Below are 230686 nucleotides of genomic sequence, written 5' to 3' on the forward strand. Positions count from 1 at the left end.
CTGCTCGAGGAGCGGGGTATGACGCTCACCCGGCTGTCGGAGCTCGTCGGAGTCTCGGTCGTGAACCTGTCGATCCTCAAGAACGACCGGGCCCGCGCGATCCGCTACTCGACGCTCTCGGCCATCTGCCGCGCCCTCGACTGCGAGATCGGCGACCTCCTGGTCCGCGCCGACTGAGCGCCCGCGGCATCCGGCACTCGACGTCAGTCGTCACATGCGGCGGTACGGCCTGCCGTTAGTGATGCGATCCGTGGCGACTCACCCACACACGGGGCGTTGGGTCGTCACGAATGGCGGCCTGGGCGGTCTTGCGGCGTCGATTCGTGACGACCCAGGGTCTCTCGGCCAGCACCCCGGCGGGCGGCGGGTGGCAGGGAGGGAGCGGGGGCGGCGGAGCTGACCGGAGAGTGTCACCGGGTGGTGTGGGCCAGCGCCGCCCGCACGCGCTCGACGAGGACCGACGGCGTGACGAAGACCATCCGCGACGTCACACGGACGACGCGCCAGCCGGCGCTCTCAAGCCGGGCGTATCGATCGATGTCGCTCTGCCACTGCCCGACGCTCGCATGATGTGTGCCCTCGGCCTCGACAGCGACGCGGGCATGCGGATACGCCATGTCGACGCACGCCAGGAACGTGCCATCGTCATCGATCACGTCGAAGTCGAGCACAGGCTCGGGGACGCCGGCGTCGACCAAGGTCAGGCGGGTCCAGGTCTCCAGGCGCGAGGATGCGCCCGTCCGAACACGCTCCAGGGCCGCCGCGAGTTGCCGTGCGCCGAGGCGCCGTCCTGCCGTGAGCGCGGCGGTCAGCTGCGCGATCGTCGCGATCGGCGTGGCAGCGATGCGGCGACGCAAGCCGTGCGGCGCACGCGGCACGCGAACGAAGAAGTCTGCGATCGCGACGAGGTCATAGGTGTGGGTGACCTGCCCGACCAGTGTCATCCACGTCGTCGCGGGGCTTGCGAGCGCAAGACCGGATGTGGGATGTCGACGCACCGTCGCAAGCTCGGGACGCAGCGCATGGCCGATGACACCCGCACCGCGAAGCGCCCTCGATGGCCACGGCACGCTGACGTGGAGCATCTCAGCATCGAGCGCGGCGGACGAAGGCCCGCCGCCCGCCACCGACGTGAACAACCGCGGCGGAAGAGGCGCATCCCAGAGAGAAGCTGCCGTGACGTGACTGAAGAACGCGTTCGACGGCATGACGGGCGAATACTGCCGAGCGCGCTCGTGAATCCGCTGGACCTCGTGACTCCGCGAGTAGAAGGAGTCACCGCCTTGCTGTCCCGCGGCGGAGCGGACCGTCCGCGCTCCATGGAAGACCGCCTCGAGATCGGTGGCGCGCAGGCGACCGCGTGACACGCCCGCGCGCCGAGCGCCGGCGACCGTGAAGTTCGCCCCCAGCCCCGGCGGCAGCTCTGACCCCGGCATGAGGAAACCCTGCCGCATCCGCGCCCGGCGGCGGGGACGTTGTCCACAGACCGGGCAGCGTACCTCGTTCGGTCGCCACGGACGGCGATGCCCCGGACCGGCATCCCACCATCTGTGACGACTCAACGAGGAGAACGGATGCCGCGGGGCGCGGCATCCGTCACTCCACCGGGTCAGTCGTTGCCGATGATGGGGATGCGGACGTTGTCGAACTCGCCCCCGGTCAGCACCGCGAACACCTCGACGTCGTCGTCGAGGGCCGAGTCGTCGGGCACCTGCGCGACGGCGCCGCGCGGCGCCATGTCCATCGTGCATACCTGGTCGGCGGGCGGGGTGGCGAAGGTCACCGTGACCTCGGTCGGCGACGAGACCTCGGTCGACTCGAGCGTCGGGGCGCACGAGGACGATCCCCACGACAGGATGACGAACTGGCCGTCTTCGTCCGCCCAGCCGGCGCTGGGAAGGTAGTCGGGCTCGCCGCTCGGGTCGAGTCCTGTGACGCCGTCGAGATCGGTGTCGCCGGCGTACCCGTCGCCGGTCACGCGGATCTCGAGCTCCTGCGTCGGGGCGATGCCCTCCGGCAGCGCCACGATCGTCGCCCCGGGCACCAGATCCCGGGTGCATGCCGTGGCATCCTCCGGCTCGACGAGTTCGACCTCGAGAACACCGTCGGCGTAGGCGACGTCACCAGCGATCGGCACGCACGTGGACGAACCGATAGTGACCAGGCCGACCATGCGTCCGTTGTCGAGCCACGCCGCCGAGACTTCGGAATCCTGGCCCGAGCCGCCGGTCGTCGCCGACGGCGACGGCGATGGGCCCGATCCGGCCGGAGACGCGCACGCCGTCAGGGCTCCTGCGGCCAGCAGTGCCAGGCCCAACGCGGCGGCGAGTGAACGGGAACGAGCGGTCATGCGAGCCTCCTCGAGAAACGCGGATGCCTCGACACGCAGCATCCGTCCTCTTTCATGGTGTCGCACATCGCCCGGAAATCTCATCACGCCGATCACGTGAATGTCACGATCGGCCGGGAGAATCCCTACTGCAGCGCGGACGTCAGGCGTGCGAGGTTGTCGAGCACCGTCGAGCGCAGCGGCTGCTTCTCCCACTCCTCGAGGGTCAGCTCGCGCGACAGCGACCGGTACCGGTCCTCGACCTCGCGCATCTCGCGCACGAACTCCTCGCCCCGCACGAGCATCGAGATCTCCATGTTGAGACCGAATGAGCGCATGTCCATGTTGCTCGAGCCGATGATCGCGACCTCGTCGTCGATCGTGAGGCTCTTCGTGTGCAGGATGAACGGCTTCTTGTACATCCAGATCTTCACGCCGGCGCGCAGCAGCGCCTCGTAGTAACTGCGCTGGGCGTGGTAGACGATCGCCTGGTCGCCCTCCTCCGACACGAACAGCTCGACGTGGATGCCGCGCTGGCAGGCCGTCGTGATCGCCAGCAGCAGCGCCTCGTCGGGCACGAAGTACGGGCTCACCACGATGATCTGCCGCTGCGCGGCGTACAGCAGCGCGGCGAACAGCTTGAGGTTGTTCTCGAACTCGAACCCTGGGCCGGACGGCACGATCTGGCAGTCCAGATCGCCCGGGCCGGAAGTCACGTCGAAGAGGTCGATCTCGTCGGTGAGAACCTCGTCGGTCTCGCTGTACCAGTCGCTCAGGAAGACGGCATTGACGGATGCCACGACCGGGCCCTCGATGCGCGCCATGAGGTCGACCCAGTGAAGGCCGCGCCGGATGTTCTTCTTCAGGTTGTACGTCGAGTCGGTGACGTTCTGCGACCCGGTGAAGGCCACGCGCCCGTCGACGACCAGGAGCTTGCGGTGGTTGCGCAGATCGGGACGCTGGTACTTGCCCTTGAACGGCTGCACCGGGAGCATGAGGTGCCATTGCGCCCCCATCGCGTCGAGGCGCTTGAGGGTGCGGCGGTACTTCGGCTTGCCGCGGTTCGCCCAGTGGTCCAGCAGCACGCGGACCGTCACGCCGCGGGCCGCGACCTCTTCGAGCGCGCGGAAGAGGTTGTCGGTCGCGGCATCCGCCTGGAAGATGTAGAACTCGATGTGCACGTAGCGCTCGGCTTCGCGGATGGCCTCGGCCATCGCGTCGAGGCTCTCCTGGTAGTCCGAGATGATGTGCGCTGCGTTGTCGCCGGCGAGCGGCATTGCGCCGAGGTTGCGGTTGAGCGTCACCAGCGACGTGAACCACTGCGGTGCGTGCGGGCGGAGCGTGCCGAAATCGAGCGACGCGCTGGTGTCGTGGATGTACTCGTTGATGCGCTCCTGCTTGCGGCGGCGCTTGCGCGGAAGCCGCGGATTGCCGATCAGCAGGAACAGGAAGACGCCGATGATCGGGATGAAGTAGATCGCCAGCAGCCACGCCATCGCGGCAGTGGGGCGACGGTTGCGCGGAACGATGATGATCGCTGCGATGCGGATGGCGAGGTCGACGACGAAGACGACCACGACCCACCACGTCGCATCGAACGTGATGGTGATCACCTGGTCTCCTCCGCGTTCCCCCGGGTGCGTGTGCCCAGCGTACTGGGCACCACGGTCACGACTCGGACGCGGAGACGGGCGACGACGCTGCGGCTGCGCCGGCAGTGGGCGCGACCGGGGGGAGACCACGCTTGGCGCGCTCCTCGGCTTCGATCCTGGCGTACTGCCGACGTTCGTTGCGGTCGGCGAAGATCACGCTGCGCAGGATGAAGAAGAAAAGTGCGCTGACGACCACGGTAGGCAGCAGCGTCCACACGACTGCGACCCAGTAATCGTCCATGCCCTCCAGGATACGCCGTGGCGGCGGACGACCGGTCCGCGCCGGCTCCTCCCCAGGGCGCCGATGCGGCATTCCGGCGGCTGCTTCCTGTGGACAACGGCACGGGGTCCCGCCGGCGGCGAGAGTCGTCCACCATGACCAGCACGATCGTGAAAGCCGCGGATGCCGCGCAGTTCCTGTCCTTCGTCCCCCGCCTGCTCGGGTATCACCCCACGCGGAGCCTCGTGGTGATTCCCTTCCACGGCTCGCGCAGCCTCGGCGCGATGCGGTTCGACCTCCCTCTCGACGAGGGGGATGCGGTGGATCGCGTCGCCTCGACGGTGATCGGCATGGTGTGCCGTCTGCCCGAGGCCGATGGCGTCGCCGCGATCGTCTACTGCGACGAGACATTCGGGCCGGGAGAGCGGATGCCGCACCGCCGGCTCGCCGATGCGCTCGAGCGTCGCGCCGACGCCGGCGGCCTGCGCGTGTCGGATCTGCTGTGCGTCGCCGCCGACGCGTGGGGGTCATTCGTCGACCCGGCGTCCCCGGCGACGGGGCGGCCGCTGTCGGAGCTCGTGGTCGTGTTCGACGAGCTCGCCGATCTGCCCGACCCCAGCGGCGACCAGGGCACGGGTGCCGAGCTGCCCGCCACCGACCTCGCCGAGCGCGAGCGCGTCGGGCGGTCCCTCCTCGCGCTCGGGCAGGCGGTGGAGCTGCTGTGCGGCGACGGCGACGAGGCGTCCGCCGCGGGCGTCGCCGAGAGCGAGGACGTCGCCGTCGCCACGGCGTCCGCCGACCTCGCGACCGCACCGCCTCCGGTGACCGGCGAAGGAAGCGCGGGGGCGGTCGCCGCGGCGCCGCGCATCGACCCGCTAGCCCTCGCCACGGTATGCCGGCTCGACGATCTGCCCACGCTGTTCGAGGACGCGCTCGGCTGGGACGCCGACGCGCTCCCGCCGTTCGACGCCGCCGCGCTGGTGTGGTGCCTCTCGCGTCCGTCGCTGCGCGACATCGCCCTCGTGCAGTGGAGCGGCACCCTCATCCAGGGAGACGAGGCGTTCGACGCGCAGCTGCGCTGGGAGGCGGGCGAGGAGTATCCGGCGCACCTGGCGATGCGCATGTGGGGCGAGGGCGACCGGCCCGATCCCGAGCGCCTCGCCGCGGCGCTGCGCCTGGTGAGGCGCGTGGCCGCGGTCGCCCCGCGCGCGTCGCGGCCCGGGCCGCTGGCCATGTGCGCGTGGCTCTCGTGGGCGCTGGGCCGCTCGACCCATGCCGAGGTCTACGCATCGCAGGCGTGCGAGATCGAGCCGGAGCATGGGCTGTCCGAGATCGTGCTCTCGTTCGTGCGTGCCGGGCACCTTCCCGACTGGGCCTTTCGGCGGGCCGGAGCGCGGTGAGCGCTCCGTTTCGTCTACTTGACGAGCGGGAACATGATCGTCTCGCGGATGCCGAGCCCCGTGATCGCCATGAGGAGCCGGTCGATTCCCATCCCCATGCCGCCCGTCGGGGGCATGCCGTGCTCGAGGGCACGCAGGAACTCCTCGTCGATGCGCATCGCCTCGAGGTCGCCCTGCGCTGCCAGCTTCGCCTGCTCGACGAAGCGCTCGCGCTGGATGACCGGATCGACGAGCTCGGAGTATCCGGTGGCGAGCTCGAAGCCGCGCACGTACAGGTCCCACTTCTCGACGACGCCGGGGATCGATCGGTGCTCGCGCACCAGCGGACTGGTGTCGAGCGGGAAGTCCATGACGAATGTCGGGCGCGTGAGCTGCGACTTCACGAAGTGCTCCCACAGCTCCTCGACGAGCTTGCCGTGGATGACATGCGGCGGCTCGTCGACGCCCTCGGCCGCGGCGAGCGCGCGCAGCTCGTCGAGCGGCGTCTCGGGCGTGATCTCGCGTCCTGCGGCGTGCGAGAGGGATTCGTACATCGACAGCCGGTCCCACTCGCCGCCGAGGTCGTACTCGGTGCCGTCGGCCCACGTGACGGTCGTCGAGCCGGTCACCGCACGCGCGGCGTCCTGGATGAGCTCCTGCGTCAGGTCGGCGATGCCGTGGTAGTCGCTGTACGCCTGGTAGGCCTCGAGCATCGCGAACTCGGGGCTGTGCGTCGAGTCGGCGCCCTCGTTGCGGAAGTTGCGGTTGATCTCGAACACCCGGTCGATGCCCCCGACGACGGCGCGCTTGAGGAAGAGCTCCGGCGCGATGCGCAGGTACAGGTCGGCGTCGAACGCGTTCGCGTGGGTGATGAACGGCCGAGCGGATGCGCCGCCGTGCTGCACCTGCAGCATCGGGGTCTCGACCTCGATGAATCCGTGCGATGCGAACGTCCGGCGCAGGCTCGCGTTGACCTTCGCGCGGGCGACCACGGTCTCGCGGGCGCGGTCGCGCACGATGAGATCGAGGAACCGGCTGCGCACGCGGCTCTCCTCGCTGAGCTCGGTGTACATGTTCGGCAGCGGCAGGATGGCCTTCGACGCGATGCGCCAGTCCACGACCATGATCGACAGCTCGCCGCGGCGGCTCGAGATGATCTCGCCCGACACGAACACGTGGTCGCCGAGGTCGACGAGCTCCTTCCACGCCTGCAGCGACTCCTCGCCCACGGAGGCGAGCGACACCATCGCCTGGATACGGCTGCCGTCGCCGGCCTGGAGCGTCGCGAAGCACAGCTTGCCGGTGTTGCGGCTGAAGACGACGCGGCCCGCGACGGCGGCGGTGACGCCGGTCTCGGCACCCGCCTCGAGATCTCCGAAGCGCTCGCGCAGGGCCGGGATCGTGTCGGTGATCGCGACGCTCACCGGGTAGGCCCCGCCCGCGGCATCCGTCCGCTCGGCGATCAGCCGCTCGCGCTTGGCCAGCCGCACGGCCTTCTGCTCGAAGATGTCCTCTTCGGTCGGCTCGGCAGGCGGGGTCTGGTCGGTCATGGAGGGGCTCCTAGGAAAGCGGACCCCCAAGTCTATCGACGGCCCCGGCTGCGGCCTGTCCGAGAGCCCGGCGCACGCCGGCGAAGCACAGGAGCCTCGCGGTCGGCGCCCTCCCCGACCCCTTGGCCGGCCGTCCACCGGCGAGTATGGTCGGACACGCTCTCCGAGCGCCCTCGACCGAACGGATCGAGAAATGCCGCGTACTCGCTCCACGATGTCGGACGGCCACGGGTTCTGGGTCGTGGCGGTCGCCTTCACGCTCGTGACGGCGTACGCGACGGTGCCGACGCCGCTGTATCCGCTCTACCAGGCCGCAGATGACTTCCCGGTCCCGGTGGTGACGCTCATCTTCGCCGCCTTCGCCGTGGGTGTCGTCGTCAGTCTCTTCCTGATCGGTCACATCAGCGACTGGGCCGGACGGCGGCGGATGACCGTCATCGCACTGCTCACGTCCGCGGGCGCGTGCGTCGTCTTCATGCTCTGGAGCTCTGTGCCGGGCCTGATCACCGCCCGCTTCGTCGACGGCGTGGCCGTCGGCACGCTCAGCGCCGCCGCGACCGCGCATCTCGCCGAACTCCGAGCGCTGCGGTGGCCCGCCGAGTCGACGGTCGTCGCAGCATCCGTCGCGGGCGCCGCCAATATCGGCGGGCTCGCGCTCGGCCCGCTCATCGGCGGCCTGTTCGCCGAGTTCCTCCCGGATCCGCTCGAGCTCCCGCACGCGGTCTTCCTCGTGCTCTTCCTCGCGGCCGCGGCGATCGTCCGGTTCGTGCCGGAGACCGTTGCCACCGCCGCGCCCCACCCGGCGTATCGCCCACAGCGGCTCGCACTCCCGCCCGCTTCGCGCGCAGCGTTCGCGGCGGCGGGCGTGGGTGCGGCCGCGTCATTCGCTCTCTTCGCGCTCTTCACCTCGCTCGCGCCGACGTTCCTCCGCGAGACGTTCCACGTGACGGATCACCTCGTCCACGGCGCCACGGTGTTCGCGGTGTTCGCCGCGGCGGCGACGGCGCAGCTCGTTCTGGTGCGTGTCGCGCAGCGGACGCAGATCGTCATCGCGATCGCGAGCCTCGTCATCGGTCTCACGCTCATCTCGGCCGGTGCGGTGCTTCCGGCCCTGGCCCTCTTCATCGTCGGCGGCATCGTCGCAGGGGCGGGCGCCGGCATCCTGTTCCGATCGGCGATCGCCGCAGCGGGTGCGCTGGCCGCGCCCGGCCGACGCGGTGAGACGCTCGCGCTGCTGTTCCTCATCGCCTACGCGGGGCTCGTCGCACCGGTGCTCGTCGTCGGCTGGAGCCTGACGTTCGCCGGCGAGACGACGGTGCTGGTCGTCTTCGCCGCGGTGGTGCTCGTCGCGGCGCTCGGCGCGGGCATCGCCATGCTCCGTCACGTGCCCGAGACGCGCGCGCAGCCGGCCGCAGGCGCGGGCTGACGTGGGGAGGTCTCAGCCCACGTAGATCTCGGCGTTGTCGATGAACCGGTGACCCGCCACGCTCGCCGCGATGAGGGCCAGAGCGCGCCCCCGGGTTCCCTCGTCGAAGGGCAGGAACGTCTCGGGATCGACGACGCTCAAGTACTCCAGGCGGATCCGCGGCTCGCCCATGAGCGCCGACTGCGCGGCCGCGATGCAGGCGTCCACTCCGCGGTCCGCGTTCGCGGCCGCCGCATCGAGCGCCGCCGGCAGCAGCGAGGCCGCGGCGAGGTCCTGTTCGTCGAGCAGCCCGACGCGCGTCGACACCGGCAGCCCGTCGTCCCCGCGCACCGTCTGGACCGTCGCCACCTCGATGTCGAAGAACAGATCGCGGATCATGCGACGCACCAGGAAGACGCGCTGCCGATCGCGCTCACCGTAGACGGCGACCTCCGGCTGCACGAGCTGGAACAGCTTGGCCTCGATCGTGAGCAGACCGTCGAAGTAGTACGGTCGCGAGCGACCCTCGTAGCGCAGCCCCGGATCGCCGGCGCTGATCTTCGTCGTCGCCGAGCCGTCCGGCAGCAGCTCGGCCGCGTCGGGGGCGAAGACGAGTTCGACACCGAGCGACTCGAGCAGCCGGATGTCGTCGTCGACCGCACGCGGGTACGCCGCGTAGTCCGCGGGGTTCGCGAACCGCAGCGGGTTGACGAAGATCGAGACGACCACGATGTCGGCCACCTCCCGCGCACGGTGGACGAGGTCGATGTGTCCGTCGTGGAGCGAGCCGATCGTCGAGATCAGCGCGACGCGCGCGCTCGGATCGGACTCCCTGGCCGCGGCCAGCCGGGTGCGCAGCTCGGCTGCGGTGCGGATCATCCTTGGATCGTAGCCGTGGGGTCGATGCCCGGCCCCGAGCCTGCCTCGGTGAGCGCCTGGTCGATCGCGGTATGAACCAGCGCCGACAGGTACGCGCCCGGATGCGGCACGCCGGCCTCGGTCAGCAGGGCTGCCGCCTGCCGGACGATCGAGCGTGAGAAGTCGCGGGCTGTCTCGATCGCCTCGGCGTACGCGGGCCGCGCAGCCTCGTCGACCACGACCGGCTCGCAGCCGAGCTCGACCGCGAGCGCCTGCGCGATCGGCAGCACGGGTCCGGGCGCGGTCACGGCGGCGTACGCGTTCTTGAGCGCTCGCACGTCCATCGACGTTCCGGTGAACGTGATGGCGGGATGGATTGCGAGTGGTATCGCGCCCTTCGCGACGGCCGGCGCGAGCACGCCCGTGCCGTACCACGCGTCCGTGTGCAGCACGAGCTGCCCGGGCTGCCACGCGCCGACCTCCGCCAGCCCCGAGACGAGCCCCTCGAGCTGGTCGTGGGGCACCGCGACGACCACGAGCTCGCTGCGACGCGCGACCTCGGTCGCGTCGAGCACCGGCACGTCGGGAAGCACGGCGTCGACACGGTCGGGGTCGGAGCCCGCCGTGATGCCGATCAGGGCGTGACCCGCGCCGGCGAGCGCGGCGCCGATCGCCGGGCCGACCCGCCCCGCGCCGATCACGCCGACGCCGAGGCGCCCCTCGCGCTTCACGCGCGGTCCCCCTCCGGTGCACCGGGCGAGTGCGCCTCGCCCGTCTCCGAGATCTCGGGCTCGGCGAGGCCCATGCGGCCGGAAGCCCCGCCCGACGCGCCGGCGCCGAGGGGAGCGGCCGCAGGCACCGGCGCCACCGCCCAGCGGTGCGTGCGGTCGCCGAGAGCGGCGCGCACGGTTCCGCGCGCGACGCCGTCGAAGAGATCGAGCGCGGTGTCGCGGTCGATCGCGGCGAGGTACGGGTACACCGGCCCGGTCACGACGTGCGCGCGGGCGTTCGAGACGCGTGTGAGCCGATCGAAGGGCCCCTGGTACAGCCCGAAGCTCTGCAGGCGCGCGAGCGGCACGATCGCGAGCTTGCGCCACACGACGCCGCGGCGCAGCAGGAGCAGATCCGGCGTGAGCCGGAAGCCGTTGCGCCGCCAAGAAAGCGGCCGGATCCACCAGGCGCGGCGCGGCGAGTTCGTGAACGTGTCATCCTCGCCTGGACCACCCACCCCCTGCTGCACGATGAGCGGCCACTCGCTCTCGGGGACGCCGGGCTGCAGCAGGCGCAGCACACGGTCCACGTCCTCGATCTTGCCGACCGGCAGCACCGTGGTGAACTGGTCGGTGTTCGTGTCGGTGGCGCTGCGGCCGGTCAGGCGGTTGATGCGCACCGTCCACCAGCCCGCAGGACGCCACAGGATCGGCTGGGTCACCTCGACGGCGTGCACCCGGCCAGGCGGCACGATCTCGGTCACAGTGGTGAGGAGCCCGAACGTGATCCGGACGCCGTCGGGTGTGGGCGCGATCGAGTATCGCAGCGACCGCACGATGGAGCGGATCCAGTACGCCCCGAAGCCGATGATCGCCGGGACGAAACCGAACAGCAGCCAGGTGACGCCCTGCGACACACCCACCACGATCGCGGCGAACGCGAACAGGAGTCCGACCGTGGACATGCTCAGGACGTGGGATGCCACGAGCCGGCCGACCGGGATGTTCACCACGGACTCCGGCACGGCCGCCGGCGCCTCCGCGCCCTCGATCAGGCCGGTCAGCTCGCGGCCGACGGTCTGGCTCAGGGCCGCGACGCGGCCGCCCTGGCGGGGGCCGGCGCCGGCGGCTGCGGCATCCGCGAGCCGCTGACCCGAGGCGAGGCGCAGGATGTCTGCGCGCACCGCCTCGGCATTCGCGGTGGAGAGGTACTCGAGCTTGACGTTCGCGTCGGTGCCCGCGCCGACCACCTCGAGCTTCGCCATGCCGAGGAGCCGCGCCACCATCGGACGCGTGAGATTGACGCCCTGCACACGGTCGAGCGGGGCGCGGCGCTGCGTGCGGAAGAGGATGCCGCTGCGCACCTCGACATCGTCGCCCGTGATGCGGAACGTGTGGAATCGCCACGACAGGTAGAAGCCCGCGACCAGCACGATGAGCACGGCCAGCACCCCGAGCGCGGCGACCACGTAGAGGTTGTTGACGACGATGAAGTCGATGGGGTCGCCGGAGCCCTCCCACCGTCCGACCTCGTCCTCGATGTCGGGCGCCAGCCACGGCAGGAACACGATCAGCAGCCGATCGCGCAGGTTCGCGACGATGACGCCGATGACCACGAGCAGCACCAGCCCGCCGCGCAGCAGCGGAGTGAGCGGGTGGAGGCGGTGCCATTCGCCGTCGCTCAGCGGCGACCGCACGAGCTCGGGCGGCGGAGCGGGATGCCCGTGGGCGGACGGATCGCTCATAGCCCGGTGCGCCGGCTCTCGGCGACCTCGACGAGGTGGTCGCGGAGCGTCTCGGCGGTGGACTGCTCGAGGCCGGGGATGACGACACCGGTCGCCGCGGCCGCCGTGACGAACTTGAGCTGCGCGATCCCGAAGCCGCGGTCGAGCGGTCCGTGCGTGATGTCGATGAGCTGCATGCGGCCGTAGGGCACGGCGACGAAACGCTGCCACAGGATGCCGCGACGGAAGACGAGGTCGTCCTGACGCAGCTGGTACCCGATCGAGCGGGCTTGACGCGGCAGGATCGCGAGGGTCCAGACGAGGATGACGGTCAGGATGCCGCCCGGGATCCAGGCCCACCACTGGTGCATGAGCAGTGTCAGGACGAGGGTCCCCACCACCACCAGCAGCAGGAACGAGCCGTTCGCGATGAGCTGCACGCGCACGTACTTCGGCGAGATCTGATGCCATACCCCGCCCGTGAGCTCCAAGCGGTTCGCCGACCGCGGCTCGACGAGAGTCTGGAACGTCCCGGCGTCGGGCGCGTCGGTGCCCGTTGAGGGGGGTTGCGCTGGCGCGCCGGGGGTTCGCGGCGAAGCTCCGTCAGGAACTGAGTCGGCTCGCGCCAGCGCGCCAGGGGTTTGGGGCGAAGCCCCATCAAGCTCCCTGTTTCCCGGGCTGTTCGTCATCGTCGTCCTTCCGGATCGTGCACAGGTGCTCCGCGACGAGCCCGGCCGCGACGAGGAGGGCGCCGCAGACCGCCGTCGCGATGACCGTTCCCAACGAGCCTATCGACGGTGCGACGGGTCGGGTCGTCAGGAAGGTCAGGAGCCCGAGGCCCACGCCGCCGATCGCGGCGCCGACGATGCTCGACGCCTTGGCGAGCATCGCCACGCGCACGGCGCGGAACGGGTTCACCGCGGTCTTGGCGGTGCCCCGGGTCGCCCGGCGGATGGGGACCGCGAGGATCACGACGATGGCGCCGAGCGCGACCAGGAGGATCGGGAGCGACACTGCCGGGGTGAAGGTCGGGCGACCCGACGAGGTCAGCAGCTGGTCGATGAGGAACCCCGCGCCCGTGCCCAGGGCGGCGGCGAGCAGGAGGGCCCCGGCACCGGTGCGCTTCACCCCGCCCTCCGCAGGCGCTCGAGCGCCTCATCGACGCGTCCGACGCCCGGCAGCTGTGCGTCGGGGTCGACCGCGAGCCAGGGACCGAGCACGAAGTCGCGTTCGGCCGCGCGCGGATGCGGCAGCCGCAGCTTCGGGTCGTCGCTCTCGACATCTCCGTACGCGATGAGATCGAGGTCGAGCGTGCGATCCTCCCAGCCCGGCTCGAGCGCGGATCTCTCGACACCCCGCTCGCGCCCGAAGCGGCGCTCGATCGCGTGGAGGTAGCCCAGCAGCACGGAGGGGGCGAGCCGCGTGGTGAGGATCGCCACGGCGTTGAGGTACGCAGGCGCCGCGGCATCCGGGCCCTCGGGCTTCAGCGCCACGGACTCGATCGGCTCCGAGACCCGCACCTCCTCGACGAGGGGCAGCCGCGCGAGCTCCCTGATCGCCGCGGTCATCGTCTCAGCGCGGTCGCCGAGGTTCGCACCCAGGGCCACCACCGCCATGACGGGCGAAGCGGCCGCGGGAGCGGCATCCGCGTCGAAGCCCTGAGCGAGTCGTCGATTCACGGTGCGTCCCTCCTCCGCTCGATCGTCACGGCGACGTCGGCGAAAGTCAGCGGAATGGGGGCGTCGGGCTTGTGGACGGTCACGCGCACCGAGTCGACGCGCGCGTCGGTGAGCACGTCGTGTGCGATCCGATCGGCGAGGGTCTCGAGCAGGTCGACGGGGTCGCCCGACACGATGCCGGCCACCCGCTCGGCCAGCTCGCCGTAGTGAACGGTGTCGGCGACGTCGTCGCTGGCCGCAGCCGGGCGGGTGTCGACCCGCAGCAGCAGGTCGACCACGAAGTCCTGACCGGTGCGGCGCTCGTGCTCGTACACTCCGTGGCGGCCGAAGACCTTCAGGCCCGTCAGTGCGATCTCGTCGGGGACGCCCACCGGTCCGCTCCTTCCCAGTTGCGCACCACCGTGAGAGCATCGCGCGTGGCTGCGACATCGTGCACCCGCACCGCCCACACGCCGGCCTGCGCGGCCAGCACGCTCGTCACGGCGGTTGCGAGGTCGCGGCGCGACTCCGTCGCCTCGGCCGGGTCGTCGGCGAGCGCCTCGGCGAGGAATCGCTTGCGGCTCGTTCCCACGAGCACGCGGTGGCCCATGGCCACGAACCTCGGCAGCCCGTGGAGGGTCTCCCAGTTCTGGCGACCCTGCTTGCCGAAGCCGATGCCGGGATCGACGATGACGCGCGCCGGCGGGATGCCGGCGGCCGCGGCCGCCTCGACGCGCGCGGTCAGCTCGGCCACGACCTCGGTGACGACATCGTCGTAGACCGCGCGGGCGTACATGTCGGCGGAGTGGCCGCGCCAGTGCTGCAGCACGATGTCGGCACCCGTCGGCGCGACCGCCGCGAGCATGTCGGGGTCGGCCATCCCGCCCGACACGTCGTTGACGATCCGGGCGCCTGCGGCGAGCGCGGCCACCGCGGTCGAGGCGTTCATGGTGTCGATGCTGACGACGGCGCCGGCCTCGGCGAGCGCACGCACCACCGGGAGCACGCGTGCCTGCTCCACCGAGGGGCCGACACGATCAGCCCCGGGACGCGTCGATTCACCGCCCACGTCGAGGATGTCGGCGCCCTCTGCGCGCAGCCGGAGCCCATGGGCGACGGCGGTGTCGGCATCCGCATACCGGCCCCCATCGCTGAACGAGTCGGGCGTGACGTTGACGATGCCCATCACGAGGGTCATTCGCGAACCCCCGGCGCGCGCGACGCCGCCAGCGGCCCTGCCAGCAGCGCGATCAGCTCGGCGCGGGCGGCGGGCTCGGCCAGCTCGCCCCGCGCCGCGATCGTCACGGTCGAGGCATCCGTCTGCTTCCCTCCCCGCATCGTCACGCATTCGTGGGTCGCATCGAGCACGACCAGCACGCCGCGGGTGTCGAGGGATGCCGCGATCGCGTCCGCGATCTGCTCGCCGAGGCGCTCCTGCACCTGGGGCCGCGACGACAGGATCTCGACGACCTTGGGCAGGGCCCCCAGGCCCACGACGCGCTCCCCCGGAAGGTACGCGATGTGCGCGTGGCCGCGGAAGGGCAGCAGGTGATGCTCGCACACGGAGCGGAACAGGATGTCGCGCAGCATGACCGCACCCGACGGCAGCGTGTCGGGGGCCGGGCCGCGCGTCACCGAGATCGTGTGCGCGAGCGGGGCCGAGGCATCCGTCCCCACGCCCGCGAAGAACTCCGCGTACGCGTCGGCGACCCGCTCGGGCGTCTGCTTCAGGCCCGGGCGGTCGGGGTCCTCCCCGATCGCCTCGAGCAGCTCACGCACGAGCGCGGCGACGCGCTCACGGTCGACGGCCACAGGCCGAGCCTACGCGGTCGCGGGACGCGCCTGCCCGCTCGGGCGACGCTTCGGCGCCTTCTCGGCGACCGGCTGCTCGGCCTCGACGCTCGCGGCGAGGCCTGCCTCGTCACGACGCCGCGGCACCTCGACGGGCGGCAGAGCCGACGGCGGGCGCTGCTCGCTCGAGAGCCACTGCGGGCGCGGCGGGAGCTTCTTGACGTCCTTGAAGATCTCGGCGAGCTCGAGGTGGTCGAGGGTCTCCTTCTCGAGCAGCGCGAGCGCGAGCTTGTCGAGCACGTCGCGGTTGGCGTTGATGACCTCGTACGCCTCGTTGTGCGCCTGCTCGATGAGGTCGCGCACCTGGCCGTCGACGCGTTCGGCGATGCGCTCCGAGAAGTCGCGCCCGTGGCCCATGTCGCGCCCCATGAACACCTCGCCGGAGGACTGGCCGAGCTTGACGGGGCCGATGTCGCCGGTCATGCCGTACTCGGTGACCATCTTGCGGGCGATGCTGGTCGCCTTCTCGATGTCGTTCGAGGCGCCGGTCGTGGGGTCGTGGAAGACGATCTCCTCCGCGACCCGGCCGCCCATGGCGTAGGCGAGCTGGTCCTGCAGCTCGTTGCGGGTGACGGAGTACTTGTCGTCGAGCGGCAGGACCATCGTGTACCCGAGCGCCTTGCCGCGCGGAAGGATCGTGACCTTCGTCACCGGGTCGGTGTGGTTCATCGCCGCCGCCGCGAGCGCGTGGCCGCCCTCGTGGTACGCGGTGATGAGCTTCTCCTTGTCCTTCATCACCCGCGTGCGGCGCTGCGGGCCGGCGAGCACGCGGTCGATGGCCTCGTCGAGCGCGCGGTTGTCGATCAGCTGGGCGTTCGAGCGGGCGGTGAGCAGCGCGGCCTCGTTGAGGACGTTCGCGAGATCGGCGCCGGTGAAGCCGGGCGTCTTGCGGGCGACGACCTCGAGGTCGACGCCGTCGGCGAGCGGCTTGCCACGGCCGTGCACCTCGAGGATCTTGGTGCGGCCCTTGAAGTCCGGCGCGTCCACGCCGATCTGGCGGTCGAAGCGGCCCGGGCGCAGCAGCGCGGGATCGAGGATGTCGGGGCGGTTGGTCGCCGCGATGACGATGACGTTCACCTTGGGGTCGAAGCCGTCCATCTCGACCAGCATCTGGTTGAGGGTCTGCTCGCGCTCGTCGTGTCCGCCGCCCATGCCGGCGCCGCGGTGACGCCCGACGGCGTCGATCTCGTCGATGAAGATGATGGCAGGCGAGGTCTCCTTGGCCTGGTTGAAGAGGTCGCGCACGCGGCTCGCGCCGACGCCGACGAACATCTCGACGAAGTCCGAGCCCGAGATCGAGTAGAACGGCACACCGGCCTCGCCCGCGACGGCGCGGGCGAGCAGCGTCTTTCCGGTGCCGGGAGGGCCGTAGAGCAGCACGCCCTTCGGGATCCGGGCGCCCACGGCCTGGAACTTCGCGGGGTCCTTGAGGAAGTCCTTGATCTCCTGCAGCTCCTCGATCGCCTCGTCGGAGCCGGCGACGTCCTCGAAGGTGACCTGCGGCATCTCCTTGGTCACGAGCTTCGCGCGCGACTTGCCGAACTGCATGACCTTGCTGCCGCCGCCCTGAGCGGACGACAGCAGGAACCAGAAGAGCAGGCCGAGCAGAAGGATCGGCAGGAGCAGCGAGAGGAACCCGTCGAACCAGGTCGCCCGAGGCACCGTGTCGTTGAACCCGTCCTTGGGGTCGGCCGCGTTGATCGCGTCGACGACCTCGTCGGCGCGCGCCGACACGTAGTAGAACTGCACGTCGGTCGCACCCTCGTACGCCTTCGACAGCGTCATGTCGACGCGCTGATCACCGTCGGTGTTGACGACCTCGGTGACCGTGTCGCCCTCCAGCAGCTCCAGACCCTCCTGCGTCGAGATCTGCTTCGCTCCGTTCAGGCTCGAGATGAGCGAGAACCCCACGATGAGGAAGACCCCGATGATGAGGACGTAGAAGAGCGGGTTGCGGGTGATCTTCTTGAAGTCCATGGCGCGGGCGCGTGCCCGACCCCTTTCGTCGACGATCCGCCGCGGGCCAGAGGGCGGCCGCCGACGGTTGAATCAGGGTATCGCGGCGTTCCTAGGCACTGTCTGTGCATTCGCCTGCGGCGTAATCGCTAGGAGTAGACGTGGGGCGCGAGCACGGCGACGTCGCGCAGGTTGCGGTAGCGCTCGGCATAGTCCAGGCCGTACCCCACCACGAACTCCGTCGGGATGTCGAACCCGACGTACTTGCAGTGCACCTCGACCTTCGCGGCCTCGGGCTTGCGCAGCAGCGCGAAGACCTCGACGGATGCCGCGCCACGGGCTGCGAAGTTCTCGAGCAGCCAGCTGAGGGTCAGGCCCGAGTCGATGATGTCCTCGACGATCAGCACGTGCTTGCCCAGGATGTCGGTGTCGAGGTCTTTGCGGATCTGCACGACACCGCTCGACTTCGTGCCGGCGCCGTACGACGACACCGCCATCCAGTCCATCGGCGCGAGCGCGGGCAGCGCCCGAGCGAAGTCGGCCATGACCATGACGGCGCCCTTGAGCACGCCGACGAGCAGGAGGTCCTTGCCGTCGTAGTCGACGGCGACCTGGGCCGCGATCTCGTCGAGCTTGGCTCGGATCTCCTCCTCGGTGACGAGGACTTCGGTGATGTCACTGGAGACGTCGGCCGCGCGCATGCGACGAGTCTAAGCGGAACCCGCCGGCGTTCATCGAGCCGTCGGCGTTGGCCGGGTGGGGCGGCCGCGAGGCGGCCATCTGCGACGGCCCGGCGCCAGGACGCGACGCGTCAGCGTGCGGTGAACTCGACGCGCCCGCCCACGCGGCGGGCGCGGCATCCGGGCAGGTCGATAGGCCCCTGACCCGACCAATCCGTCACCAGCCGCGCCACCTCGAGCGTCTGCGTGCGGGTCAGGCTCTCGTGGAACTCGCTGGCCACCACGAGCCGGATGATGCGGTGGCGGATCGCCGCCGGGTTCGCCGCGAGCGCCGACACCGACACCGAGATGCCCGCTTCGGCATGCTCGACCAGGTCTTCGATCGTCTCGTCGATCATCTCGTCGAACGCCTCGGCATCCTCGCGCAGCTGCGCCGCCGTCCGAGCGAGCGCCTCGGCGATGCCCGGCCCGAGCTCCGCCTCAAGCACCGGCAGCACCCTCTCGCGCACACGCACCCGCGCGTAGCGGGGGTCGGCGTTGTGCGGGTCGTCCCACGGCTCGAGTCCCTCCGCCGCGCACGCGGCCCGGGTCGTCGTGCGGCGGACGCCCAGCAGCGGACGACGCAGCGCGATCCCGTCGAGCTCCGACGTCTCGGCCATGCCCTGGAGGCTGGCCGCACCCGCCCCGCGTGCGAGCCCGAGGAGGACGGTCTCGGCCTGATCGTCGAGCGTGTGCGCGGTGAGGATCGCCACCGCGCCGGCATCGCGGGCCGCCGCGCGCAGCGCGGCGTACCGGGCCTCGCGTGCGGCCGCCTCCGGTCCGCCGTCGGCACCGACTTCGACTCGCACGACGCGCGCGTCGAGCCCGAGCGACTGGGCCTTCGCAGCCGCGGCGGCCGCGGCATCCGTCGACCCCTCCTGCAGGCCGTGGTCGACCGTCAGCGCCGCGGCGCGCAGACCCTGCTTCGGCGCTTCGAACGCCGTCGCGGCGGCGAGAGCGAGCGAGTCGGCGCCGCCCGAGAGCGCCACCATCACGGTGGACGCGGGCGCCAGCGTGCTCAGCGCGCGCCGCACCGCGAGCCGCACCTCGGCGACCGCGGGGTCGAGTCCCGGCCTGCGCTCCACGCGTCCACGGTATCGAAGTGCGCGTAACTCAGGCAGATCGGGCCATCGCCGCCGCAATATGCGCTCGGACCCGCGATCTTCCTGAGTTCTGAACGCTCGGGATGCCGCGACTAGGCTTGTCGCGGCATCCCACCGTCTTCCGAAGGAGCACCACCATGGGCGCGTACGACGCCGTCATCGAGATCCCGCGCAACAGCAAGATCAAGTACGAGGTCGACCACGGCACCGGTCGCGTCTTCCTCGACCGCATCCTGTACACGCCGATGGGCTACCCCACCAACTACGGGTTCTTCGAGAACACCCTGGGTGAGGACGGCGACCCGCTCGACGTGCTCGTGCTGCTCGACCACGACCTCGCGCCCGGCATCCTCGCCAAGGTGCGCCCGGTCGGCGTGCTGAAGATGAGCGACGAGGCCGGCGGTGACGACAAGGTCGTCGCGGTGCTCGCGAAGGACCCGCGCTGGGCGCACATCCAGGACGTCGGCGACATCCCCGAGTACGCCCAGAAGGAGATCACCCACTTCTTCGAGCACTACAAGGACCTCGAGCCCGGCAAGTGGGTCAAGGTCGACGAGTGGGCAGGCGCCGCCGAGGCCGAGCGCCTCGTGTCGGAGGCGTTCGACCGCTTCGCCGAGCACGAGGGCCAGACCAAGACGCAGGGTGAAGGCGTGGCCCCGAGCACGCTCTGACCGAGCTTGAATGCGAAGAGCGGATGCCTCGGCATCCGCTCTTCTGCGTTATGGGCCTGCGTGGGTCAGACCGAGATGCCGCGCGCGGCCATGAAGTCGACCGGGTTCACGGTGCCGCCGTTGACGTACACCTCGAAGTGGAGGTGGCAGCCGAAGGACTGGCCCGTGTTGCCCTCGCTCGCAATCAGCTGACCGGCGCTGACCCACTGCCCGTGCCCGACGAAGATGCCGCCGTTGCGGATGTGCGCGTAGCCGGTGCCGATGCCGCCGCCGTGGTCGATCTTGATGTAGTTGCCGTAGCCGCCGTTCGGACCGGCGTAGACGACGCGTCCGCCTGCGGCGGCGTAGATGCCCGCGCTGCAGCCGGCGGCGAGGTCGACGCCCCGGTGGAAGCTGCTCGCACAGCCCTGCGAACCGCACTGACTCGATCGCCACCCGTAGCCGGAGCTGCGCCAGCCCGACGACGGACGTGCCCAGCCGGACCCGACGACGGCACCGCCGCCGCCTCCGCCGCCACCGCCACCACCGCCGCCGCCCTGGTTGAGGCGGTCGGCTTCCTCCTTCGCCCTGCGTGCGGCTTCCGCTGCTGCTGCTGCGGCCGCCTCGCGGCGGATGCGCTCGCCCTCCTGGTACGCGGCGACCGTCTTGGCAGTCGTGTCCTGGAGTGCGGCGAGCTGCGCCTCGAGCGTGATCTGCATGGCCTTCTGCGTGTCGAGCGCTGCCTGCGCCTCGTCGGCGGCCTTCTGCGAGGCGATCATCTTCTCTTCGGCGATCTTCTGGAGCCGGTCGCGCTCGACCCGCTGCACTTCGGCCTGGTCGCTGAGGCTCTGCGCCGAGTTGCGCGCGGTGACCGCCTGCGCGTACACGTCGTTGTTGCGGTTGACGAGCTTGTCCATCGTGCCGAGCCGCGCGAGGAGGTCGTCGGCGCTCGCGGCGGAACCCGCGAAGAACAGCTCGAGCGAGGTGTCACTGCCGCCGCTGCGGTACAGCTGTGCGGCGACGCGGCCCGCGTTCTGCGCGGCGGTGACAGCCGCCGCGGCCTGTTCGTCAGCCTGCTGCTGCAGCTCGTCGGCGCGCAACGCTGCGTCGAAGTACGCCTGCTGGGCGACGTAGAACTCGTCGGACGCCTGCTTCGCAAGCTGGCGCTTCGTGGCGACCTCGGTCTCGAGGCCCGCGATGAGCCCCTGGATCTTCGTGATCTCCGCGGCCTTCGCGCCCTCGTTCGCCTTCGCACGCTCGACCTCTTCCCACGACGGGTAGGTCGCGGCGAATGCGGGGGCGACGAACGGAGCTCCGAACACGCTGACGGCGGCGGCGCCGAGGATGCCCAGCCCGAGCGCCGTGCGCCGGTTCATGTGGGGCCACAGCAGTCGCCGCTCGCGCGGCGACGGTGCGCAGCCGCACTCGTCCGAGGCATCCACGATGGCGTTTTCGGGCTCCATCGGATCCTCCCCCTCGCGAGTCAACGCTTTTCACACTAGCAACATGAGTCACAACCGCAACCCTTGCGCGACGCACGCGACCCACCGCATCCGGGACGGCGGTCTTCGCCAGTGTCGCCCCGACGCGCCGCGCGCACAAGGCGCCACGCCCTCGATTCGCGTTTCCGTGATCTGTTGCGTATGCTTGATCCTCGGTGAGTGAGCCCCTGGGGTTCACCCGGCCCCATCGTTTAGCGGCCTAGGACGCCGCCCTTTCACGGCGGTAGCACGGGTTCGAATCCCGTTGGGGTCACGCCCACAATTCAATAATCATGGCCCTGTAGCGCAGTTGGTTAGCGTGCCGCCCTGTCACGGCGGAGGTCGCGGGTTCAAGTCCCGTCAGGGTCGCTCCGAGCGACGGGCCCTTTTTTCGAAGAGGGCCTTTCGTCTAGGACGCGGCAAGCACGCCCGATTCGTCGGGAACGGATGCCGTGAGGCTCTGTAGCTCAGTTGGTAGAGCGTTCGACTGAAAATCGAAAGGTCACCGGATCGATGCCGGTCGGAGCCACTGGAACCCCCGCGTAGCTTCTACATCGCGGGGGTTTCGTCCTTCCCGTGGAATCACTGGCAACGTGCCGCCGCTCCCGCCTCTGCGGAAGACCCTGAGAGGAATCGCGCAGGGCCTCAGCGACGTCCGTCCGGGTCGGAGACTCCCGCGTTTGCCCACGGATTGCCCACGACTGAATCGCGTGCGGCGCGATCGAGCGCGATCGAGACGGAAGTCAGATCCTCAGGAAAGAGATCCGCGTAGACGTCAAGCGTCATCGCGGCTGAAGCGTGCCCGAGCATTCGCTGCAGGATCTTTACGTTCGCCCCCGCAGAAATTGCGAGGCTGGCGGCGGTGTGGCGGAGATCATGCGGAGTGATGAGCGGAAAGCTGTCCGACGATGCGATCCGCAGCCGCGCGATTGCTGGCGCAAATACGCGCCGGCGGAAGTTCCCTCCTCGAAGAATCGCTCCGTCTCGAGTGGAGAAGACGAGATCTTGCTTTCGCCCACTGACAACGCGGTTGCGCACGCCCTCGTCGAGCAAAGACGGGTACGGCACCAGCCGACGTTCATGCGTCTTCGGGGAACCCCATACCAACGTGCCGCGAACGTCCGCGACGGCACGACGCACGTGCACGAGCCGGTTCGTTAGATCGATGTCGGCGCGATGCAACGCTGCAGCCTCACCCCAGCGAAGCCCGGTATACGCCAGGAACCGAACGAGGGTTCCCCACTCGCCGACTTCATCGGCCAGCTCGTGAACCTGGAGGTGGCTTAAGTAGTGTCGCTCTGATTTTGACAGTCTCGGGAGCTCAACGTCAGCGGCAACATTGCGGGCGAGGCGACCGTCGCGAACTGCGAACGCCAGCGCTCCTGACACAACGAGGTAGACCTGACGCGTAGATGACGCAGACAGCGTCGTCGACAGCTGGGTAACCCAGGATTGAACATGGGCGTGATCAATGTCGACGATTCGAACACTGCCCCATTCGGGGAGAACATGCTTGTCGAGCGAGTTTCGATAACCGGACCGCGTGGTCGGCTTCACCCGGATCTTGCTGGCATACCAAGCCTCGGCGACCTCCGCGAAGCGAACCCTCGATCGTGCGGGGTCCACCCACTCGCCGCGCAGCTTGGAAGCCTCGACAGTGGCAAGGAAGGCCTCCGCCTCCCGCTTCGTGCGAAACCCACGCTTGTCCGTCTGCGTGTTGTCCGGACGGCGGTAGCGCACCCTGTACCGGCGACCAGCCTTGGACTCGTAAGGTTCGACGCTTCCCACTCGCGCATCCTATTCGAGTTTCTGCTGAGCACGAAAGGCATTACGCAAGTTCGCCGAGGGCAGATCGCCACCTGAGGACCGGTGCCACCGGGTGCACGCAGCCGCGCCGAGCGGACGACTGCAGACTCGCCTGGATCACCGTTCCGACGCCGCGCGCAGCAGCGGCAGCAAGTGGATGCCGAGACCGCCCTGGACGAACCTTGACGCCGACACTCTCGTTGCCTGTCAGTTGAGCGACCCGGTTTTCCGCGGGTTTCGGGGCTCCCAATCTGGCGGTGACGGTGGGATTTGAACCCAACGAGGCTCGTTCGTGCTCGTTCCGCCCCGACCCGAAAGCCCGTAATCAAGCCGTATCGAGGTGATCCGCGTCCTCGATGTGCGTCGCGGCGACGTAACCTACGTGACCAAGCTCGAGCCGAAGCTGCTGCTCGAGGCGATGCCGTTCGTCGTCGACCTCCACGGCGACCGCTCGTTGCTCGAAATCTTCGCGGTGCGCCACATCCTCGAGTCGCACGCCACGGGCCTCGCGGCGCAGGCCGCCAGGGACGCCGACGTCGCCACGCTGCGCACCGAGATCGACTCGGTATCAGCGGGCACCGACCTCGAGGAGCTGGTCGCGCACGACACGGGGTTCCACACCGTCATCGCGCCGCTCGCCGGCAACGACCACCTCGCAGGACTGCTCGACAGCCTCACGAGCCAGACGCTGCGGGCGCGGCTGTGGCGCGGGCTCACCCAGGCCGGCGCCACGGAGCGGACACTGGCCGAGCACCAGGCGATCCTCGATGCGATCGCCGACCACGACGTCGAACTCACCGCCGCGCTGAGCGCCGCGCACATCGCGGGCATCGAGAAGTGCTGCGCCAGGCGATCGAGCCGTGACGCCTGTCGTGTCCTCCTGCGGCGGTGGACCGCGACGAGCGCGAGGCCCAGGAGCGCGAGCAGGCCACTGCCGACGAGGGCTGCGATTGGCACGGCTCCACCGGTGACCGGCAGTCCGGCCCGGACGCTCGCGGTGTAGTGCGAGGGGTCGTCGTCGGTCACCGTGGTCTCGAGTGCTGGAACGTCGGCGGTCACCGCGCCCATGTTCACGTACAGGCCCGCCACCGCGACGCCGAACGCGCTGCAGGTGAACGACTCGCCCGGCGCCAGCGGTCCGGGGATCACATTCGCCTCGGTATCGCCGCACCAGATCTCCGACGCCGCCACCTTGTCATCCGTCACCGTCAGGTTCGTCGGCGGCAGGTTGCCGGTGTTGATGACCACGTACGTCCACTCGATCACCGCTCTCACACTACTCCCGCGCACCTTCTGGGCCTCGACGTGCTCGGGCGCGACGTCCTCAGCCGGCTGCTCGTCAGCGGGCGCACATTCCTCGTGCAGGGCGTCGTGGCCGCCACGCTCGGCGTCGGCCTCGGCGTCGTGCTCGGCATCGCGCTCAACCTGATTCCTCGCGCGCTGGGTCCACCGAGCACGTAGCGCGAGCAAACAATGTACCGAAACGCGCCATCCCTCGCGTTGTCCACCCGGCGCAGGCGAGCCACATTGGCATGAGGCCAAATCACCACGTAGGTGCAGGGTGAGGTTTGCCATGAAGTGGCAGTCCGCACGAAGGGAATCTCATGAACAGCGCGACCCATGACGGGCGGACACTCACCATCAGGCGTTACCGCCCTGGTGACCGAGACGATGTCGCGCGGGTATGTCTGCAGACGGGAGCGGCTGGTGCCGACGCGACAGGCCTCTTCTCCGACGACCTCCTTGTTCCGGACGTCGCGGCGCTCCCCTATCTCGCGTATCAGCCGGAACTTGCTCTCGTCATCGACGACGGGCAACGAGTGATCGGCTACGTGATCGGTGTCGCCGACACGGCAGCTTTCGTCGACTGGTGGAAGACAAGCTGGTCTTCGGCGTTCGCTGCGCGGCATCCGAAACCAGCAGAGCGGGAGGCTCCGAGCGACGCTATTCCGGAAGAGCTCCTGCACTCTCTGGCGCTGAACCCCGAGTACCTTCTGATCCCCGAGGTCGCCGAGTATCCCGCGCACCTGCATATCGATCTACTCCCCGAAGCCCAGGGCAAAGGGCTCGGTCGCGAGCTAGTCCGGCGATTCTTGGCCCAGCTGGCCGAGCTCGGAGTCCCCGCGCTGCACCTCGGTGTCGACGCCAAGAACTCTGGAGCGCTTGCATTCTATGCTCGGCTGGGCTTCCACAAACTGATGTCGGCAAGCGACGAGTTTGTCCTTCTAGGGATCTCCACAGCGGCCTGACGTCGCGGTTCCGATTGGTAGATGCACGATCCGCCTCTGCTGCATTCGGTCGCCGCGCACGGCGCACGCGAAGAGCGCGCACGTCCCCGACGCCGAGCTCGCAGCCCGACGCTCGGCCAGCTCGCTGCGCAGCCATCTCAACCGCTGTTCACACGTGTTCGTCCAGCGGAGCGTGCCCGCAGATTCAGCGGCGCGTGAACGCATGGGTATCCGAAGCCGGAAGCGAGCCATGACAGGAGAAGCCATGGCTCGCTTCCGCGGGCTCAGTTGTCTGCGAGCGCCTCGTTCAGCGCGTCGTCAAGTTGTTGCGCGGCCTCCTTCACCGTGATTGCCCCGGACAGTGCCATTGAGAAGATCTCCGGCTCCTTCGAAGCCCAGAACTCGGCGGGCATCGCCGGGTACGCGACGGAGTATTCGATGGCGTCCACAAAGGTCTGGAGGCCGAGGTCCGCGTGGCTATCGACGAATGCCTCGCTTGTGCCTTCGTAGGCCGACAAGGTGACGCCGCTTCCTGATTGGATGAGTTGGGCTTCCTTTCCGGCGAGGAACGCTTGGAACGCTTGGGCTGCGGGAAGGTTCGCTGATCGCGCACTTACGACGTTCGCGAGCGCCTGACCGACGGAGGCTCTTTTCTCCCCCAGCGGCAGCGGGAAGGCCACGAAGGCGGACGTGTCCGGAGCGCTGCCCATGAGGGCAACGCTCGCGCCCGCAATACTTGGGAACATCGCTGCCTTGCCGTTGAGGAACCATTGATCGGCCGTTGTCTCGGTCAGTTGCGGCAGGGTCGGCGACGACCCGTCCGCGACGATATCGACCCAGACCTTGAGTCCGCGGATGCTGCCCGGCTCGGCCCAGCCGCCCTTGCCGTCCTCCCCGAGGATCGAGCCGCCGTATGCGAAGACGGAACTGTAGTACGTCGTCTGCCCATACGGGTAGAACGCAGTGCCATAGATCCCTTCGTCGCCGAGGGCACCCTGGATCGCGGCGGCCGTCTCGCGGTACTCCTCGTAGGTCCAGTCCTCCGATGGAAGCGGAACCCCAGCCCGCTCGAAGAGCGCGGTGTTGAGCCACATCGCATTTGTGTCGACGTCCTTCGGCACCGCGTATTGCACGTCGTCATATCGATAGAAGTCGGTCAGGTTCTCCGGGTACTTCGACGGATCGATCGCTCCTGAGTCGATCAGTTCGTCAATAGGGGCGAGTTGATCGTTTGCCGCGTACAGGGGAAAGTAAGGCATGTCCATCCAGAAGACGTCGGGGAGTGTGTCCGACGAGGCCTGGGTCTGAAGGGTCGTCCAGTACTGCCCGTAGGGAAGAACGATCGGCGTCACGGTGACGTCTGGGTAATCCTCGTTGAAGGCCTCGATCATGGCGGCGACCGTCTCCTCCTGATTCGGGTCCCAGTGTGCGTAGGTGATCTCGCCTGTGACGTCACCTCCCTCCTGCCGTAATGCGCCTGCCGGGGAGCGAGCTCCAAGTCCGAGCGTGATTACCGACGCGGCGGCGATGCCTGCGATCCTGTTCATGCTGGTCCTCTCGGTTGTTGAATGTGGTTTGGGGCGCGCACCGCAGGGCGCCGATCGGCACCGCGTCCCGCGTCCCGCGTCCTTTGGGACGGAAGATTTGGACTCGCCAGATGACGGCTCCGCCGCACACGGCGTAGTGCATCGTGGACGACGGAGCCGGAAGCGCGACTACTTCGACGACGTCATACGGTTCGGCTGGAGGCGACCTGCTCCTCCGTGACAGCTGCCTCGACGAATCCCAGCGCCCGCCGCGCAGAGGAAAGCGGATCGCCTGCCGCTGCCGGAACAGGCCAGTGCTCCGCGGCGATCCACTGTTCGCCGTACGTGTACCAGTCGATGGTCGACGTCTGCTCGCCGCGGAGATGCGCGCGAAGCTCGTTGAACCATCGCTCCCATCGGCTGCGGTAGTAACCCCCCACCAGCCCCGCCCAGTCTCGGTTCGAGTACTCAACGAGGAAGGCATCCCCCCGCTCTCCCCACGTAGTGAGGAGGCGCAGTGCCCACTCGACGACGCGCTTGCGCTCCCTCTCATCGTCCCCTGCCGACGCGCGGGCGGCATCGACCCAGGTGTCGAGGCGGAAGTCCGGGTGGGTCGCGAGGACATCATCGAGCACGTCGATCAGGCCAAGGAAGGTTGATGTCAACGAGTCGAATGCCGCTGCGTCGCCGGTGTCGAACGCAACGCGGAGCTGAGGAAGAAGGATCCTGGCGGCGTCGACGAGCACCTGCCTTGCAACATCGACGAGGTCGTACTCAAGCGAGGGGGTGGCCGGAAGCACGTCGGCCGCGTCGATCAGCTTGGCCAATGCCCCCTGAAGCGCAGCAGGCTCGTACCCCAGGACGCGCGGGCCGGTCAAGCTTGCTTGGTTGGCGCTGAGGCTAGGAACGGCAGAGATGACGGAGTCGGTGGCGAAGTAGACGAGGAAGCCTTCGATATCTCCCGAGCCCTCGAAGTCAGTGACCGAGTCCAGGATGGTGCCAACCTGCTCGACGCCGACGGTCGCGGGATCGACCGGAAGGCCCATCATCGTCAACCCGGTCTCGGGAGGCACGGGGGCACTGCCTTCGGCTCGCCAGGGTCCGTACGCGTGCTCGCGCAGGATGCGCCACGCCTCGAGCGCCGATTCGTCCGCCGCACCATACCGGGCCGCGACCCAGCGGGTGAACCATTCGTCGAGATCGATGGGCTGGTCAGTCCACGTCAGATCGTGAAACAGATCCCACACGACAGGATTGTTCGCGACGCCTTCTGCCATGTCGGTGAGACCCACAAGATGCTCAACATCGGCGTCACCGCTTTGCAGAACGCGTGGGGCCGATGCGATCGACGCGAGATCTCCATAGAGGCCGTTTCGCCCGCCGTAATTGGGAAGGATTCCCCACGCCCACGACGCGCCGTAACCTTCCATGCGGCCCCAGTGCTCTCCTGTGAGATCGAGAATCAACACGTGCTCACGGTCGACGGCGTCGAGAAGGTCACGGCGCGGGTTCCCGCCCCACGCCTGCACCACCCACGTGTATCCGGGATCGGCAGCACGCATCGCCGCCTCAACCCCCTTCGCCGCGTCGGCAAGCGTGGCGTCGCCGATCTTCCCGCCTTCGTGTAGGAGATCGACGGCCCAGAACCCACCTCGGTCGAAGAGCGATCGCTGCGCCCGATAGAACTTGGCTGCGACATCGGCATACTCCGTGGTATCGCTGCGGAGCCAATCCGGGCGTTCGGCACCAGCGACATCCATGAACCACTTACCTTGCGGCACAATCTGCGCGCCGGGAACGTGCTCGACAAGGTTCGGCGGCACCGTGCCACTGAACCCGGGAAGTATCGCCTCGATTCCTAGCTCCGACATCCGGTCGAGGACTCTCCGAGCCAGATCGGCCCGCGCCTCAATGAGCGGCCGGCTTGTACCGCCACCGAACCCCTGAATGTTGTTCAGCCACTGCCAAGGCTGATGCGACGGGGGAACAATCCATGCAAGCAGCTCGGATTCACTGAAGCCGAGCCGCGAGAACGCCTCGAGCCATACCATCTCCTGACCGAGTGTGATGTGCGCCGCATTGACGGCGGAAGCCGCAAGAATGTCGAGCTCTCGTTCCCAGTCGGACCACGAGAAGAAGGGTGTCGTGTACCCAGCGACCGTGATGTTGTACGCGACCCGATGGCGGTAGGAGGTCGACGCCGCGCGGCGTGCGCCTTCGGGGAGGCGCTGCAGCGGCCGGATCCCGGATCGTGAGACGCTTCCGACTCCCGTGGTGCGGGCGAACTGTGCATATCCCGCGATCGCGGCGACCGGGGTGCTCGCCTCGATCGTCAGGCGGCCGCCATCAGCCGCGGCAACGAAGTTCTCTCTCGTGGCGGGCGTCAGTCGTACGTCGATGAGGTGCGCCGGCAGGCCGCTGAGGCGCTGCACGGCTGCGCGTACCGGTTCGATGTGATGGTCCATGAACTTCGCTCCTTATATGCTGAGCATCGACGCCGCGGTGGCATCGAGCAGGAATGTGACGGATGGGTGGTCTTGCAGCCAGGACGCCGGGGAGTCGGCCCCAGGTGGTTCTTCCAGTGCGCGGCGTACCGCGGGTGCCTTGGATCGGCCCCGTGCGACCACCAGGATCTGGCGGGCCTCGAGAATGGTGCCGATCCCCTGGGTGAGGCAGCGCGTTGGGACCTCTTCCGGGGAGCCGAAGAACCGGGCGTTATCGCGGCGCGTCGTCTCGGCAAGCCGGGCGATCCTTGTCCTTGAGGACCGATCAGTCCCGGGCTCGTTGAATCCGATGTGGCCGTTTCTGCCGAGGCCGAGGATCTGCAGATCGACACCACCCGCCTGCCGAATCGCGTCCTCGAACTGAGCGCACTCCGCGGCGAGATCGGGGGCGTGCGCATCGAGCACCCGCACCCGTGAGGGGTCGACTCCAAGCGGTTCAGCGATCTCCCGCTGCACGACAGATTCGTAACTCTGAAAATGACCAGCAGGTAGCCCGACATACTCATCCAGGCCGAACAGGGCGAGGCGGTCGATTCCAAAAGGAAGTGCGGATGCGAGGGCCTTGTAGATGGGAGTGGGGGACGAGCCGGTCGCCACCCCCAGCACCGAAACAGTTCCCTGATGCGCTCGTTCTCGGATCAAGGCGGCGCCGTGTTCCCCGATTGCGGGGGCGTTGACAACCACGACGTTCATCGGGTCGCTCCCACGGGCTGCAGCAGGTGGTCGAGCAGCGTAGTGACGAATTCGCCAGCCAGGTCCGGCGCGTCATCGGCTCCAAGCAGGGCTGCGCCGAGCAGCGCCGAGTGCGCACCGGTGGCCGATGTGAGCAAGGTCGGAACGGCGCGCCAGGGCACCTCGATCGCGACTCGCTCGCGCAAGGGCTCCAGGAGAAGGTCGCCGGCGAGGGAGAGCCCGCCGCCGATGACGATCAGCGTGGGGTCGAGCAGGGTGATCAACGCACCGAGACCGATCGCAAGGGCGTCGATCGCCTCAGCCCAGACACGATCCGCGATCGGGTCACGGCCGAGCGATCGAATCAGCGAGATCGTGGAGTCGGCGTGGCCGCCGCCGCGGACGTATCGCCGGAGGATGTTGGCGGCGGAGCCGTATACCTCCACACAACCGGCTCCGCCACCGTTGCATGGTTCGCCACCCGGAACCGCACGCAGATGCCCGAACTCACCTGTGGCCTCGTTGACACCGCGGACGAGCGCACCTCGTGTGAAGTACGCCGCTGCGACTCCCGTGCCGATGGGCACGAATGCGAGCTCGGAGCGCGTGTCTCGGGGAGCGAGGGCGTACTCGGCGATGGCGCCGGCTCGCGCATCGTTCTCCACGAAGACGGGGACGCGGAACTCGTCCGCCAGGCGCGTTCCGAGCGGGAGATCACGCCAGCCCAAGTTGGCGGCGTATTCAACGATCGCGAATCCGGATCGGACGAGTCCAGGTGAGGCGATTCCGATCCGAGTTAGGTTCACGCCCGAACTCATCAGCGCATCGGTCAGGTCGGTGATCAGGCCTCGAAGAGCCGCGAAAGCAGCGTCAGGGCCGGGCGGGGTCGAGACGATCGATCTGGCGATAATCTCTCCGTGGTCGCTGATCGCGATCCCTTTGAGGGTTGTGCCGCCGACGTCGACTGCGACCGCGCCGTTCAACGTCCAATCCAGACTGTCTCGCCCGTCGCGGCGGATCTGCGGGCGGCGTCGACGATCCGGGTCGTGCGTGCGCCGACGTGGCCGTCCGGCTGTGGTTGAGCGCCAGTGCGTACTGCCGAGAGGAAGTCGTCGATCATCCGGCCGTCAAAGTCCGCGCCGAATGGGATCCAAACTGGTCCGTCCGAGGTGGCGCCTGCGATGTGCCTCCCCATCGCGCTCATCGACATCGATCCGCGGGTGCCCGTGACCTGCAATGTGACGTCGCCCCAGATCGCAGCGTTATCGGGCTGACTCCACGAGCAGTCGATCGTTGAGAAGACTCCGGACGGGTACCCCACTGTGACGATGCCCGCGGTCTCGACGCTGACGCCCTTGTCGGCATGCAGAATGCGGTTGGCAACGGCACGGACCCATATCGCCTCTTCGCCGAGCAACGCGTCGAGAAGGTCAGCGCAGTGCACCACATGGTCGACCAGGGCACCGCCGCCGGCCGTCTCGGGGTCGGTGAACCATTGACGGTCTCCGACCGGGATCTTGCCGTTGTTGGTTCCGAGGACGCCAAGGATTTCGCCCACGTCACCGCGGCTGACGCGTGCCGTCAGCGTGCGGAACGCGTCGGTGAAGCGGATTGGGAACGCGGTCATCAAGATCACGCCCGCATCAGCGGCGAGCCGTACCATCTCATCGGCGTCGGATGCGGTGGTGGCCAGGGGTTTCTCGCATAGGATGTGCGCGCCGGCGCCAACGGCCATCCGCGCAGCTTCAAGATGGCGAGCGTTCTCGGTGCAGATCACGACCGCGTCTGGGCTCCACGCCAGCAGTTCTTCGTAACTGTCGACGTAAGGTACCCCGAGCATGCTCGCGAATTCGGCGCCTCGCGGCAGCTCGCCTGCACGAGCGACCCCGTCTGGATCGCTGGTGAGCACCTCGACCTCGTCTGCGGCAAGCAGGTGCGACACGTATGACCATGCGTGGACGTGCGCGAACGACATCACCGCAACCTTCAGCGCTGCGGTCATGCGACTTTCTCCTCCACTTTCGGCGTCTCTGTGCCGATCGCCTGTTCGTCCACGTCGACTGCTTCACCGCGGCGGGCCGACTCCAGTGCCGCTTCCGCGATGCCGATCGCGATCAGCCCGTCATAAGCCGTCACTCGCGGTGCCGGTCCGCCGGCGAACGCACCGACAAAGTCGCGCAATTCCGCTTCGTAGGGGTTCTCGCCGGACAGCGCTGGCAGATAGGAGGAGCCCCCGGGCCTCGTGCCGAGATTGGCCTCGACATCGTGGTGCCGGCTCGAGTCATACTCCAGGCGGCCAGTCGACCCCGCGACGTCGAGCGACGTCACGAACTCCACGCCCACTGGACCCCATGAGCCTTGAACCATGCTGATGGCCCCGGATGCGTGGGTCAGCACGACGTGTGCGAGCGTCATCCGCGATTCGTCGCCGCGACCGCGCCGTATGCTCGCCGACACCCGCAGGACTTCGCCGGCCAGCCAACGGGCCTGGTCCAGATCGTGGATCATTTGATCGAGGAGGATCCCCCCGGAAAGACGATCGTCGAAGAACCAGTCGCTTGCGGGAGCCTGACTGCCGCGGCTGAACCGAAGAACCGCAGGTGTCCCGATGTGCCCTGCTTCGACCGCCGCATGCACGGCTGCGTACTCAGGGAAATAGCGCACGACATGCCCCGGGTACACCTGAACCCCCCGGGCCTCCGCCGCGTCGATGACCGCCCGCGCGTCGGCCGCGTGGCGGGTCAGAGGCTTCTCGCAGATGACATGGAGGCCCGCGTCGATCGCCCGGAGCGCGAGGTCAGCGTGGGTGAACGTGGGGGTGCAGATGTCCACCAGGTCACTTTGCGATAGGAGTTCGTCGAGCGACGCCGCCGGACGGAAGCCGAACGTCTTGACGAGACCATCCGCCCCGGCTTCGGACCAGACGCGTACGTCGGCCCCCATCGAACGCCACGCCGCGGCATGCGGGTAACTGATGCCGCCCGCGCCGATGAGGCCGACCCGAAGTGTCTTCATGATGTCGCTTTCCGCTGAGTCGATCACTTCAGTCCCGAGTGGGCGAGGCCATCGATGACGCGTCGTTGCATCACCAGGAAGGTGATGAGAATCGGAGCCGACGCCAGCAGGGCCGCCGCCATCAGGACGGGATAGTCGGTGGCGAACTGCCCCTGCAGCGTGGCCAGACCGACGGACAGCGGCTGCTGCCCGGGTCGCGTGGCGACAACCAGCGGCCAGAGAAGGTCGTTCCACGACATGAGCACGCCGATCACGGCGAGCGCCGATATCCCCGGCACAGCGAGCGGCAGCATGACCCGCCAGAAAACCTGGAAGGAGTTGGCGCCGTCGATCCGTGCTGCCTCTTCGAGTTCATCGGGCATCGCCAGGAAGAACTGCCGCATCAGAAATGCCGCGAACGCACTGAACACCCCAGGGGCGACAATGCCGGCCACGGTGTCCAACCAACCCAGGCCCTGGACGATCTGGTATTGCGAGATCAGGAACACCTGCGGCGGCACCATGAGGATAGCCAGCACCAACACGAACATGAGGTTCTTGCCGGGGAACCTCATTCGGGCGAATGCGTAGCCGGCCATGCAGCCGAGGAGGATCTGGCCGACGACACGGATGACGGTGATCACGACCGAGACGCTGAGCAGCGACATGAACGGCAGTTGCTGGAACACCTCGGGGTAGTTCTCGAAATGCAGGGACGAGGGGAAGATCTTGGGTGGGATCGCCGTGACCTCGGCGTTCGTGGACAGCGATGTCAGGATCTGCCACGCGAACGGGAACAGCATGACGAGACTGCCGATGCCCAGCACGAGATGCGCAAACCCGTTGCTGCCGTGACGACGCGCCTGTCGGCGTCGCACCGAGCGATCGAGCACAACAGCGTCAGGCATAGTGCACCCACTTCTTCTGGAGTCGGAACTGGATCAGTGTCACGATCGCGACGAGGGCGAGGATGACGAGAGCGATGACCGCGCCGTAGCCCTTGTCGTTCTTGACGAACGACTCGTCGTAGAACAGGAAGACGAGCGATTGGGTCTGCGCGATGACGGGTGACTTGCCGAGGATCGCGTACAGCAGATCGAACAGCTGGAAGCCACCGATCACGTTCATCACCGTGACGAAGAAGATCGACGGGGTCAGCAGCGGAATCGTGATCCGCCAGAACTGGGTTCTCCGGCTGGCGCCGTCAAGCGACGCGGCCTCATACAACTCCGGCGGAATCGCGCGGAGCCCTGCGGACAGAAGGATGATGTTGAACCCCAGCGCCCCCCACAGCCCGACGATCGATACCGCGAGGAGTGCAAGTCCGGGCGTCGTGAGCCAATGCGGCCCGCTGATCCCGAACAATCCCAGTGCAGCGTTGATGATGCCGAAATCACCGTTGAACATCAGCCGCCACACCAATGCGATGGCTACCGGCATTGCGAGGTAGGGAAGAAAGAACATGGTGCGGTAGAACGTGGTACCCCGCAGCCCGGGGCGGGCCAACAGCGCTGATAGCCAGACGCCGATCGGTACCGCGAGCAATACGATCACGATGTACACGAGGGTGTTCAGCAGCGCGCTCAGCATCGTCGGGTCCGACCACAGCCGAGCCCAGTTCTCGAGCCCGACGAAGGTCGTCCCCCCGAACGGGCCCCACTCGGTCAGACTGAAGAACGCGGTTTGAACGATCGGAAACAGGTAGAAGATCGCGATCCCGACGAAGAATGGGCCCACGAACAGGAGCGGCCACCATCGGGCGGTCGACACTCTGCGTCCTGGCCGCCGCGGCGCGCGACTGACGGCGACGGCCTCTCGCACGGCGCGGAGTGACGGCCGCGCAGAGGTGATGGTGGTGGTCATCATTCCGCCGCCAGAGCCTTGTTCATCATCGCGTCGAGTTCTGCGGCGACGTCCTTGACACTGATCTGTCCTGCGAGCGCCGGCAGCAGCAGGGTCATCTCCTCGTTCGCCCAGGCGTTGTCTTTCGAGGCCGGGTAGGGGTAGGCGTACTCGATCGCGTCGACGAACGTCTGCAGGTTGAGGTCGGGATGGCTGTCCAGGAATGCCCCGCTCGTGCCCTCATACGCCGAAAGCGCGATCCCCGCCGCCGACTGCATACGTTGCGCTTGTTCGCTGGCGAGGAATGCCTGGAAGGCCTGGGCGGCGGCAAGGTTCTTGGACTGGGCACTCACGACGTTCGACAGCGCGTGCGCGACAGTTGCTTCACGGTCCCCGCGAGGCAGCGGATGCGCGGTGAAGTCACCGACGTTCGGCGACGAGCCGATGAGCGCGATGCTCGCCCCCGCGATGCTCGGAAACATCGCAGCCTTGCCGTTGAGGAACCACTGATCGGCCAAGGTGTCGAACAACTGGTCCATCGTCGGACTGGAACCGTCGGCGATGACGTCCGCCCACACCTGCAGCCCCTCGATCGTGCCGGGCTCGGCCCACCCCGACTTGCCGTCGGCGGTGATCACTTCGCCGTCGTACGCGAAGATAGAGCTATACCAGGTGGTCTGCCCGCCGGGATAGAAGGCGACGCCGTAGGCGTCCAGGCTGCTGAGGCCTTCGCGCAACGCCGCCGCTGTGGCGCGGAAGTCGTCGTACGTCCAGTCTTCGTCCGGCAGCGGAACACCGGCCGCTTCGAACAGAGACGTGTTCAGCCACATGGCATTGGTGTCAATGTCCTTCGGCACGGCGTAACGGGTGCCGTCGAACGTGTAGAACTCGGTCAGGTTCTCCGGGTACTTCGAAGGATCGATCTGGCCACTCGCAACAAGGTCGTCGATTGGCGCAAGCTGGCCATTCGAGGCATACAGCTGGAAGTTCGGCATGTTCATCCAGAACACGTCAGGCAGAGTGTCGGACGAAGCCTGCGTCTGCAGGGTGGTCCAGTATTGGCCGAACGGCACGACGGTGGGCGTGACCTCGACCTCGGGGTACTGCTTGTTGAATTCCGCGATGAGCTCATCGACCAGTGGCTCCTGGTTCGGGTCCCAGAATGCGTAACTGATCTCTCCGTTGATCTCACCGGGATCGGTATTCGCGGCGGGGGTTGAGCATCCGCTGAGACCCACCGCGAATACTGCTGCGGCGACGAGGGAAATGATTGGCTTCTTCATGCTGTGCTCCTCTTTGAGACGTGTTGTCGGGTATGAAGTTGTGAAGGTGGCGGCCTACGAGTCGGCCGTCGGTATCGCGGCGGGCGTCAGGCGAAGCTCACGACCGCCGATCACCCATTCGGTGAGGCAGATCGAGCCATCCCGGAGTACGACGACGCCATGAGGGCTGTTGAGCACCCCGTACTCCAAATCCGGACGTGTCACCTGGCCGTCTCGCTGGGCGTTTGGCCACCCGGCGCTCTTCTCAACGACCGGGAAGGGCACCAAGACCGACATGCCACCGGTGAACACGTCCAGGCGCAGGAGGGCTCCGTCAAGGTCGGTCACGATGACATGACGTCCGTGCGATGCAAGCCCGCTGGGCGCGCGCATGACCGGGTCGTGCATGACGCGTTGAAGCTCGCCGGTCAGGTCGGTGAAGACAAGTCGACGGTTGCCCCGGTCTGCGATGACGAGTTCCTCGCCGGACGGCCCCGCGATGATGGCGAGGCCGTGCGGGCACATGAACGGTGTCCCGGTTTGCGTGCCGTCGATTGTCGTGACGGCGCCGTCGTTGGTGAAGAAATGGACCAGGCTCGCCCCATAGCCGTCCGCAACGACCGTGACCTCTTCCGCGTCGTCGACGGCGACCGCGGTGGGGCGCCAGGTCGAGTCGACATAGGCGGGATGATCCGGGACCGCGATGTCGGTGAACATCCCAGAGCTGAGCTCGAGGACTCCGGCCCGTCCGTTCCGAACCTCCGGCTCGTAGCCTGGCGGCCGCATTTTGAACCCTGGATCGGCCAGCCAGAGGCGGTGTCCAGCGCTCCGCGCTGTCGTGGCGATGTCGTGGATCTCCAGGAGTGGCACCGCGATGCTGCCCACACCACCCGTCTCCAGGTGTCGCACGAGCACCTGCTCCCCCGCGGGATGGGCCCAGTAGAGATGACCGAGTTCGTCAGCTGCGATTCCGGCATGAGACCACTCGGTGCCGACGGGTCCCGCAGCGATGGAATCCCAGATGAAACCGTTACCAGCCGACACGGACCCTCCCGGGTGAGTAGGTGGGGAGCGGGCCGGCAAAGGGCATGACGTCGCTCTGCTCCGCTTCGATGAGATGCAGCGTGGGTGCACGGTGGAGCAGCTGCGTGATCGCCTCGCCGATGACCAGGCGGGCCAACTGCTGGCCGATGCACCCGTGGATGCCGTGCCCGAACGCGATATGTCCGAATGCGTCTCTCGTGACATCGAAGTCGTCCGGGTTCTCGAATCGAGCCGGATCCCGGTTCGCAGCCACTGTGGAGATCCACACCGACTCCCCTTCGCGAAAGTCGATGCCGTCGATGGTCACGTCTTCCGCGACAGTTCGCGGATGCGTTGAGAGGAACATGGCGTTGAATCGGACGAACTCCTCGACCGCTGACGGAATCAGGGCCGGGTCGCGTCGCAGCTTCTCGAGCTCCCGTGGATGCATCAGAAGCGATGCCGTGTTTGTTGAGATCATGTACGCGATCGCGTCGCGACCCGACCCCATGAGAATCGTGGTGATGCCCTCGATCTCCGGGCGTGTGAGGTCGGATTTCAGGAGATCGCTGATCGTGTCGTCGCCGAGATCCTGCTGCTTCACATCCAGTACCTCGCGGACGAACGAGAGCATCGCGCTGGGACGGAACTCCTCTGTCGTGAACAGTTCGACGAATCGCTCCACGTGGCTGCCGGGGATTCCGAGTACCTGACAGTGCGCGAAGACGGACACGGGGAGCCCGAACTCCTCGAAGAGGTCGGCTGACGGCTGCGACAGCATCTCATCGAGGCGCCCGGCGATGTATTCGGCGATCGCCTCCCGCTGACTGCGAACCGCTCGGACTGAGAAGCGGCTCATCACAGACCGGCGGATCCTCGTGTGCTGGGGCGGATCCAGACTCAGGACGTTTCCCTGTGCGAGCGCCTCACCCGCGGTGACGTCGTCGCTCGTGAACGCGGTCACGTCGAAACGGTGGTTGAGCGGCGTCCGCTGCTTCGTCGCGCTGAACCGAACGTCTTCCAGCACCTTCCGAGCGAGGTCGTATCCCGTGACGAACCAGCCGATGTTGCCGTCCTCGGCTTCCAGCCGGGTGGCGGGCGCGTGGGCACGCCACTCGGCGAATGCCGACGACGGACGAAACGGCGTGCCGTCCATAGGCATTGTGGGCGGGCGGAACGGACAGGTGCCCGCGGCTGCCTCCAAGGTTTCGGTCATGGCGTCAGCTGCCTTTCGAGTCGGTGGGGGTCGAGGATGGTGGAGGCGTCCACGTGGAAGCGCGCGTCGCGGAACGCGCGCGGCATGTTCCAGCCGAGGACTCCTCTGACGGCGCCGTCTCGCACGGCGGCGGCGACGAAGCGGCTGTCGGCGACATCACCCGCGATGATCTGCATGGTTGAGGCGTCGAATCGGCCGTATGCCTGAATGCGCGTGCCGTAGAGCTCGGACCAGAAGAAGGGCAGGATCGGGTCGCATTCGGCGTCGCCGGTCGTGATCGAACGCGCGACGCGGTGTGCCTGCTCGATGGCGTTCTGTTGGTGTTCGACCCTGGCCGATTCTCCTTGGGAGCCGGTTGTCCACCGGGCGACATCGCCCACGGCGTAGACATCCGCCGCAACTCGTCCGCGGGCGTCGCAGAGGATGCCATCGCCAGTCGGAAGGATGTGATCGACCCATCCGGTGTTGGGGGTACTGCCGATGGCTGCGATCACGAGGTCGGCGGGCAGAATCGAACCGTCGGAAAGCAGCGCGCCCTCCACGTGAGAGTCGCCGAGAAACTCAACGACGTCGACCCCGAGCCGAAGCTCGACGCCATTGGTGCGGTGTAGGCCCTGCAATAGCGGAGACACGAGCGACCCGACTTGCCCGAATCGAAGGTCCCGCGACCGCCCGACAAGCGTCACGGCCGCGCCCGTCTTCGACAATCCCGCGGCGATCTCCGAACCTAGGATCCCCGCGCCAACGACCAGGATGCGGGTTGCGTTCCTTGCGGCAAGCCGTATCGCGACGGCATCTTCGACCGTGCGGAGAGTGTGCACACCGAGCGGCCGACGTCCGGCGGGCTGGCGAGCCGTGACGCCGGTGGCGATCACCAACTGGTCGTATGAAATACGATCCCGACTGGTCTCAAGCACTCGCGCATCAGGGCGGAGTCCGGTCGCGCGGACACCGAGCACCAGTTCAATACCGAGGGCCTCGATCCGCTCTGGCGACGCAATGATCGCTTGGGCGGGCTCCCACTCTCCGACAAGGACCTGCTTCGAAAGCGGCGGCCGATTGTACGGCTGCTGCACCTCGTCGCCGACAACGGTAATGGCGCCTTCGTAGCCGAGTACGCGGAGCGTCTCCGCCGTCGTCACGCCCCCGATCGACGCTCCCACGATCACCGTTTCTGCTGTGCGAACCATCGTGATCAGTCCGTCAATGAGATGGCGCGAGCGGGGCAAAGTGCGACCGCTCGACGAGCGACCGCCTCCTGTCCCGGCTCCACGTCGGTACGGAGGGGGATGACGATGCCGTCGTCGTCCTGGTCGAACAGCTCCCCCGCGACGAGGGCGCACTGGCCCGCGCCCACGCATGCGGGGATGTTCACTTCGATGCGCAAAGGATGCTCCTCCAGGCTTTCGTTGTGGATGGTCAGTCCTCAAAGCTTCGACGGCCGCGAATCGAGGAACAACGCGGCGGTCAGCACAAACTGGTACGTTCTTTGCACCGCGAAGGAGGACCTGATGGCAGTCCTGCATGAGCATCTGTTCCCCGCCTTCCCACAGGGATGGCGTTACACCCGGTTCCGCCTTCCCGCGTTTCCGCCGCGATGGCACGTCCACCCGGAGTTCGAGCTCACGCTCATGACGCAAGGACACGGCACTCGCCTCATCGGTGATTCGGTCGAGGAGTACCGACCGGGAGACCTCGTCCTCATCGGCCCCGGATTAGCCCACACCTACGCGTCAGTAGACGACGGCGGCGTGCACGAAGCGGTGGTCATCCACTTCGCCCGCGACTTCCTTGGCGACGGATTCTTCGAACTTCCGGTCTTCGCTGTGATCGGCAGCATGCTCGACCGCGCTTCCTTGGGATTGCGATTCACACAACCGCCGACCGTCCTCTGGCACATGGACGACCTGGGACCTGCCGAACGGACCGTGGCGCTTCTTGAAGCTCTGGTGGAACTCAGTAGGCAGGCTGCGGTTTCTCTCGCGACTGGGCAGGCGGCGATCGAAGTCAGCAGCGGAACCGCTAGTCGCGTTGAGGCGATGGTGGCATTCGCGCACGCACACTTCGATGGCGACATCTCGGCGAAGGAGGTGGCAGACGCGGCGTTCATGAACCTGAGCGCAGCCAGCCGCCTCTTCGCGCGATCGACGGGGATGACGATCACGAGGTACGTCAACGTGCTTCGAGTGAACGCGGCTTGCCGAATGCTGCGGGAGACGGACCTGCCCGTCGCCACGATCGCGGGCGACTCCGGCTTCTCGAATCTGTCCAACTTCAACCGGCGGTTCCGTGAGATCAAGCAGTCAACGCCTCGCGAGTACCGCGCGATGTTCCGCGCCGGCCTCCCGGAGCTCAAGCCCCTGGATGGCGAGTGGACGATTCGAGCGAAGGACCTTGAACGTGCCGGCATTACTTGGGGGGCTCAAAGTAACTAACGTCGACGCCGAGTCCGCCGAGAGGCACGAGTGCGCACTTCAGCGTGAAGGGTATAAGCGCGGCAAGATCGGAGTTCCGCTGGGCACCGCGTGCCTACGCGAGGTCGCTGAGAAGCGTTGTCACTGAGGCTCCCGGCTGCGGCCCGGAAGCGGCGTGAGGGTTCGCGTCAGAATTCGCCGATCGCCATTCCGAGTCGAAGGTACAGGTCGGTGACGGCCTCGTCGTTGACGCGGTATCTCACCCATATGCCTCTTCTTGACTCTCCCGGAACCATTGGCGGATCGGCCAGGACGAGCCCGGCCGCCTGAAGCTCATTAAGCCGCGGCTGGACCGTAGTCGCACCGAGATCGAGTGCGTCGCATATCGACCCCATGGTGACGTCGGGGTGCTCACGCAGATACCGGAGAACCGCCGCCTTGACGATGTTCCCGAGGTGCGCGATGGGATCTTGAGCATCCTCCGAACCGACGGGTTGTGCAATTCGAGGCATGCAGCCCAGTTTGGCTTACGGGATCTCCCGGCGTCCAGCAGACCACACGTCTTAGATGTTTACTTTTCAAGTACACTCCTATAACGTGTGGGCATGCACGCGGCGACCAAGACTCAGCCATCAGGCCACGAGCTGCCTGCGCGTGCCGTGTCCCCCATACTTCCTACAGACATCCTGGCCGTTCGCTGGGTAAAATCCGCGGTCATGTTCGGCCGACTCCTCCACAGCCCGCTGATCCACGCTGGCCTCGCAGTTATCCACAACCTTGACGAACATCCTTTTCCGCACGGGTGGGTTCTGCGTAGGATGCGGCCACGGCGACCGTCGCGCGAGGCGTTGCGTCCGTGCACGGTGGCCGTCCTGAAGGATCGGGAGGGCTGACTGGTGGCGACGAGCCAGAACTCGGGGCGTCGAGGTTTGCTGTGGGCGATCCTCGGCGGCCTGGTCCTCCTCGCCGGCATCGTCGCCATCATCGTCGCCTCGATCCTCTCCCAGCCCGAGCCGCCACCAAGCGAGACGGATCCGGGCAGCGAGCCGACCCCACAGTCGACTCCAAGCGCGACGACAGGTTCCGCCGAGACAGTCGATCCATCAGTCGCAGAGCGGGGTTGGGTTCCAGAGCCGATCACCACGGATGCCGAGACATACATCCGCGCCGCGCTCGAGGCGGCCTCCACCTTCGACACCACCCTGAGCTCCCGCGAGGAATGGCTCGACTACCTCGACACCTGGTTCACCCCTGACACCCGCTTCAACTCCGAAGCCGACCAGCAAGCGGCGATGAATGACTCGCAGCTTCTTCTTCGTCAGGCCGTCGTGTTGCCGCAGCAGGAATGGGATTCGCTCGCCGGGGAAGACGGTCGGGTCGTCGCTGTCGCCACGGGGGATGTGGTGTTCGTACCGGTGTCGGATGACGCGTCGGGTGACATGTCGATCGGGACGTCGGATGTCACGCTGACGTTCACGCGATCCGACGGTGACGGCGGTGAGACGTCGTACGACGAGCAGGTGCGGGTGAGCGTGCAGGTGCTGTGCGGCCCGGGCTCTGTACCGACGCCGGACTCGGCGCAGCAGCCGGGGGATTGCAAGGTGGTGCGCTACTTCACGGAGCCGTTGGAGCCCTGACATGGGTGCCCCGGTGATCGCCGCGACGGCCCTCCACACGAGGACCGGCCGGAAGATCCTGACGGGGCTGACCATCGGCATCTTCCTCGTAGTCGCGTTCCTGTTGACGCCGCTGATCGCAGTCCCCTTCGCCATCGCCGGCACGCTCTCGACCACCGCGCCCACGCGCGAGCCAGGCACCCTGCCTGTGGTGAGCGGTGACTGGGGATACCCGCTCGCCGGCGACTACACGAAGGGGCGCGGGTTCGGCCACAACCCCGTCCATGGCTGCGGGTACTGCTCCCGCAACCACCAGGGCTACGACATGGCCCAGGGCTGCGGCTCGACGATTTTCGCCGCCGGCCCAGGCGAGGTGATCACCGCCGGCTCGTACCACGGGTATGGGAACACTGTCCGCATCGCGCACGGTGGCGAGGTGGAGACCCTTTACGGGCACATGCAGTGGGAGTCGCTGCGAGTGAACGTGGGGCAGCAGGTGACCGCGGGAACCCCGTTGGGTGCGGAGGGCAACACCGGCAAGTCGTTCGGGTGTCACTTGCATTTCGAAGTTCGTAAGTCCGGAAGTGCGGTACCTCCGGAGCCGTTCATGGCCGCTCTCGGCCTTCCCCTGAAGTAGCACGACGAAGGAGCACGCCCATGTCCGATGCAGCGGTCCCCGGTGATGTGAACATCCCCGACATCCAGCCCGACTTCTCCGCCCCGTTCTTCCAGGGCTTCCAGGTAGTCGCGTCCTACATCCTCGCCGGCGCGATGCTGGTGGTGCTGATCATGCTGATCGTCGCCGGCGCCGCCCTCGCGTTCCGCGGGCTGGCGTCGGACCGAGTGCGGACCTGGGCGGGCGAGAACATCCTGTGGATCTTCGTCGCCGCCGCGGTCCTCGGCGCCGCGTCCGGATTGTTCGCCTGGTTCGTCAACTTCGACTTCGGATTCTGATGAACCTCGCCCGCACCCTCCGTCTCGGTCTCCTCGTCGGCATCGCGCTGGCCGTGGGAACCGGCCCGATGGCGCACGCGGTGACGACCGACACCGCTGCGTCACCGGTTCGCATGGGTGTCCCGGTGAGCGGTGAGCCGTGGTCGGCACCGGCGTTCGAGGTCGAGTGTCAGGTGGCGAGCGGTCAGGTCACCTGCACCCCGACCGACCCGGGCAAGGTGACGGCGCAGCAGTGCTTCATCGGAGTCTCCTTGGGCGGCGAGCGGGCGACCGTCTGCACGACCTACGACGGGCACGTCCAAGCGCTACAGGCCGACGGCGGCACGCCTCTCGTCGTGCAGTACGGGTGCAGCCTTGGGGATGCGGTGTGTCTGACGTTCGAGAACGCGGGTCGGGGGTTGGCGTTGGCGGGGACGGGGATGATGTTCCTGGTCGCCGACAATATGCGGTTCGATACCAGCACGCTGCTGTGGTCAGCGGCGGTGGATCAGTGGTCGTTCTGGCAGTGGGCGATCCTGATCATCACGTTCGGGGCGATGGTGTGGGCGGTCGCCGCCGCGATCGTCTCCGGCGACCGGAGCGAGCTGGTCGGTGCGCTGGTGCGGTCGTTCATCGCGATCCCCGCCGTCCCACTCACGTTGTGGCTGACCGGTCACCTGCTGAACGCGGTCGACGAAATGACCTGGTACATCCTCAACGGCGACGGCGCGGCGGGGATGTATTCGACGTTGCAGTCGGTGATGTGGGCCGGTGGGCAGGCGAACTACTTCTTCGCGTTCCTCATCCACGGTCTGCTCATGCTGGGCATGGTGCTGCTGATGCTGGTGTTTGCGTTCCGCAACATCGTGCTCGCCGCGCTGATCATGGTGGGCCCGGTGGCGTGGATGCTGTTCCCGATCCGGGGGATCGGGCCGCAATGGGTGGTCCGGTACGTGTCCGCGGTGGTGGTGCTGCTTCTCACCGGGCCGCTCACCATCGGGTTCGTCACCCTCATCATCCACGGGCTGGCGAGTGTAAAGACGATCTGGAACCCGCAGGCGTGGCCGCTGCTGATCGGGCTGGTGCTGGTCGCGTTCGCCCCGTTCGCGCTGTTCGGGCTGTTCAGCTTCACCGGCGCGGTCGCCGCCGACGGCATCGGATCCCGGCTCGGCTCCCACGGCACACGGCTCGCCGGCGGCGCCGCCCGCACCGCCGCCAGGATCCCCACCCGGCTCGGCGGCCTCCCCTCCGGCATCCGCCCCACCGGCAACCGCCCGACCGGTACCGGTCCCGCCGGGCGGCCGAGTCCGCAACCCACGTCCGCGCACATGCCACGCAGCGCGACCGCCCTCGCCCAGTCCCGCACCTCCACGGCCTCGAGTGGCGGCCGTGCTGCCGGCAGCGGGCAGCCGGCGTCTCCGCCGCGCCCACCGTCGACACCTGCGGGACTGCCGCCATCACCGCGGCCGAACAGTGAAGGGAGCACGTCATGAGTGTGACGCCGGAGTATGCGCGGCCGGTGCGGTTGCCGCGCCGGTCCCGGCAGGGCGTGGTGATGGGCCTCGACCCCTGGCAGCTCGCCTTCCTCACCGCTGCCGCTGGGGTGGTGCTGGTGTTCGTGAACCGGTTCGGCCCACCCGGGCTCCTCTACGGCGCCCCGCTGTACCTGGCGTTGGGGGTGACCGCGCTCACCAGCATCCACGGGGTCTCGACGCCACGGATGGCGGGATTGTGGCTGATGAAGCAGCTCCGCCACGCCGCCGGCGCCACCACCCACACCTTCCGGCCGGAGGCACCCCGGTTGGTGGGGACGTTGAACCTCCCCGGCACGCGGGCGTCGATCCAGCTGTGGGAGCAGAACCAGGTGGCGGCGGTGTACAACCCGCACGACCGGTCGGTCACGGTGATCGCCGAGCTCGAGGTGCAGGGGTTCCTGATGCACGACCTGCCGGAACGTTTCGACCTAGCCGAGCAGTTCGACCGGGTCCTCGGCCCGTTCACGCAACGCCCCGGCATCAAACGGGTCACGTTGCAGGAGCGGACCCTGCCAACCACGATCCGCGCCGCCCGGGAACACTACGACACCGTCCGGAGGCTGCGGGACCTCAACCCCGACTCCCCCGTCGCCCGCAACTACCAGGACGTGATGGACCAGTCCGAACGGTTCGAGGTCGCCCACCGCAACTACCTCGCCCTCACCCTCGACCTCATCACCCTCGGCGCCCAGTTGAAGGCGCTCGGCGGCGGCAAGGACGCCATCATCGCGCTCGCCCAGCTCGAGGCCGGGAACCTGGCGGACGCGCTGCTGGCGGCGAAGATCACGGTGCGGAGGTGGCTGTCACCCCGGGATGTCGCGGAGCTGGGCCGGTTGGCGTTCGACCCGGAGTTCGCCGCGACCGTGCAGAACCGCCCCGACCCGGTCGCCGGCGTCGACCCGGTCGCGATCGGGCCGATGTTCCTGGAGGAACCGAAGGGCCGCAACGGGATCGTGGTCACCGACTCCGGCGTGCACACCACCCTGTGGATCCACGAATGGCCCCGCTCCGACTCCCCGATCGGGTTCCTCTCCCCGGTGGTGTTCGCCCGGCACCCGCACACCGGGGAGGCGATCACCCACATCTTCTCGATCGTGATGACCCCGGTGCCGGTGGCGAAGGCGCTGAAGCGGATCCGGGACGAGAAGAAGGTGTGGCGCGGCAACGAGAAGCTCCGCGCGAAGCGGGGCGCGGACGGGTCGGCGGCGGATGCCGCGGACTGGCGGGCGCTGGAGCAGCAGGAGCAGGAGATCGCCAACGGGCACGGCGAGTTCCAGTACGGCGGGTACCTCACCATCACCGCCCCCACCGAAGACCAGCTCGACCAGGCCCTCGCCGGGATGCGCAACGCACTGTCCCGGGCGGGGATGGAGGCGCAGATCCTGTACTGCCAGCAGGCGGAGGCGCTGATGGTGAACGCGCTGCCGATCGGGTTGGGCATGAAGTGATGACCCGTCACGCCGCCACCTTCACCCCCGCCGGCCTCACCCGCGCCGAAAAACGCGCCCTGCAACGGGAGCTCACCCGCACCCAGGAGGCGCCGGGTCCGCCGCGGACGTCGCGGCGGGAAGGCGGACTGCCCGAACCCGCCGTGCCGGGACCGTTCGGGCCCGGCCTTGTCCAGGGTGGCTACTGGAATCTGGCGCGGGCGTGGATCCCGGCCCATCAGGCGACGTCGCAGCACATCGCCGGCATCTACCCATTCGTCGCCGACTCCGGCCTCGGCCACCGCGGACCCATCCTCGGCGTAGACCTGAACGCGGACGCACTGTGGCACTTCTCGCCGTGGGAGGCGTACGTCGACGCCACCGAACGCGGCACGTTCTCCACCAACATCCTGGTGCTCGGCGCCTACCGCGGCGGCAAATCCGCCACCGTGAAGACCCTCATCACCCGCTCCCTCGCGTTCGGCCACCAGGCCGTGGTCCCGTCGGACCCGAAAGGGGAATGGGTGAAGGTGGCAGACGCGATCCCCGGTGGCCGAGTGATCCGCCTCGGCGGCGGCACCGGCACCCGCCTGAACCCGCTGGACCGTGGCCCCCGCCGTTCTGATGCGACCGATGAGCAGCACGAGCAGATGGTGAAACAGCGCCGCATCGGCACCCTCATCGCGCTCATCGAGATGACCCTCGGGAACCGGCTCACCGCCGTCGAACACGCCGCCATCCTCGACGCCCTCGACCGATCCATCACCCACACGAACGATCACCCCACCCTCCGTGGCGTGTACAAGGAGCTCGGCCACCTCGCCGCCGCGAAGGATGCCGCGTTCGGAGCCGCGGACGGGGCACTCCAGCCCCGATTCGTGCTGCGCCGCTTCGTGGAAGGCGACCTCAGCGGTCTGTTCGAAGACGAATCCACCGTCGAGTTCGACCAGGACGCCCCCATCGTCGTCACCGACACCAGCGAGCTGTTCGCCCGCGGTGATCTCGCCGCACAACTGACCCAGGTGTGCTCCACCGCCTGGATCCAAGCCGTCATCTCCGATCGGGCCGCCCGCCGCACCCGGTACGTGGTGCGGGAGGAAGGGTGGCGGGACATGACGTCGCTGGCGTCGCTGCAGATGTTCCAGCAGTGGCTGAAACTGTCCCGCCACTACGGGATCAGCAACATCGTCATCCTGCACAAGATGGGCGACCTCGACGCCGTCGGCGACGCCGACTCCCTCGAACGGTCCCTCGCCTACTCGATCGTGGGAGACATCGAGAACAAGTTCATCTTCCGCGTCAACCACCAAGAACAAACCGCCCTCCGCACCCGGTTGAACCTGCCCGCCCCGCACGTGGAGATGGCCAGGCACCTCCGCAAAGGAGAGTTCCTCGCCTACGTCGGCCAGTACTCCTACCTGGTGGACTGCTTCGCGACCTCCACCCCGTGGGAGTACGACCTGTTCGCCACCGACGACGCCGTCTCCCCCGCCGACCACGACGACCGCGACCTCGACCTCATCGACCCCGCGATCCTGGACAGTTACTGGCCCGACCCCACGACGGATACCGGGGTGGACGGGTGGGTGCTGCCCGAGACGCGGAACCTGAGCCCGGACCCCACCGAGGAGCTGCCATGAGCACCGTCACGCACCCCCGCGTGTACGCCACCGTCACCGGCCCCACCGCGACATTCATCACCCCCGACGGGCACACCGAACCGGTCACCGCCACCACCGGGGAAGACATCCGCCACGCCGTGGTGCGCCGCGCCCGCGACGAAGCCCGCCGCACCGGCACCCCCGTCGAGCTCGTCACCTCCGGCGACCGCGGCGACCACCACCTCCTCATCCACCCCACCGGCACCCTCACCCCCGTCGCCCCGTTCGCGGGGGCGAAAGCTGACGCCGATGTGGACATCCATCACGACCGCGAAGTCAAGGACGCGACCACCATCCCGACCGTGAGAAAGGAAGTGAGGGCAGCGGCGCCGCGGCCGCTACCGGCCCGGACGGAGGAGCCGGCTCCGCCTGCGGCATCCCGTCCCACCTTCCTCACCCCGACCGCCGACACCGAATCCGCGGTCAGGACGGGGTGGCGGGGTGTGCTGGCTCGGGTCGGCATCCGGGTCGGCCCGTCGGCGGTGGAGCGGCGGCGGGCGCAGCTGACCGGGGTGGTGTCGCGGCAGTGGGCGGGATGCCGCACCATCGCGGTCGTCAACGGCAAAGGCGGCGTCGGGAAGACCATGACCACCGCGATGCTCGCCGCCGTCTACGCCCGGGAAGGCGGCGCGAACGTGCTGGCGTGGGACAACAACGACACCCGCGGCACCCTCGGCTGGCGCACCGAACCCGGACTGTACGACACCACCATCCGCGACCTGCTCCCCGCCGCGCCCCGGCTGCTGGATGCGAGGGCGGGGATGTCGGATATCGCCCGGTTCGTGCACCACCAGTCCGTGGACCGGTACGACGTGCTCCGCTCCAACCCGGAACTGCTCGCCACCGACCAGCGCATCCACGCGAGCGAATTCGACCTGCTGATGCAGGTCGCCGCCCGCTACTACCGGCTGGTGATCTTCGACTCCGGCAACGACGAATCCGCCGACCGGTGGCTGCGGATGATCGACAACTCCTACCAACTCGTCATCCCCACCCTCACCACCCCCGAATCCGCCGAATCCGCAGCCCTCCTCCTGGACGCCCTCCGCAGCCGTGACGAACGCTCCGCCGCGCTCGCCGACCGCGCCGTGATCGTCGTCACCCAACCCGAACCCACTGCCGCCGGCGGCGCACAGCGCGTGGCCGACGGGTTCCGGGACCACGTCCGCGCCGTCGAGATCATCCCCTACGACCCCGCCCTGAAGGCCGGGCCGTTGCAGTTCGACAGCCTCCGGCCCCGCACGCGCGACGCGTGGCTCGCCGTCGCCGCAGCCGCCGCAGAAGGCCTCTGACACAGGAGCGATCATGAGTGAGGGCATGCTCGGGAAAGCGATCGCGGTCGCCATTGGGGCCGCGGTGATCCTCGCGGTCGGATTCGGCGGCATCGCCGCCGGCATCACGCTCGTGGCGTGCGGGGCGGTGCCGGTGCCGGTAAACCTGTTCTCCGGGCTGTGGCTCGCCCTCACCGGCGACCCCACCAGCTACACCAGCCCGGCCGGCTGCAGCCTACCCGTCCTGGCGATCCGCATGTCCGACCTCGTCGCCTTGCTGCTGGTCGCTGGGGCCGGGGTGTGGGTGGGGGTGGCGGTGGTGCGGTACCGGGAATCGGACCGGGCGTTTATCGCCGACCTGCGCACCCGGCCCGGGTTCGCCACCCGCTCCGAGATCCGCGACCACCTCTCCGCCAAAGCCGTGCTCCGCCGCGCCAGCCAGCTGCGCCCCGACATTCCGCACCCGACGGCGACGGATGTGGGGTGGCGGGTGGGACGCTCCCGGGGCATGGACGTGTACGTGTCCATCGAAGACTCCGTCGCCCTCGAGGGCCCACCCCGGTCCGGGAAGGGGTACCGGGTGCTGATCTCCGCGATCGTGGACTGGTCCGGGCCATTGATCACCACATCCACCACCAACGACAACCTCACCGCCACCCTCCACATGCGACGCCGTCGCGGGCAGGTGCACGTCTTCGACCCGCAAGGGCTCTCCGGCATCCGCCACCCCTTGCGCATCTCACCGATCGCCGGGTGTGAGGACCCGCTGGTGGCGATGCAACGCGGCACCGCCATCATCACCGGCACCGCCCTCGGCGCCTCGAACACGAACGCGGAGTGGGCGCAAGCATCCGGGGTGGTGCTCGGCCGGCTGCTGCACGCCGCCGCCGTCGGCGGCAAGACGATCGCCGAACTCTACGACTGGGGCACGTCCCCGGCGCAGACCCGCGCCGCCGTCGACATCCTGAAAACCGACGGCACCCCCGGGTGGGGCGACAGCCTCGACGCCACCATCAACGCCGACGAGAAACTCGTCTCCTCCATCTGGTTCGGCGTGCAAGGCGCCGTCGCCCCCCTCGCCGTCCCCCAGATCCGCGACGCCCTGCAACCCCGCCCCGGCGACCCAATCCTGGACCCGCGGGAGTTCCTCGACACCGCCAACACCCTCTACCTCATCGGCTCCGCCTCCGGCGCATCAGCGATGGGCGGCTGGCTCGGTGCCGTGCTCGACGACATCGTCGAAGTCGCCCGCACCACCGCGCTCGCCACCCCCGGCTCCAGGCTCACCCACCCGCTCGGGCTCATCCTCGACGAGATCGCCAACATGTTCCGATGGGGCAACCTGCCCCGGATCATGGCCGACGGCGGCGGCCGCGGCATCTGCACCTTCATCGTCCTGCAAGCCCTCTCCCAAGCCGAAACCTCCTGGTCCCGGGCCGAGGCGGACACGATCTGGGCGGCGGCGACCGCGAAAGTGATGCTCGGCGGCGCCAGTCACGTCGACCACCTCCGCGACATCGAATCGCTGCTCGGTACCCGCGACACCCGCCGCCACCAGCGCTCCTGGTCCACCCGCGAAACCGGGCACTCCACCAGTGAGCACCACGAACGGCGCCCGCTGATGTCCGTCGACGAGATCCGCCGTCTGCCACCCACCACCGGGCTGCTCGCCTACCGCAACCGCCGCAGCGTCCTCCTCGATCTCGCCGGGTGGGACGAACGCCCCGACGCCGCCACCATCCGGCGCGGCAAACACGCCACCGAACAAGAACAACACCACGTCTTCCGTGGTCAGCAACCCAACACCAGCTCCGCGGAGGCGGCGGAGCCCGAGGTGGTGAGTGAGTCATGAGCAACCGGCGACGGCCAGCGCTGTGCAACCTGTACCGGTCGGAGTTCCTCCGCTCCCGCGCCTGGTTCGCCCGCCGCGACCGCTGGTTCCGCGAACAGGCAGCCCGCGGCATCCCGCTCACCTGCGCCGGCTGCGGACGCCCCGCGGACAAGCTGCAGCTCGAGCTGCACCACCTCGACTACAAGGGCATCCGTACGACGCGGGGCCGGTTCCACGCCGGCGAAGCACACGAGGACCTGATGCCGATGCACCCGTACTGCCATGACCTACTGCACCGGCTCATCGATCGCGACATCATCCTCGCCCACCACCGCACCCGCCGCGACGCCACCCACCACGCCTTACAGCGGCTCCGCCCCGCCCTGCAACGCGCGCAACAGTCCCCGCCGGAACGGAACGCATCATGACCCACGGCTACCACGACCCGCTCCCCGACCCCGAAGAAGTTCTCGCCGCCGCGATGGCCGGATTCCATCCCGGCAACCGTTACGGCACCTCCGCACCCATCGGCGCGCACATCGTCAACTGGCGCACCCTCACCGACCAGGACGCCCGCAAGGCGTGGGAGGAGCTGCGGGCGTGGGTGGAGTGGTTCGCCGTCCGCTACCGCATCTCCGAAACCGTCATCCCGCCCTGCTGGTACAAGCACGGACACCTCGTCGAAGAGCTCTCCGCCCTGCACACCGCCCACACCGCCGCGTTCGACCCCTCCGACGCCGGCCTCGGCCCCATCGGCTGGCACGAACGCCTCACCCTCGCCCTCCCCCGCCTCAGCCGCGCGTACTCCGGCGGATGCGCCCGCGGACACGGCCCCCTCACCCCCCGCACGTGGACCAACACGGTCGACGAGCAGGAATGGGACGCGTGGACCAGCAAGGCCCACGCCCACCGAGACACCCACCCGGGTGACTCACCACCAGAAAGGAAACAACGATGACGACCAGGATCCCGGTCACCATCGAGGGCAACCTCACCAGTGACCCCGAACACGGCAACGGCGAATCCGGCAACGAATACGCCCGGTTCACCGTCGCCGTCAACGACCGCCGCCTCAACCAAGCCACCGGGCTCTGGGAAGACGCCGGCACCGTGTTCCACCGCGTCGTGGTGTTCAACCAGCAATCCCGGCACGTCGCCGACTCGCTCCGCAAAGGCGACAGCGTCCTCGTCGCCGGCGACCTCCGGTTCGGCACCTACGTCGACAAGGAAACCGGGCAGACCCGGGAGACCCGCGACATCGTCGCCGACAACGTCGGCGCCTCCCTGAAGTTCGCCGACGTCGCGGTGGACCGCTCCCCAAAAGCTGAGAGGCCCGCAGCAGACGCTACGGGCCCCGCAGCAGTACCGGCCTCGTACGCCGGCACCGGAATCAACCGCTGACTGAACCACCAACCAGCGGGGTGAGAGTCACTGTACTCTCACCCCGCTGGCCGGGCCATTGCTGCGTCAACATGCTGCCCTCTACCGGCACTCGCGCGAGACGGTCCGTCGGGATCTATGGGTGCTCTTCACTCCTCTCACCCTCACCGGGGCAGACCCCCACAGGAATGGGGCACTCCCTCACCGCATTTCCTTGTCCGCCTGCATCAGTTGACTCCGAAAGGCCATCCCAACAACAACGCGGCATTGTCTCGACCCCTCGGTAGCATTTGAGCCATGAGTGCAGCCGGTCGCCGTGGGAGCGACTCCAGATGCTGCGATCCGAGTGCCGCGCCGCTTACGTGGAAACGGTATGTCGACGAAACGGACGCTTCCGTAATCAGTTTGGAGACTTGGCTCGCCTCGCTCGCTCCTTTTGCTCGCGCGCACGAGGAAGGGGAAATTGACGCGCTGTTCGAGGCAGCCGAGAACGGCACACTTTGGGACTCCGATGATGAGACCACTCCGATCAAGCCGATCCGGGAAGACCCAGAGATCTTCGAGCTGCGGAGAACCGCGCTCACGAAACGCCTGCGGTTCTATCACGGCGAGCCGAGTGAGCTACCGGATCACCTCGTCGCAGTTCACCGTCACATAAAGGTGGACGGGCCCACTCAGCAGGCGGAGATTGAGTTCGCAGCAGCTCGCTACTTGAGGGGTAGGGCGTCACTGTGGAGCTAGCTGGCTTTGCCCACTTGCACAACCTTTAGGTTGTGAGGGTATGATTCACAGCATGGCTGCCGTCGCCGCTCTCTCCACCGCATTCTCCACTCGCCTCATCCGAGCGCGCGCGAAGGTTCTTGCGCGGCAGGACCGAGCCTTGCAGGCGGAACTGATTCGTTTGCGTCAGGACGCGGGTCTCACTCAGAAGCAGATAGCCGACAGGATGGGTGTCACCCAACAGGCGATCAACAAGCTTGAGCGTTACGACGCGGACCCGAAGCTGTCGACGTTGCGTCGATATGCGAACGCAGTTGGCGCTCTCGTAGAGCACAAGGTCTCTCCGGACGTTGGTCAATCTGAGTGGCTTGCGGTCGGCACGCGTTGGGACGCCCTGGCTACGTTACCGTCGCAGCGCGTCCAGACGTCCACGATCCTTGGCGAAGTATCCCTGTCGCCGTGGGGCGAGAAGAAGCAGAGCGATTTCGCGCTTGCCGGTTGACGCCCACCATGTCGCTAACTGACGAAGAGGTGCGTGACGTCCAGCACGTCATCGCCAACACCGTGCTAAGAAACATCGAGTTCTTCGAGGTTTCGGCCCGGAGAAATGACCCGCCGCCGGATCAGCCCGCGGAGGGTCGGCTCACAATCGAAGTACAACAGCGGATCGACGAGCAAAGCTTCGGCGTCCGGCTCAATGCACGAGCGGTGTTGCCCACCGGAGAAGCATCAGCCAGTGTCGCGGGGACATACGACCTTCTCAACGGCGTAGCTCCTTCTATCCGGACTCTCAGATTGTTTGCCAACGAGGTCGCGGTGATGACCGTATTCCCGTACTTGCGGGAGGCCGTTGCAACAGCCACATCCAAAGTGTTCGGCGACGCGGTCTACCTTCCACTCGTCCAACGAGGTGAGATCGCCCTCGACATCGAGGATGAGGGCACACGACGGTGACCTGAGCGAACGGGAATGCAGAGTACGCGCACTCGCTCTTGTTCCCTAACACGCCAGCCGCGGTCCACCCAGGCAACTGTTGGGTCACGATTCGATTCTGTAAGCCCCGACCTCCGCGCGTTCGATGACTGTCGTTCAGCCCGGGCGGCAACAGTCGCTGACCTCGAAGACGCCGGCCAAGCGCGGCCGGCAAGCGACCCTGTCCTCGCGCGCTTCGGTTTGCTACTCGGCCTCCATGGACGGCGCACTCGTGAACTCTGACGACTCGAACTCCACCTCGATGGCGTGGGCCCGCTCTTGCCAACGGGCATGACGGTCGCTCCGGCCGAGCGCGGCCGAGACCCCGATCATCAACTGGGCGAGGGCGAGGTCAACGGTGATGTTAGATACCAGGTGCCATTCGCCGGCTTCCACCACCCAGATGTATCCCGAGCGAATGTCATCCCGGTCGAGTTCGCGTTGCCACAGGAACTCCGCTCGGTCGAGCGCCTCGGGTAGGCGGTTTAGACGTACCAGGCAGCAGCACTGGTTGTACACGTTGATCAACACTGGGGTGTATCCAGCAGATTCCGCGCGCTTGAGCAGATCGAGACTTGCCTCTGCGTCGGTTGGTAGCTTGCAGAACCCGAGGTTGTTGAGAGTGCGCGCGTCCTCGGGATGGAGGCGGTGATGAAACTCGAAGAGAGCGGCCGCCTCGTCGTGTCGATCTCGCTTGAGGAACGAGACGGCTGTGTCCTGGAGTTGCCAGAACAGAGCTTCGTCCTGATCATGATCCTGGTCTGAGCCCGTAGCTGCACGGTACGCAATCTGCTCATTCAGCATTATCGGGTCCGGGCCTTCGAACTCAAGCGCCGCCTCCGGAAAAGGGCTTCGCTCGAGTTCATTGCGCCAGCGGAACTCCATGTGTAGGGCCTCGGTCGGCCATCGATCGAGGTCCTCCTGGGTTGAACGCAGCTGAAGCCAGAAGTACGGAAGCGAGAGCTCAGAGCGCTCGCGGTTCTCGATTTCATAGTCACTGAGGACCTGCTCCGTGGGCGGAGTGAAATGGAGGATGTCTTCAAGCCCCGCGTAGATGATCCAAGAATCGATGCTGTGGACAGATGAGGCAATCGCCATCGCGGCCACACCGGGATCCGCGTCCATGGCGGACGGAGAAACTCGTAGCAACGATCGCCACGCGGGAAGGTCTATCGGTCCACTATCCCCTCCGCTTACGAGGCCGACCAGCAGTGGAAGCGCTGCGCGCGGAGCCATGCCATAGCGCAGCAGGCTCTCTCCGTCGATTCCGGCCGCATTGAGGGCCGCCACCAACTCTCGGGCATCCTCCGCGCGCTGCTCCAAGTCGGCTCGATCGGCGGGCACGCTCTGCAAGGCCCGGTCGAGCGCTCGTATGAGGGCCCGCACGCGCCCACCGGACGCATCCCCTAGTTCAAGGCCCTTGTCCACCGGATCTCCTTATGCAAGATTGTGACTAAGATTTTAGCCCAGGAGGTACACATATGGAGAACGTGATCTTCCAGGCAAGCGATCTTGCTCGCGACCGTACACGCTTCCTCGACGCCGCGCGGAGCGGTCGCGCGCGCGTCCGCGATAAGGATGGCACCGGGCTAGTCATGCTCCCCGAAGCCGAACTGGAGGTGCTTGAGGGCTTCGCTGCGTGGTCACAAAAGCTGAACCAGCTCACAGCACTTGTTGAGGGCGAAAGGGCACTAACACCAGCTCTCCTTGGCGAGCTCGCATGGCTACGGGTGTTCGACGGTGAAGACATACGAGAGTTCATCAACGAGTTGCACCAGGCGCTTATCGCGGATCTCGCAGACCAAACGACCGATGCGGTCGCGTCCGTCGTCAGCGATTGGCGCGTGACGGCAAAGCAACTGGAAGACCCGCTTCGCCGTTCGGTACTGCTCGGACACGATGCGCCCGAGAATCTGGTGGAAGCCGCGGAGCCTTCGGGAGATGCCTAGCGCGTACCATCCACTGGAACCGGCGCGTCGCCCGGATGGCAAGCCTGAGAGGAAGCCGGCTTACCGCGTGCTCGTCCACCGAAAATTCTCCAACCACTGGACGCAAGCTGTCGAGCGCGTCGGACTCCAGCAGGTGCAACAGTTCTGGGATCACGTCGCGCAGACTCCTGGCTCGACCTCGCCAGTCGCTTCGATCACGATCCTCAAAGGCAAGGCCGGGCGCCCCCAGGGCGCTGGGTGGTCAAGGACGTATCACTACGAACTGTCTGGGGCCGCCAGGGTCAACTACCAATTCCACAATGACTTCGATGCTGGCAACAAAGGAGACAAGCACCGAGTCGTCGCGATTCTCACCATCGACTTCAGCAGTCATTAGCGCTGGTCGCGCCCGACGTCAATCACGAGACGTGTGTGGACCCCGCGCAGGCGCCGGGACGAGTCAGAGAATCACGATTCGGGGGTCCGCCCCCTTGCAAGAACCCCTGGTCCATCGCGTGAAGACCACAGCTCATCCCGTCGTTGGAACTCCTCGGCGTCCGCGTCGCCAAGTTGACTCTGGTTGGCTCTTGCCGAAGCTCGACTCTCCAGGTGTTGACTGGCGCCACGTAATCGCCGAGTGTCGGTTTAAGGGCGTTGCCGCTCAGTGTGGATGAGGTTCGGGCAGTGGGGAGTCTGACCCTGGGCGCGGCCACGCGAAGAGTCAGTTAGTCCTGCGACGGTGCGAGTGTTCTGCCAACGGGATCGTCGACGACTGGCATGAACACAAGACGGCAGCCCGGGCACCAGTATCCAGGCCCCGCGTCGCGGAGCGTTGAGGAGCAGTCAGGACAACGCGGGACCCGCATGTCGTCGATCGGGTCCGTCACCGGAGCGCCTCCTCCATACTCGGGGACGAGCACGCGACTCGATGCGGGACGACCAGCGCCCACCGACGGCGAGAGGCAGCGCGAACGAACGCTTGGCCTAGGCACACGGCGTTCATGCCGCCAGCCTACGGCGCCCGGCTCATTCGTGGCCTGCGCTGTTCAGTCGTAGGCGTGGTGGACGTGCCAGCCGTCTTCGGCACGGTACACGTCGAAGACGAGCGACGCGCCAGAGTCATCGGTGCCTTGGAAGCGCCAACCGAACATGTGCCGTTCACCACTCAGGGGCATGGCCCATACCGGGTCCGAAATCCGGGTTGGCATATCGGTCACCCGCCATTGCCGCCCGGCGTAGAACATCCGCGTCGGGATGTCGTTCGCCATCCATACCGTCGCTTCACGTTCGACTACAGCTCGCCCCATGGGCTAACAGAATAGAACATAGGTACGATAACTTCTAGAGTCGACGACGGCCCGGGAGGTCTAGTCCGGCGATGGGAACGAATAAGCGGTACGCCGCTCACTATGACCGGCTGATGGACGAGCGTGTTCTGCAGCGCGTCGCTTCGGAGTTCCCGCTACAGACCCTTACCGATCGGGAGCTTCGGAGGGACTCGCTTCCGGTGACCCGCGATCCGCAGCCGAAGCCGTGCCGGGCGTGGGTGAGGTTCGGGCCACACGCGTTCCACGTCGACGCTGTCGTGGCAGTGTGGAACGACCTCGCCTGCGGGATCGAGTTTAGCGTGGGCGACCAGCGGATGCGGTGCTGGGTATGGGCTAACGCCGTCTCGCCGACTGAGTCCCGCATCCCCGGCACGTGAGCCGTCTCGGCTCGCGCGAGCGGAATTCCTCGGTTCGGAGACATCACCTAATGGACGGGCCGACGTTACGGCCTGCGCCCGCGACCACCGTGGATGTTGACGCTGCGGGGAGCCGAGTGGCGTGGGTCCCCTCGCGCAGCGCCGACTCGGTCGGCTCATTGCGCCGGCGAAGCTGACCGATGAATTCACGCGAGCTCGCGTCGTACTGCGCGCGCAGTCGCTCGCGCGCTTCCTCCCATGCCCCGGGTGAGGAGTGGGTGTCGCCTCGCGCGTGGATGCATGCGTTCAGTGATGCGATTCTGGCGTCCAGCCGGAGGAGGGTTCGAGCGACGTCGCGAAACCAACTAAGGCGCCGTTCGAGTTCCTCGCCGACGTCCGACCCGCCCACAGCGTTGCTGCCCTCGGTGGCTGCAAGCACTCGCCCGGCGCCATCCAGGCTGTCTTCGCCGTCCGCGCTACAGGCTAGATTGCCTTCCGCGGCGCGGGCAGCCCGCCCGAGCTCGGTGCGCGCGGCACGGATGGCGTCGTCGATGCTGACCTCGGGCAGCCCGCGGAGCATGCTCTCCGCAATCTGCTGCCGCGCTGCTGCCGGGGTGTGGGCGATGGCGATGACTTCGTTGTGGCTGCGGCCTCGGGTCATCCCGACGTACAGTCCCGCGGCGTCGACTCTGGGTCCGACGATGGCCGCGTCAGTGGTCTCCCCCTGGATGCCGTGGACCGTCGACGCGTAGGCGAGGTGGACGTGGTCGGCGGCGTACTCGTGGGAGACGGTTCGGGTGTCGGCGCTGTCGGCGAGGGTTGCCAGGTCGATGCCGGTGGCGTGGATGCGTCGGATGGTCCATTGGGCGCGGTTCTCGACGTCTGCATCGCGGTCGTTGCGCCGGGTCTGCACGATGTCACCCTCGAGCAGGCGCTGCTCTCCCTGTCCGACCGCGATGCGGTGGAGGTGAAGTTCACCTTGGTCCAGGCGCCGCTGCTGGATGGCCTCGTTGATGGCGTCGGCTTCCTCGTTCGTGCTCGTCACCAACGCGACTCGCCGCCGCTCCCGCGACCACCGGAAGTACGCGTCGACCATCGCCTCGCGTGCGCCCATGTGATCCGGCACCCGATGGATGAGACCGCGCTGTTCGAGCTCGCCGGCGACAGCCAATGCCGCGTCCTTGGTCGCGGGTTCGCGCATTCGCAGCGTGAGTTCGGCGTATTCCGGGTCGCGGAACCGGAGTACCGCGGTCAGCTCGACGACGGCGGTCGCCCGTCGGGTCAGGCACGCCATCGCTCCGGAGTGGCCGACCGGGCGAGCCTGGAGGTGATCACCCACCATCGCGATCCCCGCGCCCGTCTCGGCCGCCACGATAGCGAGGGCGTTCGCAGTATGAAGGTCCACCATCCCGGCCTCGTCGACCACCACCCGGTCCCGTTCACTCAGCGGGAACCGCCGCGGCCCCTCCCAGACACGCCCCGTCGCTGGGTCGAAATCACCGGGGGCCACGCGGGTCCAGGTTTCGGCGCCCGCCTGGTCACGTCCCCACCGGAAGCCGTAGTCGGCGAGCAGCGCGTGCAGGCTCGACGTGGCCGCGCCGATCTCACGGCCCGCCACCGACGCTGCCTTCTTCGTGGGGGCGACCACCACCATCCGACGCCCCTGCTTGGCCAAGGCCGTGTTCGCGACGCGGAGCATGGTGGTCTTTCCTGCCCCGGCGGGTCCGGTGACCGACACCAGCCGGTCTGTTCCGGCGATCGCGGCCGCCGCGTGCAGCTGCGGCTCGTCGAGAGTCACCTCGTCCGACAGCACCTGAGCTGCGGCATCCGCGACCATCCCGGTCTCGGCAGGCGTGCCGGCGCGGGTGAGGGCATCGAACCGTGCGGCGAGGTCCACCTTCAGGGTCGCGGTTGCGACCGCCATGAAGCCCTTGATGTGCGCCGGACGATCCTCATCATCGAGCAGGTCGATGGTCATCTCGAGCGCGCGATTCGTTACCTCCTCGATGACATGCTCGAGCTCGGTACGGGAGGCGACGACACCGGATGCCGCGACCGCGCGGGTAGCGCCCGCTCGCACATCGAACAGGCTGAACCTGCCGCCGCAGCACGCGGACCGGGCATCCGCCTCCACCACCGCCTGCGCCGCGAGGAGTGCCAGCTCGAGCTCTGCGAGCGCGGGCGGCCGAATGACGACGGGTCCGCGCGGCTCGCGGATGGCAGGGTCGATGGTGTCGAGCTCGGCGGCGATGAGGTCTTCCCACGCGGACTCGTCCAGTGCGTGTGGTTTGTTGGGACGGGCGGTCGCCCACGCCAGCCGATCGATGCGGTGCAGCTCGTCGGGACTCGGCTCGAGCCCCGGGTGGTCGGCGTGCCACGCGGCCAGCAGCACCGCCCGGTTGGATTCGATCTGCGTGGACCGCCGGGACAACGGCCGAACCGCGTGCGCGAGCTCCGCGATCTCCCCGTCCGCATCCAGCCTGTATCCGTGGCGGGCAAGCGCGGCCAGCCACTCCGGATCGGTGCGGGCGGCCAGCTCGCCCTCGGCATTGATGAGGGTGTGCATCTTCATCGCGACCCGGGAGTCCACGTTCGACCACTTCCCGTCGACGCCCTGCACCTTCACGTTCAGCCACAGGTGCCGGTGGATGTGCGGGTCCAGCGCCCGTGACCGCCGATGCTGCAGTTCGACGACCTCGATGCGGTGGAGCGCCTCCCGGATGCGACCGCCAGCGCCACGGCGCGCGTTCAACTCTGCCTGCCATATCCGGATGATGCGGTCCCGCAGCCGGTCCTGCAGCGCCTCGAACTCACGCGCCAGGTCGGGATTGACGAGAGCGGCGATGCTGTACGACTTCGGCGCGTTGATCGTGCCATCCAGAATCAGATCCGCATCCGGGGAGGTCAGATCCCGACCCCGCCGCTCGCCCGTATCTGGGTCGAGCCCGTCCACCCAGCGACGCAGCCGCTCCTCGTCAAGAACGTCGGAAGAGACAGTCCCGCCCTCGACGATGAACCGGGTCACACCGCTCGACGCTGGCTGGCTGTAGCCGGCGAGTGCGTCTACGCCGGTCGAGCGGAGGTGTGAGTCACACGAGCCCTGGAACGCGTAGGCCATCGCCTGCCGAACCCCTTGCGACCCGACACCCCGCTTCCAGCGCTCCAGACCCCCGCGCATTACCCCAGACTACGCTTAAGTTGTCGAACTCGAAACGAGTTTCACAGAAAGTGCCTGCGTGCATTCCCATTGACCGGCAATTACCCTTCGTTAGCCCATGCCACAGGCCGTTCGTTCCAAGTGACTCTCACGGCTGGGGTACGAGTGACCTTCCTCGCATCCATCGGCTGTTATGACGCAGTCTTTGCCATGAACGATTTCGCCGCGATCGGCGCGCTAGCCCCCCTACGCGACGGGGTCTGCGTGTGCCCGACGATGTTTCAATCGTGGGTTACAACGACACGCTGCTCGGCGCGAGCATGACAACGCCACTCACCTCCGTCAAAAGCCCTATTAAGGAAGTCGGCTTTCGCGCCTTCGCCATGCTGACGGATGTGCAAGCTGGTCGGAAGCCAAAGAACCTCATCCTTCGACCTCAGCTGGTCGTTCGCAGCTCAAGCCGAACGGGCTGAGCCACTCGATCGCGACGCGAGCCGAGGTGGCGGCCTGATCACTCCGCCGCCGCGAGGGAACGTCAGCGGAACCCGGCGCGGGGAGCCGTCACTTCGAGGGCGTCCTTCACCATCGCAAGCGCTGCGCCGATCGGGCTCGACCGGCCACCACTCACCACAATGTCTCCGGCCTCGGGGCAGCCGAAGACGATCGCCTTCTCTGGACCCTCGAGCGCGAAGAGCGGATCACCAAGCTCGGTGGGCTCAAGTCGTACCTGCACGCGCATCGGCTCGTCATATCGCGCCGTCGCTACTGCTCGCAATCGGCGGCCGCTGCGCATGACGGTCGTCGCGTGGGCCGTCGCCGTCTCGCCGACAGCCTCGGCGTCTACGACGGTCGCGGCGGGGTTCCACCCCCAAAGCAAGGCCGCGAGCAGCCTCACCTTGGTCGCCGAGTCTGCCCCCGTCAGGTCTGCCGACGGGTCGGCTTCCGCGATCCCTCGTCTTTGAGCCTCAGCAACCGCCTCACCGAGCGACGAGCCGCCGGCGAGGCGATCGAGTATATAGGTGACCGTTCCATTTGGACAGGCACGGATGGTTTCGCAACCCAGTCCGCGAACTCCCGTTCGCGCCAGGTCCCCGCCCGGAAGGGCCGCGCCCGTCGCACCCGAGATCCGGATGAGCGCATTTCCCCGGCGGGCAGCCGAATCCAGTTGCGCCCAGTGGCTCAGCAAATGGACCTTGGTAGCCGTCACGACATGGATGCCGCGCTCCAAGGCGGTTAGCGCCTCGGCGGCGGCGAGCTCGCGCACTTCCGGCGTGGACGGGATTGCCTGCACCAGAACCCGAGCACCCGTCGCCTCGAGCGTCTCCTCCAGGGGCGCGACCGAGCCCCACAGCGCCCTCTCAGGCACCGCATCGCCAGGTCGCAGCCGAGCCTCGTCTGAACGCACCCTGACCGCCGCGACGCGGAGGCCGACACCGTGAGCATCGGCGAGGGTGCCGGCGTGCTTAGCGAGGTGGGTGGTGAAGGCGCGCCCCACCGGTCCGTAACCGGAGAGCACGACGGGGGCGTCCGTCGTCGGCATCTTCCTATCCTTCTTTCCAGTGCGTCACCGCGTCGTCGCGGTGTCGGCGAGATGCTCGGCAAACTGCAGCAGGCGGGCCAGTCCGTCGCGGACCTCATCGGTGGAGCGTGCATAAGAGATGCGGATACTGTGATCGCCAGCGCCCGTCGGGTCGAAAGCGGTCCCCGGAACGACCGCCACGTGGGTCTGTTCGAGCAGCCGAGAGGCGACCTCCGACGAAGACCCCCACTCCGGCGGATAGGCCGCGTAGAGGTAGAACGCCCCGTCCGCGCTGGGCACCCTTAACGAGGGGGACTCCGCCAGCAGATCGAGCGCCACCCGGCGGCGCTCGGCGAAGGATGCCCGCATTCGGAATCGTTCGTCCGCCGTCCGTCGGAGGGCCACCACGGCGGCGTCCTGTGCGAACGTGGGCGGGCAGGTCGTGCTGAACTGACGCACCAGGAGGGCGGCGTCCACGAGGGCGGGCGGTCCGGCGAGCCATCCGAGGCGCCACCCGTCCATGGCGAAGGCCTTGGCGAAGCCCCCGACCGTGAGAGTGCGCTCACGCAGGTCGCCGACGGCGGCGACCTGCGTGTGCGAGCGCTCGTACACGAGCTCGGCATAGATCTCGTCGGCCAGCACGAGCGCAGAGCTCGAACGCACGGCATCGGCGATCCCAGCGAGCCTCGCACGGTCGAGCACCGCGCCGGTGGGGTTGTGCGGCGTGCACACGACGACCATCCGCGTGCGAGGCGTGAGCGCACGCCGAAGGTGATCGGGATCCAGCCGGTACCCGTCTGCGGGGTCGAGCGGGACAAAGATGGGGGTCGCCCCGGCCAAGCGAACCGTGGCCTCGTACGCGGGCCATGCAGGCACCGGAACGATGACCTCGTCCCCCGGCCCACAGAACGCCATCATCGCGAGGAAGACAGCCTCGCTCGCACCAATCGTCACGAGCACGTCCTCGTCGGCGTAGTCCACGGGCGACCCGGCGGAGAGGTACTCGGCGATCGCCACTCGCAGCTCCGGCGTTCCTGCGTTCGGCCCGTAGTGCACGCGACCCGCCCGCAGGGCGGAGGCGGCCGCCTCCTTCACAACCTCGGGGGTGTCGAAGTCGGGACGGCCGATCTCGAAGTGCCGCACCTCGACACCGCCCGCCTCGAGCTCGGCGGCCCGGTCGAAGATCGCCCTGATCCGCGACGGAGTGACGTGCGCGAGACGGCCCGCCGGGCGGGAGACCGACGACGTGCTCACGACGCCCGGATCCGCAGAGCCTGCAGATTCGCGAGCTCGATCACGCCCCAGCGGCCGAGCTCCCGCCCGTAGCCGCTCGCCTTCACACCGCCGGTCGGCAGGCGCGGGTCGGTGGCGGAGATGGTGTTCACGAACACCGCGCCGGCGTTGATCCGCGCGCTCACCGCCATAGCGTGATCGGGATCGGCGCTCCAGACGCTACTGCTCAAGCCGTACCGGGAGGCGTTCGCCAGGGCGATTAGCTCGTCGTCATCCGCCGCGGTGGTCAATGCTCCCAGCGGCCCGAACGTCTCGTCCGTCAGCAGGATCGAGTCCCGTCGGCGCACTTCGACGATAGCCGGCGAGAACCAGGCTCCCGGCTCGTCCTCGGGCGCCGCCACGGTCGCGAGCACAGCATCCCCAGAGGCGAGGGCGTCATCGCGCTGCGTTCGCAGTGTGTCGCGCAGATCGTGGCGGGCGAGCGGCCCGATGTCGGTCGTCTCGTCCGCCGGGTCGCCCACCCGCAGAGCCGCAACGTGCGGACGCAGCGCCTCCGCGAAGGCGTCCCGGAGGTCGCGATGAACGAGAATGCGCTTGGCGGCGATGCAGCTCTGGCCGTTGTTGAGGAACCGCGAGCGCACGGCGCCCGCCGCGGCCGCCTCGACGTCGGCGTCGGCCAGCACAATGAACGGATCCGATCCGCCGAGCTCCAGGACGCATTTCTTCACCGCCGCGCCAGCCCGCGCGCCCACGAGCGCGCCGACCCGATCGCTTCCGGTGAAGGTAACGGCCGCCACGCGCGGGTCATCGATGATGTCGGATGCGGTGGCTCCGTCGACCACGACCACGCGCAGCACGTCGGGACCGACGGCGTCGGCGAAGATTCGCTCGATCTCGCGCGCGGTGCCGGTGACGGACTCCGCGTGTTTGAGTACGACGGTGTCTCCAGCCGCGATCGCGGGGAGCATCGCGCGTATCACCTGCCACAGCGGGTAGTTCCAGGGCAGGATCGCGAAGACCACGCCCAGCGGCAGTACGCGCACGATCCCGCGGTCGCCGTCAATGTCGAACGTCTCGGGTTCGAGCAGTGCCGGGAGCCTGTCGGCGTAGTAGCGGCAGGTCGCCACGCACTTGTCCACTTCGGCGCGCGACTGTCGAATCGGCTTACCCATCTCGCGCGTGATCAGGGCAGCCAACCGGTTCCTCTCCCGCTGGAGCTGCTCACCGAGCTTTCTAATCGCGAACACGCGGTCGTCGACGGAGCTCCGGCCCCACTCGGACGAGGACACGGCCTCGAGCACGCGATCGACGTCGCGCGCGCTCGTGTACGGGTGGAAGTCCAGCTTCGCCCCGCTCGTCGGGTCGATCGTGACAACGCCTGCGGTGCTCATGCGACCCCTCCATCATGGGCGTGGACGTCACGGAGCCACCGGGAGAACCGACCCGTGAGCGAGACCGGATCGACCAGAAGCTTGGCGATGCCCTGGGCATTCCCCTCCTCGATCCGGCCGTACAGGAACGCCGGCCGCTCGACGTCCAGCAGCTCCTCGAAGGCGAGCTCGAGGCCCGCCACGTTGTCGACCGAGCGCGTGATCCAGCCTGCGGCCGCCGCGAGACCGGCAAGATCCACGCGGGACGCGTAGGTCGGGAGTGCGCCGGTCGATCCGTACACGCCGTTATCCAGCAGAACGAGGAGAAGGTTACTCGGCGCCAGGTAACCGCCCGTCGGCAGCACGTTGGGGTTCATCAGAAGCGAACCATCACCCTCAATCGCGACGACCTTGGGAAGGCGGTCGTCCAGGCTCAGGGCGAGACCGGTCGCCACGGACCCAGCGAGGCCCATCGAGTCGAGGAGGTACAGGTGGTTGTCGGCGTCCTTGACGGCAGCCAGCTCACGGCTAGTGGCCGCGCAGGTTACGACCACGGGATGCCGTGTCGTCAGAGCGGCGAGAGTCTCGAGCGCTTCGATCCGCTTCATCAGGCGACCTTTCCGTCGGTGTTCCAGAACGACCCGAGCACGACGACGGGCCGGTACGTCATGATCGCGTGGACGCCCGCCTCCTGGACCGTGTCCCGCCAGTCATCCACACCGCTGCGGCGGTCGAGCTCAATCACGGGCAGACCTACGGCGCGCAGGAGGGTGGGCGTGGGCTGGCTGATCGAGTGGATCATCGAGTTGTACTCGCCGAGGCTGCCTCGCGTGTTCGCGAAAATGAGCAGCGGCAGGTGGTACGACTGGGCGAAGGTGGTGAGGGCCGTCAGCGCGTTTCCGAAGCCGTTGTCCTGCATTACCACCGCTCCTAGACGGCGGGTGAACGCCACCGCACCGAGGACGCCGACGGCCTCCTCCTCGCGCGAGAGCGGGGTGACGCGCTCAGAGATACCATCTCTTCCTCCGTCGGTCGCTACGAGGGCGTTGATGATGGGTGCGACCGTCACGGAGGGGACGTATCCCACGCGCGCGGCTCCCGCACCCCAGATGCCGTCGGCGACGGCTTCGGCGTATGTCATGTGTGTGTGATTCCTTGTCGGGAGAAGTCGGTAGGGCATTCCACGGGCATCAGAACAGCGTCCGCGCCTCAGAGTCGTTGAGGAGGTCCGGATCGGGCACGAGCGCCTTGCTGGCCACGGTCGCCACAGACTGGTGAGGCATGTGGAACCCGAAGTCCTCGGCGACCGCCTTCTTGAGCGGACGGGAGAGGATGTTGTGCGCGGCCCAGCGGGCGAACCGCGGCCGCTTCATGATGAAGCGCGCGAGCTCCCATGCCCGATCCAGCAGCTGCTCACGGGGCAGCACATCGCTGACTACGCCCCACTCCAACGCCTTGTCTGCCGGAATCGACTTGGCACCGTAGATGTAGTACGCGGCCCGCTTGGGACCCATGAGCGCCTGGAGCGCCAGCGCCTGGCCGTCGCCGGGCGCCGTCCCCAGCCAGAAATGTGGGTCCATGAAGTCGGCGTCCGGTGCCGACAGGGTAATGTCCGAGAGCACCGCGAACTCGGTGTGCACTCCGGGACCGTTGACCACGGCGATCGTCGGGATGTCGATGCTGCTGACGAAGCTCTCGATAACCTTCCAACCGTCGTAGAAGCGCTGGTACAGCAGATCGGGATCAAGGTCCGAGGCGGGGCGAGGGTTGTGCCGCCGCGGATTGCCGACCATCCACTTGTCTCCGGTGCCGGTGATGATGAGCACCTGGTTCTCCGGGTCGTTGCCGACCTCCTGCCACACCCGCGGCCACACGTTGTGCGCGGCGTGGGTGTGCACGTACGGACCGTCATCGGTATGCAGACGGATCTCGATGATGCCGTCCTCGCGTTTCATCCGAAAGAAGTCCGCGTACCTCGCTGAGTACTCCTCGAACGCGGGCGGGGCGAGGTAGCCCTCCCACTCGGATGCGGGATCGAATGCCATGGTTCGGCCTCCATGTCGTGGTCGTGCGGGCTGACGCCCGGCGCGTGACTTGTAAAGTACACCCATCAGTGTGCTTTTGGGAATGGTTACGCTGGTCGTCATGTCCCGAGCCATCGCCGCAGTCCAAACCCCTGGCCGCCGCCAGCGCTCCGAGGCCAAACGAACCGCGATCCTCAACGCCGCCGAAGCGCGCTTCCTCGCGGACGGCTACGAGAAGGCAAGCATGGACGTGATCGCGGCGCAGGCCGGCGTTTCCAAGCGCACGATGTACGACCACTTCGGCGAGAAAAGCACCGTGTATCTTCGCGTCGTCGAACGCGTGCACGCCGCCGTCGTCGATACCGTGGCCACGGCCATCGACGAGGAGCTGACACCCGGCCGTGACCTCGGCGAGGGACTCTCGGCGTTCAGTCGACGCGTGGTGGCCGGAGCATTCCCCTCGTCGGACTACGTGACGTTCCGGCGACTGACCGCCGAGCGCGCGGCACCGAGCCTGGCGGCGAGCACGAGCGACCGGCCGGAGCGCATGCTCGCCAGACGCTTCGCGCAGCTCGCGGACGACGGCGCATTGCGAACCGACGATCCGGAGCTCGCCGCCCGCCACTTCAGTGCCCTCACGGTCGAGTTATGTCTTCGCGCGGTGGACGCCGGCGCCGACGACGCAGAGATCTTCCGTCTCCTCGACCGCGGCGTCGCCGCTTTCGTGCGCGCGTACGCCTAACCTCGCTCGGGCATCAACGGCACAGTCCGCACCGCGCGACCATCACCGTCAAGCACCCGACCGAGCAGCTTCACCATCTGTAGTACGACGGTGCGATCCAGAATTCGCAGCTCCGGGAGTTCCTGGCCCAGGCGCCATTCGAACTCATGCGCCTCGGCCGTAGAACGCAGCCACGCGTCGATCACGACATTGAACGGCCCGGCTGCAAAGCTTGCTGCGCGCACCCCGGGGAGAGCTCGGAGCCGGTCTTCCGCGGAGCGGAGATCCTGGACATCAAGCGAGCCGAAATACATCGCCCACACTGAGCGTCCTGAAAGTTCGTGAGACACGTCGCATCGCAGCGTCACGAGCCCTCCGTGTTGCAGACGGGTCAGTCGCCGTCCCACCGCGAGCGAGCCTACGCCACTGCGTTCAGCAAGCCGCTCCAATGGCATCCGGCCGTTCTCGTGCAGGGCCGCGACGATCCGCCGGTCAATATGGTCCAGCACACCGGGCGTCGACGCCTCCGACGTCGGATGCCCCCTCAACCGTCGCTTCTGTTCAAAGGTCAGCGCGCCGTCCCGCCAGCGACTGACCTCTAGCGCTGAGCGCGTCAGAATATGACTGCGCACGCGGGCGATACCGGGCACGCGAGGCACCAACCCCAGCAGATAGGTCGACAACGCCTCGAGAGTCTCAGTCTGCACAAGCACCACAACGTCGCGAGCGCCGCTGGTCACCTTGATCGTCGCCGCCTCACGATCAGCAGCCAATCCATGAGCAACATCGATCGACCGGCCGGGCTGGCAGTCGATCTCGACGAGGGCGCACACCGGCGTGGCCCCTCCTGACGGGTGCGCGGTTACCCAGGCGATGCCGGCGGCCTCCATCCGCGCCCACCGACGACTCACAGTAGAGGGATCAACCCCGAGCACGAGCCCTACATCGCGCCACGTTTCACGTGGCGATGTACGCAACGCATCGATGATCGCGATGTCAAGCTCGTCCACACCCATCTGCGCCACCTTGAGATCCTTTCTTGCATGTACAGGTCACGTGTAAAGGAAATCATGCAATTTGCCGCACCCGCTCGCGCTCAACCTTATCGTCGCCGTCACGATCGCTATTTGAAGGACTAAGCGCCATGCCAGACTCAGCCGCTCTGCGGATCAGCAACGTCCGCCTTATCGATGGCGTCCGCGATGACGTCGTCGAGGATGCCGTCTTGGAGGCGGACGCAGCAGGAGTCATAACGTATGCAGGCCCCGCGTCCGAAGCACCCGCTCGGCGTCCCGGGCAGAACGAGATCGACGGTCGCGGGGGCACGGCGCTACCGGGACTGTTCGACTGCCACACGCACCTCGGCATGCCGTCCGACCGCTCGATCATCGAGGTTGCCCTGATGACCGACCCGGTTGCAGCCACACTGGATACAGTCAGTCGCCTGGAGCGGACGCTTCAAGCTGGCATCACCTCGGTACGCGACCTCGGGGCGCTAGCTGTTGGATATCGGGACGCAGTAGTCGGGGGGCGGATCGCCGGCCCCCGTATCCAGACCTCGGTGGCCGTGATCAGCCACACCGGCGGGCACGCCGACACCACACTTCCCAGCGGCAAGAACCTCGATCTGGACTCGTGCATCCTCGCCGACGACGTCACAGGCGCGCGGATCGCGGTACGAGAGTTGCTGCGGGCAGGCGCTGACGTGATCAAGATTTGCACAAGCGGGGGCATCAGTAGCGCTCGAGATGATCCAGACGATCAGGGTCTGCTCGACGAGGAGATCAGGGCCGTCGTCGACGAAGCGCAACGTCATGGTGGACGGACCGTCGCCTCGCACGCGCAGGGTCGGGCAGGAATTCTGTCGGCCCTGCGCAACGGAGTCCGCTCGGTCGAACACGGCTTCGGCATCGACCAGGAGGGCATCGATCTGCTGGGCGAACGGGATGCCTATCTTGTGCCGACGCTTTCCGCTGTGTTCCAGCCACTCGATCCGGCCAAGACCACGCCCTGGAAGTACCAGAAGAAGCTGCGCTGGAACGCGATCGCCAAGGAGAACATCGCCCGCGCGATCTCGCAAAAGGCGCAGATCGCGACTGGAACCGACGCCGGGATCACTCCGCACGGCGAGAATACACTCGAGCTGACATATCTGGTCGAGCTCGGCATGTCGCCGATGGACGCTATCCGAGCCGCCACCGCGACCAGCGCCCGTCTTCTGGGAGTTGATGACCGCCTCGGCACCCTTCGCCCCGGGCGGATTGCGGACATCGTGGTGTGCGCGACCGACCCACTCCTTGATATCCGGGCGCTCGGTGACCCCGCGCGCATCACCCTCGTCGCTCAGCAGGGCGTCGTCCGCTCCACCCGTCTCGGCACCCGGACCGCAGATGGACTCAACGAAGAGAGAAGCAACCGATGACAGAAACCAGCTCACCCCTCACTACCGGCACACGGACCGTCCCGCTTCACGAGCGCTGGACAACCCGCGTCGTCGGCTACGTGTCCATCCTCATCCTCGTCAACGTCATGGTCGACAGCGTCCTGGCCGCGCCGACGTTCGTGCTCCCCCACCTCGCCCGCGCGTTCGAGACCAACCAGTTCGCCTGGATCGGGGCCAGCGCAATGCTCGCCGGCGCCATGTGGTCGCCGCTGCTCGGCAAGAGCGCCGATATCTACGGCAAGCGCCGCGTGCTCGTTATCACCTTGCTTGCGGCGGCGCTGGGCGGGCTCGTGTGCCTGTTCGCACCGACCCTGTGGGTATTCGTCGTCGGACGGCTTCTACAGGGCGCGGCAGTAGCGTCGCTGTTCCTGACGGTCGCGATTATCCGTGACATCTGCTCGCCCAAATTCGCCCTCGGTGTCACCGGCATCGTCACGACCGGCTCTGCCATCTTCGGCATCGCCACACCGTTCATCCTCGAGCCGGTGATCGAGATCTTCGGCTGGCAGGCCGTGTTCGTCATCTCCGCTTCCTTCGCCATTCTCGCCGCGCTGCTGGTGCGCTTGATCGTTCCCGAGAGCCACATTCGTACGCCCGGCCGAGTGGACGTCCTCGGCGCCGTCGTCCTCGGGGTCGGCTTGGCCGGTGTGCTTGGCTACATCAGTCTCGGACAGGTGTTCGGCTGGGCCGGTGCGGGTTCGCTCGTCGCCCTGGCGATCGGCGTGGCTGCGCTGCTGTTCTGGTTCTTCGCGCTGAGCCGTCGGCCGGAGCCGATCATCGACATCCGCGGAATCTCGCTGGCGCTCGGGCTCGGGCTACTCGTCGTGGTGATGGGCACCGGCGCCTACCAGAGCAAGCTTCAGCTGATTAGCATGCTGGTGGACGTGTCCCCCGAGCAGGGTCTCGGCTACGGCCTCGCCAGCCCGCTCGCCCTTGGTCTGTTGTTCGGCGTCCCCTCGATCGGCATCGCTCTCGGCGGCATCGGTGCCGGCTACCTCGCCAAGCGCATCGGCCCCGCGTGGTGCCTCGGCATCGCGATCCTCACCGGCACGGCCGCTACAGCGCTGATGTTCTTCGGCGACGGCCCCAACAACCTCGCGGTAGCCGTCCCCGCCTCGTTCCTACTCAGCCTGACAGCCGGCAATCTCGTCACCTCCGGCTTCAACCTCGCCTCCATCCTTGCCCCACGCGAGCGCCAGGCAACCGTGTCCAGCATGGTGATGGTAATGATCGCGGTCGGTTCGGTGACGATGAACTTCGTCGGGTCGGCGATCCTCGGCGGGACGGCCACGATCGTCGACGGCGACGTGGTCAATTCCGCAACCGGCATCTTCGCCTACATTGCCACGATCGGATGCGTCTTCATCCTGGCGGCGATCCCCGCGTTCTTCCTCATCCGCAGGATGCGCAAACGGGTGGTCGTCGTCGGAACGGAGACGACCTCGATGAGCCACCTCTGACTCTGTACTGGCGTTCACCGCTCACGCTGCACACCGAGGAGAACCATGACCGAACTCGCCCCCGCTAGCCCCGCACAGGCGCGGCACCCGTACAGCCCCGTCCGAGAAAGCCCCATCGGATTGGTTTTCGTCTCCGGCCAACTTGGGCTGCGCGACGGCGCACTCGTCGACGGCGGCATCGCTGGACAGACTCGTCAGGTCTTCGTAAACCTAGAGACCCGGCTTGCGGCGGTCGGGCTCGGGTTGGCGGATGTCCTGAAGATCACGGTGTACCTGGTATCGATGACGGACCGCAATGCGATGGACCAGACATACCAGCAGTCCTTACCAGAGCCGCTTCCCGCTCGCACATGCATAGCCGTCGCAGAGCTGCCCTACGGTGCCCGCGTCGAGCTGGACGCAATCGCTGTGCGGAGCCGGACGGAATGAGGGAACTCGCCGTCTCCTTCGCCGACATCAGGGACGCGCACGAGAGGATCACGGGCTCCGTGGCACGTACGCCACTTCTGCCCGCCCAATGGGCGCCTGGGGATCTGTGGCTGAAGGCCGAGAACCTTCAACGCACAGGCGCATTCAAAGTCCGCGGCGCGACCCACGCCATCTCGCGGCTCGGAGCGGCGGAGCGCGCCCGCGGCGTCGTCACGCACTCCTCCGGAAATCACGGACAGGCCCTCGCGTGGGCGGCACGCGCCGCCGACATTCCCGTGACCATCGTGATGCCAGAGGGCGCCTCGCCAGTGAAGATCGCCGCGTCGCGCGCCCTCGGCGCGGAGGTGGTGAGCGCTGCCGTCGCTGAGCGCGCCGATCGTGCCCGCGAGCTAAGCGAAGAACGAGGCATGTCTCTGATCCATCCCTTCGACGACCCTGACGTGATCGCAGGTCAGGGGACGATAGGGATCGAGATCGCGGAGGATCTGCGCAAGATCGACACGGTACTCGTCCCCGTGGGTGGCGGCGGGTTGATCTCCGGGATCGCCGTCGCTTTGAGCACACTGTCGCCTCATACGCGGATTGTGGGGGTTGAGTCCGAGCTCGCCGCCGACGCTCGAGAGTCCCTCGCGCGTGGCCAGCGAATCGGCTGGGATGAGAAGAGGACACAGCGCACGATCGCGGACGGCACCCGTGCGCCCTCCCTGGGGACGAACACGTTCCCGATCGTGCAGCGCAGAGTGACAGCGATCGAGACGGTGACGGAGGATGAGATCCTCGTAGCGATGGGTCTGCTCGCTCGACGCTCGCGACTGGTCGTCGAACCCAGCGGGGCTCTCAGCGTCGCCGCCTACTTGACAGCGCCGGAGGCGTACGGCCGCACCGTCGCACTCCTCTCCGGCGGAAACGTTGACACGTCGATGATCGTTCGTGCCCTTGAGACGCTCGGGCGGCCGACGGCGTGAAGAGCCCGCAGCCCGAGACCCATCCTTCGGATCCGTCGGTGGTTCCCGCGGATGCGGCGGAGCGTCTCCACCTCATCCGAGAAGTGACGACTCTCGAGGAAGACACTGCCTGGATCGTTCTCGCCGCGACACCCACGGCGCATCACCATGCCGCTCCCATGACGGCGTCGGCGCTGGTCGAGCTCGTGCGTCAGCAGGTCGCCATGTGGCCCGCGCCTATCCCGCTCGCGAGCGAGCCGCCCCAGACTCTCCCCGATCGGTTGGTCTTTGCCCCCTCCGCACCTTCGACCGCACCTGGCGGGCGATACCGCTGCGCCTTAGGTGCCGATGGCTCGGCGCTTGTCGCCGTCTCCGTCGGCACTATCGCAACGAGCGCAACAAAAGACGACACCGTATGGGCCGTCGGCGAGGGCGCTGCCGTGTGGATCTTGCTTGCGGCGTTACGCCTTGGGGCCGCGTACGTCGACCGGTTCGGCGCCGAACATCTGGCGGTCGAGGCAGCAATTGTGCCGCCAACTAATACGCCAGTGGAGATCTGGAGCCACGATCGCGGCGTGTATGGCCCGACTGGCCAGCGAGCGGCGCAGCCGGCCCCATCCCGCTGCCTGATCTCCCACGCGGACTGCCTATCCCCCGCCCTGACGGGAGCGGCGAAGCCGGTGGTTTCCGGCGTACTCAACGCGTTCGGTCTTGCCGGCGACCGACACATCGACTCGACAGGTGCGCTACGTCGAAGCCGGTTCACCGGCTTCGACGAGCGCATCCGGGCCTGGGCCGACAGGCTGCAAGTACCGTCGCGTCCCTGACCCGGGTATCCGCGTCGCATCATCCCAACGGCTAACGGCGACCCCCGGCATCTTTGCGTCCATGGATGCACCGACGCTGGACCATCACGTGTCCTCGTCGGTGCATCCGCATCATCCGGCCGCCGACTGGCGCGACCTGATACAGGACGTTGCCGGTGCGGATTGAGACCTTGTTGCGGTACGTGACCCAGGGGGCTCACGAGCCGAGCGGCACCAAAAATGCGACGGGACCTTTTTGGCAACGGTACGATGGTGCGGGTGGGAGGCCCGATACCCCAGAGAAGCTCGCATTGGCGAGTCAACGATGTCGTTGCGTACGACAGGATGCGTGAGGTCGCCGTCGACGCGATCGCACTCTTGGGCATCACCGTCCGTGCCGACGGGCGGGCGGATGACGCGTGGGCAGAGCTGGCGAGTCTGCGGGACGAGGTCCTATCGGTGGACCCGTACGATCGCGCTGCGGTGACCGCGCTCACGAGTCGTATCGAGGGACTGATTCGTGACGCCGAGGGTCGTGCGTCATGAGCGCGGACGGACTGATAGGCACGACACCAGACGAGACCTTTCGGCGCGATATTCTTCCGCTGATCTTCCCGGAGGAAACCGCGAGCGAGGGCCCCGTCCTTGCGTTGCTCGCCGGGCAGCCCGGTTCCGGTCGGTCCCGCGCCGTCACGACACTGGTGCGCGATTCCCCGGGCATGGCGGTCCTTAACGGCGAAGAGTTGTGGGCGTTCCATCCGGCGTTCACACGGTGGAGGATGACCGGCGCGGACGCGGAGGCGAACGCAGCCGCCGCGCAGGTGGTGAGTGGCTGGGTGAGCGCGTGTATTCGATTCGCCCGAGATCACCGCCGCTCCCTAGTGCTCGAGGGAGCCTTCACGAACACTGCAGCTGCTGTTGGGACCGCAGAGCGGTTTGCGGCTGAGGGGTTCGCGACTCGCCTCGTAGCTGTGGGGTCCCGCCGGGCCGAGAGTCTGTTGTCTGTCGCATCAGGGTACCTCTCCGGTGTTCAGGCTGGTCGCCCAGCGGTGTTGACGACCCGGGCGATGCATGACGCGGGTGTCCAGGCGACGCGTGCGCTCGTCGCGTCGGTTGAGGAGTCGGGGTGGGCTGACCGGGTCACAGTCGTGAGTCGTGACGGCCGCGTGGTTTTCGACGCTGCGAAGTCCGGTGTTGGTCGAGGGTTCGCCGGCGCGGCGACGGCTCTTGCCTCGGCGCAGTCGGCGCGGATGAACAGGTTTGATGCGACTCAGTGGTTGAGCGAGTTGCATCACTCGACTCAGTTCGCGATGACTCGCCGGGCGTTGCCGGTCGAGGTGACCGAGTTGCTGGTCGATCTGCACGAGACCGCATTGCGGGAGGTGATTCCGGAGCTGCACGTCCCGGCATCCGGGAAGTTCGCCACCGCGATCGAGCAGAAGACGGTCGCGAGACTGGTCGGGCTTCGGCAGTCCATGAACCAGGCCCCGCGCGTCGATGTCGCCGCGCCGGCCGTGGCGGTCGAGGGCCCGGACCGCGGGGGCGTGTCGCGGTGAGTCGCCTCGTCGGCTACACCCGCGAGCTGACCCCCGGGGTGGGTGCGGACGCCGATGTTGCCAGCCTCACGCGGTCCGGCGCCGACCGGGTGTTCACGGATGATGCGTCAAGGGACCCGCGTGCGCGTCCCGGCCTCGCCGACTGTCTGGCGTTTCTCCGGGCGGGTGACGTGCTGGCAGTGCCGAGCGCGTCGCATCTGTCGCACGCGGTGACGCATTTCGTGACAACCGTCAGCGGGCTCACCGCTCGAGGGATCGGGTTCCGGTCGCTGGCGGAACCGGCGCTGTGCACCGGCGCGGAGCACACCGCGGATCCGGCGGAGGTGGTGGCCGCGTTGGAGGCGTTGCGGCGCCGGCTGGTGAGTGTGCGGACTCGGGCGGGTATGGAGTCGGCGGCGGCGACCGGGAAGCGTCCGGGCAGGCCGACGGTGATGACGCCGGAGAGGGTGGCGATGGCGGTGGAGCTTCGGAATCTCGGCCGGCCGGTCACCCATATCGCGCGTGTCCTCGGGGTGAGCACCAACTCGGTGCATCGTGCGCTCGCCAAGCGCTCGCAGCGCTGAGGAACTGACTCAGTGGTGGTCGCGGTTGCAGGCTTGGAAGTACCAGTAATCGGCGTCGGCTTCGGCACGAAGCCACGCCCTCTCGAGATACGCGACCTGTGCTTGCAGCGCGTCGACCTGGAGGGCAGCCTCCAACCACAGATCGATGAGACCCGTCGCGGAGCTTCCGTTCGCGGTCTCGGGTCCGGAGGTGTCCGCTCCAACAGAATGCGCATCGCTGGCCATCTCTATGTCCTCCTCCGTTCCTCGTTTGTTGACTGTGGTGGTGGCTTCCTGGCATGTGGCGTCGTGTGCGACCGGAGCGTGTGGAGTGCCGGGTCGTGGAATACCGGAGGCCCGGAGCGCTAGCGGAGGGGTGAGGATATGCCGCGAAAGCCCGGCAGGGAACGCGTGGAGGGAGTTACGATGACCGGCCAGGAAGCCGCATCCGCCCGTTCGCTGCTCCCGCCCAGGCCGCAACCGGGTCTACGACTCGAGTGCGGCGCCCACGGGTATCGCGGCCGCGCAGGTGGCTGCGACCCAGGCGATGCCGGTGAGCAGGATGATGCCTCCCGTTGTCGCTGCGGCTGCGCGGAGACGGCTCTGCAGCAGGTGGCGAACGAGGACGACGATCAGCAGCACGATGATGATCGCGGCCACCACGGTGACGGCCAGGATCGGTTGCACCTGGGTGGTGAGATTCACGGGAGGATCCTTCCTCTGTGGAGGGTGGACGGGGCGTCAGGGGCTTTCGGGGATCGGGTGGGGGTCGGCGAGTGCGGCGAGGTAGCGGATGAACGCCTGCCGATCAGCGGCGGGTGTGGTGATCAGGGTGCGGACGGTTTCGCGTAGCTCGTCGAACGTCTCGGCGGGGAGAGCGGTGAGGGGTTGAAGGCACCAGGCGATGTCCTCGTCGACGGTGTAGCCGGGTTCGTCGCGGTCTTTGTCGGGGTGGTAGGTGAAGGCGCAGATCGCGACCCGGTAGAGGGTGGCTTCGGTGTCGGCGCGGTCGATCATGGTCGGGTCTCCGGTCGGGGTGGTCATCGGTTTGGTCCCATCGCGGTGTGCGGGGTGAGCCCCGGGTGTGGGGCGGCGGGGTCGAGGTGGTGGGTTCGGCGGGGTGGGTCGCGGTGACGGAGCCGGTCGTTGATGTCTTTGGCGATCGCGTCCATCCGGGCGTTCTCCACTGCCTCCCGCATGTCGCGCCCGGAGATCTTCTGGGAGGCGAGGTAGCGGCGGACCTCGGCGAGTCGACCGCGCCGCGCATGGCTGAGGTCGGTGGCGAGGGCGTGCTCGATCCGCGCTCGGGCGCTGTCGCGCAGGAACGCGGCCACCAGTTCGTCAGGTGTCGGCTGCAGCAGCGTGGGCGAAGGTACCGGTCCGCGCCGCATCGCCGCGATCTCCTCGGGTGTGCGCTCCCGGGCGAAGAATTCGTCGGCGGCGGCGGCGTTGGCCTGTCGCTGCGCGGCGGGGGTGGTGCGGATTCGGCGGGGCGGGAGTCCGGCTTCCTTGCGGCGCTTCTCGCGTTGTTTCCAGGCCCGGTTGCGGGCCAGGATAGTGTCTCGGTTCGCCTGGTAGTAGGCGCGTTTTTGTGCCTTGAGCTGCTCGGCATGGGTGGCGTAGTAGGCGCGGGACGCCGCACGGTGCGCTTCGGGGTTCTCGCGGCGCTTGGCGCGGAGCTGGGCGTTGAGCCGGTCTTTGTTCGCTTCGCGCCATTCTCGCTGCCGCGCGTTCTGTGCGGCACGGTACCCGTCGGGGTCCTCGGCGCGTTTCCGGGCCCGCCAGCGCCGCTGATACTCGGTGTACTGGTCATTATGCGTCTCGTAGTAGCGGCGCTTCGCCGCGAGTTTCGCTTGTCTGCGGGCCCGTTCCGCGGCCATCCGCGGGGCGTGCTCCCGCATGTACTCCCGGTTCTTCGCCCGGATCTCGTCCCGGCGCTCGCTGTCGTACGCGGCGCGGTAGGCGCGGATGTGGTCGGCGTTGCGTTGCCGCCACTGCCGCTTGTACTCCCGGATCCGCTCCGCGTTCCGTTCCCGGTACGCGCGGCGGGCCTGCCGGTCGCGTTGCTTGCGGTCACGCTCCCTATCGTCGGCCGGCTGGGTGGCGGGAGGTGTCGCCGGTTCGCGCCTGTCGTTCGAGGGTGGGGTTTGGGGAATGGTCATGTCCGTGTCGGCCCGCGTGTAGCGGTGGTTGGTGTCCAGATGTCGTCGAGCAGCGAGCTGGCGGGGGCGAACCGGTTGCGGATGCGGCGGGGTGGTCCCAGCGGGAACCGGCGGTCCGCGTCCGTGGTCGAGCGTTTCCCTTTCGGGTGGTACTCGTCGAACAGGCGGCAGTCCGGGTCCTGGCGGATCCAGTGGCAGCGGATGCCCCACCAGACCGTGAGCTCGAGCTCCGCCTCCTCGATGGAGTTCGCCCAGACACCGGCGACGCGCCCGTCGCCGAGTTGTGCGGTGTGCCACGCCCGGGCGCCGGGGCGGATTCCGCGAGCGGTCAACGTGTCGTCGATCAGCGCGCGCCCGGCGCGGCAGTCCTCATCGGTCGCCCGGTCGCCGCGGATCGGGACCGCGTCCCGGATCCGTTGTCCTGCTTCCGCGATCGTCTCGCCCGGCACCGGGCTGCTCAGCGGGTTCACCATGGCCCCGACAGGTGGCTGGCGAGGCGTTTGATGAGGTCGGGCTGGAACCCGGACCAGTGGTCGTGATCGTCGACGACCACGACCGGGGCGCGAGAGTAGCCGAGCTCGATGGTGACGTAAACTCGGGCGGTGGCGTTCGCGTCGTCCGTAAGGTCGACATCGGTGAACGGAATGCCGGCGGCGGTGAGCAGCCGCTCCGTGAGCGCGCACTGCAGACACCCCGCCCCGGTCGTGTACACGGTGACTGTGGTCATCGCGACACCTCCAGGTCTCGCGAGCCACCGGGTGAAGCGTGCGGTGCCGTGAAGACGTCGAGTCGGGCGCCGGTGGGGTGGACGTGCCGGCGGCCTGGATCCCACGGCGCCGCTCCCCGGGAACCAGGCCGCGGACCAGCACCTTCATCCGGAACGACCGGAGTCGCGGGGCGCAGCGCCACCAAAGCTTCAGCGTCCGCAGACACGGGAGGCTGCGGGTGCGTCATTGCCGGGGTTCTTGAGTGCGGCACGTCTGTTCTCCCGGACTCCGGGTGTTCCGGGGTTCGGGTGTCCGGGAAGGCGGGAGCGCGGGAGGTGCGGAGTTCGGAAGTCACGGACTCCCGGAGTTCGTCCTCCGTCGAACCGCGAAGCTGGTCGGCATGAGCGAGCAGCAGGTCGATCGCGACCCGGATGAGGGTGTTCTCGGTGATCCGCTCCGTCTTCACCCGGCGGCGGCGCATCAGCGACTTCACCAACGCGGTGAGCGCGACATCCTGGTCCGCCCGTACCCGGGCGTCTTTCCGGGTCAGCCGCGCGAACTTCGCCAGACCCCGCTCCTCCGCCGGCGTCTCCGCGTCCACCCGGGCACGGGCATCACTCAGCCGGCGGGCGAGATCGACCTTTCCCATCGTCACCACCACCGTCCGGCCATCGCGGGGGCGAACTGCTGGGACACCTCGAGCCCGACCCGGGTGACATCGGCGATCGCGCCGGCGGTGCGGCGGTTGTCCCGCAGCGTGGTCACCAGCTCACCGAGCACCGGCGCGTCCGACTGCGTCTTGTACTGCCGCAGGTACGCGTCGAACCGCGGCACCCCCCACGTGGAGTCCAGCAGCTCCCGCCACCTCTCCAGCTGGGAGGGGATCCGCGCGTCGATGCGGTTCAGCAGCACCCCGTACCGCAAATGCCGTGATTCGATCAGCCGGCTGATCGTGCGCATCGTCGGCTCGACCGCGAGCGGCTCCGGCGTCAACGGCACCACTACGTAGTCCGACGCGTCCAGCACTGTCTCCAGCACCGGCGTGTCCTCGAGATTGCCGGGAGTGTCCACCAGCACGAAGTCGTACTCCGCGCGCAACTCCCGCAGGCGGACGAGCAGCTTCGGGCTCGCGCTGCCTGCGAAATCGAACGGCAGCCGGTCGCGGGCGTTCTCCGCCCACCACACCGTCGACTGCTGCCGGTCCACATCCACCACCAGCACCCGGAACCGCCGCGACATAGCCGCTGCAAGTTGCATCGTGACAGTGGTCTTCCCCACCCCGCCCTTCTGATTCGCGATCGCGACGACCCGCATCGGCGCGTCACCGATCGAGTTCGTCGAGAGCGCCGCTGGGCGCTCAACGGTCGTCGACATGAGGGCCACCGCCTTCGAGGCTTTCGAACCACGCCTCAAGGTCGTCGAACGGGTACAGGATGATCCGCCCCACCTTGTAGAACCGAGGCCCCGTCTTCTTGTACCGCCATTCCGCCAGCAGCTTCGGCTTCAAACCCGGGATAAGCGCGGCCACGTCGTTCGGGGTCAGAAGCTCCTTGCTGAGCACCGGTTCCGCCGGATTCGTCGCTGTCGACATCTCCCACTCCTTCTAGTGAACTCAGAATCGACTTGACAGCAGTACACGCCTAAAAAGTATGGTTAGTCAAGAGGTTCTGTAGAACGCGTTTGCGGCACGGCAAACTAAGGGGGTGAAGGTCGACGTGAAGACAATCGACGGCAAGAAGATGGCAGCCACGCACGCCACACAGCCGCTCGGGGCCGCATTGCGCATCGCACCCAGCTTCGTCGCGACCGCGGTCGACGACACCGCGGGCGTGGAAACCACCATCGAGGCGCACTACAGCCCCGACCGGGGGCGCTACCTCATCACCACCATCGTCAACCGCGCGATCGCCGAGAACTTCAGCGAGTACCGGCTCAAGCACGCCGCACCGCAGGCGATCCTGCAAGCCGCTGTCCCCCACTGCATCGCGCTACGGCTCGACGACGACCCCGACGCGGAGTGGACCGCCATCGCAGACCTCACCGCCGACGACGGCCGGATCATCCCGCCATGGCTGGCTCAAGCCGTCGTCAAACGCGGCATGAAAGACGAGAGGTGGGAAGTCGTCGAGATCCTCTACGGCACCGCCGCCCTCGCAGAACTGCCACCGGCTAAGCTCGTCTCCCTCGAACTCGACGTTCCCGAACGCACCGCCAACTACTGGATCAACTCCGCCCGGGCCGCCGGGTGGCTGGCCGGCATGACGTCCAACGTCGGCCGCCCGGCGGATGGGTAGCGTCAGCCCCTACTCCACGAGCGCGGGCAGGCGCTATCGAGTCCGGTACCGGCGACCCGACGGCACACAGACCGACAAACGCGGATTCAAGACAAAACGCGACGCGGAGCTCTTCCTCGCAAGCGTGGAACTCACCAAAGCGCAAGGGACATTTCTCGACCCCAGCCGCGCGCGAGTCACAATCGGCGAACTGGGCCCCGCATGGTTGGCGGCGAAGCACGCCGCTCTCAAGCCGTCTGCCTATGCGCCACTCGAGGTCGCATGGCGGCTGCGCGTGAAGCCACGCTGGGGTCGCGTCGCGATCACCGACATCATGCACTCCGACGTCAAAGGCTGGGTTGCAGAGTTGAACCGGCAGCTAGGCGCGTCCGTGGTCATCCGGACCTACGGCGCGCTCGCCTCGATCCTCGACGACGCAGTCCACGACAGAAGAATCGCACTCAATCCTGCACGCGGCGGCAAGATCGGCCTGCCGAAGAAGATCGCCTCACGCCACGTCTACCTCACTCACCGTCAGGTAGACCGGCTCGCCAAGGCCAGCGGCGACAACGCGACGCTGATCCGCACGCTGGCCTACACCGGCATGCGCTGGGCCGAGGTCGCAGGGCTGCGAGTGCAAGCGATCGACTTCGGCAAGTCCCGAATCTGGGTCACGCAGAACGCCGTCGAAGTCGGCGGCGAGTTCTTCGAGGGGACACCCAAGTCCCACAAGATCCGCGACGTCCCGATGCCGCCATTCCTACGCGACGAACTAGAGCGCCGGGTTGAGAAGCTCCCGCTGGACGCGTTGGTGTTCCCGAGCAAGTCCGGCACGTTCATGAAACGCGTGCGCACAAGCGCGCACTCCAAGTCGTGGTTCAAGACCGCAGCCGAGGCGGTCGGGGTTCCCACCTTGCATATCCACGACCTCCGGCACACTGCCGCCTCGCTCGCCGTTCAAGCCGGCGCGAACGTGAAGGCGATCCAGCGTATGCTCGGCCACGCGTCCGCAGCGATGACCCTCGACGTGTACGCCGACCTCTTCGACGACGATCTCGACGCCGTATCTAGCGCGCTCGATCGTTCAAGAGCCGCACAGCTTGGTAGCGACGCCTGAAGTCCCATCCCGCAACGGATGTGGGCAAAATGTGGGCACGGACCGCACAGTGGATCGCGCGCATCCCAGAAATCCGCAGAAAATCAAGGCTCTCTGACGCGGACGTATGGCGGAGACGGAGGGATTTGAACCCTCGGTCCCCTTACGGGGACTCCACCTTAGCAGGGTGGTGCACTAGGCCTGACTATGCGACGTCTCCAGGCATTCGGACGGCCGGGCCGGCGAACACACCTGGCAATCATAACCGCTGCGCGCGCGAGCGCAGAACCGAGGACTCAGTCCTCCGGCAGGGTACAGGTGGTCTGCGCTGCGGTCTGGCCGGCGATGTCCGACGGCAGCGCCACCCGCTGCTCACCGGCGGGAGCGGTCGGCTCGACCGGCGCCGCCTCCGAGCCCTCGGGCGCCGGAGTCGACCCCACCTCGGTCCCGGCGTCCGGGGCCGGAGGCTGCGCGACCTCGCCCGTCACCTCGACGCCGTAGCCCTGGCTCGCGTCGCCCGTCAGGGTCAGCGGCTGGTTGGCCGCGAGCGCGGCGAAGAGGGCGTCCGCGGCATCCGTAACCGGCTCCACCCGCGTGCCGTCGCTGGAATACACGGTCGGGTACTGCACGAACACGATGTCTTGGAACGGCACGTCCTTGACGGCCATCGCGATCTGCACCATGAGGGTGGGGTTGGTGAGGCCCGAGCTGAGCACGAGCTGGCCCGCCTGCACCTGCGCGATCGCGGTGGTCGCGAGGTTGAACAGTCGGCCGGGGTCGGCGAGCACCGCGTCGGACTGGAGCTTGCGCACCATCGACGACATGAACTGCTGCTGGTTCGAGATGCGCCCGAGATCGGAGCCGTCGCCGATGCCGTGGCGGATGCGCAGGAACTGCAGCGCCTGCACGCCCTCGAGCGTGTGGGTGCCGGCGGTGAGGCTCAGGCCCGTGTGCGAATCGCTGATGTCGCCCGCGACGCACACGTCGACGCCGCCGATCGCGTCGGACATGTTGATGACGCCGGTCCAGCGGATCGCTCCGGCGAAATGGATCTCCTGCTTCGTGAGGGCCTCGACGGCCAGCACGGTGCACGCCAGCCCGCCGTACTGGTACGACGCGTTGATCGGCTGCGATGCCATGGCCGAGTAGTTGCCGCTGCCGTCCTCCTTGGGGCACGACGGGATCGGCACGAGCATGTCGCGCGGGAACGACACGACGGTCACGCGCCGCGGCTCGTCCGAGATGTGCACAAGCATCGTGACGTCGTTGCGCTCGCCTTCGGTGTCGCCTCGCTGGCAGGCGGTCGAGAGCTGGGCGTTCTCGCCCTCGCACGAATCGGTGCCGGCCAGGAGCAGGTTCACACCGCCCTCGATCGCGCCGAGCGACGGCGGGAGCGGCTTGTCCTCGTCGAGCACGACGGCGTTGGCGGTCACCGTCTCCGCCGCATTCCAGACGCTGTAGGCGGTGACGCCGGTCGCGCTCAGGCCGACGACGCCGAGCACGACGCCGAGCATGGCGAGCATCGTGACGAACGGATGCCGCGTCGGCAGTACGCCGTGACGCGCGAGCGGTGCGCGGCCCTCTCTCGAGGACCGGTCCTGCGCTGCCATCAGTCGTCGGCCCTCACGTTGCCGGCCGAGCACGTCTGCTCGGCGGCGGACTGGCCGGGAAGGTCGTCGATCGGCACGGCCGCCTCTGTCGGCGCGGGGGTTCCGGTGGCGGTCGGATCGGGCGCGGTCTCGACGGGCTCCTCCGTCGGCTGCGGGTCGACGGTGACGACGCCGCCGGTGTTGTTCTGGTCGTTCGTCAGCTCGATCGGCTCGTTCGCGGCGAGCGCCGCCCACAGCTCTTCGGCCTTCTCGTAGTTCGGCACGACGCGGTCGACGTCGGCGGGGTCGGTGAAGACGGGGTACTGCACGAAGTTGATGTCTTCGAACGGCACGCCGCGGACGGCCATCGCGATCTGCACGAGGGTCGAGGGGTTCGCGAGCGACTCGCTCTTGGTGATGTTGTCGACGGCGGTCGTCGCGAGCCGGTACAGAGCCGCGGGGTCCGACAGGACCTCTTCGCTCACGAGCTTGCGGGCGAGACTCGACATGTACTGCTGCTGGTTCGAGATGCGCGCGAGGTCGCTTCCGTTCTCGAGGCCGTGGCGCGTGCGCAGGAACTGCAGCGCCTCGACGCCTGAGATGGTCCTCGGTCCGGCCGGCCAGTTGATGCCGGTGTAGTGGTCGCGGATTCCGCCGTTGCCGATGCAGACGTCCACGCCGCCGATCGCCTCGGTGATGTTGATGACGTTGCCGAAGCTGACCTTGGCCGCGAACGGGATGTTCTCGCCGCTCAGCTCGGAGATGGTCTTCGCGACGCACGACAGGCCGCCGCGACCCCACGCCTCGTTGATCTGCGACTTCGAGGTCTCGGGGCTCACCGAGCCGTCCTCGCGCGTGCACGACGGCAGCGGGATCATGAGGTCGCGCGGGAACGACACGACCGTGACGCGCCGCGGGTTGTCGGCGATGTGCACGAGCATGTTGACGTCGTTGAGCTGCCCCTCGGCGTCGGCGCCCGTGCAGCGGTCGCCGAAGATGTAGGCGTACTCCTCTTCGCACTCGTCGGTGCCGACCAGCAGCAGATCGACGCCGCCCTCGATCGCTCCGATGTCGGGCGGCACAGGGCCCTGGCCCTCGAGTTCGACGCCGCCCTCGGCGAAGCTCGCCGCGAGATCGTACGCGGCGTATGAGGCGACGCCGATGCCCGACACGAGCACGACCGCGACGACGACTCCCAGGATCTTGAGGATCGTTCCGAACGGATGCGGAGACGAGAGCTCACCGTGACGTGCCACCGTGCGGCGGCCACGCCTCGGGTGCCTGCTCGTCTCGCTCACTCGGTTCCTCTCGGGATGCTTGCGCGGTCCACCCCTCCGGACCTTCTTGAGCGGAGGGTGTGGGATTCGAACCCACGGGACATCTCTGCCCACTGGTTTTCAAGACCAGCTCCATCGGCCGCTCGGACAACCCTCCCGACCGATCCCACCGCGAGGGCGGCATCCGTCGAACAGGCGTCGAGTCTAGCCGACAGCACTGTCGCCTCATTCTTCCAACGACGCCTGTGCAAGCTCTGAAAGACGCACGGGATGCCGCTGAACCGGCGCGCCGGCAGGCTCAGCGACGAAAACCCGGACCAGTGAACGGAAACCCCGATCAGTGGAGGAAATCGGGTCAGAGCGCGCGGAGCACGGCCGCGACCCCGCCGGCCTGCACCGACGCGGTGATCTCGCCCGCGGCATCCCGCACCTCCTCGGGGCCCTGCTCCATCGCGACCGCGCGGCCGCCGCGCTCGAGGGCCCAGCGGAACATGCCGAGGTCGTTGCGACCGTCGCCCATCACGAGCACGTGCGCGGGGTCGATGCCGAGCTCGGTGCGCACGCGCTCGAGGCCCGTGCTTTTGTCGATGCCCTGCGGGGCGATGTCGAGCCAGGCCGTCCAGCCGACGGCGTATGAGACCTGGTGCAGGCCGATGCGCGCGACGAGGTCGACGAAGTCCTGCTCCTCCTGCTCGGGGGCGACGACCACGACACGGCACACCCGCTGCGCGCTGAGCTCGTCGAACGGCACGCGCCGGGCATGGGTGAGGTTCCAGTCGTCGAGGTGCTCGGTGTAAAGGCGCGTGCCGTCGGGCAGCTCGACGAGGTATCGCGCGTCGGGCAGGTGCTCGCGCAGCAGCGTCAGCACCTCGTGCGGGTCGAATGTCTCGACGTGCCACCGCTCGTATCGCGGCTCGCCGCCGGGGTTCGGGTCACCGATGCGCTTGAGCACGACGGCGCCGTTGGAGCACACGACGAACTCGGGAGCGATGTTCAGCGTGCGGAGGATGCCGTGGGTGCCCTCCCAGCTGCGCCCTGTCGCGAGCATCACCTCGTGACCGGCGCGGTGCGCGTGCTCGACGGCGTCGACGACACCGGGACTCAGCGACTCGTCCTCGAGGATGACCGTGCCGTCGATATCGAGGGCGATCAGCAGGCGCTCGACGACCGTCGGGGCTGCGGACGTCTCGCGCGCGAGCTCCTCGACGACCTCTGCCGCCTCCGCGGGCTCGACGACGTCGACCTCGCCGGTGTCGGGCAGGCGCGCCTCGGTGAAGGAGTCCTCGGCAGCGGGCGTCACGCGATCGGCTCCATGACCTCGAGTCCGCCGAGGAAGGGCCGCAGCACCTCGGGCACGACGACCGACCCGTCTTCGCGCTGATGGGTCTCGAGCATCGCGACGATCCACCGCGTGGTCGCCAGCGTGCCGTTGAGGGTCGCGACGTGCTGCGTCTTCCCGCCGTCGGGACGGTGACGGATGTCGAGCCGCCGCGCCTGGTAGGTCGTGCAGTTCGACGTCGAGGTGAGCTCGCGGTAGGCGTTCTGCGTCGGCACCCAGGCCTCGACGTCGTACTTGCGCGCCGCGCTCGACCCGAGGTCGCCCGCGGCGACGTCGATCACACGGTACGACAGCCCGAGGTCCTGCAGCATGCCCTCCTGCAGCTCGACGAGACGCGAGTGCTCGGCCTCGGCATCCTCCGGTGTCGTGTAGACGAACATCTCGAGCTTGTTGAACTGGTGCACGCGGATGATGCCGCGCGTGTCCTTGCCGTACGATCCGGCCTCGCGGCGGTAGCAGGTCGACCAGCCCGCGTAGCGCTTCGCGCCGCGCGAGAGGTCGAGGATCTCGTCCATGTGGTAGCCGGCGAGCGGCACCTCGCTCGTGCCCACGAGATAGAGGTCGTCCTCTTCGAGGTGGTACACCTCGTCGGAGTGCTGGCCGAGGAACCCGGTGCCGCGCATGACCTCCGGCCGCACCAGGGTCGGCGGGATGAGGGGTGTGAACCCGGCCTGCAGCGCGCGGTCGAGCGCGAGGTTCATGAGCGCGATCTCGAGGCGCGCGCCGATGCCGGTGAGGAAGTAGAAGCGGCTGCCCGACACCTTCGTGCCGCGCTCCATGTCGATTGCTCCCAGCAGCTCGCCGAGCTCGAGGTGGTCGCGCGGCTCGAACCCGAACACGGGCTTCTCGCCGTGCGTCCGCAGCGTCACGAAGTCGTCCTCGCCGCCCGCGGGCACGCCGTCGATGACGATGTTCTCGATCCGGGCGAAGGCGGCGTCGGATGCCTCTTCCGCGGCGGTGACCGTGTGCTGGGCCTGCTTGACCCGCTCGCTGAGCTCCTTGGCCTCGGCGACGAGCGCCGCCTTCTCTTCCTTGGGGGCCTGCGCGACCCGCTTGCCGTGCGCGTTCTGCGCGGCGCGGAGCTCTTCGAACGCCGTGATCGCGGCCCGCCGCGCGCGATCCGCTTCGAGGGCGGCGTCGACGGTGTCGGGCGACTCCCCGCGCGCCACCTGCGAGCGCTTGACCAGCTCGGGATTGTCGCGGAGGAGCACGGGATCGATCACCCTGCAAGCTTAGTCGGGCCCGGTGACGCGGCATCCGGGCGCTATCGAGGGCACCGTGACGAGGCATCCGGCGCCCCTTGCCGGCCTTCAGGTGGCACAACACGCGGAATCGACCGCGCCGCCCCGCGTGTCGCGACCCCCGAAACGTGCGGCGGCCCGATGACGCGCATCCGGGCGCAATCTCGGGCACCGTGACGAGGCATCCGGCGCCCCGCCGGCCTTCAGGTGGCACAACACGCGGAATCGACCGCGCCGCCCCGCGTGTCGCGACCCCCGAACGGGCGGCCGCTCACACTCAGGTGGCGCAACACGCGGAATCGACCGCACTACCCCGCGTGTCGCGACCCCCGAACGGGCGGCCGCTCACACTCAGGTGGCGCAACACGCGGAATCGACCGCACTACCCCGCGTGTCGCGACCCCCGAACGGGCGGCCGCCGATCGTGCGACGGCCCGGTGACGCGGCATCCCGGGCGCTATCGAGGGCACCGCGACGAGGCATCCGGCGCCCCCGCTCACACTCAGGTGGCGCAACACGCGGAATCGACCGCCCCACCCCGCGTGTCGCGACCCCCGAAGGTGCGACCCCCGAAGGTGCGACCCGAACGTGGCGACGGCCCGGTGACGCGGCAACCGGCGGGATCCGGCGGCATCCGGGCGGGATCCGCGGGCGGCGTCTTAGAGTTGGGGCATGGCAGTGGCATCCGGTCCTGACCGTGAGAACACCGGGCCCGGCGCGGAGGATCCGCCGCACCCCGCCGACGCGGTGTACGCCGACGGTCCCGAGACCGCGGAGCTGGCCGCGGCGGCCGAGGCTCCCGCGCCGTCCGACGACGACCTCGCGCGGGCTGCGGCCGAGACGGGCGACCCGGATGCCGCGGCCGACGTCGCGACCGGCGACACCGGCGCGGCGCGCCCGCCCTCGACGGACGGGCCCGACCCGGAGGCGGCCGCGGCGCCGGATCAGGTGATCCGCGAGCCGGAGGACGTCGCCCCCGACACCGCCGATGACGAGACCGGCGAGGCACGCCGCGTCGACGCGGCGGGACGCACCGAGCCGCTGGCGGACACCGGCCGGCCGAGCCCGAAGGCCGCCCTCGTGTACAACCCCATCAAGGTCGACGCCGAGCAGCTCCGGAGCCTCGTGGCGCGGCTGTCGGCCGAGGCGGGCTGGAACGAGCCGCTGTTCTACGAGACGACCGTCGACGACCTGGGCGACGACGTGACGCGGCAAGCGCTCGAAGAGGGGGTGAACGCGGTGCTCGTGGCCGGCGGCGACGGGACGGTCCGCGCGGTGTCGGAGGCGATGACCGGCAGCGAGGTGCCGCTGACCATCGTTCCGAGCGGCACCGGCAACCTGCTCGCCCGCAACCTGCAGCTTCCGCTGGACGGGCCCGAAGACATGGTGCGGGCGACGTTCGACGGCGATCGCGAGACGATCGACGTCGGGCTGGCGCGGCTGCGTCGCCCCGACGGGAAGGTCGACGAGCACGCGTTCGTCGTGATGGGCGGCATGGGCCTGGACGCCGCCATGATCGCCAACACGAACCCGCAGCTGAAGAAGTCGATGGGATGGGTGGCGTATGTCGATGGCGCCGCGCGGTCGTTGGTGAGCGCGCAGCCGTTCCGCGTCATGTACGAGCTGCCCGGCCACCGGCTGCACTCCACGCGCGTGCAGAGCGTGCTGTTCGCCAACTGCGGCTCGCTGCCGGCCGGGCTCGAGCTCATCCCCGAGGCGTCGGTCTCGGACGGCGAGCTCGACATCGTGATCGTCCAGCCCAAGGGACCGTTCGGGTGGCTCCTGGTGTGGCGGCGCGTCGCGTGGGACAACAGCGTGCTGCGGCGCTTTCGCACGGGGCGTCGCATCCTGTCGCTGCGCACGCGCGACAGCGCCGTGCGCTACGCGCGCGGCGACGGCATCGACATCGGCACGAGCGAGCCGCGGCCGGTGCAGCTCGACGGCGACGAGTTCGGCGAGGCGGTGCACGTGACCGTGCGGGTCGAGCCCGCGGCGCTGCAGATCGCGATCCCGCGCGGCCACTCCATCACTCCTCCGGCCAACGGGGCGCGCAAGAAGTCCCGCAAGCAGGCGCGACAGCGCCGGCGGGCCACGGCATCCGTCACCCCTTGACGGCGCCTCCGAGCCCGGCCGAGCGCAGGAACACCGACTGGAACAGCAGGAACATCGCGATCGGGATGAGCGTCGCGATCGCGAGCGCCGCGAGGAACACGTCGAGCTCGGTCTGCGACTGCACCGCGGGCAGGCGCACCGACAGCGGCTGGACGGCCGGGTCGGGCAGGACCAGCATCGGCCACAGGTAGTCCTTCCACGCCGCAATGATCGCGAAGACCGACACCACGCCGAGGATCGGCTTCGACATGGGCAGCACGATCGACCAGAACAGCCGGAACGGTCCCGCGCCGTCGGTCTTCGCCGCCTCGAACACCTCGCGGGGCAGATTGTCGAAGAACCGCTTCACGAGCAGGATGTTGAACGCGTTCGCCGCCATCGGCAGCCACACCGCGAGGTAGTTGTTGAGCAGGCTGGCATCCTCACCGAGGAACGGCGGCCGCACGATCGTCAGGTACAGCGGCACCAGCAGCACGATCCCGGGGATGAACAGCGTCGCGAGCACCAGCCCGTTGAGGATCGGCGCGTACCTCGGCCGCAGCACCGACAGCGCGTAGCCCGCGGTCGTCGCGATGAACAGCTGCGCGAACCACGCGCCCGCCGCGATCACGACGGTGTTGAAGAAGTACTGGTCGATGTGGATGTCGTTCCACGCCGCGGACAGGTTCTGCCAGTCGATGCCGTTCGGCCAGAGCGCGAACGGCTGCTGGATGGTGTCCTGTGTGGGCGTGACGGCGGACTTCGCGAGCCACAGGATCGGACCGAGCCCGGCGATCACGAGCGTGACGAAGAGGAAGACGTGGGTCAGCGACATCCCGACCCGCGTGCCGGGCCTGCGCCGCTCCGACGTCGAGACGACGGTGCGCTCGGCCATGTCGTCCACGGATGAGCGCTTGCGGCCGCCGCCGGAGCCGCGACGCGACAGGAAGCCCCGCATGCCCTCTCGACGCTCGGCGTTGGTGATCGTCGACATCATGAGGTGCTCCAGCGGTTGGTGAGCTTGAAGTACAGCCACGACAGGATCGCGAGCACGATCGCCAGCAGCACCGACACCGCGGTCGCCTCGCCGTAGTCGCCGCCCAGGCTGTTGCGGAACGCCTTGTCGTAGATGTAGAGGAGGATCGTCTTCGTCGCGCCCGCGGGTCCGCCGCCGGTGAACAGGAACGGTTCGAGGAACACCTGCGCGGTCGCGATGACCTGCAGGATCAGCATGATGAAGAGGATGCCGCGCAGCTGCGGCAGCGTGACGTGCCAGATCTTGCGCCAGATGCCGGCGCCGTCGACCTCGGCCGCGTCGTACAGCTCCGGGGGCACCGACAGCAGCGCCGCGAGGTAGATGATGATCGAGCCGCCGGCCGCTGCCCACGTCGCCTCGAGCACGAGGGACGGCATCGCCTGCGCGGCGGACTGGATCCAGGGCTGCGGCGGGACGCCGAACCACCCCAGCACCGTGTTGAAGACGCCCGACGGGTCGGCGCTGTAGAAGAACTTCCACAGCAGCACCGCCACCACGGGCGGGATCACGACGGGCAGGTACGCGAGCGCCGAGTACAGCCCCTTGCCGCGCCGCACTTCGCTCATCAGCACCGCCATGAGCAGCGGCAGCGGGAACCCGAAGAGCAGCGCGAGCACCGCGAAGTAGATCGTGTTGATCACCGCGCGCCCGAGCTCGGGATCGGTGATCACCGCGACGTAGTTGTCGAAGCCCACCCATTCCGAGACGATCAGGTTCGTCTTCTGGAGGCTCATGATCACCGACTGCACGATCGGCGACCACGAGAAGAAGAAGAACACGAACACCATCGGCAGCACGAACAGCAGGTTCGCCAGCCCCCCGCCGCGGTACCACGTGAGCGGGCTGCGTCGGCGCCGCGGCCGCGCGGGCGGGGCGGCGGGCGGGACGGATGCCTCTGCCGCGCGCTCCTCGATCGTCATGGTCATGTTCAGCCTTCGCTGTGGTTCTTACGTGGTCCGCGAGACTTCACGAATGTCACCGTTTCGGGCGCGGACAGTGACATTCGTGAAGTCTCGCGCGGAGGGGGACGGATGCCGCGGCCCGGCGTTCGGGCGCCGGGGCCGCGGCATCCGCTACATGATCACTCGTCGAGCAGGGCCTGGGCGTCCGCCTGGGCCTGGGCCAGGAGAGCGTCGATGTCGGCGTTCTGGTCGGTGAGGACCGTCTGGACCACCGTGTCGAGGAGCGCGTACACCTCCTGCGTGGACTTCTTCGGCTCGCCGACGGGCGTCTGGTCCCAGATGCTGTCGATGAACGGCGTCATCTGGTCGCGCGGCACGTTGATGTACGGCTCGATCCAGACGAGCGACTCCTCGTACAGCTCACGGCTGAGCACCGGCAGCAGCGGTGTGCCGACCGCCTGTTCCGAGGCGGCGAGCGTCTCGGCGTCGGCGACCGCGGCATCCTCGTTCATGAGCTTCTGCATGTAGTACCAGTCGATCCACTCGACGGCGGCCTCCTTGGTCGCGTCGTCCACGGTCGGGCTGATGACCGCGATGTCGCCGCCTCCCAGCGTGCCGGGGTCCTCACCCTCGACGGGCAGGACGCCGAGCCCGTAGATGTCGGGATCCATGCCGAAGTCGCGGACCAGGGCGTAGTACACGTCGGAGCCCGACGTGTACATGCCGATGTTGCCGGCGGCGAACTCCTGGTTGATGGTGCCCCAGTCGAGGTCGGACTTTGCGCCGAACGCGTCGTCCTCCCAGCGCACGTCGTGCAGGAACTGCAGCGCCGCCGCCGTGGCCTCGTTGTCGATCGTCGACTCGGCCGAGCCGTCCTCGTTGTCGACCTGCGTGCGACCGCCGCGGGCGACCGTGGCGGCTGTCAGCTGCCAGCCCCCGGTGTTGTTGATCGCCATCTGCGCGTAGCCGGCCTTGCCGGTCGCGTCGTGGATCTGCTTGGCGTACTCGCGCACCTCTTCCCACGTGGTCGGCGGCTGGTCGGGGTCGAGCCCCGCCGCCTCGAAAAGCTCGCGGTTGTAGTGCAGGCCCATCGCGTACGCCTGGCGCGGGAAGCCGAAGATGTTGCCGTCGGCGTCCCTGACGCCGTCGAGGATGACCGGGTTGAAGTTGTCCTCGTACCCGAGCTCCTTCATCTCGGCCGTCACGTCCATGAGCTGACCGTTCTCGAGCAGCGTCTTGGAGTCGGTGAACGGCACCGTGAACACGTCGGGAAGGCTGCCGCCGGCGAGCTGCACGGCGAACGTCGGGCCTTCCCATTCGTACTCGACACCGATGATGTCGATGTCGGGGTGCTCGTCCTCGAACTGCGCCTCCTGCTCGGCGAACGCCTCGTAGGCGGCCTCGTCGGCGCCGGGCGGGAACGTCGCGACGCGCAGCTCGACCTTGCCGTCGCCGCTGTCGCCGCCGGGTGCCGAGCAGCCGACGAGTGCGCCGACCGTCGCCACGGTGGCGACACCGGCGAGCAGGACCCTTGCTGGTGACTTCATCGTCTTTCCTTTCAGAGAGGAGATCCGCGTCAGCCTCTCGGCGCGGAGGTCTCCGGGGTGGGGGTGGTGGATTCGAACTGCAGCCATGCCGCGGCGTTGCCGGGAAGCAGGGCGTCCTCGAGCGGTGCGCTCGAGAGGAGGACGGTCGCGCCGGGGGGCACCACGACCGGGTCGTCGCCGGTGTTGACGACGCACGCGAAGCGGTCGCCACGCCGGAAGGCGAGGACATCGGATGCCGCGGCCCCGGCACCTGCGGCAGGCACGGCGTCGTCCCACCACTGCAGGGGTCCGTCGCCGAGCTCGGGCAGCTCGCGCCGCAGCCGCAGCGCCTCGCGATAGAGGTTGAGCGTCGAGTGCGGGTCGGACTCCTGTGCCTCCACGGTGAGCGCACGCCAGCCGGCGGGCTGCGGCAGCCACGTCGCCACGCCGTCGGCGCCGAACCCGAACGGAGCCCGGTCGCCCGACCACGGCAGCGGCACGCGGCATCCGTCTCGTCCCGGGTCGATCCCGCCCGAGCGGTAATGCATGGGGTCCTCGATCACCTCGAGGGGGAGGTCCTCGACCTCGGGCAGTCCCAGCTCGTCGCCCTGGTAGATGTACAGGCTCCCGGGGAGCGCTGCGACGAGCAGCGCCGCAGCGCGCGCGCGGTGCCGGCCCAGCTCGGGGTCGGTCGGCACGCCGAAGCGCTTCTTGAGGAACGCGAAGGCGCTGTCCTCCCGGCCGTAGCGCGTCACGGGTCGCGTGACATCGTGATTGCTCAGCACCCATGTCGACGGGGCGCCGACGGGCGCGTGGGCGGCGAGGGTCGCGGTGATGGATTCGCGGAAGGATGCCGCGCCCCACGGCCGCGCCAGGAAGTCGAAGTTGAACGCGGTATGCATCTCGTCGGCGCGCAGGTAATTCGTGAAGCGCACGATGTCGGGCACCCAGATCTCGCCGACGAGCACGCGCGTGCCCGGGTACGAGTCGGCGATCGCGCGCCACGCGCGGTAGATGTCGTGCAGCTCGTCCCGGTCCTCGGTGGGGTGGTCGGGCTTCGCGCCCACCTCGGGGAGGTCGGGGTCCTTGATGAGCAGCGCCGCGGAGTCGATGCGCACGCCGGCGACGCCCCGATCGAACCAGAACCGCAGGATCTCCTCGTGCTCGCGGCGCACGTCGGGATGGTTCCAGTTCAGGTCCGGCTGCTCGGGCGTGAACAGGTGCAGGTACCACTCCCCCGGCGTGCCGTCGGGGTTGGTCGTGCGGGTCCACGTCTGCCCCTGGAAGCTCGACACCCAGTTCGTCGGGATCTCGTCGCCGTGCTCGCCGCGACCCGGGTGGAACCAGAAGCGCTCGCGCTCGGGGCTTCCGGGGCCCGCGGCGAGCGCCGCCTGGAACCACGGGTGCTGATCCGAGATGTGGTTCGGGACGACGTCGACGATGGTGCGGATGCCGAGGCTCAGGGCGTCCTGGATGAGCAGCTCCGCCTCTTCCAGCGTGCCGAAGCGCGGGTCGATGTCGCGGTAGTCCTGGACGTCGTAGCCGCCGTCGGCCATCGGGCTGGGATACCAGGGCGTGAACCAGATGGCGTCGACGCCGAGGTCCTTCAGATACCCCAGACGCGAGCGCACCCCCGCCAGATCGCCCGTGCCGTCGCCGTTTCCGTCGGCGAAGCTGCGGACGTACACCTGGTAGATCACGGCGGAGCGCCACCACAGCGGATCGTCGGTGGCGGGGACCGCGTGGTCGCTGCGGGCAAGGACCTCGGTGTCCACGGAACTCCTCATCGTCGATGGAAAGACTCGATGAGGAGAATGTATTCGCGTGGCCCCAATCACGCAAGTCTTTGACAGATCAATGCAAGATCACGATTAAGCAACAACAGTTGGTGCATGCGTGCGCTGCCAGGTGATTAAGTCGGCGATCTTCGCGACCAGGGGGCGTCCTAGGGGCGCGCCTTCCCATACGCCTGCTCGCGCGTTTCGATCTCGGCGACGTGGTCGCCGGCGCGGGGTGGCTGCGGGATCGCGCGCTGCCGCCGGTGAGCTCGCTGTACCACCCGCACCGTGTGCAAAGCGGCGGACCGAGGCACGCGAGAGGCTCCGGCGGCGAGCAGCCCCCCGTTTCGCGAGACGGGTCAGGCCGGGACGGGGCCCGTCGACGCCCGCAGCACGAGCTCGGGCTCGAAGAGCAGCTCGTCGCCGGCCTCGGTCGTGCCGGCTATCTGCGAGAGCAGCAGGTCGATGACGGTGCGCCCCATCGACTCGATGGGCTGACGCACCGTCGTGAGCGGCGGCTCGGTGCAGCTCATCAGGAACGAGTCGTCGAAGCCGACGACGCTCACGTCGTCGGGCACGCGCAGCCCCGCCCGGCGCGCGGCACGCACCGCGCCGAGGGCCAGCGGATCGCTCGCGCACACGATCGCGGTCGCCCCGGCGGAGAAGAGACGCGACGCCCCCGCCTGGCCGGATTCGAGGGAGTACAGGCCGCGCACCACGAGGGTCTCGTCGAGAGGCGACCCGAGCCGGTCGAGCAGGCGCTGCGCTGCGGCGAGCTTGCGCTGCGAGGGGATGTGGTCGAGCGGGCCGAACAGCAGCCCGATCCGCCGGTGCCCGAGCTGATGGAGGTGCTGGATCGCCTGCTCCGCGGCCGCCCCGTCGTCGGTCGACACGGTCGCGAAGTCGAGCGACGGGATGCGCGCGTTCACCAGCACGGTCGGGAGGTTCACCTGCCGCAGCCGCTCGTAGTGCTCGTGCGCGGCATCCGCCTGACTGTAATTGCCGCCGAGGAAGATGACGCCGGACACCTGCTGCTGCAGCAGCAGGTCGACGTAGTCCGACTCGGTGATGCCGCCCGCGTTCTGCGTGCACAGCAGCGGCGTGTAGCCGTTCTGGGTCAGACCGCCGCCGATGATCTCGGCGAGCGCGGGGAAGATCGGGTTCTGCAGCTCGGGCAGCACGAGGCCCACGAGCCGTGCGCGCTCGCCGCGGAGCTTGGTCGGGCGCTCGTACCCCAGCACATCGAGCGCCGTGAGCACGGCCTGGCGCGTGGCGTCAGAGACACCCGGCTTGTCGTTGAGCACCCGGCTGACGGTCGCTTCGCTGACCCCGACCTTGCGCGCGACTTCTGCGAGACGCTTCGACATGCGTTCAGTGTACGCAAGAACTTGCGTGATTCCGCAAGTGGATGAAAGCTACGGATGCGGAATATCGGTCGGGGGATGCACCGTTGCGCCTCACCATGACAACCATCGGAATCATCGGTGCAGGACACATCGGCAGCGCACTCGCGCGGGCGTTCTCGGGCCTCGGCTACGACGTGGTGATCGCGAACTCGCGGGGGCCAGAGACGCTCCAGGACCTCGTGGCCGGGCTCGGTCCCAAGGTCCGCGCCGCGACCGCGCCGGAGGCCGCCGCCGCAGCGGACATCGCCGTGGTGACGGTGCCGCTCAAGGCGGTGAAGGACGTGCCCGTCGAGCCCCTCGCCGGCAAGATCGTGGTCGACACCAACAACTACTACTTCGAGCGCGACGGCCACATCGACGCCCTGGACCGCGGCGAGACCACGACCTCCGAGATCGTCCAGCAGCACCTGCCGACGTCGAAGGTCGTGAAGGCCTTCAACCAGATCCTCGCGTCGGAGATCAACACCACCGGCCTCCCGGCCGGCGAGCCGAACCGCCGCGCACTCGGCACCGCGAGCGACCACGCCGACGCGATCGAGGTGGTCACCGACATCTACGACCGGCTCGGCTTCGACACCGTGAGCGCGGGCCCCCTCAGCGAGTCGTGGCGACTCGAGCGCGACCGGCCCGCGTACGTGGCGCGCCAGACCGCCGCCGAGCTGCGCGAGAACCTCGCGAAGGCGAACCGTCTTCCCTGACGGCGGAATACGGGGGATGCCGCGACCGGTTGTGGCTGGGGATGAGCACTGCAGCCCCCGCCCCGCTTTCGCTGTCCGTCCTCGACCTGGTCCCGGTGCGCACCGGGCAGACGAGCGCGCAGGCGGTGACGGCATCCCTCGCCCTCGCCGCGGCGGCGGATCGACTCGGATTCCGGCGGTACTGGTTCGCCGAGCACCACAACATGCCCGCCGTGGCGTCGACGACCCCGCCGGTGCTCGCGGCCGCCGCCGCCGCACGCACCTCGCGCATCCGGCTCGGGTCGGGCGGCGTCATGCTGCCGAACCACTCGCCGCTCGTGGTGGCCGAACAGTTCGCGGCCCTCGAGGCCATCGCGCCCGGCCGCATCGACCTCGGCATCGGCCGCGCTCCGGGGTCCGACCCGGTGATCACGCAGCTGCTCCGCCAGAGCGGCACCACCAGCGATGTCGAGCGCTTCCCGGAGCACGTGCGCGACATCGTGTCGCTCGTATCGGCCGAAGGCGCGGCGCTCCGCTTCACGTCCGGCGGGACCTACGACGTCCACGCCACGCCGGCCGCGACGAGCGTGCCGGAGGTGTGGCTGCTCGGCTCGAGCGACTACTCGGCGCAGCTCGCGGCATCCTTCGGCCTGCCGTACGTGTTCGCGAACCACTTCTCGGGCGAAGGACTGGACCGCGCGCTCGAGCTGTACCGCTCGCAGTTCCAGCCCAGCGAGACCCTCGCCGCGCCTCGCACCTTCCTCACGGCGAACGTGCTGGTCGCGCCCACGCACGAGGAGGCGGAGGCGCGGGCGCTGCCCAACCTGCGCATGACCGCGCGCCTGCGCACGAACAGGCCGCTCGTGCCGCTCGAGACCGTCGAGGAGTCCCTCGCAGGGGCAGCGGACTTCGCCGGCCTCGGCGAGACGTTCATGGCCTCGGCCCGCGCGACCTGGTTCGTGGGCACGGCCGAGACCGTGGCATCCGAGCTGCACGCCTTCGCCGCTCGGCACGGCGTCGACGAGGTGATGATCTCGCCGATCGCGGGGTCGTACGAGAGCGAGCCGATGGATGCCTCGCCCGGCCGCGTGCGGACGCTCGAGCTCCTCGCCACCGAGCTGCTGGAGTAGCGCTCCCCGATATCACACGATCTGGGTGATGTCCCTGTCCGGCGCGGCCGACACCGTGGAAGCGATTGTCGCGAAGGCCGTGTTCGACGGCCGCGCGAGGACAGGGGGGCGAACACATGTCGATTCGGATGCCGGACGGAACGAGCACACGACCCCGGCGGCGCAGCCGCTCTGCGATGGTGTTCGTGGCGGTGCTCGCGGTCGTCGCGGGAGTCGTGCTGCCGACGACAGCCCCGGCCCGCGCAGGCCAGGGAAGCCTCGTCTCAGGTGTCGCGTGGGGGGACTCGAACCGCGACGGCCTGCGGCAGGGCGGCGAGGTCGTGCAGTCCGGCGTCACGGTAGAGCTGCTGTCGTCGCCCGGCGGAGCGGTGATCGCGTCGACGACGACCGGCGCAGGGGGCACGTACAGCTTCGCCGACGTCGCGGACGGCGACTTCGTCGTTCGCGTCGATGCGCCCGGACCTTTCCGGTTTCCGGCGACACCGAGCGGTGACAACGACTTCGGCCGTGCGGGTCAGCCGAATCCCGGGGAACCCGAACGCGGCGTGAGCGTGCCGTTCGCCATCGTGGGGGCCGCACAGGTGACGGCGCTCGACGCCGGCCTGCAGCCGATCGCCGACCTCGTCGTCGAGCGGCTGCCAGAAGCCGAGGCCTGCGAAGGATTCGCCGTGACCGGTCTGCCGCCGTTCGACGCGTCTGACGGCCCCGGCCTCGACTCTGGGCCGGGCAACTGCGTGGTCCGCACGAACGACAGCGTGCTGCAGAACTACTCGGTGTCGCTGACGGGGCTCCCCACCGGGGCGTCGGTCCCCAATGTCGTCGCGCAGTTCACGCTTTCGTCTCCGGATGGAGCGGCACTCGAGCTGGTGGGCCCCAGCGCCAACGGGCTCCCAGCCGGGTGCCTCGGCGCCGCGAACGGCGCGAACCCGGCCTCCTCGCGCACCATCAATCCGGACGGCTCCATCACCGTGACGTGCAACCTCGGCACGATGTCGTCGAGCGTCGCTGCCATTCAGTTCGCCTACCGTTTCGCGGGAGACACCCCGGTTCCCGCCCACGCCAGTATCGAGATGCACGCCTACGCCGGCCAGGGCGACGCGGGCATGTCGAACTCGGTCTCCGGTCCCGTCGTCGAGGTCACGGGCACCGCGCGGTGGGACCTCGAGAAGACGCTCTACCCCGCCACCGGCGTCGGCAACGCTGGCCCCGACTTCACCATCCTCACCATCGGCGGGGTGCCCACCGAAGGGTACTTCGTGCGGTACATGTTCCACATCCGCGACCTCATGGGCGGAACCGGCGGCAGCGAGCTCGTGTGGCCGGTGACGTTCACCGACGTGATGCCGGAGTTTCCCGGCGCTCGCATCACGGAGTGCCGTGGCGCTCAGGGCGCCGACGGCATGGCAGGGTCGCCGTGGACGCTCACGTGCCCTGCGGTGTCTGAGGTGCAGGGAGCCGACGGCTGGACCCTCAGTATCCGCCCCAACAGCGGTGCCGGCTCGGATACGGGTGAGGGGCACATGGTGATGACCGTGTTCGTGCCGCTGGAGGAGATGAACCGGGCGATCAACCCGGCGTGGCAGCCGGGTGACCCGGTGCCCACCGGCACGTTCGATTACGACAACCGTGCGCAGGACACCGACCACTGGGCGCTCAACGGCGGGGCGCTCAACTTCGGCGATGGGCACGAGCCCGGCTGGGACGGCACCGGCAACAACCTCGCCACGCGCGCGGCGAGTGCGGCCGCACCGCGCTGGGACCTTCAGAAGAACTTCCGCCAGGGCCCCACCTTCAGCACCCAGACCATCAACGGCGTGCAGGTCTCGGGTTACACCATCGACTACGACTTCCGAGTCCTCGACCTCGCCGGGGCCGACAACGTAGGGCCATGGCTGGATCGCCCGATCGCGTTCAAGGATCGACTCGTCAGCCACCCCGGCGCCATCCTTCTCAGCTGCCGGGAGCTGCAGCCGAATCCGAACGTCGAATCAACGAATTGCGAGACGGGGGCGCAGCCCGCCGACGGCTGGGACATCAGCGCGATGCCGAATCAGCGGGGCTTCAATAACCGGCGCATGGATTTCATCGCGCGGATTTTCATCCCCATGGACGCGATGCCCGCCGACCCGTGCGAGAACAACGTCACGATGGATTTGCGCAACGAGGCGGTCGGGTCCGATACGTGGACCATCGAGGGGCAGCCGAACAACGGCACGGGCTTCGAACCCGGGTGGGACGGCACGACGGCGACTGGCAACAACCTCGACGTGCGCAGCGTGCGACCCTCCCCGGCGGAGTGCGGCATCCTGACCGGCGACAAGCAGTACATCGCCACCGAGACCGGCGGGGAGTACGGCGGCAACCCCAATCAGTTCCGGCCGTCGTTCGCCGGCCACACGCTGAACACGACGGTGGGGCTGAGCGCAAGCAGCGACCGCATCTCGGTCACCAACCTGCAGCTGTGCGACGTCTTCGACGTCTCGACGCAGTTCCTTCGGCCTGGCGGGACCACGACGGTGACCGCCACGGGTTCCGTCAACCCGGCGGACTACGTGATCGAGTACGCGGTCGGACCGAACGCCGTCGACACCCAGGCGGGGCCGTTCGACACGACGCCCAATGTCAATCTCTTCCCCAGCGACACGTCGTCGCTCAGCGACGCGGCAGCGTCGTGCCGCGAGGACCCCGGCCCGTGGTCGACCGATCCGGCGTCGTTCGGCGCGGATTGGCGCGACCGCGTGAACATGATCCGCGTGCGTCCGACCGACCCCACCCTCACGGAGGTCGGACCCTTCAGCGTCAACCTGTGGTCGGCCCTCCAGGTCCGCGGAACGTACAACGGTGGACCGAACGCCGGAGAGATGATCCCGCACCGCATCCGCCTCTCCAACGCCGGCGGCTGGCCGACCACCACCGGCTGGTCCACGATCGTTCGGGAACGACGCTTCGAGGGTCCGCAACTGGTCGTCGACAAGACGGTCACTCCCACGCAGTACCTGCCCGGCAACACCGCGATCTGGGATCTGAACGTGCTGGCAGACCGCACCTTCGCCGGGATGACGATCGTCGACGTGAAGGTGATCGATACCATCCCCACCGATCTGCACTTCGACGCCGCGTGCACGCAGGCGCGCCTTCCCCAGGGCGTGACGATGAGCTACGACGCGGTGACTCGCCAGGTGACGTTCAGTGGCGGGGACGTGCCGATCGTCACCACCGGGACGAACCAATGGATCTTCCATCCGACGGCCGCGGGCGCCCGGCGCCTGCAGATCTGCACCACCGTCGACTCGCTCGCGCAACCCGGCGACACCTACGTGAACACCATGCAGGCGACGGCTGCCAACTCGACGAATGCCCCCACTGACACGGCGACCATCCAGATCGTGGGTGCGGGTCAGATGGGTATCTCCAAGACGGTGGACAAGGCGTACGTCGCAAGCGGCGAGCCGTATACCTGGTCGCTGGACTGGGGGAACACCTCGACCGTGCTCTCGTTCCAGGCTCCGGATCTGATCGACGTGCTGCCGTGGAGCGGCGACGGTGCGGCCGATGCGCTCTCGCGTCGCGATCAGTTCGCGACGGACTACACCGGTTCGGTGCAGCTGACGGGTCCACTCGCGGCTCCGACGTACCTTCGCGGCGGCACCGGCGCGGTGCCCGGCACGTGGTACTACACCACGGCGGCGCCGGCCACGGTCAACCACGACCCGCGCGACGCGTCGAACGCCAACCCGGCGACCCCGGGCGGACGCTGGCTGACCGCTGCCGAGGTCGCCGACTTCGGCGCCGTGACGGCGGTGCGGTTCGTTTCGGCATCGACGCTTCCGGTGCAGTCGCGGGTGCGGGCTCTGATCCCGGCGGTGTCGACGAGCAACGACCTCGACAATCTGTACGTGAACCGGGCGATGATCTTCTCGCCCACGTTCGCGAACCAGCCGCTGCTGTCGAACGAGCCGTACGTGCAGATGCCGGGGTTCACCCTCGGCGACCTGGTGTGGATGGACCGCAACGGCAACGGAGTGTTCGACGCCGGCGAGACGGGCATTCCCGGGGTGACCGTGCAGGTGCGTAACGCGAGCGGCGACGTGGTCGGCACCCGGGTGACCGACGCGGCGGGCCGATGGTCGGTCGCGGGGCTGCCTGCCGGCACTTACACCGCGAACATCCCGGCATCGATGTTCGCCGCCGGAGGTCCGCTGGCCGACTACGTCGTGCGCACCGTCGGCTCCAGCGACACCGCGGCGCCGAACGAGAACGCCGACAACAACAACACGGCAGCCCCAGACCCCGCGACGACGGGTCTGACCAGCACGCCGGTGACCATGGCGTACGTATACAGCGGAGGGGAACTGTCCGGAGGCAACGGGCCGACCGGCGACGATGTGGCGGGTCTCGCCGACGAGCTCATCGCGGACGGGTTCACCACGTTCACGGGCGACCTGGCGCTCATGCCCGCACCCGGCGTCGACATCGAGAAGCACACGAACGCTCAGGATGCCGACACCCCGACCGGGCCGACCGTTCCGGTGGGGGGCGCCGTACGGTGGACCTACATCGTGACGAACTCCGGCGGAGTCGATCTGACGAACGTTACCGTCACCGACGACCGGGTGGCGGACTCCGCCATCGACTGCGACGGCACCGGCAGCAACGTCATCGCCGGGCCGCTCGCGCCCGACGCGACATTCACGTGCGTGGCCACGGGCACGGCGATCGCGGGCCAGTACGCGAACACCGGCACGGTGACGGGCCTCGACCCGACGCAGGCCGAGGTCACCGACGACGACCCGTCGCACTACTTCGGCGGGACGCCGGCCGTCGACATCGAGAAGGCCACCAACGGTCAGGACGCCGACACCCCGACCGGTCCATACGTTCAGGTCAGCAGCGTCGTCCGCTGGACGTATGTCGTCACCAACACCGGCACGGTCCCGTTGACGAACGTCACGGTGACGGACGACATGCTGGATGCCGGCGCTATCGACTGCGATGGGACGGGCGGCAACGTGATCGCCGGGCCGCTGCCGGCCGACGCCTCCTTCACCTGCGTCGCGACCGGCACAGCGGACGTCGGGCAGTACGCGAACCTCGGCACAGTGAGGGCGACCGGCCCGGTGACCACCGACGTCGACGGGAACCCGGTCGCCGGCGTGATCGTCGACGACGACGACCCGTCGCACTACTTCGGCGCCCTCCCGGCCATCGACATCGAGAAGGCGACGAACGGCCAGGACGCCGATCAAGCGCCTGGCGTGCCGTTGGCGACCGGAGCGATCGTGGAGTGGACGTACGTCGTGACCAACACCGGCAATGTGCCGCTGATCGATGTCACCGTGACCGACGACAAGGTCGCCGCCTTCCAGATCTGGTGCGACGGGAGGCCGTCGAACGTGGTCGCCGGCCCACTCGCACCCGGTGCGTCGTTCACCTGCAACGCCCTGGGCGTCGCCATCACGGGCGCGTACGCGAACACCGGCAGCGCGACCGGCACCGTCCCCGGCACGGAGATCGCCGTCACCGACGACGACCCGTCGCACTACACCGGCACCCCGGTCGCGGCGGGTCTGCCTGCGACGGGCGTCGTGCTGCCGATCACCGCCCTCGTCGGCGGCATCCTCGTCCTTCTCTCGGGACTGCTGCTCGTGGGCATCACCCGCCGTCGGAGGGCCTGAGCCGGTCGCCCGGCCGTGGGCGACACGGCCGGGCGCTCACCGGACGAGCGAATAGAACCGGAAGAACCCGAAATCCTCGATCGGCAGGATCTCGAGGTCGGCGAAACCCGCCTCGCGGGCGTAGCCGCGGAGCGTGTCGGGGCGCATGACGGTGCCGGTGCCGACGCTCGGCTGGTGCGAGAGGCCGTCGGGCAGGCAGCAGAAGAGGCTGTACCCGTACATCAGCCGCTCGACCTGGTCGCCGGGCGCCACGAGCCGGTCGCCGACCGCCTCGTCCATGACGATCACCGGCCCGCCCTCGCGCACCGCCGCACGCATCGCCCCGAGCACCTCGACGGGCCGGGGCATGTCGTGCACGCACTCGAACCCGAACGCGGCATCGAAGGGCCCGTAGTTCTCCAGCCCATCGCCGTCCGCGTTGTGGAACGTCACGCGATCGGCGACGCCGCTGTCGTGCGCGTTCGCCCGCGCGAGCTGGATCGACGGCTCGTCGATGTCGAACCCGGCCACCGTCAGTCCCGGGTACGCCTGCGCGAGCGCGATCGACGACCAGCCCGCGCCCATGCCGATGTCCGCGATGCGCGCACCCGGGCGCTCCAGCACGGAGGTCAGCGACGAGATCGGCGCGAGGGCGCCGGGCAGGGCCTCGAACCATGGCCGATTGAGACTGGCCTGGGCCTCCCGCGCATCGGCTCCCAGCTGCTCCCAGCTCACCCCGCCGCCCGTGCGGTACGCCTCGAGGAATCCTGGCATGTTGACTCCTGCGGCTGCGAACAGGCGGGGCATCCCGCCGACGAAGGCGAGGCTCCGGTCGTCCAGCAGCGCCTCGGCGGCGCCTGGCGGAAGGGTGTAGCGGCGGGACGGTGACGTTCCGTCGCCGCCCTCCTCCAGTACGAGGACTCCGCTCACCGCCTGCTGCTCGAGCCACTCGCGCGCGTAGCGCGGCGATGTGCCGGTGCGCTGCGCGAGCTCGTCGGCGGTCGCCGGTCCCGAGTCGTGCAGGCTGCGGTACCAGCCCAGGCGCACGCCGAGGTATGCCGACATGAGGTCGACCCACCCGAGCGTCGAGGCCAGGAGGCGCTCGGCGAACGCCTCCGCGGACATCGCCGATGCGGTCGTCGCGTCGGTGGATGATGTGTTCATCGGGCACCGTATCGCTCACGTGCGCGGATGCTGCGTCGCACCCCGCACCTCAGAGGGTACGAGCGGGGGGACTGCGGCGCGAGCCCTCTCGTCGCGCGGGGTGCGCGCGGCCGAGGCTCAGTCGCGCTCGTCGGGCTCGCCCGAGATGAGGCCGCGCAGCCAGTCGCGCGCCTCGACGAAGACGTCGTCGGCATACCGCTCGGGGTAGTGGACCACAGCGCGGTCCGCGCGCGGATACGACCCCAGGAAGATCACGCTCGGGCTGAAGCGACGCAGGCCCAGCAGCGCGTCGGCCATGCGCTCGTCCTCGATGTGGCCGTCGGCATCGATCACGAAACGGTAGCGGCCGAGCTCGTCGCCGATCGGGCGGGACGCCAGCAGCGAGAGGTTGATGCCGCGCGTCGCGAACTGCTCCAGCATCTCGAGCAGGGCGCCGGGATGGTCGTCGGGCAGCTCGACGATGAGCGAGGTCTTGTCAGCACCTGTCGGCGGCGGCGGCGCGACGGTGCGGCTCACGAGCACGAACCGTGTCACGGCGTTGGCGTTGTCGCCGATGTTCGACGCGAGCAGCTCGAGCTCGTGATGCTCGAGGATTCCGGGGGGCGCGATCGCGGCATCCGCGTCGCTCGTCCCGTCCAGCAGGCTCATCGCGCTCGCGACGTTGCTGGCGGCGGGCACGTGCGCGTGCGACGGCAGCTCACGCGAGAGCCACTGCAGGCACTGGGCGTACGCCACCGGGTGCGCCGAGATGAGGGAGACGTCCTCGAGGCGCGCGCCCGGGCGTCCGACGAGCACGAACTCGACGGGCACCAGGTACTCCCCCACGATGCGCAGCCCGGGGACGGTGGCCAGGGCATCCTGCGCCGTCGACACCCCGCCGTCCACGGAGTTCTCGATGGCGATCATCGCGGCATCCGAGTGCCCCTCGACGACGTCCGCGAGGGCTTCACCGACGTTCCGCACGGGCTTCCAGTCGTGGCCGCGCGCCTCGGGCACCTGGGCCAGCGCGGCTTCGGTGAACGTGCCCGCCGGGCCGAGGTAGCTGTAGGTGCGGCGGACGGGAGCGGATGCCTGAGCGTCGACGGCCTCGGAAGTCACGCCCGCCAGCCTAACCCCGGGTCCGGTTGCCCGGCCTCGGCGTGCGCAACTCAGGAAGAACCGCTCGAGCGACGCGTTCCCGCCGCCGATTCCGAGACTCTTCCTGAGTTATGCGCGCTTCGCCTCGGAGGACTCGGTCCGACATCAGTGCGGAGCGACGCGTCATCCACCGTGCGCGGGGCCTGCAGGAGAGGCAGACTGGATCGCATGACTCGCGCTGGACAGCCCGCCGAAGCCTCGGACCTCATCGACATCGATGAGCTGATCGCCGCCTACTACGACGTGAAACCCGACCCGGCCGTTCCTGCGCAGCGAGTCGCGTTCGGCACGAGCGGTCACCGCGGCGCGTCGCTGTCGGCGAGCTTCAACGAGACGCACATCCTCGCCACGACCCAGGCGATCGTCGACTACCGCCGCGCGGAGGGAATCGAGGGGCCGCTGTTCCTCGGTCGCGACACGCACGGCCTGTCGCTTCCGGCCGAGCGCAGCGCGATCGAGGTGCTGGTCGCCAACGGCATCGACGTGCGCGTCGACGCCCGCGACTCGTGGGTGCCGACGCCGGCGCTCAGCCACGCGATCCTGACGTACAACCGAGGGCGGGATGCCGCGGACCCGGGTCGCGCGGACGGCATCGTCGTCACGCCCAGCCACAATCCGCCGAGCGACGGCGGCTTCAAGTACAACCCGCCGAACGGCGGCCCCGCCGACACCGATGCCACCGGCTGGATCGCGAACCGCGCGAACGAGCTGATCGCGGCGGGCCTCGACGGCGTCGCGCGCACGGCGTTCAAGGACCTCGACGCCGAGACGATCGGCGAGTACGACTTCCGCGACGCGTACGTGCGCGATCTCGCGAATGTGATCGACGTCGACGCGATCCGCAGCGCAGGCGTGCGCATCGGCGCCGACCCCCTCGGCGGCGCGTCGGTCGAGTACTGGGCGCTCATCGCCGAGGTGTTCGGCCTCGACCTCACCGTGGTGAACCCCGACGTCGACCCGACGTGGAAGTTCATGACGCTCGACTGGGACGAGAAGATCCGCATGGACCCGTCGTCGCCGTCGGCGATGGCCTCGCTCGTCGCTCGCCGCGACGAGTACGACATCCTCACCGGCAACGACGCCGATGCCGATCGCCACGGCATCGTGACGCCCGACGGCGGGCTCATGAACCCCAATCACTACCTCGCGGTCGCGATCGACTACCTGTTCTCGCACCGCGAGGGATGGCCGACGGATGCCGCGGTCGGCAAGACGCTCGTGAGCTCGATGATCATCGACCGCGTGGCCGAGCGGCTCGGCAGGCCGCTGCTGGAGGTGCCGGTCGGGTTCAAGTGGTTCGTGCCGGGGATGCTCGACGGCTCCGTCGCGTTCGGCGGGGAGGAGTCGGCGGGAGCGTCGTTCCTGCGCAAGGACGGCTCGGTGTGGACGACCGACAAGGACGGCATCCTGCTGTGCCTGCTGGCCGCCGAGATCCTCGCGGTGACCGGCAAGACGCCGTCTCAGCGGTACGCCGAGCTCGAGGCGGAGTTCGGCGCGTCGGCGTACCAGCGCGTCGACGCCCCGGCCACGCCCGAGCAGAAGGCGGCGCTCGGAAGGCTTGCGCCCGAGTCGGTCACCGCGACCGAGCTCGCCGGCGAGCCGATCACCGCGAAGCTCTCGCACGCGCCCGGCAACGGCGCCGCGATCGGCGGTGTCAAGGTGCAGACCGAGCACGCCTGGTTCGCCGCGCGCCCCTCGGGCACCGAGGACGTCTACAAGCTCTACGCCGAGTCGCTGCGCGGCCCCGAGCATCTCGCACAGGTGCAGAAGGAGGCGCGCGCCGTGGTGTCGGAGGCCCTCGGGGCGGCGTGACAGCGAACGGCCGCTCGGACCCTGACGCCGGCGGCCATGTGCGACGGTTCGCCGCGCGAGGTTCGGGGAAGCGTTTTCCATCCGATTCGGGCACAATGGGGCGCATGGCCGAACTCGCGCTCCGCATCGACGACAAGGGGGTGACCGTCACCACCGGCGGTGTCGACATCGTCCGGTACGCGTTCGCACCCGGAGGCGCGGCATCCGAAGGACCCAAACCCTTCCTGCACCCCCTTCGCACGCTCGACGGCGCACCGCTGACGGCGTTCCGCCCGTGGGACCACCGCTGGCACAAGGGGCTCCAGATGACGTGGACCCACGTGTCGGGCGAGAACTTCTGGGGCGGGCCGACCTTCCACCGCGACACCGGGTACCGTCAGCTCGACAACGTGGGCATCATCCGCCACGAGCGGTTCACTGACGTGCAGGATGCCGGGGCCGAGGTCTCGTTCACCGAAGAGCTCATATGGGTCACGCGGGCCGGAGAGGAGTGGATCGCCGAGACCCGCACCCACCGCTTCCACGGCGTCGATCCCGACCGCGGGCTGTGGGCACTGGACTTCGCGACGACCCTCCGCAGCATCGCGGACCGCGAGCTCGCGCTCGGAAGCCCGACGACGCAAGGGCGCCCGGACGCCGGCTACACGGGATTCGTGATCCGGATGCCGCGCGCGTGGACCGGCGGACGCGTGCTGTCGGGCGACCTCGAGGGCGCCGACGCGATCATGGGCACTGAGACACCGTGGGTGGCCGTGTCGGGTGAGCACGACGAGGTGGACGGCGGCGGCACGGTGCTCGTGTTCGCCGGCACGTCGAGCGCCGCGCCACCGGTCCGGTGGTTCGTGCGCACCGAGCCGTTCCCGATCGTCGCGCCCTCCCCCTCGTTCGACGAGCACATCGTGCTGGCGCCGGGCGACGAGCTCTCCCTGCGCCATCGGCACGTGTTCGGCGATCGCGTATGGTCGCCCGACGAGACGCGGGCGCTCGCCGAGGAGCTCGCACCGTGAGCGCGCTCTTTCCCGGCGCCGTGGCCGTCAGCAGCCTGCGCGTCTACGACTGGGAGGCCGAGGACGGTCTGCGCGGCGGATCGCCGCACCTGCACACCGCCTCGAGCGAGGGGTACGTCGTCACCGCCGGGTCGGGCGAGGTGCACACGGTCTCGGCCGCGGGGCGAGACATCCGCCGTCTGGAACCAGGTGAGGTCGTGTCGTTCTCGCCCGGCACGGTGCACCGGCTGGTCAACCACGGCGGTCTCGAGCTGATCGTCGTGATGCAGAACGCGGGACTGCCCGAGGCGGGTGACGCCGTGCTGACATTCCCCGCCGACGTGCTCGACGATCCGGAGGCGTACGCCCGCGCGGCGACGCTGCCCGACGGGACCGAGGACGAGCGGGCCGGCGCCGCGCGCGCCCGCCGCGACCTCGCGCTGCGCGGGTACCTCGAGCTGCTCCACGATCTCGAGGCCCGTGGCCTGCCCGCGCTCGCCGAGCTGCACGCGCGGGCCGCACGCCTGGTGCAGCCGAGGGTCGCGCGGTGGCAGAAGCTGTGGGAGTCCACGGTCGCCGCCGAGGCCGCACGCACGCGCGACCAGCTCGAGAGGCTGGCCGACGGGAAGCCGGGACTCCTGACCGACGCGGCGGTCGAACGCGGCGAGCGCCGAGACGCCCCACGCGCCTTCGGCATGTGCGGCCGGCTGCAGACGTGGGACTGACCGACCTGAGCCGCGCTGATCGGATCGGCGCGATGACGTGTAGCCTCAGCACCACAGGGTCACCGCGGCTCTCGAAGGAGCCAGTCCCATGGGTGACAAGTCCACGCGCAGAGAAGGCGGCAAGACCGCGCCGTCCAAGACGCTGAAAGAGAAGCGCCTCGCGAAGGCCGACAAGAAGGCCGCCAACAGTCGCGCGGCCGACAGCGACGCCATCACGAACATCAAGAAGCGCTGACCTCCGCCGCCGGCGGGCGCGGCGAAAGCTCGCACCGCCGGGACGGCGGGGTCTGCGGAACCGTTTCGAACGCGCAGCGTCGGCGAGCAGGAAAACGCCTACCATGATCGGGACGGGTGCCTTCGACGACGGCGGCACCGTGAAGCCGTCAGAGACGAGGCCGCCATGAAGCGAGTCGGCATCCGGGATGTCGCGCAGCACGCCGGCGTGTCGATCAGCACGGTCTCGAACGCGCTCAACCGGCCCCACATGGTCAGCGACCGGCTCGTCGAGCGCGTGCGATCCGCCGCCGACCAGCTCGGCTACGTGCCGCTGCAGGCGGCGCAGCAGCTGCGCGCCGGCCGCAGCGGCCTGCTCGGCATGACCGTGATCAACATCGCCAACCCGTTCTTCGCCGACATGGTCGCCGGCGCCGAGGACGCCGCATCGGCGGCGGGACTGCGCGTGCTCGTGGGCAACTCGAGCGATGACATCACGAAGGAGCGCGACCATCTCGAGCTCTTCGAGCGCGTCCAGGTCGAGGGCGCGCTGGTGAGCCCGTTCGGCCCGCTCGAGCCGTGGCTGGAGCGCCTGCGCGGCCGCGGCATCCCCGTGGTGCTCGTCGACGCGGTCGACGAGCGCGGCGAGCTCGCGTCGGTGTCGTTCGACGACGTCGCCGGCGGGCGACTCGCCGCCGAGCACTTGCTCGCGACCGGGCGCCGGCGCCTCGCGTTCGTCGGCGCGCGCCAGGAGGTGCGCCAGGTTCGGGAGCGACTCGAGGGGGTTCGCCTGGCGGTCGCGGCGCATCCGGAGGCGACGCTCGAGCTGGTCTGGACGGAGCGCACCACCTCGGCCGTCGGCGGGTTCTTCGGCGAGCAGCTCGCACGGCGCGATCCCGCCGACCGGCCGGACGGGCTCGTGGCATCGAACGACCACCTCGCGATCGGACTCGTGCACGGCCTGGTCTCGCGCGGAATCCGCGTGCCCGAGGAGGTCGCGGTCGTGGGCTACGACGACATCGAGTTCGCCGCGATCTCGGCCGTGCCGCTGACCTCGGTGCGTCAGCCGGCGCGCGAGATGGGTCGCACCGCGGCCGAGATGCTGCTGGCTCGCATCGGCGGTACGGCCGGCCCTGAGCTCGCGAACGTCGTATACAGGCCCGAGCTGATCGTCCGCGGATCGACGGTCGCCGGCGCGCTGAGCTGAAGCCGCGAGCCGGCCGGTCACCGCGCCCGAGGCATCCGTCTGTAGCATGTCGGCATCATGCAGAAAACGCTTACCGGGACGATCCGCATCGCCCAAAACCCGCGGCCGGTCCGCTCGGTGCTGCGACTGCTCGCTCAGCGGCCGGGCCGGCTGGCGATCTCGCTCGTGGCGTTCGCGCTGAAGGAGATCCCGCTGTGGTTCCTGCCGGTGGTGACGGCCGAGGTCATCGACCTCGTCGCGACCGGCGGCGAGGTGTCGAGCGTGCTGTTCTGGTTCGGCATCTCCGCCGTGCTGCTGCTGCAGAACTACCCGATGCACCTCGTGTACACACGCAACTTCATGACCGTCGTGCGCGACACGGGCGCCGAGCTGCGCAACGCGCTCGCGGCGCGGCTGCAGAGCCTGAGCATCGGCTACCACTCGCGCGTGAGCTCTTCGATCGTGCAGACCAAGGTCGTGCGCGACGTCGAGAACGTCGAGATCATGCTGCAGCAGGTCACTCACCCGCTGCTGTCGTCCACCATGGTGCTCATCGGGGCCATCGCGATGACCGCGATCGCGGTGCCCGAGTTCCTTCCGGTGTACGCGCTGGCGGTGCCGATCGCACTCGGCCTGCGGTGGGCGCTGGGGCGGCGCTCGCGCGTGCGTAACGAGGTGTTCCGCCGCGAGGTCGAGGGGTTCGCCGCACGCGTCGGCGAGATGGCGTCGCTGATCCCGGTGACCCGCGCGCACGGACTCGAGCAGACCGCGGTGTCACGGGTTTCGGCAGGCGCCGACGGCGTCCGCCGCGCCGGCCTGCACCTCGACATGCTCAACGGCCACGTCGCGTCGATCTCGTGGGTCACGATGCAGCTCTTGGGAGTCGGATGCCTCGTGCTCGCGGCCGTCTTCGCGCTCACCGGCATCCTGCCCATCACTCCGGGCGAGGTCGTGCTGCTGTCGACCTACTTCGCGCTGCTGACACAGGGCCTCACCCAGCTGCTGATGCTGATCCCGGTCGGCGCGCGCGGCATGGAGTCGATGCGGTCCATCTCGGAGGTGCTGCAGGAACCCGACCTCGAGCAGAACGAGGGCAAAGCCGCTGTCGGGCAGGTCGACGGGCACATCGAGCTGCAGCACGTGTCGCACCGCTACGACGGTGCCGACCGGGATGCCGTGCACGACGTCTCGCTCGACATCCCGGCCGGCGAGACCGTGGCCTTCGTGGGCTCATCGGGCTCGGGCAAGTCGACGATGCTCAACCTCGTGCTCGGCTTCGTGCGCCCGACGTCGGGACGCATCCTGCTCGACGGCCGCGACACCCAGGAGCTCGACCTGCGCACGGTGCGCCGTTTCGTGTCGGTGGTGCCGCAGGAGTCGGTGCTGTTCGAAGGCGCGATCCGCGAGAACATCGCGTACGGGCTCGACGATGTGCCGGAGGCGCGGCTGCGGCAGGCGCTGCGCGACGCGAACGCCGCGGAGTTCGTCGACACGCTGCCGGACGGCTGGGACACCGTCGTCGGCGAGCGCGGCGCGCGCCTGTCAGGCGGGCAGCGGCAGCGCCTCGCGATCGCTCGCGCGCTCGTGCGGGACCCGCGCATCCTGCTCCTCGACGAGGCGACCTCGGCCCTCGACCCCGAGTCGGAGGAGCTCGTCAAGGAGGCCCTCGACCGCCTGATGACCGGCCGCACCACTCTGGTCGTGGCGCACCGGCTGTCGACGATCCGGCGGGCCGACCGCATCGTCGTGCTCGAGCAGGGCCGTGTCGTGGAACAGGGACCGCACGACGACCTGCTCACGCGCGGCGGCCGCTACGCCCACCTCCACGCGACCCAGGCCGGGACGTCGGACTGAGCCGCGCAGCGGATGGCACCGCGGGATAGCGCTTTCCGCCATGATGTCCTAGGGTCGACGGTGGATGCTGCGGGCCTGTGCGTTCGCCAGGACATGCGAAGGAGCCTGACCCATGATCGAGACACTGCGCTGCGCGATCGTGGGCACGGGTGCCATCGCCCACGCCCATGCCCACGCGATCGCGGCGTACCCGCACGCGCAGCTCATCGCGGTCACCGACCTGTCGCGTGAGTCCGCGACGGCGTTCGCCGGGAGGTTCGGCGCGCCCGCGGTGTACGACGACCTCGACACCCTCCTCGCGTCGGAGCAGCCCGACGTCGTGCACGTATGCACCCCGCCGGCGGCGCACCGCGACCAGTCCGTCGCCGCATCCCACGCGGGCGCCGACGTGATCGTCGAGAAGCCGCCGGCACCGAGCCTCGAAGAGCTCGACGACATGCGCACCGCCGCCGCCGCGGCCGGCCGCGAGCTCGTCGTGGTGTTCCAGCAGCGCACCGGCACGGCCGCGGCGCACGTCAAGCGGCTGCTCGACGAGGGGGCGTTCGGCCGGACTCTCATCGCGCAGTGCCAGACGCTGTGGTACCGCGACGCGTCGTACTTCGCGGTGCCGTGGCGGGGCAAGTGGGAGACCGAGGGCGGCGGGCCGACCCTCGGGCACGCGATCCATCAGATCGATCTGCTCGCGTTCCTGCTCGGCGACTGGGAGAGCGTGCAGGCCCGCCTGTGGCGCCTCGATCGCGAGACGCAGACGGAGGATGCCTCGACCGCGACCCTGACGTTCGCGAACGGCGCGATCGCGTCGGTGGTCACCAGCGCGGTGTCGCCGCGCGAGACGAGCTCGATCCGCATCGACACCCAGCGCGCGACGATCACGGTCGACCACCTCTACGGTCACGGTCACGAGAACTGGCGGATCACCCCTGCCCCCGGCTTCGACGCCGAGGCCGCCGCGTGGTCGCTTCCCGAAGCCGAGGAGGCGAGCAGTCATGAAGTGCTGATCCGCGAGGTGTTCGACGCGCTGCGCTCGGGCGGCGCACTCCCCGCGGTCGCCGCCGACCCGGCGCGCTCGTTCGAGCTCGTGGCGGCGATCTACGCGTCGGCCGCCGAGGACGGCGCGGTGATCACGCCCGATCGGCTCGCGACGCATCCGACGCACCGCCGCGGCTTCGCGAGCCCTGTGACCGACCGCAGGTGAGCGAGGACCCTTCGACTGCACCGCGCGCGGCCTGTCACGAAGTGCCGGCCCGGGCGACAGCTCGCGACAGCTGAGCGTGCGGGGAACGGCGCCGTGACGCCGGCGGCCGGCATCCGTCGTCCCAAGCTGTGCGCGCCCCACAGGAGAATCGGCTCTCCGCAGGACGCTCCACCCAGATCCGTCCTGTCGAGGCTCGGTTGACCTGTCGGCGTTGCACGAGCGATGCTGCGCACCGCCGTCGCGCGTTGCTGAATCGTTCAAATCGGGCGGGAATCGCCCTTGCGAAACGTTTTTCGCTGAGGTACCGTAGCGGGCAAGCGCTTTCCAGCATCTCTTCGGGAGCGCGCCCGACAAACCGCACCAACGGACGACGAATGTCTTGCGGCGAGCACGAACGCAGATGTTCACAGAGAGGACAAGGATGTTCAGCAAGAAGCGGGTCACCGCCGCAGCCGCGATCGCGGCCGGCGCCGCCCTGGTTCTGGCCGGCTGCGCCGGTGGAAGCGGCGACGCCCCCGACAGCGAGCCGACGTTCAACCCCGACGAGGAGGTCACGCTCGACCTCGCCTTCTGGGGCAACGACGTGCGTGCCGAGCTCTACAACGAGGTCATCGCCGCGTTCAACGAGGAGTACCCGAACATCACGGTGAACTCCAGCTTCCTGGCCTTCCCCGAGTTCTGGGAGAAGCGCCAGACGGAGGCGGCCGGCGGTAACCTCCCCGACGTCATGCAGTTCGACTACTCATACCTGCGCCAGTACTCGCAGAACGGGCTCCTCCTCGACCTCGACCCGTACATCGGCGGCATCATCGAGTCCGACCCGCTGCCGCAGAACATCCTCGACATCGGCGTCGTGAACGACACGACCTACGCGATCCCGACGTCGACGAACGCGTGGGGCATGTACACGAACCCGGTCCTGCTCGAGCAGGCGGGCGTCGAGGACTTCCCGGGCGGCACGTGGGAGGACTACACCGACTGGATGGGCGAGGTCACCGACGCGTCCGGCGGTGCGTTCTGGGGTGGCAGCGACTACACCGGCCGTATCCAGAACTTCGAGCTGCAGCTGCGTGCCGAGGGCTCGTACCTGTTCAGCGACGAAGGCGAGCCCGGCTTCGACGAGGAGCGCCTCGCGGAGTTCTGGGAGTCCGGCCAGCCGGCCCGCGACGGCATCGTCGTGCCGCAGCAGAGCGTCGAGGAGGTCGCGCCGCTGAGCCCGTTCGACAGCGCGCTCACCGCGAGCGAGCTGACGTGGGACAACTTCGGCTCGGGCTACCTCGGCAACCTGGGCGCGGAGTACACCGAGCTCGGGCTCGTCGCTCCCCCGATCACCGAGGAGGGCGCGAAGGACCTGTACCTCAAGCCGTCGATGCTCCACGCGATCTCGGCGAACACCGATCACCCGGAGGCCGCAGCGACGCTGGTGAACTTCCTCATCAACTCGCCGCAGTCCGGTGAGATCTTCGGCACCAACCGCGGCATCCCGGCCTCGGAGACCGCCCTCGAGGCGGCCGAGCTCGATCCGCTCAGCCAGCAGATCGCTGACTACGAGGCATCCATCGCCGACCGTTTGGGCGACGCCCCGCCGGTGCCGATCATCGGCTACGGCACGCTCGAGGAGAAGTTCCGCCAGCTCGGCACGGAGCTGAACTTCGGCACCGTCACGGTCGAAGACGCGGTCACGCAGTTCTTCGCCGAGATGGACGTCGTGCTGAGCCAGTGAGTCCTTCCGGGTCCGGGCTGCGTCCAGCGCGCCCGGGCCCGGAGCCCCACTCGAAGAACCCGCATCGGAGAACCCCGTGAGCACCACCGCGACCCGAGTCATCGTGACCGGCGACGAGTCGTCACGCCGGCCCCTGTCACGCAGGCGTCGCCCGGAGCACCTGGACCGGCCCGGACAGCGAACGCGGCAGCGCCGTGAGACCCTGACGGGCTACGGCTTCCTGATCCCGTGGCTGATCGGCTTCTTCGGTCTCACCCTGGTGCCGATGGTGTACTCGCTGTACCTGTCGTTCACCAGCTACAACATCTTCTCGCCGCCGAAGTGGATCGGGCTGGACAACTACGTCCGCATGTTCACCACGGACCCGGCGTTCATCCAGTCGGCCCAGATCACCCTGATCTACGTGCTGGTCGGCACGCCGATCACGCTCGCCGCCGCACTCGGCGTCGCGATGCTGCTGAACTACCGCGACCGCGGCGCCGGCTTCTTCCGCTCGGCGTTCTACGCACCGTCGCTGATCGGCGGCTCGGTCAGCGTCGCGATCGTGTGGCGCGCGATGTTCTCGGGCGACGGTCCCGTCGACAGCGCCCTCAGCTTCTTCGGCATCGACCTCGGCGGCTGGATCGGCAACCCGGCACTGGTGCTGCCGATGATGATCCTGCTCGCGGTGTGGCAGTTCGGCGCCACCATGGTCATCTTCCTCGCCGGGCTCAAGCAGATCCCGAAGGAGCTGTACGAGGCTGCGGAGATGGACGGCGCCGGGCCCTGGCACCGGTTCCGCGCCGTCACCCTGCCCATGCTCAGCCCGGTGATCTTCTTCAACCTGCTGCTGGGCCTGATCGGCGCGTTCCAGGTGTTCGCGTCGGCGTACATCATCTCCAACGGCACCGGCGGTCCCGCCGGAATGACGAACTTCATCACCCTGTACCTCTACAAGCGCGGCTTCTCCGACGGTCAGATGGGCTACGCCGCCGCGATCGCGTGGGTGCTGCTGATCGTCGTCGCCATCATCGCCGTGATCCTGTTCCGCACCCAGCGCTCCTGGGTCCACTACGCCGGAGACAACCGATGAGCACCACATCCTCGTTCGGCGAGAACGCCCTCCTGATCACCGAGAACCAGACCGATCCCGACTCGAAGACGGCCGGCCCGCGCCGCAGGATCAAGCGCCGCACCTGGCAGACCGTGATCTGGTTCACGGTGCTGCTCGCCCTCGCCGCGGTCGTGCTCTACCCGCTGGTGTGGCTGCTCTTCTCGACCTTCAAGCCCAACGCCGAGTTCGGCCAGAACCAGGGCCTGATCCCGCAGGCCCCCACCTTCGACAACTACGTCAAGGTCATGGAGGGCATCGCGGGCGTGCCGATGTGGCAGTTCTTCCTGAACTCCCTCATCATCGCCGTCGGCTCTGTGATCGGCACCGTGGTCTCGTCAGCCCTCGCCGCGTACGCGTTCGCCCGCATCCAGTTCAAAGGCCTCGGCATCCTCTTCGCGGCGATGATCGGCACGCTGCTGCTGCCGTTCCACGTCGTGATCATCCCGCAGTACATCATCTTCAACAATCTCGACCTGGTCGACACGTTCTGGCCGATCCTGCTGCCGAAGTTCCTCGCCACCGAGGCGTTCTTCGTCTTCCTGCTGGTGCAGTTCATCCGCCAGATGCCGCGCGACATGGACGAAGCGGCCCGCATCGACGGCGCCGGCCACGTCCGCATCTTCTGGTCGATCATCCTGCCGCTGATCAGGCCGGCGCTGATCACGTGCTCGATCTTCGCGTTCATCTGGGCCTGGAACGACTTCCTGGGGCCCCTGCTGTACCTGACCAGCCCTGAGAACTACCCCCTTCCCATCGCGCTCCGCCTCTACAACGACGCCTCGTCCGGCGGCGCCGACTACGGCGCCACCGTCACCGCATCATTCATCGCCCTCCTCCCCGTGCTGCTGTTCTTCCTCGTCTTCCAGCGCTTCCTCGTGGACGGCGTCGCCACCCAGGGCCTGAAGGGCTGACGGATGCCGCAGACCATGGATCGCCGCCGGCTCCGGGCCGCGCGCCGCGCGGACGCGTCGGGCAGCGGACCCACGCTCGACGACCGCGAGCCGTCCCGCTTCCCCGGCGCGAAGGGAGCCTTCGCCCTCTTCGGCGAGGTGCTGCTGACCGGAATGCTCGTCGCGGCCGGCGGCCTCGCGGTCGTCACGCTGCCCGCGGCCCTGGCCGCCGGCATCCGTCATCTGCGCCGCTACGTCGACGCGGAGGCCTCGCACGCCCGCACCTTCTGGCAGGACTACCGCCGGGCGCTGCCGGGCGGGCTCGTCGTCGGAGCGGTGGGCGTGACGCTCGCCCTGGTGCTGTTGCTCGACATCGACCTCGCCGGCTCCGGCGCGCTGCCGGGCGGCCCTGCGATCGCCGTCGTCGGCTGGGCCGGTCTCGTCGGGGGCGCCGTCGCGCTGCTCACGGCCGCGGGCTCGTGGACGCCCGAGCTCGGCTGGCACACCGCGATCCGTGGCATCCCGTCGACCCTCATCGCCGACCCGATCGGCGCCGCCTACCTCGCCGCCGCCGCGGTGCTCGCGGGCGTCGTGACGTGGATGCTGATCCCGCTGATCATCGCGGGGCTCGGCTGCGCCGCCTTCGCGGTCGTCGCCGTGCCCGCCCGCCGCGGCCGGCGCTGAACCGACCGACCCTCAGAACAGGAGCTGCTCGACGTGCTGTACGGCGCCGACTACAACCCCGACCAGTGGCCGGAGGAGGTGTGGGATGACGACGTCCGCCTCATGCAGGAGGCAGGCGTCAACATCGTGAGCCTCGGCATCTTCGCGTGGTCGCGCATCCAGCCCGCCGAGGACGTGTGGGACTTCGGTTGGCTCGACACCGTCATCGGCAAGCTCCATGCGGGCGGCATCGCGGTGAACCTCGCCACCGCGACCGCCTCGCCGCCGCCGTGGGTGAGCGCGCGCTACCCCGAGACTCTGCCCGCCGACGAGGCGGGCGCCTCGTACTGGCCGGGCAGCCGCCAGCACTTCGCACCCTCGTCGCCGACGTACCGGCGGCTCGCCGGAGAGCTCGTGCGGCGGCTCGCCGAGCGCTACGCACGGCACCCGGCGGTGGTCATGTGGCACGTCGGCAACGAGTTCGGTTGCCACCTGCCGATGGACTTCTCCGACGCCGCGCGCGACGCCTACCGCGTGTGGCTGCGCGACAAGTACGCGACGATCGACGCCCTCAACGACGCGTGGGGCACGAGCTTCTGGTCGCAGCGGTACGGCGCGTTCGACGAGATCTTCCCGCCGCGCCTGGCTCCCTACAGCCACAACCCGTCGTCGATGCTCGACTACCGCCGGTTCACCTCCGACATGCTGCTCGAGTGCTACCTGATGGAGCGGTCGATCCTGCACGAAGCGGGGGCAACTCAGCCCATCACGACGAACTTCATGGGTCCGTTCAAACCCGCGGACTACCGCCGCTGGGCTCCGTACATGGACGTCATCGCCGACGACTGCTACCCCGATCCGGCGAATCCGAACCGCGTGCGCGACGCCGCGTTCCAGCGCGACCTGGTCCGCTCGCTCAAGCCCGGGGTGCCGTGGCTGCTGTGGGAGCAGGCGACGGATGCCGTCAACTGGCGTCCGTCGAACCCGGGCAAGCGCCCCGGCGCGCTGATGGCCGAGACGGCGCAGTCGATCGCGCGCGGCGCCGACGGCATCATGTTCTTCCAGTGGCGGCAGTCCCGCGCGGGCAGCGAGAAGTTCCACTCCGCGATGCTGCCGCACGCAGGAACCGAGACCCGGGTCTGGAATGCCGTGACCGAGCTCGGCGCGCGCCTGGCGGCGCTGCCCGATCTGCCAGCACCCGGGCGCGACGCGCAGGTCGCCCTGGTGTTCGACTGGGAGAGCTGGTGGGCGGTCGAGGAGCGCGACCACCCCACCGAGGTCGACTACCTCGCGCTGGTGCTCGAGTGGTACGGCGCGCTCCACGCCCGCGGCATCCAGGTCGACATCGTCGCTCCCGAAGAGGTCGACCGCGGGTACGACCTCGTCGTCGCCCCCGTGCTGTACCTGCTGCGCGAGGAGGGGGCGGTCGTGCTCGAGCGCTTCGTCGCGGCCGGCGGGACGCTCCTCACCGGCCCCTTCACCGACATCGTCGACGAGCACGACCAGTTCCGTGAGGGCGGGTTCCTGACGCAGCTGAGCACCGTGCTGGGGCTCCGGTACGAGGACTTCGGCGCCCTCGGCGGGGCGAGCACAGGCGGCACCGGCGTCGGCTCCCTCCTCCCCCCATCGGCACCGACCACGCGTGCGGCGACCGCCGGCGGCACGGTCGCGTTCCGCCTCGGGGACGCCGCGTACGCGGGGCGACTCTTCGCCGAGCGCGTGCACGCGGCGGGGGCCGACGTGGTCGCGGCGTTCGACGACGGGCTCATGGCCGGGTCCCCCGCGCTCACGCGCCACCGGCACGGTGCCGGCGAGGCGTGGTACGTCGCGACGCAGCCTCGGGCCGACGGACTCGACGCCATCGTCGCGGCCGTGGCCGAGGCATCCGGTGTCCACCCCGTGGTGGCGAACCTGCCCGCCGGGGTGGAGGCGGCGCGCCGCGGCGATCTGGTCACGCTCATCAATCACGGTGACGAGACCGTCGAGGTCACGTTCGCGGGGACGGATGCCGAGACCGGTGCCGTCGTCAGCCATGTGGTTCTCGACCCGCAGTCCGCCGTGTTCCTCCTCGCGCCCGCTCCCTCCGTGGAGGGAGCCTTGCGCGGTATGGGCGCGCGTGGCACACTACTGGAAAGCGTTTACCCAGCTAGCGACCGCCGGGGACGCGCCAAGGGTTCAGAGAAGAAAGCAGGACCATGACGGACACGACACTCGCTCCGGCGACGGCCGCGGCATCCGCCCATCACGAAGTGCGCGAGATCGGCATCATCATGAACGGCGTCTCGGGCCGGATGGGATACCGCCAGCACCTGGTCCGCTCGATCCTCGCGATCCGCGATCAGGGCGGCATCGAGCTCGCCGACGGCACGAAGGTCACCGTCAAGCCGCTGCTCGTCGGTCGCAGCGAGGCGAAGCTCGCCGACCTCGCCGCCAAGCACGGCATCGAGGAGTACACCACCGACCTCGACGCGGCGCTCGCCGACCCGCGCTGGGAGATCTACGCGGACTTCCTGGTGACGAAGGCCCGCGCATCGGCCCTGCGCAAAGCGATCGCCGCCGGCAAGACGATCTACACCGAGAAGCCCACGGCCGAGACGGTCGACGAGGCGCTCGAGCTCGCGCGCCTGGCGAAGGAGGCCGGCGTCAAGACCGGCGTCGTGCACGACAAGCTCTACCTGCCCGGCCTGCAGAAGCTCAAGCGCCTCATCGATTCCGGTTTCTTCGGCCGCATCCTGTCGGTGCGCGGGGAGTTCGGCTACTGGGTGTTCGAGGGCGACTGGCAGCCCGCGCAGCGCCCCAGCTGGAACTACCGCGCCGAAGACGGCGGCGGCATCATCGTCGACATGTTCCCGCATTGGAACTACGTGCTCGAGAACCTCTTCGGCGACGTCAAGACCGTCTACGCCCAGGCCGCCGTGCACATCACCGATCGCTGGGACGAGAGGGGCGAGCACTACACCGCCACCGCCGAGGACGCCGCATACGGCATCTTCGAGCTCGAGGGCGACATCATCGCGCAGATCAACTCGTCGTGGACGGTGCGCGTGAACCGCGACGAGCTCGTCGAGTTCCACGTCGACGGCACGCATGGCTCGGCCGTCGTGGGCCTGTTCGGCGCGAAGATCCAGCACCGCAACGCCACCCCGAAGCCGGTGTGGAACCCCGACCTCGCCGACGACCACGACTACGACGCCGACTGGGCCGAGGTTCCCACGAACGACGTGTTCCAGAACGGCTTCCGCCAGCAGTGGGAGGAGTTCCTCGCGTCCTACGTGCTCGGCACAGAGTACGAGTTCGACCTGCTCTCGGGCGCGCGCGGCGTGCTGCTCGCCGAGGCCGGCCTGAAGTCGAGCCGCGAGGGCCGCAAGGTCGAGCTGCCGACGCTGTCGCTGGACTGAGCGGGAGTCGACGGATGCCGCAGCTCACCCTCCTCTCGACCGCCGGTGTCACGTCGGCGGTCGAGCTCAACGACTCCCCGGGGTACGCCAGGCCCACCGGTCCGCTGCGCAGCCGCGTGGCCTACGCCGCCGCGCACGTCGTGCCGCAGACCTGGGCCGACAACACGCCCGGCCAGCCCGCCGAGGTGGACTGGGACGCGACGCTCGACTTCCGTCGCGCCGTGTACTCGTGGGGCCTCGGCGTCGCGGACGCCATGGACACCGCGCAGCGCAACATGGGCCTCGACGCCGCAGCCACGCGTGAGCTCATCGCACGCTCGGCACAGGTCGCGCGCGAAGAGGGCGGATCGGTCGTGGTCGGCGTCAACACCGACCACGTCGAGGCAGAGGTCATCTCGATCGACGAGGTGATCGCCGCCTATAGGGAGCAGCTGCACTTCACCGAGGAGCAGGGCGCCGGGCCCGTGCTCATGGCCTCCCGCCACCTCGCGCGCGTGGCGGAGTCCGCCGACGACTACCGGCGCGTCTACCGCGAGGTGCTGGGCTCGGCGACGGTACCCGTCGTGCTGCACTGGCTGGGCACGGCCTTCGATCCGGTGCTCGCCGGGTATTTCGGCAGCGACGACTGGCGCGAGGCATCCGCGGTTCTTCTCGAGATCATCGAAGAGAACGTCGACAAGGTCGCGGGCGTCAAGATGAGTCTGCTGGATGCCGCGTCCGAGGTGTCGGTGCGCGAGCGCCTTCCCGAGGGTGTGCGCATGTTCACCGGCGACGACTTCAACTACGTCGGACTCATCGGCGGTGCGGACGTTCCGCATGCCTCCCAGCCGCAGCGCGACGGGAACAGTCCGCGCCGGCACTCCGACGCTCTGCTCGGAGCCTTCGCCGCGATCACCCCGGTCGCCTCTGCCGCGATCCAGGCGCTCGACGCGGGAGACCCGGCGCGCTACCTCGAGATCCTCGGACCCACCGAGGAGCTCAGCCGCCAGGTCTTCGCCGCGCCGACGTTCTATTACAAGACCGGCGTCGCGTTCCTGTCGTGGCTGAACGGACACCAGCCCGCGTTCCAGATGGTCGGCGGGCTGCACTCCGCGCGGAGCCTGCCGCACCTGTCGCGCATCGTCGAGCTCGCGAACGCCGCGTTCGCGCTCGAGCGCCCCGAGCTCGCGATGACCCGCTGGCACGGCATGCTCCGCCACAACGGCATCGACGTCCCCGGGGTGATCGCATGAGCGCGGCTCCCGGCATCCGTGTCCCGATTTCTCGCCTTCGTGTCCCGAAAAGCCGCACAAGCGACTCGGGGAATGCACGGAATCGGGACATGCTCCACAAGAAGGGCACCGCATGACGTTCTCGTTCGACGGCACCGTCGACCCGCGCCTGTCGATCAACCAGGCGACGATCAAGCACGCCGACCTCGCGACCGCGCTGCGCGTGACCGCCGAAGCCGGCGTGCAGGCGATCGGGCTGTGGCGCGAGCCGGTGCAGGCGGTGGGCCTCGCGACCGCCGCGAACATGCTCGCCGACTCGGGCCTGCGCTTCACGACGCACTGCCGCTCGGGCTTCTTCACGATGCCCGAGGGCCCCGCCCGCCGCGCCTCGATCGACGACAACCGCGTGGCGATCGAGGAGGCCGCGACGCTCGCGGCCGCCGGCGCCGAGGGCTCGACCGCGATCCTCGTGCTCGTCGCGGGCGGACTCCCGGAGGGTTCGCGCGACCTGGTCGGCGCGCGCGAGCGCGTGCGCGACGCGATCGGCGAGCTGGCTCCGGATGCCGCCGCCGCGGGTGTCACGCTCGCCATCGAGCCGCTGCATCCGATGTACGCGTCCGACCGGTGCGTCGTCTCGACGCTCGGGCAGGCCCTCGACATCGCGGCGGACTTCGACCCCGCCGTCGTCGGTGCGACCGTCGACACGTTCCACATCTGGTGGGACCCCGACGTGCTGGCCTCGATCGAGCGCGCCGGCCGCGAGGGTCGCATCGCGACGTACCAGGTGTGCGACTGGAAGACGCCGCTGCCGGCCGACGTGCTCCTCAGCCGCCACTACCCGGGGGATGGGGTCATCGACTTCGCGAGTCTCACCGCCGCCGTCGAGGCCACCGGCTACGGCCGCGACATCGAGGTCGAGATCTTCAACGAGGAGATCTGGGCGACCGACCCGCTCACAGCCGTGCAGCGCACGGCGGCCGGGTTCGCGGCATCCGTCTCACCCCATCTCCGCGCACGCGTCGCGGGCTGACGCACGCCAGACTGTGAGCATGGGGGCGCTCGAAGGCTATGCCGACTGGCCCGCGTTCGTCGCCCGCGCCCCGCGGTGGCCTTCCCCCGACCCGGAGCGACGAGCGCTCGCCGACGTGCTCGGCGTACGGGTGGCCCGCGCGACGGACCTCCGTGTCGAGCGGGAATGGACAGCGGACGGCGTGCACGGCTCAGAGCTGTCGTGGTGGGTGGGCTACGGACCGCGCACGCACGCGTTCCTGCTCCGACCGGACGGGCACGACGGCACGCTCCCGGGCATCCTCGCGCTGCACGCGCACGGCGGCGTGCGGTCGACGGGTGCCGAGCAGCTCGTCGACACCGGTCGCACGCCGCATCCGTCGGCGGTGCGCCTGCGCGAGCGGTTCTACGGCGGCCGCGCCGTCGCGAACGACCTCACACGGGCCGGCTTCGCCGTGCTGGTGCCCGACGCGTTCTCGTGGGCCAGCCGCGCCTTCGACCTGTCGGCCGCGCCCGGGAGCGTCGCCCGCCTGGGCGCGGCGCTCGATGCGCTGCACCGCGAGCGTGGCGAGGTGCTCTCGGACGACGACAGGTTCGACGAGCTGTCGTCGTTGCACGAGCACGTGCTCGCGAAGAGCGCCGGGGTCCTCGGCACCACGTTCGCGGGAGCGGTGACGACCGACGACCTCGCCGCGCTCGACGTTCTCGCCGACCGGCCGGGCGTCGACGCCGCGCGTCTCGGCGCGATCGGGTTCTCGGGCGGCGGAGGCCGCGCGCTCTTCGTCACCGCGCTCGATGAGCGCATCGGCGCGACGGCCGTCGCCGGCATGATGGCGACCTCGGCGTCGCTCGTTCCGGACCACCTCGACACCCACTCGTGGCTGCTGCACAGCCCTGGCCTCGCGGCCCGCTTCGACCTCCCCGAGATCGCGGCGATGGGCCGGCGCGTGCTCGTCCAGTACGGCGAGCACGACGAGCTCTTCCCGCCGGACGGGATGACGGATGCCGATGCCCGCCTCCGCGAGCTGCTCGGGGACCGATACGCCGGCGCGTGGCACGACGCCGGCCACGAGTTCCCGCCCGCGATGCAGGCGGAGGCCGGGGCGTTCCTGGCCGAGGCGCTCGCACCGGGAAATCGTTTGCTCGATGCCGCGGCGCCGACACCGGACACCCTAGACTCTGGCCTGTGAGCGACATCTCCGCACCCGCCCGAGGCGCAGCCACTCTCCACGATGTCGCGCGCGAGGCCGGCGTCTCGCTCGCGACGGCGTCGCGCGTGCTCAACGGCTCGACGCGCAAGGTCGCCGAGAGCTATCGCGAGCGCGTCGAGGCGGCCGCCGAGAAGCTCGGCTACACCGCGAACCTCTCGGCCCAGGCGACGGCCCGCGGAACCTCGGCGATCGTGGCGCTCCTGGTCGCCGACATCGCCGACCCCTACTTCGGCCAGCTCGCCTCGGGGGTCGCCCGCGGCGCCGACGAGGCGGGCCTCGTCGTGACGATCGCGATCACCGAGCGCGATCCGCAGCGCGAGGTCAAGCTCGTCCGCGCACTGCGCGGACAGCGGCCCCGTGGACTCATCCTCGCGGCGTCGCGCGTCGACGGTCCCGACGCGGTGGGTCTGCAGAGCGAGCTCGACGCGTTCTCCGCCATGGGCGGGCGCGTCGTGGTCGTGGGTCCGGGCGGCGGCGCGGCCCGCTCGGTCGCCGTCGACAACCGCGGCGCGTCGACTGCGCTCGGCGCCGAGCTGGCGCGGATCGGGTATCGCGACGCGGTCGTGCTCGCGGCATCCCAGGGCATCCGCACGTCCGACGACCGCCTCGCGGGGTTCACCGAGGGCTTCGGCTCGGGCGGCGGCACGGTGCGCGAGGTGCGTCGCGCCGGGTTCACGCGCGACGCCGGCTATGACGCCGCTCGCGAGCTGCTCGCAGGCGACGTCGCGCCGGGGACCCTGATCTTCGGCGTCAGCGACGTCGTGGCGATCGGCGCCATGTCGGCGATCCGGGATGCCGGACGCCAGGTCGGCGCGGATGTCGCGGTCGCCGGATTCGACGACATCGCCACGGGCCGCGACATCCGTCCCGGTCTCACGACGGTGCGCGTGCCCCTGGAAGAGCTCGGCTACCGCGCCCTGCACGCCGCGACCGATCCGGAGTGGGATGCCGCCGGCCCGCCGCTGACGCTCGAGGTCATCGTGCGCGGCTCCACGCCGCCCCGTGACTGACGGCGCCGGCGCTCAGGGGGCCGGTCGGCTTGTCCTAGGCTCGTCGGGTGCTTCGCGTCGACGATCCGCTGCCACACGCACCCCGCCGCGTGCTGGTCGCCGGCGTCTCCGGGTCGGGCAAGACGACGTTCGCGGCACGCATCGCCCAGGTGACCGGCGGAGCGCACACCGAGATCGACGCGCTCTTCCACGGCCCGGGCTGGACTCCGCGACCGGCGTTCCTCGACGATGTCCGTGAGTTCACGGCGCGCGAGCGGTGGACGACGGAGTGGCAGTACTCGGCCGCCCGCCCGCTTCTTGCGGAGCGTGCGGACCTGCTCGTGTGGCTCGACTTCCCGTTCGCGACCGTCACGCTGCCACGCGTGACAGCGCGCACGCTGCGTCGGCGGGTGCGGCGTGAGCAGCTGTGGAACGGCAACGTCGAACCGCCGTTGCGTTCGTTCTTCACCGACCCCGAGCACATCGTGCGCTGGGCGATCCGCACCCGCGGGAACTATCGCGAGCGCATCCCGCGCCTCGACGCGGAAGCACCGCATCTCACCGTCGTTCGACTGCGCACCCCGCGGGAAGCGGACCGCTGGCTTCGCGGGCCGCTGAGGCGAGCGGTCGATGTGGAGCGCGCGTAACTCAGGAAGCGTTTCCTCCCGACTAGGCTGAACCGACCGGAAGGGAGACACGGATGCCTCGACCGCCCCGACTCGACGGATCGGCGCGCGTCACGATCGCGGATGTCGCGGCTCGCGCCGGCGTCTCGCTCTCGACGGTGTCGCGCGCGCTGAACGGCAACCCCACGGTCGACCCGGCTCTGGTGGCGAAGGTGCAGGATGCCGCAGCCGCCCTCGACTACACCGCGAGCCCCGTCGCCCGCAGTCTCGTACTCGGCCGCACTCAGACGGTCGCGGTCGTCGTGCCCGACCTCGGCAACCCGACCTTCCAGGCGATCCTGCGCGGACTCAGTCGCGCCGCAGCCGCCGACGACTACCACGTGCTCGTGGCGGACTCGGCCGAGTCTGTCGACGAGGAGCGCGTGCTCGCGACCGCGACCCGGCGCCGCACCGACGGGGTGATCCTGTGCGCGCCGCGACTCCCGCAGGATGAACTCGATCGACTCGTCGGCGGCATGCGACCCGTGGTGCTGATCAACCGCACGTCGGGTGACGTGCCGTCGGTGGGCGCCGACTACGGCAGCGCGCTGGCTGCCGAGCTCGAGCACCTTCACACCCTGGGCCACCGGCGAATCGTGTTCCTCGCGGGAGCCCCCGGCAGCGTCGCCAACGCTGCCCGCCTCGAGGCGATCGAGGCGTTCGTCGCGACGCACCCCGACACCGACGTCGCCGAGATCCCCTGCGGCGTGGACTTCGAGGCGGGCGCGGCCACGGCATCCGCGGTCCTCGAATCCGGCGCGACCGCCGCTCTCGCCTTCAACGACCTCGTCGCGATGGGCCTCTTGAGCGCCGTGCAGGCGAGCGGATGCCGCGTCCCCGACGATCTCTCCATCGCCGGGTTCGACGACATCCCGTTCGCGCAGTACACGACGCCGCCGCTGACGACCGCCGCCGTCCCTGCCGCCGACCTCGGCGCCCAGGCGTGGTCGCGCATGCGCGAGCTGCTCGAGGGCGCCGAGCTGGGGCATCCGCTCACCCTCCTCCCCGAGCTGACGATCCGCGGCTCGACCGGCCCCGCCGCCGGCATCTCGGCGGGTGCGCGATGAGCGACGTCCGGCCGCGTGTCATCAGCGTCCGTCACGGTCACGTCGTCGCATCGGGTTCGTGGCTGTACGTGTGGGTCGACGTCGCCGACCGGAGCATCGCCTACGTCGGCGCGACCGGCTTCGACCCCGAGCTGCGGGCCTACGTGCACGTCACGAGCGACGACCCCGGGGTCGGCCGTGTGCGCGCGGGCGTCGCGCGCTTCGACGAGCGGGACTTCGACGTGCTCGCGTTCGCGCTGCCGGCGGACTGTCCGCGTCCGGCCGCGAAGCAGGCATTGGTGACGAGGCTCGCCGAGCTCGAGTGCTTCGAGGCGCCAACCGATGCTGACGTGGAGGCGATGCCCGCCATCGTCGAGCCGATCGTCACCGCCCTGCGGGATCACCTCGCAGCGATGCCCGTCAGCTGAAGACCGGAGCCAGGAAGCGGCGCTCGTAGCGGCGGATGCAGCCGGTCTCGCGGGCGTAGTCGAACATCGCGAGGCATTCCGGATCGGCGAACGACGCCGTGCGATACGCCTCGTACTCGGCGAGCGAGGGGAAGGTGAACAGCGCGAACGCCTCGTCGCTGTCGCCCTCGCTCGGCAGGAAGTATCCGTGGTGGGTGCCGCCGAGCTTGTCGACGAGCCTGATCCACTCGCGCGAGTAGCGCGTGAACTCCTCGAGCTTGTCGGGGTCGATCTCGTAGCGAAGGTGAACCGTGACCTGGGGCATCCCCCGAGTCTGCCGAGCACGAGACGACGGATGCCGTCATCCGGGGCATCCCGTCGGTCATTGGCCGGATCGCGCGCACACGTGGCAGTCCGGGCTCGCCCGCACCCGCGGCCGCGTGTCTTCAGGTGTCAGGACACGCGGCATCCCCGACACGACCCCGCGTGTTGCGCCACCCGAACCAGCACCCCGCGCCCGCCGGAGCCGCGCACGCGCATTCAAGTGTCAGGACACGCGGCATCCCCGACACGACTCCGCGTGTCGCGCCACCCGAACCAACACCCCGCGCCCTCCTCCGAAGCCGCACGCGCATTCAAGTGTCACGACACGCGGCATCCCCGACACCATTCCGCGTGTCGCGCCACCCGAACCAACACCCCGCTCCCGGCGAACCCGCGCGGACGCGGCACGCGCCGAAGAACGCGTCGCGTGGTAGTCTCAGAAAACGTTTCCTGAAGGAGTGAGATGAGCCACCGCCGGTACGCCCTCGTCGGGGCGGGCCACCGCGCCCAGATGTATGTCGACGCGATCACGGGCCGGTACGCCGACGACGCGGTGCTCGTCGCCATCTGCGAGCCGAACCCCGCCCGCGCTCAGTACTACGTCGACCGTGTGGTCGCCGCCGGTCATCCCGCGCCCGCGGTCTACGGCCCCGACGACCTCGAGAAGATGATCCGCGGCGAGCGCGTCCATCGCGTCGTCATCTGCGCGCGCGACGACCTGCACGCCCCGCTCATCGTGCGGGCGACGGATGCCGGAGCCGACGTCGTGGTCGAGAAGCCGCTCACGATCGACGGGCCGTCCGCCGCGGCCATCGAGGACGCCATCGACCGCACCGGCCGCGAGGTCGTCATCACCTTCAACTACCGCTACTCGCCCCGGAACTCCACGCTGCGCCAGGTGATCCAGGATGGCACGATCGGCGAGGTGACCTCGGTCGACTTCTCGTGGGTGCTCGACACGAAGCACGGCGCCGACTACTTCCGCCGCTGGCACCGCGAGAAGGAGCACTCCGGCGGGCTTCTCGTCCACAAGGCGAGCCACCACTTCGACCTCGTCAACTGGTGGATCCGATCGGCGCCGCGCCGGGTGTTCGCCTCCGGCGGGCTGCGCTTCTACGGCGCCGAGAACGCGGCGGGACGAGGCATCCGGAATCGTCCCGAACGCGGCACGCACGACGGAGCCGACGCCTTCGAGCTCGATCTGCGGCAGGACGAGCGACTGAAGGCCCTGTACCTCGAGGCCGAGCAGCACGACGGCTACCTGCGCGACCGCGACGTGTTCGGCGACGGCATCACGATCGAAGACAACCTGGCGCTCGTCGTCGACTACGCGTCCGGCGCGACGCTCAGCTACTCGCTCAACGCCCACTCGCCGTGGGAAGGCTACCGGGTCGCGGTCAACGGCACCCTCGGCCGCGCCGAGCTCGAGGTCGTCGAGCGGGGTGCGGTGCTCGCCGACGAAGGCCTTCATCCGGTGCTCGATCCCTCCGCCGTCCACGCCGGCACCACGCAGTCGCTGCGTCCCGAGGGAGAGCGGCTCATCGTGCAGCGGCATTGGGAGGCCGCGTACGAGGTGCCGATCGTCGCCGCAGGCGAGGGCGGGCACGGTGGCGGCGATGCACTGCTGCTCGCGGACGTGTTCGAGGGCCCCGGAGACGACCCGCTCGCGCGCCCCGCGGACTGGCGCGACGGCGTCCGCTCGATCGCGGTCGGCATCGCCGGCAACCGGTCGCTCGAGACCGGGCTTCCGGTGCAGGTCGCCGACCTCGGCATCCGCTTCCTCGCCGCCGACGCCACGACCACCGGGGCGGCCCGATCGTGAGCCGCATCATCGTCACCGGCGGCGCGGGCCGGCTCGGCCGCAGCCTCGTCGCGGGGCTCGCCGCCGCCGGGCACGAGCTGATCTCGCTCGACCGCACGCGAGCCGATGCGCTCGAGCTGCCCGGTGTCGAGCAGGTCGTGGTAGAGCTGACCGATCCGGATGCCGCGTCCCGCGCCGTCGCCGACGCCCGGGCCGATGCGCTGGTGCACCTTGCGGCTCTGGCGGTGCCGTTCAGCGCGCCCGAGGACGTCCTCCTCCGCACCAACGCGACGCTCGCGCTCAACACGCTTTCGGCGGGGGTCGCGGCGGGGATCCCGAAGCTCGTGACGGCGTCGAGCCCGACGGTGCTCGGCTACGGCGCGCCGACGGGCTGGCTGCCCGACCGCTTTCCACTCGACGAAGACACGCCGCCCCGGCCGTGGCACGCCTACGGCCTGTCGAAGCACCTCGCGGAGCAGACCATCGCGATGCTCGCACGGCAGACCGGCGACGCGACGCGGTTCGCGGCGTTCCGCCCGTGCTACGTCATCGCACCCGAGGAGTGGGCGGGTGCCCCGACCCAGCAGGGCCACACCGTGCGCGAGCGGCTCGATGACCCGGCCCTGTCGGCCCCGGCGCTGTTCAACTACGTCGACGCGCGCGACGTCGCCACGTTCGTCGACACGCTGCTCGACGCGCTCCCTGACATCCCGAACGCCGAGGTGTTCTTCGTCGGCGCCGACGACGCGCTCGCGCGCGAGCCGCTCGCCGAGCTGCTGCCGCGGTTCGTCCCCGGCTCGGACGAGCTGGCCGCCGGTCTGACCGGCACCGCGCCGGCGTTCTCGAACGCCAAGGCGCGCCGCATGCTCGGCTGGCGACCCGCGCACACGTGGCGCGGCGAACTCGGCGAGTCCGAGCAGTCATCCCCTTCCGACCCCGCCCGAAAGGACGTGCTGGCGTGAACTTCGACGGCATCCTCTTCTTCCCCGTCACCCCGTTCGACTCCGACGGCCGGATCGACGACGACCTGCTGCGCACGCACATCGGCAGGACCCTCGAGCACGCGCCCGGAGGCGTGTTCCCCGCGTGCGGCACGGGCGAGTTCCACGCGCTCTCGACCGACGAGGTCGCACGGGTCGTGCGGGTCGCGACCGAGACGGTCTCCGGACGCGTGCCGGTCGTCGCCGGCACGGGCGGCCCGCTCGGCCACGCGACCGCGCTCGCACGGGCGGCGGCGGATGCCGGAGCCGACGCTCTGCTCGTGCTCCCGCCGTACCTCGTCGGCGGCCCGCAGCAGGGGCTCGTCGCGTACGTCGAGGTGGTGGCTGCGGCATCCGATCTTCCCGTCGTCATCTATCACCGGGCGAACGCCCAGTACTCGGTCGACTCGGTGCGCCGCCTCGCTCGCAACCCGAAGGTCGTCGGGTTCAAGGACGGCGTCGGAGACGTCGGTCTCGCGCAGCAGATCGTGCGCGCCGTGCGCTCCGAGGGGCGCGACGACTTCGCTTTCTTCAACGGCCTGCTCACCGCCGAGCTCACGCAGGGCGCGTACCGCGGCATCGGCATCCCGCTGTACTCGTCGGCGGCGTTCGCGATGATCCCCGAGGTCGCGAACGCGTACTACCGCGCGTACGTCGACGGCGACGAGGCGCGTCGCGCCGAGCTGCTCGACGGGTTCTACTCGCCGCTGGTGAGCCTGCGCGACGAGACCCCCGGCTTCGGCGTGTCCCTCATCAAGACGGGCCTGCGCCTCGGCGGCCTCCCCGTCGGCTCCGTGCGTGCGCCGCTGGTCGACCCGACGCCCGAGCAGGAGGAGCGGCTCGCGGCGATCCTCGAGGCGGGACGGGCGCTGCTGTGACATCGCCGATCGCGAGCACGGCCACGGCGCCGGGCGCCGACTGCGTCACCGTCGCGTCGTTCGACGCGCGGCTAGTGCGCGTGCCGCTGTCGCGGCCGTGGGCAGCGGATGTCACCTCGGTCGGCGTGATCGCGACGCACGTGATGCGCTCCGACGGCGCGGCGGGCTGGGGCTTCTCCTGGACACCGCAGATCGGCGCCGAGGCGGTGCATGCGCTGCTCGTGAACGACATCGCGGCGTTCGCGGTGGGACAGGATGCCGAGCCCGGCGCCCGCTGGCGCGCCCTGTGGCAGCACCTGCACGAGGCCGGGGGCGGGGGCGTCACGACGATCGCGATGGCGGGACTCGACCTCGCGCTGTGGGATGCCGCGACCCGCGCCGCCGGCACGTCGCTCACCGGCTTCCTCGGGGCGCAGCGCGAGCGCGTGCGTGCCTATGGCTCGGGCGTGAACCTGCACTACTCGATCGACGAGCTCGTCGCGCAGGTGCGGCGGTGGGTCGACGCCGGTTTCGACGCCGTGAAGGTCAAGGTCGGTAAGCCCGACGTCGCGGAAGACCTCGACCGCCTGCGCGCGGTGCGCGACGTGCTCGGACCCGATCGCGCGCTCATGATCGACGCGAACCAGCGCTGGGAGCTCGATCGCGCCACTCGCGCGCTCGACGTCCTCGCGCAGGTCTCGCCCGCGTGGATCGAAGAGCCGCTGCGCGCCGACGACCTCTACGGCCACATCGAGCTCTCGAAGCGCCTCGCGGCGTCGAGCGGCATCCCGATCGCGGTCGGCGAGAACCTGCACAACGTCTTCCGGTTCGACGACTTCCTGCGCACCGGCGCCGCGCAGATCGTGCAGCCCAACGTCGTACGCGTCGGCGGCATCACGCCGTTCCTCGGCATCGCGGCGATCGCGGCCGAGCACGGCGCCGCGCTCCACCCGCACCTGCTGCCCGAGCTGTCGGGCCAGCTCGCCCTGTGCCTGCGCTCGGTGCCCGGCATTCCCGAGCCGATGGCCGAGGACGTCGAGGACGCCGGCTTCGCCCAGCTCGGCGCGCTGCTGGACCCCTCACCCGTGCGCATCGCCGACGGAACCCTGACCGAGGTGCCGCACGCCGGCCTCGGCATCCGCTTCTTGTAACACCCGCCCGCTACCGCGCGAAACTTCACCTATGCACACGAGCAAGCCCGAAACGGTGACACGAGTGAAGTCTCGCGCCCTGACAGTGCAACCAACGTGAGGATGAGTCGAATGACGACGACCACCACCCCCGAACAGCTCGACGCGCTCGCGACGGCGGCCGCGGCTGCCGCCCCGATCTGGCGGGCGACGGATGCCGCGACCCGCGCCGCGTGGCTGCGCGCGGCCGCCGACGCGCTCGACGCCCGCATCGACGAGCTCGTCGCAATCGCCGACGAGGAGACGCGGCTCGGCGAGACGCGTCTGCGGGGCGAGGTCGGACGCACCACCGGACAGCTGCGGCTGTTCGCGTCCGTCGTCGAGGAGGGCTCGTACCTCGAGCTCACGATCGACGACGCCGACGCGTCCGCCACCCCGCCGCGCCCCGAGCTGCGGCGCATGCTGGTCGGCGTCGGGCCGGTCGCGGTGTTCTCGGCCTCGAACTTCCCGTTCGCGTTCTCGGTCGCCGGCGGCGACACCGCGTCCGCCCTCGCGGCCGGCAATCCCGTGATCGTCAAGGCCCACTCCGGGCACCCGCGCCTGTCGGAGCGCACGGCCGCGATCGTGAGCGCGGCCCTGACCGCGGCGGGGGCACCCGAGGGGTCGCTCGCGCTTGTCGAAGGGCGGGAGGCCGGGAACGCCCTGGTGCAGCACCCGGTCATCCAGGCGGCCGGCTTCACCGGCTCGCTCGGCGGCGGCCGCGCCCTGTTCGACCTCGCGTCGGGGCGCCCCGACCCGATCCCGTTCTACGGCGAGCTCGGCTCGGTCAATCCGGTCGTGCTCACACCGGCCGCCGTCGCGGCGCGCGGAGAGGCGCTGGCGCAGGGGCTCGTCGGCTCGTTCACGCTCGGCGTGGGACAGTTCTGCACCAAGCCGGGCGTGGTGTTCGTGCCGGCCGGCGCGGGCTTCGAGGAGCTCGTCGCCGGTTTCGCGACGGGCGCCGCGGGCGGACCGCTGCTCACCGACCGCATCACCTCGGCATTCCCTGCGGGCGTCGAGCACCTCGAGTCCGACCCGTCGGTGTCGGTCGTGGCCCACGGCCTGCCGGCCGAGTCCGGCGCCGCGCAGCCGGTGGTGCTGGCGACGGATGCCGCGGCCGTCGCCGCGCGCCCAGAGACGCTCCTCGAGGAGTGCTTCGGCCCGGTCACCCTCCTCGTCCGCTACTCGTCCGAGGCCGAACTGCTCACGGCGCTGCACGCCGTGCCCGGATCGCTCACCGGAACGCTGCACTCCGAGCCGGGCGACGACGTCGCCGCCGTGCTCGCGGTGCTCGAGCGCAAGGCGGGCCGCGTGCTGTTCGCCGGCTGGCCGACCGGGGTCGCGGTGACGTGGTCGCAGCAGCACGGCGGACCGTGGCCCGCGACGACCTCGCTGCACACCTCGGTGGGCGCGACCGCGATCCGGCGCTTCCTGCGCCCGATCGTGTTCCAGGACGCCCCCGAGGCGCTGCTTCCCCCGGTGCTGCGCGACGCGACGCTCGCAGCGCTGCCGCACCGTCGCAATGGAGTGCTGCGGGTGCCCTGAGTCGGTCTCGACCTGAGCGGTCCCGCCGCAGGATCGCCGCTCTTCGTCAGGACCTCTTGCGAGAACACCAGTCCGCGACGACGACACCCCGGCGACGGATGCCGACAGCCGGCGTGTCGGCGTCACCGATCGGTGTTTTCGCACCGGCGGGGGGCACCGTTCCACCAGATCGCCGTGGTGCGGCTCGACGGACCGGCTCCGCGCCTGATCCGCGCTCCGCGCTGACCGGGGCGAGACCGGCGGCTGTCAGTCGGTGAGGCCCCGGGCGAGAGCGGCTCCGGCTTCGGTGAGCCAGTGCGCCGGCTCCGCCATCGCGGCGTCGCTCGAGCCCGCGAGCTCGGTGAGCGAGACCGTCGCGGCGAAGCCCGAGGTGTCGGCATCCGTCGCCACGCGGCCTGCGACGAGGGCCACCGGCACGCCCGCAGCCGCCGCGACCGCCCCGACGTGTGCCGGAACCTTGCCCGCGGCGGACTGTCCGTCGTACGAGCCCTCGCCCGTCACGACGGCGGTCGCCGCGGCCACCGCCTCGTCGAGCCCGACGAGCTCCGCCACCGCCGCCGACCCCGGCACGAGCCGGGCGCCCCACGCCAGCAGGCCGAACCCGGTGCCTCCGGCGGCACCCGCGCCCGCGGCATCCGGATCCGCGTCGAGCAACGCCGCGAACCGGGCGAGTCCTGCGTCGAGCACCACGAGGTCGTCGGGGGTGGCGCCCTTCTGCGGTCCGAAGACCGCGGCTGAGCCGCGCGGGCCGAGCAGCGGATTCGTCACGTCGCTGAGCACGGTCACGCCGCGCGGCGGCAGCGGAGCGAGCCCCGATAGATCGGACGCCGCCACCGTGGCGAGCCCGCGCGCGCCGCCGGCGATCGGCGAGCCCGAGGCATCCGTGAATCGCGCGCCCAGCGCCGTCAGCATGCCCACGCCGCCGTCGGTCGACGAGCTCGATCCGATGCCGACCACGAGTCGCGAGACGCCATGGGCGAGCGCGGCCGCGATGGCTTCTCCGAAGCCCCGCGTGTGCGCGTCGAACGGGCGCAGCCGCGGCGGCGCGCCGAGCATCTCGATGCCGCTCGTGTTCGCGAGCTCGACGACGCCGGTTCCGTCCGGCGCGTCGCCGGTCGGCGGAAGCAGGACCCAGGATGCCTCGACCCGCGTCCCCTCCGGACCGGTCACCGTCACCGGCACCCGGCGCGCGCCGGGCACGGCTGCCGCGAAGGCGTCGACGGTGCCTTCACCGCCGTCGGCCATGGGCATGAGCCGCACCCGGTCGGCCGGCCGCTCGCGCCGCCATCCCGCAGCGAGGGCCTCCGCGGCAGCCGTGGCAGCGATCGTGCCCTTGAACGAATCGGGGGCGATCACGACGGTGCCGGGCATGCCCTGATTCTCCTCGCTGGCAGGATGGCCGATTGCGCGTCCCGCCGCAATAGCGGGAAAGCGTTGTCCCTGCGATCATCGTAACCATGCACCGAGTCGACGCCCATCCCGCACCGCGCGCCGTCATCGCCACGGGCGCGGGTCGGTACGCCGATCCGTGGCATCCGTTCCCCGCGACGTCGGCTCGCATCGCCGCGGCGCTGCGTGACGACGGCTGGGACGTTACGGTCGACGACGACGTCGACCACGCGCTGGCGCACCTCGACGGCATCGAACTCCTGGTGGTGAACGCCGGCGATCCGTGGCGCCACGGCGACACCGAGCTCGAGCCGCGCACGGACCCTGCGGCGGATGCCGGACTGCGGTCGGCGATCGACCGTGGCATCGGCATCATCGCGGTGCACGCGGCGCTCTCGACGCTCCGCGACCACCCGGTGTGGCGCGAGGCGATCGGCGGCGAGTGGGTGCCGGGCCGCTCGTGGCATCCGCCGATCGCCGACGCGCACGTGCGGGTCGTCGACGGCGACCACCCGGTGACCGCCCGGCTCGCCGGCTTCGACGTGGTGGACGAGCGCTACAGCGATCTCGCCGTCGACGACGGGGCGCGCGTGCTCGCCGAGCACGACGTCGACGGCACCGCGCACCCCGCGATCTGGGTGCGCGAGAAGCCGACTCGAGCAGTCGTCTCGTCGTTGGGCCACGACGAGCGCGCGTACGACACCCCCGAGCTCGTCGGCCTGCTGCAGCGAGCCGCGCGATGGGCCGCACGGGCCTGAACCGGCGACCCCCGGTGCACAGAATCAGAGCTTTCCGCCGACACGCCGCGCAACGGATGCCGCGGCCGGCGTGGCGGCACGAACCTCCGATTCTGTTTCCACTCTTACGTGCGGGCGCTGGGCTGGGCGGGTCACCCGACTCCAGCAGCGGGGCGGATCCGGCCGCGGCAAGAGGGTGACACGCGGTTGCGCTGCCCGAATCTGCACGCGCGGTCGAAAGATGCTGCGGCACGAGCAGGGAACGACCGCGCGAGGCAGCAAAGGGCCTGACGAGGCCGGCGGCGCCGGCTGCGGCATCCGTCGCCCGCCGAAACGGGGCCCGCCCGCCGACCGGGCAGAATGGAACGCGGCGCCGCTCGGCGACCCCGACCCCCGGAGTGACATGACCTGGCTCGTGACCGGAGGCGCCGGCTACATCGGCGCCCACATCGTCCGCGCTCTCGCCGACGCGGGACTCTCGCCCGTCGTGCTCGACGACCTGTCGAGCGGGCACGCCTCGTTCGTGCCCGAGGGTGTGGCGTTCGTGCAGGGCTCGATCCTCGACCGCGAGCTCGTCGAGCGCACGCTTCGCGAGCACGACGTCGAGGGCGTCATCCACGTCGCCGGCTACAAGTACGCCGGAGTCTCGGTGCGCCGGCCCCTGCACACCTACGCCCAGAACGTCGAGGGCACGCGTGTGCTGCTCGAGGCCATGGAGGCGGCTGAGGTGGCGAACATCGTGTTCTCGTCGTCGGCCGCGGTGTACGGCACGCCCGACGTGCCGCTGGTCACCGAGGACCTTCCCAAGCGCCCGGCGTCGCCCTACGGCGAGTCGAAGCTCATCGGCGAGTGGCTGCTGCGCGACCAGGCGATCGCGACCGCCGACTCGGCCCACCCGCTGCGGCACACGTCGCTGCGGTACTTCAACGTCGTCGGCTCCGGCGACCCGAGCATCTACGACACCAGCCCGCACAACCTGTTCCCGCTCGTGTTCGAGGCACTCCTCGAAGGCCGGGCGCCCCGCATCAACGGCGACGACTACGACACCCCGGACGGCACCAACGTGCGCGACTACGTGCACGTCGCCGACATCGCAGCCGCCCACGTCGTCGCGGCGACACGGCTCGCGGCGGGCGAACCGGTCGAGCCGGCGTACAACCTGGGCTCGCAGAACGGGCTGAGCGTGCGCGAGATCATGGACGCGATGGCCCGCGTCACCGGGATCGACTTCACGCCCGAGATCGGACCGCGCCGCGCCGGCGACCCCGACCGCATCGTCGCGACCGGCGAGCTCGCGGCCCGCGACCTCGGCTGGGCGAACCGCCACTCCGTCGACGAGATGGTCCGCTCGGGCTGGGAGGCCCGCCGCGCCGCCGGCGCCTGACGCCGGATAGAGGCCAGACGGGGACGGACTACGGAGCGATCTCAGCGGGCGGGAGCGGTGCTCGCGCGCAGCACGAGCCGGGTCGACACGGTCTCGAAGGTCGCGCCGGCGTCGGCCTCGATGCCGTCGACGAGCACGGTGACGGCGCGGGTTCCGAGCGTGTCGAAGTCCTGGTGCACGGTGGTGAGCGGCGGACGGTAGTCCGCGGCATCCGCCACGTCGTCGAACCCGACCACGCTCACGTCGTGCGGCACGTCACGGCCCGCCTCGGCGAGCGCGCGCAGCGCTCCGAGCGCCATCTGATCGTTCGCCACGAACAGCGCCGTCGCCTGGCCGGTGCCGAGAGCGGATGTCGCGGCATACCCCGACGCGGAGGTCCAGTCCCCGCGCACGACGGGTGGCGGCTCGACGCCCGCGGCGGCGAGCGCCTCGCGCCAGCCGCGCTCGCGCTCGGCCGCCGCGAAGGAGCCCTCGGGGCCGGCGAGGTGGTGCACGGTCCGGTGGCCGAGCTCGAGCAGGTGCCGCGTGGCGAGCGCCGCTCCGCCGGCGTGGTCGGTGCCCAGGGTGCTGAACCGCTGCTCTGCGCCGAGTCGCTCATCTGGCGGCGCGTCGACCACCACGAGCCGCAGTCCCGCCCCGATCGCCCAGCCGAGGGCGGCGGCGCCCCGCACGCGCTGGGTCGCCTCGTTCAGCACGATCGCGCCGTCGACCCCCTGCTCGGCGAGCCGCTCGAACGCTCCTGCGACGTCTCCGTCTGCCGCGAGCGTCACCACCGTGAGCGCGTAGCCGCGGTCGGCCGCGGCATCCGCCACCGCCTGCAGCATGCGGGAGTTGCCGACCGAGGCGAGCGTCGACACCACGAGCCCGATGGTCTGGGTGCGGCCGGTGCGCAGGGCTCGGGCTGCGCGGTGAGGACGGTACCCGAGCTCGGCCATAGCGGCCTCGACGCGACCACGGGTCTCGGGGTCGACGCGCGGGCTCGCGTTGACCACACGCGACACGGTCTGCCCCGACACTCCCGCGCGCGCTGCGACATCGGCCATCGAGACGCGCCTGGTCGCGTCGGGCTCGCGCCGCCCGCGTGATGCACGTGCCGTCGCGGCGTCGGCGACGCCGGTGAGGTCTTCGAAGCTCAGTCCCATGCCCCTCCTCCGCCTGTCTGCGCGTACAACCCAGGAGAATCCGGTGATGTTGACGATAACACACCGCTCCTGTTACCGTGTTGACGTGAACACGCCTGAAAACGGGACGGACGCCGTCACCCTCGGCGCCGGCGTCGTCAAGCGCCCGACGCACCTCGCCGACGGCCGCGAGCTGATCTACTACGACGATCCCGGCACCACCCTCGGGGCCGAGCGGGCCGTCGACGCCCGCGACCTCGCTCCGCGTCCGGCGACCGCGACGATGCGCCGCGACGTGCTGACCGGCGACTGGGTCTCGATCGCCGCGGCGCGGCAGAACCGCGCGTTCCTCCCGCCCGCCGAGCTCGATCCGCTCGCACCCCAGACCCCGACCAACCCGTCGGAGGTGCCGTCGCGCTACGACGTCGCCGTGTTCGAGAACAAGTCGCCGTCCTTCGGCCCCGCCCTCGCGCTCGCCCACGGCGACGCGCCCGCGGGCATCCTCGACGAAGCCCTCATCGCCACCGACCCGCCCCATGGACTCGACGACCTCGACTCCCCCGGGCTGGGCCGCACGCGCACGAGCGTCGGCCGGTGCGAGGTGGTGTGCTTCAGCCCCGAGCACGAGGGGTCGTTCGGATCCCTCACTCCGACCAGGGCACGCACCGTGATCGAGGCGTGGGCCGATCGCACCGCGGCGCTGTCGGCACTCCCCGGCGTCGAGCAGGTCTTCCCGTTCGAGAACCGCGGCGAGGCGATCGGCGTCACCCTCCCCCACCCGCACGGGCAGATCTACGCATACCCCTATGTCACGCCGCGCACCGCGACCCTGCTCGCGTCGATCGACCGTGAAGGACCCGACCTGTTCGCGCGGATCCTCGAGTTCGAGCGCGCCGGCGAGCGCGTCATCCTCGCGGGCGAGCACTGGACCGCCTTCGTTCCGTTCGCGGCGCGGTGGCCGATCGAGATCCACCTGCTGCCGCACCGGCACGTCGCCGACTTCGCCGGCACGACGGATGCCGAGCGCGACGAGCTCGCGACGCTCTACCTGCGTCTGCTCCGGGGTGTCGACGCGCTGTACGAGACGCCCACCCCGTACATCGCGGCGTGGCATCAGGCGCCGGTCCACCGGGGCCGCGACACCGTCCGCCTGCATCTGCAGCTGACCTCGCCGCGTCGCGCCGCCGACAAGCTCAAGTTCCTGGCCGGATCCGAGGCCGCGATGGGCGCCTGGATCGGCGACATCCCGCCCGAGTCCGCCGCCGCGCGCCTCCGCGAGGCCGTCGCGTCGATCCCCGAGGAGACCCTGTGACCACGACCGACACCGCCACCGCGGACGCCGCCCGCGCCCTGCTCGCCGAGCGTTTCGGCGCCGAGGCCGCCGGCACGTGGTCGGCGCCCGGCCGCGTCAACCTCATCGGCGAGCACACCGACTACAACGACGGGTTCGTGCTGCCGTTCGCGATCCAGCACCGCACGCACGTCGCGCTCGGCCGCCGTGACGACGGGCGCATCCGCGTCGCCTCGACGTTCGATGCCGAAGCCGTCGAGGTGTCGCTCGATGAGCTCGACGCCCTCTTCCCCGCCCGCCGCGACGAGCTCCCCGAGTGGTCGCGCTACCCCCTCGGCGTCGCGTGGGCGCTGCTCGCGGCCGCCGGATCGAGTGCTCGCTCTGCGGGCGTATCGAGATCATCCGGAACCAGCCCTGCCACCGTCGCCGGCGTCGACCTCGCGTTCGCCTCCGACGTCCCGGTCGGCGCCGGTCTCTCGTCGTCTGCGGCGATCGAGGGAGCCACCGCCGTCGCCCTTGCCGAGACGTGGGACCTCAACCTCGACCGAGTGGCCCTGGCGCAGGTCGGGCGCCGAGCCGAGAACGACGCCGTCGGCGCGCCCACCGGCATCATGGACCAGATGGCGGCGCTCCTCGGACGCGCCGACTCGGCGATTTTCCTCGACTGCCGCTCGCTCGAGGCGCAGGTCGTCGACCTCGGATTCGCGGATGCCGGCCTCGAGCTCGTCGTGATCGACACCGGCGTCAAGCACTCGCACGCGACCGGCGGCTACGGCGAGAGGCGTGCGGCGTGCGAGCGCGGTGCGGCGGCGCTCGGCGTACCGGCGCTGCGCGATGTGACCCCCGACGATCTGCCGCGGCTCGCCGAGCTCGTCGACGACGTCACTCTCCGCCGCGTGCGGCACGTCGTCACCGAGAACCAGCGCGTGCTCGACACCGTCCGCACGCTCCGCGAGCAGGGCCCGACCGCGATCGGCGACCTCCTCGTCGCCTCGCACGCGTCGATGCGCGACGACTTCGAGATCTCGGTGCCCGAGCTCGACACGGCCGTCGAGGCGGCACTCGCTGCGGGTGCCGTGGGCGCGCGCATGACCGGCGGGGGCTTCGGCGGCGCGGCGATCGCACTGGTCGCCCGCGACCGCGTGCAGGCCGTGACGGATGCCGCGAACGCCGCGTTCGAGGCATCCGGCTTCACCGTCCCCACGATCTTCACCGTCACGCCGTCCGCCGGAGCCGCCCGCGACGCCTGAACGGCGAGTGAACGCTCGAGCAGGCAGGGCGCAAGACACTGGCGGCGACGGATGCCTCGGCCTAGCGTCGAAGTCAGGGCCGGGGAATCCGTCCCCGACCGGAAGGAGCGATCGTGGCGTACATCACCGTCGGGACCGAGAACTCGGTCGACGTGGACCTCTACTACACCGACCAGGGCCCGGCCGACGCGCAGCCCGTGGTGCTGATCCATGGGTTCCCGCTGAACGGCGAGTCGTGGGGCAAGCAGCAGGCGGCGCTGCTGGACGCCGGATTCCGGGTCGTCGCGTACGACCGCCGCGGGTTCGGCCAGTCGACGAAGGCCGGCTCGGGCTACGGCTACGACACGTTCGCGGCCGACCTGCACGCGCTCATCGAGGACCTCGACCTGCGCGATGCGATCCTCGTGGGCTTCTCGATGGGCACGGGTGAGATCGCACGGTACCTGTCGCGCTACGGCAGCTCGCGCGTCGCGAAGGCCGCTTTCCTCGGGTCGCTCGAGCCGTTCCTGCTGAAGACCGACGACAACCCCGGAGGCGCCGGTCCGCAGGAGTTCTTCGACGGCATCGCGCAGTCCGTGCGCGACGACCGCTACGCCTTCATCACCGGGTTCTTCAAGGACTTCTACAACCTCGACGACAACCTCGGCTCACGCATCTCGCAGGAGGCCCTCGACGCGAGCGTGCAGGTCGCCAACCTTGCCGGCAACACCGCCATCGCGGCGGCGCCGCTCACGTGGCCGACGGACTTCCGTGCCGACATCCCGGCGATCGACGTGCCTGTGCTCATCCTCCACGGCACCGCCGACAACATTCTGCCGATCGACGCGACGGCCCGCCGGTTCAAGGAGCTGCTGCCCGACGCGACCTACGTCGAGCTCGAGGGCGCGCCGCACGGCCTGCTGTGGACGCACGGCGCCGAGGTCAACGAGGCGCTGCTGGCGTTCGTGCGGTCCTAGGGCCGGCGGCTCGTCTCACAGGACGGGCCGGCGATAACGGGCGGGTCCGACGCCATGGCTCCGCGCCCACCGCGGAGACGTCCTGCGACACGGACGAGAGAACGACGGATGCCCCGGCGCGGCGCCTGGGCAGGCGCGGTGCCGGGGTATCCGTCGCGTGATCGTCAGGCCGGTGACCGGCGGCGCCGCACCACGACACCCAGGGCGCCCGCGGCGATGAGCGCGAGTGCGATGCCCGCGGTCACGGCGAGAGGCGCCGCGTCCGCGCCCGTCGCGGCGAGCGCGGCGGTGACGGTGATCTCGGTCCAGCCGATGACGTTGCCGTCCGCGTCGAGCACGACGAGGGTGTGCAGCCCGGGCGCGGTGCCCGCGGGCAGCGGCACGGTGACGGTGCCTGCGGCGGTCACCACATGGCCGCCGAGCGAGACGGGCGTCGAGTGCAGCCACACCCACACCGTGTCACCGGCGTGCTCTGTGCCGACGACGATCGTGATGGTCTCGCCGGCCCGGGCCGTGTCGGGCGCGTCGATGCCGCCGCGGGTGGCATCGGTGAGCTCATCCTCCGACACCGGTCCCGGCGCGCCCGTCGAAGGCGACCCAGGGGTGGGAGTGGGAGTGGGAGTGGGGGTCGGCGTCGGCGTCGGGGTCGGCGTCGGCTCGCCCGGGCCGCCGGGTCCGCCGGTCGCCGGGCACGGCAGGGTGCCCGCGCGCAGCGAGTGGCCACCGGTGTCGCCGTCGTCGGTCCAGACGACCTCCTGGAACCCGTCGGCGCACGTCGACGCGGGGGCGATCGCCATCCCCTCGTTGTTGAGGTTCGGCATGCCTGCGGGGCGGGAGTACGAGTGCGCGACCTCGAAGTCGCCGTCGACGACCTCCAGCAGGTTGTAGACGCCGCCGCAGCCGTCGTCGCACAGGGCCCACAGCGCCTCACGGTCGGCGTCGTATGCGACGTCCATCGACCAGGGGAAGCCGGAGCTCTCGACCTTCACCTCGACGGGCGCCGAGCCGACGGCCAGTGAGAAGAAGTGCAGGGCGCCCGTCCCCTCGACCGCCGCCACGAAGAGGCCGGGAGTGGCGTGATCGCCGGCGCGGTACGCGGCGCCGCCGACCTGCCAACCGGAACCGACGAGGAACGAGTCGGGCACGTAGGTGATGCCCTCGAGGCCGAGGTTGGTGCCCGTCGGCACGAATCCGTTCACGTCCCACTCGTGGGTCGCCACGAGCTCGGTCGTGGCGGCTGTCACGGCGCTCACGTCGAACCGCGCGACCTTGTTGTGCGACGTGCTCTTCGCGCGTGCATTGTCACGCTCCGACGTGACGTACGCGGCGCCGTCCGGGCCGATCGTGACGCCCTCGGAGTCCAGCTCGCCGCCGCCGTCGGCGAAGCGCAGCGGGATGCCGCCCTCCCACTCCGGGAACGACTCGTACACGCCGCCGACCTCGTGCATCTTGAACAGGCGGCCCTTGTTCATCGCGACCCACAGGATGCTCGGGTCGGAGGGGTCGAAGGCCGCGCCCGACACATCGCCCTCGTCGTTGGCGTCGAGGTCGGTGAACGCGTCCACGGCGTCCGCGACGGCGATCTCGGCGGCGCCGGGCCAGGTCTCGGTCTCGAGGCCCGGGCATGCATTCGCCGCGCCCCAGGTCGCCGTCGGGGTCTCGACGTACGACACCGTGCCGAACAGCTCGCAGCGGCTGTACGACGCGTGACCGTCCTCGTACCAGGTGTGGCCGACGGCGCTGGCGCCGTCGTCGGCCCGGCGAAGCGTGAGCGAGTCGACGCTGTCGAGGCCCTCGATGTCGTCGGCGACGTGGAACCGGCCGGCGGCGACGACGGTGTCGGCGGGGATCGTGTGGACCACCGTCGCGTCGGAATCGAGCAGCTCCCAGCCGGAGATGTCGACCGGCTCGGCGCCGGTGTTGAGCAGCTCGGCCTTGCCCGCCACGTTCGAGACCTCGTTCAGGACGATCGCGGTGTCGAGCGGGCGGAACCGGGTGTCGCACGACTCGGTGTTGTCCCGCCCGAAGCTGCTCTCGGTGACGGACCAGAAGTCGCCGGATCCATCGGGACACGCGGCAGACGAAACCGCCTCCGACGCGAACGTGTCCGACGCGCCGGCCGCGCCGTCGCCGTACACCTGTGCGTCGACGAGCTGTCGGGATGCGGCGTCGGCGCCCGGACCGTAGACCTTGACGGCGTCGCCCTCTCCGGAGAGGCCCTTCTTCGACGAGAAGGCGACGTAGCCGCCGGCCGGGATGATCCACGAGCCCGCCGGCTCGAGCGAGTCGCCGTCCCACACCTTGAGGTCGGCGAGGGTCAGCGCCGACGCACCGGTCGCCGCGCCGCTGTCGGTCTGGTACCAGCCCTCGATCGTCACGTCGTTCGTGCCCGTGTTGACCAGTTCGACCGCGTCGCCGAAGCCGGGGTTGCCGGCATCGTCGTCGTTGAGTGAGGAGATCTCGTTGATCTCGATGTCGTCCCAGTGCAGGTCGAGCGCCGGCGGCGGCGTGACCGTGCAGTCATTGGCGGCAGCAGGCGTCGGCGTCGTGGCGCGGAAGGCACCGGCGCCGTCGGCGCATCGACCCCACGAGGTCGCGTGCGTCTCGGCCGGCCACGTCGTCGTGTCGACGAGGGTCGTGCCGTCGGCGAGGTAGAGGTTCGCCTCGTCGCCCTTGCCGAAGCCGGCGGCGGTGTAGTCGACCTTCACGTATCCGCCCGGCTCGAGCGTCGTCCCGGCCGCGATCGCCTGGAGGTGGGTCGCGTCGGTCGTACGGGCGTTGTCGGAGACGAGCCACCCCGAGATGTCGACCGCGGTGGCGCCGATGTTGGTGAGCTCGATCCAGTCCGCGGGGTCGGAGCTGACCTCGTTGACCTTGATCTGCGCCGCGCCCGGCACGGCGGGGCAGTCGTTGACCGCGCCGGACGTGGCCGCGGCGTTCATGACGAAGCCGCCGATGCCCTCGGGGCAGCGACCCCACGACGGCGCGGCGTGGGTGTCGGTGGGCCACGTGGTCGAGTCGACCTCGGTGCCGTCCGGCAGCGCGATCGTCATCGAGTCACCCTTGCCGAGGCCGAAGCCGCCCGCCGGGAACTCCGTCGTGTCGTCGGGGTGGAAGACGTAGTGGCTTCCGGGCTCGATCAGCGTGGGCGTGTCCGCGAGCACGAGCGGCACGTGGGTCGGGTCGCCGTCCACGGCCGTCCAGCCGTTGATGTCGACCGCGACCGCGCCGACGTTGACGAGCTCGACGAAGTCGACGCCGTTGGAGAACACCTCGTTGATGCGGATCTCATCGAGCCCCGGCGCCGGGCAGTCATTGACCGCGCCCTTCGTCGGCGTCATCGTGACGAGGCCCGCGGAGGGCGCCGGGCAGATGCCCATCGACGAGGCGTGGACGCCTGCCGGCCAGGTGACGGTGTCGACGAGCGTCGCCGTGCCCGCGTCGAACGCCGCCTTGCCGCCCTGGTACACCGATACGCTGTCGCCCTTGCCGAAGCCGACCGGCGAGTCGACGGCGAGCACGCCGTTCGCCGGGACGACGCCGGTGAGCTCGACCCAATGCGTCGGGTCGTCGGTCCCGCTGTCGACGAACCACATCCCGGCCAGCGCGATGTCGGCCGCCGTCGGGTTGGCCAGCTCGAACCAGTCCTCCGGGTCGGAGTTGACCTCGTTGATCACGAGATCGGTCACGGCCGCCGAGGCCGGCGCGGCGGCGAAGACGGTGAGAGGGACGAAGCCGACGATCGCGGCCAGGGCGGCGGCGAGCGCACGACGATGTTTGGGCACCAAGGACTCCTTGCGAGGCATGCCGATCCCCAGACCGGCATCCGAACGGGTCCCCGGATCTTCACACCGCACGGCGAACGACAGGTGAACGGCGAGCGAACCCTCGCCCGCCGTGCCCGCAACGCGGACGACGGCGCGGACGACGGCGCGCCCCACGCCCTTCCGGACGCGTGGGCCAGCCTCAGCCCGACGCCGCTGCAGGCGCCCGGGCTGAGGCATCCGTCGCGGCCTACTGCTGGGGCGCGCCGCCCGCGTTCGCCATCGCGATGAGGCCGTCGATCATCTCGGGGTTGATCGAGCCGCCGGAGTCGCCCTGCGCGAACATGCCCGCGCGGCCGATCGGGAAGGACTCCATCATCTTCGTCGCGTCGACGCCCTCGGGCATGATGTCGGCGACACCCTCCATGCCGCCCATCATCTGTGCGATCGCCGCCTGCACGACCGGACCGGCGATGGGGTGCGCCATCACCTCGCCGATCGACGACGTGCGCGACAGCGGCAGCGTGAACTCGTCGCCCGCGACCTCCACCGTGACGCTCGAGCGGATGTCGCGACTCGACGCCGCGACATCGACGGTGTACGAGCCGCCCTCGACGAGCCAGCGGTCGACTCGGATGTCCCAGTACGCGAGGTCCTTCCGGCGTACGGTCAGCGCGACCTCGCGGGTCTCACCGGGCTCGAGCGCGACCGCGGCGAACGCCTTCAGCTCGCGCACCGGACGCTGCACCGTGCCGCCCGGGAGTCCGGTGTACACCTGCACGACCTCGCGACCGGCGCGGTCACCGGTGTTGGTCACGGCCACGGTCACCTCGACGTCGCCGTCGGCATTCACGGCGGCCGAGGCAGCCCCGTATGCGAAGGTCGTGTACGACAGCCCATGCCCGAACGGGAACGCCACGTCCATGCGGCGCGCGTCGTACCAGCGGTAGCCGACGAACAGTGCCTCGCCGTAGCGGACGTGCGAGAACTCGCCGGGAAAGTCGAGGTACGCAGGGGTGTCCTCGAGCCGCAGCGGGATCGTCTCGGTGAGCTTGGCCGACGGGTTGACGTCGCCGAACAGCACGTCTGCCGTCGCCCCGCCGCCCGCCTGCCCGAGCAGCCACGCCTCGAGGATCGCCGGCACGCGGTCGGCGAACGGCAGCGCCACCACGCCGCCGTTCGAGAGCACCACGACGGTGTTCGGGTTCGCCGCGACCACGGCGTCGACGAGCTCGAGCTGCGCGGCGGGCAGGTCGATGTCGTCGCGGTCGTATCCCTCCGACTCGAGGCGCGCCGGCAGGCCGAGGAACAGCACGGCGACGTCGGCGACGGATGCCGCGGCCACCGCCTCGTCGCGCAGCGCAGCGGTCTCGTCGGCCGAGACCTGCAGGGCGTTGCTGAAGCCGCGAGCGTACGCGACCTGTCCGGTCGCGAGCGCGCGGATCTCGTCGAGCGCGCTGTCGAGGCGCGTCGGGTTGATCATCGAGGAGCCGGCGCCCTGGTAGCGGGGCTTCTCGGCGAACTCGCCGATCACGGCGAGGTTCGCGTCCTTCGCGAGCGGCAGGATCCCGCCCTCGTTCTGGAGAAGCACGATCGAGCGCCCCGCGGCCTCGCGCGCGAGGGCGTGGTGCGCGTCGACGTCGAGCGGTCCCGCCACGGCGCCGGCACCATCTGTCGCCTTGCGCACGAGGTCGAGCACGCGGCCGGCCGCGGCATCCACCACCTGCTCGTCGAGCGAGCCGTCGTGCACCGCGGCGACGATCTGAGCGTCGGTGACGCCGTTCGATGACGGCATCTCGAGGTCCATGCCGGCCGCGAGACCCGGAACGCGTTCGTTGACGGCGCCCCAGTCCGAGACGACGAGCCCCTCGAAGCCCCATTCGTCGCGCAGCACCCGGGTCAGCAGCCACGGGTCCTCCGACGCGTACACGCCGTTGATGCGGTTGTACGAGCACATGACCGTCCACGGCTGCGCGTCCTCGACGACGCGCTGGAATCCGCGCAGGTAGATCTCGCGAAGCGGCCGGGGGTCGATGTCCGAGCTCGACCGCATGCGGTCGTGCTCCTGGTTGTTGGCGGCGAAGTGCTTGAGCGAGGTGCCCACGCCCTTCGACTGGACGCCTCTCACGATCGCAGCGCCCAGCACGCCCGACACGATCGGGTCCTCCGAGAGGTACTCGAAGTTGCGGCCGCACAGCGGCGAGCGCTTGATGTTGATGCCAGGGCCGAGCAGCACCGCCACGTTCTCGATAGACGCCTCGGTTCCGAGCGCCTCGCCGACGCGGTTCACGAGTTCGACGTCCCACGACGAGCCGAGGCCGACGGCCGGGGGGAAGCAGGTCGCCGGCACGCTGTCGCCGATGCCCAGGTGGTCACCGCCCTCGCGCTGCTTCCGCAGACCGTGCGGACCGTCTGTGACCATGATCGCGGGCACGCCGGCGCGCTCGATCGGCTTGGTGTACCAGAAGCTCGCGCCGCTGGTGAGCGACGCCTTCTCTTCGAGGGTCAGCGCCGTGACATCGGGGAGGGTCATCGGGTTCCTTTCATCGGTGGTCGTGGACTCGGGAGGAGACGGATGCCGTGGGCCGGGCATTCGTCACCGGACCGACTTGATCGGCCAGATCGCGAATGCTCCCAGGATGCCGAGGACGATCGCGACGGGGAAGAGGCCCTGGTAGCCGAACATCAGCACGATGGCCCCGGCGACTCCGGGCGCGAGGGTCTGCGGGAGCGTCGCTGCGATGTTCACGACGCCGAGGTCCTTCGCGAACGACTTCGCGGAGGGCAGCACCTCGCTGATCAGGGCGGTGTCGACCGCCTGGAACATGCCGAACCCGAAGCCGGCGATGAACGTCATGATCATCCACGCGGCCAGGTCCTGCCACATCCACGGCAGCAGGAGCGCCAGGCTCACGACCGCCGCGGAGGCGAAGACGAAGGGCTTGCGGCGGCCCACCTTGTCGGAGAGGGGACCCGAGACGACAGTCGAGATGAGGATCCCGACGAGGCTCAGGATGCCCAAGAGCGGGATGACCGACTCGGGGTGCTCGACGCCGAAGTAGTACTGGAGCAGGTACAGCTGGTAGCCGGTCACCGCGAAGTACCCGGTGTAGAGCAGGAGGCGTCCGGTGAACGCCCAGAAGAAGTCCGGGTGCTTGATCGGGTCGACCCAGAACGTGCCGAGGAACTCCTTGAACCGGAACGGCTCCCGTTCGAGCCGCGTGCTCGCGTAGTCCGGGTTGAGCATGACGAACAGTACGAGGACGACCACCGAGAGCACCGCGAACGTGATGTAGCCGAGCGCGATGCTGCCGAAGAAGAGGGAGCCGACGATCTGACCGCCGAGCGCGCCCACCATCAGCCCGATGCCCGACAGCGCCGCGAAGGTTCCGCGCCGCGCGATCGGGACGCGGTCCGGCATGACCGCCGACAGCGGTCCCTGCGCGAAGTTGAAGCACGTCTGCACGAGCACCCACGCGACGATGAAGCCGACGAGGGTGTCGGCGAAGGCGAGGCCGACGAGCGAGAGGGCGCCGGCGAGGGCGCCGATCACGATCCACGGCGCACGGCGTCCGAACCTCGAGCGCGTGCGGTCCGAGATCTGACCCGCGATCGGCTGCGCGATCATCGCCGCGAAGGCGCCGATGGTCGAGACGATCGCGAGGTTCGCGACGTTGACCTGGTTCTCTTCGCCGAACGCCAGCGTGATCTGCTGCGGCAGCAGGATGCCGGGCACGGCGCCCCAGACCATGAAGATCGCGATGTTGGCCGGGACGATCGACCACATCAGTCGTCGCAGGCCTCTGATCGGCGCCGGCGGGTCGTCGTTGCCTGCGGCGGTGGCGACGAAGGTGTTGGTGGTCTTGGGAGCGGTGCGATCAGACGACGTCGTCATATGCGGTCCTCGGTTCGGGTGGCGACGGCTCGACACTGAGCCGCTTGGCGAAAACCATATGTCATTTGGTTTTGAGAGATCAAGTGCGGTTCGGGTTTACTTCTCCTATGGCAGAAAGCCGAGCGGGACGACGAGGTTCCTACGCCAAGGGCGTGGCCAAGCGCGAAGAGATCCTCACGCGCGCACTCGAGGTGATCGCCCGCGAGGGCTACAGCGGAGCATCCGTGAAGGAGCTGGCGGACGCCGTCGGTCTGAGCCAGGCAGGACTCCTCCACTACTTCGGCAGCAAGGAGGAGCTCTTCACGGAGATCCTGCGCAAGCGCGACGAGGTCGACTCCGCGGCGTTCGGGCTCGCCGCCGACGGCTCCACCGCGGACGACGACATCCGTGCCGGCTATCTCGCGGTCATCCGACACAACGCCGAGGTGCCGGGCCTCGTGCAGCTCTATGCCCGGCTATCGGTCGACGCGGCCGATCCGCAGCATCCGGCGCACGAGTTCTTCGTCGAGCGCGGCGAGGCCCTGCGCCGCGTGTTCGCCGAGGTCGTCGCCCGCCGGCAGCAGGCGGGCGAGATCACCGACCGCATCGCTCCTGAGGCGCTGGCCCGCATCTTCCAGGCGGTCGCCGACGGCCTGCAGGTGCAGTTCATGCTCGAGCCCGACGTCGACATGGCGGCGACGGTCGCCGCGCTCTTCGACGCGCTGGATCCTCGGGCGGCGGACGACGGCGGCCCGCAGTGAGCGCCGACGCGGACGGTCCCGTCGTCACCACCCGCGCCGGCCGGGTTCGCGGGCGCTGGCGCGGCCAGCCGGGAGAGCGCGGAGCGTCGGCAGAGTTCCTCGGCATCCCGTTCGCGAAGGCCCCCGTAGGCGCCCTGCGGTTCGCCGCACCCGCGCCGGTGGAGCCTTGGAGCGACGTGCGCGACGCGTTCGAGTTCGGCGCGACCGCGCAGCGCGGCGACCCGGGCATCACGCTGATCCCCGAACCGTCGATCCCCGGCGATGCGACCCTCAACGTCAACGTGTTCACGCCCGCTCCCGCACAGACCGCCGCCCTCCCGGTGCTCGTGTGGATCCACGGCGGCGGGTACATCTCGGGTTCGCCGGCGAGCCCCTGGTACGACGGCCGGGCCTTCAACCGCGACGGCGTCGTGACGGCCACGATCTCGTACCGGCTCGGATTCGACGGGTTCGGCCACATCCCCGGCGCCCCGTCCAATCGCGGGGTGAGGGATTGGATCGCGGCGCTGGAGTGGGTGCAGGACAACATCGCGGCCTTCGGCGGCGATCCGTCGCGCGTGACCATCGCCGGGCAGTCCGCGGGCGGCGGGGCCGTGCTGACCCTCCTCGGGATGCCGGGCGTGCAGCACCTGTTCCACTCGGTGTGGGCGCTGTCGGGCGCCGTCGCGGACGTGCCTGCGGAGCGGGCGCGCACGGCGGCGGCCAGGCTCGCGCATCTCGCTGGCGTCCAGCCGACGCGGGAAGGCTTCGCGTCCGTCCCCGAAGAGACCCTCCTGGCCCTGCAGGAGAAGGCGGGCGCACCCGACTCCTCCGATCCGCTCGCACCCGTGCACGCGCTGCTGGCCGACGGTCTGCCGTGGGGTCCGATGGTCGACGGCGATCTGCTCGCGCAGCCCACGCTCGACTCGCTCAGGGCGGGCGTCGGCGCCGACAAGCCCCTCGTGCTGGGCTCGACCGACGACGAGTTCACGATGGTGATGGATGACGCGAAGCGGCTCCTGCGCCTCCTCCCGGCCACGCTCGGACTCGCGAAGCTGGGACTCGCGCGCGGGCGGCGGCGGACCTACCTCGCCGACAACCGGCCGCAGCGCCGCAAGGGCACGGCCGCTGTGCTCGGCCGGTACGTCACCGACGTCGTCTTCCGCTCCGAGGTGGTGCGGGTCGCCGACGCGCGCGGCACTGCTCCGACCTGGGTCTACCGCTTCACGTGGCCCTCGCCCACCCACGGCTGGGCCCTGCACTGCCTCGACGTGCCGTTCTGGTTCGACTGTCTCGACGAGCCCCATGTCATCGAGATCGCGGGCGATGCGCCGCCGCGGCGACTGGCGGATGCCGTGCACGGCGCCGCCGTCGCCCTCATCCGCGGCGACGACCCCGGCTGGCGCGCCTGGTCGCAGACGCCCGGGGCGACGCGGATGTTCGGGACCGAGGCATCCCCCGACGTCGTGGCCGACGGCTACGCGAGCGTCCGCGCCCTCCTCTGACCCGACCGTTGCCACGAAATCAGGACACACGCGGTCGAGCACGCCCCGCCGTTGCGCGAGACCCACGCCCTTCCTGTTTTCTCGACGCCGTGCGTCGCGACGCGACCAAGCCACGGAGCGCGGCCAGCACGCTGTCCGGGTTCCACATGATGTCTTCCGCGATCGGCCTGTAGGTCGCATAGCCCAAGGCCGCGGCTTCCTGATCACGCCTGCGGTCGCGCCGCTGCGCGTTCCAGCTGGAGTGGTGAGCCTCACTGTCGCACTCGATGATCAACCATCCCTCGACCACGAAGTCGACGATGCCGACGCCCGGGATCGCCACCTGGACCTCGAAGCTCAGCCCGAGCGACCGCAGCATCAAGCGCACCAGGGTTTTGGGGACCTGAGCCGCTTCTGGCGTCGATGAGTCCGCGCAGGACGGCGAACCGGTGTGGCAGCGCCCCGAACAGCTCGTCGAGGTCGTCCTGAGCCAACAGCCCTCGGTTGAGGGCGGAGTCGATCGTCGCGACGGCGGCACGAGGCTGCTGGCAGCGCACGGCCTGCAGAAGTGCGTCGAAGACCTCGACACTCGTCGCTCGAGGATGCGGCTGCCGATGCAGTCGCTCCCAATGACGACGGGCCGCGCGCGACTCACGGGGCAGCCGCGACGAGGTCGCCGGCAGGTGGACGTGCAACGCCTCGACAGCCAGCACGAACACGTCGAGATGCCGGAGCGCGCTGACGCACGCCAGCCGCCCACCCATGCCACATGCCGCGACCACCTCAGGCGAAGTGTCCGCAGGGAGGTACCTGCCCCCACGCGGACGCAGCAGGGTGCCGCTGCTCACGGCCGCGGTGATCGCGCGATCGTCCCACCCACGACTGCGGAGGTCCGAACGGCGAAGGAACGCGGAGCCAGGTTGCGGGTTCGACACCCCGCCACGCTGCGGCATGGACGATGCCGGGTTGGAGGAGCTGCCGCGATCTGTGGACGCCTGGAAGCGCGGGGCGCCTGGGGAGAAGCCGTCGCGAATTCAGGAGACACGCCGTGGCGGAGCCCGCCACGGCCCGGCGGAAGCCGGTTGCTCCTGTTTTCTCAACGCGCGGGCACACCGAGAGTGCTCGCGGGCTCCTCGCCCAGCACCACACCCCGCCGGCGAGCCCGGGTCAGCTGAGGGCGGCGACCACCTCGCGCTCGAAGAGCTCGACGCCCGAGAGGTCGTAGGCGGCCTCGGGGAAGTAGTGGATCGCGTACGAGATGCCGTGGCGCTCGCGCTCGGCGAGGCGCTCGGCGACCTGCTCGACCGAGCCGAACCCGGGCGAGTTCAGGTACTCGTGCTCGAGGTGGTCGGCCCTCTCCTGCCCGAGGTGCGGCGTCAGCCGGGCCATCACGGCCGCGAGGCGGTCGCGCGCCTCGGCCTCCGTCGCGCCGACGATCGTGTTGAAGTTCGAGGTGCGCGTGATCGAGGCGAAGTCGCGGCCGATGGCGTCGCAGTGCCGGCGCAGCGCGTCGCTCTTGCGGTCGATGTCGTCCAGTGATCCGGAGTAGTTCGTGTACGCCGCGTACTGCGCCGCGATCTTGAGCGTGACCTTCTCGCCGCCTCCGGCGATCCACATCGGGATGCCGCCGTCCTGCAGCGGCAGCGGCCGCACCAGGGCGCCGTCCACCTGGTAGAACTCGCCGTCGAGGGTCGCCCGCCCGGTGGTCCAGGCCTGCTGCATGATGTCGACGCCCTCGCGCAGCATCCGCAGGCGCTCCGGCACGGCCGGGAACCCGTACCCGTACGCGCGCCACTCGTGCTCGTACCAGCCGGCGCCGATGCCCATCTCGACGCGGCCACCCGAGACCATGTCGACGGTCGCGGCGACCTTGGCGAGGTACGCGGGGTTGCGGTAGCCCATGCATGTGCACATCTGCCCGAGCCGGATGCGACTCGTCGAGGCGGCGAACGCCGCCATGAGCGTCCACGCCTCGTGCGTCGCCTCCTCCGAGTGCACCGGGGTGGTGTGGAAGTGGTCGTAGACCCACAGCGACTCCCACGGTCCCGCGTCGGCGCGCTGGGCGAGGCCGTTCATCACCTCCCAGTGCTGCGCGGGGTCGATGCCCACGAGGTCGAATCGCCAGCCCTGGGGGATGAAGGTTCCGAAGCGCATGCGCCCAGCCTATGGCGCGACGGATGCCTCGGCCCGGCCGCGCGCGGGTCTCTCCGCACGCGAGACTTCACTTCTGTCATCGTTCGGCCTCCGTGGCGTGACAGAGGTGAAGTCTCGCGGGCGACGGATGCCTCGGCCCGACCGCGCGGGTCTCTCCGCACGCGAGAGGCCTCAGCCGTCGGCATCGGGGGCGTCAGGCCGAGGGCGGCGGGAAGACCCTGGCGTGCGGCATCCGTTCGCGCATGACGGCGACCGCCTCGGGGTTGTGGTCGACGAGCACGGCGTGCCGGCCGAGCGCCGAGGCGACCGCGCCGGTCGTGCCGCTGCCGGCGAAGAAGTCGAGCACGCGATCGCCCGGGCGGCTCGAGGCCTGCACGATGCGGCGGAGGATCCCCTCGGGCTTCTGCGTCGGATACCCGGTCTTCTCACGTCCCGTGGTCGGCACGATCGTGTGCCACCACACGTCGGTGGGCAGCTTGCCGCGCTCCGCCTTCTCGGGCGTCACGAGCCCGGGTGCCATGTAGGGCTCACGATCGACGGCATCCGAGTCGAACCAGTACCGCTGCGGGTTCTTGACGTACACCAGGATCGTGTCGTGCTTGGTGGGCCAGCGCTTGCGCGTCTTGGCTCCGTAGTCGTACGCCCAGATGAGCTCGTTGAGGAACCGCTCGCGACCCACGAGCGCGTCGAGCAGCACCTTGGCGTAGTGCGCCTCGCGGTAGTCGAGGTGCAGGTACAGCGTGCCGTCGTCGGCGAGCAGTCGCCACGCCTCGAGCAGTCGTGGCTCGAGGAAGCCCCAGTAGTCGTCGAACCGGTCGTCGTAGGCGCGCAGGTCGCCGCGGATCCGCACGTACTCCCGACCGTGGAACCCGCGCCGCACGATCGCGTCCTGCACGGAACTCCTGAGATCCGCGCCTTCGGCCTCCGACGCGCCGTGTGACGTCGCGCCGTCACGACCGTGCCGATCCGATTCCTCAGGAGTCGCGCTGGTCCACCGCGCGGTCTCGAGGGCTCGCTCCTGCACGCGGCCGGTGTTGAACGGCGGGTCGAGGTAGATCAGGGTGAACGATGCGTCCGGCAGCCCGCGGAGGACGTCGAGGTTGTCGCCCTCGTGGATCTCGACCGACCCCGGCCCCGGCAGAGCCGCAGCCGCCGCCTCGGGCTCCGGAGCCGTCGGTGCTTCGGGTTCCGGAGCCGCCGGTACCTCGGGTTCAGAAGCCGCGGCCGGGGTTGTGGCATCCGTCACGGCACGCGCCGGAGCCACGCGTCGGTCGCGAATTTCGCCTCGACGAGCGCCTCGGCCTCGGCGTACTCGTCGTCGGTGATGCGGCCGGGGACGGCGCCGTAGAGGTTGGCGAAGGTGTCCTTGAGCTTCTCGATGATCGCCTCGCGCGGCAGACCGGTCTGCCTCCGGAGCGGGTCGACGCGCTTCGCGGCCGAGGTCGTGCCCTTGTCGCTCAGCTTCTCGCGGCCGATGCGCAGCACCTCGGTCATCATCTGACCGTCCATGTCATAGCTGAGGGTGGCGTGGTGCAGCACGCCGCCGTTCGCGAGCCGCTTCTGCGCGGCGCCGCCGATCTTGCCCTGCGGCGAGGCGATGTCGTTGAGCGGCTGGTAGGTGGCCTCGATGCCGAGCGCGCGCAGCGCCTGCAGCACCCAGTCGTCGAGGAACGCGTACGAGTCGGCGAAGGTGAGTCCCGCGACGAGGGATGCCGGGACGTACAGCGAGTAGGTCACGATCGAGTTCGCCGCCATCAGCATGGCGCCACCCCCCGAGATGCGGCGGACCACGTCGAACCCGTGCTTGGCGGCCCCTTCGGGATCGACCTCGTTGCGCAGCGACTGGAATGAGCCGATCACGACGGCGTTCTCGTTCCACTCCCACAGCCGCAGCGTCGGACGGCGGCGGCCATCGCCGACGCGGCCCGTGAGCACCTCGTCGAGTGCGAGGTTCATCCGGGGCGACACCGGCTTCTCGTGGACGATCTCCCAGTCGAAGTCGCGCCACCCGGGCGCGGTCACGAGGGCGCGGCGCACCGCCGTGCCGACCGCCTCGGGCGTGAACCCGAGCAGCTGCGCGCCCTCGGGGAGCGCCGAGCGCACCGCGGCCGCGATGGTCGCCACGTCGGCCTCGACGGGCAGGCCGTTCACGGCCGCGTCGATGTCGTGCAGCGCGTCGTCAGGCTCGAGGAAGAAGTCCCCTGCGAGGTGGAAGTCCGCGATGCGACCGTCGCGCTCCTCGAGGTCGACGACGACGAGCTTTCCGCCCGGGACCTTGTATTCGCCGTGCATCCCCTCAGCCTATTGCGCGCGGCGGAGCCGGATCGGCCTCAGTCCGCGGGGGAAGCGCGTGCGCAAGCATGCGATCTGCCGTTCGCTCACGTCCAACCCATCGCGGAATCGGGAACCGGGTGGCATGCTGTGTCCCACCGGACATCGGAGCCGCCGTGAAGCCGTCGTCAGAGGTTTCTGCGCAGGTCGCGGGCTTACCGCGTTACACCCGCACGGTCGGCGGGGTGCTCGGCGGTATCTTCGCGCTCGTCGTGCTCAGCATCGTCGGCGGACTTCTGGTGGTGGCACCGGTCGTACCGGTCCTGGCGTTGTCGGGGCATGGGGTGAGCAGAGTCGTCTCGCTTTTCGAGAACATGCCCAGTTACCTCGAGATCGATCGACTGATGCTGCCGACGACGATCTACGCGCGCGATCCCGCGACAGGAACGGACGTCGAGCTGACCTCCTTCTACGACCAGAACCGCGTTCCCGTTTCGTTCGACGAGATCGCTCCGGTCATGTACGACGCCATCCTGGCAGCGGAGGATCCGCGGTACTTCCAGCACGGCGGCGTCGACCTCATCGGCACGACCCGCGCCTTCATCAGGAACGCCCAGGGCGGTGCGACCCAGGGCGGGTCCTCGATCAGCCAGCAGTACGTGAAGAACATCCTGGTCCAGCGCTGCGAGCGCGACGCCGTCGCGACGGAGTCGCAGACCCGCGACGAGGTGCTGCGCGAATGCTGGCTCGATGCGACACAGGCGCAAGGTGTCGAGGGCTACCTGCGCAAGCTGCGGGAGATCCGATACGCCATCCAGGTCGAACGGGAGCACTCCAAGAACGAGATCCTCCTGGGCTACCTCAACATCGCCAACTTCGGCGGCACCACTTACGGCATCGAGGCCGCCGCTCGTTACTACTTCGGGACCACGGCTGCGAACCTCACGCTCGCTCAGGCGGCGACGCTCGCGGGGATCGTGCAGAACCCCAACACGTTCCGCATCGATCGCCCGATGGGGTCGATCATCGACGCTGACGGTACCGGCTACAACAAGGCGGCCGACGGCTCCCTCGACGATGTCAGTCCCGGCACGCTCGCCAGCCTCGATGCCCTGCTCGCCGAGGGGACCATCACGCCCGAGCAGCACGTCGCGGCCGCCGATCCGTACAGCGCCACCAAGGGTCGGCAGCTCTATGTGATCGGCCGCATGCTCGAGGACGGACGCATCACCGAAGAGCAGTACGTGGCGGCGGCGATCGAGCCGATCACGCCCACGATCCAGCCGGCGCGGACGGGGTGCGCCGCCACGGCAGCGCCCTTCTTCTGCCAGTACGTGGTGAACACCGTCCGTTTCGACCCCGCCTACGCGAGTGCGTTCGGCGAGACGGCGCAGGAGCGCCATCAGTCGCTCACACGCGAGGGGCTGAGCATCTACACGACACTGGACTGGCGGCTGCAGAACGCGTCACAGGATGCGATGCGGCGGTACGCCCCCGAGAGCGTGCCCGGCATGTCGTTCGGGTCAGCCTCCATCAGCATCGAGGGGGGCACCGGGCGCATCCTCGCCATCGCCCAGAACAACCGCTTCACAGAGGACGCCGGCCTCGCCGCTACCGACCCGGTCTACACGTCGCTCGTCTACGCGGGCGATGCGGTGCACGGCGTCTCGACCGGATTCGCGACGGGATCGACGTTCAAGCTGTTCACCCTCGTCGACTGGCTCGAGAAGGGGCATTCGCTCTTCGAGACCGTCAACGGCAGCCAGCGCGTCATCCCTCGCCTCCAGGATCGCTGCGACGGCACCTGGATCAACCGCGAGAACCATCTCGTCCGCAACTTCGGGAACGTCCCGGGCTACACCGGGACGCCGATGCAGTTCACCGCGCAGTCGTTGAACAGCGGGTTCCTCGGCATGGCGGAGCGTCTCGACCTCTGCGACATCGAGGACGTCGCCGCCCGCCTGGGCGTGACGCGCGGCTCGGGCGATCCGGTGGACATCGACGGCGCCGCGGCGGTCATCGGCACCAACGAGATCGCCCCGGCGGCCATGGCGGCCGCGTTCGCCGCGGTCGCGAACAACGGCGTCCACTGCGCTCCGCGAGCGATAGAGCGCGTGGTCAACGCCGACGGCGACGAGCTCGCCGTTCCCGGCGATCGATGCTCGCAGGCGATCAGCCCGGGGGTGGCGGCCGCGACGGCGTTCGCTCTGCAGGGGGTTATGACGGGCGGCACCGGAACCGGTGGCAACCCCAACGACGGCACGCCGGTGATGGGTAAGACGGGCACGCACGAGCAGATTCAGACGTGGCTGGTGGAATCGAGCACCCGGGTGACGACGGCTGTGTGGGCGGGCAACGTCATCGGGGCCGGCGACGTCTTCCGCGCGTCGTACAACGGACGGGTGCTCTCGACGATCCGCCTCCCGATCGCACGCGACATCCAGGTCGTCGCCAACCAGCTCTACCCGGGTGGCCCCTTCCCCGCACCACCGGCCGAGCTGGTCGGACGTCGGTGACCTCTTCGCTTCGTCGAGGCCGCGGCCCGACGAGAGCCATTCCACCCCGGTCGCGCCCGGCCCGTTCCACGGCGCGTTGAGATCGCGCTCGATGAGGCCCCCTCGCCGTCCCTCACCCCATTGCGAGCAGGGAAGGGGACGGATGCCGCGGGCCGCGGCATCCGTCCCCTCATCGTTCGATCAGTCGGACGTGCAGGCGCGGCCGTCGAGCCAGAAGATCCACGGCTGGTCGGGCTCGCCGGTCACATGCAGCAGCGTGCTCGGCGCGTTGCCGGGACGCGCGGACGCGGTGGCCGTGACCGCCGCGCCGTCCTGCGTGAACTCGCCGCGCGTGGCCTTTCGCACCGTCTGGTCGCCGGAGAAGAAGAACTCCAGGGCGCCCGCAGCTGACGTGCGTGCCTTCGCCGCGAAGCCCTTGGCGTCGGCATCGACGTCCCACGCGACGTGGCAGTCCAGCGGCTCGATCGCGGGGCTCGCGAGCTCGACGAGCTCGCGGGCCTGCTCGACGAACCACTGACCCGCAGCGGGGTCCTCCATGCCGCGTGCCGGGTCGAGCGGACCGCCCGTGCCGCGATAGCACTTGCCGTCGGATTCCCCCGGCACCTTGATCCACAGGAAGGCGTCGACGAGCGGCACACCGGTGGTCGTGTCCGGGCGTGCGCCCAGGCCGCGGTCCGGCGGGTTGCACCAGTCCTCGTGCGCCGGGTAGGCGCCGACGGGGTACTGCCACGGTCCGAGGCCGTTGCGGCTGGTGTCGATGACGAAGTGCGTGCTCGCCTCGACGTCGCCCAGGATCAGCGCGTACCGCGAATCCACGCCGCTCGTGTTCAGCGCGGGGTCGGCGGCATCCGCGGTCCACTCGCCGTACGGTGACATGGCAACGCCCTGCCAGTTGGTGGCGGGTCCGCCGTTCCAGTACTGGTTGCCGCACTCCCCGAAGCCGTCCGGATTCACCTGCGTGACGTAGGCGATGCACTGCGAGACCCACGTGCCGTAGACCACCGAGTTCGTCGTGAACTGGTAGTTCGAGGCATTGAGGAAGAAGCCGTCTGCACGCTCCACGCCGCCCTTGATCAGTCGGTCCGAGATCTCGCCGACGTTCAGCCAGGCAGGACTCGTGCCGTCCAGATAGACGGATGTCGCGGGCAACGACCCGAACGCGTCGACCGCGTGGTTGAGCTGCAGGTAGCGGTCCGCGGCAGCGGTCTCGGCAGGGACCTCGGCGGGCTGGCACCACTCGGTGACACCGTCGAGCGTCGTGTAGTGGGGGATGATGCCGAGCCCGTCGGGCTCGAGGATCACCGTGGCGGGGCGGTCGCCGATCCCGGCCGCGAATCCGTCGATCCACGCGTTGTAGGCCGCGGTGTCGAGCGCGCCGCCTGCCGAGTACTGCGCACAGTCGCGGAACGGCAGGTTGTAGGCCACGAGCACCGGCATGCGGCCGGTCGCGGCGGCTGCGGTCACGACGTCGTCGACGGCGGCCTCGACCTCGGCGGGGGTTCCGCTGGTGAACCAGTCGGCGGAGGGGATCGAGCCGAGCAGCTGCGCGTCGTCGCGCGCCTGGCCGGTGAGAGACTGCGCGGCCTCGAGCGTCGTGCTCCACGGGTTGAGGTACAGCTCCGACCCGGCCAGCCCGGAGTCGTCGGCATGGGCGACACTCGCGCCGATCGGCGCGGCGAGCGCCGCTGCGAGCGCCATGGCGCCGCCGAGTGCGACGGCTCGACGGCGACGGCGGGGGACGTCATGGGTCATGCAGAACTCCTTCGTCAGCATCGACCACCGGGGCGTCGTCGCCCCGAGGAGGACCGTCGTGGGTGCGTGGGAGCGCTCCCACAACGGTCGCTGTGGAAAGGATGACGCATCCTCCTCCCGCGCGTCAACGGTGAACCGTGCGCGGGTCAGAATCCGGTCTTCACCCCATCGCCGCGCGCCTGCGTATGACTGACGCGCCGCCAAGAGGTTGCCAGGTCACGGTCGGCCACCGAGCGGTATGTCCAGGAACGGGCCCCCGAGGCGTGAGCGCGGGTCGGGGAACTGTGGCAGCGCGCCATACGCTTCTGTGAGGAGCTGTGTCGCGTTGTCCTCAGGATGGTAGCCGATCTGGCGTCCGGGTTCGAGGGGGAACCAACCCGGACTGTTGGCTGATACTCCCCAAACCACGTGATTCCCTGGCGCATCGAGCTCCACGGCGGCCTCGATGAGCCGGACGGTGTCGCTCACCGAGAACCACGTCGCAACCGTCCGTCCGAGAGTCGGCTCGCGCCCGAACGTGCAGATGCGCGCCGAGACGACACACATCTCGAACCGGTCAGCGAACAAGCTCCCCAGTGCCTCCATCGCGACCTTGCTGACCCCGTAATACGAGTCGGGGCGAGCTGCACGCACGTCCGCGGTCGAGCCGGTCAAGTACCCGCCGGCGTGGATGGAGCTGGCGAGCAGTACTCGGCGGACTCCGGCGTCGCGGGCGGCTTCCAGGATGCGTTTCGTTCCGTCGATGTTCACCTGCAGAAGGTCGTCCCACGGTGCTTCGGCGGCGATGCCCGCAAGGTGGACGACAGCGTCCGCGCCTTCCAGCACTGCGGCGAGCTTCGCGGAATCGGTGATCGAGCATTGGGTCCACGTGCCGTCGGCGTCCTCGGGCACGTCGATATCCACGAGCCGCAATTCGTGACGGTCGGCGAGCAAGGGCGTGACCGCTGTTCCGATGACTCCGGCTGCGCCGGTGATGACGATGGTGGCCATCACGCGGTGAGGAGACGGCGGGTTTCCTCGAGCCGCTCGCGGGGGACGAACTGGCCGAAGGTGTCGTTGGCGAAGAACGTCACCCCGTCGGTGAGGTGACGGTGCGAGCGGAGGACCTCACGCTGGTACTGGTAGCTGCGGATGTCGTCCAGGTGGGTGCGGTAGGCGTACCAGGGGTCCACGAAGTCCACCGCGTAAAGCGTGCGTGCTCGCATCCGTGCCTTGCTCTGCAGGTTCGGGATGATCTCTGTGCGCTCGACCAGGACAGCGAAGGTGGAGACGACGATGGCGTCGAGCGTGTCGTAGCACTCGTCGGTCATCCCCCACACATCGCGTTCGACGTCCGCGCGCCAATAGCTGTCCATCCAGTAGATCTGGCGGTCGCCCATCGCTGCACGCAGCCCGAGGAAGAACGCCCGGATCCCCTCCTGCCGTTCCGAGGTCAGCTCCGGCGCGTTCTTCGGGTTCCAGAACCCGAGCAGTCCGAACTGGTTGCCCAGAAGCACGCCGTCAAGGGCGAAGTCGGAGACGAATGCCGCGGTCTGGCGGGCGACGAAGTCGCCGGCCAGGGTGCCTGCGGGGATGCCGTCGGGCCAGCCGGCGTAGCGCCGGGAGTCGGCGTTCAGCGGGAGGGTGACGTCGATGAGCCCCGGGATCTCGTGCCCGCCGGCGTCAGCGCGAGCGGCGGCTACCTCGGGGTGACGGACGGTCTTCCATTCGCTACGGCAGAACTCCGGTCCTGGCTCAAGGTATTCCAGGAGCCGCAGCCGCACATCTCGCCGAGCAGCCTCCTCCCGGATTGTGGCGTAGATGTGCGCCAAAGATCGGTAGTCCATCGGCTGTTCGGACAACACCATCATCGGTCCCGCTGAGTAGGGGTTCGCGGAGCGCTCACCGCCTTCCCGCACCCGGTCCAGCCAGTTGGCATTGTGGTTGCGCATCGCGGTCTCGAACGTCTGCCCGGCGTCGGGGTCCCACGCGTACGCGTTGTAGCGCGCCCAATCGAAGGTGTCATCCAGCCCGTCTGGTCCTCGCCAGTCGAGGACGTGGTCGCCGTTGCCGGCGCAGAAGACGATGGTGAGGTCGTTTCCGTCGATCCACTCCGCGTGATGGTCGAAGAACGCTGCGACGCCATCGGCCGGCGCGCGCAGATCGTCGAAGATCTTGGGGGTCACCCACAGGCAGACTTCGCGGGGGGAGGTCATGAGATTCCTTTCACTGCTGTCAGGGCTGCGTCGAGGCGAGACGTCGATGCGAGGCCCGCGTGGTACACGAGAAGATCGTTGGCACCCGCCGCCTGCAGTGCCGCCCACGCGGCGGTGAGCTCGGCGGCGGTGGGTGGCGGGTCGTTGAGAATGGTGACGTAGGCGCCCTGTGCGGTTCCGGCGCGCAGCTGGGCCGCGGCGGACTCGGTATCCTGCCATGCGTCGGCCAGAGTATTACCGCGGGGAGCGGACTGGTCGGTGTCGGGATGGAACAGCACATCCGTGAAACCCGTTGCCGCCGCTACTGTCAGCACCCGCGCCCGGAACGCGTTCGCCGCCTCTCCTCGCGCGCGCCGCACCCGGTCGGCGATGTCAGCCGGAACCGGCGCATTGTTTCGAAGCACCGTCCGGACGTCGGCCGGGTCCACGTCGGCGGCCGCCGCGCACCTTGGGCAGAGACACCATGACAGGGCCTCGGCGTCCAGGTCGGCTGCGGCTACCTTGTCGTGCAGGGAGGCGTGGCCGAGGTTCGACCAGGATGCACCTTCCACGACCACCCGGTCCGAGCCCGCACGCCCCAAGGTCTGCACCGTTTCGGTCGCGTAGACGAGCGCTTCGGGAGAACGCAGGCAGATGGCGTGGCGGGAGACCGTTCCGAAGGCGTCGACGACGCGCGGGAGATCCGGTCGAGCGCCCTCGACGTGGCTGAGCACCACCCAGCCCGACACCTGCACGCCCGCCCGAGTGAGGCCGTCTCGAGCACGTTCGTACGAGGCAACCCCGCGCGGCAGTGGCCCGGGGTCCGCGAGGTAGCCGGCTGAGTGGTCGATGTGCACGATCCTGTGGGCTGGGTGGCGGGGAGTGGCCGCCCGTGTTGCGTGGTAGGTCGCGGCGAGAGCGACCTGCTCGACGCCACGGCCGGCGAGCCAGGCTGCGGCGGTGGGATCCCCGTCGATATCCCACGGGAACAGGCTGAACGTGACGCGCATCAGTATCGAGGCAGGCCGGCGTCGTAGTCAGGATCCACCGACCGCATGTACCCGGTGTCATCGCGGACCGTCCGCCCGGATTCGATGTAGGCGCGGTGAAGGCGGTCCACGGTGTCGCGGCGCAGTTCCACTCCCAGCCCCGGCCCGTCAGGCACGATGAGAGCGCCCCCCTGGAACGAGAACGTGCCGTCCTGGACGATGTCATCGCCCGCGTTCCAGGGATAGTGGGTGTCGCTCGCATACGTGATGGCCTCGGACGCGGCGGCCACATGTGTCATCGCGGCCAGAGACACCCCGAGGTGCGAGTTGGAGTGCATGGATACGCCCAGCCCGGCCGCAGCGCACTCGCGAGCAAGCTCCAGTGCACTGGAGAGGCCACCCCAGTAGTGATGGTCGGCCAGGACGATGTCCAGCGCCGATGCTGCGACGACCGCGTCCAGGTCTCCCAGCGTGTTGATGATCATGTTGCTGGCCAGCGGGAGCTGGGTCGACTCGCGCACCCGCGCCATCGCTGGGATGGACAGCACCGGGTCCTCGAGGTAATCCAGCGCCCCTTCGAGCTCCGCCGCCACTTTCAACGCGGTGGATTCTGTCCACGCGCCGTTCGGATCCATACGCAACGGCACGCCCGGGAAGGCGCTGTGCAGTGCGCGGAGTGCCGCGATCTCTTGGTCAGGAGGAAAGACGCCCGCTTTCAGCTTGAGCGACCCGAACCCGTACCTGGTCACCATGGTGCGTGCCAACCCGACGACGTCGCCGGCGCGACGGACGCCGCCCCATTCGTCAGTTGTGCGACCGGGGTGACTCGGCCACTTGTAGAAGAGGTAGCCGGCGTAGTCAACGTGGTCCCTCACCGGTCCGCCCAACAGGTCCACGACCCGGACCCCCTCCAAGCGTGCCCATGCGTCAATGGCAGCAACATCGAACGGCGACCGCGCGATGTTGCGCTCGACGAGCGGCGTCGTCGGGCCGAGCACGGAGAGGACCACTTCGCTGATGTTCGCGGGGGAATCCACCCGCGTGCCGATGAGGCGCGGAGCGATGGCCCGCAGACGGTTCAGCAGGGTCAGATCGCCGCCAGCTTCGCCCAGCCCGGTCGTACCGTCCTCCGTCGTGAGCACCACGAGGGTGCGCAGCGCCAGTGGTTCGTGCACACCCCATGTGTTCAGCAGGGGCGGGTCCGAGAACGCCAGCGGAACGACTTCTACGTCGGTGATGCGGCTCATCGCGGCACCACCATGGTGGGCCCGGGAGGGGCAGGAAGGCGGCGCGCCCCCTCCCCCTCCCGGACAGCGGTTCCCGTCAGCACGGACGAGAACGTCCGCCCCAGCGAGTGGTCGGTTTTGCGGGCGAGGTCGGTGAACCTTGCAGCCATCAGGTCGTACCCGTGCTGGTTCGGATGCAGGTCGTCGTACAGCAGCGCGGCATCATCATCGCCGAGAAGGTCCTGTCCGTCGACCAGACGCAACTGCGGGTCGCGGGCAGAACGGTCGGTCACCACGCGACCGATGAGGTCGCGTGTGCGCCGCAGTGTCAGCGAGCCGTCGCCGGAGTTCATCTCGCGGGGCGTTCCCGCGAACCGGCCCGACCCGACCCGCCGCGTCGGACCGGGGGCATCCTCATGGGACGGACAGGAGATGGCTGTGATGACTGCGAGGGGCGTGTCGGGGTGGGCTTCGCGAATGATGTCCAGAAACCCATGAAGCGCCGGTACGAAGACCCGTTCACGCATCCCATCGGCGTTGACGATGTTGATGCCGAGCTTGAGGGTGATCACGTCCGCCGTCGTCGTCGCGATGGTGCGGGCAACAAACGGGTCGAGCATCGCGTTGCCCGCGAATCCGAGGTTGAGCAGGTCCAAGCCCAGCGCGCGCGCCGCCTGCTGCGGCCATGGTCCGAGTGGCCCGTCCGCCTCCAGACCGTGGCTGATAGAGCTCCCGTGGTGCAGCCACATCGGGCGGTCATCGGCAGGCGCTGCGGTCACCGCGGCATCCGCCTCCGCGTCGTGCACCACCACCTGGGCGTTGTGAGGCAACCACACCTCGATCTCACGCTCCCCCCCATCACCGCCGAGGTGCAATTCCACGAGGGAGATCGGTCCCGGCACGACAGTGAAGGTCCGGTCGGCCGCAGCAACAATAAGCGTGCCCTCGTCGAGGTCGCAGCGGTCCAGCAAGATGCCCTGTGCCGTCGCGACCACACTCACCGGGAACGGCGGGTGCGGCGATTCGGCGTCGACATTCCTGATGAAGGTGGCCTGGAGGCGCAGTGTCCGCGCGGCGGTGCGCACGCGCAGCCGCACACCGGCCGTGTGAGCGGAGACCCAGTCGATGCCCGCGTCGGCGTACTGGCGCCGCGTCCACTGCGGCAACCGGCGCGGGATGAAGCCGTCATCGCGGGGCTCGATGTCTACCGCGCCGAAGGTTGCGGCCTTCAGCACGTCCAAGGGGACCGTGTGCACTCGGCTCATCCCTCCCTGAGGGAGGTGGCGCGAACCATCAACTGCGGCGCGTACTGGTCCGCGGCGGAGTTCTCCGCGGAGTCGGGATCCAGCAGCTGTCGCACGGCGGCAGCGCCCATCTTGTTGCCCGCGTGGCGGATGCTGGTGAGCGGAACGATGGCGTACTCCGCGAACTCGATGTCGTCGTAGCCGACCAGGGAAACCTGGGCGGGAATGCCGACTCCTGCGGCGATGAGCTTGTGCATCAGGCCGAGCGCCAGCAGGTCGTTACCGGCGAAGATGCCGTCAGGCAGCTGTCCGCGCTGGAGCAGCTGATCGCCGATCGCCTCACCGGCGCGAACGGTCTGCAGGGGAACGGAGATGGTCTCCAACTGAACCGGGTGCGGCGCCGATGCAACAGCATCCTGCGCTCCGTCGCGGCGGTCCGCGACCTGCGGGTGAGGGCCACCGACGAACAACAGCCGACGGCGCCCCTGCGCGATGAGGTGCTCGGTCGCCAGTCGTCCGCCGCTGCGTCCGTCGCCACTGATGGACGGATACACCATCTCGGCCTGCGGCTTACCCAGGACGACGAAGGGTGTCCCCTTCCGGCGAAGCTCGACGAGTTCCTCGGGGACGGAGCCGACGGGGGCGATGAGGACGCCGTTGACCTGCTGCGACTCGAAGAAGCGCAGGTACTGCCTTTCACGCTCGGCGTTGTCGTCCGCGTTCGCGAGAAGGATGAACATACCGTGCCGCGCCGCTTCCTCCTCAGCTCCTGAAGCCAGCTCAGCGAAGACGGGGTTGCGGCTGTTGGCGACCACGAGCCCCAATGCTTGGCTGCGTCCGACGCGAAGTCGCCGGGCCGCATCGTTGCGAACGTAGCCCAGCTCGGCGATGGACGCCTGCACGCGGGCGAGCATCTCGTCAGAGAGTCGCGTGGGCTGGGTGAGCGCGTAGGAGACGGTGGCACGGGACACGCCGGCGTGCTTGGCGACATCGTTGACTGTGACGGGCTGTCGGATGGTCTCGGGGGTCATGGTGTCTCCTGATGCGGTGGGCAGGCCGGCCCGTGAGCCGGCCTGCCCTGATGATGGCTTATCCCTCGGCGAACGCCGCGTCCATCCGCTCGAGCACCTGGGTGGTGCTGATGCTGCCGTTGAACAGCTCCTGGATCGCGGTGAGGTGCTCGCTCTGCACCTTCGGGTTGGGCCAGAACACGTCCGGGAACGGACGGTCGCGCCCATCTGCCTGGTACTCGGCGACGGCAGCCAGCACCGGGCCGGTCTCGAAGTCCTCCGACGGCAGCGCCGGCGCTGCGCCGGACTCGGTCGCATAGATCGCCTGGCCCTCGCTGGAGGCGAGGAACTCGATGAACTTCTTGGCGAGCTCCGGCTCCTTGGCGTCAGCGTTGATGGCGTACTCGATGCCGACGGACACCGGCAGGTAGGTCTCGGCGGGGTCGTCGGTGGCAGGCACCGGCGTCATCGAGAACGTCGTGCCCTCCGCGGCGTACTGCTCCGCGTTGGCGGCAGCCGAGGTGACCTGGATGGCACCCAGCGCGGTGCCCTCGCCCAGGCTGGTCATCTGCTCGTCGTAGCCGACGCCGTTGGGGTTCTCGTTGAAGCAGCCACCGTCACGCATCTCGGCGTACTTGTCCATGGCGTTCTGCCACTCCGAGTCGACGAACGTGGTGGAGCCGTCCAGCTGCTGCTCGGTGAAGTCCGCGTCAGGACCATAGACCAGCGTCGACGTCAGCGCGTACGGGACCAGCTGGGTGGTCCACGCCGATTTCAGGCCCAAGGCGAAAGCGACCTTGCCCTTCTCGGTCGCCGCCTTGCAGAATTCCAGAACCTCGCTCCACCTGGTCGGCGGGGTCAGGCCCGCCTCCTCGAGCGCCTGGTCGTTCCACACCGCGCCGATTCCGACGACGGTGACCGGAATGCCCACAAGGGTGCCGTCACTGTTGACAGACACCGACCGCTGCGAGTCGCTCAGCTCGCCGGCCCACGGCTCGTCCTCCAGCGACATCAGCAGGTCGTCGTCGCCGAGCGTGCGGACCGCGGTGGCGTTGCCGCCACCGGGCCAGATGCGGAACACATCCGGGGCCGTGCCCGCGGACAGCTGTGTACGCAGCGTCTGCTGGTAGGCGGCGTCGTCGTTGGCGAACGTCGCCTTCACCGTGACTCCCGGGTTGGCTTCCTCGAACGCGTCGATGACAGCCTGCGCAGGTGCCTCACCGGCGGCGGTGAATGTGAGCACTTTGCCCTCTCCCTCCGCTCCGGTGCTGGGGTTGGTCGAGCAGCCAGCCAACGCCAGCGCAACGACTGCGGCCGAAGCTAGCGCAACAGTGCGCCGCTGTGCCGTTGTGGAACTCATCTTTCCTCCTTTGGAAGTGGGCAGATGCCCAGGTGCATGTGATGCGCGCCGCTGGGAAAGTGTCGGGACACTATCCCTTGAGCCCTCCCGCAAAGCCCTTGATGACGTACTTCTGCAGCGAGAAGTAGACGACAAGAATCGGGATGACAGTTATGACGAGCCCCGCGAAGATCAGCGGCCACACAGTGACGTACTGACTGACGAAGCTGTAGATGGCGACCGGAGCGGTGGTGTTGCCGCTGCCGGAGAGGTACAGCAGCGGGACGAAGAACTCGTTCCAGATGCCGACGAGGTTGAGGATGATGACGGTTCCGGTGACGGGACGCACCAGCGGGAACACGACGCTGACGAACGCGCGAGTCGGCCCGCAGCCGTCCAGGAGCGCTGCCTCCTCATAGTCCGTCGGCAGTTCCCGCAGGAACGTCGTGTACAGGAAGATGGAGAAGGGCATGCCGGTGCCGACGTTGATGAGGATGACCGCCCACAGTGAGCCGATGAGCCCGAGGTCCCGCAGCGTCGTGTACAGCGGCAGGAGGGCCAGCTGCGCCGGGACGATGAGACCGCCGATGAAAAGGTAGAACGTCCACCGCGACCAGGACCGAGTCACCCGCGCCAGCGGGTATGCGGCAAGTGCGGAGACCACCACAATGAGTGCGACGCTGATGACGGCGATGAATGTGCTGTTGACCAGTGCGCTGCCGAGGGCGGCCTGGCTCCAGGCCTGGACGTAGTTGTCGAGCGTGGGCGGCCACGCGAAGGACAGCGCGCCGGTGCCGCTGTTCATCGGCTTGAGGGAGACGTTCACCAGCGCCACGAGCGGGATGGCGAAGATGATGGCGGCCACGATCAGCGCGATCTCGCGCACCAGCGTGGTGGCGGTGTAGCGACGGTACATCAGTTGGCCTTCCGCAGCGTGAGCCGGTACTGCACGGCAGCGAGCCCGGCGATGAGCACGGTCATCACCACAGCAAGTGCGGTGGAGAACGGATACTCACCGAACGCGAACGCGTTCTTGTAGATCAGGGTGGAAATGGTTTCCGTGGCCGTGCCGGGTCCGCCACCGGTCATCGCCACGACCTGGTCGAACTGCTTGAGCCCGCCGATGAGGGACAGCATCACGTTGATGACGATGGCACCGTTGAGCAGCGGAAAGATCACGCTCCGGAAGCGTCGCCAGGGGCCTGCCCCGTCGATGACGGCAGCTTCCATGATCTCGTCGGGGATGGCCTGCAAGCCCGCGAGGAAGATCACCATCGAGTACCCGGAGAACTGCCACACGATGGCCACGATGATGGAGCCCAGGGCGAATCGGGGGTCGCCGAGCCAGTCCTGCGCCAGCGCTCCCAGCCCAACTCCTCGCAGCGCTTCGTTCACGGCGCCGCTGGGTGAGAGCAAGTAGCTCCACACGTAGCCGGCGACCAGCGGGGTGAGGACGACGGGGGCGAAGAAGATCACGCGCAGCACGTAGCGCGACTTGACCATCGTGTTCACACCGAGTGCGAGGGCAAGGCCGATGGCGTTCTGTACGACGGTGGCCACCACCGCCAGGATGATGGTATTCATCAGCGCGGCCTGCGCGGCGCGGTCGGTGAACACGTCGGCGAAGTTCTCGAGGCCGACGAAGCTCCAGTCGTCGCCGAGCCCGTTCCAGTCGGTGAAGGAGAAGAAGCCGCCTCGGAAACTGGGCACCACCACGATGAAGAGGTAGATGGCGAGCGCGGGGACCACGAACCACCACGGCACGCTGACCCCGGCGCGACGGACTCGGCGCGGGGTCGAGTCGGTGGAGCGAGGGGGCGCGCTCGGCAGTTCGGCGGGCGGCGCCTCACTTGTCATCCAGACCACTTTGTCTACTTCCGTCTGCGATCCGCTTGACACGTGGATCGATTCACAAGACACTCTATACACAGCCCCCGGGGATCGTGCAAGCGAAGATTCGTCACGTTGTGAATCGATCCACCACCTTAGCCGTCCGGGGGCGGCGTTGTCGAAACGAGGTCTCCCTGTGCAGCTGCCCGGAGTGCTGTTCTTCCCCGTGACACCGTTCGATTTGCGCGGCGATGTTGCTGTGCCCGTCCTGGAGCGCCATCTGTCCGACGCGCTCGCGCACAGCCCCGGCGCGGTGTTCCCCGCGTGCGGAACGGGCGAGTTCCATGCCCTGGACGCGTCGGAGCACGACGTCGTGGTGCGCACGACGGTGGACGTCGTAAACGGCGCCGTCCCCGTCATTCCCGGCGCCGGCGGACCGCTCGGGCACGCCCGCACGGTCGCGCGCGCCGCGCAGTCCGCTGGAGCGGATGCACTGCTGGTGCTGCCGCCGTATCTGGTGTCGGCTCCGCAAGCAGGTCTCATCGGCTATGTCCGAGCCATCGCCGACGCGACGGACCTTCCGGTCATCGTCTATCACCGCGGGCTTGGCGCCTTCACACCCGAGTCAATCGCGGAACTGCTCACCGATCCCCGCATCATCGGGGTGAAAGACGGCGTGGGCGACATCGCCGTCACGCAGAGGTTCACGCTGGCCGCACAGCAGGTCGGACGCGGTGATGTGCTGTTCTTCAACGGGTTGCTCACGGCTGAACTGAGCCAGCGCGCGTACCAGGCGATCGGCGTGCCCCACTACTCGTCCGCAGCGTTCGCGATGGCACCGGCGGTGGCCACCGCGTTCTTTCGCGCCTACCGGGATGGTAACCAGGTCCGCGTGGACGAGATCCTCTCCCGGTTCTACGAGCCACTGGTCGCGTTGCGGGATCGTGTCCCCGGGTATGGGGTGTCGCTCATCAAGGCGGGGCTCCGCTCGCGCGGGCTGGACGCAGGCGCGGTGCGGCCGCCACTTCTCGACCCGACGCCCGCCGATCTGCGCGAGCTTGAAAGAATCCTCGACGCCGGAGAGGACCTGGTGCGATGAGCGTCAAGGACGCCGTCACAGCTGCCGCGGCCGCCGCTCCCGCGGCTGCGGCCTCAACAGACAACGACCGGGCCCGCTGGTTGCGGGCGGTGGCCGACAGCCTGGAGGCGAACGCGCCGGAGCTGGTGACGCTCGCGGACGAGGAGACCCACCTGGGTGAACCTCGTCTGTCCGGGGAGGTCACCCGCACCACGAATCAGCTCCGCCTGTTCGCCGAGGTGGTGACGGAGGGCTCCTACCTGGAGGCGGTGATCGATCATGCCCGCCCGGACGCGACACCGCCGCAGCCCGACTTACGCCGGATGCTCCGGCCGTTGGGGCCGGTCGCGGTGTTCGCGGCGTCGAACTTCCCGTTCGCGTTCTCCGTAGCAGGCGGTGACACCGCCTCCGCCCTCGCCGTCGGCTGCCCCGTCGTCGTGAAAGCCCACCCGGCTCACCCCGAACTGTCTCGCCGGACCGCCGCTGCGGTCCAGGAGGCGCTTGCTCGCTCCGGTGCACCGGACGGTGCGTTCGGCCTCGTCGAAGGGCTCGATGCCGGTCTCGAGCTGGTGCAGCACCCGGCGATGACGGCGGTGGCGTTCACCGGCTCGACCGCCGGCGGTCGCGCGTTGTTCGACCTGGCCGTCGGCCGGCCGGACCCCATCCCGTTCTACGGGGAACTGGGCAGCATCAACCCCGTCGTGATCTTCCCCGCAGCCGACGACCATCGTGGGACGGAGTTGGCCGCAGGACTGGTGACGTCGATGAGCTTGGGGGCCGGCCAGTTCTGCACCAAACCCGGTGTCGTCTTCGTGCCGCGTTCGTCCAGGACCGAGCGCGCGCTGCACGTCGATCCCACCGCACCCCGGATGCTCACCCCCGCCATAAGGACCGCGTTCGACCGCGGTGTTGAGGACCTGCTCGCCACCCCCGGGGTAGAGCTCGTCGCCGGCGGCCCTGCCGGCCCACTGATCGCGGCCGCCGACGCGGCGACGGTCATCGCCAACCCGAAGCTGCTGCGCACCGAGGTGTTCGGTCCGGTCACGCTGCTCGTGCGATACGACGACGCGTCACTGCCAGCCGCCTTGGACAGCCTGGAAGCAAGCCTGACTGCGACCGTCCACGCCGAGTCCGCCGACGACGTCGGCGCAGTCGTGTCCAGGCTGGAGAGTCTGGCCGGACGCGTGCTGTTCGACGGGTGGCCCACAGGGGTCGCAGTGACATGGTCGCAGCACCATGGTGGACCCTGGCCGGCGACGACATCGCTGTTCACCTCCGTCGGAGCCGCTGCGGTGCGGCGGTTCCTGCGCCCCATTGCCTATCAGAACGCCCCTGAAGCGCTCCTCCCGCCCGCCCTCCAGGAGCGGAACCCGCTAGGCATCCCGCGACGCGTGGATGGAGTGCTGGAACCGGCCACCGCTCACGTGGCGAACGGGTGACCGCACCGCAGGAGCGCACCTGACCTGCGCCTGTATCCAGCCATCCATCAACTGAATCCACAAAGAGGTGTTCATGTTCTTTCGCCCACGTGCCGGTCGTGTCGTCGCGGCCGCAGTCATCGCCGCTCTCGCGCTTGCGTCGCAGCCCGTAGCGGCCGTCGCAAACGAATCCACCCACGCCGTGCTTCCGTGGCCTGTCTCCGGCCCGTTGCCGGAAGTGGAAGCCATCCAAGGCGGCACGGTCGACCTGGCGTCATTCAACGGTCTCGAGCAGGACGTCGCCCCGCATCTCGGGAACGTCGCCCGGCTTGCGAACTCCGTCCACGACGACAACGCCACCAACTACGGCTTCATCACGTGCGGATGCTGGCGGGCGGGGCAGGGTCCGAACGACGCGCGCGTCATGGAGAACGTGCTCACCCTCGGCTACTTCTACACGACGGACCGAACCTGGAATCCGTACTTCCACGATGAGGCCCTGGGGCTGCGATTCAACGCTGCCGTGCAGTTCCTCCTCACCCGCCAGAACGCTGATGGCTCCTTCCCGCAAGGCAGTGGCGACCTGAAGTCACGAGCCGCGACCGGGTTTGCCCTCGAGCTCTATGCCGAACTCCTTGACCTGCTCGAGGAGGACACCACCATCGACCCCCGGCTGCCGGAGACGCTCACCGCGTCGCTGGAGCGCGCCGCGTGGTGGTTCCTCGAGGATGCCGAGGTGTGGGGTCCGCGCGGCGACCAGTTCGCAAACCAGGTCGCGAGTGGGCTGGTGGGCATCTCCAACCTGGTGGACCGCTTCGACGACCCGACGCTTCGGGCACGGTTCGAGGAGCGCCTCGCCGAGCACCGCGCCACGTCGCAGAGCGAAGCCGGCTTCTACCGCGACGGGACCGTCGCCCACCGCTACAGCCTGGAAGTCGAGTCCGAGGACCTCGCCGGGTGGGGCGATGCGGCCACTCGTCGGGTCATCGACGAGATGCAGACGGCGTATATGGACTGGGCGCAGTACCACCTGCTGTACGACCAGGAGCTCGACGGGTTCTTCATCAACACCGCCACCGACTCCCGCCACCGCGGCTGGAACTACGCCGACCAGATCCCCATCGGAGCGAACCACCTGTGGTCGAAGATCGTGCCTCAGGCCGGCGCTTACGGTCGCACCGCTGAGGACGTCGCCGAAGAGCGGGCGGCGTTCGCGGCCGGGACGTGGGAGTCCACCGTCGAGCCGAAGATCTCCGCAGCATGGTCGTACATGGATCCTGCGCTCGTGCGCGATGTGGTCCTCGGTGCTGAGCACTACCCGAGCGCGTCCGAACGGCTGGCGGCGATCGCGACGCTGCGCCCCTACGCCCGTGACGCATACACCGACTACCGTGCGGACTCGCTGCTAGGTCAGCAGTTCGTGTTCGCCAAGCGCGACAAGTACGTCACCGCGCTGTCATTCGGGAAGCACGTCGACACCCAGTACGGGTTCTGGGACAACCAGCGGTTCGGTCTGAACTATCTGTACGACCCGCAGATGGGCGTGGTCATTCAGAGTCAGAACGCGCCCGCCATCGGCGCACCGCGCACCCGCCCTGCGGCGGCCGAGCTGTCATGGGGCACCGGGCGTGTGGTCGGCGGGGTGTTCCGCATGGACTCGCACGACCAGCCGGTCCCCACCTACTCGATCTCGGGCGTGCCGACCGATCCGGCCGATGCCGGCGCGACCGACGTGCTCGAGGTGAGCTACTCGCCGTCCGATGGCACGGTGAAAAAGAAGGTCACTCTCGGCGAGGAGCTGGGTGTTGCGGTGGCAACGACCGGAGCGTTCTTCGAACGGATCCCGCTCATCGTGGGCGATGACGACGAGCTGCTGTGGGATGACGGCGCACAGGTCCCGGTGGGAAGCACCGCGAGCTCCGAAACCGCACACGGTGTCATCCTCCACCGCGACGGCCGAAGCCTCGAGATCACCTGGCAAGGCGCCGGGTCGGCGACCATCCGACCCGCCTCGTTCCCTGTCGCAGGGGGTGCGCGGACCTTGCACGTCCTGGACATCGAAGCCACCGACACGCTGCATTACTCGCTCCGCGTCATCGACGACCGGTGCCCGGCCTCGAACACCGCACCGACCGTGCGCATCGGCGCTACCGACACGGGCGTTGCGAACATCGACGACGGCAGCGGGTGCACCATCAGCGATCTGCTCCGCGCCGAGGAGCAGTGGCCGAGCCATGACGAGTTCGTCTCTCATGTCAACCGGGTACTCGACCCGCTCACCCAGCAGGAGCTGCTCACGGGGAGGGACAAGTCCCGCGTCGTGCGCGCAGCCGCACAATCCGACATCGGCAAGGATCGAGTCACGGTGACCCCGGCGTCGGAGTCCGCCACCGCAGGCAGCGAACTGGCGATCACCGTGTCGGGCAATCGTGTGGGCGCGTCGACTGTCACCGGACCCTGCCTGGTAGAACCTGCCACGCTCGAGGGTGCCGGGGAGGTGACGGTGACGGTGCGGGAGACGCTGCTCCCCGGGGAATGCCCGCTCACGGTCCGCACCGATCTGACGTCGGGAACCGTCGAGGAGGACGCGATGCCGCTGACAATCGTGCCCGCTGCCGACGGCACGGTGTTCACCGACACCTTCACCTCGCCGGCGGCGACGGAGGCAGCGTGGACCAGTGTGGACGGCGTGTGGTCGGCGACCGAGGGCGTCTTCCGGCAGACCGACACCACGCGCACCGGCTGGCGGTCGGTCGTGGACGGGCTGCGGGTCGCGGACGGGTCTGTGGAGGTGGATGTCACCTTCCGGAGCACCGCAACCTCGACGGCGTTCGCGGGCGTGCAGCTGCGAACCGCGAACCCGGGCGACGCGTACACGACCAGCGGCTACCTGGTCTATGTGCGGCCGAACGGTTCTGTGGACGTGTTCCGCGCCGGTCAGGGCGTCATCGCCAGCGGCACCGGGGCGCCGCTGAGCGGTCCCACCAGGCTGCGAGTGGAGGCGGACGGGGCGACACTGCGTGTGTTCGTCGGACACGAATCCACCCCGCGGGTGACGGTGACCGACTCCGCTCCGGTCCTCACAGCAGGGTTCGTGCAGCTGATCACGGGGCGGGCGTCCGTGGACTTCGACAACGTCCGCGTGCGTCATAGCAGCTAGCCGCGCCCGACAGTGGGGGTGCCGGAGTGGGATCGCTGCGGCACCCCCGCAGGACGTCCTGTCGAAGTGCAGCGTCATCTCTCGCGGTGAGGTCGGCGCCGAGAAGAAAGCGCTGGCCAAGCGTGGGCGGATCGTCCGGAGCGGATGGATGATCAGTCGCGCACCGGGAAGCGGCGGTCGAGCCAGGCGAGCAGATCGGCGCGGACCTCGTCCTGCATGACCTCGTTGAAGATCTCGTGGCGTGCGCCCGGGTACACCAGCGTCGTCACATCGGTGAACCCCGATCGCGTGCGGTAGGCGTCGGCGAGCCTGTGGACGCTGCGCGGTCCGCCGACGGTGTCATCGCGTCCGACCATGAGGAGCGCCGGGATGTCGCGACCGAGGTTCTTGCGCGGGAGCCCGATGAGCCGGAGGGTGTCGATCGGCCCGAACAGCTTGGGGAGCGTCGTCGTCGTCGTGAGGCGGTCGGCGAGGAACGCCTCGCCGACCGCGGGGTCGGACGAGAGCCATTCCACCCCGGTCGCGCCTGGTCCGTTCCACGGCGCGTTGAGGTCGCCCGAGTTGAGCGCTCCGGGCCAGAGCAGCGACGAACCGGAGAGGATGAGGGCGTCGTACGCGTCGGGATGCGCGTTGACGAGCTTCTGCGCCATGAACGAGCCCCACGAGTGGCCGAGCAGCACGAGCGGAAGTCCGGGGTTCTCGGCGCGGATGAGCTGCGTCAGCTGCCAGATCGCGGCGATCGTCGCGGGCAGACCGCCCGGCCCGAGCTTGCCCAGGTGAGGGGACCCCTCGCCATGCTGACCGACACCGGTGCGGCCGTGACCGCGATGGTCGTCGGCGTACACCGCATACCCCTCGGCGGTGAGCGCCCCGATCAGGCTCGCATAACGGCCGGCGTGCTCGCCGACTCCGTGGAGCAGCTGCACCACCGCACGAGTCTCGGTGTGCGCCGGGTGGACGTCGTAGACGATCGCGACGCCGTGTGCATCCGTGAACTCGGGCATGCGGTGCAGTCTATGGGGAGGATGCCGCAACCGCTGTCCGCCCTGTGGATGAGGCATCCGTTTTCTTTAGCGAAGCTAATGAGCTATGCTAAGTAAACGCATGAGCACCTCAGAGAACCCCACGGAAGACTCCAGAACCCCGTCCCCCGACCTCTCGGAGGCCGCCTCGACCCTGCGCATCGCGACGTTCCGCCTCGCGCGGCGCATGCGCACGCAGCGCGCGGTCGACTCGATGAGCGACGGCCAGTTCGCCGTGCTCGCGGCGCTGTGGACGCACGGCACGCACACACTCGGCGAGCTCGCCGACCGGGAGCGCGTCTCGGCCCCGTCGATGAACCGCACGGTCAACTGCCTGCAGGAGCTCGGGTACATCACGCGCTCGGCCGACGAGAACGACGGCCGCAAGGTCGTGATCGCCCTGACCGAGTCCGGACGCGCAGTCGTCGCCGAGACGGCCCGCCGTCGCGACGCGTGGGTCGAGGCCGCGCTGGAAGAACTCACCCCGCAGGAGCGCGCGACCATCGCCGACGCCGCCGACATCATGGCGAGGATGGCAGCACGTTGAGCGCGATGTTCCGTTCCTTCTCGGTCTTCAACTACCGGGTGTGGTTCATCGGCGCGCTCGTCTCGAACACCGGCGCGTGGATGCAGGCGACCGCCCTCAGCTGGGTGGTGCTCACCGAGCTCACCGACAACGACGCCGCCGCGATGGGCATCACGATGGCGCTGCAGTTCGCGCCGCCGCTGCTGCTCGTCGGCGTGACGGGGTGGGTCGCCGACCGCTTCGAACGGCGGCGGCTGCTCGTGGTGACGCAGACGCTGCTGCTTCTGCTCGGCATCGCGATCGGCATCCTGCTCCTCCTCGGGGTCATGACGCTGCCGATCATGTATGCGTTCGCCCTCGCGCTCGGCGTCGTCGCCGCGTTCGACAACCCGGCACGGCAGGCGTTCGTGTCAGATCTGGTCTCGCGCGAGATCGCCTCGAACGCCGTCGCACTCAACGCCGCCTCGTTCAACGGCGCGCGCATGATCGGCCCGGCGATCGCGGGTGTGGTCATCGTCGCGGTCGGCACGGGATGGGTGTTCCTCGTCAACGGCGTGACGTTCCTCGCGATGATCGTGGCGCTGATGCTGATCCGCACCGACCAGCTCGTGCCGCGCGTGAAGGCGCCGGGCGCCTCGCGCCTGGCCGACGGGTTCCGCTACGTCGCACGGCGACCCGACCTCATGGTGACGTTCGCGATGGTGTTCCTCGTCGGCGCGTTCGGAATGAACTTCCCGATCTTCGCGTCGACCATGGCGCTGGAGTTCGGGCAGGAGGCCGACGGCTACGGCCTGCTCAGCTCGATCCTCGCGATCGGCTCGCTGGCCGGCGCGCTGCTCGCGGCGCGACGCGATCGCGCCCGCATCCGCGTCGTCATCGGGGGCACCCTGCTCTTCGCCGCGGCCGCCGCAGTGTCGGCCGTGATGCCGTCCTACTGGGCATATGCCGTGACGCTCATGTTCACCGGGTTCGCCGTCGTGACGATGCTGACGACAGCCAACGGGTACGTGCAGACCACGACCGACCCGGCGCTGCGCGGGCGGGTGCTCGCGCTCTACATGGCGATCCTCATGGGCGGGACGCCGATCGGCGCGCCGATCGTGGGCTGGGTCGCCGACCAGTTCGGCCCGCGCGCGGCGATCCTCCTCGGAGCCGTCGCAGCGCTCGTCGCGTTCGCAGTCGGTGCGACGTGGCTCATCGTGTCGGGGCGCCTGCACCGCCACGAGCAGAAGCGCTTCCGGCTCACGATCGACGAGACACGCCCGCTCACCGTGGTCCCGCCCGAGGAGTTCAGCGACGCCGTGGCCGGCACCACCCCGATCCGCCTGCCCGTCGAGGACGACCCGCGCGAGCGCCGCAGCGCCTGAGCAGGAAACGGCAGCGCCAACCGGCCGGGCGCTACGCGACCCGGATCCGCTCGTCGTGGTCGTCGAGCACGAACGACTCGAGCGCGACGGCTCGGTAGAGGCGGTGGCGAGCAGGACCCTGGAGCTTCGAGGGGTCCCACTCGCCGAGGCTTCGCTCGATCGATCGCGCGTTGTAGAGGGCGAGCGCTTCGTCGAATCCGGTGTCGGGAACGACCTCGGCTCGGGCCGCGACGTACAGCGCACTCCCCTCACCCGGCGCGCGGCTCGAGTCGAAGATCACGAGTGACACGTGCGGATTCTCGGCGATGTTCCGAGAATGCCGCGCGCCGGGCTTCGAGGCCCACACGAACAGGTCGAGGCCGCGGGGCGCGAACCACACAGGAGTGGCCCACGGCGTACCGTCGGCCGCGGCGGTCGCGAGCGTCAGGTACGAGTTCTCCGCAGCGAGCGCGCGGCCGAGGCGCTCGGGAGCGGTGGCGGCGTCTTCGGGCCCCATGCGACCACCCTAGGAGCGTGCCTCCGAGGCGGCGAGCAGTTCTGCGGGATGCGTGAGCCGCCACCACGCGGTGGGCGGCGCGATGTCGCCGACGATGTGGACGTCGGCGGTGGCTGTGTGGGGGCCCGCGGTCCACGTGATGGTGCCGATGACCTCTCCGTCGGCGTAATCGGCCGGGTCCTTCGAGTCCACGGTCATCGTGATCGGGGTGTCGGACCACGTGAACATTGAGGCCGACTCGGCCACGGCGACCTCGACATGCTCGCCCCACGGGGTCGAGAACGAGCCGACCGTGTCGCCGCGGGCCACGAGCGGGACGGTCTGGAAGCCGTCGCGGATGCTGGCCAGCAGGTCGACGACATCGCTGCCGAGCGACTGTCGTGTGGCGCCGCCGAGCATGACGCCGGTCACGCTGAGTCGCTCAGACGCCCCGACGTCGAGGGTCGCCGTGTAGAGCAGGTTGTAGCTGCCCTCGCCGAGGTTGCCGGTCTTGAGCCCGGTGATCCCCTCGGTGCCCAGGAGGTCGTTGGTGTTCGACACCACGCCGATCTCGGGGTGCGAGAACGACACGGTACCGGTGATCTTCGCGATCACCGGGTGGGCGGCGGCGAGCTTTCCGATCGCGATCAGGTCGCTCGGGGTGCTGGTGTTGCGCGGGTCGATGCCGGTGGGTTCGACGATCGTCGTTTCGGTGAGTCCGCGGGCCGCGAGCCACTCGCGCGTCGCACGGAGGAACGCGCCCTGTGAGCCGTACGCCCAGGTCGAGATCGCCTCCGCGTAGTTGCTCGCCGACGGGATGAGCATCGTGGCGAGCGCGTCGCGCAGCGACATCGAGCTGCCGGCCGGCATCTCGGCGATCGTGGCCCCGAGGACGTAGTACTCGTCGTAGAGATCGTGGTCGGCCTCGCTGAAGGTGATCGTCGGGCCGAGGTCGTCCACGCCCGCCAGCGGCTTCGCCTCGAGCATGACCAGCGCCGTGATCAGCTTGCTGATGCTCGCGATCGCGCGGGGCTCGTTCGTCCCGCTCGACGTCCAGATCCCACTCGCCTCCGGGCCGAGGTACGCGTCCGCGCCCGAGATGCTGATCGCCGATGCACCCTCCGTCGGGAGGGCGATCGCCGCCGCTGCGGACGCCGGCGCCGGCGGAGCGCTCCATGCCCCCTGGGGTGAGCCGAGGGGGGCGGTGAGCGCCCAGCCCGTGTAGCCGCCCATCGTCGCCAGGACCACCACGAGCACGATCGACACGATGACGCCGGCGCGTCGCCTGCGCGCGCGCCGGGCCTCCGGATCGACCCGCCCGCGACGATCGTCGAACTCCTGCTCGTGGCTGATCAGCTCGGCGAAGTCGGCAAGATCGTCCGGCGAGTGGTGCGTCGTCATCGAGGTGCCCTGTCGGTAGTCCTGGTCCATCATGCAACACCGCAAGCGACTCCCAGACGCTGGTGAAGGCACAGCTGGGACGTCCGAGACGACCGGCACCCGCTCGGCCGCGGGAGCGACTCTCGACCCCGACGGCTCACCCGCGTGACGCGGAGGAGGTCGTTCAGAGCCCCTGGCGCGTCCCGGTTCCTGTGATCGAGAGCGTCGCGACCGCTGGGGCGAGTCCGTCGGATGTCACCGTCACCGTCGCGGTGCCCCGGCCGGTCGGCCGCACGATCGCGAGCGCCCGGCCGCCGAAGGTCGTCACGACGGGGCCTGCGAACGACTCCTCGGTGCGGATGCGACCGGTTCCCAGGCCGACGAGCTCTGCGGCCCCCTCGACCGTCACGGTGACCAGCCGATCGAGGTCACCGGCCACGGTTCCGGCGTCGTCGGCAAGGGCGATCCCCACGAAGCCGAGCCCGTCCTCCCCGATCTCGCGCTCCTCGGCGGTCGCCGCCAGTGCGATCTCCCCCGCGGTCCTCAGCGATGTGCGACCCACCTCGCGACCGCCGGTGCGGGCGATGGCGACGAGCTCTCCCGGGTGGTACCGCGTCTCGAAGCGCGCACGGAAGGCTTTCTCTGCGCCGACAGCGGCGACCCCGATCACGCGGTCGTCGAGTCTCAGCTCCACCTCCTCAGCAGGCGCATAGACGTCGACCGTGACGGGGGCGCCGGGCTCGGCATCCCACGTCCACGACGACACCGAGTCGTCCCACGACCACGGTGTCGTCGCCGTCGGCCGGCCGTGGTGCTGCGGCGGTTGGACCGCGACGTACGGCTCGGTCCTGAGCCCGAAGACGATCTCGCGGTAGTAGGAAACCGGCCGGCGGTGACCGGTGATGTCGATGTCTCCGCATCCGGCGAGCAGATGAGGGTACGGTCCGACCGTGCCGGTGGGCTGGTATCCCTCCTCGTCGATGTAGTCGACGCGACCGATCCCCGCCTCCCCGATGTAGTCCCAGCCGGTCCAGGTGAAGTCGCCGATGACGTGGCCGCAACGCGCGACGAGCGCCCACATCTTCTCGATGCGCGACGGGAACGTCTCGGACCCGACGATCACGCGGTTGGGGAACAGCTCGCGATCGAGCAGATATCGGGACTCTGCGTAGTTGAGTCCGACGATGTCGAGCACGGACGCGGATTCCTCCGTCGACGTCGTCACGAGTTCCGACGCGTTCGCGCGAGCCATCATGTCGCCCATCGCCGCCATCATCGTGTTGGGATCGGAGGCAGCGGCATCCGGGCTCTCGTCGGCACCGGACTCGACCTCCCTCATCCGGTCCAGGTTCGCGATGATGCCGTTGATGCCGTTCGTGACGAATCGGGTGTCGTCGCGCTCACGGACGGCCTCGGCGAGGCGCCGGCTCCAGGCAGAGCCCGCCGGCGTCGCGAGTTCGAGGATCTCGTTGCCGATCGAGTACATGACGACGCTCGGATGGTTGACGTCCTTGGCAACCATCGCATCGATGTCATGCCGCCACCGTTCGGCGAAGCTCGGGGCCGCATCGAAAGCGACCTTCGAACGGGTCCATGTGTCGGTCAGTTCATCCATGACCAGCACGCCGTGCCGGTCGCACGCGTCGAGCATCGCGCGGCTCATGGGGTTGTGCGCGCTGCGCAGCGCGTTGAAGCCGGCGGCCTTGAGCACGCGGACGCGCCGGTCCTCGGCGGCTGCGAAGGTCGCGGCTCCGAGCGGTCCGCTGTCGTGGTGCACGCACGCACCCCGGAGCTTCACCGTCTCACCGTTGATCCGCAGCCCGCGTCGCGCGTCGAGTTGAATCCGACGGATGCCGAATGTAGCGGCATCCGTGTCGATCTCGTCCCCGTCCTCGTCTGCCAGGGTCGTCCGGACGCGGTACAGCGCGGGCGACCCCTCACTCCACAGCGCCGGGTCGTCGACCGCCAGGCGCACGCGCGCGACGGCATCCGAGCCGGGCAGCACCGTCACCGGCGACGTTCCCGCGGCGACCTCGGAGCCGTCGGGCCCCTCCACCACCCAGTCGAGCCGCAGCGTGCGAGTGTGCCGCGAGCCGTTGCGCACCGTCGTCGCGACGCGCACGACGGCGCGGTCGGCGTCGATGTCGGGCGTCGTCACGCGCGTGCCGTCGAGCGGGATGTGCACCGGATCGGCGACCACGAGATGCACCGGCCGGTAGATTCCCGCTCCGGAATACCACCGGCTGTCGCGGTGCGCCCGAGCTTCGACGGTGATCCGGTTCGGCTCGCCGTAGCGCAGATAGGGGTCGAGCACGGCCTCGAATGCGTTGTAGCCGTTCGGCTCGTGCACGACCGCATCGCCGCCCACGAAGACGACCGCGTCACGATAGACGCCCTCGAACTCGAGCCGCACCGTCTTGTCGCGCCACTCCTCCGGCACGTCGAACGTCTTGGCGTACTCGAACACTCCCCCCGGCACGTAGCCGGTGTGCACGCCCTGGTCGCTGTCGGCCGAGCGGGGCAGGTCGCGCACCGCGTCGTGGGGCAGGCGCACGGGCTTCGGCGTGGACTCCGGGGTCGGCGCCTCGAACGCGCCGAGCTTGGGGCCGACCGTCCATCCGTCGAGGAAAGGCGCGCGGATCACGCGTCCTGCTCCGGCACATCGACGGATGCCGCTTCCTCCGACCGCGCGTCGAGCACCTGTTCGAGTCCGACGAGGTCGAATCCGCTGATCATCGCGCGAAACGCCTCGGCGAGCGCCTCGGCCATATCCGTGGACTCGGGATCGAGCAGCCACTGCACCTGCAGACCGTCCATGAGGGCGATCGTCGCGACGGCGGCACGGCCAGGGTCCACCCCCGGCATCAGACGCCCCGCGTCGGCGACGCGCTGGAAGGAGCCGGTCACACTCTCCCGTACGGACTCGTATCGGTTCACGAAGTAGGGATGCGCGGGGTGCGTCGGCGAGGTCGCCTCAGCCGAAAGCGTGCAGTACAGCTCGACGACCCCGGGGATGGACGCGTTGTAGCGGGCCAGGGTGACGAGCCCCCGGAGCGCCTCGACGCCGTCTGGCAGTTCGAAATCGACGAGCCGGCGGGCCATATCGTCACGGTGGTCGAGCACGGCCAGCAGCAGTGCGCTCTTGCTGCGGAAGTGGTGGAGCAGCCCGGCCTCGCTCATGCCGACGCGTTCGGCGACCTCTCGCAGAGAGCCGGCGCGGTAGCCGGACTCCGCGAACACCTCCAGGGCGGCATCCAGGATCGCCGTGCGCGTGGCCGCGGATTTCGCATACTCGCCGCGCGGCTTGCCTCTCTTCGTGGGAGCGGTCCCCTTCCGCGATGCGGCGGAGGTTGTCTCGGTCATCGTCTCACCGTATCCCCGGGTCGTCTCGCGCACCTCCATCGGTGCCCGCCGGGATCCTTCTTCTCCGTTCTATAACGAATTCCGAGTCATCGCTAGCTTTTTGTGTTAAAAACCTAGCGCATCCTCGACATTGGTGTTAGCGTCAGCCCGCAGTAGGCGATCCGCAGGGGCATCGCCACAGATGAAGGGACCAAGGATGTTCCGTTGGAAGGCCACAGCAGCCACCATCGCGATCGCCGCTCTCGCCCTCACCGGCTGCGCCGGCGGCGGCGACGACGGGTCGAGCGGCGACTCCGGTCGCGCAGACCGGCTCACCCTCACCGCGATCGTCGCCCCCACGAGCTACGACATCGGTCAGGGCGCCGAGTACGGCAACCGCAGCCCGTTCTTCCAGGCTGTGTTCGACACGCTGCTCCAGAAGAACGCCGAAGGCGAGATCGAGCCCTGGCTCGCCACGGACTGGGAGTACAACGACGACAACACGGTGCTGACGCTCACGCTCCGCGACGACGTGGAGTTCACGGACGGCACGAAGCTGGACGCCGACGCCGTGGTCGCGAGCCTCGAGCGCTTCCGCGACGGCACCTCTCCGCAGGCGGCGACGTTCGCCGGCAAGGAGTTCGCCGCCCCTGACGCCACCACCGTCACGATCACCCAGCCCGCACCCGACCCGTCGCTGATCAACCTGCTGTCGATCGCACCCGGTCTCATCCAGGCGCCGTCTACATTCGACGACCCCGACTCGGCCACCGAACCCGTCGGCTCCGGCCCGTACGTGCTCGACACGGCGTCGACGGTCACCGGAACGACGTACGTCTACACCGCGAATCCGGGCTACTGGAACGCGGATGCCGTCAAGTACGACAACCTCACGATCAACGTCATCGAGGACCCGACCGCCACGCTGAATGCCATGAAGGCCGGCGAGGCCAACGGCGCCAAGATCGTGAACAACGACACGATCCCCGAGATCGAGGCATCCGGCTGGACGATCGAGTCGAACGAGCTCGACTTCCACGGTCTGCTCCTGTTCGACCGGGCGGGCACCATGGCACCCGAGCTCGCCGACGTGCGCGTGCGCCAGGCGATCAACATGGCCTTCGACCGCGAGGCGCTGCTCCAGGCGCTGCAGGCGGGCTACGGCACAGTGACCGAGCAGGTCTTCCCCGAGACCTCGGTGGGATATGACGACGCGCTCGACAGCACGTACGGATACGACCCCGAGGGCGCCAAGGAGCTGCTGGCCGAGGCGGGTTACCCCGACGGCTTCACGCTCAACATGATGTCGACTCCGGCCTTCCAGACCACGTTCGACCTCGTTGCGCAGCAGCTCGCCGACATCGGGATCACGGTGAACTACACCGACCCCGGCACGGGCAACTTCATCACCGACATGCTCGCTCCGAAGTACCCGGCGACGTGGATGGCGCTGGAGCAGAACCCGGACTGGCAGCTGATCAACTTCATGATCGCGCCCGATGCGACGTTCAACCCGTTCCATTCCCAGGACCCGCAGGTCGACGAGTACATCACGACCATCCAGATGGGCACCCAGGAGGAAGCCGAACAGGCGACCAAGGACCTCAACGCCTGGATCGTCGAGAACGCCTGGTTCGCTCCGTTCTTCCGGGTGCAGGGCACCTTCGCGGTCGACGCGAACACGAACCTCGAGTTCTGGCCGACCAACGCCTACCCGTCGATCTTCGGCTTCTCGCCGAAGAACTGAATCCTCTCCCCGCCCGCGCCGTCGCGCGCGGGCGGGGAGACACCACCCACGGGAAGCGACATGCTTGCATTCATCCTCCGGCGCCTGCTGTCGGGCGTCATCCTCATCGCGGTGATCTCGTTCCTCGCGTTCGTCCTCCTCTACGCCTCGGGCGGCGACATCGCCCGCCGCATCCTGGGCGAGAACGCGACCGCTGAGACGGTCGCCAAGAAGACCGAGCAGCTCGGGCTCGACCAGCCGCTGCTGCAGCAGTACGGGAGCTGGGTCACCTCCGCTCTCACCGGCAACCTCGGTCGCAGCTGGTTCACGGGCGAGCTGGTCTCGACGAGCGTCAGCAACCGCCTCGCGGTCACGCTCTCGATCGTGATCGGCGCGACGCTCGTCTCGGCGATCGTCGCGATCGTCCTCGGCATCCTCGCCGCCCGCCGCGGCGGCTGGGTCGACGGCAGCGTCCAGATCATCTCGCTCATCGGCTTCGCCATTCCCGGCTTCCTCATCGCGTTGGGGCTCGTGCTCGTGTTCGCGATCAACTTGGGCTGGTTCAAGGCGACCGGCTACGTGCCCGCCACGACGTCCGTTCCCGGGTGGCTCTCCTCCGTGACCCTCCCGATCGTGGCACTGTCGATCGGCGCGATCGCAGCGGTCTCGCAGCAGGTGCGCGGCTCGGTCATCGACGCGATGTCGCGCGACTACGTGCGCACGCTCCGCTCGCGCGGGCTCAGCACGAACTCGGTCGTCTACCGCCACGTGCTGCGCAACGCGGGCGGTCCGGCCCTCGCGGTGCTCGCGGTCCAGTTCATCGGGCTCCTCGGCGGGGCCGTGATCGTCGAACAGGTCTTCGCCATCCCCGGCATGGGCCAGCTCACCGTCCGGGCCACCACGCTCGGTGACATCCCCGTCGTCATGGGCGTCGTGATCGCGTTCGCGATCATCGTCGTCATCGTGAACCTCCTCATCGACCTCGCCCAGGCGGCGCTGAACCCGAAGGTGCGACTCTCATGACCGCCATCGACGTCCCCCTCGACGTACCGGTCGCACCGGTGCGCGTCTCGCTCTGGCGGCGCCTCCTGCGCCGCCCGCTGGGCCTCGCCTCGATGCTCTTCCTGGCCCTGCTCGGCGTCATTGCGATCGTCGGCCCGGCGATCGCCCCGCAGGACCCGAACTACGCCGACATCCGCAACGTCCTCGCCGCTCCCAGTGCCGCGCACCTGCTCGGCACCGACGGCAGCGGTCGCGACGTGTTCTCGCGCCTGCTCGCCGCGACCCAGACGACTGTCGCCGCCGCCCTCCTCGCGCTCGTCGTGGCGCTCGTCCTCGGTGTGGTCAGCGGACTCATCGCCGGCTACTACCAGGGCTGGTTCAACAGCGCGGCCACGTGGGTCACCGAGCTGAACATGGCCCTGCCCGGCATCGTCGTGCTGCTGGCGGCGCGCGCCGTGCTCGGCCCGTCGGTGTGGATCTCGATGTTCATCTTCGGCATCCTGCTCGCCCCTGCGTTCTACCGGCTGGTGTACGCGTCGGTCACGGCGGTGCGCACCGAGCTCTACGTCGACGCGGCCCGCGTGTCGGGTCTCAGCGACACGCGCATCATCGGGCGCCATGTGCTCTCGGTGGTGCGGGCGCCGATCATCATCCAGTCCGCAATCATCGCCGGCATCGCCATCGCGATCCAGTCAGGGCTGGAGTTCCTGGGTCTCGGCGACATCGCCGTGCCCACCTGGGGCCAGATGCTGAACGACGGCTTCAAGAACATCTACAAGGAGCCCCTCCTGATGCTCTGGCCGTCGCTCGCCATCGCGCTCACGTGCATCGCGCTGACCCTCCTCGGCAACGTGATGCGGGACGAGATCGAGCGCACCGTGTCGCTGCGCCGCAAGCGCCGCCGTGCGGTCGCGACCGCGACCGGTTCTGTGGCCGCCGTGACGACCTCCGTCGGGCTGAGCGGCGGCGACGTCGTCGATCTCGACGAGCCGCCGGTCTTCGAGAGCGAGGGCGTCATCGTCCACCAGGACGACGCGCGCAGCAAGGCGACCGAGAAGGTGCTCGAGATCCGCGACCTGCGCATCGGCTACGACCAGCCCGACGGGTCGCACATCGAGGTCGTGCACGGCGTCTCGCTCGATATCCGCAAGGGCGAGGTGCACGGCCTGATCGGCGAGTCGGGGTCGGGCAAGACGCAGACCGCCTTCGCCGTGCTGGGGCTTCTCCCCCGCGGCGGCCATGTCACCGCCGGGTCGATCCGCTACGAGGGCACCGAGCTCGCCGGCGGCGACGACCGCACGTATGCCGGCCTGCGCGGCAAGCACATCGGCTACATCCCACAGGAGCCGATGTCGAACCTCGACCCGGCTTTCACGATCGGCAGCCAGCTGGTCGAACCGCTGCGCAAGAACCTCGGGCTCTCGAAGAAGGCGGCGACCGACCGTTCCCTCGAGCTGCTGGATCGCGTCGGCATCCCGAACCCGAAGCGCACATTCGACGCCTACCCGTTCGAGGTCTCGGGCGGCATGGCGCAGCGCGTGCTCATCGCGGGCGCTGTGTCGACCGACCCCGACCTGATCATCGCCGACGAGCCGACGACCGCCCTCGACGTCACGGTGCAGGCCGAGGTGCTGGATCTGCTGCGCGACCTGCAGGCCGAGCGGCACATGGCGATGCTCCTGGTGACGCACAATTTCGGCGTCGTCGCCGACCTCTGCGACCGGGTGACGGTCATGCAGAGCGGCCTGTTCGTCGAGCAGGGTCCTGTGCGCGCGATCTTCAAGGACGCGCAGCACCCGTACACGCACGCCCTCCTCGACGCGATCCTCGACGAGGGTCCGGCTCGCGGTCCGCTCGTCACGAAGGGAGCACGCGCATGAACGCCCCGCTGACCACCGCCGTCCAACAGACGGCGCTCCTGGACATCAGGGACCTCGTCGTCGAGTACCCCGGCAAGGGCTTCCGCGCCCAGCCCTTCCGGGCGCTCAAAGGCGTCTCACTCGACATCCTTCCGGGCGAGACGGTGGGCCTGGTGGGTGAGTCGGGGTCGGGCAAAACGACGCTCGGCCGCGCGGCGCTCGGCCTGGCACCGGTGACCGAGGGCTCGATCGTCTACGACGGTCGCGACATCTCGCACCTCACGCGCCCGCAGCGCAGGTCGCTCAGCTCCGAGATCCAGGTCGTGTTCCAGGACCCGTACTCGTCGCTGAATCCGTCGATGACGGTCGAGCAGATCCTCATCGAGCCGCTGACCGCGGCCGGGGTCGTTGCCGGCGAGGCGAAAGCGCGAGTGCGCGACCTTCTCGACCAGGTAGGGCTTCCCGCCGACGCCCGCGGGCGGCTTCCCCGCGAGTTCTCGGGCGGCCAGCGGCAGCGTGTCGCGATCGCACGCGCTCTCGCGCTGCAGCCGCGACTGATCGTCTGCGACGAGCCGGTGTCGGCACTCGACCTGTCGACGCAGGCTCGAGTGCTCGATCTCTTCATCGAGATCCAGAATCGCACCGGCGTCGCCTACCTCTTCGTGACGCATGACCTCGCCGTCGTGCGTCACATCAGCCACCGTGTGGCGGTGATGTACCGCGGCGAGATCGTCGAGACCGGCGACGCCGATCGCGTCACCTCACGGCCCGAGCACCCGTACACGCAGCGGCTCTTCATGGCCGCGCCTGTGCCGGATCCCGACCGCCAGGAGGAGCGTCGCGTCGCCCGCCGCGCTCTCCTCGACGCCGAGGCGGCCGCGGACGCGGCGTGACGAATCCTGATGCCGGGGCCGGTCCCGTTCGTCGGTCCGGGCCCCGACAGATCCTCCGACTCTTCGAGAAAGAACCATCCCCGATGACCGACACCGCTCTTCACCCCGCCACGGTCCAGCACCTCGTGCCGCTGCTGGACCGTCTGACCCTCGAGCGGAAGGCCGCGCTCGTGCAAGGGGCCGACTTCTGGACCACCATCCCTCTCCCGGAGATCGGGTTGCGCGCCATGACGCTGTCGGACGGCCCCGCGGGCGTGCGCGGTCCGCGCTGGGACGAGCGCGAGCCGTCGCTGAACCTGCCCTCAGGATCGGCGCTCGCGGCCTCGTGGGATGTCGAGCTCGCCTACCGGTACGGGGCTGCCGCGGCCTCCGAGGCTCGCCGCAAGGGCGTCGACGTGGTCCTCGGGCCGACGATCAACCTCCACCGCTCACCCCTCGGCGGGCGTCATTTCGAGTGCTTCAGCGAAGACCCCGAGCTGACCGCCGAGCTCGCGGCCGCATACGTGCGCGGCCTGCAGGACAACGGCGTCGCCGCGACGCCGAAGCACTACGTCGCGAACGACTCCGAGACCGATCGGTTCACCGCGGACGTGCGCGTCGAGGAGCGGGCGCTGCGCGAGCTGTACCTCGCACCCTTCGAGCGCGCCGTCGAGGCGGGCGCGTGGAGCATCATGAGCGCCTACAACGCGGTCGACGGCGTCACCATGACCGAGAACGACTTGCTCGAGAGTCCGCTCAACTCCGAGTGGGGCTTCGACGGCGTCGTCATCAGCGACTGGACGGCGGTCCGCTCCCTCGACGCGGTGCGCGCCGCACAGGACCTCGCGATGCCCGGTCCTGCTCCCGCGTGGGCCGACCTCGTCGACGCCGTCCGCGACGGGCGGATCTCGGAGCCGGACCTCGACCGGAAGGTGCTGCGCCTGCTGCTGCTCGCCGAGCGGGTCGGGGCGTTGGGCGATGCCGCGCCGAGCGTTCCGGCCGCGGTGGACGGGCCCGCTTTCGCGCGCCAGGCCGCGATCGAGGGCACGGTGCTGCTGCGCAATGAGGGCGTGCTGCCGTGGGATGCCTCGGCCCTCGGGCGCATTGCGGTCATCGGCCAGAACGCGCGCGATGCGCGGACACAGGGCGGCGGCAGCGCCACGGTGATCCCCGAGACCGTGGTCTCGCCACTGGACGCGATCCGCGCCGCGGCGCTTGGCGCCGAGGTGCGCTACGAGCTCGGCGCGGTGGTGCAGGAAGGGGTCGCCGAGATCCCGCTCGCACGGCTGCGCAACCCGGCCACCGGCGAGGCAGGCCTGCGGGTGACGTTCTTCGATGCCGACGGCGCCGAGCTGTTCGCCGAGAACCGCCGCTCCACCGCCCTGGTGTGGTTCGGGGGCGACGCCCCGATCGCGGCGAGCGCGACGATCGTGTTCGAAACGCTCTACACACCTGAGGCGACCGGCGACATCGAGCTCGGCTTCGCCGGCGCGAACCGCGGCAGGCTCTTCGTCGACGGACGGCTCGTGCTCGATGATTCCCCGGTGATCGAGGGCACCGACCTCGGCGCCGCATTCCTCAACCCGCCATCGCTGACCGCGACCGTCGCCGTGGAGGCGGGTCGCGAGACGTCGATCCGTGTCGAGTTCCTGCGCGCCGCGGGCGGCCCGATCTCGGGCGCGATGAGCGCAACGCTCGGCATCGGCCCTGAGCGCACCGATGCCGACGAGCTCATCGCTCGCGCCGCCGCGGAGGCCGCGGCATCCGACCTCGCGATCGTCGTCGTGGGTACGAACTCGAAAGTCGAGTCGGAGGGCTACGACCGCACCAGCCTCGACCTGCCCGGTCGCCAGGACGACCTCGTGCGTGCGGTCGCCGCCACCGGCACGCCCACCGTCGTCGTGGTCAACGCCGGTTCGCCCGTCGTGCTGCCGTGGGCCGACGACGTCGCCGCCGTTGTGCAGGGCTACTTCGGTGGGCAGGAGTTCGGGCACGCCCTCGCCGACGTCTTGACCGGCGCGGCCGAGCCCGGCGGCCGCCTTCCCACGACGTGGCCCGCCGCGCTCTCCGACGTGCCGGTGACGGCGGTCGTCCCCACGGACGGGCGCCTCGAGTACCGCGAGGGCATCCACATCGGCTATCGCGCATGGCTGCGGGCAGATGCCGCGCCGGCGTTCCCCTTCGGCCACGGACTGGGGTACACGACATGGTCGTGGCAGGCGGCGCACCGCATCGGCGACACCGTCGAGGTGACCGTCGTGAACACCGGTGTGCGCGCGGGCAAGCACGTCGTGCAGGTCTATGCCGAGCGCGCCGCCTCGGCCGTCGATCGCCCCGAGCGCTGGCTCATCGGCTTCGCGACCGTGCGGGCCGCGCCGGGCGAGACAGTGACAGCGGCGATCCCCGTCCCTCGCCGCAGGCTCGCCCACTGGGCGGGCGAGTGGGTCGTGGAGCCGGGCGCCTACACGTTGCGCATCGGCGCGTCGGCCGCCGATCTGCCGCTCGTCCTGGAGTGGAGGATCGCATGACGCTCGCCTCGCTGCCCGCGACCACGGCGCTGCGCGGTCTGGCCGACGACCGGCTCGTGGACGTGGTCGAGCGACTCGACGGGTTGCTCGCCGCCGACCCCGACCTGTCGTTCCAGGTCGCCGCGTTCCACCGCGGTGAGCCCGTGCTCGACGCGTGGGGCGGTCCGCACATGGCCGAGGACTCTGTCATCGTCCCGTACTCGGTGACGAAGAACACGATCGGCCTGGCGATCGGCCTCCTCGTTGAGCGCGGTGAGCTCGACCTCGACGAGCAGGTGGCGCACTATTGGCCAGAGTTCGCCGCGAAGGGCAAGGGCCATACCACCGTGCGCCAGCTGCTGTCGCACCAGGCTGGTCTCCCGCAGGCGACACCGCCGCTCACGTGGAACGAGCTGCTCGACCACCACGCCGCGGCAGAACGGCTCGCCGCAACCACGCCATTCTGGCATCCGGGGAGCGCCTTCGGATACCACGCCACCACGATCGGCAATCTGGGCGACGAGCTCGTCTTCCGGGTGACAGGGCGCACGCTGCACGAGTTCTACGAGCAGGAGATCCGCTCCCCGCACGGCATCGACTTCTTCCTGGGCCTGCCCGCTGAGCACGAGAGCCGCCGCGTCGACGTGCTGCCGATGGTCAAGCCGGTGTCCGACACATCGACGCCCGCTTTCTCGGCGCTCGGCCCGGTGGTGTTCGGCTCGATGTCGGGTGACGTCGACCTCGGCAACTCACGCCGCAGCTGGGCGTTCGGGCACCCGGGCGGATCCGGCACGGGCACGGCCCGCGGGCTCGCCCGGCTCATGGCTGCGGCGGTCACCGGTGTCGACGGCCGCGCGCCCTTCCTCAGCGCCGATACCGTCGAGCAGATCGGGCAGCAGCAGATCCGCGGCTACGACGAAGTGCTGCACCAGCACGACCGGGCGCACGCCATCGTCTTCCAGAAGCCGTCGCAGCAGCTCGCCTTCGGCGGCCCGCGGGCGTTCGGGCACGACGGCGCCGCCGGCGCACTCGCGTGCGTCGACCCCGATACCGGGCTCGCGTTCGCATGGACCATCGCACGCGGTCCCTGGCCGGGTGGCGCCGATCCGTGCGCCGTCGCCCTCGCGCGGGAACTCGGCATCCTGCTGACCTCCTGACCTGTCCAAGGAGACTCGTGACCACGCTCCACAACCCGCTCATCGGCGGCTTCCACCCCGACCCCAGCGTCGTTGCGGTGGACGGCGTCTACTACCTCGCGACGTCGACGTTCGAGTACCTGCCCGGCATCCCGATCCATCGGTCGACCGACTTCGAGACCTGGGAGCTCATCGGCCACGTCGCGACGAGGCCCGGTCAGCTGGCGGTGGAGACGGTCCCCACTGCGGGTGGGGCGTGGGCGCCGACCCTCCGCCATCGCGACGGCGTCTTCCACCTCGTCGTCACCGACGCGATGGGTCGCGGCATGCTCCACTTCACGGCGACCGACGCCGCCGGCCCGTGGAGCGACGGCGACCTCATCCTCCAGCCCGACGGTTCGGCGTCGCTCGACGGCATCGACCCCGACATCGCATGGGATGCCGAGGGCACGGCGTACATCACCTTCTCCGGGCTGATCCTCGGCGGCGAGAGTGTCGGGCAGCATCTCGGCATCCAGCAGGCGAAGGTCGATCTCGACCGACACGTGGCCCTCGAGGAGCCGCGATCACTGTGGTCCGGCACCGGTGGCCAGTTCCCGGAGGCACCGCACCTCTACCGGGTGAGGGATCACTGGTACCTCATGATCGCCGAGGGCGGCACGGAGCGCGGACATGGCATCTCGATCGCCCGTGGCGACTCGCCCGAGGGGCCTTTCGAGGCTGCCCCTCACAACCCGCTCGTCTCGGCGCGCTCCACGATCCGCCCCATCCAGAACACGGGGCATGGCGACCTCGTGGTCGGCCCGGACGGACAATGGCTGTGCGTCCTGCTCGGCGTGCGACCACGCAGCATGACCCGCGCGTTCTCGGCGCTCGGGCGCGAGACGTTCGTCACGCCCGTGCGCTGGGAGGACGACGGCTGGCCCGTGATCGACCCCGTGATGTTGAACCCGCGCCCCGGCACGCGGGTCGAGATCGACTTCGGACGCGACCGGGTGCTCGACGGAGAGTGGATCGCCGTGCGCGCGCTGCCCGCAGATCACGCCGACCTCGCCACACGGCCGGGCTGGCTCACGCTGCGCGGCGACGGCAGCACGCTCGACGATCCGCGCCCGGTCTTCGTCGGTCGCCGGCAGGAGCACCTGACGAATGCCGTGACCGTGACGATCGACGCCTCAGCCGGCGTCGGCGGCGTCGCCGTGCGCTACGACGAGCGTTTTCACGTCGAGATCGAGGCCGGCGACCACGACGTCGTCGCGCGGGCCGTCATCGGAGGTCTCGTGCAGGAGTGGCGGGCGCCGTTCGGCGGCGGCATCCTGGATCTGCATGTCGAGTCGCGACCGCCCACACAAACGAACGGCCTCCCACGAACGAGCGATGTCATCCATCTGGCGGCGACGATCGACGGCGAGAGGGTCGACCTCGCCGAGGTCGACGGGCGATTCCTCTCCGCGGAGACGACCGAGTCGTTCACGGGCCGTGTCGTCGGCGTCTACGCCGTCGCCGGCGACGTGGCGGTCGCACGCTGGGTCGCCGAAGGACACGACGGATGACGGACGCCGCCGCCGACTGACCATTCGACCAACCCTCCGACCTTCTCCGCACCGAACCAGGAAGAGAACGACAATGTTCGACCGCGCCTCCACCTTCGGCGACACCCTCGACAGCCCGGCCGGTCGCGCCGTGCTCGAGACGCACCTCCCCGGCATCGCCGCCTCGCCGATGGCGGCGCAGTTCCGCGGCGCGCGTCTCGGGCAGCTCGTGGCGCTCGTTCCGGCGCTCGAAGATCCCGTCGCACAGGAGCGACTGTGGACTGCCCTCGCCACCGTGGACGACGGCGACACCGCACGGCCGCCGTACGCGCCGGCTGTCGAGCCCGATCCGGGCTATGAGGGCGAGGACGTGGCGCGGGGCTCGGCATCCGTCGCCCTCCCCGCCCCCACCGCCCAATGGGATGTGCTCGAGGTGCGGTTCCAGGGTCCATGGCACGGCAATCCGTTCGTCGACGTCGAACTCGACGCGGTGTTCGCGCGCCCCGACGGTTCGACGGTGCGCGTGGGCGGGTTCTACGACGGCGACGGCGTGTACGCGGTGCGCGCCCTCGCCGACGCCGAGGGCCCGTGGACCTTCGTCACGCGGTCGACTGCTCGATCGTTGGACGGACTGTCGGGCACCGTGACGGTGACACCGGCGCGCGAGGGAAGCCACGGGCCCGTGCGGGTGGACGGCTTCCACTTCCGCCACGCCGATGGAACGCGCCACCGCCCGCTCGGCACGACCGCGTACGCGTGGACGCACCAGCCCGACGACCTGCAGGAGCAGACGCTGCGCACACTCGCCGAGGCGCCGTTCACGAAGCTGCGCATGTGCCTGTTCCCCAAGTCGTACCTCTTCAACGCCAACGAGCCCCGCGACTTCGTGTTCCCCGGGTCACTCGCCGACGGCTTCGATCTCGAGCGGTTCGATCCCGCCCACTTCCGGCGGCTCGAGCAGCGCATCGCGCAGCTCGGCGAGCTGGGGATCCAGGCGGATCTCATCCTGTTCCACGCATACGACCGCTGGGGCTTCGCCGACCTCGGTCCCGCGGTCGACGAGCGCTACCTCCGCTACGTCGTGCGGCGCCTGGCCGCCTTCTCGAACGTCTGGTGGTCGATGGCGAACGAGTACGACCTGCTGTGGTCGAAGACGGGCGCCGACTGGGAGCGCCTCGCCGCGGTGGTGGCCGAAGAGGATCCATTCGGACACCTCAACTCGATCCACAACTGCCGTCCGCTCTACGACTACTCCCGGCCGTGGATCACGCACGTCAGCATCCAGCGCGTCGACGTCTACCGCACCGCCGAGAACACCGACGAGTGGCGCGAACGATGGGGCAAGCCCGTCGTGATCGACGAGTGCGCGTACGAGGGCGACATCGACCAGGGGTGGGGGAACATCACCGGCGAGGAGATGGTGCGCCGGTTCTGGGAGGGCGCCGTTCGCGGCGGATACGTCGGGCACGGCGAGACCTACCTGCCGGTCGCCGCGGGCGGAGCGATGGTCTCCGCGATCGAGGACGACGCGGAGGTGCTGTGGTGGTCGAAGGGCGGCGTGCTGCACGGCACGTCCCCCGACCGCATCGGGTTCCTCGCACGCCTGCTCGCCGAGGCGCCCGACGGTGTCTGGAACCCGCTCCCCTCGGACTGGGACGTGCCGTGGGGCGGCGCGGAGTCGCATCGCGTCGGCTACTTCGGGTTCAATCGACCGCGGTTCCGCAACCTCGTGCTGCCGAACGGCGCATGGACCGTCGACGTCATCGACACGTGGAACATGACCATCGACCGGCTCGAGGGCACGCACCGCGCGACCGTGCGGGTGCCGTTGCCCGGCCGCCCGTTCATGGCCGTCCGCCTCATCCGCCACGGCGATTGACGGCCCGACACTCCATCCCTCGCTGAAACCGGTTTCCCGCCTACAATGAGGCAGCGGAATCACGGTCGGTCTACCGCACCGCCGTCAGAAGGAGACCAGGCATGACGCGGGCAGAGACCGGGCGTGAAGCGACGATCGCAGACGTGGCGCGCGCGGCGGGAGTCTCGAGGGCGACGGTGTCTCGCGTGCTCAACGGGCGAGCAACGGTCGACGGTGCCTTGGCGCGGCGCGTGGAGGAGGCGATCACCGCGCTGGACTACCGCCCGAGCGAGACCGCACGCAATCTGTCGCTCGGTCGTACCAACACCGTCGCGCTGCTGGTGCCGGATCTCGGCAACCCGATGTTCCAGGCGATCCTCCACGGCGTGACACTGGCCGCCTCGAAGGACGGCTTCCAGGTGCTCGTCGGTGATACGCAAGAGCGCCCCGAGCTCGAGCGCCGCGCCGCGCTCGACGCACGCCGGCGATGCGACGCCCTGCTGCTGTGCGCGCCGCGCATGTCGGGCGACGACCTCGATGCCGTGCTCAGCCGAGCCCGTCCGGTCGTCGTGGTGAACCGAGGTGTCTCCGACGCGATCCCTCAGCTCGCGATGGACTACCGGCACGCCATCGGCCTCGTCGCGGACCATCTGGCGGAACTGGGCCACCGCCGCCTTCTTTACCTGGGCGGCCCGATGACGAGCGCGTCGAACCGGCTCCGCCTGAAGGGCATCGCCGATGCCGAGGTGCGGCACCCGCACCTCGTCGTGGAACGACGCGAAGTGGGCGCGTCGCTCGACGCCGGCTGGGATGTCGCCGAGACCGTGCTCGGCAGCGAAGCCACGGGAGTCATCGCGTTCAACGACCTGGTGGCGATCGGCCTTCTCTCACGCCTCGACGACCTCGGCGTCCCCGTTCCCGGCCGGCTATCGGTCGTGGGCGTCGACGACATCCCGTTCGCCCGCTACAGCCGACCGCACCTGACGACCGTCTCAGTACCGCAGGACACCATCGGCGGCCGCGCCTGGGCGCTGCTGAAGGATGCGATGACGGCCGCACCGGTGGCCGCCCCGGTATGGATCCGCGGCGAGCTGATCGTGCGTCAGAGCACGGGCCCGGCGCCCGCCTGACGAGCGGCCGCACCGCTCTCGCCGAACTCCGCGAGCTTGGCGAACATGTCCTCCAGGAAGAAGCGCACGTCGATCTGGTCGACCACGAGCACGTCGCCACCTCGATCCGAGGGCACGCAGTGCCCGTCGTCGGTGAACCGCACCGGCGACTGACGGCGGAACGAGGCGCACCACGGATCGAGCATCAGGGCGATGGCCGGCGAATCCCCCAGTGAGCGCGACTCGACCGGCACGCGATGGTGGGCGGTGTTGAAGTCGACGACGGTCTGGGCGAGGTAGCGGCCGAGCTCGCCGCAGGGCTCGACGCGGCGGCGGAGCTCGGCGTAGCCGACGCCCGCCAGCCGGTAGACGTTCGACGGGACCTGCCAGATGTCGATGCCCGAGCCGAAGACGACGTTCGCTGCATGGATGTCGTTGCGGAGGTTGAACTCGGGCCACGTGCCCCGCCACTCGCGGTCGCCGTACGGCGGACCGCCGATCCAGATGACCGTCGTGTCGGTGTCGGCGATGTCGGGCGCGAGCAGAAGCGCGCTCGCCATGTCGGTCAGCGGACCGAGGAACCCGATGAAGAGCGGCCCGGCGTCCGCCCGCCGCGCCTCGTCGATGATCAGCCGCGCCCCGGGGCTGTCCACGGGCGTGTGCGCGTCCGGCAGCCGGTGCGGGGCCCCGTTCGCGACGGCGACGCCGCCGGGCATGCCGAGCAGGTCGAGCAGATGCTCGAGCTCCGCCCGCGAGTCGAGCATCGAGGTCGTCGACCTCTCGTCGCCGAAGTGCGCGGGGATGATCCCACGGATGTCGAGCGTCGGCGACAGGAGAGCGTGCACGACGGCGAACTGGTCGTCCGCCTCGTTCTTGACGTCGGAGTCGATGATGACGCGGCGGGTGCGCGGGTCGTCGATGATCATGCGCTCACTTCCTTCTGGGGATCGCGGTCGAGGGCTACAGCGGCCAGCGCGAGGAGCCCGGGCATCACGAAGACGAGCATGGGAGCGACAGCGAGGATCGCACCTGCGCTGGCCACCGCGAGCACCAGCAGCGCGGATCCGGCCGCGTCGTCCGACATCCGCCGCCACGCGCGCGCGAGCAGGACTCGCGGTGCGGTGTCGCGGCGCCAGGTGCCGGCGACGCGCAGGGCCACGGCGCCGAGCCCCGTCGCGAGGACGATCGGCAGCACCAGCGCCCACAGCTCACCGGGAGCGACGTAAGGCATCAGCACGACGTCGACCACGAGCAGGGCGGCCACGAGATTCGGGACGACGATGTGGGAGATCGGATGCCGCGTCACGCGGTTCGCGAAGGCGCTCCACAGCACGCGTGCGCTGACGTGCCGATCGGTGAGCCTCGAGGTCCGCAGCGCCTCGACGCCGGCACTCAGCGCAGCGAACCACGTGACGACGAGCAGCGAGAGCCCGAAGATCAGCACGCCCGCGTAGAGGACGTCGGAGAAGAGCTGGAACGTCGGGGAGTGCGGGTCGAGGCCGCCGGGCGCGCGGCGACGAGCCGCCGGGCGAGCGGGGCCGCGATCCGTGCGTTCGGCGGTGGTCATCCCTTGAGCCCCGACGTGGCGACGCCGTCGACGAGATAGCGCTGGAACACCGCGAAGAAGATCACGACGGGCAGCAGGGCCAGCACCGACATCGCGAACATCGGGCCGAACGCGGACGCGCTGGTCTGGTCGACGAACAGCCGCAGACCGAGCTGGAGGGTGAAGTTGTCGGGGTCGTTCAGGTAGATCAGCTGCGGGAAGAAGTCGTCCCAGCTCCAGATGAAGGAGAAGATCGTCGTCGTGATGAGCGCCGGGCGCATGAGGGGGAGGATCACCGACCAGAATGTCCGGTAGGGACCCGCGCCGTCGATGAGCGCGGCCTCGTCGAGGTCGCGCGGGATGCCGCGGATGAACTGCACCATGAGGAACACGAAGAACGCCTCGGTGGCCAGGAACTTCGGCAGCACGAGCGGCAGGAACGTCCCCACCATCCCGAGCTCGTTGAAGATGATGAACTGCGGGATCAGCACCACGTGCATCGGGAGCATGATCGTCGAGATCATGAAGGCGAACAGCACGGTCTTGAACCGGAAGGCGAGGCGCGCGAACGCGTAGGCGGCGAGCGCGCAGCTGAGGACGTTTCCGATCACGGTGAGGATCGAGATCGTGAGCGAGTTGCCCAGGAGCTGCCACAGGCTGAGCCCGGCCACGCCCTCCACCGCGATCTGGTAGTTCTCGATCGTGAACTGCTGCGGGAACGGCGTCGGGTTGGTGAGGATCTCGGTGCCGGGCTTGAACGACGAGCCCAGCAGCCACACGACGGGATAGAGCAGCAGCACCAGGAGCGCGAGGCAGAAGACGTGCCACAGGATCGACCCGATGACCGTGCGCTGCGGCCGGCGGCGGCGCTCCACCGGACGTCCGGTGACGAGGGTGGCGGTGGGATCCGCGGCGGTGGTGCTCATCGGTCGTCTCCCGAGTAGTGGACCCAGCTGCGCGAGCTGCGGAAGATCAGGGCCGTCACGATGGCGATGACCACCAGCAGGAACCACGCCATCGCGGACGCGTAGCCCATGTCGAAGGCGGTGAACGCGCGGTCGTAGAGGTACAGGGTGAAGAACAGCGTGGAGTCGATCGGGCCGCCGCGGCCGCCGCTGACGACGTACGCGGACGTGAAGGACTGGAAGGCCCCGATCATCTCGAGCACGAGGTTGAAGAAGAGCACCGGAGACAGGAGCGGCCACGTGACCGACCAGAAGGTGCGCCAGCGTCCGGCTCCGTCCATCGCGGCGGCGTCGTACAGCTCCCCCGGGATCTGCTTGAGCCCCGCGAGGAAGATGACCATCGGCGCGCCGAACTGCCAGACCGCGAGCGTCACCAGGACGTACAGCGCGAGCGACGGGTTCGAGATCCATCCGCCCAGATCGAGTCCGAACGCGCTGAGGGTGTTGTCGACCACGCCGTCGTTCGAGAAGAGCGTGCGCCAGACGATCGCGACGGCGACGCTCGCCCCGAGCAGCGACGGCGCGTAGAACGCCGACCGGTAGAAGCCCTGGCCCCTTCGCGCACGGTTGAGCAGCAGCGCGATGCCGAGGGCCACGGCGAGCTTCAACGGCACGGCGACGAGCACGTAGTTGAGGGTGACCCCGACGGACTTCCAGAAGCGCGGGTCCTCGAAGAACATCCGCTCGTAGTTGGCCGTGCCGACGAACTCGGGCGCCGTGAACAGGTCGTAGTCGGTGAACGACAGCACCAGCGACGCGATCATCGGGCCGATCGTGAGCAGCGCCGCACCGATGAGCCACGGCGACAGGAAGACCCAGGCGGCGCCGTCGCGGCGCTGCCGTCGCTTCGCGCGGGGGGCCGCGGCGGGCGGCATGGGAGCCGGCGCCGAGGTCTCGGAAAGTGTCGCCGTCATCGGCTCTCTCCTCGGATGTCGCTGGTGGAAAAGGGAAGCCCGGCCGGCCGGACCGCGCGTGGCGGTCCGGCCGGATCGGGTCAGGAGATGGCCGACTCGAAGGTCGCGTACAGCGCCTTGGCCGCGTCCGCGTTGGACTGCTGGCCGAAGATGATGTTCTCGTAGGCGAGCGTGAAGTCGGCGGGCAGGGTGCTCACGCCGGCGGGAGCCAGCGGCGCGGGGTCGCTGAACTCGGACTGGTGCTCGAGCACGAAGTCGTTGACGATCTTGTCGCCGCCCTGCAGCGTGGGTGCGAGCGCCTCGTAGTTGTTCGTGTTGAGCGGGATGCCGCGCGTGAGGCCGAGGATCTCGGCCGCTTCCGGGTCGTTGATGAGGAAGTCCAGCAGCTTCGCGGCGACCTCCGGATGCTCGGACTCGGGCGAGACGGCGGCGACGTTGGTGCCCGCCATGCTCAGGCCCAGGCGATCGGTGTCGCTCGGGTACGGAGCCAGCGCGACATGCTCCTCGCCGATGGTGTCGACGAAGGCGCCGGTGATCGACGCGGCGATGAACTCGCCCGCCGACTTGCCCAGCGCGAATCCGGAGTTCTGCATGCTCTGGTCGAGCGTCGACGTGGTCTCGGGGTCGGTCGAGGCACCGGACTCACGCAGGCGCTCCATGAGGTCGAACCACTCTTCGAGGTCGCTCTCCTCGAACCCGAGCTCGCCTTCCTCGGTGAACAGCAGCTTGTCACTCTGGGCGAGCCACGTCGCGAAGTGGGCGATGTAGCCGCCCGGGTCGCTGATCGCCGCCTTGGCGCCGCCGCTGGCGGCGCGGATCTTCTCGCCGGCGTCGATCAGGTCGTCCCACGTGAAGCCCGGTCCGGGCGCGTCCACTCCCGCCTCCTCGAAGGCGATCGGGTCGTACGCCCACGCGTAGGTGGCGGTGCCGAGCGTGAAGCCGTAGAAGGTGTCGTCGATCTGACCGATCTTCTGCGTCGCCTCCGGGATGTCGTCCACCGAGATCACGTCGCCGACGTACTCGCTGAGATCGGTCGTCGCGCCCTTCTCGGTGTACTCCTTGACCGACTCCATCGGGATGAGGAAGAGGTCGGGCTGCGAGCCGCTCGCGATCTGCGTCGCGAGCTTCGGGATGTAGGCGTCGATCGCCGAGAAGGAGGTCTCGACGGTCACACCGGGGTTCTGCTCCTCGAAGACGTCGAGGGCCTCCTCGGTGAGCACGGCGCGCTCGTCGTTGCCCCACCACTGGAACGAGATCGTGACGGGTCCGCCGTCGGTCTCCCCCTCCGAGCTCGCGTCTCCGGCGGCGCACGCCGTCGCGGTGACGACGAGCCCTGCTGCGACGAGTCCTGCCGTCACTGCCCGGCGTGCGCGACGCATCGGTGCCTGTGCCATGTCCTACTCCTCTTCGAGTGATGTTCTCTGCCTCGGGTGCATCCGGTCGTCGAGTCGGGCGACTCGCTGAGAAACCGGTTCCCCGGTACGGTAGCAGAGGTCAACCGGTTAGCCAAGAAAACGTTTCTTCAGGCGCCTTCAGGAGGAGTGCAGATGACTTCCGCATCTCGGTATGCGAACCCCGTCCTCGCGTTCGACGTACCCGACCCGGACGTCGTCGCACTCTCCGGCGGCGGGTACGCGATGGTCGCGTCGAGCTTCGACCGACAGCCCGGTCTGCCGCTCTGGCGCTCGGACGATCTGGTGCAGTGGCGCCCCGCCGGCTTCGCCGGCGGCTACCAGCCCCTCGTCCAGGCCAGCGGCGGCGTGTGGGCGCCGTCGCTGCGTGAGCACGACGGGAGGGTGTTCATCACGTGGGCCGATCCCGATCGCGGCGTCTTCGTCGTCGAAGCGCCGGCCGTCGAGGGACCCTGGTCAAGACCTCGACAGGTTCTCGCAGGCCCCGGACCCATCGATCCCTGCCCCTTCTGGGACGACGACGGCCGCGCCTGGATCGTGCATGGATGGGCCCGATCCCGTGCCGGCTTCGCCAACCGCCTCGACATCGTGGAAGTCGACGCCGGGCTGACGAGAGCGCTCGGATCGCCGCGAGTGCTCATCGACGGTGACCGCGTCGCCGGGTGCACCGTCCTGGAAGGCCCGAAGCTCTACCGCCGCGGCGCGGACTACGTGGTCTTCGCGCCGGCGGGCGGGGTCGAGACGGGATGGCAGTACGTGTTCCGCTCCCCCGACCTGGCGGGCCCGTGGGAGGAGCGGGTGGTGCTCGAGCAGGGCGCGACCGACATCAACGGCCCCCACCAGGGAGCATGGGTGGTCGGCGCGGAGGGAGAGGAGTGGTTCCTCCACTTCCAGCACACTCCGCAGCACGGCCGGATCCTCCACCTGCAGCCCGTGACGTGGGGCGACGACGGCTGGCCGCGAGTGGGCGCCGCGGTAGCGGGCGGCCTCCCCGAACCGGTGGCGGACTGGCCGTATCCCACACCACGGCCGGCCGCCGAGCGATCGGCCGATGCGCACACGACAGTCACCGCCGGCTGGCACGGTCGCGGTGCCGACCCCGGCGAGTTCGTCGTCGACCCGGCCGCCTCGAGCACCCGCGTCGGCCTCTCCCAAGGAGGCATGCTGGCGCGGCCCCTCGACGCGCGAGCCGCACGGATCGAGGTCGTGCTCCTCGAGGGCGAAGGATCCGTCTCGCTGATCGGCGCGGACCACCACCGCCTCCGCATCACGGCGGATCCCGGCGACGCCGACATCCCCGCCGACGGCGACGCGGACCCGACGATCGTCCACGCCTCGCCACCCGTGCGGCTCGGCGTCGAGCTCGACGGTCCGGCCGCGCGCTTCACCGTGGACGGTCACCCGGCCGGTGAGTGGTTCCGCCCGACACCGTCCCAGTGGACGGGCGTCGAGTTCGGCGTGAGCGCCCACGGCGCCCGCGGCGCCCGCTTCGACCTCGCGCCAGCCGCGACGCCGTAGGGCGCGAGCCGCGCTGGATCCGGGCCGTCACGCGGCCGACTCGGACGCCAGGCGTGCCGATGCGGTCGCCATGTGGACGGCCATCGCGGAGGCCGCGGCATCCGCATCCTGCGCCTCCACCGCGCGGAACACCGTCTCGTGCTCGTCGATCGCCAGGCGCGCGGCGGCCTCGTCGTGGACCGCGCGGTCAGCGTAGACCTGCAGCAGCGACCGCACCACATGCAGCATGTCGACGAGCGTGTCGTTGCCGGCCGCCGCGGCGAGCGCGTTGTGGAAGTCGGCGTCGGCCCGGACGAACGCCTTCAGATCCGAGACGGATGCCGACATCCGCCGCAGCGACGCGGAGAGCTCGGCGATGTCGCTGCTCGTCGCCCGGCCGGCGGCGAGCCGCGCGACGTAGATCTCCAGGCCGGAGCGCAGCTCGAGCAGCTCCGCGGTGTTCTTCTGGCCGATGAGGAGCCCCCACCGGAGCGTCTGGGGCAGCAGGTCGCTCGCCGTGCCGCGGAGGTAGGTCCCCGAACCAGGGCGGACGTCGACGATGCCGAGGATCTCGAGCGCGGCGAGCGCCTCGCGCACGGCAGATCGGCCGACGCCCAGTGTGGTGGCGAGCTGCCGCTCGGGAGGCAGGCGCGTGCCCGCGTCGAGGGAGCCGCCGGTGAAGAGATCCATGAGCCGTCGGGCGACTTCCGACACCGGCGTGCCCGCCGGGAGCGCGCCCAGGGCGGCGGTGATCTCGGCGGAGCGGTCATCCGGAAAGGCGGGCACGGGAACAACATACGACAGGCGCACCGGAGAACAACAGCGATTGGTCAACCGGTTCTTGCAATTGGTCAACCGGTTTGCCACAATAGTCCGCGATAACCCGAACACCTCGATCACCGTCGACGAGCAGGAGTCAGCGTGGACAGCAAACAGAACACCGCCGAGGAGTCCTCGGTCGCCCGGTCGGCCATTCGCAAGGTCTCGATCCGGCTCGTGCCCTTCGTGGCGCTGATGTTCTTCATCAACTACCTCGACCGCACGGCGATCGGCTTCGCCGCCCCCAACGGCATGAACGAGGACCTGGCCCTCAGCGCAGCTCAGTTCGGGTTCGCATCGGGCGTCTTCTTCATCGGCTACATCCTGCTCGAGGTGCCGTCGAACCTCGCGCTGCACAAGTTCGGCGCGCGCCGCTGGCTCTCGCGCATCATGGTGAGCTGGGGCATCGTCGCGCTGCTGTTCACGTGGGTGCAGAACTTCGAGCAGCTCGTGATCCTGCGCTTCCTGCTCGGCGTCGCCGAGGCGGGCTTCTTCCCCGGCGCGATCCTCTTCCTGAGCCTGTGGGTGCCCGCGCAGTACCGCGGCCGCGTGCTGATGCTCTTCTACCTCGCCCAGCCCCTGACCACCGTGATCGGCGCCCCGCTCGCCGGCTGGCTGATCCAGCAGCACGAGGTGTTCTTCGGGCTCGAGGGCTGGCGCTTCATGTTCTTCGGCGTCGCGATCCCGGCGATCGTCGTCGGCGTCATCGCGTGGTTCTACCTCAAGGACAAGCCCACCGACGCGAAGTGGCTCACGCGCGACGAGCAGGTGTGGCTCACCGACGCGCTCGACCGTGAGAAGGCGGCGACGCAGAAGAAGGAGCACGGTCACGTCTCGGCGCGCTTCGCCTTCAAGAGCGGCCGCGTCTGGGTGCTCTCGTTCATCTACTTCGGCTTCATCTACGGCCTGTACGCCCTCGCCTTCTTCCTCCCCACGATCATCGAGGGCTTCCAGGCGCAGACCGGCCAGACCTTCGACACGCTCCAGAAGGGTCTCATCACGGCGATCCCGTACCTTCCGGCCGCGATCGTCATGTACTTCTGGTCGCGGGATGCCTCCAAGCGCGGCCTCAAGACGTGGCACATCGCCGTTCCCGCCATCGCCGGCGCCGTGAGCATCCCGCTCGCGCTCTTCGCCGGCTCGCCGGCCGCGACGATCGCCGTCATCACCGTCACGGCGTGCGCGATCTTCGCCGCGCTGCCCAACTTCTGGACCCTTCCGACGCGCTTCCTCACGGGAGCCGCCGCGGCAGCGGGCGTCGCCCTCATCAACACGATCGGCAACCTCGCGGGCTTCTCGGCCCCGTACGTGACGGGCGCAGTGCACGACTGGACCGGCGGCTACGAGATCCCGATGTTCATCGTCGGCTTCTTCATGCTGCTGTCCGCCGTGCTGATGGTGCTGCTCGCGCGCAGCAATCGCATCAACCCCGTCGACGTTGAGCAGGTCACCCCGACGCCCCTGTCGGCAGAGGATGCCGACACCGCCGCCGTGAAGGACGACGTGCGATGACCCGACTGTGGAACGACCCGGCCGACTTCGCCGACGAGATGATCGCCGGCTTCGTCGCGGCAAACGAGCGCTCCGTGCGGCGCGTGACCGGTGGGGTCGTGCGCTCGACGACCTCCCCCGCCGGTCAGGTCGCGGTCGTCGTGGGCGGCGGGTCGGGCCACTACCCTGCGTTCGCGGGACTCGTCGGGCCGGGCCTCGCGCACGGCGCCGCGATGGGCAACCTGTTCGCCTCGCCGTCGGCCCAGCAGGTCTACGCCGTCGCGAAGGCCGCCGAGAACGGCGGAGGCGTGTTCTTCAGCTACGGAAACTACGCCGGCGACGTGCTCAACTTCGATGCGGCGCAGGAACGCCTGCGCGCCGAGGGCATCGCATGCGAGACCGTCACGGTGACCGACGACATCATGTCGGCGGACGCCTCCGAGCGGCACAAGCGCCGCGGCATCGCGGGCGACCTCACGGTGTTCCGCACCGCGGCGGCGGCTGCCGAGGCCGGATACGACCTCGCCGAGGTCACTCGGGTGGCGCAGGTCGCGAACGACCGCACGCGGTCGTTCGGGGTGGCGTTCACCGGCTGCACGCTGCCCGGCGCGGAGCAGCCGCTGTTCACGGTGCCCGAGGGTCGCATGGCGATCGGCCTCGGGATCCACGGCGAGCCCGGCATCGACGAGACGGCGATCCCGACCGCCGACGAGCTGGCCGAGCTGCTCGTCGGCAGGCTCCTCGCCGAGGTGCCCGAGGGGGTCGACGCGGCCAGGGGGGCCCGCGTCGTCCCGATCCTCAACGGGCTCGGATCGCTGAAGTACGAGGAGATGTTCGTCGTCTACCGCCGCATCGCCGAGCTCCTCCGCGACGCGGGCCTCGAGATCGTCGACCCGCACGTCGGCGAGTACTGCACGAGCTTCGACATGGCGGGCACGTCGCTCACGCTGTTCTGGCTCGACGACGAGCTCGAGACGCTGTGGCAGACTCCCGTCGACACACCGGCCTACCGCCGCGGCTCGGTCGCGCCGCAGGAGCGGGCGACGGATGCTTCAATATCAGCCGACGATGCGTTCGCCGCCATCGAGCCCGGTGACGACGCATCGCGCTCCGCCGCGCAGGTCGTGCTCGCCGCCGTGCGCACCATCGCCGAGACCGTCGACACGCACGTCGACGAGCTCGGCCGCATCGACGCGATCGCCGGCGATGGCGACCACGGCATCGGCATGCAGCGCGGCTCGCACGCGGCACTGGCCGCCGCGGCGGCTGCCGTCGAGGCGGGGGCGGGCGCGCGGACCACTCTCGAGTTCGCGGCCGACGCGTGGAGCGACAAGGCCGGCGGCACGTCGGGAGCACTGTGGGGCGTCATCCTGAACGCCGTCGCGGCGAAGCTGGGCGACGAGGGTCGCCCCGACGCGGCGGCCGTGGCAGCCGGCGTGGCCGCCGGATCGCGCGGCGTCACCGACTACGGCAAGGCCGAGGTCGGCGACAAGACGCTCGTCGACGCCCTCGTGCCCTTCAGCTCCACCCTGACCCACGCCGTCGACGCCGGCGCCGGACTGACCGACGCGTGGCGGACGGCGGCGGATGCCGCGACCCGTGCGGCCGCCGCGACCGCCGACCTCCTCCCCCGCATGGGCCGCGCCCGCACGCACGGCCAGAACAGCGTGGGAACCCCCGATCCTGGCGCGATCTCGCTCGCGCTCATCGTGACCGCCATCGGTGACATGCTCGCGGCCGAGGTGCTCGCGGCACATCACCCAGACAAGGAGAACGCCCATGCCCACGACTGAGGGCGCGCAGCCGCTGCGCATCGTGATCGGCGCCGACGACGCCGGATTCGACTACAAGGAGATCCTCAAGAAGGACCTCGAGAGCAACGCCGGGGTGGTCGAGGTCATCGACGTCGGCGTGGACGCCGACGGACACACGCCTTACCCGAAGGTCGCGATCGAGGCGGCCCAGCGCGTCGCCGCCGGTGACGCCGACCGTGCCCTGCTCATCTGCGGCACGGGCCTCGGCGTCGCGATCGCCGCGAACAAGGTGCCCGGCATCCGTGCCGTCACGGCCCACGACTCGTTCTCGGTCGAGCGCGGCGTGCTGTCGAACAACGCGCAGGTGCTGACGATGGGCCAGCGCGTCGTGGGCATCGAGCTCGCCCGCCGCCTGGTGCGCGAGTGGCTGACCTACCGATTCGACACGACGTCGGCTTCGGCAGGCAAGGTCGCGGTGATCGACGAGTTCGAGACCACAGGCTCCTGCTGATGTCCGCGCAGGTCACGGTCGGGGTCAGCCTGAAGACGTACTTCGGGCACGAGCGGGCGCGCGCGTGGTTCGCCGATGTCGCGCAGCGCGCTGCGGCTCACCCCGGCGTGACCTCGGGAGCCGTGCGCTTCTTCGTCATCCCCTCCTACCTTCAGATCCTCCCGGCGCTCGAGGCGTTCGCGGGCACGCCTGTGCTCGTCGGCGCGCAGGACGTGTCCGAGTTCGCCCCCGGCGCGTACACCGGCGAGGTGACCGCCGCCGAGCTCGCCGAGGTCGGCGTCGCGGTCGCCGAGATCGGTCACGCCGAGCGACGGCGCCTGTTCGGCGAGACCGATGAGGTCACCGCCCGCAAGACCGCGGCGGCTCTCTCCCACGGCATCACGCCGGTGCTGTGCATCGGTGAGGCCGAGCGCATGGACGCAGCGGATGCCGCAGCCGCGACAGTCGCGCAGCTCCAGGCCGACCTGCACGGCGCCCCGACAGGGCCGATCATCGCCGCGTACGAACCGGTGTGGGCGATCGGCGCGCCCGAGCCTGCTCCGGCCGGCCACATCGCGACGGTCACGCGGGCGCTCACCGGCGCCCTCGCCGCCGATCCGTCCCGAGCCGGGAGCGTCGTGATCTACGGCGGCTCTGCGGGCCCCGGCCTGGTCACCACCCTCGGCGACGCCGTCGACGGCCTGTTCCTCGGCCGCTTCGCGCACGACCCCGACGCCCTCGTCGCCGTGCTCGACGAGGCATCCGCCCTCGCCTCCGCCCGAACGGAAGCCCGCGCATGATCGGCCTCGGCACGTACGCGTTCTTCTGGCAGCACTCCGACGAGGTGCCGGAGCCGCTGTCGCTGGTCGGAGCGTTCGAGGCCACCAAGGACCTCGGCGTCGACCTGTTCCAGATCTGCGACTACGCGCCGCTCGAGTCGATGGTCGATGCCGAGCTGACGGATGCCGCGGCAGCCGCCCGCGACCTCGGCCTCACGATCGAGCTGGGCACCAAGGGCATCGAGCCCGAGCGGCTCGCCCGCTTCCTCGACCTCGCCGGTGTCTTCGACGCGAAGCTCGTGCGCAGCATGCTGTACTCGCCCGAGAACCGCCCGACCCTGGCTCAGGCAGAAGAGTGGCTGCGCGCCGCACTGCCGGCGTTCGAGGCATCCGGAGTCGACCTCGCCCTCGAGACGTATGAGCAGGTGGCGACCGACGACCTCGTCGCCCTGATCGAGCGCATCGGCAGCGACCGGCTCGGCGTGTGCCTCGACCCGGCGAACGTCGTCGCCCGGCTCGAGCGTCCGCGCGACTGCGTCGAGGCGACCGCGCCGCACGTCAAGAACATCCACGTCAAGGATTTCGCCTTCGCCCGGCAGGCCGGCTGGGTCGGCTTCACCTATGGCGGCGCGCCGATGGGTGAGGGCCTCCACGACTACCCGCACCTGCTCGAGACCGTCCGCCCGCGCGAGCGCGGCGCCGACGAGCCAGAGGTCAACGAGATCGTCGAGCACTGGCTCTCCTGGCAGGGAGACGCCGAGACCACCATCCGAACCGAGCGGGAATGGACCCGCATCACCGTCGAGTACCTGAGGAGCACATCATGAGCACGACGACCACCGAGACCTACAAGATCGCCGTCATCGGCGCGGGCGGCAAGATGGGCATGCGCGTGTCCAACAATCTCGTGAAGACCGACCACACCGTCTGGTACGTCGAGAACTCGCCCGCGGGCCGCGAGCGCACGATCGACGCGGGTCGTGAGCTGACGGATGCCGCGACCGCCGTCGCCGACGCCGACATCGTCGTGCTGGCCGTGCCCGACCTCGCCCTGCAGTCGGTGACCGCCGACCTCGTGCCGCAGCTGAAGTCCGGCGCCATCGTGCTGACGCTCGACCCGGCGGCCGCGTACGCGGGCCTGCTGACCACGCGCGATGACGTCATTCAGGCGGTGGCACACCCCTGCCATCCGTCGATCTTCCTGCAGCGCCGGACGCCCGAGGAGTGGGCCGACACCTTCGGCGGCATCGCCGCGCCGCAGGACGCGATCGCCGCGATCGAGTCCGACGACGAGGCGAAGAAGGCCATCGTCGAGGCCACGGTCCGCGCGATCTACGCACCGGTCATCGACGTGCACTGGGTGACCATCAAGCAGCTCGCCCAGCTCGAGCCGACGCTCGTCGAGACGGTCGCCTGCATGATCGGCGACCTCCTCAACGAGGCGCTGCAGGAGGCCGTCAACACGATGGGCGTTCCCGAGGCGGCGGCCCGCAGCATCCTGTACGGCCACACCCAGGTGGCCCTCGCCAACGGCCTGCGCGGTGACAACCCGTTCTCGGACGCGTGCCTCATCGCGATGGACTACGGGCGCGAGTCGATCATCAAGGAGGACTGGAAGAAGATCTTCCGCGACGACGAGCTCGACAAGAACCTCGCGCGCATGCTGCACCTCGACAAGATCGAACGCTGAAAGCGCGCGGCCAGAAGGGAACGGATATGGGTCAGCTCGACGGCAAGACCGCGCTCATCACGGGCGCGGCGCTGGGCATCGGCCTCGCGGTCGCCCAGCGCTTCGCCCGTGAGGGTGCACGTGTGATCCTCGCCGACCGCAACGGCGACGGGGCTTCGGCCGCGGCCGCCGAGATCGGCGAGAACGCACGCGCCGTGACGATGGACATCTCCGACGAGGACGCTGTCGCCGCAGCGTTCGCCGAGGTCGAGGCGGCCGGCTGGACGCCCGACGTCGTCGTGGCCAACGCCGGGGTGCAGCTGTTCGGGCAGGACGCGCCGGCGGCGGACCTCGACCTCGACGTGTGGCGCCGCACCATCGACATCAACCTGACCGGGACGTTCCTGACCGTCAAGCACGCGGTGCGCTCCCTGCTCCCGCGCGGCGGCGGCTCGATCATCCTGACGGGCAGCCCGACCGCCGTGAACGGGGAGGGCAAGGACTTCACCGCCTACAGCGCGTCGAAGGCCGGCGTCCACGGACTCGCGCGCACGGTCGCAGCGGCATATGCCGATCGCGGCATCCGCGTGAACACGGTGCAGCCGGCGTACACCGAGACGCCGCTCGTCGCCGCCATCAGCGAGGACCCCGAGTCGCGCGCGGCCATCATCGGCCGCATCCCGATCGGTCGCGCCGGCACCCCCGACGACGTGGCGGGCATCATGGTGTACCTCGCGAGCGACGACGGCGCCTTCGCGACGGGTGCGACGTTCCAGGTCGACGGCGGGATGACCTCGCTCTGATCTCGGCCGCTGTGCGTGGACGGTCCACCGCCCGCATCACGCGCCGCGCCGCAAGGATGGATCAATGACCGACATCTGGAACGCCGACGAGGCCGCTCCGTGGCGGAGCGGCCGGTGGTCGCTCGAGCGCCGCGGCGACGAGTTCGCCGACCTCGCCTACGACGGTCACGTCGTGCTGCGATCGGCGCGCGCCGTCATCCGCGACCGCAACTGGGACACCGCGGCCCTCGTCGTCGACCGGGTCGACGAGTCCGACCTCGCGCTGACGATCCATGTGCATTCCGATGGGCTCGGCTCCGACCTGCGCGGAGTCGTGCGGGCCGAGGTCCGCGGCCCGGGCCGCCTGCGGGTGCTGACCGACCTCGAGTCGGCCGGTGCCTTCGAGACCAATCGCACGGGCCTGGTCGTCCTTCATCCGCCGGGGCTCGCAGGGGTGGAGCTCGACGTCCGCCACCCCGGCGGCGCCGTCGAGCACACCCTTTTCCCCGCGCGCATCAGCCCGCACCAGCCGGCGTTCGACATCGCCGGCCTGTCGTGGTCGCACGACGGGCTCGAGGTCGACGTGCGCTTCGCGGGCGACGTGTTCGAGATGGAGGACCAGCGCAACTGGACGGATGCCTCGTACAAGACGTACAGCCGCCCCCTCGCGCTGCCCTTCCCGTACCCGCTGGCGGCGGGCGAGCGGGTCGTACAGTCGATCGACGTCTCGGTGTCGGGTGCGCCCGCGGGCGCACCGGCAGACGCGGTGACCCGCACCCGGCTCGAGGAGGGGCCCGCGCTGCCCGCGATCGCGGTGTCGGCGGCGACCGCTCCCGATCCGGCCCCCGCGGGGCACGACGCGGCACCGTGGTCGGCGGTCATCGTCGAGCTCGACCTCGCGACGCGCAACTGGCGTGCCGCGCTGCGCCGGGCCGCAGCATCCGGTCTCCCTCTCGACGTGCGGTTCGTGCTCGCCGAAGACGACCCCACGAGCATCGACGACGCGGTCCACGCGCTGCGGGACCTCCCGCTGGCGCGCGTCACCGCGTTCTGGCCGACCGGCCCGGCCCGCCATGTCTCAGACCTCGAGGCGATCGCGCTCCTGCGCCATGCGCTCACCGAGGCCGGCGTCGATGCGCTCGTCGTGGGCGGCGTGCGCTCGCACTTCACCGAGCTCAACCGCGAGCACCACCGTCTGCCGCGGCGACTCGACGGCGTGGTGTTCAGCAGCACGCCGCTCTTCCACAGCCTCAGCACCGCGCAGCTCGTCGAGGCACTGCGGGTGCAGCGCCTCGTCGCGGCGCAGGGCGTCGAGCTCGCCGGCGGACCTCCCGTGCACATCGGCCCGATCTCGCTGCGCCCGCACTTCAACGACGTCGCGACGACACCGCCGCCGATGCCCGCGCACGACGACTTGCGCGACGGCTACGGATCGGCGCTGACGGACGCCGCTGACCCGCGTCAGTCGGCTCCCGAGCTGGCGGCGTGGACGGTGGCGAGCGCGGCGGCCTTCGCGGTGCCCGGAGTCGCGACGCTCGCATACTTCGAGGAATGGGGGGCTCGCGGCGTGCGGGCCGCGGACGGCACACCGTATCCGGTCTTCGACGCCGTCTCCGCGCTCGCCGAGCTGGCGCAGAAGCCGGGCCTGCGCGGCGACTCCCCCGACGGACTGGTGTGGGCGCTCGGGGCGCGCACCGCTGCCGGTGACGTCGTGCTCGTCGCCAACCTCGACCGCGAGCCCCGTTCCGTCGAGGTGGCACTTCCCGGCGGCGAGACCCGCAGCACCCACGTGCCCGCCGGCGGCGTCGTCCGCATCTGATTCCTTCCGCGAACCCCGACTCACCAAGGAGCCCCATGTCCGAGCGCTGGATGCGCCTGCTCGAAGCCCACATCCACGAGCGGAGCGTGCAGATGACGCGCGAGCCGTCCGGCATCCTCTCGCACCCGTACACGGTCCCGAGCTCGCCCGACTCGCCGTACTACTCCGACGCGCTGTGGGACTGGGACTCGTGGTTCATCAGCGTCGCTCTCGGCCAGGTCGAGCTCGACACGGCGCAGCAGGGCAGGTTCGGGGCGTACGAGGAGGGCACCATCCGCAACTTCCTCGATCACACCGACGACGACGGCGTCATGCCGCTGCTCCTCAAGCCCGATGGCCCCTTCCTGCACGGTGATCCCAGCCGCGCCGGCGGGTTCTCGCAGAACATGCACAAGCCGGTGATCGCGCAGCAGGCGGCGCTGCTCGCCCGGCGACGCGGCAGTGCCGAGTGGATCCGCGACGACCTGCCGGTCATCGAGCGCTTCCTCTCGCGCTACCTCGAGAGCCACGTGCACGAAGAGACCGGGCTCGCCTACTGGCAGACGGACTTCGCGATCGGCGTCGACAACGACCCCTCGGTGTACTACCGGCCCGACCGCAGCACGGCGTCGATCTACCTGAACTCGCTGCTGTACCGCGAGCTGCTCGCGTACGGGTCGCTGCTCGAGGACGTCGACCAGGTCCGCGAGGCCAACCGGTGGCGCGGTCGCGCTCAGGATCTCGCCGACGCGATCACGACCCACCTGTGGGACGAGCGGGACGGCACGTTCTACAGCGCGGATCTGGCCCTGCGCCCGATCGACCTCGACGACTGGCTCCATCGCGGGGCGCCGCGGTCGTGGTCGTCGCTGCTGCTGCGCGTTGACAGCTGGTCGAGCTTCCTCCCCATGTGGGCCGGGATCGCCTCGCAGGAGCAGGCCGAGCGCATGCGCGAGCGGCTCTCCGACCGGCGCACCTTCCGCGCCAACTACGGCGTTCGCACCCTGTCCCGGCTCGAGAAGCAGTACAGCCTGCGGGCGTCGAACAACCCCTCGAACTGGCTCGGGCCGGTGTGGGGCGTCAGCAACTACCTCGTCTTCCGCGGGCTGCTCGCGTACGGCTTCACCGACGACGCCCGGCAGCTCGCCGAGGAGACGGTGGCGCTCTTCGGCCGCGACCTCGAGAGCTCCGGCTCGCTCCACGAGTTCTACCACCCCGACACCGGCGCGCCCATCATGACGCGGAACTTCCAGAACTGGAACTACCTCGTGCTCAACATGATCGCGTGGCTGGAGGACCGCCCGGTCGCCTGGGAGTTCTGACCCAGCGACCGAGCCGGAACGCCAGGCCAACGTGCGCCTGCGTCTCGGGCCGCTTCGGCTCGCTTCGCTCGCTCAACGACCGGAGCGGTCGAGCCTCACCCGTGGGGTCGCCACGCCTCGTGCTCGTGCGCGAGCCACACCAGCTCGGGGTCGAGCGCGCGGACATGCAGCTGGCCCTGGGTGTGCGGCTCGTCCAGTTCGCCGAACCACACCGCCACATCGCCGGCGATGACGACGGGACGCCCAGCAGTCTCGACCACGACGATCTGCGTCCCGTCGGTATGCCCGGGCGCCGACACGAGCCGGACGCCGGGAAGCAGCTGCAGTTCTCCGTCGACAGGCACATAGCGCAGGTCGGGCGTATCGACCTTCTCGCGAAACAGCGTGTACTCGTACGCCTCCTCATCACGCGCATCATCGAGCTCGCGGCGCTGGACGTAGATCGGCTTGCCGGCGAAGAGGTGGTTGCCGCCGCAATGGTCGAAGTGCAAGTGCGTGTTGACGACGATGTCGATGCTGTCGAGGTCGAGGTCCTGCTCGCTCAGCGGGTGGAGCCGCGGATCCATGTCGGCCAGCAGCGGGTGCAGCTCCGTCATGCCGGTGTCGACCAGAACCCGCGCATCGGGGTGATCGATGACGTGCACGTAGACCGGCATCCGTTCGCCCTCGACGGCCAGATCGGCGACGAGGACCGGCGTGATGGTGGTTGCGGGCCGCGCGTCCGGATTCTGGTGCGCGGGCTGTGGGGTGATCATCGGAGTGCTCCCCGGCCGGTCGGCGTTTCGACGAGATACCTGGCGAGCCGGGCGAGGAAGGGCGTGCTCGCATCGCGGCCGAAGGGGGCCGTGCCCCAGCCGGCGGCCATCTCGGTGAAGAACTCGTTCTCCCAGTCCGCTCCCGTTCCATACGCGCTCGAGACGACCCGGATCACGCAGGTGCCTCCAGACGCCGCTTCGATCAGGAACTCGGTGGCGATCGGCGACACCGATGAGAGGTCGTCGTCAGTGAGCTCGCGTCCGGCGACAGCGGAAGCCCATTCACGCATCGGCTCGGTCATCGGCCACGGCTCTTCGTAGGCGAAGCGATGATTCGGTGCGTACGCGGTGACGACACCCGTCGACCGGAAGTCACCATGATCGAACGACACCTCGCCGCCGATCCGCGGGTCGAGTCTGGTCGGCACCATCCATGCCGAGATTCCTGCGGCTGTCGCGATCGCGTCCCACACCTGTTCCGGGGCAGCGGCCACCTCGGTGCCGCTCTCGGACCGGTATTCGACGCGGTCGGGTTCGTCGGGACTGTTCACGAGGACTCCTCAGGTCGGGGGTATGACGAAACGGTGAGGCGATGGGGACGCCCGTCGTCGTGGTGGTACCTGGCGGCCAGCGCGGCGATCGCCGATTGGAGCTCTGAGGCGAACGCGGCGCGGTCCTCGGGCGAGCGGAATCCGATCACCGTGTCGACGGTCAGGGTGGGAATCCGCGTTCCCGCAGCACGATCGGCGATCGCGCCGACCTCTGACACAGCCCGCGCATTCACCGCGACCAGGTAGGCGGCAGAGAGGCGATCAGCGACCTCATCCGGGTCGGCGGCGGTGCCCGCCAGCACGTCGGGCGCCACGACGAGGGCCCGGGCCGCACGCTGCACGTAGCGCTCGGTGATCCCGCCCCAGGCTCGTTCCCCGGCCGGTTCGACCAGTCCCTGCTCCTCCAGCGCCTTCAAGTGGTAGTTGGCCTTCTGACGCGTCACGCCGACCGTCGCCGCGATCGACGCCGCCGAGCCGGGCTCGTTCAGAGCGCCGAGGATCGCGGCTCGGATCGGATCGAGCGCGACCGCCACGGCGGCAGCGTCGTTGAGTACTCGAAGGTCGTCCACGACCCCGACCGTAGCCTTGACAATAATTGTTGTCAAGGGCTATTGGGGCTCAGACCTCGCGCCAGACGCGCACGTCCCACGGGCCGAGCTCCACCGTCGACCCGGCCCCGTGGGTCGCGTCGTCGACGACGGATGCCGCGGCCCGCGTCAGCCCGACGGTCGAGGGCCTCGGCGACCAGTTGTGAACGACCCACACGCGACCGCGCGGGCTGGTGAGCGAGTGCGCCGTGACCGAACTCGGCCGCGCCGCGAGGATCCCGTCGACCGGTCCCGCGATGTCCGAGACGAGGTCGGCGAGCGTCTGGCGATCGAGGAGCGTGCCGACCACGGTGATCGAACCGGATCCGACAGTGCGGTGCGTCGCTGCCACCCAGCGTCCGAACAGCTCATGCCGGTACGCGAGCAGCGGCTCGGCATCCGTCGCCTCGAGGCCGTCCGCCCAGCCATGCGCGGTGCCGACCACCTCGCCGGCGCGGACGACCTCGATCGGCTCGGCGAGCGCCGCGAACTCGCGGTAGCGCACGCCGGCGAGGGGGCCGAGCACCGCCGGGGCGGTCGCTGTGCGCATGCGGCCCTCGTCGTCGCCGTACCCCGTGCGCGGTCCGACGATGAGCCGCCCGCCGAGTCGCGCGTACTCGGCCAGCGTGTCGAGAGTCGGGTCGGATGCCGCGACCAGGCCCGCGACCACGAGCACCGGGTGTCGCCGCACGAGCTCGGCGGCCTCGGGCAGCTGGCGCTCGTTCACGTGCGCCACCTGGAGCCCGGCGTCCACCGCGGCGCGCCCGAACGCGCCGACGATCCGGGCGTACGCTGCACGGTCCGGCGCACCGGCCGACGCGAGCGGCGGCTCGAACTGCATCATCCACTCGCTGTCGTGCGCGTACACGAGGCCCACATCGGCGTCGGGCTCGGCATCGGTCAGCCATTCCGCCGACGCGGCGAACTGGCGGCCGATCTGCGCGATCTCGGCGTGCACGCGGCCCGGCTCGAGGTCGTGCCCGAGGATTCCGCCCCAGTGCACCTCGGCGCCCGAGTGCAGCGTGTGCCAGTGCCAGTACGACACCAGACGCGCGCCGCGCGCGACGAGCAGCCATGCCGCCTGCGCGAGCTGGCCGTCGTACGGAGGACGCGTGAGCCACGCCGGACCGATCGAACCCGCCCCGGTCTCGGTGACGAGGAACGGCCCCTGCCGCGATCCCCGCATGCGGTCGGCCATGAGGATCAGCTGCGGCACGTCGTCGGCGTACCACTGACCGCCGGCGCCCTCGCGGTCGAGGTCGAGCGCGTCTTGAGCGAGGTAGTAGGCGTTGCCGCTGGCGATGTCGAGGGCGCTGGCGACGGCCACGTCGTCCATCGCCGGTCGCTGATACGCGATGCAGGTCGTCAGGAACGTGTCGTCGGCCACGAGCTCGCGGGCGATGCCCGCCTGCCATTCGATGAAGTCGGCCGTCTGCTCCGCCTGGAACCGCCGCCATGCCAGTTCGTACGCCGGGGTGGTGTTGCCCGCGGGTGCCCACAGCTCGTCCCACGCGCCGATGCGGTGCGACCAATAGGTCAAGCCCCATTCGCGGTTGAGCGTCTCCACGTCGCCATAACGATCTGCGACCCAGTGCCGGAACCGGTCGACGACATGATCGTTGTGGATGAGGTGCAGTCCCGCCTCGTTGTCGAGCTGCACGCCGATCACCGCGGGATGCCGCCCATGCCGGCCGAGCACGGCCCGGATGACCCGCTCGGCGTAGCCGCGGAAGACCTCGGACGTGTAGTCGACCTCCTGGCGCCCACCCCACGGCACGCGCGAGCCGTCGCGACGGACGACCGCGAGCTCGGGGTGAGTGCGCGCGAGCCACGGCGGCACCGCGTACGTCGGGGTCCCGAGGATGACGTCGATGCCGTGCGCATCGGCGGCGTCGAGCACCGGCGTCAGCCACTCGAGGTGGAACTCGCCGTCTCGCGGCTCCCAGGTGGACCACACCGACTCGCCCACGCGGATGCACGTGATCCCGGCATCCGTCATCAGGCGAAGATCGGTCTCGAGCCGCGCACGTCTGGAATGGGCATCGCCGGGCAGGTACTCGTGGTAGTACGCCGTCCCGAGGCGCGGGCCGCGCCGCCACGCACCCAGGCGGTCGACGGAGTCCAGGGCTCAGCCCTCGACGCGGGTGATGCGCAGCGCGATCGCCTCGCCCTCGGGCAGTTCGACCGGCGCGGACGCCCGGTCGTACGCGTCGTTGCGTTGCACGTCGTCGAGGGTGAACACCCGGCCCACGGGCGTGACCGTCATGTTCCACGTGTCGATCACGTCGACCTCGAACCGGTCGCCGGGCTCCGGGAGCTCGCCCGGCACGCCGATGGGCAGCCGGAAGGCCCACGTCGCGGGCGCGCTGTTGCCGAGATACTGCACGTAGAGACGGCGGGGGATGCCGGCGACATAGGCCGGGTCATCCCACTTGTCGATCGGGTCGAGGCCGGGGCCCTCGACCTCCTCGAGAATCCGTCGCAGGAACGCCAGCCGGGCCGGCGAGTCGCCGCGCAGTGGCCCGCCCTCGACCATGTGGAGGCTTCCCGACTCGGTCACGAAGCTCTCGCCGTGCGAGGCGTAGCACCCGGCCACGGTCGTGATCCAGAACTGGTGCACGAGCTGCTCGGCGTCGAGGTGGCCCCAGCGGTCGGGGATGTCGCCCTCGTACTTGATCTCATCGAGCACGACCGGCTTGCCGTAGACGTCGCGGTAGAGGTTCGCGCGGCCGAACTCGGTCGTCGCCGAGCCGTTCTGGATCGACGCGTGCGTGATCCACGGCTGGTTGTTGTCGTGCAGCTCGATCCAGTTGTGGATCGAACGGAGGTGGTCATAGGGATCGATCTCGGCGAGCAGCGCTCCGGTGCGGTCCCACCGCTCCGCCGGGCGCTCGAGCTGGTCGAACTCGTTGCACAGCGACCACCACACGTGGGGGTACGCGGCCAGGCGCGCGACGAGGTAGCGCAGGTAGACCGCGTCCTCCTCCTCGGTGAGCTCGTTGAGGCCGAACTGGCCGCGGTCATAGGCGTTGTAGATCAGCACGTCGGCCTGGATTCCGCGGTCGCCCAGCACCTCGACCGCGCGGTCGAGCCGCTGGAAGAACGCGGGCACGGGCTTGGTGACGTCCCACCGGCCGTTCGTCTTCTCCAACGGCATGAGTTCAGGGATGTGCTCGATGTACCCGCCGCCCTGCGGGAAGACCATGAAGCGGAACTTGTTGAACCCCGCCTCGGCGATCGCGTCGACGGTCGACGAGAACAGTGGCTCGTCCTGGTGCAGCCAGTTGTACGCCGTCGTGCCGACCGGACGGAACGGCGTGCCGTCGGCGTGGGCGAAGTGGAAGCGGTGGGCGACGCGCACAGGTCCGTGGTTTCCGCCGCGGACGACCTCGAACTCTCCCGTCGCACCGCTCAGCGCGGCCTCGTCGCTTTCGCTCTCCCAGGTCCACGCGCCCTCGAGATCGGGGGCGAAGCGCGCGCGATACATCGTGCCGCCGTCCCAGAATCCCGGCACGACGCGTTCGGCACCGGATGCCGCGTGCCGCAGTCGCAGGGTGAGCGGAGTGCGATCGGCGGGGAGAGTGCGAGTGCCTTCGAACGTGAGCTCGAGAGGGCGATACAGCTCATGCGGCTGCGAATGGGACACGTGGTTCTCCTTCGGTGTCGTAGCGGTGCGTGCGGGATGTGCGGATCAGGGGTCGGTGCGCCGCGAGCTCTCGCGCACGACGAGCTCCGGCTCGTACACGCGCTGCGGGTCGGCCGCCGATCCGTGCTCGATGGCCTCGAAGAGCAGGTCCACCGCGGCGGACCCGAAGCCTTCGTGTCGCGCCCGGACGCTCGTGAGCGGGATGAGCGAGGCGTCCGCGAACTCGTTGTCGTCGTAGCCGACGAGGGCGACATCGTGCGGCACCGAGACGCCGCCGGCGACGAGCGACTGCAGGATGCCGAGGGCCAGGACGTCGTTGGCCGCGAAGACGCCGTCGGGCCGCTCCCCGGCGGGACGGCGCGCGAGCTCGGCGCCCACGGCGCGACCGGCAGCGATCGACCGCTCGACGACCTCGATCACCTCGACCGCGGGAGCCGCCTCGCGGGCTCCGGCGAGGCGGTCGGCCACCTGCTGCACGGGCAGCGGACCGCCGACGAACGCGAGGCGGCGGCATCCGTTCTCGATCAGATGACGAGCCGCCTGCCGACCGCCCGAGACATCGTCGATCGAGACGGACGGCTGCTCGGGGCGGCAGGCGCGGCGCCCGACGAGCACCGAGGGCGTGCCGCGGTCGCGCATCGCGGCGATGCGGTCCTCGATCGGCGCGAAGGAGGCGACCAGCAGCCCGCGCACCTGCCGCTGCTCGAACGCCTCGAGGTAGGCGTTCTCGCGGTCGTGGTCGCCGTGCGAGTGCGCGAAGAACACGGTCATGCCGAGCCGCTCGGCGCGGCGCTCGACCTCCTCGGCGATCTCGCTGAAGTGCGGGTTGCTGACGTCGGGCGACAGGTAGCCGATCAGGGTGCTGACGCCCAGGCGCAGCTGGCGTCCGGCGATGCTCGGCACGAACCCGAGCTCGTCGATGGCCTCGGCGATGCGACGCGCCCGCTCCGCGGAGACGCGATCGGGGTGGTTCAGGTACGCCGACACTGTGCCGACGGCGACTCCCGCGCGTTCGGCGACCTGGCGGATGCCCGGCCGCTGGCCGCTCGAACCGCTCTGCCGCGACACGTCAGCGCCAGTCGTGCTCGGCGGCGAATCCGAGGCGTGCGCGGATCTTGCGCGTCGACATCAGCGACTCGTATTCGCCGAGGTCGTCGACGATCGGCGTACCGGGGAACCAGCGCTCCGCGACCTCGCGCGACGGGGCCGCGACACCCGACTCGGGCGCCGCGACGTTGTACACCTCGAATCCCGGCTCGGCGGCCGCGAGGGCCAGCGCGACCGCCTGCGCGCCGTCGCGCGCGTCGATCCACGACCCGATCAGGTCTCGGCGATAGTCCGGCTCGCCGGCCCGCTCGAACGTGGCGTACTCGTCGGCGCCGACGACGTTGGTGAACCGCAGCGCGGTGATCGACGTCTCGGGGTGCCAGCGCACGAGCTGCGCGGCGATCGCCTCCTCGGCGACCTTCCCGAGCCCGTAGGTGTTGTTGGCGCTCGTGTAGGTCTCGTCGACGGGGAGCGACGGCGGCGCCTCGTCGAAGGGGAAGCCCATCGCGGTGATGCTCGAGGCGAGCACGATCGTGCGGATGCCCGCACGATGGGCGGCGAACAGCGCGTTGAACGACACGGTGACGTTGTTGTGGAAGGTCGCGGCATCCGGAACCAATCCGTTCACCGGGATCGCCGCCAGGTGCACGAGCGCGTCGAGTCCGTCGTGTCGTGCCGTCACCGAGAGGAACGCGTCGAGGGTCTGGCCGAAGTCGGTGAGCTCTACGCGCGTGAAGCCGACACCCGGTGTGCCGGCGAGATCGAACCCGATCACGTCGTGCCCGTCGGCGCGAAGCCGCTCCACCGTCGCCCGGCCGAGCTTGCCGCCGCTGCCTGTGACGCCGATCCTCATGTCGTACCTCCCTGTGACGCGGGGCCAGCATACTTGAAACGTTTCGAAATTGCTGACACACTCCTCGATGAACCGTTCCACCCCGAAGGAGATACCCGGATGCCCGTCATCGTCGACGCACCTCGGATCGAGCACCACCGCGAACCCCTCGGGATCGGCGAGCGGATGCCGCGGCTCTCGTGGATCGTGAGCTCGGCGCCGTCGGGCTGGCGGCAGACCGCCTACCGCGTCGACATCGAGCGCGAGGGCGCGACGGAGTCGTTCGAGGTCGACGGCGGCGAGCAGGTGCTGGTCGACTGGCCCGCCACGCCGCTGGGATCGCGCGACATCGTGACCGTGCGGATCGCGGTGCGAGGCGTCGACGGCGCGTGGTCCGAGGCATCCGCCCCCACGACGCTCGAGACCGGACTGCTCGAGCCGTCGGACTGGATCGCCCGGCCCGTCGGCGCGACACGGAACGAGAACCCGCACTCCGACGAGCGCCGCCCGTCGCTCGTGCGCCGCGAGTTCGAGGTGCGCGACGACCTCGTGCGCGCGCGGCTGTACGCCACCGCGCACGGGCTGTACGAAGCCGAGCTCAACGGCGAGCGCGTCGGCGACGACACGCTCTCGCCCGGATGGACCGTGTACGGCACGCGCCTGCGCTACTACACCTACGACGTCACCGACCTGGTGCGGCCGGGCGCCAATGCGCTCGGCGCCTGGCTCGGCGACGGCTGGTACCGCGGTCGCCTGGGCTGGCGCGGGGGGTTCCGCAACGTCTACGGCACCGATCAGTCGTTCCTCGGCCAGCTAGAGCTGACGTACGCCGACGGCACGCGCGACGTCGTCGCGACCGACCACTCGTGGCGCACCGCGGCGAGCCCCATCCTGCACAGCGGCATCTACGACGGCGAGGACTACGACGCCCGCGAGGAGCAGGCCGGCTGGTCGAGCCCGGGATTCGACGACGCCGGGTGGGAGATGGCGCAGGAGCGTCACCGCGACCCCGCCACGCTGGTCGCGCCCACCGCTCCCCCGGTGCGCTGCACCGAGGAGCTGCGACCCGTCGAGGTGCTCACCGGCCCGAGCGGATCGCGCATCCTCGATTTCGGCCAGAACCTCGTCGGCCGCGTGCGCATCCGGGTCTCGGGCGACGCCGGCGCGACGGTGACACTGCGCACCGCCGAGGTGATGCAGGAGGGCGAGATCTACACACGCCCGCTGCGCGCCGCGCGCTCGTCCGACAGCTACACGCTCGCCGGTCGCGACGTCGAGGAGTGGGAGCCGCGCTTCACGTTCCACGGCTTCCGCTACGTCGAGGTCGCGGGCTGGCCCGGCGATCTGGACGCAGATGCCGCGGCGGGGGCTCTCGTCGCCCGGGTCTACCACACCGACCTCGAGCGCACCGGCTGGTTCGAGTCGTCGGATCCCGCGCTGAACCGCCTGCACCAGAACGTGCTGTGGGGCATGCGCGGCAACTTCGTCGACATCCCCACCGACTGCCCGCAGCGCGACGAGCGCATCGGCTGGACCGGCGACATCCAGGTGTTCGGCCCCACCGCCGCAACACTGTACGACGTCTCGGGCATGCTCGCGGGGTGGCTGCGCGACGTCGAGATCGAGCAGCTGCCCGACGGCACGGTGCCTTGGTACGTGCCGGTCATCCCGGCCGACAAGATGTGGACGCCGCTGCGCCCGGGCGCCGCGTGGGGCGACGTCGCGACCCTCCTGCCGTGGACGCTGTACGAGCGGTTCGGCGACACCGGCGTGCTGCGCGCACAGTTCGACAGCGCGAGGCGCTGGGTCGACCTCATCGAGCGCATCGCCGGACCCTCGCGCCTGTGGAACACCGGCTTCCAGCTCGGCGACTGGCTCGACCCCGCGGCTCCGCCGAACGACCCCGCCGACGCCCGCACCGACCGCTACCTCGTGGCGACCGCCTACTTCGCGAAGTCCGCGCGCACGGTTGCGCGCATGGCGGACGTGCTGGGGCTCGGGGCCGAGGCATCGCGGTATGACACTCTCGCCGACGAGGTCGCCGCCGCGTTCATCGCCGAGTACGTGAACGACGACGGCACCATGACCAGCGACGCGCAGACCGCGTACGCCCTCGCGCTGCAGTTCGACCTCCTCACCGATCAGGCGCAGAGGGATGCCGCGGCCGCCCGCCTCGCGCATCTGGTCCGCGACGCCGGAAACCGCATCGCGACCGGGTTCGTCGGCACGCCGCTCGTGTCGGACGCGCTCAGCGGGAACGGCCATGTGTCGACGGCGTACGACCTGTTGCTCGAGCGCGAGTGCCCGTCGTGGCTCTACCAGGTGGAGCAGGGCGCGACCACGGTCTGGGAGCGCTGGGACTCGCTGCTGCCCGACGGCACGGTGAACCCGGGCCAGATGACCTCGTTCAACCACTACGCGCTGGGCGCCGTGGCGGACTGGATGTACCGCGTCATTGCCGGCCTGACTCCTGCTTCACCCGGGTACCGGCGGATCCGCTTCGCGCCGCGGCCGGGCGGCGGGCTGACGTCGGCGTCGGCGCGACAGCTGACGCCGTACGGCGAGGCGTCGATCGCGTGGCGGATCGAGGGTGACTCGCTCGAGGTCGAGGTGACGGTGCCTGTGGGGGTTGAGGCGGTGCTGGATCTGGAAGGGGCCGGCGAGGAGACGCTGGGCAGCGGCGTGCATTACCGCACCGCGGCGCTTCCGAGCTAGCCGATCTCGTCGCGGGTAGCGCCGAGGCGCGAGTGACTCACCCGCCCGTGAAGGCCACGGTGAACAATTCGTGCCCGGCCTCAAGGCAGGCATCGGCAAGCTGCGCCGCGTTGTACCACTCGCTGGTCCCGATGTCGGTCGGACCGGTTCCGCCTGCGGGAATGGCCGGCGCGGCCTGCTTCAGCGCCGCGATCGCGTCACTCACGGCGCCTTCGCCTCGCGCGGGGACCCGATCCAGCACACGCGTGGCGAGCTGGAGCCACCCGGTGTACTCCTGCCGGGACATTCGGCCCTCGCGCAGGCCCGTCTCGGCGTTGAACAGGATGGTCGACACGTCGACGAACGCTTCACAGGATTCTGCATCTGTGACCGCCGAGTCGACGGCGGGCTCCGGCGCGGCGCTCTCCGTCACGGCTGCAGTCGCATCCGGCGTCGGGTCGGCTTTCGCCGCCGGCGCGGCGCACCCTGAAGCACCTGCGCCGATCGCGACAAGCCCGACGATGACGGCGACACGGGTGACGCGATGCACTCGAGAGCTCTGCATGGAGTGAAGCATATGGCGCGTCCTTTTCGAGGCTCGGAGTTCGTGCTTCGAAGTCGGCGAGTTCCGTTTATGGCCAGTCAGCTGACGAGGTACCAGGGAGCTCATCATCTTGGGACGACAGCGCTGCGGAGGGAATGTCCTTCGACACGTGTTCGTCAACCTCAACCTCTTCGGGCTTGCGAAGACGAGGTGGGGCGGCGGACCAGGTTTTAAGTCGCTGCCCCACGACGTCGTAGGACGTAAGGATTGCGTCCATCACCGAATCGATGAAGCCGGACCTGCCCGCGAGTCGAGCGCCGCCCATCTTCCCGAGGTACGTGACCGTGAACGACTTGATCTCCTTTGCAGGATCGACGACAAGTTCGCCCGGACTCTCGCGCACTGCGCGGAGGAGTTCCGCGGTCCCGCCTCGTTGGCGGGCGGCGAACGCCTCAACTCGCAGCGTGTCAGGCGCATCCTTCAACTGACGAAGAAGCCAGTTGACTCTCGTCGTCGGCCTGCCCTCGGTGGGGGCGCCAATCGAGAATGAGCAAGCAACTTGGGCCGCGCGGATATCGACGGTTACGGTCAACGGCGACACCGCGTTGGGAATCCGGATGGCGCCCGACATCTTGCCCTCGTTCACCAGCATCTCCGTGACGGCTGCGACTCGGAGTGCAGGGTTCGCGACCTCGGCCTTCGACAGGACCTGCGTGACGTCCGCGCCAAGTCGCTGGCCAAGCTTGAGTGCGCCGTAGCGGAGCAGAGCATCGAACCGGCTCGCCACTTGCGCGGCGTCCTTGTCGGTCTTGCGGAGAGTCCCGCTCGACACCGAATCTCGAACCGGTACCCAGCTCGGACCCATGTCCGTGAACTCGACAGCGCCAGACTTCGGGTGCTCGAGATAGCGGATGAGCTCACCCAGGATCCATGCCTGGTCAGGATCCGCGACGCCGCGAAACTCCTTCTGCATGACCGCGGCAGTCAGCACTTCCGTCCACGACAGGTGGTGCATAGGAATGTACTTCGATTTGCGCTTGTCGACCAGCGTCGGATGGACGCCCGCGGCGGGAGAAATCTCATTCGAGATCGTCAAGAGGGCATCGAAGCGGTGTTCGCGCGCTACATCGAGATAGTTCTCCAACTGTTCCCGCTGAAGCTCGTTATTACCGGTCTTGACCTCGACGAGCGCAGTCCACACCTTGCTTCCCCGCTTCACACGAATCAGACCATCGGGAAAGACCTTCTTATCGGCCAAGAGAAACGGCACCTCGATGAACGTCTCGAGCACGCCCGCGGGCGCACCCATTCGGCTCGTGATGACCCGACCATATTCCTTCACGGAGCTCATCACTGCGAGCAGCGCGGAGGTCGCCCGTCGCTCTTGCTCCTCAGCTCCGTTTATCCCAGACGTGGGAATGAGACGCGCAACATTCCAGGGGTTCTCTTCTGTCATTTCGACTCCGTCATCGACACGATCTACCCGAACGCTAGCGGTAACCGCTGATGGTCTCCGACATTTCGGAAGGTAGCGCCAGGAGCCGCAGCCGTGCACGATGGGCGCAACGCATCGCGTCGGCGGGATTCGCCAAGACATCGATTTTCCAGCGCCACCCCGGTCGTAGTGCCGTACAGCGAGCTGACGGCGACAGAACCGAACGCCGCCACGGTGCACGCGGCCGGGTCCGATTCAGCGCACGTCGTGTGCCCTGCCTGGCCCTGGCACTGCCCGTGATCTTCTGCCAGCATGCAGGGCATCAGCTGTACCCACGCGACGAGGAGTTCGCCATGCCCCGGGAGATCATCACCACGCCGGACGCTCCGAGCTCTCCGCTCTACAGCCAGGCAGTGCGCGCGGGTGCGCACGTCTACGTCTCGGGCACGGTGGGCGTAGACATGGCGACAGGGGCTCTCGCCGGCGACACCGTCCAGGAGCAGACGCGCCAGGCACTCGTGAACTGCGAGGCGATCCTGAAGGCGGCCGGGGCGGGACTCGAAGACGTCGTCGAGATCGGCGTCCTGCTCACCCGCCCGGAGGACTTCGCGGGGCTCAACGAGGAGTACGCACGCTGGTTCCCGTCCGGCTCACCCGCACGGTACGTCGCGAAGCTCGGAGTCGAACTTCCCGGCATCCTCGTGTCCATCCGACTGACCGCCGTCACCGCGTAGTGCGCGAACTCGACGGGCCAGCACTAGGGAGAGCCTGTTGACGGCACGACACGACGCCGACACCGACGACGCGCCAAGGCCCCTCTCCGCCAAGGACCGTCGCGTGATCGCGTGGACCATCGCCCTGATCCTCATCGGCGGGTATGTCGTCTGGCAACTCGTTGGTCTCGCGACCACGAAGGACGCGGCGCCGCCGTCGTGGCTGATCACGGCGCCAGCAGGCGCAACGATCGTGGGAGAACCTCGGATCGACTACGAGCCCTATCGCGCTACGACGTACGTGACGGTTCGTCCGGCAGACGGTCAGAAAGCTCATCAACTGGTTGCGGAGATGGGACTGTCTGAGCAGCCGACACAGTTCGGTCCCACCCCGCTGGACTGGAGACCAGTGTGGGTTTACAGCAGACCCACGCAGGACGGCGTCGAGCTGCGGCTGGTGTACCGGCGGGACTCTGGCGACGTCATCACGCCCTGACGGCGGCGAAGGTGCACACGGAGGTCGACACCTCGCTCATTGGACACGAGAGGATTAGCGGCATGGATGCCCAAGCCGCCGCGCCGAATCGTGCGGCCGAAGAACTCCGCGCGAGTGTCGAGGAGTTCGCGGCCGGCGGATATCCCGTCGACCAAGTGATCCAGGCCGTGTGCGATTGCGGCAGCGATACGTTCGTGCTGCTCTTCGACGACGAGGTCGGCGTTGCCGCAAGAGTCTGCACCGAATGCGAGACCGAAGCGGGGATCGCGGACTCCGAGGAGCACTTCGACGACGTCGAAGCCGTTGAGCAGGCACAATGCACGTGCGGCAACGACGTCTTCACCGTCGCCACCGGGTTTGCGCTGGACGCTCTCGGTGAGGTCCGCTGGGTCTCGGTGGGACTGCGGTGCACGCGGGACGGCGTCGCAGGAATCTATGTCGACTGGCGCGTCAACTACGCGCCCACGGAACACATCCTGCGAAACGCCTAGCGCAGGCCGACCCGGGTGGGAAGGGTGAGGATCTCCGCGCCGTCGTGCGTGATTGCGATGGTGTGTTCACTGTGGGCTGTGCGACAGCCGGTGGCGCTGCGCAACGTCCAGCCGTCGGCATCCGTCACCAGCCGGTCGGTGTCGGCCATCACCCACGGCTCGAGTGCGAGCAGAAGCCCGGGGCGCAGCTTGTAACCGCGACCTGGGCGTCCGGTGTTGGCGACGTGTGGATCCTGGTGCATCGTCGAGCCGATCCCATGACCCCCGAACTCGGTGTTGATGCGGTAGCCGGCGTCGGCAAGCACCGAACCGATGGCATATGCGAGGTCGCCGATGCGAGCGCCGGGGCGGGCCGCGGCGATCCCAGCCGCGAGCGCACGTTCGGTCGCGGCGATCAGGCTGACGCTCTCGTCGGGGCGTGCGTCGCCGACGAGGAAGCTGATCGCCGCGTCGGCCGCGACGCCTCCGGTCGAGACAGCGAGATCCAACGTGAGGAGATCGCCGTTGCGGAGCGCGTAGTCGTACGGGAGTCCGTGGAGCACGGCATCGTTCACGGCCGTGCAGATGTAGTGACCGAATGGCCCTCGCCCGAACGACGGCGCATAGTCGACGTAGCACGACGTCGCGCCGGCGTCCCCGATCATGGTCCGCGTCCACTCGTCGATCTCGAGGAGATTCGTCCCGACCTGCACGAGCGACTTGAGAGCGGCGAGGATGTCGGCAACCAACGCGCCCGTGATACGCGCCTGGGCGACTTGGCTCG

Annotated in this window: 205 protein-coding genes, 5 tRNA genes and 1 pseudogene (2 of these 211 running past the window's edge); 104 read left to right on the top strand and 107 right to left on the bottom strand. The window is 69.3% G+C overall.

Going from position 1 to position 230686, the window contains the following annotated elements; all coding sequences use genetic code 11:
- Positions 1-177, top strand: partial view of a helix-turn-helix domain-containing protein gene (locus AC3ANN_RS15385; RefSeq protein WP_488338261.1) — the 3' portion only. 54 nt of this gene lie to the left of the window's left edge; only the last 177 of its 231 coding nucleotides appear in the window; the start codon falls outside the window, past its left edge; it ends in the stop codon at positions 175-177.
- A 233-nt stretch (positions 178-410) separates the two neighbouring features.
- Here the strand turns inward: AC3ANN_RS15385 and AC3ANN_RS15390 are convergent, their stop codons facing one another.
- From AC3ANN_RS15390 to AC3ANN_RS15405, 4 genes are all read right to left on the bottom strand, one after another.
- Entirely contained in the window at positions 411-1436 is a 1026-nt protein-coding gene (locus AC3ANN_RS15390; protein ID WP_488338262.1) for an endonuclease domain-containing protein, read from the bottom strand.
- A gap of 173 nt (positions 1437-1609) precedes the next feature.
- Entirely contained in the window at positions 1610-2350 is a 741-nt protein-coding gene (locus AC3ANN_RS15395) for a hypothetical protein (RefSeq protein WP_488338263.1), read from the bottom strand.
- A gap of 125 nt (positions 2351-2475) precedes the next feature.
- Positions 2476-3942, bottom strand: coding sequence for a cardiolipin synthase (gene cls / locus AC3ANN_RS15400; protein ID WP_488338264.1), 1467 nt, complete (start codon positions 3940-3942; stop codon positions 2476-2478).
- A 55-nt stretch (positions 3943-3997) separates the two neighbouring features.
- Complete coding sequence (locus AC3ANN_RS15405) at positions 3998-4222, bottom strand: hypothetical protein (protein ID WP_488338265.1); 225 nt, start codon at positions 4220-4222, stop codon at positions 3998-4000.
- 134 nt (positions 4223-4356) lie between these two features.
- On the opposite strand from AC3ANN_RS15405, the gene AC3ANN_RS15410 reads away from it, so the two are divergent.
- Positions 4357-5601, top strand: coding sequence for a DUF4192 family protein (locus AC3ANN_RS15410; protein WP_488338266.1), 1245 nt, complete (start codon positions 4357-4359; stop codon positions 5599-5601).
- 14 nt (positions 5602-5615) lie between these two features.
- Here the strand turns inward: AC3ANN_RS15410 and lysS are convergent, their stop codons facing one another.
- Entirely contained in the window at positions 5616-7130 is a 1515-nt protein-coding gene (lysS, locus tag AC3ANN_RS15415; protein ID WP_488338267.1) for a lysine--tRNA ligase, read from the bottom strand.
- 193 nt (positions 7131-7323) lie between these two features.
- Here lysS and AC3ANN_RS15420 point away from each other — a divergent pair, with 193 nt between their 5' ends.
- On the top strand, positions 7324-8556 hold the full coding sequence (locus AC3ANN_RS15420; protein ID WP_488338268.1) for an MFS transporter: 1233 nt from the start codon (positions 7324-7326) through the stop codon (positions 8554-8556).
- Between the two features lie 12 nt (positions 8557-8568).
- Here the strand turns inward: AC3ANN_RS15420 and panC are convergent, their stop codons facing one another.
- The 12 genes from panC to tilS form a co-directional block, all read right to left on the bottom strand.
- Entirely contained in the window at positions 8569-9414 is an 846-nt protein-coding gene (panC, locus tag AC3ANN_RS15425) for a pantoate--beta-alanine ligase (RefSeq protein ID WP_488338269.1), read from the bottom strand.
- Entirely contained in the window at positions 9411-10124 is a 714-nt protein-coding gene (locus tag AC3ANN_RS15430; protein WP_488338270.1) for a DUF2520 domain-containing protein, read from the bottom strand. Before AC3ANN_RS15430 ends, panC begins: the two co-directional genes overlap by 4 nt.
- Positions 10121-11848: a PH domain-containing protein gene (locus AC3ANN_RS15435; protein ID WP_488338271.1), complete on the bottom strand. Its 1728-nt coding sequence runs from the start codon at positions 11846-11848 to the stop codon at positions 10121-10123. Before AC3ANN_RS15435 ends, AC3ANN_RS15430 begins: the two co-directional genes overlap by 4 nt.
- A complete protein-coding gene (locus tag AC3ANN_RS15440; RefSeq protein WP_488338272.1) occupies positions 11845-12318 on the bottom strand; it encodes a PH domain-containing protein in 474 nt (157 codons plus the stop codon). The genes AC3ANN_RS15435 and AC3ANN_RS15440 overlap by 4 nt, the downstream gene beginning before the upstream one ends.
- A 166-nt stretch (positions 12319-12484) precedes the next feature.
- Positions 12485-12955 (bottom strand): DUF3180 domain-containing protein, encoded by a 471-nt coding sequence (locus AC3ANN_RS15445; protein WP_488338273.1) that lies wholly within the window; start codon positions 12953-12955, stop codon positions 12485-12487.
- Positions 12952-13506 carry a 2-amino-4-hydroxy-6-hydroxymethyldihydropteridine diphosphokinase gene (gene folK, locus AC3ANN_RS15450; protein WP_488338274.1) on the bottom strand — a complete coding sequence of 185 codons (555 nt, stop codon included), beginning with the start codon at positions 13504-13506 and terminating at the stop codon, positions 12952-12954. Before folK ends, AC3ANN_RS15445 begins: the two co-directional genes overlap by 4 nt.
- Positions 13503-13877 carry a dihydroneopterin aldolase gene (gene folB / locus AC3ANN_RS15455; protein ID WP_488338275.1) on the bottom strand — a complete coding sequence of 125 codons (375 nt, stop codon included), beginning with the start codon at positions 13875-13877 and terminating at the stop codon, positions 13503-13505. The genes folK and folB overlap by 4 nt, the downstream gene beginning before the upstream one ends.
- Positions 13850-14683 (bottom strand): dihydropteroate synthase, encoded by an 834-nt coding sequence (folP, locus tag AC3ANN_RS15460; protein WP_488338276.1) that lies wholly within the window; start codon positions 14681-14683, stop codon positions 13850-13852. Before folP ends, folB begins: the two co-directional genes overlap by 28 nt.
- Complete coding sequence (gene folE, locus AC3ANN_RS15465) at positions 14680-15297, bottom strand: GTP cyclohydrolase I (RefSeq protein ID WP_488338277.1); 618 nt, start codon at positions 15295-15297, stop codon at positions 14680-14682. The genes folP and folE overlap by 4 nt, the downstream gene beginning before the upstream one ends.
- A 9-nt stretch (positions 15298-15306) precedes the next feature.
- On the bottom strand, positions 15307-17313 hold the full coding sequence (gene ftsH / locus AC3ANN_RS15470) for an ATP-dependent zinc metalloprotease FtsH (protein ID WP_488338278.1): 2007 nt from the start codon (positions 17311-17313) through the stop codon (positions 15307-15309).
- 128 nt (positions 17314-17441) lie between these two features.
- Entirely contained in the window at positions 17442-17993 is a 552-nt protein-coding gene (gene hpt / locus AC3ANN_RS15475) for a hypoxanthine phosphoribosyltransferase (RefSeq protein ID WP_488338279.1), read from the bottom strand.
- Positions 17994-18103: 110 nt separating this feature from the next.
- Positions 18104-19096: a tRNA lysidine(34) synthetase TilS gene (tilS, locus tag AC3ANN_RS15480; protein WP_488338280.1), complete on the bottom strand. Its 993-nt coding sequence runs from the start codon at positions 19094-19096 to the stop codon at positions 18104-18106.
- Between the two features lie 155 nt (positions 19097-19251).
- Here tilS and ppa point away from each other — a divergent pair, with 155 nt between their 5' ends.
- Positions 19252-19785 (top strand): inorganic diphosphatase, encoded by a 534-nt coding sequence (gene ppa / locus AC3ANN_RS15485; protein ID WP_488338281.1) that lies wholly within the window; start codon positions 19252-19254, stop codon positions 19783-19785.
- Positions 19786-19850: 65 nt separating this feature from the next.
- On the opposite strand, the gene AC3ANN_RS15490 is transcribed toward ppa, so the two are convergent.
- Positions 19851-21227 carry a M23 family metallopeptidase gene (locus AC3ANN_RS15490; protein WP_488338282.1) on the bottom strand — a complete coding sequence of 459 codons (1377 nt, stop codon included), beginning with the start codon at positions 21225-21227 and terminating at the stop codon, positions 19851-19853.
- Between the two features lie 219 nt (positions 21228-21446).
- Between AC3ANN_RS15490 and AC3ANN_RS15495 the strand changes: the two genes are divergently transcribed.
- The 3 genes from AC3ANN_RS15495 to AC3ANN_RS15505 all read left to right on the top strand — a co-directional run bounded on the left by AC3ANN_RS15495 (position 21447) and on the right by AC3ANN_RS15505 (position 21774).
- Positions 21447-21519: transfer RNA gene (locus AC3ANN_RS15495), tRNA-Glu, on the top strand.
- Positions 21520-21540: 21 nt separating this feature from the next.
- A tRNA-Asp gene (locus tag AC3ANN_RS15500) sits at positions 21541-21614 on the top strand.
- Between the two features lie 87 nt (positions 21615-21701).
- A tRNA-Phe gene (locus tag AC3ANN_RS15505) sits at positions 21702-21774 on the top strand.
- A gap of 116 nt (positions 21775-21890) precedes the next feature.
- Here AC3ANN_RS15505 and AC3ANN_RS15510 read toward each other — a convergent pair.
- On the bottom strand, positions 21891-23033 hold the full coding sequence (locus tag AC3ANN_RS15510) for a tyrosine-type recombinase/integrase (RefSeq protein ID WP_488338283.1): 1143 nt from the start codon (positions 23031-23033) through the stop codon (positions 21891-21893).
- A gap of 358 nt (positions 23034-23391) precedes the next feature.
- Here AC3ANN_RS15510 and AC3ANN_RS15515 point away from each other — a divergent pair, with 358 nt between their 5' ends.
- Positions 23392-24054, top strand: a complete 663-nt coding sequence (locus AC3ANN_RS15515; protein ID WP_488338284.1) for a FadR/GntR family transcriptional regulator — start codon at positions 23392-23394, stop codon at positions 24052-24054.
- A 107-nt stretch (positions 24055-24161) separates the two neighbouring features.
- Here AC3ANN_RS15515 and AC3ANN_RS15520 read toward each other — a convergent pair.
- Positions 24162-24341: pseudogene (locus AC3ANN_RS15520) on the bottom strand (DUF7507 domain-containing protein); the annotation flags it as partial.
- 15 nt (positions 24342-24356) lie between these two features.
- Here AC3ANN_RS15520 and AC3ANN_RS15525 point away from each other — a divergent pair.
- Complete coding sequence (locus AC3ANN_RS15525; protein ID WP_488338285.1) at positions 24357-24512, top strand: hypothetical protein; 156 nt, start codon at positions 24357-24359, stop codon at positions 24510-24512.
- 143 nt (positions 24513-24655) lie between these two features.
- On the top strand, positions 24656-25300 hold the full coding sequence (locus AC3ANN_RS15530) for a GNAT family N-acetyltransferase (RefSeq protein ID WP_488338286.1): 645 nt from the start codon (positions 24656-24658) through the stop codon (positions 25298-25300).
- A gap of 263 nt (positions 25301-25563) precedes the next feature.
- Here AC3ANN_RS15530 and AC3ANN_RS15535 read toward each other — a convergent pair whose 3' ends face one another.
- The 13 genes from AC3ANN_RS15535 to AC3ANN_RS15595 form a co-directional block, all read right to left on the bottom strand.
- Entirely contained in the window at positions 25564-26826 is a 1263-nt protein-coding gene (locus tag AC3ANN_RS15535) for an ABC transporter substrate-binding protein (protein ID WP_488338287.1), read from the bottom strand.
- A gap of 182 nt (positions 26827-27008) precedes the next feature.
- The gene (locus AC3ANN_RS15540) at positions 27009-29270 is read right to left on the bottom strand and encodes an alpha-N-acetylglucosaminidase (RefSeq protein WP_488338288.1); all 2262 of its coding nucleotides are present in this window, start codon (positions 29268-29270) and stop codon (positions 27009-27011) included.
- Positions 29271-29282: 12 nt separating this feature from the next.
- Positions 29283-30002 carry a glucosamine-6-phosphate deaminase gene (locus AC3ANN_RS15545; protein ID WP_488338289.1) on the bottom strand — a complete coding sequence of 240 codons (720 nt, stop codon included), beginning with the start codon at positions 30000-30002 and terminating at the stop codon, positions 29283-29285.
- A complete protein-coding gene (locus AC3ANN_RS15550; protein ID WP_488338290.1) occupies positions 29999-30964 on the bottom strand; it encodes an ROK family protein in 966 nt (321 codons plus the stop codon). Before AC3ANN_RS15550 ends, AC3ANN_RS15545 begins: the two co-directional genes overlap by 4 nt.
- On the bottom strand, positions 30961-31983 hold the full coding sequence (locus AC3ANN_RS15555) for a Gfo/Idh/MocA family protein (RefSeq protein ID WP_488338291.1): 1023 nt from the start codon (positions 31981-31983) through the stop codon (positions 30961-30963). The genes AC3ANN_RS15550 and AC3ANN_RS15555 overlap by 4 nt, the downstream gene beginning before the upstream one ends.
- Positions 31980-33023, bottom strand: a complete 1044-nt coding sequence (locus tag AC3ANN_RS15560) for a Gfo/Idh/MocA family protein (protein WP_488338292.1) — start codon at positions 33021-33023, stop codon at positions 31980-31982. Before AC3ANN_RS15560 ends, AC3ANN_RS15555 begins: the two co-directional genes overlap by 4 nt.
- A complete protein-coding gene (locus AC3ANN_RS15565; RefSeq protein ID WP_488338293.1) occupies positions 33020-33883 on the bottom strand; it encodes a carbohydrate ABC transporter permease in 864 nt (287 codons plus the stop codon). The genes AC3ANN_RS15560 and AC3ANN_RS15565 overlap by 4 nt, the downstream gene beginning before the upstream one ends.
- Complete coding sequence (locus AC3ANN_RS15570; RefSeq protein ID WP_488338294.1) at positions 33876-34565, bottom strand: carbohydrate ABC transporter permease; 690 nt, start codon at positions 34563-34565, stop codon at positions 33876-33878. The genes AC3ANN_RS15565 and AC3ANN_RS15570 overlap by 8 nt, the downstream gene beginning before the upstream one ends.
- A gap of 272 nt (positions 34566-34837) precedes the next feature.
- Entirely contained in the window at positions 34838-36100 is a 1263-nt protein-coding gene (locus AC3ANN_RS15575; RefSeq protein WP_488338295.1) for an ABC transporter substrate-binding protein, read from the bottom strand.
- 54 nt (positions 36101-36154) lie between these two features.
- Positions 36155-37123: an NHL repeat-containing protein gene (locus tag AC3ANN_RS15580; protein WP_488338296.1), complete on the bottom strand. Its 969-nt coding sequence runs from the start codon at positions 37121-37123 to the stop codon at positions 36155-36157.
- Positions 37110-38258 carry a cytochrome P450 gene (locus tag AC3ANN_RS15585; RefSeq protein WP_488338297.1) on the bottom strand — a complete coding sequence of 383 codons (1149 nt, stop codon included), beginning with the start codon at positions 38256-38258 and terminating at the stop codon, positions 37110-37112. Before AC3ANN_RS15585 ends, AC3ANN_RS15580 begins: the two co-directional genes overlap by 14 nt.
- A 56-nt stretch (positions 38259-38314) precedes the next feature.
- On the bottom strand, positions 38315-39508 hold the full coding sequence (locus AC3ANN_RS15590; RefSeq protein WP_488338298.1) for an NAD(P)/FAD-dependent oxidoreductase: 1194 nt from the start codon (positions 39506-39508) through the stop codon (positions 38315-38317).
- Positions 39509-39513: 5 nt separating this feature from the next.
- Positions 39514-39693 (bottom strand): ferredoxin, encoded by a 180-nt coding sequence (locus tag AC3ANN_RS15595; RefSeq protein ID WP_488340847.1) that lies wholly within the window; start codon positions 39691-39693, stop codon positions 39514-39516.
- Between AC3ANN_RS15595 and AC3ANN_RS15600 the strand changes: the two genes are divergently transcribed.
- On the top strand, positions 39686-40753 hold the full coding sequence (locus AC3ANN_RS15600; protein WP_488338299.1) for an AraC family transcriptional regulator: 1068 nt from the start codon (positions 39686-39688) through the stop codon (positions 40751-40753). The genes AC3ANN_RS15595 and AC3ANN_RS15600 overlap by 8 nt on opposite strands.
- Positions 40754-40920: 167 nt before the next feature.
- Here the strand turns inward: AC3ANN_RS15600 and AC3ANN_RS15605 are convergent, their stop codons facing one another.
- Complete coding sequence (locus AC3ANN_RS15605; protein ID WP_488338300.1) at positions 40921-41244, bottom strand: MarR family transcriptional regulator; 324 nt, start codon at positions 41242-41244, stop codon at positions 40921-40923.
- Positions 41245-41628: 384 nt separating this feature from the next.
- On the opposite strand from AC3ANN_RS15605, the gene AC3ANN_RS15610 reads away from it, so the two are divergent.
- The 14 genes from AC3ANN_RS15610 to AC3ANN_RS15675 all read left to right on the top strand — a co-directional run bounded on the left by AC3ANN_RS15610 (position 41629) and on the right by AC3ANN_RS15675 (position 54060).
- A complete protein-coding gene (locus AC3ANN_RS15610; protein ID WP_488338301.1) occupies positions 41629-42369 on the top strand; it encodes a hypothetical protein in 741 nt (246 codons plus the stop codon).
- Position 42370: 1 nt separating this feature from the next.
- Positions 42371-42985, top strand: a complete 615-nt coding sequence (locus AC3ANN_RS15615) for a M23 family metallopeptidase (RefSeq protein WP_488338302.1) — start codon at positions 42371-42373, stop codon at positions 42983-42985.
- 20 nt (positions 42986-43005) lie between these two features.
- Positions 43006-43302 (top strand): hypothetical protein, encoded by a 297-nt coding sequence (locus tag AC3ANN_RS15620; RefSeq protein WP_488338303.1) that lies wholly within the window; start codon positions 43006-43008, stop codon positions 43300-43302.
- Positions 43302-44774 (top strand): hypothetical protein, encoded by a 1473-nt coding sequence (locus tag AC3ANN_RS15625; protein ID WP_488338304.1) that lies wholly within the window; start codon positions 43302-43304, stop codon positions 44772-44774. The genes AC3ANN_RS15620 and AC3ANN_RS15625 overlap by 1 nt, the downstream gene beginning before the upstream one ends.
- Positions 44771-46264 carry an SCO6880 family protein gene (locus AC3ANN_RS15630; protein ID WP_488338305.1) on the top strand — a complete coding sequence of 498 codons (1494 nt, stop codon included), beginning with the start codon at positions 44771-44773 and terminating at the stop codon, positions 46262-46264. The genes AC3ANN_RS15625 and AC3ANN_RS15630 overlap by 4 nt, the downstream gene beginning before the upstream one ends.
- Positions 46264-47883, top strand: coding sequence for a hypothetical protein (locus tag AC3ANN_RS15635; protein WP_488338306.1), 1620 nt, complete (start codon positions 46264-46266; stop codon positions 47881-47883). The genes AC3ANN_RS15630 and AC3ANN_RS15635 overlap by 1 nt, the downstream gene beginning before the upstream one ends.
- Positions 47880-49196, top strand: coding sequence for a ParA family protein (locus AC3ANN_RS15640; RefSeq protein ID WP_488338307.1), 1317 nt, complete (start codon positions 47880-47882; stop codon positions 49194-49196). The genes AC3ANN_RS15635 and AC3ANN_RS15640 overlap by 4 nt, the downstream gene beginning before the upstream one ends.
- A gap of 13 nt (positions 49197-49209) precedes the next feature.
- On the top strand, positions 49210-51027 hold the full coding sequence (locus AC3ANN_RS15645; RefSeq protein WP_488338308.1) for a type IV secretory system conjugative DNA transfer family protein: 1818 nt from the start codon (positions 49210-49212) through the stop codon (positions 51025-51027).
- A complete protein-coding gene (locus tag AC3ANN_RS15650) occupies positions 51024-51434 on the top strand; it encodes a hypothetical protein (RefSeq protein WP_488338309.1) in 411 nt (136 codons plus the stop codon). The genes AC3ANN_RS15645 and AC3ANN_RS15650 overlap by 4 nt, the downstream gene beginning before the upstream one ends.
- The gene (locus tag AC3ANN_RS15655) at positions 51431-51964 is read left to right on the top strand and encodes a hypothetical protein (protein ID WP_488338310.1); all 534 of its coding nucleotides are present in this window, start codon (positions 51431-51433) and stop codon (positions 51962-51964) included. The genes AC3ANN_RS15650 and AC3ANN_RS15655 overlap by 4 nt, the downstream gene beginning before the upstream one ends.
- Entirely contained in the window at positions 51961-52407 is a 447-nt protein-coding gene (locus tag AC3ANN_RS15660; protein WP_488338311.1) for a single-stranded DNA-binding protein, read from the top strand. The genes AC3ANN_RS15655 and AC3ANN_RS15660 overlap by 4 nt, the downstream gene beginning before the upstream one ends.
- Before the next feature lie 276 nt (positions 52408-52683).
- Positions 52684-53127 carry a hypothetical protein gene (locus tag AC3ANN_RS15665; protein ID WP_488338312.1) on the top strand — a complete coding sequence of 148 codons (444 nt, stop codon included), beginning with the start codon at positions 52684-52686 and terminating at the stop codon, positions 53125-53127.
- Positions 53128-53179: 52 nt separating this feature from the next.
- Positions 53180-53608, top strand: a complete 429-nt coding sequence (locus tag AC3ANN_RS15670; protein WP_488338313.1) for a helix-turn-helix transcriptional regulator — start codon at positions 53180-53182, stop codon at positions 53606-53608.
- Positions 53609-53616: 8 nt separating this feature from the next.
- Entirely contained in the window at positions 53617-54060 is a 444-nt protein-coding gene (locus tag AC3ANN_RS15675; RefSeq protein WP_488338314.1) for a hypothetical protein, read from the top strand.
- Positions 54061-54282: 222 nt separating this feature from the next.
- Here AC3ANN_RS15675 and AC3ANN_RS15680 read toward each other — a convergent pair whose 3' ends face one another.
- Positions 54283-55506, bottom strand: coding sequence for a hypothetical protein (locus tag AC3ANN_RS15680; RefSeq protein ID WP_488338315.1), 1224 nt, complete (start codon positions 55504-55506; stop codon positions 54283-54285).
- Positions 55507-55559: 53 nt separating this feature from the next.
- Here AC3ANN_RS15680 and AC3ANN_RS15685 point away from each other — a divergent pair, with 53 nt between their 5' ends.
- Together AC3ANN_RS15685 and AC3ANN_RS15690 are read left to right on the top strand one after the other, a co-directional pair.
- Positions 55560-56027, top strand: a complete 468-nt coding sequence (locus AC3ANN_RS15685) for a hypothetical protein (protein WP_488338316.1) — start codon at positions 55560-55562, stop codon at positions 56025-56027.
- The gene (locus AC3ANN_RS15690) at positions 56020-56403 is read left to right on the top strand and encodes a hypothetical protein (protein WP_488338317.1); all 384 of its coding nucleotides are present in this window, start codon (positions 56020-56022) and stop codon (positions 56401-56403) included. The genes AC3ANN_RS15685 and AC3ANN_RS15690 overlap by 8 nt, the downstream gene beginning before the upstream one ends.
- A 649-nt stretch (positions 56404-57052) precedes the next feature.
- On the opposite strand, the gene AC3ANN_RS15695 is transcribed toward AC3ANN_RS15690, so the two are convergent.
- Positions 57053-57274: a hypothetical protein gene (locus tag AC3ANN_RS15695; RefSeq protein ID WP_488338318.1), complete on the bottom strand. Its 222-nt coding sequence runs from the start codon at positions 57272-57274 to the stop codon at positions 57053-57055.
- A 110-nt stretch (positions 57275-57384) separates the two neighbouring features.
- Between AC3ANN_RS15695 and AC3ANN_RS15700 the strand changes: the two genes are divergently transcribed.
- Positions 57385-57711, top strand: a complete 327-nt coding sequence (locus AC3ANN_RS15700; protein ID WP_488338319.1) for a hypothetical protein — start codon at positions 57385-57387, stop codon at positions 57709-57711.
- 43 nt (positions 57712-57754) lie between these two features.
- Here the strand turns inward: AC3ANN_RS15700 and AC3ANN_RS15705 are convergent, their stop codons facing one another.
- A complete protein-coding gene (locus AC3ANN_RS15705; RefSeq protein WP_488338320.1) occupies positions 57755-60715 on the bottom strand; it encodes an AAA family ATPase in 2961 nt (986 codons plus the stop codon).
- Positions 60716-61134: 419 nt separating this feature from the next.
- On the opposite strand from AC3ANN_RS15705, the gene AC3ANN_RS15710 reads away from it, so the two are divergent.
- Positions 61135-61320: a substrate-binding domain-containing protein gene (locus AC3ANN_RS15710; RefSeq protein WP_488338321.1), complete on the top strand. Its 186-nt coding sequence runs from the start codon at positions 61135-61137 to the stop codon at positions 61318-61320.
- Positions 61321-61382: 62 nt separating this feature from the next.
- On the opposite strand, the gene AC3ANN_RS15715 is transcribed toward AC3ANN_RS15710, so the two are convergent.
- Genes AC3ANN_RS15715 through AC3ANN_RS15740 form a run of 6 tightly spaced genes read right to left on the bottom strand, consistent with a single transcriptional unit; the run spans position 61383 to position 67014 of the window.
- Positions 61383-62387 carry a hypothetical protein gene (locus AC3ANN_RS15715; protein ID WP_488338322.1) on the bottom strand — a complete coding sequence of 335 codons (1005 nt, stop codon included), beginning with the start codon at positions 62385-62387 and terminating at the stop codon, positions 61383-61385.
- A 24-nt stretch (positions 62388-62411) separates the two neighbouring features.
- Positions 62412-63620, bottom strand: a complete 1209-nt coding sequence (locus AC3ANN_RS15720; protein WP_488338323.1) for a pyridoxal phosphate-dependent aminotransferase — start codon at positions 63618-63620, stop codon at positions 62412-62414.
- Positions 63617-64990 carry an aldehyde dehydrogenase family protein gene (locus tag AC3ANN_RS15725; protein WP_488338324.1) on the bottom strand — a complete coding sequence of 458 codons (1374 nt, stop codon included), beginning with the start codon at positions 64988-64990 and terminating at the stop codon, positions 63617-63619. The genes AC3ANN_RS15720 and AC3ANN_RS15725 overlap by 4 nt, the downstream gene beginning before the upstream one ends.
- Positions 64987-65577: a thiamine pyrophosphate-dependent enzyme gene (locus tag AC3ANN_RS15730; protein WP_488338325.1), complete on the bottom strand. Its 591-nt coding sequence runs from the start codon at positions 65575-65577 to the stop codon at positions 64987-64989. Before AC3ANN_RS15730 ends, AC3ANN_RS15725 begins: the two co-directional genes overlap by 4 nt.
- Entirely contained in the window at positions 65577-66110 is a 534-nt protein-coding gene (locus AC3ANN_RS15735) for a thiamine pyrophosphate-binding protein (protein WP_488338326.1), read from the bottom strand. The genes AC3ANN_RS15730 and AC3ANN_RS15735 overlap by 1 nt, the downstream gene beginning before the upstream one ends.
- 49 nt (positions 66111-66159) lie before the next feature.
- Entirely contained in the window at positions 66160-67014 is an 855-nt protein-coding gene (locus AC3ANN_RS15740) for an enoyl-CoA hydratase/isomerase family protein (protein ID WP_488338327.1), read from the bottom strand.
- Between the two features lie 100 nt (positions 67015-67114).
- Between AC3ANN_RS15740 and AC3ANN_RS15745 the strand changes: the two genes are divergently transcribed.
- Complete coding sequence (locus AC3ANN_RS15745; RefSeq protein ID WP_488338328.1) at positions 67115-67735, top strand: TetR/AcrR family transcriptional regulator; 621 nt, start codon at positions 67115-67117, stop codon at positions 67733-67735.
- Here the strand turns inward: AC3ANN_RS15745 and AC3ANN_RS15750 are convergent.
- Positions 67732-68730, bottom strand: coding sequence for an Lrp/AsnC family transcriptional regulator (locus AC3ANN_RS15750; protein ID WP_488340848.1), 999 nt, complete (start codon positions 68728-68730; stop codon positions 67732-67734). The two genes, AC3ANN_RS15745 and AC3ANN_RS15750, sit on opposite strands and share 4 nt — an antisense overlap.
- A gap of 128 nt (positions 68731-68858) precedes the next feature.
- Here AC3ANN_RS15750 and AC3ANN_RS15755 point away from each other — a divergent pair, with 128 nt between their 5' ends.
- The 7 genes from AC3ANN_RS15755 to AC3ANN_RS15785 all read left to right on the top strand — a co-directional run bounded on the left by AC3ANN_RS15755 (position 68859) and on the right by AC3ANN_RS15785 (position 75915).
- Complete coding sequence (locus AC3ANN_RS15755; protein WP_488338329.1) at positions 68859-70136, top strand: metal-dependent hydrolase family protein; 1278 nt, start codon at positions 68859-68861, stop codon at positions 70134-70136.
- The gene (locus tag AC3ANN_RS15760; protein WP_488338330.1) at positions 70133-71617 is read left to right on the top strand and encodes an MFS transporter; all 1485 of its coding nucleotides are present in this window, start codon (positions 70133-70135) and stop codon (positions 71615-71617) included. The genes AC3ANN_RS15755 and AC3ANN_RS15760 overlap by 4 nt, the downstream gene beginning before the upstream one ends.
- Before the next feature lie 45 nt (positions 71618-71662).
- Positions 71663-72046 carry a RidA family protein gene (locus AC3ANN_RS15765; protein ID WP_488338331.1) on the top strand — a complete coding sequence of 128 codons (384 nt, stop codon included), beginning with the start codon at positions 71663-71665 and terminating at the stop codon, positions 72044-72046.
- Entirely contained in the window at positions 72043-73011 is a 969-nt protein-coding gene (locus AC3ANN_RS15770) for a threonine ammonia-lyase (RefSeq protein ID WP_488338332.1), read from the top strand. Before AC3ANN_RS15765 ends, AC3ANN_RS15770 begins: the two co-directional genes overlap by 4 nt.
- Complete coding sequence (locus AC3ANN_RS15775; protein WP_488338333.1) at positions 73008-73817, top strand: hypothetical protein; 810 nt, start codon at positions 73008-73010, stop codon at positions 73815-73817. Before AC3ANN_RS15770 ends, AC3ANN_RS15775 begins: the two co-directional genes overlap by 4 nt.
- 521 nt (positions 73818-74338) lie before the next feature.
- On the top strand, positions 74339-75352 hold the full coding sequence (locus AC3ANN_RS15780; RefSeq protein ID WP_488338334.1) for a zeta toxin family protein: 1014 nt from the start codon (positions 74339-74341) through the stop codon (positions 75350-75352).
- A complete protein-coding gene (locus AC3ANN_RS15785) occupies positions 75349-75915 on the top strand; it encodes a recombinase family protein (protein WP_488338335.1) in 567 nt (188 codons plus the stop codon). The genes AC3ANN_RS15780 and AC3ANN_RS15785 overlap by 4 nt, the downstream gene beginning before the upstream one ends.
- A 9-nt stretch (positions 75916-75924) precedes the next feature.
- Here AC3ANN_RS15785 and AC3ANN_RS15790 read toward each other — a convergent pair whose 3' ends face one another.
- The 9 genes from AC3ANN_RS15790 to AC3ANN_RS15830 all read right to left on the bottom strand — a co-directional run bounded on the left by AC3ANN_RS15790 (position 75925) and on the right by AC3ANN_RS15830 (position 80354).
- The gene (locus AC3ANN_RS15790; protein ID WP_488338336.1) at positions 75925-76140 is read right to left on the bottom strand and encodes a hypothetical protein; all 216 of its coding nucleotides are present in this window, start codon (positions 76138-76140) and stop codon (positions 75925-75927) included.
- A 240-nt stretch (positions 76141-76380) separates the two neighbouring features.
- Entirely contained in the window at positions 76381-76599 is a 219-nt protein-coding gene (locus AC3ANN_RS15795) for a hypothetical protein (protein ID WP_488338337.1), read from the bottom strand.
- Between the two features lie 36 nt (positions 76600-76635).
- The gene (locus tag AC3ANN_RS15800; protein WP_488338338.1) at positions 76636-76938 is read right to left on the bottom strand and encodes a hypothetical protein; all 303 of its coding nucleotides are present in this window, start codon (positions 76936-76938) and stop codon (positions 76636-76638) included.
- Positions 76935-78056 carry a hypothetical protein gene (locus AC3ANN_RS15805; protein WP_488338339.1) on the bottom strand — a complete coding sequence of 374 codons (1122 nt, stop codon included), beginning with the start codon at positions 78054-78056 and terminating at the stop codon, positions 76935-76937. The genes AC3ANN_RS15800 and AC3ANN_RS15805 overlap by 4 nt, the downstream gene beginning before the upstream one ends.
- The gene (locus AC3ANN_RS15810; RefSeq protein WP_488338340.1) at positions 78053-78529 is read right to left on the bottom strand and encodes a hypothetical protein; all 477 of its coding nucleotides are present in this window, start codon (positions 78527-78529) and stop codon (positions 78053-78055) included. Before AC3ANN_RS15810 ends, AC3ANN_RS15805 begins: the two co-directional genes overlap by 4 nt.
- Positions 78523-78783 carry a glutaredoxin family protein gene (locus AC3ANN_RS15815; RefSeq protein ID WP_488338341.1) on the bottom strand — a complete coding sequence of 87 codons (261 nt, stop codon included), beginning with the start codon at positions 78781-78783 and terminating at the stop codon, positions 78523-78525. Before AC3ANN_RS15815 ends, AC3ANN_RS15810 begins: the two co-directional genes overlap by 7 nt.
- Positions 78780-79424 (bottom strand): hypothetical protein, encoded by a 645-nt coding sequence (locus AC3ANN_RS15820; protein ID WP_488338342.1) that lies wholly within the window; start codon positions 79422-79424, stop codon positions 78780-78782. The genes AC3ANN_RS15815 and AC3ANN_RS15820 overlap by 4 nt, the downstream gene beginning before the upstream one ends.
- Positions 79415-80137, bottom strand: coding sequence for a ParA family protein (locus AC3ANN_RS15825; RefSeq protein ID WP_488338343.1), 723 nt, complete (start codon positions 80135-80137; stop codon positions 79415-79417). Before AC3ANN_RS15825 ends, AC3ANN_RS15820 begins: the two co-directional genes overlap by 10 nt.
- Positions 80121-80354: a helix-turn-helix domain-containing protein gene (locus AC3ANN_RS15830; RefSeq protein WP_488338344.1), complete on the bottom strand. Its 234-nt coding sequence runs from the start codon at positions 80352-80354 to the stop codon at positions 80121-80123. The genes AC3ANN_RS15825 and AC3ANN_RS15830 overlap by 17 nt, the downstream gene beginning before the upstream one ends.
- Before the next feature lie 112 nt (positions 80355-80466).
- On the opposite strand from AC3ANN_RS15830, the gene AC3ANN_RS15835 reads away from it, so the two are divergent.
- Both AC3ANN_RS15835 and AC3ANN_RS15840 read left to right on the top strand, forming a co-directional pair.
- The gene (locus AC3ANN_RS15835) at positions 80467-81057 is read left to right on the top strand and encodes a hypothetical protein (RefSeq protein ID WP_488338345.1); all 591 of its coding nucleotides are present in this window, start codon (positions 80467-80469) and stop codon (positions 81055-81057) included.
- A 124-nt stretch (positions 81058-81181) separates the two neighbouring features.
- Positions 81182-82153: a tyrosine-type recombinase/integrase gene (locus AC3ANN_RS15840; protein ID WP_488338346.1), complete on the top strand. Its 972-nt coding sequence runs from the start codon at positions 81182-81184 to the stop codon at positions 82151-82153.
- Between the two features lie 107 nt (positions 82154-82260).
- Here AC3ANN_RS15840 and AC3ANN_RS15845 read toward each other — a convergent pair.
- The 6 genes from AC3ANN_RS15845 to serS all read right to left on the bottom strand — a co-directional run bounded on the left by AC3ANN_RS15845 (position 82261) and on the right by serS (position 87560).
- Positions 82261-82352, bottom strand: a tRNA-Ser gene (locus AC3ANN_RS15845).
- A 76-nt stretch (positions 82353-82428) separates the two neighbouring features.
- A complete protein-coding gene (locus tag AC3ANN_RS15850) occupies positions 82429-83742 on the bottom strand; it encodes an LCP family protein (RefSeq protein ID WP_488338347.1) in 1314 nt (437 codons plus the stop codon).
- Positions 83742-85019, bottom strand: a complete 1278-nt coding sequence (locus AC3ANN_RS15855; RefSeq protein ID WP_488338348.1) for an LCP family protein — start codon at positions 85017-85019, stop codon at positions 83742-83744. The genes AC3ANN_RS15850 and AC3ANN_RS15855 overlap by 1 nt, the downstream gene beginning before the upstream one ends.
- 51 nt (positions 85020-85070) lie before the next feature.
- Positions 85071-85155: transfer RNA gene (locus AC3ANN_RS15860), tRNA-Ser, on the bottom strand.
- A gap of 198 nt (positions 85156-85353) precedes the next feature.
- Positions 85354-86298, bottom strand: a complete 945-nt coding sequence (locus tag AC3ANN_RS15865; RefSeq protein ID WP_488338349.1) for an HAD family hydrolase — start codon at positions 86296-86298, stop codon at positions 85354-85356.
- Positions 86295-87560 (bottom strand): serine--tRNA ligase, encoded by a 1266-nt coding sequence (gene serS, locus AC3ANN_RS15870; protein ID WP_488338350.1) that lies wholly within the window; start codon positions 87558-87560, stop codon positions 86295-86297. The genes AC3ANN_RS15865 and serS overlap by 4 nt, the downstream gene beginning before the upstream one ends.
- Positions 87561-88250: 690 nt before the next feature.
- On the opposite strand from serS, the gene AC3ANN_RS15875 reads away from it, so the two are divergent.
- The gene (locus AC3ANN_RS15875; RefSeq protein ID WP_488338351.1) at positions 88251-89690 is read left to right on the top strand and encodes a diacylglycerol/lipid kinase family protein; all 1440 of its coding nucleotides are present in this window, start codon (positions 88251-88253) and stop codon (positions 89688-89690) included.
- On the opposite strand, the gene AC3ANN_RS15880 is transcribed toward AC3ANN_RS15875, so the two are convergent.
- From AC3ANN_RS15880 to AC3ANN_RS15900, 5 genes are all read right to left on the bottom strand, one after another.
- Positions 89680-90666 carry a carbohydrate ABC transporter permease gene (locus AC3ANN_RS15880; protein ID WP_488338352.1) on the bottom strand — a complete coding sequence of 329 codons (987 nt, stop codon included), beginning with the start codon at positions 90664-90666 and terminating at the stop codon, positions 89680-89682. The two genes, AC3ANN_RS15875 and AC3ANN_RS15880, sit on opposite strands and share 11 nt — an antisense overlap.
- Positions 90663-91631 (bottom strand): carbohydrate ABC transporter permease, encoded by a 969-nt coding sequence (locus AC3ANN_RS15885; RefSeq protein WP_488338353.1) that lies wholly within the window; start codon positions 91629-91631, stop codon positions 90663-90665. The genes AC3ANN_RS15880 and AC3ANN_RS15885 overlap by 4 nt, the downstream gene beginning before the upstream one ends.
- Positions 91632-91786: 155 nt before the next feature.
- On the bottom strand, positions 91787-93154 hold the full coding sequence (locus tag AC3ANN_RS15890) for an ABC transporter substrate-binding protein (RefSeq protein WP_488338354.1): 1368 nt from the start codon (positions 93152-93154) through the stop codon (positions 91787-91789).
- A gap of 29 nt (positions 93155-93183) precedes the next feature.
- On the bottom strand, positions 93184-94920 hold the full coding sequence (locus AC3ANN_RS15895; RefSeq protein WP_488338355.1) for a glycoside hydrolase family 13 protein: 1737 nt from the start codon (positions 94918-94920) through the stop codon (positions 93184-93186).
- Positions 94921-95270: 350 nt separating this feature from the next.
- On the bottom strand, positions 95271-96278 hold the full coding sequence (locus AC3ANN_RS15900; protein WP_488338356.1) for a LacI family DNA-binding transcriptional regulator: 1008 nt from the start codon (positions 96276-96278) through the stop codon (positions 95271-95273).
- 41 nt (positions 96279-96319) lie between these two features.
- Here AC3ANN_RS15900 and AC3ANN_RS15905 point away from each other — a divergent pair, with 41 nt between their 5' ends.
- From AC3ANN_RS15905 to AC3ANN_RS15915, 3 genes are all read left to right on the top strand, one after another.
- Complete coding sequence (locus AC3ANN_RS15905) at positions 96320-97015, top strand: NADPH-dependent F420 reductase (protein ID WP_488338357.1); 696 nt, start codon at positions 96320-96322, stop codon at positions 97013-97015.
- 41 nt (positions 97016-97056) lie between these two features.
- Complete coding sequence (locus tag AC3ANN_RS15910; RefSeq protein ID WP_488338358.1) at positions 97057-98124, top strand: LLM class flavin-dependent oxidoreductase; 1068 nt, start codon at positions 97057-97059, stop codon at positions 98122-98124.
- A 176-nt stretch (positions 98125-98300) separates the two neighbouring features.
- Positions 98301-103799: a DUF7507 domain-containing protein gene (locus AC3ANN_RS15915; RefSeq protein ID WP_488338359.1), complete on the top strand. Its 5499-nt coding sequence runs from the start codon at positions 98301-98303 to the stop codon at positions 103797-103799.
- A 36-nt stretch (positions 103800-103835) separates the two neighbouring features.
- Here the strand turns inward: AC3ANN_RS15915 and AC3ANN_RS15920 are convergent, their stop codons facing one another.
- Positions 103836-104942, bottom strand: coding sequence for a class I SAM-dependent methyltransferase (locus AC3ANN_RS15920; protein WP_488338360.1), 1107 nt, complete (start codon positions 104940-104942; stop codon positions 103836-103838).
- Positions 104943-105059: 117 nt separating this feature from the next.
- On the bottom strand, positions 105060-106040 hold the full coding sequence (gene pheA / locus AC3ANN_RS15925) for a prephenate dehydratase (protein WP_488338361.1): 981 nt from the start codon (positions 106038-106040) through the stop codon (positions 105060-105062).
- 207 nt (positions 106041-106247) lie between these two features.
- On the opposite strand from pheA, the gene pgm reads away from it, so the two are divergent.
- The 20 genes from pgm to AC3ANN_RS16025 all read left to right on the top strand — a co-directional run bounded on the left by pgm (position 106248) and on the right by AC3ANN_RS16025 (position 128375).
- Positions 106248-107891 carry a phosphoglucomutase (alpha-D-glucose-1,6-bisphosphate-dependent) gene (gene pgm, locus AC3ANN_RS15930; protein WP_488338362.1) on the top strand — a complete coding sequence of 548 codons (1644 nt, stop codon included), beginning with the start codon at positions 106248-106250 and terminating at the stop codon, positions 107889-107891.
- Positions 107892-107995: 104 nt separating this feature from the next.
- Complete coding sequence (locus tag AC3ANN_RS15935) at positions 107996-108898, top strand: DUF6807 domain-containing protein (protein ID WP_488338363.1); 903 nt, start codon at positions 107996-107998, stop codon at positions 108896-108898.
- Complete coding sequence (locus AC3ANN_RS15940; protein WP_488338364.1) at positions 108895-109602, top strand: cupin domain-containing protein; 708 nt, start codon at positions 108895-108897, stop codon at positions 109600-109602. Before AC3ANN_RS15935 ends, AC3ANN_RS15940 begins: the two co-directional genes overlap by 4 nt.
- A gap of 88 nt (positions 109603-109690) precedes the next feature.
- Positions 109691-109837, top strand: coding sequence for a hypothetical protein (locus AC3ANN_RS15945; protein WP_194410497.1), 147 nt, complete (start codon positions 109691-109693; stop codon positions 109835-109837).
- A gap of 165 nt (positions 109838-110002) precedes the next feature.
- Entirely contained in the window at positions 110003-111022 is a 1020-nt protein-coding gene (locus AC3ANN_RS15950) for a LacI family DNA-binding transcriptional regulator (RefSeq protein ID WP_488338365.1), read from the top strand.
- 57 nt (positions 111023-111079) lie between these two features.
- A complete protein-coding gene (locus AC3ANN_RS15955; protein ID WP_488338366.1) occupies positions 111080-112855 on the top strand; it encodes an ABC transporter ATP-binding protein in 1776 nt (591 codons plus the stop codon).
- 112 nt (positions 112856-112967) lie between these two features.
- Positions 112968-114050, top strand: a complete 1083-nt coding sequence (locus AC3ANN_RS15960; protein ID WP_488338367.1) for a Gfo/Idh/MocA family protein — start codon at positions 112968-112970, stop codon at positions 114048-114050.
- A 421-nt stretch (positions 114051-114471) separates the two neighbouring features.
- Positions 114472-115773, top strand: coding sequence for an ABC transporter substrate-binding protein (locus AC3ANN_RS15965; protein ID WP_488338368.1), 1302 nt, complete (start codon positions 114472-114474; stop codon positions 115771-115773).
- Between the two features lie 76 nt (positions 115774-115849).
- On the top strand, positions 115850-116845 hold the full coding sequence (locus tag AC3ANN_RS15970; RefSeq protein ID WP_488338369.1) for a carbohydrate ABC transporter permease: 996 nt from the start codon (positions 115850-115852) through the stop codon (positions 116843-116845).
- Positions 116842-117777, top strand: a complete 936-nt coding sequence (locus tag AC3ANN_RS15975; protein ID WP_488338370.1) for a carbohydrate ABC transporter permease — start codon at positions 116842-116844, stop codon at positions 117775-117777. The genes AC3ANN_RS15970 and AC3ANN_RS15975 overlap by 4 nt, the downstream gene beginning before the upstream one ends.
- 3 nt (positions 117778-117780) lie before the next feature.
- Positions 117781-118440, top strand: a complete 660-nt coding sequence (locus AC3ANN_RS15980) for a hypothetical protein (RefSeq protein ID WP_488338371.1) — start codon at positions 117781-117783, stop codon at positions 118438-118440.
- Between the two features lie 33 nt (positions 118441-118473).
- Positions 118474-120618 (top strand): beta-galactosidase, encoded by a 2145-nt coding sequence (locus AC3ANN_RS15985; RefSeq protein WP_488338372.1) that lies wholly within the window; start codon positions 118474-118476, stop codon positions 120616-120618.
- The gene (locus tag AC3ANN_RS15990; RefSeq protein WP_488338373.1) at positions 120615-121817 is read left to right on the top strand and encodes a Gfo/Idh/MocA family protein; all 1203 of its coding nucleotides are present in this window, start codon (positions 120615-120617) and stop codon (positions 121815-121817) included. Before AC3ANN_RS15985 ends, AC3ANN_RS15990 begins: the two co-directional genes overlap by 4 nt.
- 14 nt (positions 121818-121831) lie before the next feature.
- On the top strand, positions 121832-123049 hold the full coding sequence (locus tag AC3ANN_RS15995; protein WP_488338374.1) for a dihydrodipicolinate synthase family protein: 1218 nt from the start codon (positions 121832-121834) through the stop codon (positions 123047-123049).
- A gap of 112 nt (positions 123050-123161) precedes the next feature.
- Complete coding sequence (locus AC3ANN_RS16000; RefSeq protein ID WP_488338375.1) at positions 123162-124058, top strand: sugar phosphate isomerase/epimerase family protein; 897 nt, start codon at positions 123162-123164, stop codon at positions 124056-124058.
- A 19-nt stretch (positions 124059-124077) separates the two neighbouring features.
- The gene (locus AC3ANN_RS16005; protein WP_488338376.1) at positions 124078-125226 is read left to right on the top strand and encodes a dienelactone hydrolase family protein; all 1149 of its coding nucleotides are present in this window, start codon (positions 124078-124080) and stop codon (positions 125224-125226) included.
- Complete coding sequence (locus AC3ANN_RS16010; RefSeq protein WP_488338377.1) at positions 125223-126257, top strand: LacI family DNA-binding transcriptional regulator; 1035 nt, start codon at positions 125223-125225, stop codon at positions 126255-126257. Before AC3ANN_RS16005 ends, AC3ANN_RS16010 begins: the two co-directional genes overlap by 4 nt.
- 47 nt (positions 126258-126304) lie before the next feature.
- The gene (locus tag AC3ANN_RS16015) at positions 126305-126883 is read left to right on the top strand and encodes a P-loop NTPase family protein (RefSeq protein WP_488338378.1); all 579 of its coding nucleotides are present in this window, start codon (positions 126305-126307) and stop codon (positions 126881-126883) included.
- Positions 126884-126936: 53 nt separating this feature from the next.
- Positions 126937-127968 (top strand): LacI family DNA-binding transcriptional regulator, encoded by a 1032-nt coding sequence (locus AC3ANN_RS16020; protein WP_488338379.1) that lies wholly within the window; start codon positions 126937-126939, stop codon positions 127966-127968.
- On the top strand, positions 127965-128375 hold the full coding sequence (locus AC3ANN_RS16025) for a hypothetical protein (protein ID WP_488338380.1): 411 nt from the start codon (positions 127965-127967) through the stop codon (positions 128373-128375). Before AC3ANN_RS16020 ends, AC3ANN_RS16025 begins: the two co-directional genes overlap by 4 nt.
- On the opposite strand, the gene AC3ANN_RS16030 is transcribed toward AC3ANN_RS16025, so the two are convergent.
- On the bottom strand, positions 128368-128679 hold the full coding sequence (locus AC3ANN_RS16030; protein WP_488338381.1) for an NIPSNAP family protein: 312 nt from the start codon (positions 128677-128679) through the stop codon (positions 128368-128370). The two genes, AC3ANN_RS16025 and AC3ANN_RS16030, sit on opposite strands and share 8 nt — an antisense overlap.
- Before the next feature lie 462 nt (positions 128680-129141).
- On the opposite strand from AC3ANN_RS16030, the gene AC3ANN_RS16035 reads away from it, so the two are divergent.
- From AC3ANN_RS16035 to AC3ANN_RS16055, 5 genes are all read left to right on the top strand, one after another.
- Positions 129142-130500 (top strand): Gfo/Idh/MocA family protein, encoded by a 1359-nt coding sequence (locus AC3ANN_RS16035; protein ID WP_488338382.1) that lies wholly within the window; start codon positions 129142-129144, stop codon positions 130498-130500.
- On the top strand, positions 130497-131441 hold the full coding sequence (locus AC3ANN_RS16040; RefSeq protein ID WP_488338383.1) for an NAD-dependent epimerase/dehydratase family protein: 945 nt from the start codon (positions 130497-130499) through the stop codon (positions 131439-131441). The genes AC3ANN_RS16035 and AC3ANN_RS16040 overlap by 4 nt, the downstream gene beginning before the upstream one ends.
- Positions 131438-132337, top strand: coding sequence for a 5-dehydro-4-deoxyglucarate dehydratase (locus AC3ANN_RS16045; RefSeq protein ID WP_488338384.1), 900 nt, complete (start codon positions 131438-131440; stop codon positions 132335-132337). The genes AC3ANN_RS16040 and AC3ANN_RS16045 overlap by 4 nt, the downstream gene beginning before the upstream one ends.
- Positions 132334-133467, top strand: coding sequence for a mandelate racemase/muconate lactonizing enzyme family protein (locus tag AC3ANN_RS16050; protein ID WP_488338385.1), 1134 nt, complete (start codon positions 132334-132336; stop codon positions 133465-133467). Before AC3ANN_RS16045 ends, AC3ANN_RS16050 begins: the two co-directional genes overlap by 4 nt.
- 102 nt (positions 133468-133569) lie before the next feature.
- On the top strand, positions 133570-135030 hold the full coding sequence (locus AC3ANN_RS16055; RefSeq protein WP_488338386.1) for an aldehyde dehydrogenase (NADP(+)): 1461 nt from the start codon (positions 133570-133572) through the stop codon (positions 135028-135030).
- A 246-nt stretch (positions 135031-135276) separates the two neighbouring features.
- On the opposite strand, the gene AC3ANN_RS16060 is transcribed toward AC3ANN_RS16055, so the two are convergent.
- Complete coding sequence (locus AC3ANN_RS16060) at positions 135277-136401, bottom strand: glycerate kinase (RefSeq protein ID WP_488338387.1); 1125 nt, start codon at positions 136399-136401, stop codon at positions 135277-135279.
- 86 nt (positions 136402-136487) lie between these two features.
- On the opposite strand from AC3ANN_RS16060, the gene AC3ANN_RS16065 reads away from it, so the two are divergent.
- Together AC3ANN_RS16065 and galE are read left to right on the top strand one after the other, a co-directional pair.
- The gene (locus AC3ANN_RS16065; protein WP_488338388.1) at positions 136488-137177 is read left to right on the top strand and encodes a ThuA domain-containing protein; all 690 of its coding nucleotides are present in this window, start codon (positions 136488-136490) and stop codon (positions 137175-137177) included.
- Between the two features lie 382 nt (positions 137178-137559).
- Positions 137560-138540 (top strand): UDP-glucose 4-epimerase GalE, encoded by a 981-nt coding sequence (gene galE / locus AC3ANN_RS16070; protein ID WP_488338389.1) that lies wholly within the window; start codon positions 137560-137562, stop codon positions 138538-138540.
- A 41-nt stretch (positions 138541-138581) separates the two neighbouring features.
- On the opposite strand, the gene AC3ANN_RS16075 is transcribed toward galE, so the two are convergent.
- Complete coding sequence (locus AC3ANN_RS16075) at positions 138582-139583, bottom strand: LacI family DNA-binding transcriptional regulator (RefSeq protein WP_488340849.1); 1002 nt, start codon at positions 139581-139583, stop codon at positions 138582-138584.
- A gap of 184 nt (positions 139584-139767) precedes the next feature.
- Between AC3ANN_RS16075 and galT the strand changes: the two genes are divergently transcribed.
- From galT to AC3ANN_RS16090, 3 genes are all read left to right on the top strand, one after another.
- Positions 139768-140973 (top strand): galactose-1-phosphate uridylyltransferase, encoded by a 1206-nt coding sequence (gene galT / locus AC3ANN_RS16080; RefSeq protein WP_488338390.1) that lies wholly within the window; start codon positions 139768-139770, stop codon positions 140971-140973.
- Positions 140970-142202, top strand: a complete 1233-nt coding sequence (gene galK / locus AC3ANN_RS16085) for a galactokinase (RefSeq protein WP_488338391.1) — start codon at positions 140970-140972, stop codon at positions 142200-142202. The genes galT and galK overlap by 4 nt, the downstream gene beginning before the upstream one ends.
- 113 nt (positions 142203-142315) lie before the next feature.
- Positions 142316-143158, top strand: a complete 843-nt coding sequence (locus AC3ANN_RS16090; protein ID WP_488338392.1) for an alpha/beta fold hydrolase — start codon at positions 142316-142318, stop codon at positions 143156-143158.
- A gap of 164 nt (positions 143159-143322) precedes the next feature.
- On the opposite strand, the gene AC3ANN_RS16095 is transcribed toward AC3ANN_RS16090, so the two are convergent.
- The 3 genes from AC3ANN_RS16095 to AC3ANN_RS16105 all read right to left on the bottom strand — a co-directional run bounded on the left by AC3ANN_RS16095 (position 143323) and on the right by AC3ANN_RS16105 (position 150817).
- On the bottom strand, positions 143323-146943 hold the full coding sequence (locus tag AC3ANN_RS16095) for a lamin tail domain-containing protein (RefSeq protein ID WP_488338393.1): 3621 nt from the start codon (positions 146941-146943) through the stop codon (positions 143323-143325).
- Positions 146944-147172: 229 nt separating this feature from the next.
- A complete protein-coding gene (locus AC3ANN_RS16100; RefSeq protein ID WP_488338394.1) occupies positions 147173-149455 on the bottom strand; it encodes a glycoside hydrolase family 3 C-terminal domain-containing protein in 2283 nt (760 codons plus the stop codon).
- A gap of 63 nt (positions 149456-149518) precedes the next feature.
- Positions 149519-150817, bottom strand: coding sequence for an MFS transporter (locus tag AC3ANN_RS16105; RefSeq protein WP_488338395.1), 1299 nt, complete (start codon positions 150815-150817; stop codon positions 149519-149521).
- Positions 150818-150924: 107 nt separating this feature from the next.
- Here AC3ANN_RS16105 and AC3ANN_RS16110 point away from each other — a divergent pair, with 107 nt between their 5' ends.
- Complete coding sequence (locus tag AC3ANN_RS16110) at positions 150925-151557, top strand: TetR/AcrR family transcriptional regulator (RefSeq protein WP_488338396.1); 633 nt, start codon at positions 150925-150927, stop codon at positions 151555-151557.
- Complete coding sequence (locus AC3ANN_RS16115) at positions 151554-153041, top strand: carboxylesterase/lipase family protein (RefSeq protein ID WP_488338397.1); 1488 nt, start codon at positions 151554-151556, stop codon at positions 153039-153041. Before AC3ANN_RS16110 ends, AC3ANN_RS16115 begins: the two co-directional genes overlap by 4 nt.
- A gap of 19 nt (positions 153042-153060) precedes the next feature.
- Here AC3ANN_RS16115 and AC3ANN_RS16120 read toward each other — a convergent pair whose 3' ends face one another.
- The 4 genes from AC3ANN_RS16120 to lplAB all read right to left on the bottom strand — a co-directional run bounded on the left by AC3ANN_RS16120 (position 153061) and on the right by lplAB (position 157466).
- Positions 153061-153399, bottom strand: coding sequence for a DUF559 domain-containing protein (locus AC3ANN_RS16120; RefSeq protein ID WP_488338398.1), 339 nt, complete (start codon positions 153397-153399; stop codon positions 153061-153063).
- A 788-nt stretch (positions 153400-154187) separates the two neighbouring features.
- Positions 154188-155174, bottom strand: coding sequence for an LLM class F420-dependent oxidoreductase (locus tag AC3ANN_RS16125; RefSeq protein ID WP_488338399.1), 987 nt, complete (start codon positions 155172-155174; stop codon positions 154188-154190).
- Positions 155175-155367: 193 nt separating this feature from the next.
- Positions 155368-156315 carry a DNA-methyltransferase gene (locus tag AC3ANN_RS16130; protein WP_488340850.1) on the bottom strand — a complete coding sequence of 316 codons (948 nt, stop codon included), beginning with the start codon at positions 156313-156315 and terminating at the stop codon, positions 155368-155370.
- Between the two features lie 101 nt (positions 156316-156416).
- Complete coding sequence (gene lplAB, locus AC3ANN_RS16135) at positions 156417-157466, bottom strand: lipoate-protein ligase LplAB (RefSeq protein WP_488338400.1); 1050 nt, start codon at positions 157464-157466, stop codon at positions 156417-156419.
- 155 nt (positions 157467-157621) lie between these two features.
- Between lplAB and AC3ANN_RS16140 the strand changes: the two genes are divergently transcribed.
- Complete coding sequence (locus AC3ANN_RS16140; RefSeq protein WP_488338401.1) at positions 157622-159961, top strand: transglycosylase domain-containing protein; 2340 nt, start codon at positions 157622-157624, stop codon at positions 159959-159961.
- 180 nt (positions 159962-160141) lie between these two features.
- Here AC3ANN_RS16140 and AC3ANN_RS16145 read toward each other — a convergent pair whose 3' ends face one another.
- From AC3ANN_RS16145 to AC3ANN_RS16190, 10 genes are all read right to left on the bottom strand, one after another.
- Positions 160142-161713 (bottom strand): glycoside hydrolase family 6 protein, encoded by a 1572-nt coding sequence (locus tag AC3ANN_RS16145; protein WP_488338402.1) that lies wholly within the window; start codon positions 161711-161713, stop codon positions 160142-160144.
- A 216-nt stretch (positions 161714-161929) separates the two neighbouring features.
- The gene (locus tag AC3ANN_RS16150; protein WP_488340851.1) at positions 161930-162703 is read right to left on the bottom strand and encodes an NAD-dependent epimerase/dehydratase family protein; all 774 of its coding nucleotides are present in this window, start codon (positions 162701-162703) and stop codon (positions 161930-161932) included.
- The gene (locus AC3ANN_RS16155) at positions 162703-163908 is read right to left on the bottom strand and encodes a hypothetical protein (RefSeq protein ID WP_488338403.1); all 1206 of its coding nucleotides are present in this window, start codon (positions 163906-163908) and stop codon (positions 162703-162705) included. The genes AC3ANN_RS16150 and AC3ANN_RS16155 overlap by 1 nt, the downstream gene beginning before the upstream one ends.
- Entirely contained in the window at positions 163905-164897 is a 993-nt protein-coding gene (locus tag AC3ANN_RS16160) for a hypothetical protein (protein ID WP_488338404.1), read from the bottom strand. Before AC3ANN_RS16160 ends, AC3ANN_RS16155 begins: the two co-directional genes overlap by 4 nt.
- The gene (locus AC3ANN_RS16165) at positions 164897-166123 is read right to left on the bottom strand and encodes an enolase C-terminal domain-like protein (RefSeq protein ID WP_488338405.1); all 1227 of its coding nucleotides are present in this window, start codon (positions 166121-166123) and stop codon (positions 164897-164899) included. The genes AC3ANN_RS16160 and AC3ANN_RS16165 overlap by 1 nt, the downstream gene beginning before the upstream one ends.
- Positions 166120-167337 carry a GDSL-type esterase/lipase family protein gene (locus AC3ANN_RS16170; protein ID WP_488340852.1) on the bottom strand — a complete coding sequence of 406 codons (1218 nt, stop codon included), beginning with the start codon at positions 167335-167337 and terminating at the stop codon, positions 166120-166122. Before AC3ANN_RS16170 ends, AC3ANN_RS16165 begins: the two co-directional genes overlap by 4 nt.
- Positions 167338-167363: 26 nt before the next feature.
- A complete protein-coding gene (locus AC3ANN_RS16175) occupies positions 167364-168377 on the bottom strand; it encodes a LacI family DNA-binding transcriptional regulator (protein ID WP_488338406.1) in 1014 nt (337 codons plus the stop codon).
- A gap of 58 nt (positions 168378-168435) precedes the next feature.
- Entirely contained in the window at positions 168436-169599 is a 1164-nt protein-coding gene (locus tag AC3ANN_RS16180; protein ID WP_488338407.1) for an ABC transporter substrate-binding protein, read from the bottom strand.
- Positions 169600-169786: 187 nt separating this feature from the next.
- Positions 169787-170611 (bottom strand): carbohydrate ABC transporter permease, encoded by an 825-nt coding sequence (locus AC3ANN_RS16185; protein WP_488338408.1) that lies wholly within the window; start codon positions 170609-170611, stop codon positions 169787-169789.
- On the bottom strand, positions 170611-171444 hold the full coding sequence (locus AC3ANN_RS16190; protein ID WP_488338409.1) for a carbohydrate ABC transporter permease: 834 nt from the start codon (positions 171442-171444) through the stop codon (positions 170611-170613). The genes AC3ANN_RS16185 and AC3ANN_RS16190 overlap by 1 nt, the downstream gene beginning before the upstream one ends.
- A gap of 277 nt (positions 171445-171721) precedes the next feature.
- Between AC3ANN_RS16190 and AC3ANN_RS16195 the strand changes: the two genes are divergently transcribed.
- The 3 genes from AC3ANN_RS16195 (at position 171722) to AC3ANN_RS16205 (ending at position 177181) form a co-directional block, all read left to right on the top strand.
- On the top strand, positions 171722-172624 hold the full coding sequence (locus AC3ANN_RS16195; RefSeq protein ID WP_488340853.1) for a 5-dehydro-4-deoxyglucarate dehydratase: 903 nt from the start codon (positions 171722-171724) through the stop codon (positions 172622-172624).
- The gene (locus AC3ANN_RS16200; RefSeq protein WP_488338410.1) at positions 172621-174042 is read left to right on the top strand and encodes an aldehyde dehydrogenase (NADP(+)); all 1422 of its coding nucleotides are present in this window, start codon (positions 172621-172623) and stop codon (positions 174040-174042) included. Before AC3ANN_RS16195 ends, AC3ANN_RS16200 begins: the two co-directional genes overlap by 4 nt.
- Before the next feature lie 217 nt (positions 174043-174259).
- Positions 174260-177181, top strand: coding sequence for a DUF5585 domain-containing protein (locus tag AC3ANN_RS16205; RefSeq protein ID WP_488338411.1), 2922 nt, complete (start codon positions 174260-174262; stop codon positions 177179-177181).
- Between the two features lie 152 nt (positions 177182-177333).
- On the opposite strand, the gene AC3ANN_RS16210 is transcribed toward AC3ANN_RS16205, so the two are convergent.
- A complete protein-coding gene (locus AC3ANN_RS16210) occupies positions 177334-178185 on the bottom strand; it encodes an alpha/beta hydrolase (RefSeq protein WP_488338412.1) in 852 nt (283 codons plus the stop codon).
- Positions 178186-178285: 100 nt separating this feature from the next.
- Between AC3ANN_RS16210 and AC3ANN_RS16215 the strand changes: the two genes are divergently transcribed.
- Positions 178286-178750, top strand: a complete 465-nt coding sequence (locus tag AC3ANN_RS16215; protein ID WP_488338413.1) for a MarR family winged helix-turn-helix transcriptional regulator — start codon at positions 178286-178288, stop codon at positions 178748-178750.
- Between the two features lie 5 nt (positions 178751-178755).
- On the top strand, positions 178756-180096 hold the full coding sequence (locus tag AC3ANN_RS16220) for an MFS transporter (RefSeq protein ID WP_488340854.1): 1341 nt from the start codon (positions 178756-178758) through the stop codon (positions 180094-180096).
- Positions 180097-180127: 31 nt separating this feature from the next.
- Here AC3ANN_RS16220 and AC3ANN_RS16225 read toward each other — a convergent pair whose 3' ends face one another.
- The 4 genes from AC3ANN_RS16225 to AC3ANN_RS16240 form a co-directional block, all read right to left on the bottom strand.
- Complete coding sequence (locus AC3ANN_RS16225) at positions 180128-180592, bottom strand: pyridoxamine 5'-phosphate oxidase family protein (RefSeq protein WP_488338414.1); 465 nt, start codon at positions 180590-180592, stop codon at positions 180128-180130.
- A 9-nt stretch (positions 180593-180601) separates the two neighbouring features.
- Positions 180602-182005: a D-alanyl-D-alanine carboxypeptidase family protein gene (locus AC3ANN_RS16230; RefSeq protein ID WP_488338415.1), complete on the bottom strand. Its 1404-nt coding sequence runs from the start codon at positions 182003-182005 to the stop codon at positions 180602-180604.
- Positions 182006-182135: 130 nt separating this feature from the next.
- Entirely contained in the window at positions 182136-184595 is a 2460-nt protein-coding gene (locus AC3ANN_RS16235; protein WP_488338416.1) for a glycoside hydrolase family 2 TIM barrel-domain containing protein, read from the bottom strand.
- Positions 184592-185314 (bottom strand): TetR/AcrR family transcriptional regulator, encoded by a 723-nt coding sequence (locus AC3ANN_RS16240; RefSeq protein ID WP_488338417.1) that lies wholly within the window; start codon positions 185312-185314, stop codon positions 184592-184594. The genes AC3ANN_RS16235 and AC3ANN_RS16240 overlap by 4 nt, the downstream gene beginning before the upstream one ends.
- Positions 185315-185510: 196 nt before the next feature.
- Between AC3ANN_RS16240 and AC3ANN_RS16245 the strand changes: the two genes are divergently transcribed.
- The 9 genes from AC3ANN_RS16245 to AC3ANN_RS16285 all read left to right on the top strand — a co-directional run bounded on the left by AC3ANN_RS16245 (position 185511) and on the right by AC3ANN_RS16285 (position 198915).
- The gene (locus AC3ANN_RS16245; RefSeq protein WP_488338418.1) at positions 185511-187040 is read left to right on the top strand and encodes an ABC transporter substrate-binding protein; all 1530 of its coding nucleotides are present in this window, start codon (positions 185511-185513) and stop codon (positions 187038-187040) included.
- 60 nt (positions 187041-187100) lie between these two features.
- Entirely contained in the window at positions 187101-188042 is a 942-nt protein-coding gene (locus AC3ANN_RS16250) for an ABC transporter permease (protein WP_488338419.1), read from the top strand.
- Positions 188039-189901 (top strand): dipeptide/oligopeptide/nickel ABC transporter permease/ATP-binding protein, encoded by a 1863-nt coding sequence (locus AC3ANN_RS16255; protein WP_488338420.1) that lies wholly within the window; start codon positions 188039-188041, stop codon positions 189899-189901. The genes AC3ANN_RS16250 and AC3ANN_RS16255 overlap by 4 nt, the downstream gene beginning before the upstream one ends.
- Complete coding sequence (locus AC3ANN_RS16260) at positions 189898-190773, top strand: ATP-binding cassette domain-containing protein (protein WP_488338421.1); 876 nt, start codon at positions 189898-189900, stop codon at positions 190771-190773. The genes AC3ANN_RS16255 and AC3ANN_RS16260 overlap by 4 nt, the downstream gene beginning before the upstream one ends.
- A gap of 83 nt (positions 190774-190856) precedes the next feature.
- Positions 190857-193280 carry a glycoside hydrolase family 3 protein gene (locus tag AC3ANN_RS16265; protein ID WP_488338422.1) on the top strand — a complete coding sequence of 808 codons (2424 nt, stop codon included), beginning with the start codon at positions 190857-190859 and terminating at the stop codon, positions 193278-193280.
- Entirely contained in the window at positions 193277-194416 is a 1140-nt protein-coding gene (locus AC3ANN_RS16270; RefSeq protein ID WP_488338423.1) for a serine hydrolase domain-containing protein, read from the top strand. The genes AC3ANN_RS16265 and AC3ANN_RS16270 overlap by 4 nt, the downstream gene beginning before the upstream one ends.
- A gap of 17 nt (positions 194417-194433) precedes the next feature.
- Positions 194434-195948, top strand: coding sequence for a glycoside hydrolase family 43 protein (locus AC3ANN_RS16275; RefSeq protein WP_488338424.1), 1515 nt, complete (start codon positions 194434-194436; stop codon positions 195946-195948).
- A 73-nt stretch (positions 195949-196021) separates the two neighbouring features.
- Positions 196022-197806: a DUF5605 domain-containing protein gene (locus AC3ANN_RS16280; RefSeq protein WP_488338425.1), complete on the top strand. Its 1785-nt coding sequence runs from the start codon at positions 196022-196024 to the stop codon at positions 197804-197806.
- Between the two features lie 101 nt (positions 197807-197907).
- Positions 197908-198915, top strand: coding sequence for a LacI family DNA-binding transcriptional regulator (locus tag AC3ANN_RS16285; RefSeq protein WP_488338426.1), 1008 nt, complete (start codon positions 197908-197910; stop codon positions 198913-198915).
- On the opposite strand, the gene AC3ANN_RS16290 is transcribed toward AC3ANN_RS16285, so the two are convergent.
- The 5 genes from AC3ANN_RS16290 to AC3ANN_RS16310 form a co-directional block, all read right to left on the bottom strand.
- Positions 198888-199820, bottom strand: a complete 933-nt coding sequence (locus tag AC3ANN_RS16290) for a nucleoside hydrolase (RefSeq protein ID WP_488338427.1) — start codon at positions 199818-199820, stop codon at positions 198888-198890. The two genes, AC3ANN_RS16285 and AC3ANN_RS16290, sit on opposite strands and share 28 nt — an antisense overlap.
- A complete protein-coding gene (locus AC3ANN_RS16295) occupies positions 199817-200461 on the bottom strand; it encodes a hypothetical protein (protein ID WP_488338428.1) in 645 nt (214 codons plus the stop codon). Before AC3ANN_RS16295 ends, AC3ANN_RS16290 begins: the two co-directional genes overlap by 4 nt.
- A complete protein-coding gene (locus AC3ANN_RS16300) occupies positions 200458-201366 on the bottom strand; it encodes a carbohydrate ABC transporter permease (protein ID WP_488338429.1) in 909 nt (302 codons plus the stop codon). The genes AC3ANN_RS16295 and AC3ANN_RS16300 overlap by 4 nt, the downstream gene beginning before the upstream one ends.
- Positions 201363-202319 (bottom strand): carbohydrate ABC transporter permease, encoded by a 957-nt coding sequence (locus AC3ANN_RS16305; RefSeq protein ID WP_488338430.1) that lies wholly within the window; start codon positions 202317-202319, stop codon positions 201363-201365. The genes AC3ANN_RS16300 and AC3ANN_RS16305 overlap by 4 nt, the downstream gene beginning before the upstream one ends.
- Before the next feature lie 80 nt (positions 202320-202399).
- Entirely contained in the window at positions 202400-203713 is a 1314-nt protein-coding gene (locus AC3ANN_RS16310; RefSeq protein ID WP_488338431.1) for an ABC transporter substrate-binding protein, read from the bottom strand.
- A 153-nt stretch (positions 203714-203866) separates the two neighbouring features.
- Here AC3ANN_RS16310 and AC3ANN_RS16315 point away from each other — a divergent pair, with 153 nt between their 5' ends.
- A complete protein-coding gene (locus AC3ANN_RS16315) occupies positions 203867-205249 on the top strand; it encodes a glycoside hydrolase 43 family protein (RefSeq protein ID WP_488338432.1) in 1383 nt (460 codons plus the stop codon).
- A 27-nt stretch (positions 205250-205276) separates the two neighbouring features.
- Here the strand turns inward: AC3ANN_RS16315 and AC3ANN_RS16320 are convergent, their stop codons facing one another.
- Positions 205277-206014 carry a FadR/GntR family transcriptional regulator gene (locus tag AC3ANN_RS16320; protein WP_488338433.1) on the bottom strand — a complete coding sequence of 246 codons (738 nt, stop codon included), beginning with the start codon at positions 206012-206014 and terminating at the stop codon, positions 205277-205279.
- A 135-nt stretch (positions 206015-206149) separates the two neighbouring features.
- Here AC3ANN_RS16320 and AC3ANN_RS16325 point away from each other — a divergent pair, with 135 nt between their 5' ends.
- The 9 genes from AC3ANN_RS16325 to AC3ANN_RS16365 all read left to right on the top strand — a co-directional run bounded on the left by AC3ANN_RS16325 (position 206150) and on the right by AC3ANN_RS16365 (position 216132).
- Positions 206150-207559: an MFS transporter gene (locus AC3ANN_RS16325; protein WP_488338434.1), complete on the top strand. Its 1410-nt coding sequence runs from the start codon at positions 206150-206152 to the stop codon at positions 207557-207559.
- Complete coding sequence (locus AC3ANN_RS16330) at positions 207556-209331, top strand: dihydroxyacetone kinase family protein (RefSeq protein ID WP_488338435.1); 1776 nt, start codon at positions 207556-207558, stop codon at positions 209329-209331. Before AC3ANN_RS16325 ends, AC3ANN_RS16330 begins: the two co-directional genes overlap by 4 nt.
- Positions 209318-209803: a ribose-5-phosphate isomerase gene (locus tag AC3ANN_RS16335; protein WP_488338436.1), complete on the top strand. Its 486-nt coding sequence runs from the start codon at positions 209318-209320 to the stop codon at positions 209801-209803. Before AC3ANN_RS16330 ends, AC3ANN_RS16335 begins: the two co-directional genes overlap by 14 nt.
- Positions 209803-210582, top strand: a complete 780-nt coding sequence (locus AC3ANN_RS16340; RefSeq protein WP_488338437.1) for a triose-phosphate isomerase family protein — start codon at positions 209803-209805, stop codon at positions 210580-210582. The genes AC3ANN_RS16335 and AC3ANN_RS16340 overlap by 1 nt, the downstream gene beginning before the upstream one ends.
- Positions 210579-211388, top strand: a complete 810-nt coding sequence (locus AC3ANN_RS16345; RefSeq protein ID WP_488338438.1) for a sugar phosphate isomerase/epimerase family protein — start codon at positions 210579-210581, stop codon at positions 211386-211388. The genes AC3ANN_RS16340 and AC3ANN_RS16345 overlap by 4 nt, the downstream gene beginning before the upstream one ends.
- Positions 211385-212251 carry a phosphogluconate dehydrogenase C-terminal domain-containing protein gene (locus tag AC3ANN_RS16350; protein ID WP_488338439.1) on the top strand — a complete coding sequence of 289 codons (867 nt, stop codon included), beginning with the start codon at positions 211385-211387 and terminating at the stop codon, positions 212249-212251. Before AC3ANN_RS16345 ends, AC3ANN_RS16350 begins: the two co-directional genes overlap by 4 nt.
- A 26-nt stretch (positions 212252-212277) precedes the next feature.
- Positions 212278-213033, top strand: a complete 756-nt coding sequence (locus tag AC3ANN_RS16355; protein ID WP_488338440.1) for an SDR family NAD(P)-dependent oxidoreductase — start codon at positions 212278-212280, stop codon at positions 213031-213033.
- Positions 213034-213097: 64 nt separating this feature from the next.
- Positions 213098-214831 carry a D-apionate lactonase family protein gene (locus AC3ANN_RS16360; protein WP_488338441.1) on the top strand — a complete coding sequence of 578 codons (1734 nt, stop codon included), beginning with the start codon at positions 213098-213100 and terminating at the stop codon, positions 214829-214831.
- Positions 214832-214866: 35 nt separating this feature from the next.
- Positions 214867-216132, top strand: coding sequence for an MGH1-like glycoside hydrolase domain-containing protein (locus tag AC3ANN_RS16365; protein WP_488338442.1), 1266 nt, complete (start codon positions 214867-214869; stop codon positions 216130-216132).
- Positions 216133-216227: 95 nt separating this feature from the next.
- Here AC3ANN_RS16365 and AC3ANN_RS16370 read toward each other — a convergent pair whose 3' ends face one another.
- The 7 genes from AC3ANN_RS16370 to AC3ANN_RS16400 are packed head-to-tail and all read right to left on the bottom strand — an operon-like array spanning position 216228 to position 223571.
- A complete protein-coding gene (locus AC3ANN_RS16370; RefSeq protein WP_488338443.1) occupies positions 216228-216887 on the bottom strand; it encodes an N-acyl homoserine lactonase family protein in 660 nt (219 codons plus the stop codon).
- Positions 216884-217438: an SRPBCC family protein gene (locus AC3ANN_RS16375; RefSeq protein ID WP_488338444.1), complete on the bottom strand. Its 555-nt coding sequence runs from the start codon at positions 217436-217438 to the stop codon at positions 216884-216886. The genes AC3ANN_RS16370 and AC3ANN_RS16375 overlap by 4 nt, the downstream gene beginning before the upstream one ends.
- A complete protein-coding gene (locus AC3ANN_RS16380) occupies positions 217435-218007 on the bottom strand; it encodes a helix-turn-helix domain-containing protein (RefSeq protein ID WP_488338445.1) in 573 nt (190 codons plus the stop codon). Before AC3ANN_RS16380 ends, AC3ANN_RS16375 begins: the two co-directional genes overlap by 4 nt.
- A gap of 49 nt (positions 218008-218056) precedes the next feature.
- Positions 218057-220150, bottom strand: a complete 2094-nt coding sequence (locus tag AC3ANN_RS16385) for a beta-galactosidase (protein WP_488340855.1) — start codon at positions 220148-220150, stop codon at positions 218057-218059.
- Between the two features lie 3 nt (positions 220151-220153).
- Positions 220154-221671: an apiosidase-like domain-containing protein gene (locus AC3ANN_RS16390; protein ID WP_488338446.1), complete on the bottom strand. Its 1518-nt coding sequence runs from the start codon at positions 221669-221671 to the stop codon at positions 220154-220156.
- 45 nt (positions 221672-221716) lie between these two features.
- Entirely contained in the window at positions 221717-222739 is a 1023-nt protein-coding gene (locus tag AC3ANN_RS16395) for a LacI family DNA-binding transcriptional regulator (RefSeq protein ID WP_488338447.1), read from the bottom strand.
- Between the two features lies 1 nt (position 222740).
- Entirely contained in the window at positions 222741-223571 is an 831-nt protein-coding gene (locus AC3ANN_RS16400) for an NAD-dependent epimerase/dehydratase family protein (protein WP_488338448.1), read from the bottom strand.
- Between the two features lie 99 nt (positions 223572-223670).
- On the opposite strand from AC3ANN_RS16400, the gene AC3ANN_RS16405 reads away from it, so the two are divergent.
- Positions 223671-226265 (top strand): family 78 glycoside hydrolase catalytic domain, encoded by a 2595-nt coding sequence (locus AC3ANN_RS16405; RefSeq protein ID WP_488338449.1) that lies wholly within the window; start codon positions 223671-223673, stop codon positions 226263-226265.
- Between the two features lie 37 nt (positions 226266-226302).
- Here the strand turns inward: AC3ANN_RS16405 and AC3ANN_RS16410 are convergent, their stop codons facing one another.
- Together AC3ANN_RS16410 and AC3ANN_RS16415 are read right to left on the bottom strand one after the other, a co-directional pair.
- Complete coding sequence (locus AC3ANN_RS16410; RefSeq protein WP_488338450.1) at positions 226303-226677, bottom strand: hypothetical protein; 375 nt, start codon at positions 226675-226677, stop codon at positions 226303-226305.
- 199 nt (positions 226678-226876) lie between these two features.
- Positions 226877-228244, bottom strand: coding sequence for a hypothetical protein (locus tag AC3ANN_RS16415; RefSeq protein WP_488338451.1), 1368 nt, complete (start codon positions 228242-228244; stop codon positions 226877-226879).
- 332 nt (positions 228245-228576) lie between these two features.
- Between AC3ANN_RS16415 and AC3ANN_RS16420 the strand changes: the two genes are divergently transcribed.
- The 3 genes from AC3ANN_RS16420 (at position 228577) to AC3ANN_RS16430 (ending at position 229923) form a co-directional block, all read left to right on the top strand.
- Positions 228577-228957, top strand: a complete 381-nt coding sequence (locus AC3ANN_RS16420) for a RidA family protein (RefSeq protein WP_488338452.1) — start codon at positions 228577-228579, stop codon at positions 228955-228957.
- Between the two features lie 103 nt (positions 228958-229060).
- Complete coding sequence (locus tag AC3ANN_RS16425) at positions 229061-229432, top strand: hypothetical protein (RefSeq protein WP_488338453.1); 372 nt, start codon at positions 229061-229063, stop codon at positions 229430-229432.
- Between the two features lie 11 nt (positions 229433-229443).
- Complete coding sequence (locus AC3ANN_RS16430; protein WP_488338454.1) at positions 229444-229923, top strand: hypothetical protein; 480 nt, start codon at positions 229444-229446, stop codon at positions 229921-229923.
- Here AC3ANN_RS16430 and map read toward each other — a convergent pair.
- Positions 229920-230686, bottom strand: the 3' portion of a protein-coding gene (gene map, locus AC3ANN_RS16435) for a type I methionyl aminopeptidase (protein ID WP_488338455.1). Its footprint extends 19 nt past the window's final position; only the last 767 of its 786 coding nucleotides appear in the window; its start codon lies beyond the right edge, outside the window; its stop codon occupies positions 229920-229922. The two genes, AC3ANN_RS16430 and map, sit on opposite strands and share 4 nt — an antisense overlap.

Source organism: Microbacterium sp. STRO-2N, assembly GCF_057747775.1.

What these genes read in the sequence shown, in the direction of transcription:
- AC3ANN_RS15390 (WP_488338262.1), bottom strand. Translation starts at nt 1,436, where the DNA reads ATGCCGGGGTCAGAGCTGCCGCCGGGGCTGGGGGCGAACTTCACGGTC.
- AC3ANN_RS15395 (WP_488338263.1), bottom strand. Translation starts at nt 2,350, where the DNA reads ATGACCGCTCGTTCCCGTTCACTCGCCGCCGCGTTGGGCCTGGCACTG.
- AC3ANN_RS15405 (WP_488338265.1), bottom strand. Translation starts at nt 4,222, where the DNA reads ATGGACGATTACTGGGTCGCAGTCGTGTGGACGCTGCTGCCTACCGTG.
- AC3ANN_RS15410 (WP_488338266.1), top strand. Translation starts at nt 4,357, where the DNA reads ATGACCAGCACGATCGTGAAAGCCGCGGATGCCGCGCAGTTCCTGTCC.
- lysS (WP_488338267.1), bottom strand. Translation starts at nt 7,130, where the DNA reads ATGACCGACCAGACCCCGCCTGCCGAGCCGACCGAAGAGGACATCTTC.
- AC3ANN_RS15420 (WP_488338268.1), top strand. Translation starts at nt 7,324, where the DNA reads ATGCCGCGTACTCGCTCCACGATGTCGGACGGCCACGGGTTCTGGGTC.
- panC (WP_488338269.1), bottom strand. Translation starts at nt 9,414, where the DNA reads ATGATCCGCACCGCAGCCGAGCTGCGCACCCGGCTGGCCGCGGCCAGG.
- AC3ANN_RS15435 (WP_488338271.1), bottom strand. Translation starts at nt 11,848, where the DNA reads ATGAGCGATCCGTCCGCCCACGGGCATCCCGCTCCGCCGCCCGAGCTC.
- folP (WP_488338276.1), bottom strand. Translation starts at nt 14,683, where the DNA reads ATGACCCTCGTGATGGGCATCGTCAACGTCACGCCCGACTCGTTCAGC.
- ftsH (WP_488338278.1), bottom strand. Translation starts at nt 17,313, where the DNA reads ATGGACTTCAAGAAGATCACCCGCAACCCGCTCTTCTACGTCCTCATC.
- hpt (WP_488338279.1), bottom strand. Translation starts at nt 17,993, where the DNA reads ATGCGCGCGGCCGACGTCTCCAGTGACATCACCGAAGTCCTCGTCACC.
- ppa (WP_488338281.1), top strand. Translation starts at nt 19,252, where the DNA reads ATGGGCGCGTACGACGCCGTCATCGAGATCCCGCGCAACAGCAAGATC.
- AC3ANN_RS15490 (WP_488338282.1), bottom strand. Translation starts at nt 21,227, where the DNA reads ATGGAGCCCGAAAACGCCATCGTGGATGCCTCGGACGAGTGCGGCTGC.
- AC3ANN_RS15530 (WP_488338286.1), top strand. Translation starts at nt 24,656, where the DNA reads ATGAACAGCGCGACCCATGACGGGCGGACACTCACCATCAGGCGTTAC.
- AC3ANN_RS15535 (WP_488338287.1), bottom strand. Translation starts at nt 26,826, where the DNA reads ATGAACAGGATCGCAGGCATCGCCGCCGCGTCGGTAATCACGCTCGGA.
- AC3ANN_RS15540 (WP_488338288.1), bottom strand. Translation starts at nt 29,270, where the DNA reads ATGGACCATCACATCGAACCGGTACGCGCAGCCGTGCAGCGCCTCAGC.
- AC3ANN_RS15545 (WP_488338289.1), bottom strand. Translation starts at nt 30,002, where the DNA reads ATGAACGTCGTGGTTGTCAACGCCCCCGCAATCGGGGAACACGGCGCC.
- AC3ANN_RS15555 (WP_488338291.1), bottom strand. Translation starts at nt 31,983, where the DNA reads ATGACCGCAGCGCTGAAGGTTGCGGTGATGTCGTTCGCGCACGTCCAC.
- AC3ANN_RS15565 (WP_488338293.1), bottom strand. Translation starts at nt 33,883, where the DNA reads ATGCCTGACGCTGTTGTGCTCGATCGCTCGGTGCGACGCCGACAGGCG.
- AC3ANN_RS15570 (WP_488338294.1), bottom strand. Translation starts at nt 34,565, where the DNA reads ATGCTGAGCGCGCTGCTGAACACCCTCGTGTACATCGTGATCGTATTG.
- AC3ANN_RS15575 (WP_488338295.1), bottom strand. Translation starts at nt 36,100, where the DNA reads ATGAAGAAGCCAATCATTTCCCTCGTCGCCGCAGCAGTATTCGCGGTG.
- AC3ANN_RS15585 (WP_488338297.1), bottom strand. Translation starts at nt 38,258, where the DNA reads ATGGACGGCACGCCGTTTCGTCCGTCGTCGGCATTCGCCGAGTGGCGT.
- AC3ANN_RS15590 (WP_488338298.1), bottom strand. Translation starts at nt 39,508, where the DNA reads ATGGTTCGCACAGCAGAAACGGTGATCGTGGGAGCGTCGATCGGGGGC.
- AC3ANN_RS15600 (WP_488338299.1), top strand. Translation starts at nt 39,686, where the DNA reads ATGTTCACTTCGATGCGCAAAGGATGCTCCTCCAGGCTTTCGTTGTGG.
- AC3ANN_RS15605 (WP_488338300.1), bottom strand. Translation starts at nt 41,244, where the DNA reads ATGCCTCGAATTGCACAACCCGTCGGTTCGGAGGATGCTCAAGATCCC.
- AC3ANN_RS15615 (WP_488338302.1), top strand. Translation starts at nt 42,371, where the DNA reads ATGGGTGCCCCGGTGATCGCCGCGACGGCCCTCCACACGAGGACCGGC.
- AC3ANN_RS15620 (WP_488338303.1), top strand. Translation starts at nt 43,006, where the DNA reads ATGTCCGATGCAGCGGTCCCCGGTGATGTGAACATCCCCGACATCCAG.
- AC3ANN_RS15625 (WP_488338304.1), top strand. Translation starts at nt 43,302, where the DNA reads ATGAACCTCGCCCGCACCCTCCGTCTCGGTCTCCTCGTCGGCATCGCG.
- AC3ANN_RS15630 (WP_488338305.1), top strand. Translation starts at nt 44,771, where the DNA reads ATGAGTGTGACGCCGGAGTATGCGCGGCCGGTGCGGTTGCCGCGCCGG.
- AC3ANN_RS15635 (WP_488338306.1), top strand. Translation starts at nt 46,264, where the DNA reads ATGACCCGTCACGCCGCCACCTTCACCCCCGCCGGCCTCACCCGCGCC.
- AC3ANN_RS15640 (WP_488338307.1), top strand. Translation starts at nt 47,880, where the DNA reads ATGAGCACCGTCACGCACCCCCGCGTGTACGCCACCGTCACCGGCCCC.
- AC3ANN_RS15645 (WP_488338308.1), top strand. Translation starts at nt 49,210, where the DNA reads ATGAGTGAGGGCATGCTCGGGAAAGCGATCGCGGTCGCCATTGGGGCC.
- AC3ANN_RS15650 (WP_488338309.1), top strand. Translation starts at nt 51,024, where the DNA reads ATGAGCAACCGGCGACGGCCAGCGCTGTGCAACCTGTACCGGTCGGAG.
- AC3ANN_RS15655 (WP_488338310.1), top strand. Translation starts at nt 51,431, where the DNA reads ATGACCCACGGCTACCACGACCCGCTCCCCGACCCCGAAGAAGTTCTC.
- AC3ANN_RS15660 (WP_488338311.1), top strand. Translation starts at nt 51,961, where the DNA reads ATGACGACCAGGATCCCGGTCACCATCGAGGGCAACCTCACCAGTGAC.
- AC3ANN_RS15665 (WP_488338312.1), top strand. Translation starts at nt 52,684, where the DNA reads ATGAGTGCAGCCGGTCGCCGTGGGAGCGACTCCAGATGCTGCGATCCG.
- AC3ANN_RS15670 (WP_488338313.1), top strand. Translation starts at nt 53,180, where the DNA reads ATGGCTGCCGTCGCCGCTCTCTCCACCGCATTCTCCACTCGCCTCATC.
- AC3ANN_RS15675 (WP_488338314.1), top strand. Translation starts at nt 53,617, where the DNA reads ATGTCGCTAACTGACGAAGAGGTGCGTGACGTCCAGCACGTCATCGCC.
- AC3ANN_RS15685 (WP_488338316.1), top strand. Translation starts at nt 55,560, where the DNA reads ATGGAGAACGTGATCTTCCAGGCAAGCGATCTTGCTCGCGACCGTACA.
- AC3ANN_RS15690 (WP_488338317.1), top strand. Translation starts at nt 56,020, where the DNA reads ATGCCTAGCGCGTACCATCCACTGGAACCGGCGCGTCGCCCGGATGGC.
- AC3ANN_RS15695 (WP_488338318.1), bottom strand. Translation starts at nt 57,274, where the DNA reads ATGGCGAACGACATCCCGACGCGGATGTTCTACGCCGGGCGGCAATGG.
- AC3ANN_RS15700 (WP_488338319.1), top strand. Translation starts at nt 57,385, where the DNA reads ATGGGAACGAATAAGCGGTACGCCGCTCACTATGACCGGCTGATGGAC.
- AC3ANN_RS15715 (WP_488338322.1), bottom strand. Translation starts at nt 62,387, where the DNA reads ATGCCGACGACGGACGCCCCCGTCGTGCTCTCCGGTTACGGACCGGTG.
- AC3ANN_RS15725 (WP_488338324.1), bottom strand. Translation starts at nt 64,990, where the DNA reads ATGAGCACCGCAGGCGTTGTCACGATCGACCCGACGAGCGGGGCGAAG.
- AC3ANN_RS15730 (WP_488338325.1), bottom strand. Translation starts at nt 65,577, where the DNA reads ATGAAGCGGATCGAAGCGCTCGAGACTCTCGCCGCTCTGACGACACGG.
- AC3ANN_RS15735 (WP_488338326.1), bottom strand. Translation starts at nt 66,110, where the DNA reads ATGACATACGCCGAAGCCGTCGCCGACGGCATCTGGGGTGCGGGAGCC.
- AC3ANN_RS15740 (WP_488338327.1), bottom strand. Translation starts at nt 67,014, where the DNA reads ATGGCATTCGATCCCGCATCCGAGTGGGAGGGCTACCTCGCCCCGCCC.
- AC3ANN_RS15745 (WP_488338328.1), top strand. Translation starts at nt 67,115, where the DNA reads ATGTCCCGAGCCATCGCCGCAGTCCAAACCCCTGGCCGCCGCCAGCGC.
- AC3ANN_RS15750 (WP_488340848.1), bottom strand. Translation starts at nt 68,730, where the DNA reads ATGGGTGTGGACGAGCTTGACATCGCGATCATCGATGCGTTGCGTACA.
- AC3ANN_RS15755 (WP_488338329.1), top strand. Translation starts at nt 68,859, where the DNA reads ATGCCAGACTCAGCCGCTCTGCGGATCAGCAACGTCCGCCTTATCGAT.
- AC3ANN_RS15760 (WP_488338330.1), top strand. Translation starts at nt 70,133, where the DNA reads ATGACAGAAACCAGCTCACCCCTCACTACCGGCACACGGACCGTCCCG.
- AC3ANN_RS15765 (WP_488338331.1), top strand. Translation starts at nt 71,663, where the DNA reads ATGACCGAACTCGCCCCCGCTAGCCCCGCACAGGCGCGGCACCCGTAC.
- AC3ANN_RS15770 (WP_488338332.1), top strand. Translation starts at nt 72,043, where the DNA reads ATGAGGGAACTCGCCGTCTCCTTCGCCGACATCAGGGACGCGCACGAG.
- AC3ANN_RS15780 (WP_488338334.1), top strand. Translation starts at nt 74,339, where the DNA reads ATGAGCGCGGACGGACTGATAGGCACGACACCAGACGAGACCTTTCGG.
- AC3ANN_RS15790 (WP_488338336.1), bottom strand. Translation starts at nt 76,140, where the DNA reads ATGGCCAGCGATGCGCATTCTGTTGGAGCGGACACCTCCGGACCCGAG.
- AC3ANN_RS15800 (WP_488338338.1), bottom strand. Translation starts at nt 76,938, where the DNA reads ATGACCACCCCGACCGGAGACCCGACCATGATCGACCGCGCCGACACC.
- AC3ANN_RS15805 (WP_488338339.1), bottom strand. Translation starts at nt 78,056, where the DNA reads ATGACCATTCCCCAAACCCCACCCTCGAACGACAGGCGCGAACCGGCG.
- AC3ANN_RS15810 (WP_488338340.1), bottom strand. Translation starts at nt 78,529, where the DNA reads ATGGTGAACCCGCTGAGCAGCCCGGTGCCGGGCGAGACGATCGCGGAA.
- AC3ANN_RS15815 (WP_488338341.1), bottom strand. Translation starts at nt 78,783, where the DNA reads ATGACCACAGTCACCGTGTACACGACCGGGGCGGGGTGTCTGCAGTGC.
- AC3ANN_RS15825 (WP_488338343.1), bottom strand. Translation starts at nt 80,137, where the DNA reads ATGTCGACGACCGTTGAGCGCCCAGCGGCGCTCTCGACGAACTCGATC.
- AC3ANN_RS15830 (WP_488338344.1), bottom strand. Translation starts at nt 80,354, where the DNA reads ATGTCGACAGCGACGAATCCGGCGGAACCGGTGCTCAGCAAGGAGCTT.
- AC3ANN_RS15850 (WP_488338347.1), bottom strand. Translation starts at nt 83,742, where the DNA reads ATGGCAGCGCAGGACCGGTCCTCGAGAGAGGGCCGCGCACCGCTCGCG.
- AC3ANN_RS15875 (WP_488338351.1), top strand. Translation starts at nt 88,251, where the DNA reads ATGGCAGTGGCATCCGGTCCTGACCGTGAGAACACCGGGCCCGGCGCG.
- AC3ANN_RS15880 (WP_488338352.1), bottom strand. Translation starts at nt 90,666, where the DNA reads ATGATGTCGACGATCACCAACGCCGAGCGTCGAGAGGGCATGCGGGGC.
- AC3ANN_RS15885 (WP_488338353.1), bottom strand. Translation starts at nt 91,631, where the DNA reads ATGACCATGACGATCGAGGAGCGCGCGGCAGAGGCATCCGTCCCGCCC.
- AC3ANN_RS15890 (WP_488338354.1), bottom strand. Translation starts at nt 93,154, where the DNA reads ATGAAGTCACCAGCAAGGGTCCTGCTCGCCGGTGTCGCCACCGTGGCG.
- AC3ANN_RS15895 (WP_488338355.1), bottom strand. Translation starts at nt 94,920, where the DNA reads ATGAGGAGTTCCGTGGACACCGAGGTCCTTGCCCGCAGCGACCACGCG.
- AC3ANN_RS15900 (WP_488338356.1), bottom strand. Translation starts at nt 96,278, where the DNA reads ATGTCGAAGCGTCTCGCAGAAGTCGCGCGCAAGGTCGGGGTCAGCGAA.
- AC3ANN_RS15905 (WP_488338357.1), top strand. Translation starts at nt 96,320, where the DNA reads ATGAAAGCTACGGATGCGGAATATCGGTCGGGGGATGCACCGTTGCGC.
- AC3ANN_RS15910 (WP_488338358.1), top strand. Translation starts at nt 97,057, where the DNA reads ATGAGCACTGCAGCCCCCGCCCCGCTTTCGCTGTCCGTCCTCGACCTG.
- AC3ANN_RS15915 (WP_488338359.1), top strand. Translation starts at nt 98,301, where the DNA reads ATGGTGTTCGTGGCGGTGCTCGCGGTCGTCGCGGGAGTCGTGCTGCCG.
- AC3ANN_RS15920 (WP_488338360.1), bottom strand. Translation starts at nt 104,942, where the DNA reads ATGAACACATCATCCACCGACGCGACGACCGCATCGGCGATGTCCGCG.
- pgm (WP_488338362.1), top strand. Translation starts at nt 106,248, where the DNA reads ATGACTCGCGCTGGACAGCCCGCCGAAGCCTCGGACCTCATCGACATC.
- AC3ANN_RS15935 (WP_488338363.1), top strand. Translation starts at nt 107,996, where the DNA reads ATGGCCGAACTCGCGCTCCGCATCGACGACAAGGGGGTGACCGTCACC.
- AC3ANN_RS15945 (WP_194410497.1), top strand. Translation starts at nt 109,691, where the DNA reads ATGGGTGACAAGTCCACGCGCAGAGAAGGCGGCAAGACCGCGCCGTCC.
- AC3ANN_RS15950 (WP_488338365.1), top strand. Translation starts at nt 110,003, where the DNA reads ATGAAGCGAGTCGGCATCCGGGATGTCGCGCAGCACGCCGGCGTGTCG.
- AC3ANN_RS15955 (WP_488338366.1), top strand. Translation starts at nt 111,080, where the DNA reads ATGCAGAAAACGCTTACCGGGACGATCCGCATCGCCCAAAACCCGCGG.
- AC3ANN_RS15960 (WP_488338367.1), top strand. Translation starts at nt 112,968, where the DNA reads ATGATCGAGACACTGCGCTGCGCGATCGTGGGCACGGGTGCCATCGCC.
- AC3ANN_RS15965 (WP_488338368.1), top strand. Translation starts at nt 114,472, where the DNA reads ATGTTCAGCAAGAAGCGGGTCACCGCCGCAGCCGCGATCGCGGCCGGC.
- AC3ANN_RS15975 (WP_488338370.1), top strand. Translation starts at nt 116,842, where the DNA reads ATGAGCACCACATCCTCGTTCGGCGAGAACGCCCTCCTGATCACCGAG.
- AC3ANN_RS15980 (WP_488338371.1), top strand. Translation starts at nt 117,781, where the DNA reads ATGCCGCAGACCATGGATCGCCGCCGGCTCCGGGCCGCGCGCCGCGCG.
- AC3ANN_RS15990 (WP_488338373.1), top strand. Translation starts at nt 120,615, where the DNA reads ATGACGGACACGACACTCGCTCCGGCGACGGCCGCGGCATCCGCCCAT.
- AC3ANN_RS15995 (WP_488338374.1), top strand. Translation starts at nt 121,832, where the DNA reads ATGCCGCAGCTCACCCTCCTCTCGACCGCCGGTGTCACGTCGGCGGTC.
- AC3ANN_RS16000 (WP_488338375.1), top strand. Translation starts at nt 123,162, where the DNA reads ATGACGTTCTCGTTCGACGGCACCGTCGACCCGCGCCTGTCGATCAAC.
- AC3ANN_RS16005 (WP_488338376.1), top strand. Translation starts at nt 124,078, where the DNA reads ATGGGGGCGCTCGAAGGCTATGCCGACTGGCCCGCGTTCGTCGCCCGC.
- AC3ANN_RS16020 (WP_488338379.1), top strand. Translation starts at nt 126,937, where the DNA reads ATGCCTCGACCGCCCCGACTCGACGGATCGGCGCGCGTCACGATCGCG.
- AC3ANN_RS16025 (WP_488338380.1), top strand. Translation starts at nt 127,965, where the DNA reads ATGAGCGACGTCCGGCCGCGTGTCATCAGCGTCCGTCACGGTCACGTC.
- AC3ANN_RS16030 (WP_488338381.1), bottom strand. Translation starts at nt 128,679, where the DNA reads ATGCCCCAGGTCACGGTTCACCTTCGCTACGAGATCGACCCCGACAAG.
- AC3ANN_RS16035 (WP_488338382.1), top strand. Translation starts at nt 129,142, where the DNA reads ATGAGCCACCGCCGGTACGCCCTCGTCGGGGCGGGCCACCGCGCCCAG.
- AC3ANN_RS16055 (WP_488338386.1), top strand. Translation starts at nt 133,570, where the DNA reads ATGAGTCGAATGACGACGACCACCACCCCCGAACAGCTCGACGCGCTC.
- AC3ANN_RS16060 (WP_488338387.1), bottom strand. Translation starts at nt 136,401, where the DNA reads ATGCCCGGCACCGTCGTGATCGCCCCCGATTCGTTCAAGGGCACGATC.
- AC3ANN_RS16065 (WP_488338388.1), top strand. Translation starts at nt 136,488, where the DNA reads ATGCACCGAGTCGACGCCCATCCCGCACCGCGCGCCGTCATCGCCACG.
- galE (WP_488338389.1), top strand. Translation starts at nt 137,560, where the DNA reads ATGACCTGGCTCGTGACCGGAGGCGCCGGCTACATCGGCGCCCACATC.
- AC3ANN_RS16075 (WP_488340849.1), bottom strand. Translation starts at nt 139,583, where the DNA reads ATGGCCGATGTCGCAGCGCGCGCGGGAGTGTCGGGGCAGACCGTGTCG.
- AC3ANN_RS16100 (WP_488338394.1), bottom strand. Translation starts at nt 149,455, where the DNA reads ATGACCCTCCCCGATGTCACGGCGCTGACCCTCGAAGAGAAGGCGTCG.
- AC3ANN_RS16105 (WP_488338395.1), bottom strand. Translation starts at nt 150,817, where the DNA reads ATGACGACGTCGTCTGATCGCACCGCTCCCAAGACCACCAACACCTTC.
- AC3ANN_RS16110 (WP_488338396.1), top strand. Translation starts at nt 150,925, where the DNA reads ATGGCAGAAAGCCGAGCGGGACGACGAGGTTCCTACGCCAAGGGCGTG.
- AC3ANN_RS16120 (WP_488338398.1), bottom strand. Translation starts at nt 153,399, where the DNA reads ATGCTGCGGTCGCTCGGGCTGAGCTTCGAGGTCCAGGTGGCGATCCCG.
- AC3ANN_RS16125 (WP_488338399.1), bottom strand. Translation starts at nt 155,174, where the DNA reads ATGCGCTTCGGAACCTTCATCCCCCAGGGCTGGCGATTCGACCTCGTG.
- lplAB (WP_488338400.1), bottom strand. Translation starts at nt 157,466, where the DNA reads ATGCACGGCGAATACAAGGTCCCGGGCGGAAAGCTCGTCGTCGTCGAC.
- AC3ANN_RS16145 (WP_488338402.1), bottom strand. Translation starts at nt 161,713, where the DNA reads ATGACCCATGACGTCCCCCGCCGTCGCCGTCGAGCCGTCGCACTCGGC.
- AC3ANN_RS16150 (WP_488340851.1), bottom strand. Translation starts at nt 162,703, where the DNA reads ATGGCCACCATCGTCATCACCGGCGCAGCCGGAGTCATCGGAACAGCG.
- AC3ANN_RS16155 (WP_488338403.1), bottom strand. Translation starts at nt 163,908, where the DNA reads ATGACCTCCCCCCGCGAAGTCTGCCTGTGGGTGACCCCCAAGATCTTC.
- AC3ANN_RS16160 (WP_488338404.1), bottom strand. Translation starts at nt 164,897, where the DNA reads ATGCGCGTCACGTTCAGCCTGTTCCCGTGGGATATCGACGGGGATCCC.
- AC3ANN_RS16165 (WP_488338405.1), bottom strand. Translation starts at nt 166,123, where the DNA reads ATGAGCCGCATCACCGACGTAGAAGTCGTTCCGCTGGCGTTCTCGGAC.
- AC3ANN_RS16175 (WP_488338406.1), bottom strand. Translation starts at nt 168,377, where the DNA reads ATGACCCCCGAGACCATCCGACAGCCCGTCACAGTCAACGATGTCGCC.
- AC3ANN_RS16185 (WP_488338408.1), bottom strand. Translation starts at nt 170,611, where the DNA reads ATGTACCGTCGCTACACCGCCACCACGCTGGTGCGCGAGATCGCGCTG.
- AC3ANN_RS16200 (WP_488338410.1), top strand. Translation starts at nt 172,621, where the DNA reads ATGAGCGTCAAGGACGCCGTCACAGCTGCCGCGGCCGCCGCTCCCGCG.
- AC3ANN_RS16210 (WP_488338412.1), bottom strand. Translation starts at nt 178,185, where the DNA reads ATGCCCGAGTTCACGGATGCACACGGCGTCGCGATCGTCTACGACGTC.
- AC3ANN_RS16215 (WP_488338413.1), top strand. Translation starts at nt 178,286, where the DNA reads ATGAGCACCTCAGAGAACCCCACGGAAGACTCCAGAACCCCGTCCCCC.
- AC3ANN_RS16220 (WP_488340854.1), top strand. Translation starts at nt 178,756, where the DNA reads ATGTTCCGTTCCTTCTCGGTCTTCAACTACCGGGTGTGGTTCATCGGC.
- AC3ANN_RS16225 (WP_488338414.1), bottom strand. Translation starts at nt 180,592, where the DNA reads ATGGGGCCCGAAGACGCCGCCACCGCTCCCGAGCGCCTCGGCCGCGCG.
- AC3ANN_RS16230 (WP_488338415.1), bottom strand. Translation starts at nt 182,005, where the DNA reads ATGATGGACCAGGACTACCGACAGGGCACCTCGATGACGACGCACCAC.
- AC3ANN_RS16240 (WP_488338417.1), bottom strand. Translation starts at nt 185,314, where the DNA reads ATGACCGAGACAACCTCCGCCGCATCGCGGAAGGGGACCGCTCCCACG.
- AC3ANN_RS16245 (WP_488338418.1), top strand. Translation starts at nt 185,511, where the DNA reads ATGTTCCGTTGGAAGGCCACAGCAGCCACCATCGCGATCGCCGCTCTC.
- AC3ANN_RS16250 (WP_488338419.1), top strand. Translation starts at nt 187,101, where the DNA reads ATGCTTGCATTCATCCTCCGGCGCCTGCTGTCGGGCGTCATCCTCATC.
- AC3ANN_RS16255 (WP_488338420.1), top strand. Translation starts at nt 188,039, where the DNA reads ATGACCGCCATCGACGTCCCCCTCGACGTACCGGTCGCACCGGTGCGC.
- AC3ANN_RS16260 (WP_488338421.1), top strand. Translation starts at nt 189,898, where the DNA reads ATGAACGCCCCGCTGACCACCGCCGTCCAACAGACGGCGCTCCTGGAC.
- AC3ANN_RS16265 (WP_488338422.1), top strand. Translation starts at nt 190,857, where the DNA reads ATGACCGACACCGCTCTTCACCCCGCCACGGTCCAGCACCTCGTGCCG.
- AC3ANN_RS16270 (WP_488338423.1), top strand. Translation starts at nt 193,277, where the DNA reads ATGACGCTCGCCTCGCTGCCCGCGACCACGGCGCTGCGCGGTCTGGCC.
- AC3ANN_RS16280 (WP_488338425.1), top strand. Translation starts at nt 196,022, where the DNA reads ATGTTCGACCGCGCCTCCACCTTCGGCGACACCCTCGACAGCCCGGCC.
- AC3ANN_RS16285 (WP_488338426.1), top strand. Translation starts at nt 197,908, where the DNA reads ATGACGCGGGCAGAGACCGGGCGTGAAGCGACGATCGCAGACGTGGCG.
- AC3ANN_RS16290 (WP_488338427.1), bottom strand. Translation starts at nt 199,820, where the DNA reads ATGATCATCGACGACCCGCGCACCCGCCGCGTCATCATCGACTCCGAC.
- AC3ANN_RS16295 (WP_488338428.1), bottom strand. Translation starts at nt 200,461, where the DNA reads ATGACCACCGCCGAACGCACGGATCGCGGCCCCGCTCGCCCGGCGGCT.
- AC3ANN_RS16300 (WP_488338429.1), bottom strand. Translation starts at nt 201,366, where the DNA reads ATGAGCACCACCGCCGCGGATCCCACCGCCACCCTCGTCACCGGACGT.
- AC3ANN_RS16305 (WP_488338430.1), bottom strand. Translation starts at nt 202,319, where the DNA reads ATGACGGCGACACTTTCCGAGACCTCGGCGCCGGCTCCCATGCCGCCC.
- AC3ANN_RS16310 (WP_488338431.1), bottom strand. Translation starts at nt 203,713, where the DNA reads ATGGCACAGGCACCGATGCGTCGCGCACGCCGGGCAGTGACGGCAGGA.
- AC3ANN_RS16315 (WP_488338432.1), top strand. Translation starts at nt 203,867, where the DNA reads ATGACTTCCGCATCTCGGTATGCGAACCCCGTCCTCGCGTTCGACGTA.
- AC3ANN_RS16330 (WP_488338435.1), top strand. Translation starts at nt 207,556, where the DNA reads ATGACCCGACTGTGGAACGACCCGGCCGACTTCGCCGACGAGATGATC.
- AC3ANN_RS16335 (WP_488338436.1), top strand. Translation starts at nt 209,318, where the DNA reads ATGCCCACGACTGAGGGCGCGCAGCCGCTGCGCATCGTGATCGGCGCC.
- AC3ANN_RS16340 (WP_488338437.1), top strand. Translation starts at nt 209,803, where the DNA reads ATGTCCGCGCAGGTCACGGTCGGGGTCAGCCTGAAGACGTACTTCGGG.
- AC3ANN_RS16345 (WP_488338438.1), top strand. Translation starts at nt 210,579, where the DNA reads ATGATCGGCCTCGGCACGTACGCGTTCTTCTGGCAGCACTCCGACGAG.
- AC3ANN_RS16350 (WP_488338439.1), top strand. Translation starts at nt 211,385, where the DNA reads ATGAGCACGACGACCACCGAGACCTACAAGATCGCCGTCATCGGCGCG.
- AC3ANN_RS16355 (WP_488338440.1), top strand. Translation starts at nt 212,278, where the DNA reads ATGGGTCAGCTCGACGGCAAGACCGCGCTCATCACGGGCGCGGCGCTG.
- AC3ANN_RS16360 (WP_488338441.1), top strand. Translation starts at nt 213,098, where the DNA reads ATGACCGACATCTGGAACGCCGACGAGGCCGCTCCGTGGCGGAGCGGC.
- AC3ANN_RS16365 (WP_488338442.1), top strand. Translation starts at nt 214,867, where the DNA reads ATGTCCGAGCGCTGGATGCGCCTGCTCGAAGCCCACATCCACGAGCGG.
- AC3ANN_RS16370 (WP_488338443.1), bottom strand. Translation starts at nt 216,887, where the DNA reads ATGATCACCCCACAGCCCGCGCACCAGAATCCGGACGCGCGGCCCGCA.
- AC3ANN_RS16400 (WP_488338448.1), bottom strand. Translation starts at nt 223,571, where the DNA reads ATGAGGATCGGCGTCACAGGCAGCGGCGGCAAGCTCGGCCGGGCGACG.
- AC3ANN_RS16405 (WP_488338449.1), top strand. Translation starts at nt 223,671, where the DNA reads ATGCCCGTCATCGTCGACGCACCTCGGATCGAGCACCACCGCGAACCC.
- AC3ANN_RS16415 (WP_488338451.1), bottom strand. Translation starts at nt 228,244, where the DNA reads ATGACAGAAGAGAACCCCTGGAATGTTGCGCGTCTCATTCCCACGTCT.
- AC3ANN_RS16420 (WP_488338452.1), top strand. Translation starts at nt 228,577, where the DNA reads ATGCCCCGGGAGATCATCACCACGCCGGACGCTCCGAGCTCTCCGCTC.